The organism is Chryseobacterium sp. GQ58 (assembly GCF_059758895.1).
Genome location: NZ_JCAXEH010000004.1, coordinates 1 through 230686 on the forward strand (window position 1 = coordinate 1; position 230686 = coordinate 230686).

Here is a 230686-nt window from a genome sequence, read left to right on the forward strand (position 1 = left end):
AGTACCGGCTGATGCTTTTGTAAGCATGACCGATTACAAATATGTTGTGATGAGAGTGGCGATGCAGAAAGACGGAATTCCTGTCAACTGTACAAGCTTTGCGAATGGCGAAGTTGAAGATTACACGGTAAGAATCTCTAAGCAGGGAGTTGTGAATTCGGTAAATCAAGATGATATTCTGATCTATCCGAATCCTGTAAGCACAATATTGAATGTGAAGAACATCAGTAAAAAAGCGAATTACAAAATTTACAGTGCTTCCGGACAGCTTGTATCAAGCGGATTGATTTTAAATAATAAAATTGATGTGAGCAGACTGATCAACGGATTATATGTTATCGACATAGACGACGTTCAGGGATCTGTTCAGAAGAAATTCATTAAAGAATAATCAACTAACAATTTTAAATAAAATAAGCTCTCAGAAATGAGAGCTTATTTTTTTGATGAAATAAAAAGCTCGCTGTTTACAGCGAGCTTTTTTCTTATTCAATTTCAAAGATGATTTTTTCAGTTTGTTCTTTCAGATCATCCAGATTTGTATTGTTGTAAATGATATAATCTGCTTGTTTTATTTTGTCTTTCTCCGGCATTTGCTTTTCCATGATGGTTTCTACTTCGCGGTAGGTTTTTCCATCTCGATTCATCACTCTTTTTATTCTGATGTTGTCTTCTGCCGTTACCAAAAGAGATTTATAGCATTGAAGATTTAATTTTAATTCAAATAATAAAGCAGTTTCTTTAAAAACCAAATATTTACTTTGTTTTGAAACCCAATTTTCAAAATCTGATCTTACTGCCGGATGAATAATTTCATTTAAACTTTGAAGCAGCTCTTTATCATTAAAAACTTTTTCTGCAACGTATTTTCTATCATAAATACCATTTGCATCATAAGCTTCTTCTCCTAAAAGTTCTTTAATTTTAAGCTTTAAATCATCATTATCATTGACGATGGTTTTCGCCCTGTCATCCGAATAATAAACCGGAAATCCGCAATCTTCTATATATTTTGCAACAGTAGTTTTTCCGGAGCCGATTCCTCCTGTAAGTCCAATTATTTTCGATGACGGCTCAGGTTCCGGCTGTTGCGCTTCTGAATGTAAGTCTTCCATAATTAATATCCAAAAACATCATTAAAACTAAAAGTCTCGTCGAGCCTTACTCCTTTTTCCGTCATTTTAAGGCTTGCCAGTTCATTATGAGCATCATGTTCAAAAAACAATAGATATTCATTGTCAATACATTGCTTTAAGAATTTCCCTTTTTCTTCCATCGTTAAAAGAGGTCTTGTGTCGTATCCCATCACGTAAACAGGGTTGATATGTCCCGCAGTGGGAATAAGATCAGCCGCAAAAACCACCGTTTTTTCCTGATATTGAATTACGGGGAGCATCTGTTTTTCGGTATGTCCGTCAACGAAAATGACGTCCATTTTCAAATCTGGTGCAAAGCCATAATTCCCTGTTGCCGGAAGTGGCAAAAAGTTCAGTTGTCCGCTTTCCTGCATCGGCAGAATATTTTCTTTTAAAAAACTTGCCTTTTCTCTTGGGTTGGGTTCTGCTGCCCATTGCCAATGATTTTCATTAGTCCAGAACTGAGCATTTTTGAAGGCTGGTCTGTAGCCTGTTTTGTCGTCATTCCATTCGATGGCGCCACCACAATGGTCAAAATGAAGGTGTGTTAAAAAAACATCTGTAATATCTTCTTTTACAAACCCGTATTTTTTTAAGTTTTTATCTAAATTATCGTCTCCCCAAAGCGAATAATGACCGAAGAATTTATCATCTTGCTTGTTTCCGAGACCGCAGTCAACTAAGATTAATTTTTTTCCGTCTTCGATAAGTAAAGAGCGGGTTCCCAATTCAATTAAATTTTTTTCGTCTGCAGGATTTGTCTTTTCCCACAAACTCTTTGGGACGACTCCAAACATTGCGCCGCCATCCAGCTTAAATTTTCCACATTGTATAGGATATAATTTCATATGTAATATTTGATTAGTTAAATTTTAAATTATAAGTCTGATATCTGGTGTCTGAAATCTGATGCCTATCTAATTAATTTCATCTTTTCAGCGATCTTCTTTCCATTTTCATCCGAGTTTTCAAGATGAGAAATGATATTTTTGAAATCTGCTTCTTTTCTGTTTTGAGAAAGTTTTTGTTTAATAAATATCTCGGTCGGAATTATCTTTAAGCCAAAAGCTCCTTTCATTTCTTTTTCTACGAATTCTTTTCCCATCTTGTCGACAAACATCGGACATTTTTGAAAGTTCTCATATTTAGCCGTTAATTTTTCCAAATGTTTGTACAATTCTTCCTGATTCATCAATTCGATCTTTCCGTAGATTTGAACGGCTTCATAATTCCAGGTTGAAACATTAATGTGATCATACCAGCTACTTGAAATATAAGTATGAGCTCCCAAAAAATCACACAAAACTTCATCACCATTTTTCAGTATTTTGGCTTGCGAATTGGCTTTTGAAATATGAGTTTCAATATAAATATTATCAGGATCATCTTCATTCAGCATCATCATTGAATGAGTTGCTCTTATTTTGTCAACCGAAGAAATCAATAAAGCAAAAGCATTTTCTTTGATGATTTGTCTCATCAAATTAAAATCTTCGCTTCTGTATAATTTTGGAATAAACATAACTTCAATAAACTTTAAACATAAAACTCCAAACCATCAATTAGAAAAGTTCTCCCGGTTTTCTTGGTATTGCAATATTCAAATGTCGATACGCTTTTTCTGTAACTTCTCTTCCACGCGGAGTTCTGATTATAAATCCTTCCTGAATCAAAAATGGCTCATAAACTTCTTCCAACGTTTCAGGATTTTCTGCAATCGACGTTGCCAAAGCTGAAATTCCAACAGGTTTTCCTTTGAAGTTTTCGATCATTACGCGCATGATTTTATTATCCATTTCATCTAAGCCAAATTCGTCTACATTTAATGAATTTAAAGCATATTTGGTAATGTTGATTTCAATCTCGCCATTTCCTTTTATTTCAGCAAAATCACGAACTCTTCTCAAAAGAGCATTGGCAATTCTTGGAGTTCCGCGGCTTCTTCTTGCAATTTCGATCGCTGAATCTTCATATATTTTCACGCCCAAAACTCTTGCGCTTCTTATAATAATCGTTGATAAAAGTTCAATTGTATAATATTCCAGTCTGCTTTGAATTCCAAATCTTGCCAGCATTGGTTTCGTCAGCATTCCGCTTCTTGTGGTTGCACCGACTAACGTAAAAGGATTTAGGCTGATCTGAACACTTCTTGCGTTCGGGCCTGTTTCCAGCATAATGTCAATTTTATAATCTTCCATTGCAGAATATAAATACTCTTCTACAATTGGCGACAGACGATGTATTTCATCTATAAAAAGCACATCATTTTCTTCAAGATTGGTAAGCAAACCAGCCAAACTTCCGGGTTTATCCAGAACAGGGCCGGAAGTAATTTTACAATTGACGCCAAGTTCATTTGCTATAATATTGGCTAAAGTCGTTTTACCCAAACCGGGAGGCCCATGAAGAAGAACATGGTCAAGAGCCCCGCCACGTTTTTTGGCAGCAGTAACGAAAACTTCAAGATTTTCCAGTGTCTTTCTCTGCCCCGCAAAATCTTTAAAACTCTGGGGACGAATTTGTTCTTCCTGCATCAGCTCTTCATCGGAAAAGTTTTCCTTATCTGGATGTAAAAAATCAGGCATTAATTCATTTCATTTACCTCAAAGATAGGATTTTTAAGCTTAATTCTGAAATTGTATTTGTAAATTAGCAAGCATGAAATTATTAGGACCATTTAAGCAAATCGTAACGCTTGCCAATATTCCGTTAAGAGGAAAATTATCCGACGAACAGCTTGAAATCGTTATTGATGGTGGAATTTTAATTAAAAAAGGCACCATTCAGAAAGTTGGAAATTTTGATGATTTAAAATCTGAAAACCAAAATATACCAATTGAAAAAGTTGAGGGCGAGCAAATTGCTCTTCCTGCTTTTGTAGATTCTCACACTCATATTTGTTTTGGTGGAAACCGTGCAAACGACTTTGCAATGCGCAATGCGGGAAAAACCTATTTGGAAATTGCCGAAAATGGCGGCGGAATCTGGAGTTCTGTTCAGCACACAAGAAATGCTTCTGAAGAAGAATTATTAAAGACTTTATTGGAAAGAATTGATTTTTTAATTTCTCTTGGAATTACAACAATTGAAGTAAAAAGTGGATACGGTTTAGACGTAAAAAACGAACTGAAAATGCTTCGAATGATTAAAAAGGCACAAGAAATGACGAAAGCTACTTTAGTTCCCACTTGTCTTTCTGCACATCTGAAACCTAGAGATTTTGAAGGGAATAATGAAGAATATTTAAATTATATTATTACCGAAATTTTACCGAAAGTAAAAGAAGAAAACTTAGCAAAAAGGGTTGATATTTTTATTGAAAAATCTGCTTTTCAACCTGAAGAAAGTAAAAGTTTCCTTCTTAAAACTAAAGAATTAGGTTTTGAAATTACAGTTCATGCAGATCAGTTTACGCCTGGAAGTTCGAGAATTGCAGTGGAAGTTGGCGCAAAATCAGCGGACCATTTGGAAGCTACAATTGATGAAGATATTGAGTTTCTAGCTAAATCAAATACTGTTGCAACAGCACTTCCCGGCGCTAGTTTAGGTTTAGGAGAAAGATTTACTCCGGCAAGGAAATTATTAGACGCAGGCGCTATTTTAGCGATTGCAAGCGACTGGAATCCGGGTTCGGCGCCGATGGGAAATTTGATTACTCAAGCTTCGATTTTAGCAACTTTTGAAAAATTGACGACAGCAGAAGTTTTAGCAGGAATGACTTTTCGTTCTGCTTTTGCGCTTGGTTTGGAAGACAGAGGAAAATTAGAAAACGGATTGAAAGCTGATTTTGTTACTTTTAAGACTAATAATTTCCAAAATATTCTCTATAATCAAGGAAGTTTGAAGGCGGAAAGTGTTTATATTGACGGAGTAAAAAGTTAAATAGTAATTATTTCCAGGCTTTAAACGATAATATTACAATCAAAATGAATCAAAATATTTGGCAAGGAAGATTAGATGGTGAGGAGCTTCTTCATCACAGAATATTTCAACGAGTAAAAGAAGAAAGTAATTATGAGATTATTTCAACTAATGATTTCGTTTTACACGGATTTGCGGTGGATGAAGGCGTAAGAAGAAATAAAGGAAGGCAAGGCGCAAAAGACGCTCCTGATGTGATCAGAAAAAATATGTCTAATTTTCCGGTTGTTCTTCCTGATTTTTCGTTGCTTGATTTTGGAAATATTCCATGTGAAAACGGAAATTTAGAACAAGCTCAGGAAAATCTTGCAAATAATGTATCTAAAGTTTTAGGTAAAGGAGCAAAGTCAATCATTTTAGGAGGCGGACATGAAGTCACTTATGCTCATTATTCAGGAATCAGAAAAGCGTTTCCAAAAAAAAAAATAGGAATCATCAATATTGATGCACATTTTGACAACAGACAACCCGAAAGTGGAATAGGAGCAAGCTCAGGAACCGGTTTTTGGCAAATTGCACAAGAAGGGGAAATCTATTCTTTACACATCGGAATTCAGAGAAATTCGAATACTTTAAAGCTTTTTGATACTGCTCATCAATTTGGGATGAAATATATTCTGGCAGATGAGTTGTTTTTTGAAAATCTTCCTTCAATTTACCAAAGAATTGATGCCCTTTTAGAGGAAGTTGATGTGGTTTATCTTACGATTTGTATGGATGTTTTCAATGCGTCTATTGCTCCCGGAGTTTCGGCTGCGGCTTACAATGGAATTTTTGCGGATGCTTCTTTTATGCATTTTTACAGACACATTTTGAAGAGTGAAAAACTTTTAGCCTTGGATATTGCAGAAGTAAATCCGTCTTTAGATATTCAGGACAGAACTGCAAGGTTGGCGGCTTGTCTTGTGAATGAATGGCTTATGATTTAATCATAAAAATTACATTTCTTCAATAGAGAAAATCATTCTTTTAATCCTTCTTAAGGAACAAGTTTTGTTGCTTTCATCATGCTTGAATAAAGCATTACAAATTCATTTTGAATTTAAACAATTACATTATGGAACAATCAATTAAAGATAAACTCATAAAGGCAGATCGTGCTTTCTCTGAATGGAAAAAAGTTCCATTTGATGAAAAGCAAAAATTAATTAAAAAAGCTGCCGAAATTCTTAAAGCTCAATCCGAAAAGTTTGGAGAAATTATCACTAAAGAAATGAACAAGCCTATTTCTCAATCGATTTCAGAAGTTGAAAAATGTGCTTTGATGATGACTTATTATGCTGAAGCTGAAAATATTTTGAAGCCTGAAAAAGTAGATTCGGAATTTTCAATATCTGAAATTCATTATGTTCCGAAAGGAGTGATTTTGGGTGTAATGCCTTGGAATTTCCCCTTCTGGCAGGTTTTAAGATTTGCAACTCCCGCAATTTTAGCAGGAAATACGGTAGTTTTAAAGCATGCTTCAATTTGTTTCGGAAGTGGAAATGCAATCGGAAAAGTTTTTTTGGAAGCAGGTTTCCCGGAAGGTATTTTTCAAAATTTAGAAGTTGGTCATAAAGAAGTAAAAGAAATTTTGGAACACGAAGTTATAAAAGGCGTAAGTCTTACCGGAAGTGAAAAAGCAGGTGCTGAAGTCGCATCAATTGCCGGACAAAACATTAAAAAATCTCTTCTCGAATTAGGTGGAAGCGATGCGTTTATCGTTTTAAATGATGCAGATTTAGATGAAGCTGCAAAAGTTGGAGCTTTGGCGAGGTTGCAAAATTGCGGACAAACTTGTGTGGCTGCCAAAAGATTTATCATTCAGGAAGATATTAAAAACGATTTTCTTCCTAAGTTTATTCTTGAATACAAAAAATATTCTCCTGCCAATCCGATGAATAAGGAAACGAAACTAGGCGGTATGGCAAGACCAGATTTGGCAGATGATTTGGAAAAACAATATCAAAAAGCTTTAGAAAATGGAGCGGAAGCTATTATTCCTTTGGAAAGGATTTCAGACACAGAATTTAATCCTGGTTTGATCAGCGTGAAAGAAGGTAATCCTGTTTTGCAGGAAGAATTATTTGGGCCGCTGGGAATGATAATGACCGCAAAAGACGATCAGGAAGCATTAAAATTGGCAAATAATATTCCGTTTGGGCTTTCAAATTCTGTGTGGACAAATGATAAAAACCGTCAATTATTTTTCATTGAAAACCTTGAATCGGGAACTGTAAATATCAACAGAATGACGAGCTCGGACCCGCGTTTTCCTTTTGGAGGTACAAAATCATCAGGTTACGGAACCGAACTTTCTTTATTGGCTTTAAAGGAATTCGTAACGGCAAAAACGATTTTAGGAAAATAATAAAAACAAAAACTCTCGAAAATATCGAGAGTTTTATTTTATAAAAAATGAAATTAAACTGTAGTTAATCTCAGTGTATTTGTTTTTCCGCCTTCATATGATGGAGTAGCGTTGATGTTGATTACAAAATCTCCACTTTCTATATATCCACTGTTGTGCGTCAGCATATTGACCTGAATAATTGTTTCATCAGTCGGTTTATTCATATCATAATAATAAGCACGAACGCCCCAAAGAAGATTCAGCATTGTAATTACCCTTTTATTTCCGCTATAAACAATAATGTGGGAGTTTGGCCTGTGAGCTGAAAGCTGGAATGCAGTATAGCCGGAATGCGTCAAAGTGATAATTGCAGCTACATTGGTGCTCTTGGCGATTCTTACCGCGGCAAGACAAACTCTGTTGGTGATGAATCTTTCATCGATACAATTAAAATCTTTCTCGATTGGTTCGTTTTTATGTCTATAAAAAGTAGTCTTTTCAATATTCTGAACAATTTTCGCCATATTTTCAACCACCTGAATAGGATATCTTCCTACCGAAGTTTCACCGGAAAGCATTACGGCATCGGCTCCGTCTAATACGGAATTGGCAACGTCATTTACTTCCGCTCTTGTTGGCGTCAAACTATTAATCATCGTTTCCATCATTTGTGTAGCGATGATTACCGGCTTAGAATAGAATCTTGCTTTTTCTACAAGATTTTTCTGAATGGCAGGAACTTCCTCCATCGGAACTTCTACACCAAGATCTCCTCTTGCAACCATCAATCCGTCGCATTCCAATAAGATCTGGTCTATATTTTTTACGCCTTCAGGCTTCTCAATTTTTGCGATGATCGGAGTCTTGAATTTGCCGTTTGGATGTTTTTTAATTAATTCTTTTAAATCAATAATATCCTGAGCGTGACGCACAAAAGAAAGAGCAATCCAGTCAACTTGCATATCAAGCATGAAATTGGCATCCTGAATATCTTTTTCTGTAAGTGCCGGAAGCGATACATTCGTGTTGGGAAGATTTACCCCTTTTTTAGAGCTCAATGGTCCCCCTTGAATTGTTTTTGCTTTTACAGTATCAATTTTATTGGTTTCAAGAACTTCTAAAACCAGCTTACCATCATCAATCAAGATTCTTTCACCAACATTTACATCCTGAGGAAATTGCTGATAAGTCATATAAACTTTTGTAGAATCTCCTTCAATTTTTTCATTGGTAAAAGTCAATATATCACCAGGATTCAGGTATGAACCTTCTTTTACAACGCCAACTCTTAATTTTGGACCTTGTAAATCTCCTAAAATACTTACAGAATATCCGTAATCTTTATTAAGTTCTCTGATAATTTGAATATTGGAACGAACTAAGTCGTAATCTGCGTGCGAAAAATTTATTCTAAAAACGTCTACACCGGCCTTCATAAGCCCCAACATTACTTCTTTTGATGATGAAGCCGGGCCAAGTGTTGCGATAATTTTTGTTTTCTTTAAATACTTATTCATAATACTGGATTATTTGATAAAGTTCTTCTTCAGAACTTAAGTTGTAATCTTGAATCGGAAACACAAGATTTTCAGGCAGCAAAATTACGGAAAAATCAGGTAATTGTTCCGAACTATGCAGAATATATTCCACTTCTGTCTGATTATTTAATAAAAATTTAATATTTTCTTCTTCTGAGAAAAGCTCAGTTTGTAGTTTTTTTTGATTACTTTCTGCTGATTTGTTTGAAATAAAAGTAAAGCAGGTTTTTGTAGATTTATGATAAGCTTCAAATCTCGGAAAATAATAATCATAATAGATTCCGTTGAAAACGAGATCATTAATTCTTGAGAATTTGAGATCGTTAATTTGATTTATTTTATAAAAAAATTCATGATCCGGAATATATTTGGCTAATCTTACCAAGGCTATGGTAATATCTTCAAATTCTATATCGTCTAGATCATAAAGTTTTTGTACTTCCAAGTATATTTTCTTTTTTATTTAAAATATAAAATGCTCTTTGTGCAGCTTTTTCTTCTGCCTTCTTTTTTGAAGTTTCTGTTGCATTGGCTATTTTTTCATCCCCAAGCCATACATGGCAGCGGAAAACAATGCTTTTATTCACCTGTATTTCTTCGCAGGTTTCGTACCTGATGATGAGTTTTTTCTTTTGACTCCATTCTAGCAGAAGACCTTTATAGCTTACGATTTTATTTTCAAGCTTATTGATTTCTGAAGGTGTCAAAAGCCTTTCCAATACAATTTTTTTACATGCATCGTATTGCAAATCAAGATAAACCGCACCGATTAAAGCTTCGAAGAGATTACCTGCAATGTTTTCTCCCAATGCTACGGCATGGTTATTTTTTTGTAAAAGGGCAATAAGTTTTAAATCTTCTCCTAATTTATTCAGATTTTTCCTATTTACAATCTTAGATTTCATTTGCGTCATATATCCTTCGTTTGCTTTCGGATAAGTCTGAAACAAATGACATGAAACAATTGTACCCAAAACAGAATCGCCCAAAAATTCAAGTCTTTCATAATTAGAGTCTTGATTTTTAGAAGAGCTTTTAATAGAAAATGCTTCCCGGTAAAAGCTGATATTCTGAATCTCGGTGCCTAAAATCTTATTAAGCTCCATGCTCAGGAAATAATCTCTTTCCGATAATTTTCTTTTTCTGTGTTTGAGGAGGAATTTAGAAAAGTATTTCTGTAACTCCATTCAGTGATAATTAGATTTTCTTAAAAAGAACGCAAGCGTTGTGCCCACCAAATCCAAAAGTGTTACTCATAGCTACTTTCACATCTTTCTTTACAGCGTTATTAAATGTAAAATTCAATCTGCTGTCAATACTTTCATCATCAGTAAAGTGATTGATTGTAGGAGGAACAATACCATGAATAATGGTTCCCACCGCAGCAATAGCTTCAATAACTCCGGCAGCACCCAAAAGATGGCCCGTCATTGATTTTGTAGAATTAATCTGAATGTCGTAAGCATGCTCACCCAATAACCTTGAAATTGCGCTGGATTCTGCAACGTCTCCTAATGGAGTAGAAGTACCATGCATGTTGATATGATCTACTTCATCAGCAGTTAATCCTGCATCTTCCAAACAATTTTTCATTACCAAATAAGCGCCCAGGCCTTCAGGATGTGGTGCTGTCATGTGATGTGCGTCTGCACTCATGCCACCACCCAATAATTCTGCATATATTGTTGCGCCTCGCTTTACAGCGTGTTCATATTCTTCAAGAATAATAGTTCCTGCACCTTCGCCCAATACAAATCCGTCTCTGTCTTTGTCGAAAGGCCTTGAAGCTGTTGTAGGATCATCATTTCTTGTAGAAAGTGCCATCATAGCATTGAATCCGCCAACGCCACTTGCAGTAACGGCAGCTTCTGATCCACCGCAAACAATAACGTCTGCTTTGCCTAATTGGATCAGCATTTTAGAGTCAATCAATGCATTTGCAGATGAAGCGCACGCAGAAACAGTAGTATAATTGGGACCATGAAAGCCATATTCAATAGAAATATGTCCCGGTGTGATATCCGCAATCATTTTTGGAATAAAAAAAGGATTAAATCTAGGAATTTCGGTGTTTGCCCATCCTAAAACTTCGGTTTCGAAAGTTTCTAAACCTCCGATTCCTGATCCCCAAATTACTCCGACTCTGTTTTTGTCTACATTGTCTTCCATGATTCTTGAATGTGCAACTGCCTCTCTGGCAGCCACCATTCCAAGTTGAGTGTTTCGATCCATCTTTTTTGCTTCTTTTTTATCAAAATGCTGCAACGGATCGAAGTTTTTCACTTCGCACGCAAATTTAGTTTTAAAGTTTTTGGCATCAAAAAGAGTAATCGGAGCGGCTCCGCTCTCGCCTTTTACAAGACTTTCCCAGTATTCATTCGCATTATTACCGATAGGTGTTATTGCGCCAAAACCGGTTACAACTACTCTTTTCAATTCCATAAACTTTGTAAATTTTCTTTGTTGAAGAATATTATTTATTTACTACTTCCTCTATATAAGCGATAGCGTGCCCTACAGTAGTAATTTTTTCAGCTTGGTCATCCGGGATCTGAATGTTAAACTCTTTTTCAAATTCCATGATTAACTCAACTGTATCTAGTGAGTCAGCTCCTAAATCATTTGTGAAGCTAGCCTCAGGAGTTACCTCTGTTTCTTCAACGTCAAGCTTATCGGCGATGATAGCTTTTACTCTTGATGCAATGTCTGACATAGTAAATTATTTTTTTAATTGTTAGATTGTGCAAATATATAAAATTCTTTAGGATAAAACATTTTTTTAGGCTTTTTTGTCTCTAGATAATGCGTATTTTATTGTGTAAATGTTTAGTATTTTAATTCTCAGCTGTTTATATTTGATTAATCAGCTTTTAAGTATTGATATTGAGTTAAATGTTTTCACATTAATCAAAAGTTGATTTAAATGCATGACATAAGAAAGATTAAATTTAAAGTTTTTCCACAAAGAAAATACCAGCAGATTACTGATGGTATTTTCTTTTTAATTATTAATTTAATCTAGTGGTTTTCGTCCTGTAATAATATTATATAGTATCACAATAATTGCTATTACCAGCAAAACATGTACTAAATAACCTGTGCTCATTCCTGGTACAATACCCAGCATTCCTAGCAGCCAAACAATAATACAGATGACTGCGACTAACCATAGTATACTTCTCATGACTATAAAATTTTAATGTTATGTATTGTACTATACATATTTTGTGCCTTTTTATAAAAATGAATAAATAAATGCTTTTTTATAGTGTTTTATGAGGTTTTATTTACTGAAAGTATAACTGAATAATATTTTTTGAAACTCATAGAATATTTAAGAAAAATAAAAGCCATTATTCGTAATGGCTTTTTAAGATAAAGTGGAGTTGGAGGGAGTACAATCAATACAAGCTTATATATTTAACAGAATAACTCCAAACGCTAAATCCGTGTATTTATAATATTTAAGCACGTTTTTGCATTTAATAAGTATTGATTTAGTTTGTAATTATTTTAATCAGTTTGTAATTTGTCGTACAAAAATCATACAATATATTTATATTTGTACGATTAAATGAATTGATATGGCCACTATTAACTTTCTATACCGCTCAACTAAAGAACAAGCACCACTAAATATAAGATTACTGTATCGATTTGAAGGTGTTGATTATGTTTATGGTGCGAAAACTTTACTCAAGGTTAATAAAGATTATTGGGAAAAGCAGCATAACCAAAAACGCCCCAAAAACATTGAAATTGTTAATAGGCAACAAGAAGTAAATACAGAAATAAATAAGATTCAGAATTTTGTTATGGATGCTTTTGAAAAAACAGTTCCTTCAACAATTGATAAGGCATGGCTACAAGCTAAAATTGATACTTATTATAACAAAGATCCTGAGAAGGTTCGAATCCCAAAAGGACTTGTTGATTTTGTGACTTTTTACATAAAAGAAAAGGGTAACGATATTACTTCTTCTACTGTTAAAAAGCTTAATGTTGTTAAACATAAACTAAAGCGTTATGAAGAGGAAAAAAATATCACTCTTCTTATCTCGGAAATTAACGAGCAGTTTAAAAACAGTTTTATTGATTACTGCACAAAAGAAAATTACGCTATTGGAACAACGCAAAGGGATTTGGTTTTTATTAAAACATTTTGCAATTACGCATTTGAAAAAGGCTTAGAAGTTGACAGAAACCTTAACAAAGTTAAAATTAAAGTAAAAAGAGAAATTAAGCATCCTTATTTATCATTTGAAGAATTAGAACAAATTGAAAAAGCAGAATTAAACGATAGTCTTTCAAATGTTAGAGATTGGTTAATTATATCGTGTTATACAGGACAAAGAATTTCTGATTTTAAAAACTTTACTGCTGCTAAAATACGAATCGAAAAAGGAAAACCGTTGCTAGAGTTTAAACAAATGAAAACAAATAAATTAATGACTATTCCAGTGCATCCAAAAGTTATAGAAGTATTGGAAAAAAGAAATGGTCTGTTCCCCTCGCAGATTTCAGATCAAAAGTATAATGATTATTTAAAGGATGTTTGTAAAGAAGCTAAACTAAATGAAAAAATAGAAGGAAGTAAAAAAGTTGAAATTGTGCCTAAAAGTGGCAAATATAGAAAAGAGGAGGGCATTTATGAGAAATGGGAACTAGTCTCTTCACATATTGGGCGACGTTCTTTTGCAACTAATTTTTACGGTAAGATACCAACATCTCATTTAATTTTTATGACAGGACATACTACCGAAAGAATGTTTCTTGAATATATAGGAAAGAGTCCAAAAGATACTGCACTTGAATTATTTAATTATTTTTGATTTAATTTTTTATTAAAATGAGTTCTACAGCAAGAGGTATAATAAGTAATAAAGTAAAGTCTATAATTATTTTTATTGACGAAATAACAAGAAAAATAATTAATTGTAAATATGGGCATGATGAAAGTGAAGAGGAATTTCTTAATAGTTTATTGATTGAAGTTGATATTGAAATTACTCATTGTTATGATTATGTTTTAATTAACGAAATTAATAATGTTGTTTTTGATAAGTTTAAAAAACAATTTATAAATCTTGTAAATTTATTCGATAAAATAAAAGCGGAAATTCTCCAAAAAGATTTTACCGTTAATGATGAGTATTTAGAATTTTATAGAGATGTAGAAACTTTACTAGCAAAAGAAGAAACATATAAGCTTGAAAATCAACAACGGTATTTTGAATTAAAAGAAATTTCCAGTTGTACAATGTTAAATACTGAAAAAGTAAAAAGTATTACACCTGCTAATTCTTATACAAATTTTTTGTGGTTTAAAGTTGGTGTTAAACTGGCAAATGGTGAAATCTATCAACTGATAGAAAGGTATGGCAATAACGCATCTAAAATTTCTAAAGAAATAAATCTTATAAATGGCGAAAAATTTATTTTAGCATCTATAAATAATTATTCTGAGGAGAATTCTAATAAAGATAAAAACATATTCAACTATCCCCAAAAGATTGAGAAGATTCTTAATTATTGTCAACAGGAGAATATTTCTATATCCCCTAATTTTTTACAAAATATTAAAACTAAATAGTACTTTATTAGTACCGGTACTTGTAAAAGGTACCCATGAAAAGCTACCATTTTTGTCGTATTAATTAAAATAATTTATATGACAAATTCAATTTTATTACATGAAATCTCTCCTGCTTTATTTAAAGAGATTATACAAGTGACAGTTAAATGTGAGTTAGAAAGTTTTTCTAAATCGCTTCCCGAAAATTCTAATAATGAACTTTTAACACGGCAGGAAACTTGCGATCTTTTAAAAATAGATAGCAGCACTCTTTGGCACTGGACCAACAAAGGTAAAGTTACCTGTTATGGAATTGCTAATCGTCGTTACTACAAGCGTTCGGAAATTATGGAATGTCTAACTAAATTAAAAATTGGTTAGAATATGGAAAAGAAAAACTATAATTCCGACAACAAAATAATCTTTTGGGAAAAAGTCTATAAAGCACATGGGCGATATACCTTTATAATAAATCCCTCTGATTTAACAATTTTTATAGAAAGTAAAGGCATCTGTAAATATATTTTAAATGATGTTGAAAAAATAATACATTACAATTCCAAAAATGGAATAGCGAAAGAAATTACAAATCAACAGAGTTTTAATATTGTTTTACAATATGTAAGAACTATTAGGGATAAAATATTGGAAGATGCTTTCTATAAACAAGGGGAAATCTTTTTGTTAAGTAAAAAAGCTATTCTTGGAAGTTTGCAAGAAATCAAATTATCTCCATTAAGAGATACACAAAATAAAGCATTTTTGTTTTTCCAAAATTGTTATGTTGAAATAAGAAGTAATGGAACTATACAAATTAAAGATAGCACTACGATTCCTTCTCTAAGAGGTTTTGTATGGGAAAAGTCTATAATTAAAAGAAAGTTTCTTCAAAATGATGATACAAGTGTATTCGAACTGTTTTTACGAACAGTTACCAATAATGAGGAACATTATAACAGTGTTATTACTGCAATAGGGTATTTACTCCATAAATATAAAAATCCCAGTACTACAAAAGCAGTTATTATTAGTGATGAAAATACTGAAGTAGAAAATTCGGCAAATGGCGGCACTGGTAAAGGAATTATCGTAACTGCATTAGGATATTTTTTGAATATTGCACAGCAAAACGGTAAAAATATTGACCTTACCGATAATCGTTTCGCATTCCAAAGTGTAAACCTTGATACCGATTTGCTCTATTTAGATGATATTAAAAAAGATTTCGATTTCGAACAGCTTTTTACAGTTATAACTAATGATATGACTGTTGAAAAAAAGAATAAACCCAGTTTTTCCATACCATTTGAACTCTCACCTAAGATTGTCATTACAACAAACTATCAAATGAAAGGTGATTCAAGCAGCCATGCAAGAAGAAAACATTTAATTTTTCTAAACAACTATTATAGTGAGATTTATACACCAAAGGATGAGTTTGGACATCTCTTTTTTGATGATTGGGATGAAACAGAATGGAATAAGTTTGATACGTTTATAATTAGTTGTGTTAAAGATTTTTTAGTACATGGTCTGTTGGAATACAGGCAGAATGAAGAGCTGAGGCGAAAAAGAATAAGATCAGTAATGCCAAACCATCTTTTTGAAGCTTTGGAAGAAAAATGTAAAGATTTAGATGCTTTCTATATTCTTAAAGATTTTAGAATTAGTAATTTGAAATTAATCCATTTATACGCAGAATATAAGGGCAATGCACTAATTAGCAGAAAAATTAAAGGAATAACCCAATTTGCATTTAAGCGAAAATGAGATCAGGTAGAGTTGGTAGACCGTGTTACCTACAAATTTAAAATAAAAAAAATATTTATATAAAATATATTACAATTATAGCTTTACTAAGTCTACCTATTTGTTTTAAGTGAAAAACAACAAAAAAAGAGCAGCACATCGACTATTAGAGTGTTTTAATACTACTTGAAACGCCTTTTGAAACAACAACAATTTTATAATTATAACAAAATATAATACAGCATTAAAATATGTGTATAGTATATATGAAACGCAGTGCGCAACATATTGCAACTGCCAAAATAAACTTTTACAGTAACTAAATGCCCTCTTTAAACCAAATACTTATATTTGCATTATATAATTACATACTATGGAATAAATAAAATAGAACAAAAAATAATATATATATCGGCACTCCTTTTTCTTGTCAGCTAAACCGACCAAGTTAATTAAGATACGAAGAGGATTTGAATTGCACACGTTTAAAGGCGTGGGCTTTCTTATTCTTCGTATGCGTTCTTGGTCGGACGTTGCTGGCAGGTAGGAAATGTCCCACGCTGATTATTTATAACAACTTCCAATTCGGGACATTTTGGATATAAACAATATACAAAATGGAAAAACAAAACATTCCAAACACCAGTAAACCGACCAACTCGAAACCCAACAAACTAGCAGTATTAATAACTCTAATACTTTTTACTGCCTTAATTATCTTTATTGTGAAATTAATTTTTGGAGATAGTTCCAGTTCTACAAGTGGCAAATATACCAAAGAAGATTTACCGAATAATTTTGAATATACAGTTACCAAAGACGAGAGCAATCCCGGTGTTGAAAAAAACCAACTACAAGTAGAAATTAACCAAAAACTTACAGAGGGGCAAATTGCAACTTTAGCCGAAGAGCTTTACAACACTAAAGACAAACAAAGACGTTTCTACATTTTTTACAATTTAAAAGATAATGATAATAGTGTTGTTGCTTGGGCAACAAGCCATTTTGATCCTGAGTTGGAGATTGCTATTAATAGCTCAACTAATAAAGAAGATAATAAAATGCTGCTTGAAGCTAAAAAAGTAAAAGGTAATATTATTGGAATCTTTAATGAACAAAACTATACTTTCTCACTTTATACAGTTTATGAAGATAACGGGAAAATTTTTGTGAAAACTTCCTTTAAAGATGGTCAATCAATGGTAGAAGAAATGATGGAAAGTGATAACAAGAACGGGATTAAACTAATTAATGTAGACGGAGGAAGTCAGGGCGAATATTTTATCTTAAATAATGATGTTCTTGAATTTTATAACAAAGAAAATAATATGTTTACTTCGGGACTTAAACTTTAATAATGTCTTATGAAAGAATGCAGAATAGAACTCACAAATGATATTATTAAATTAATCCTAGGCATTAGAAAAAGTATCTATTGGAATAAGATTTCAGTCTTACATTGATATTTAAGTTAAAGATATTGAAACTGAATATTTGTTAAACTTGATGTATTTAGTGCTTTTAAAGATAATCTGTTGCTGGCATAAATAAAGTTTATAAAATAATGAAGTAAAACTATTGGTTAATCTATAAAAAAACACTTTCTTATTCCTACATTTGAAGTTTTATATTTTAAATGAAGTCATTATTAATGGTAGACCCTCAAAAGTTACCCCATTTGCTTAAATATATGGGGTCAAAACGTGAATTGTTAGAATTTATAAATCATGCAATCAATCAATTGCAGACTGATTCTGATTGGTTTTGTGATCTGTTTTCTGGAACTTCTACTGTAGGTTGTAGTTTAAGAGATGAATATAATATACATATAAATGACATCCAATATTATACATCAATATTTGCAAATACATATCTTAAAAATGAAGCTGACATTAGAAATAAAATAGATTTTGATTTAATTAGAGAACAAGTTTTTCATTTTAAAGATGAATTTATTAGCAAATATGTAGAGTTAGAATTCAACTATAATGAATTAGATTATGAAGCTTTTAAAAAGCTAGAAGAAGCTCAACAAGGATTAATAAACAAAGAATTTAAAATTGGTTTTCATCTTTTTGCAAAGTATTATTCAGGAACATATTGGTCTTATGAGCAATGTGTTTGGATTGACGCTATAAGAGCAGTAGCTGAAAAGTATAAAACTGAATCAGACTATTATTTGATTCTATCTTCTTTAATTTTTGCTATGTCATATAGTTCTCAAAGTACCGGGCACTTTGCACAATATAGAGATATAACCGAATCAAATATGAGTGATATACTTCAATATAGAACAAGAAGTATATGGGCATTATTTGAGAAAAAATATAAAGAATTAAGTAATTTTCAGCAAAGTAATATTTTAGCTAATGATTATAGAATTACATCTCTCGACTATTTGGATTGTTTGAGATTGATTGATGAAAATACCATCGTGTATGCAGATCCCCCATATAGTTCTGTACATTATTCAAGATTCTATCATGCAGTTGAAACAATTGTAAAGTACGACTATCCTGACATCAAGTATAAGGGGCGATATAGAGAAGATAGACATCAATCTCCATTTGGGAAAAAAACTGAGGTTAAAAAAGCTTTTAAAGATCTGTTTGATCGGATTAAAGAGAGAAAATCACATTTAATATTAAGCTATAGCAATAATGGAATGATTACTGAAAACGAAATTATTAATATAGCTAATAAGTCATTTGGAAATGAATACGAAAGTTTCATTTTTTCTAAAAAATATTTACACAGTAAAATGGGGCGGGCAGATGAGAAATCTATGGAGGTTGATGAACTTATAATAGCATATAAAAGACTATAAAAACTATAATCATGGACAATATTGACATTAGAAAACTTAAATCTTCGTGGACGAAATTTGACATAGTTAAGTTGATTGATATAATTTCAGAAAATGATTTGCAGACGTATGTAGAAAAACAAAAAGTTATAGATGAACCTGTTCTAAGAAACTTTTTAGGAATAGAAAAAATATCAGATCAAATTCCCGTATTCTGGAATGAAATTCAAAATCACCCTAATGAAATACGTTTATTTTCATTATTTGCTGCTATTACTACACATTATCAAATAATTAATCAATTTGCTAAATTTAGTTATAAAGGCACTTTTTCAGGGAACTTTTTATATGAAGGAGAAAGTAATAAACAATCAACTAATATAAGAAGTGCTCTAGTTGTTGCTGGAGCGTCCCTTCAAAATTATAGAAGAGAAAAACAAGTTCCATATAATTTTACTACAATTTTTGAAAACGGTGATGTAGGAAAATTAGTAAAAGAATTGTTTAAAAAGAGACTAACAGTTATTGGTTATGATTTAAATGAATTAAATAATGATTCTAAATTTATAGAAGCATGCAATAAATCCAATATGATCGATGCTATAGCTTTAACTACTGAGCAATTTACAAAATGGCTAAATGGTGAAGCATTGAATGTAGAAGCTGATGTATTTTCTATAGATAAGTTAAAAATCTATTCAAGAACGCCTATGCTGCGAGTTAATCAATGGATGAATGGCTGGGAGGATATAGATTTTAATATATTAGAAAATCGGAGAAAACCTAAACCTAGATTTTACATGTTTAGTATGGATGCAAGATTACTAAAAAGATTGTCGGACGTACATAGAAGAAATGTAAATGATAGGGAAGCTATACAGAGAAAAAAGAGTGATGCTAGAGTTAATGAAATAACAAATTATATTGAAGGAGGATTTCCTTGGTCAACTTTATCCAAGGATCAACAAAAAACAAATGAGAATTCAAAATTAAAAATGCCGGGATTGCTCCCAACGGCAATAATTGTTAATATACTTTCGCCCGATACTAAAAGAAGTGGTAAAGTATTAGCTCAAGAAGATGCATTAGTTATTGAAGATAAATTAGATAATGATGATGTTTGGCAACACGGGAAAATTTCATCGTTTCCAACACTACGAATTCCTGATCATGTTTTTGAAGACGGATGGGATCCAGAACTTAAGCCAATAGAAATAATTGATGGTCAACACAGGCTTTGGGCTTTTGATGATAATCAAAACTTCAATGGTGATTATGAATTACCAGTAATAGCTTTCGATAATTTAGATAAAGCATGGCAAGCGTATCTTTTTTATACAATTAATATTAAACCCGTTAAAATCAATACAAGCTTAGGTTTTGATTTGTATCCTATGTTACGAACTCAAAAATGGTTAGAAAATACTAGGGATGGGGTGTTAGCTTATAGAGAAAGTAGAGCGCAAGAAATTGTTGAAATACTTTGGTCATATTCAAATAGTTCTTGGTATAATAGAATAAATATGTTAGGTGAAGCGGGAGGGGCTGTTATTTCTCAAGCTGCTTTTGTGAGAAGTTTAATCAATTCTTTTTTTCGACCTACAAAAGGTTTGTATTCAAGTAATTTAGTTAAAAATGAGCCTCAGGTTCTAAGTTGGAATAGAACACAACAATCAGCATTTATTATTTTTATTTGGAATAAAATTTTTGACAGGCTAAAAGTTAATAACGAATTATTGTGGGCTAAAAAAATAAGAGATGCTGATGGTAATTTTTCGGATGAGTATGATCCTGCATATCAAGGAAAGGAAACATTTTTAAACAGAGATCAAGCCATAAGACCTATAATGATTTTCATTAATGATTTCTTCTTTACACTAATGGATGAGTCAATTTTAAACTTAAATTCTATTAATTGGGAAGGAGAACCTGAAGATAGAATTATAGATTTAGAAAATGTTGATATTGCTATTGAACAGTTTTATTCTAACGATGTACTAAATGAATATATTGATAATATAGCAAATATAATTATTAGTATTGATTGGAGAACCCCATCCGCACCTTTTGATAATGAAGAAGAAAGAAGAAATCAACTTATTTATAAAGGAAGTGGAGGATATGCTGAATACTATAAATTAATAAAAGATTGTATTTTAAGGTCGGATGACGAAAAAGTGAGTTTTATTGTTGATAAAATGATTTGATATGTCATACGCAAACTTAATTTCTAAGGCTGATATTAGTAAAGTTGATCAAGGTTTTGCATCGATGAAAACGCAGGCTTTACCTAATAATACAATTTTGTCCTTGACTAATCAATTGTCATGTAACAATCCTGCGGACGTTCTTAAGAATCATTCTACAAATTCTTTGTCTAATAATGATGTTAAAGAATTTATTGCAATATCAACGATAGCGCATACTATAGATGGATGGTCTTATATTAGTAATGCTGTTCACTCATTGATAAAGGGAGAGCCATCTATAGCGATTCACTTAGCTTATTATGCTGAACTAAGGGCAGCATTGGCATTTCTTGCAACAGAAGACATACTCTTATTGGGTAATCACCAAGCATGTATTGAATCAAATAATAATTTATACTTTACAAGTCTAGGAGGAACACATAGTGCAACTTGGAATATTATAGATGAATGGGTTTCTAGAAGTAATAAACCTACAAATGTTTTAAAATATTTTTCTTATCAGGGTCAAAATTTCGAACAATTATCAACATCTATTCCTTACGTAGGTACTCTTGCTTCTACAAATATTTTTATTATAAAAAATTGGCTTAAGACATGGTGTTTTGATATTCAAAACTTTAAGGATGATAAATTAGGAAGAAATCAATCCTCTTACAATCCAAACGTAAATAGGCTTTATACTCCAGCTTCATTGAGAGATAAAATGGAAATGATTAATGTTTTTTGGAAAGTGCTTCAACCAGTTAATGGTAGCTTTGATCTTTTAGATCGGCATTTGTTTTCTTTTTATTTAAATGAAATTTATTCTAGGCTTTCTTCAACATTACGTAGTTCAGTTACAAAAGCTGATTTTATTGATGATTTTTTTACTAGAAGCGGACTAAGTCCTGATTATATTTTAAGAAATATTTTTACATCTGGCAATGTGCATCCAATAATACAAATAGCTATGGATACTCAAATAGATACCACGACAAATGAAATTAAACCTTTAACGATAATAGCGAGAGCTATACTTTTTTTACGTTTTTGTTCTGGAGCAAATTCTTTTTATTTGAATAAGAATAATATCCAAAGGTCAGAAATGGACTTCTACATAAATAAAATTGGTGATGATTTTGGTTTATGGAGCAGTTCGTCTCCCAATGAGTTAAAGGATTTGTGGTTTGAAATTGAATTTCTATTAGAAGATTTTGAAAGTTTTTTTGCAGCCTCTTCTGTTGCACCAAATATTTATGATGTAAGACAAGAATTTAAAGATTATTCTGAAACTTACATTCAATTTTCCAGAGCATCACTATGGGGATTAGGAATATGATTAATTTATAATTAGTATCATGTTAATAGAATGAACAAAATTGAAAGAATAGAAAACTATCTTCATGAATTCGTCACTCATAATATTTTTGAGTTAGAAGATTTTTATAGAAGTATTTATGATCAAAGGCACGAAGGGATTTATCTATTACAAGATGGAAGTGAAATTCTTGATTTTTTAAACAATATTCATTCAAATATACAAGACAGACTAAATTTAAAAGATTAATACCCCATAGATTCCCTACTCCAGAAAATTTACTATATTTTTTAAGACGTATGATCGAATACATTGAAAAGAATAAATACTTGATTGATAATCAATGTAATAGGACCGAAGTGGACTGGATTATTTCTAGTGCTACCTGTTTTGTAAACAATATTTTATCTGCCTTTAATTATGCCATAGAAATTTATGACTTAGAAGATGAAAATATTTTGTTGTATCAAAAATTACGTTATTATCTTATAAAAGGTGATGTAGAAAATTTTATTTTAGATCTTAAATCTATTTTTGCCAGTGTTTCATATGCAATAGCACGCGAAACGGAAGGGTATTACCATGCAAATGTTTTTCTAATTCTAAAATTATTAGGTTTCTGTATTTTTCCTGAAGAAACTACAAATACAGGCAGAATAGATGCTGTTATTAAATTTAGTCGTAAAGTATACATAATTGAATTTAAATTTTCTAATAATAGTGATGATTCTGATGAAGCTTTAGATCAGATAATTAAAAAAGATTATGATACCAAATATAGAGTTGAGCAAGTTGATATATATGGATTAGGAATAAGCTTTAATAGACAAATAAGAAATATAAGAAATTATAAATTACAAAAATTATAATTCGTACAGTATGGATATTAAGCAATATAAAGAGCTTATTTGTAAAATTAAACCATTAGAGGAATCTAAATTTAAATATGACATCCAAACTTGGAAAAATTTAAATATAGAATTAAAAGCTCGTCTTTTTCAATTTGAAAATAATTTTATTAAGAGAGTTGATGTAATTGATAGCTTTAGAAAATATTATGAGGGTATATGTGATTGGGAAACTCCATTTGCTTTAACAATGATCTGGGGTTTTGCAGATACAGGATATGGTAGTTATAGAACAAATAGATTTTACGCAACAGAAAGTAATAGAAATGTAATTGAATATTCGTTTAAACTTGCTGAAGATAATGAAATTGAAAGTGCTTACAAAGCGTTGCAAACAATAAATGGATTAAATATTAGCTACATTTCTAAATTGTTATATTTTGCTACTAGAGCTAAAGAGCTACGCCATTATTCTCTAATTTATGATATTAGAGTAGCTAAATCACTGGTTAAATTAACTTGCCCACCAGAGATTTATGAAATATTAGATATCAAGCCATCAAGTAAATTTTATCATTATAAAAGATATAACGATTTAATGCATAAAATTGCAGATGAAAATGATATTTCTGCTGAATCTCTTGAAATGTTTTTATTTATGCAAAATTTCTAGAAATAGTGCTTTTTAACTCACAATTAAAATATCGTACAATAATCGTACAGATTTTAAAAAACAAAAACCTTAAATAACTGAATAAGAATTATTTAAGGTTTTATTTTGTGGAGTTGGAGGGATTCGAACCCTCGTCCAAACAAGCAATACATAAGATTTCTACATGCTTATTCTGCTATTGGTTTTCGACTGAAAGCAGAGAGCAGACGCCCAACTTCCAGCTTATCTTCTGAATTTTTCGAGTTTTAGCCAAAGCATCTAAAACCTTATTTCTGCATTACTATATCTCAGAATCAAACGCCGCAGAACAGAGCATTTGTGAGACATCTTGCTTCCTTACTATCTTCGGGAAAGCGCTTGAATCTTACTTTATTCGGATTAAGCTGCAAGAGCGAACTCTTCGTTGCCAGTTAAAGTTTTGTAGCAAGGGATTATAGAGATCGCGCTACGGTTCTCTGCATGCTTACTTACCCATTGACCTTGCTGTCGAAACCAGTCAACCCCATAGAAAGTGAATGCAAAGATACGCTTTTCTTCTAAAGATTAATGTAAATTTAATAGCTTTTTTGAATGACAATGAAATTTCACATTAAAGTTTTAAAACTTTTCTATTCTCTATTTTTAAGTAAAATCCAGCCTGATAACTGCACCTGCTTTTTACTTATTCTGTCGATCCACATTAATTGATACCAATAAGTATCCGTTGGAAGAGGTCTTCCGAGGTGTTTTCCATTCCAGATTGGAGTTTTTAAGCTCGGTTTGAAAATGGTTTTTCCATATTTATCGAAAATAAGTCCTTCAAAATTACCAAATTTACTTATCTCACTAAAATCAATAATATCATTTTTGCCATCACTGTTTGGAGTGATAACATTAGACATGAAGAAAGTATAATATTCTATTTCTGAATAACAAATGGCGTCACTATTTCTTACTCTCACAGAATATTGTGTGTTTTTGAATATGTTATAAAAAATATTGGAAGATTGCCATGTTATACCTCCGTCAATAGAATATTCTAAAGCTGTATTCCCGTTATTTTTAGCTTTTATTGTTAATGTATTGTCCTTATAAGTTATTTCTGATATTTCAGGAGTCTGAATATAAGATACCTTTGCGTTAAATGTTTTGTTGCATACGCCATTGCTTATGGTTACTGTATAAGTTCCTGCTAATTCTGTGTTGATTATTTGTGTAGTTTCTCCCGTATTCCACACATAAGTATAATTTGGTCCTGAACCTGCATCTAAAACAGCTATGTCTCCCTTACAGATTTCAACATCATGTAAGATAGAAATTATTTCAGGTACAACTTCAATTGTAATATTTACTGGTGTGGCATTACATCCGTTTTGTCCTACTCCTGTTACGGTATACGTTGTAGTAGCAGTTGGTGAAACTGTTTGTGTATTTCCGTTGCCGGGCAATCCGGTCCATGTGTAAGAAATCGCACCATTGGCTGTAAGAATCACAGATTCACCTTCACAAATGCTCAGCTTGGAAGCATTAACAGCTATAATTGGCGGTGTTGTGTTTTTTAATACCATCACGGCGCCTTGATTTGTACATCCGGACGGGTTGGTGATTGTAAGGGTATAAGTTCCGTTGTTATTTACAATTGGATTTAAAGTATTTGCTCCTGCTACGATGTTTCCTCCTCCTGTAGCTGTCCATAAGAATGTTGCTCCTGGTTGAAAAGTAGAAGCCGAAGCATCTAAAGTTATTTGTGGATTTGTACAATTAATTTGTGCAGGTGCAGCAATATTAACAACAACAGCAGAATTCATTACGACGTTTACTGATGTTTGATATTGGCATCCAGCAGGCGTAGTTACAGTAACGGTATGTACGCCCGCGGTTGTCACGGTATTCGTGGCTCCGTTTGTTCCGTTTGACCAGGTGAAAGTATTTCCTGTTCCGGTCGCAGTTGCAGTCAATACCGTTGAATCGCCATCACAAAATGTTAAATTTCCAGTGATTTGAACATTAGGATTTGCATCTTGTATAATTGTAACTGATACGGGATCGCTTGTACAGTTTCCATTATTGTTTGTTAATGAATAAGTTCCAGGATTTGATACGGTGATAGTTTGTGTCGTTTGACCATTTGACCAAAGATTTCCAGTCGCAAAGTTTGAAATTAATGTAACGGTATTATTACCGCAAATAACATTTGAAGAAGCGGTAATTACAGCAATTGGCTTTTGATTTACAATTAATTGTAATTCTGCAATTTTAAAACAACTTGCAGATTTTATACGAACATAAACAATAGTGCTTCCAGAAGTATGTGCAACAGGATTTGCAATGGTATTGGTATTTCCTGCAATTGCATCGGCTTGATTTAAATAATAATCAAAAGAGATATTTGCTGTTGTGCTGATGTTAGGTTGCGAGGTTGTCAAATCAAATATTGCAGTAGCTGAATCTGAACATTGGCTTAAGCTCGAGTTCTGAACTACAGGAACAACTCCTTGCGTTAATGTTGCCGATTTCTGATATTGGCATCCGTTCGGCGTTGTTACGGTTACAGTGTAAGTTCCGGCAACTGCGACGGTGTTTATTGCTCCGTTTGTTCCGTTTGACCAGACAAAAGTATTTCCTGTTCCATTAGCGGTTGCTGTCAGTTGAGTAGGAGATTCGCAAAGAATTAAATTTCCTGAAATTTGTAAGTTAGGATCACTTTCGCCTGCAATAGTAACCGAAACGGGTGCGCTTGTGCAAAGTCCGTTAGAATTTGTTAAAGTATAAGTTCCTGGCGTTGTTATGGTTATTGATTGTGTGGTTTCTCCCGTAGACCAGGTATTTCCGGTAACCTGACTCGACGTGAGAATCACATTTCCTCCAAAACAAATCGTTGTTGAAGAACTTGTAATGCTTGCTGATGCAAGTTGTGTTACGATAAGTTGTAATTCTGCGATTTTAGAGCAACTTGCAGATTTTACACGAACATAAACGATGGTATTTCCGGAAGTGTGAGTTGTCGGATTTGCAATGGTATTGGTATTTCCTGCAATTGCATCGGCTTGATTTAAATAATAATCAAAAGTGACATTTGCTGTTGTGCTGATGTTAGGTTGCGAAGTTGTCAAATCAAATATTGCAGTTGTTGAGTTCGAGCATTGACTTAAGCTCGAGTTCTGAACCGTAGGAACAACTCCTTGCGTTACAGTTGCCGACTTCTGATATTGACATCCGTTCGGCGTTGTTACGGTTACGGTGTAAATTCCGGCGGTAGCAATAGTTGTTGTGGCTCCATTTGTTCCGTTTGACCACGTGAAAATATTTCCTGTTCCATTAGCTGTTGCTGTAAGTTGTGTAGGAGATTCGCAAAGAATTAAATTTCCTGCGATTTGGATATTCGGATCTGTATTTTGAGTAATCGTAATTGATGCTTGCGGACTTGTGCAAATTCCGTTTGTGCTTGTTAAAGTATAGGTTCCGGGCGTTGTTACGGTGATGGATTGCGTGGTTTCTCCTGTAGACCATATGTTTCCCGTAGCATTATTTGAGGTTAATGTAATACTTGAATTTGGGCACAAAACGGTTGTAGGTGCTGTTATATTTGCCGTTAAGCCTTTATTCTTGAAAACAATTGCTTTAGTTTCTTTACATGAATTTATCGCATTATTAGGATTATTGGGATCGTTGTAGCTGATATTATAAAAATAGGTTCCATTTGTGTTTACCGTGACAGGTCCGTTGATAGGATTATTACCTGTTGCAGCATTATTAGCATTGTCAAAATAAGAAACGGTAAAGTTTACATTACCATTTAAAATTCCTGTAGTTAATGTACTAAAATCAAAAGTTGCAGAGTTGTCGCAAATAGAAATTTCTCTGGGTGAGTTTGCGTTTGGTCCAGAATTTCCCGGTGGAATAAAAGGATTAGGTGCTAGAGCCGGATCGGTAAACGGAGAGACAAAAGTAGCGGTACCGCCCCAAGTCAGGTTGAATGTAAAAACAGTAGAAGACCAATTATCAACATATAAAAAGTAAGTTTGTCCGGCAACAACATTCATGAATCTGCAATAAGGATCTGTTGGTCCTCCTCCTGATGTTGTATTTGTATTGGTCAGATTCATTCCCGTATTTCCAAAGTTTCCTGAAGCATTGCATCTTATGGGAGCACCTTTATTTGTACATGTTCTATCCGGTCCGTATATTGCCCAGTCATAATCCACAGGTCCGGTAGGTACGAGATCAAAAGTCAAAGTTCCACTTGTTGCAATCGTGAATTTATACCAAACCGAATGATGTTCACCGCTGATAAGGCAACCTCCAAGGTTTTCATTAATGTTTCCAATTCCTCCTGGAGTATAGTTTATATTAGAATTTCCGCAAACCGTAATCGCTGAAACACAGTCTTCCTGCGCAAAAACAGTTATATTAAAAATCAATAATAAAGAAAAGAGTAGTTTTTTCATCATATTTAAAGAATAATTGTGTGAAAATTGACCATTACTTAAAATAATTTGCGATTACTTTTTAAAACTATTACGGTAAATTGAAATTGTAAGTTGTTTTTTCATGGCATTTACAAATTTAATTAAATAATATTAAAATACATAATTTATTCAATTGAACTTAATTTTTTAAAGCTAATCAATATTTATTATATGAGAATTTAATTATTTATTACTTTTTTAATATTTCTTTAAAACAACAATTTTTATGTTCACTTTTATTTTCTGTGCGAAAGGTTTGCAGGTTAATAAAAAATTCATATTTTTGCAATCCAAAATGAGATGTAATATATGTTAATAATTCCAGTAAAAGATGGTGAATCCATCGATAGAGCACTAAAAAAATATAAAAGAAAATTTGATAAAACGGGTACAGTTCGTCAATTAAGATCTAGACAAGCGTTTATCAAGCCTTCTGTAACTCTTAGACAAGCTAGATTAAAAGCGGCTTATAAGCAAAGAGGATTAAGCAAGGAAGAACAAGCTTAAGAATTTTCTTAAACACATACTAAATCACTTCTTAAATAGTTATATTTGAGAAGTGATTTTTGTTTTATATTGATATTATGCGAGAAAAGTTTTTAGACTATCTACAGTTTGAAAAGAGGTATTCGCCTCACACCATTACAAGTTACCGCAAAGATCTTGAAGATTTTTATCATTTCTATCTTAAAACAGAATCATCCGAAGATATTTCAAAGGCCGATAAAAAAGTTATCAGGAACTTTATTGTTGAGCTTAGTGAAAAAAACATTTCAAAACGAAGCATCAACCGTAAGCTTTCGACTCTTCGAAGTTTTTATCTTTTTCTTTTAAGAATCGGGGAAATCAGCGTTTCTCCCGTTGAGACAATTTCTTCCATGAAGTTTTATGCCGAAAAACAAATTCCGATGTCCGAAGACGAAATGAGAACCCTTGAACACGATGTTCTCGATAAAGCTGGAAATTTACTTGAAAAATGTATTGTTGAGGTTTTGTATCAGACGGGAATCAGAAAGGCTGAACTTTGTGGCTTAATATTTGAAAGTGTAAACCTTGAAGGAAATGAGCTAAAGATACAGGGAAAGGGAAACAAGCAAAGATTCATCCCGATCTCTCCAAACTTATCCAAACTGCTTAAAAACTATTTGGAAACCAGAAACCCTCTCGACGGATTTGAAATGTATTTCTTTGTCAATAAGAAGGGTAAAAAACTGACAGAAAAATTTGTTTATGTGGTAGTTAATAAGTACCTTAGTCTTGTTACTTCAAAACAAAAAAGAAGTCCTCACATTTTAAGGCATAGCTTTGCTACACATGTTTTAGATAACGGGGCAGAGATTTCAAAAGTAAAAGAAATATTGGGTCATTCTAGTCTTGCAAGCACACAAGTGTACACGAATGCCAATATAGAACAATTGAAAAAAGTGTTTAATCAGGCTCATCCTAGAGCTATTAAAAAAGAAGAATTATGAAGATTTCAGTACAAGCAATCGGCTTAACTCCACACGAACCGCTAGAGTCTCATGTAGACAAAAAAGTAAGTAAGCTCAATACGTTTTATGACAAAATTTTAGAATGCAAGGTCTTTCTGAAGGTAGAAAATAATTCGGAAAAAGCCAACAAAACAACAGAGCTTATCTTGGTCGTTCCGGGAGATGATATTGTAGTAAAAAAAACAAGCGCAAGTTTTGAAGAAAGTCTGGATCTGTGTGTTGATGCTGCTAAGAAACTGTTAATCAAGAAAAAAGAATTGGCTTAGGAAAGAAAGTGAAAAAAACATCAAAAAAGTTTGAGATTTCAAAAAATCTATTCTATATTTGCACTCGCAAAAAGGAATGACGATCTTTTGAAATCTTTTTTTAATTTTGCTTCCATAGCTCAGCTGGCCAGAGCACGTGATTTGTAATCTCGGGGTCGTGGGTTCGAATCCCTCTGGAAGCTCAATTAATATAAAATATCTGGGGAGATTCCAGAGTGGCTAAATGGGACTGACTGTAACTCAGTTGCTTCGGCTTCGTAGGTTCGAATCCTGCTCTCCCCACATTTTATATTACAAAAAAACTTGCAGATTAAAAGGTAATTTCCTAAGTTTGCACAGCGTTTACCAATAATTTTGGAGACAAAATTGCGGAAGTAGCTCAGTTGGTAGAGCGTCAGCCTTCCAAGCTGAATGTCGCGGGTTCGACCCCCGTCTTCCGCTCAAATTATCACACCGATTGAGGCGTGATTTTTTTTACCACTGATGTAGCGTAGAGTAGCATTTCTCTGTTTGCCTTCAGTTGATTATTTTAAATTGCTTCCATAGCTCAGCTGGCCAGAGCACGTGATTTGTAATCTCGGGGTCGTGGGTTCGAATCCCTCTGGAAGCTCAATTTAATATAAAATATCTGGGGAGATTCCAGAGTGGCTAAATGGGACTGACTGTAACTCAGTTGCTTCGGCTTCGTAGGTTCGAATCCTGCTCTCCCCACATTTTATATTACAAAAAAACTTGCAGATTTAGAAAGGAATTAATAAGTTTGCACAGCGTTTACCAATAATTTTGGAGACAAAATTGCGGAAGTAGCTCAGTTGGTAGAGCGTCAGCCTTCCAAGCTGAATGTCGCGGGTTCGACCCCCGTCTTCCGCTCAACAAGAATCACGCTGTAAAGGTGTGATTTTTTGTTTAAGGCCGACTTAGCTCAGCGGTAGAGTGCTTCCTTGGTAAGGAAGAGGTCACGGGTTCAAGTCCCGTAGTTGGCTCAACTTCATCCCGATTTCTTCGGGATTTTTTTATGCTTAATCGTCATGATTATCCTTTAAATTCTTAAATGAAATTTATAATGTATTGAATCATTCTTAAATCGGATGATTAATCTTATAAACTTAAATTCTTCACGACTCTTAAGGTAGAAAAGCATGTAATTAATCAGTTAAAAATTTAATATTATTTTAATTAATCATAAATCATATTTTTTGTTATTCAAGTAACAGCACTTCCCCATAAACACAGCATTTTAAGTAAAAATACGAAACTTCATTATAAAAGAGTGTCATAAAAATTTTCATTAAATTCGTGTCAAATAATTTGTTGATGAACATTCTTCTTTTAGAAGACGACCTCATTCTGTCGGCAGAATTGAGCAAGTTTTTAGAATCAAACCGCTTTACATGTGATAGAATTTATGAAGGGGAAACTTTTCTTCGTCAGATAAAAAATAATTCTTATGATTTGTATTTATTGGATATTAACGTACCGAAAATCAGTGGATTAGATGTGTGTCAAACGATAAGGTCTTTCGACAAAAATACACCGATCATCATTATTTCGGCTTACGGAGATATTTCGGATAAAAAAGATGCTTTTACACGATTGGCTGATGATTATCTTGTAAAACCTTTTCAGTTTGAAGAATTGCTGTTGAGAATGAATTCTTTACTAAGAAGAAAAGTGCCGTCTGATACTGCAGATCAGGATATCATCAGAGTAGATGATTTAATTATCAATAAAACCGAGCAAAAAGTTTTCAGAGCCGGTCATGAAATCGCTTTGACGCTTAAAGAATTTCAGTTGCTCACGTATCTGGCGGAAGCGCAGGGAAGAACTGTTTCCAAACAACAGATTACAGAAAACGTTTGGGAACACAATTTCAATACGAATACGAATACGGTGGAGGTTTACATCAATTTTTTAAGGAAGAAAATTGATAAAGATTTTAAAGTAAAGCTCATTCATACACGGTCGGGCTTCGGATATTATTTAAATCCTTTATAGATGTCTTTAAAGAGAAAAATAGCGCTTACGCTTAGTATTTCCTTTTCATTACTTTTTGGTATTGTTCTGATTATTATTTATGTGTCTTTTAATGATTTCCGGAAAGACGAATTTAAAGAAAGGTTTGTACGCAGATTGGATTTTACGACCAATTTTATTTCGAAATCTAAAAATTTTGAAGAAGAAGCACCTATTTTTTTCAATGAAAATTCCGATAATATCCTTCTCAATGAGACGATTTTAATTTTTAATTCTAAAAAACAGCTTATTTACAGCACCGTAAAAGACCGCGAAGTCACTTGGGACAAAAATCTGCTGAACGAGGTCGACCGGAAAAAATCTGTGCATATAGAAAAAACTGAACCCGAAGTATATGCAGCTTTAAGAAATATCAATGGCGAAAACTATTATATTCTCACGCGAGCTTTCGACACCAATGGGCAATCAAAACTGGCATATTTAAAGTATCTTTTGATTACTGCATTTATTACCTGCACACTTTTGATTGGTCTGTTCAGTTATTATTTTATGGGCAAATTTCTCCGTCCTTTGGATGATCTTAATAAAGAAATTTCCGAAGTTACGGCCCACAAACTCACGACACAAATTCCGGTTGACCAGTCAAATGATGAAATCACTATTCTGGCGAAGTCTTTCAACACGATGATTGTAAGGTTGAATGATATTTTCCAGTCTCAAAAAGACTTTACGGCAAGTGCTTCGCATGAGATCAGAACTCCGATTACCAGAATGGCTTTTCAGCTGGAAAATTTAATTAAGCTGGAACAGCATTCTCCTGAAACGCTTTCTTCATTAAAACAGATGCTGAAAGATGTGTATCAGTTATCGGATTTGACGAATTCTCTTTTGCTCCTCACAAAATTTGATAAAGAAAATATTCAGACCATTTACGAAGATGTGAGAATAGATGAAGTGATATTTGAATCTTTTGAGCGTGTCCAGAAAAGTTATCCCAGCCTTACGATGGATTTCCTTATTTCGGAAAACGATTCTGAACATAATTTTCTTACCATTAAAGGAATACAGTCGCTTTTGGACATTGTTTTTATTAATTTATTTAAAAATGCTGCCGTTTATTCGGATGATTCCGAAGCTAAAGTTTTAATCACAGAAACTGAATCTCAACTTATCGTAGACGTGGTTTCAGCCGGAAATACCATTTCAATTGAAGAGCAACCCAAATTGTTCGATGCCTTTATGCGCGGCAATAATTCTCAAAATATCACTGGCTCCGGCCTTGGTCTCCGTATTGCCAAAAGAATCCTTGAATATCACAATGCAAAAATTAAATACAACTCGCCTGAGGAACATACCAATAAGTTTAGTGTTACTTTTAATAAATAATATTTTTGAACCATTAAGATTTTAATTAAGAAGTTTAGAATATTAAGATCAGCTTCGCTTTAAGCATTCAGCTTTAAAAAATCTATTTGATTTCTTAAAAAAACTTAACAGCTTAAATCTCCTTAATGGTTCAAAAACTTTTCGAATTCCTTCCCAAAATCAAATTTAATTTTTTTTTAAGCCTCCTTATATCACAGGCTCAGGTTTGGGACTTCGAATTGCTAAAAAGAATTCTGGAATATCACAATGCAAAAATCAAATATGATTCGCCTGCTGAAAATACCAATAAGTTTACTGTGATTTTTAATAAATAATATTTTTGAACCATTAAGATTTTAATTAAGAAGTTTAGAATATTAAGATCAGCTTCGCTTTAAGCATTCAGCTTTAAAAAATCTATTTGATTTCTTAAAAAAACTTAACAGCTTAAATCTCCTTAATGGTTCAAAAACTTTTCAAATTTCCTCCCAAAACCAAATTTAATTTTTTTTTAAGCCTCCTTTAAGGTCGTTTTAATCGAGCAGCCGCACTTTTGTCATCAAAATTGAGAGAATGAACAAAATTGCAGGACTGTTCGTTGTTATTTCATCGATAATGACAGCGCAACAGCAAATGTCGCTTTTGGATTGCGAAAATGCCTTTCAGCAAAATAATCTTCAGCTTCTTGCCGAACAATACAACATCAACATTGCTGATGCGGATATTCTGCAGGCTAAAATCTGGGAACTTCCGCAGATGAGTGGTTACATCAATGCATATAATCCTGAAGACAGAAAGTTTTTAGATGCCGGCAAAGCCAAAGGTTTTGAAGTGACGCAACTTATCTACATGGGTGGAAAAAAGAAAAATGAAGTTGCCTTTGCAAAATCAAACAAAGAATTGGCGCAGCTTCAGTTTTCACAGCTTCTTGTTGAGTTGAGAACTCAGCTTCATGCTAATTACTACAATCTTTATTACGAAAAACTAAAGCTTGAGAATACGAATAAGCAATTGGGTTATATGAATGACCTTTTAAAAGCGTATAAAATACAGTCGGCAAAAGGAAATGTCTCGTTAAAAGATGAGGTGAGATTACAAAGCATCGTGATTCAGTTGAATAATGATAAGCTTGAAATCAGCAAAAACATTCTTGAATTTGAGCAGAATTTAAAAGTTCTTACCGGAATTACCGAAAATATAGAGCCTCTAATTTCAGATGACGAAGCAAAAGAAATTCTTGCTTCACAGCCTTTCGGAGATGAATCTGATTTAAAAAGAAAAGCCATCGAAAACAATGCAGATTATTTATTTAATCTAAAACTGATTGACAATTCTAAACTTTATGCGCAATGGCAAAAATCTCTCAATGTTCCGGATCTCAATGTGGGCGCAGAGTACGACCAAAACTCGGGAACTTTTAAAAATGAAATTAATCTAAAAGTTGGAATCCCCATACCGCTTTGGAAAGTGAATAAAGGAAATGTGCAGAAAGCCAATTTTGCCATTCAGCAGAATCAGAGAAATGCGGAATTTCAGAAACTGAATCTCGAGACTAAAGTACAGTCAGCTTTTCAAATGTGGAAAAATCAGTACCAACAGTTGCTGGAAATCAAATCTACCGACCTCGATAATCTGGACTTGGTCTACAATGGAATTCTGAAAAACTTCAGAAACGGAAACGTCAATCTCATCGATTTTACAGATTTCATGGAAAGTTATCGTCAGACATCGCTTCAGATTTATGATATGAAAAACGAGCTGATACAATCCGCAGAACAACTCAATCAATTGGTACAAACGAAAATCTTCTACTAAAAATGAAAAAAATTATAATCCCTGTTATTATTGCACTTTTTTTTACGTCTTGTTCGAAAGAGGAAGCGCCAAAAGAAACAGCGCCAAAAGGTTTTGAACTGAGCAATACCATGCTCGAATCTATCACCACAGCAAAAGCTGAATTCAAAAACATAGAAGATACCTACAATTTTTACGGAAAAATATCTGCAGACAGAAACTCTTACATCGACGTTTATCCTTTGGTAGGCGGAAATGTAATGAGCGTCAATGTTGAATTGGGAGATTATGTAAAGAAAGGTCAGGTTCTCGCAACCATAAGAAGTACAGAGTTGGCAGATGTGCAGAAAGATGTGAGTGATTCTAAAACCGATTTATTGGTTGCTCAAAATAATCTTCGTGTTGCCAAAGAAATGTACGAAGGAAAACTGACGACAGAAAGAGAAGTTCTGGAAGCAAAAAGTCAGGTGCAGAAAGCACAGGATCAAATGCAAAGATCTTCGGCAGTAAGTACGGTTTACAATGTGAAAAAAGGTAATATCTACAGTGTTTTAGCTCCAATCAACGGATATATTGTTCACAAGGACATCAATAAAGATATGCAGCTGAGAAGCGACCGAAGTGAAAATATTTTCGATGTTGCCAATACAACAAATGTGTGGGCGATCATGAATGTAAATGAATCTGATATTGATAAGATAAGTCTTGGTATGGCGGCGCAGGTTTCCACATTATCTTATCCGGATAAAGTTTTTAACGGAAAAATTGATAAAATCTTTAAAATCATCGACCCACAAACCAATGCCATGCAGGCGAGAGTGGTTTTGGATAATGCCAACGGATTATTAATTCCAGAAAGTAAAGCGACCATCAAGGTTTCAAAATCTGAGAATGCGTCAGCGCTTTCTGTTCCGTCGAAAGCGGTCATTTTTGATGATGACAGAAGTTTTGTAGTTGTTTTTAAGTCAAGAACTGATGTCAAAGTAAAAGAAATCAAAGTCCTGAAACAGCTGGGCGATGTTACTTACATTACCGAAGGTCTTGCGGAGGGAGAAAATGTAATCACCAATAACCAGTTGCTGATTTACCGTTCACTGAAAAACTAAGATGAAAATTAAACATTCAGGAAAATCCTCGATTTTCCTTCTAATGTCCTCTTTTAAGCAAAATAAAATATAAATCTCTAATGTGACTTATGTGTTTAAAATCGTTTAAACGAGTTTCTTAGTTAAAGTTTTTCAAATTAAACATTTAGTTAGTAGTCTAATATCTAAAGCTAACATCTAATTTCTATTATGAATAAATTCATTAAAAATATTATCTCGTTTTCAATCAAAAATAAAGCTTTCACCTTTATTTGGGTTGCGGTTTTGGCGGTTGCGGGTTTTATCAGTTTCAAAAATATGCCGATTGAAGCTTTTCCTGATGTCACCAACACCCAAATCGTCATCATCACCCAATGGAATGGCCGAAGTGCCGAAGAAGTGGAACGTTTTGTCACGACACCCATCGAATTGGCGATGAGTCCGGTTCAAAAAAAAACAAGTGTGAGAAGTACAACAATGTTCGGACTTTCTATCGTTAAAATTCTCTTTGACGACGGAGTAGACGATATGTTTGCCCGAAATCAGGTTAACAATCAATTGCGAAATGTGAGTCTGCCTGATGAGGTTGATCCCGAAGTGCAGCCACCTTACGGGCCGACCGGAGAAATTTTCAGATATACATTGGAAAGTAAAACTAAAGATTCAAGGGAACTTTTGACTTTACAAAACTGGGTCATCGACCGTGCGCTGAGAGGTGTTCCGGGAGTTGCTGATATCAATGTTTTTGGTGGTCAGGATAAAGTTTTTGAGTTGAGCATTGACCCAAGAGCTTTAGATAAATACAATCTGACGCCTTCTCAGGTTTTTGAAGCCGTAACGAAAAGTAATCTGAATGTTGGTGGAGATGTGATTGAAAAAAATGGCCAGGCCTACGTAGTTCGGGGAATTGGTTTGGTGCAATCTAATGAAGATATCGGAAATATCACGATTCAAAACGAGAGCGGAAATCCGGTTTTGGTTAAAAATGTAGCAGAAGTTCATGAGAGTTCGTTGCCAAGAGTAGGGCAGGCTGGTTTGAATAAGCAGGATGATACCGTAGAAGGAATCGTGGTAATGCGTAAAGGTGAAAATCCGCGTGAGGTTTTGGTTGGTGTGAAAGCTAAAATTAATGAGCTTAACGAAAAAATCCTTCCGAAAGATGTGAAAATGGTCACTTTCTATGATCGTGATAACCTAATGGATTTCACCACAGAAACCGTAATGCACAATTTAATGGAAGGAATTATCCTGGTAACGGTTATCGTTTTGATCTTCATGGCAGACTGGCGTACGACCTTGATTGTTTCCATCATCATTCCGTTATCCTTACTGTTTGCGTTTTTATGTTTAAAAATGGCGGGCATGAGTGCTAACCTACTTTCATTGGGAGCAGTTGATTTCGGAATCATCATAGACGGAGCCGTCGTCATGGTTGAAGGAATCTTCGTGATGCTCGACCATAAAGCCAAGAAATACGGCCCCGAGAAATTCAATAAAATGGCAAAAGCCGGCTGGATCAAACAGACTGGAACTGGTTTAGGAAAAGCAATTTTTTTTTCAAAATTAATTATCATTACTTCATTGATTCCCATTTTCTCATTTCAAAAGGTGGAAGGGAAAATGTTTTCACCATTGGCATTTACGCTTGGTTTTGCATTAATTGGTGCATTGATTTTCACACTGACATTGGTTCCGGTTCTTACGCACATGCTTTTAAATAAAAATGTAAGAGAAAAAAGCAATCCGTTTGTGAATTTCTGGGACAGAATTGTGCTAAAGGGTTTCGGTTTTACATTTAAACATAAAAAATTGAGTTTAATTGTTGCATTGTCTTTTATGGCTGTCACATTATTTTCAGGAAAATTTTTAGGAACAGAATTTTTACCTCAGTTAAATGAAGGTTCGCTTTGGATAACTGCAGAAATGCCGATGAGTTCATCTTTAAAAGAATCGCTGAAAACTGCCGATATTCTGAAAAAAGATATTATGAGCGTTCCGGAAGTGACTGATGTTCTTGCACAGACCGGACGGAGCAATGACGGAACAGACCCCAACGGTTTCGGATTTGTGCAGTTTGCAGTGAATCTTCAGCCAAAAGATGAATGGAAACGTAAAATCAATTATGAAGAACTCGTAGAAGAAATTGATAAAAAACTCAGAAACTATCAGGGGATTACTTTTAATTATTCTCAGCCCATTTCGGATAATGTCGCAGAAGCAGTTGCAGGTTTTAAAGCTGAAAATGGAATTAAAATTTACGGAGATAATTTGCAGACGCTTGACCGATTGGCGGATGAGGTTCTCAATTCAATCAAAGATGTAGATGGGGTAAAAGATGCCGGAATCATTAAAAATATTGGTCAGCCTGAAGTGAGTGTAGTGCTCGACAGAGATAAAATGGCAGCTTACGGCGTGATGCCCGACGATGCACAGTCTGTTCTTGAAATGGCATTCGGTGGAAAAACAGCCTCTGAAATGTTTAATGGTGAAAGAAAGTTCCCAATCAGGCTGAGGTATTCTGAAGAGTACAGAAAAGATGAGAAAGATATTGCATCTCTGATGGTTCCTACGCAGGACGGTGCCAAAATTCCTTTAAAAGAAATCAGTACGCTTGTAAAAGACAACGGTGCTGCATTTATTTACAGAGATGATATTAAAAGATATATCGGGATCAAATTTTCTATCCGAGATCGTGATTTGGGTGGAACGATCGGTGATGCACAGAAAGAAGTGGCGAAAATTAAAATTCCTGACGGATATTCTGTGGGCTGGACCGGTCAGTTTGAAAATCAACAGAGAGCTACCAAGAGATTGACGGAGGTGGTTCCGATCAGTATTTTAGGAATTTTCTTCCTGTTATTTATCCTTTTTGGAAACATGAAAGATTCACTTTTGGTTTTAATCAATGTACCTTTTGCATTGATCGGTGGAATTATCGCTTTGCATTTAACCAATATGAATTTCGGGATTTCTGCCGGAGTCGGGATGATCGCCCTTTTGGGAATTTGTATTCAAAACGGAGTTATTCTTATTACGGAATTTCATCAGAATGTAAAAGACGGATTGAAAATAGATGATGCCATCTTTAGCGGTGTAAAATCCAGAACACGTCCCGTAATTATGACCGCATTAATGGCATCCATAGGATTGTTGCCAGCGGCTCTTTCTACAGGAATCGGCTCCGAATCTCAAAAGCCGTTGGCAATTGTAATTATTGGTGGATTAATTACTGCAACATTTCTTACTTTATTAATTTTCCCGATCGTCTTTTGGATTTTTAATAAAAAGAAAGAAGAAATTATTTAAATCATTCTTTTATTTGTTTTTATATAGCTGAAGCCCGGAACAGAAAATCTGCTCCGGGCTTCTTTTGAATAATAATATTTGTGTGTTTTTAAAATCCTAATCCAACGCTGAATGCTTTTACCGGATTTGGGTAAGTAGCTAATGAAGTCGTGGAACCATTGGAGGTATTTACGGTGTATATTTTAGTATCTCCGCCTACGGAAGCAAGCAAATAAGCTTTCTGGCCTGTACTTCCGATATCAAACCCATTAGCTTCAGTGATATTGATTCCTAATGCGCCTCTTTCTACCAAAGTACCTGCATTTGGTGGATTTTGTAAATAAAGTTTATCAGTATTGTGATCAATTACAAATAAAGAAGTTGTGGCCGCACCTGCAAAATTATCAGCGTAAGCTGCGGCACTTACTGTTAACGGCACAGGATTTAGATTAATATCAACTGCTGTAACTGTACCATCAACAGGGTTTAAACGAAGATTTTGACCGGTATCGCTTACAACTCTTATTTTATCAACTGTGGGATTAAAGTCAAAGCCAAATTTTGTTCCCTGAAGCGGAGTAGAAAGTGTGCCGGTACCTATTTGTGTAGCCGCACCTGAACTTAAATTAATAGTGTATATTCTGCTTGAACTTCCTAAAGCGTAAAGCTGGCCGTTTAAAGGTCTGAAATCTATCCCTAAAATATTTTCGCCGGTCTGTATTCCCGTAATTGCTTTTGTTATCGGTATCGGATTGTTTGGGTCAAATATCTGTAGTGCATTTGCATTATCAATTGCATAAGCCACAGGATCTGTAGGAATAGCAAGGTCAATTATTTTTTGAGCTAAAGTACCGATATTGGCCGTTTTTCCATTGTTAAGGTCAACCGTATATAGATTATTTTGAGATCCTGTCGTCGCAGCCATTAATGCGATACTGTTATCAGGATTAATATCAAATGCTGCCTGGCCGGTAAAGGTAAAGCCCAAACTTCCAACTTCAACCAAGGTTCCGGCATTTGGAGGATCTTGTTTAAATAATTTTCCCGAAGTAAGGTCGTACAAGGTGGTCGTGGATGCGCCGGCCTTACTGTTGGTATATGCAATACCTGCAATCGCTGCTGTTGTTGCGATATTTGTATCAGTAGCCGCAGTAACTCCGTTTTCAGGATTGATACGAAGATTTTGTCCTGTATTTGATACCAATCTGATGCGGTCAACAGTCGGATTGAAATCAATAGAAACAATCGTTCCTGAAATAGCAGGAGCAAAAGCTGTATTGCTTACAACTCTCGAAGCTCCAGTAGACGTATTTATGATATACAGTTTACTTGTGCTTGATACAGCATAAAGCTCACCTGTAGCAGGCCTGAAATCTATACTTAGCAATTTTTCGCCAGTTGCCAATCCCATTATTGTTTTGGTGGAGGCAAAGGATGCAGAATTATTTGCGTTAAAATAGACCAATTGATTATTCTCGGTTAAACCATAAACCATCACATCAGGAGTGACAGCCGATTCTTCGGGCATACTTATTTCGTCGTCATCACAAGAAAATATTGTGACAAGTGCAAAGGTAGCCAAGCAAAAATTGAATAGTTTTTTCATATAATTTATCATTGATTGTTGTAATGTATATACGAAGCAAAAACAATCTTGGATTTCTTGAACTGTTTTTTTAATTCATTTTTTTGTTTAAATTTGCAACTCGAATAATATAAAAATTACACGTTTGCAGTTTTTAGTTTTGAATATTGATTTTTTTTAATCAAAAAGATTTTAGTATTTAAAAATTCATTATATTTGCACACCGAAAAATTGAATAAAACAATAAAATAAATAATTTAAATCATGGCAAAGGAAACGTTTAATCGTAACAAACCACACTTGAACATTGGTACTATTGGTCACGTTGACCATGGTAAAACTACTCTTACTGCTGCTATTTCTGCTGTATTAGCTAGCAAAGGTCTTGCTGAGAAAAAAGACTTCTCTGCAATTGACTCTGCTCCGGAAGAAAAAGAAAGAGGGATCACTATCAATACTGCTCACATCGAATACGAAACTGAAAATAGACATTATGCTCACGTTGACTGTCCGGGTCACGCTGACTATGTTAAAAACATGGTAACTGGTGCTGCTCAGATGGATGGTGCAATCGTAGTATGTGCTGCAACTGATGGACCAATGCCTCAAACAAGAGAACATATCTTACTTTGCCGTCAGGTAAACGTACCTAGAATTGTTGTTTTCATGAACAAAGTTGACATGGTAGATGATGCTGAGTTATTAGAGCTTGTTGAAATGGAGCTTAGAGACTTATTATCTACTTATGATTTTGACGGAGATAACTCTCCAGTAATTCAAGGTTCTGCACTAGGTGCACTTACTGCAGCTACTGCAACTCCTGTTAACTCGGAAGATAAGTGGTTCAAAAGCGTAGAAGAATTAATGGATGCTGTTGATACTTGGATCGAGCAACCAACAAGAGATATGGATAAGCCATTCTTGATGCCTATTGAAGATGTATTCTCTATTACAGGTAGAGGTACTGTAGCAACTGGTAGAATCGAGGCTGGTGTTATCAACACTGGTGATCCAGTTGATATCGTAGGTATGGGTGATGAAAAATTAACTTCTACAATTACAGGAGTTGAGATGTTCAGAAAAATCCTAGACAGAGGTGAAGCTGGTGATAACGTAGGTCTATTGTTGAGAGGTATTGAAAAAACTGACATCAAGAGAGGTATGGTAATCGCTAAGAAAGATTCTGTTAAACCACACAAAAAATTCAAAGCTTCTGTTTATATTCTTTCTAAAGAAGAAGGTGGACGTCACACTCCATTCCACAACAAATACCGTCCTCAGTTCTATGTAAGAACTACTGACGTTACAGGTGAGATCTTCTTACCAGAAGGTGTAGAAATGGTAATGCCTGGTGATAACTTAGAAATCACTGTAGAATTGTTGCAACCAATCGCTCTTAACGTAGGTCTTAGATTTGCGATCAGAGAAGGAGGTAGAACAGTTGGTTCAGGTCAGGTTACTGAAATCTTAGACTAATCATCTTAATATAATTAAAGTTCCGTAAGGAAACTTACGGAACTTTATTAATCTACGGGCATCGTCCAATGGTAGGATACCGGTCTCCAAAACCGTTGATCAGGGTTCGAATCCTTGTGCCCGTGCAAATATAAATTATGAGTTCATTTGTTGATTTTTTAAAAGGTTCTTATAACGAATTCAGACATAAAGTTGAATGGCCAGCATGGTCAGATTTGCAGTCGTCTACAATTGTAGTTACAATTGCTACTATAATATTGTCATTATTTACCTTTGGGGTTGATGAATTGTTTTCAAAAGCAATCAGCAACATCATTGGAATACTAATTAATGCATTCAACTAAAAAAAGTATTTTCCATGAGCGAATTGAAATGGTATGTGCTGAAAGCGATCAGCGGACAGGAAAATAAAGTGAAAAACTATATTGAGACAGAAATCAAGCGTTTAGGGTTTGAGCAGTACGTTACTCAAGTAGTTATTCCTATGGAAAAGGTTATTCAGCTTAGAAATGGGAAAAAAGTTCCGAAAGAAAGACCTTATTATCCTGGTTATTTAATGGTTGAGGCCGACCTTATGGGAGAGATTCCTCACGTTATAAAAAACATTCCTGGTGTGATTTCTTTCTTAAGTTTAACAAAAGGTGGAGATCCTGTACCGATGAGAAAATCTGAGGTAAACAGAATGCTGGGCAGAATGGATGAGCTTTCAGAATTTGCTTCTGATGCAGAAATCCCATTCATTGTTGGAGAAAACGTAAAAGTAATCGATGGGCCATTCAATGGTTTCAATGGTACTGTAGAAAAAATTCTTGAAGATAAAAAGAAAGTAGAGGTATCTGTTCTTATTTTCGGAAGAAAAACTCCAATGGAATTAAGCTTTATGCAAGTAGAAAAAGTATAAAAATATTTATTTAAAATATAAAAGACCACTTATTTAAGTGGTCTTTTTCTTTATTGTTTAGTAATAATTTTGCTTTAATCTTTAATAAACTTTTCAGATAATTGTTTTCCGAAATTATCAGCTGCTTTTAGAATATATATTCCTTTTTGTAATTCATAAATATCAATATGATTTCCTTTTGGATGTCTTTTTAAAAGCTTTCCATCTAAAGAATAAATTTCAATAGCCTGTAATTCTTCTGAAAAGAATAGTGTATTTTTTGCAGGATTCGGATAAATGTCAAGATTCTTTTTGTTGACTTCAGATGTCGCCAACACATTACATTCCACATCATAAATATCATTAGTGATCGTCCATCCTTTTAAGTTGGTTAAAATATTTCTCGCCGTTACTGCCTGCGGAGTAGAATATGCCAGTCCGGAAGAACCTAAAGTTAAATTATTTGGAGTCGAAACGCTGTTGGCCCAGCCATGTAAAGTAGAATTGTAGTTGTTGCATGATAAACCGGAAAAATCCAACATCGAATCGATTTGTGAAGCCATTGCTAAATTAAAACTGCTTAAGTCTTGATTGAAAACAGGAGCGTTTTTAAACATATTACGCATGTCTGTAACCTTTGAAGTGTCCCAGTTATCAAGAGGCTGATTGAATACAGGTGAATTTTGAAACATAGAATACATCGTGGTGACGTTGGACGTGTTCCAATTCTCGATAGGTTGATTAAACATCTGTGCTTCATAAAACATAGATCTCATGTTGGTAACAAGTGAAGTATTCCAGTTTCCGATAGGCTGGTTAAATTTTTTAGATCCGGCAAACATATCAAGCATATTTGTAACCTTTGAAGTATCCCAGTTTTCTATAGGCTGATTAAAAAGGTAATTTTCCCTAAACATACCGCTCATATTGGTAACAAGAGACGTATTCCAGTTTCCGATGGGCTGATTAAATTTAATAGCATTATGAAACATAAACATCATATTCGTTACTTTTGAAGTATCCCAATTTGCAATTGGGCGGTCAAACTTTTCGGTACCGGAAAATAGATAAGCCATATTGGTAACCTTCGAAGTGTCCCAATTTCCGATGGGCTGATCAAACAATGCGGCATCAAAAAACATTTGGCTCATATTGGTAACCTTTGATGTGTCCCAACTCGCAAGCGGCTGGTTGAAGGTTAGCGTGACCATAAATGTCCCGGCCATATTAGTTACATTTGACGTGTCCCAAACTCCTATTGGCTGATTAAATAGTTCAGCATGTGCAAATATAAGTGAAAGATCAGTTACATTAGAAATGTCCCAACTGCTGATAGGTTGGTTAAATTTTTTAGCAAAATAAAAGCTTTCCGCTAAAGTGGTTACACTAGATATATTCCAATTACTAAAAGTAGAATTCCCAACCAATTCGTAGCATCCGGCAAACATTCCGTACATATTTGTAACGTTATCCAAAAACGGGATATCGGTCGCAGTGACATCCATTTCCGTGCAATAATTAAATGCCCTTTCCATAGTCGACCATTGGGTATTTCCCCATTGAGTTACATTAATAATTTTATGATTGTCGCCATGTGTTCCGATAACTTGTATATAAAAACAAATACGATGAAAGTTTCCGTTTCCATTATGTGCTTTTATAATATAGGTTGCATCGGTTGCCACAGAATTGGAGGCAGTTCCAAAATCAATTAAAAGAGGTGAGCCTAAAGTTGTTGTTACATTATTAATAGTTCCGTTATGCGCAGGATAGCCTACTTCTTCCCAATATATTCTATAATTGGTTCCTACTCCCGGAAAATAGATTTGTGTAGATGTGCTTGATGTAGGAACGAAGCCTGTATTGCTTGGCTTCCATATTGTGATAAACTCATTTTGTGCTTTTAGAATAGAGCAAAGCAGCAGAAATACAACCAAAAATAAAGGTTTAAGTTTCATAAGTTTTTGTTTGTTATAAAATTAGGCAAAAAGTTTATTATTAAATCTTTCTAAAAATCAACACTTTCCGTTTGCTATTTCAAAAATATTTCATAATTTTGCAGTCCGAAAGTAGGATTACTGTATGTGAGTAGGTAACCTGCTGAATAATAAATGCTTCCAAACTCATTAATTATTCAATTTTATTAAAAAACAAACAATGGCTAAAAAAGTCTTTAAAATGGTTAAGCTCCAAGTGAAAGGAGGAGCGGCAAACCCATCTCCACCAGTAGGTCCGGCATTAGGTTCTGCAGGTGTGAACATCATGGAGTTTTGTAAACAATTTAACGGAAGAACTCAGGATAAGCCAGGTCAAGTTTTACCTGTAGTTATTACAGTGTACGAAGACAAATCTTTTGAATTCGTTATTAAAACTCCACCTGCAGCAATTCAGTTAATGGATGCAGCTAAAATCAAAGGAGGATCCGGTGAACCAAACAGAAACAAAGTAGGTGCTGTATCTTGGGCGCAAGTTCAAAAAATCGCTGAAGATAAAATGACAGACCTTAACTGTTTTACTTTGGACTCAGCTCTTTCTATGGTTGCAGGTACTGCTAGATCTATGGGATTAAGAGTAACAGGAACTAAACCAACTAACGCTTAAAACTAAGAGAAATGGCAAAATTGACTAAAAAGCAAAAGGAAGCTTTAAGCAAAGTAGAAAAAGGAAGAATCTATAACCTTGAAGAAGGTTCTGCTCTTGTAAAAGAGGTGAACACTGCAAAGTTTGATGCTTCTGTAGATATCGCTGTAAGATTGGGTGTAGATCCTAGAAAAGCTAACCAAATGGTAAGAGGTGTTGTATCTCTTCCTCACGGTACTGGTAAAGATGTTAAAGTTTTGGCTTTAGTAACTCCAGATAAAGAAGCTGAAGCAAAAGCTGCTGGTGCAGACTATGTAGGTCTTGACGAATATTTACAAAAAATAAAAGATGGTTGGACGGATGTTGACGTTATCGTTACTATGCCAGCTGTTATGGGTAAATTAGGACCATTGGGTAGAGTATTAGGACCAAGAGGTTTGATGCCTAACCCAAAATCAGGTACTGTAACTATGGAAATTGGTAAAGCAGTAACTGAAGTAAAAGCTGGTAAAATTGACTTTAAAGTAGACAAATACGGTATTATCCACGCTGGTATTGGTAAAGTATCTTTCGATGCTGCTAAAATCAAGGAGAATGCTCAGGAATTAATCTCTACTTTGATCAAAATGAAACCAACTGCTGCTAAAGGTATTTATGTGAAGAGCATTTACTTGTCTTCTACAATGAGCCCGGGTATTGCAATTGATAGTAAATCTGTTAACTAATTATAATCCTTAAGACAATGACAAAAGACCAAAAAGTTGTAGCAATACAAGAGATCAAAGATTTGCTTCAGGATGCTAAAGTAGTTTATGTAGCAGATCTAGACGGTTTGAACGCTGCAAAATCTTCTGACTTCAGAAGACAGGCTTTCAAGCAAAATATTAAAGTAAAAGTTGTGAAAAACACACTTTTGCAAAAAGCAATGGAACAGATTGAAGGAGTAGATTACTCTGAAATGTTCGAAACTTTCAAAGGGAACACTGCATTAATGATTGCTGAAACGGCTAACGCTCCTGCAAAATTAATCAAAGACTTTAGAAAAAAAGAAGAGAAGCCGGCTTTGAAGTCTGCTTTCGTTCAAGAAACTTTCTATGTTGGTGACAACAACCTTGATGCTTTAGTAAGCATTAAGTCTAGAGAAGAAATGATCGGTGAAATCATCGGATTACTTCAGTCTCCAATTCAAAGAGTTGTTTCTGCTCTTCAAAACAAATCTGAAACAGTAGAAGCTAAAGCTGAAGAAGCTGCTGCACCTGCTGTAGAAGAAACTCCTGCTGAGGCGGCTCCAGAAGCTCCTGCTGCAGAAAGCACTGAGGAAACCCCAGCTGCTGAATAATTACTCTCAAAAAATTAAATAAATAATCAACAAAAACATTACAACAATGTCAGATTTAAAAAATTTAGCTGAAACGCTAGTAAACTTAACAGTAAAAGACGTAAATGAATTAGCTACTATCCTTAAGGATGAGTACGGAATCGAACCAGCTGCTGCTGCAGTTGTTATGGCTGGTCCTGGTGCAGGTGAAGCTGCTGAAGAAAAAACAGAATTCGATGTAATTCTTAAGTCTGCAGGTGCATCTAAATTAGCTATCGTTAAATTGGTAAAAGATTTAACTGGTGCTGGTCTTAAAGAAGCTAAAGATATCGTAGATGGAGCTCCTGCTGCTATCAAAACTGGTATCTCTAAAGACGAAGCTGAAGCTCTTAAGAAGCAATTAGAAGAAGCTGGTGCTGAAGTAGAATTGAAATAATTTTCAATTTTAAATATATAAAGCGGCAAACGAAAGTTTGCCGCTTTTTTTTGCTTAATATTTTACCAAGTTTAATTTTATATTTGAATCATTCTTAAGTTGTTTTTGTTGTCAATGTAAATTATTTTCCGTAAATTTGCAACTCTTTTGGCGCTAATAATTGTACATAAATCAGTAAAATATTGTAAATCAACTCTTTCAAAGTTTGAAAGGGATTTCGTGTTTTATAATTCATTGCATTTTTCGCCTTAAAGTAAATTTTAAAATATTTTGCATTACGCTGTGAAAAGATATACCAGCGTTGCAGTTTAGAATTAGAGTATAAGAATGAAGAATTTAGAATAAAGACCACTTCTGATAGCGCCAAACATCAAATGTCTTTATCTTGCTTTTTATCTTACAGTCTTTTTCTGATATTTTTTGTATAAATCAAAATATTTTTTAACCCTTTCTTAAAAGTTTTATGAGTAAAACAACAGTAATTACTAAGGGAAATGAGAGAATTAATTTCTCAACAGCAAGAGGAAAAATTATAACTCCAGACTTTTTGGATATCCAGTTAGAGTCTTTTAAAGAGTTTTTCCAGCTTGATACACTTCCCGAAGACAGAAAGAAAGAAGGTTTGCACAAAACCTTCCAAGAAAACTTTCCAATTACCGATTCTAGAAACCAATTTGTATTGGAATTCTTAGATTATCTGGTAGATTCTCCACGTTATTCGATCGACGAATGTGTGGAAAGAGGTTTAACGTATTCAGTTCCTCTTAAAGCAAGACTTAAATTGTATTGTACAGACCCTGAACATGAAGATTTTCAGACCGTTGTACAGGATGTATATTTAGGCCCTGTTCCTTACATGACTCCGAGTGGTTCTTTCATCATCAATGGTGCTGAAAGAGTTATCGTTACGCAGCTTCACCGTTCACCTGGTGTATTCTTCGGACAGACTTACCATGCAAACGGAACTAAATTATACTATTCAAGAATTATCCCTTTCAAAGGATCTTGGATGGAGTTTACTACCGATATAAACAGCGTAATGTACGCGTATATCGACCGTAAGAAAAAATTACCTTTAACAACATTATTAAGAGCAATTGGTTTTGAATCTGATAAAGACATTCTTCAGATCTTTGACCTTGCAGAAGAAGTGAAAGTTTCTAAAGCAGCCCTTAAAAAAGTAGAAGGTAGAACTTTGGCTGCGAGAGTATTGAACACTTGGTTCGAAGATTTCGTAGATGAAGACACTGGTGAAGTTGTTTCTATCGAAAGAAACGAAATTATCTTAGACAGAGAAACGATTCTTGAAAAAGAACATTTAGATCTTATTTTGGATGCAGGTGTGAAATCTATCCTGATTCACAAAGAAAATTCAAACGAATTCTCTATCATCCAGAATACTTTACAAAAAGACCCTACTAACTCTGAAAAAGAGGCGGTAGAATATATTTACCGTCAGTTAAGAAATGCAGATCCACCCGATGAGGAAACTGCAAGAGGAATTATCGAAAAATTATTCTTCTCTGAGCAAAGATATTCACTTGGTGAAGTAGGACGTTACAGACTAAACAAAAAGTTAAGCCTAAACATCCCAACTACAACTGAAGTTCTTACAAAAGAAGATATCATTGCAATTGTAAGACACTTAATTGAGTTAGTAAACTCAAAAACTGATGTTGATGATATTGACCACTTATCAAACAGAAGAATTAAAACTGTTGGTGAGCAATTGGCAGGACAGTTCGGTGTAGGTCTTTCGAGAATTGCAAGAACAATCAAGGAGAGAATGAACGTTAGAGATAACGAAATCTTTACTCCGCTTGACCTTGTTAATGCGAAGACTTTAACATCAGTTATTAATTCATTCTTCGGTACCAACCAGCTTTCTCAGTTCATGGACCAAACCAACCCTCTATCAGAAATCACGCACAAGCGTAGACTTTCTGCACTAGGACCTGGTGGTTTATCAAGAGAAAGAGCAGGTTTCGAGGTTCGTGACGTTCACCATACTCACTACGGTAGAATTTGTCCGATCGAAACTCCGGAAGGACCAAACATTGGTTTGATCTCTTCTTTGGGTATCTATGCTAAAATCAATACTTTAGGTTTCATTGAAACTCCATACAGAAAAGTAGAAAATGCTACGGTAGACTTACATGCTGATCCTATTTATCTGAATGCGGAAGACGAAGAAGATAAAGTAATTGCTCAGGCAAACGTTGAATTAAATGACAAAGGTGGTTTCGAAACAGACAGAATTATTGCCAGATTAGATGGTGATTATCCTGTAGTTGAGCCTTCTCAGGTTAATTTGATCGACGTTGCTCCAAACCAGATTTCCGGTATTTCAGCTTCATTGATTCCTTTCTTGGAACATGATGATGCAAACCGTGCATTGATGGGGTCAAACATGATGCGTCAGGCAGTTCCTTTGTTGAAGCCGCAGGCTCCAATCGTTGGTACAGGTCTGGAACAACAAGTTGCAAAAGATTCAAGAATCTTGATTAATGCTGAAGGAAACGGTATTGTTGAATATGTAGATGCTGATCGGATTATTATTAAATATGAAAGAAGCGATGACGAAGATCTTGTATCATTCGAATCTGCTACAAAAACATATAAATTGACTAAGTTCAGAAAAACCAATCAAAGTACAACCATTACACTAAGACCAAACGTAAGAGTAGGTGAAACGGTAGTAAAAGGACAAGTTCTTTGTGACGGTTACGCAACTGAAAACGGAGAATTGGCTCTTGGTAGAAACTTGGTGGTTGCCTTCATGCCTTGGAAAGGATACAACTTTGAGGATGCAATTGTAATCAACGAAAAAGTTGTACGTGAAGACTGGTTTACTTCTATTCACGTTGATGAATATTCTCTTGAAGTTCGTGATACCAAATTAGGTATGGAAGAATTGACGGCAGATATTCCAAACGTATCAGAAGAAGCTACAAAAGATCTTGATGAGAACGGAATGATCAGAATCGGTGCTGAAGTGAAGCCTGGTGATATCATGATTGGTAAGATTACTCCAAAAGGTGAATCTGATCCGACTCCTGAAGAGAAGCTTTTGAGAGCGATCTTTGGTGACAAAGCCGGTGATGTAAAAGATGCTTCATTGAAGGCAGATTCTTCATTAAGAGGTGTTGTAATCAACAAAAAATTGTTCTCTAGAAATATTAAAGACAAAAAGAAAAGAACTGAAGAAAAACTTAAGCTTGAAGAGATTGAAAACACTTACAAGGCTAAGTTTGACGAGTTGAGAAATACTTTAATCGAAAAATTAAATACTCTAGTTAGCGGTAAAACTTCTCAGGGAGTTACGAATGACTTAGATGAAGAAATTATCGGTAAAGGAGTGAAATTTACTCACAAATTATTGACTTCAGTAGAAGATTACGTAAACGTTAGCGGTGCAGATTGGACGGTTGACAACGATAAGAATGAATTGATTAAACAATTGATTCACAATTACAAAATCAAATTCAACGATATTCAAGGAGTTAAAAACCGTGAGAAATTCGCAATTTCTATCGGAGATGAACTTCCTGCAGGGATCATGAAGTTGGCTAAAGTATATATCGCTAAAAAACGTAAACTGAACGTTGGAGATAAAATGGCGGGTCGTCACGGTAACAAAGGTATCGTTTCGAGAATCGTTCGTGAAGAAGATATGCCATTCTTGGAAGACGGAACACCGGTAGATATCGTATTGAATCCACTTGGGGTACCTTCTCGTATGAACATCGGACAGATTTATGAAACAGTTCTTGGATGGGCTGGTCAGAAATTAGGGATGACGTTCGCTACGCCAATCTTTGATGGAGCTACTTTAGATCAGATTACAGAATACACAGAAAAAGCAGATCTTCCAAAATTCGGAAACACTCACCTTTATGATGGTGGTACCGGAGAAAGATTTACTCAGCCTGCAACTGTTGGTGTGATCTATATGTTGAAATTAGGACATATGGTAGATGACAAAATGCACGCACGTTCTATCGGGCCTTACTCATTGATTACTCAGCAGCCGTTAGGAGGTAAAGCTCAGTTTGGTGGTCAGAGATTCGGAGAGATGGAGGTTTGGGCTCTTGAAGCATTCGGAGCATCAAATATCTTGAGAGAAATCTTGACTGTGAAGTCGGATGACGTGATTGGTAGAGCAAAAACTTATGAAGCTATTGCAAAAGGTGAAGCAATGCCTGAACCGGGTATTCCTGAATCATTCAATGTATTACTTCACGAGTTACAGGGTCTTGGACTTGATGTAAGACTTGAAGAATAATTTTAAATTTTAAATTATAAATTTTGAATGTTACAGTTCAAAGTATTAATCTAAAATCTATCTAAAATTTAAAATCTAACAAATGTCAAATAAAAATAAATCAAGTAGATTTAATAAAATAACCATCGGTTTAGCTTCACCGGAATCCATTCTTCAGGATTCGAGAGGGGAAGTTTTAAAACCGGAAACCATAAATTACAGAACGCATAAGCCAGAAAGAGACGGTTTGTTCTGTGAAAAAATCTTCGGTCCTGTAAAAGATTACGAATGTGCTTGTGGAAAATACAAGAGAATTCGTTACAAAGGGATCGTTTGTGACCGTTGTGGTGTAGAGGTTACGGAGAAAAAAGTACGTAGAGAAAGAATCGGACATATTGGTTTGGTTGTTCCTATTGCGCACATTTGGTATTTCCGTTCTTTACCAAACAAAATCGGTTACCTTTTGGGTATTCCTTCCAAGAAATTAGATATGATCATCTATTACGAGAGATATGTTGTTATTCAGCAAGGTATCGCTAAGAAATTGGATGGTTCTGATTTTGATGATAAAGAATTCCTTACAGAAGAAGAATACCTTGATATCATGGAAACTCTTCCTGTAGAAAACCAGTATCTTGATGATGCAGATCCAAACAAATTCATCGCCAAAATGGGTGCTGAAGCTGTAGAAGAATTATTGAAAAGAATTGATCTTGATGCATTGTCTTTCGACTTGAGACACAAAGCTCACAACGAAGGCTCTAAGCAAAGAAGAACTGAAGCTCTAAAAAGATTGAACGTTGTAGAAGCATTGAGAGGTGCCAATACAAGAATGATCAACAGACCGGAGTGGATGATTATGCGTGTACTTCCTGTAATACCACCAGAATTAAGACCATTAGTTCCATTGGATGGAGGACGTTTTGCAACTTCCGATTTGAATGACCTTTATAGAAGAGTAATTATCAGAAACAACCGTTTGAAGAGATTATTGGAGATCAAAGCTCCTGAAGTAATTTTGAGAAACGAGAAACGTATGCTTCAGGAATCAGTAGATTCATTATTTGATAATACAAGAAAATCTTCTGCAGTAAAATCTGAATCCAACAGACCATTGAAATCACTTTCAGATTCATTGAAAGGTAAACAAGGTCGTTTCCGTCAGAACTTATTAGGGAAAAGGGTAGATTACTCGGCTCGTTCGGTAATTGTTGTAGGTCCAAACTTGCAGCTTCACGAATGTGGTATTCCTAAAGATATGGCTGCTGAACTTTACAAACCGTTTATCATCAGAAAACTGATCGAAAGAGGAATTGTAAAAACAGTAAAATCTGCAAAGAGAATTATTGACAGAAAAGAACCTGTAGTATATGATATCTTAGAAGGTGTAATGAAAGGTCACCCTGTTTTACTAAACAGAGCGCCTACTTTGCACAGACTGGGTATTCAGGCTTTCCAACCTAAAATGATCGAAGGTAAGGCAATCCAGCTACACCCGTTGGTAACAACAGCATTCAACGCCGATTTTGATGGTGACCAGATGGCGGTACATTTACCGTTGGGCCCGGAAGCGATTTTGGAAGCTCAGTTATTGATGTTAGGTTCTCAGAATATCTTGAACCCTGCAAACGGTTCTCCAATTACGGTACCTTCTCAGGACATGGTTCTTGGTCTTTATTTCATGACTAAAGAATTGAGCTCTACAGAAGATATGAAAGTGAAAGGTGAAGGTCTTGCATTCTATTCTCCTGAAGAGGCAGAAATCGCTTATGCGGAAGGAAAAGTTTCTTTAAATGCTAAGGTAAGATGTAGATTGCCAATCAAAGAAAATGGAGAAATAGCAACAAAATTAATCGAAACTACAGTTGGTAGAATTTTATTCAACCAAATCGTACCTAAAGAATCAGGTTATATTAATGAGCTTTTAACTAAGAAATCATTAAGAAACGTTATCGGTAGAGTCCTTGATGATACCAATTTCCCTACAACTGTGAAGTTTTTGGATGCAATGAAAGACTTAGGTTATTCAAACGCATTCAAAGGAGGACTTTCGTTCTCATTAGGTGATATTGTAGTTCCTGTTGAGAAAAAGCAGATGGTTGCTTCGGCAATTGAAACGGTAGACGAAATTAGAGCCAACTATAACATGGGTCTTATTACAGATACGGAGCGTTATAACCAGGTAATCGACGTCTGGACAAACACCAACGCTGGATTAACTGAAATGATCATGAGCAGAATGAAGACCGATCAGGGAGGATTCAACTCGGTATATATGATGCTTGATTCTGGTGCAAGGGGTTCTAAAGAACAGATCCGTCAGTTATCAGGAATGAGAGGTTTGATGGCAAAACCGCAAAAAGCAGGTTCTACCGGAGCGGAAATTATCGAAAACCCGATTCTTGCAAACTTTAAGGAAGGTCTTTCGATCCTTGAATACTTTATCTCTACTCACGGTGCTCGTAAAGGTCTTGCGGATACCGCACTTAAGACTGCCGATGCAGGTTACTTGACGAGAAGATTGGTAGACGTTGCACAAGATGTTATCATTACTGAAAACGATTGTGGAACTTTAAGAGGAACAGAAGTTACTGCGCTTAAGAAAAATGATGAGATCGTTGAAAAAATCTCTGAAAGAATTTTAGGTAGAGTATCTCTTCACAATATTTACGATCCGGAAACAGACGTATTAATTGCTAATGCAGATCAAATCATTGATGAAGTTTTAGCTAAACAAATCGAAGAAACCGGTATTGAAGCTGTTGAAGTACGTTCACCTTTAACTTGCGAAACCAAAAAAGGAATCTGTGCCAAATGTTATGGTAGAAACCTTGCAACTGGCAAGAAAATCCATATGGGTGAAGCAGTTGGTGTAATTGCAGCTCAGTCTATTGGTGAGCCGGGAACTCAGTTGACATTGAGAACTTTCCACCAAGGGGGTACTGCAGGTAACGTTTCAGAAAATCCATCTATTGTGGCTAGAAGAGACGGTATCGTTGAAATGGATGAAGTAAGAACAATTACTTCTGAAGACGAAAGCGGAAATACTGCTGAAGTAGTGGTATCACGTTCTACGGAATTCAGATTGGTTGCTGACAACGAATCCAGAACACCATTGATGATTGCTAACGTACCTTACGGTTCTCAGTTAGCTGTAAAACCTGGTGATAAAGTGAAAAAAGGTGATCTTATTGCGAAATGGGATCCGTACAATGCGGTAATTATTGCAGAAACTGCCGGTAAGGTAGAGTATGAAGATATTATCCAGGGTATTTCATTCCAGTTGGAAATTGACGAACAGACAGGATTTGAAGAGAAAGTAATCTCTGAATCTAGAAATAAGAAAGCCGTACCTACCTTGAAGGTGGTAGATTCTAAAGGTGTTGAGCAGAAAGCATACAACTTACCTGTAGGAGCCCACTTAATGGTAAATGATGGTGAAAAAATTAAGGCTGGTAAAGTTTTAATTAAAATCCCAAGAAAATCTGCAAAAGCAGGGGATATCACCGGAGGTCTTCCGAGAGTTACCGAATTATTCGAAGCAAGAAACCCTTCAAACCCGGCGGTTGTTACAGAAATCGATGGTGTAGTTTCTTACGGAAAAATCAAAAGAGGTAACCGTGAATTGATCGTGGAAGCTAAAACTGGCGAAAGAAAAATTTATTTAGTTAAGTTATCCAACCAGATTTTAGTGCAGGAGAATGACTTCGTGAGAGCTGGTTCGCCACTTTCTGACGGTTCAATCACGCCGGATGATATCTTAAGAATCAAAGGTCCAACTGCGGTTCAGGAATATTTAGTAAATGAAATTCAGGAAGTTTACCGTCTTCAGGGGGTAAAAATTGATGATAAGCATTTCGAAATTATCGTAAGACAGATGATGACGAAAGTATCTATCGTTGATGGAGGTGATACTCAATTCCTTGAAGGAGCTTTGGAGCACAAATACGATTTCTTAATTGAAAACAACAGAGTATTTGGTCTTAAAGTAGTTACTGAAGCTGGCGATTCTAAAGAATTCAAGCCTGGTCAGATGATTACAGCAAGAGAACTCAGAGATGAAAACTCTAAACTGAAGCGTGAAGATCAGAAATTAGTAGAAGTAAGAGAAGCACTTCCTGCAACGGCAACACCGGTATTACAGGGTATTACAAGAGCAGCTCTTCAGACTAAATCATTCATGTCTGCGGCGTCATTCCAGGAGACAACTAAAGTTCTGAACGAAGCAGCGGTAGCTGGTAAAGTAGACAGCCTGAACGGTCTTAAGGAGAATGTAATTGTAGGACACAGAATCCCTGCAGGTACTGGTCTGAAAGAATATCAGAATGTAATCGTAGGTTCTAAAAAAGAATTCGAAGATATAAACTAAAATAAATATAAAAGTTTCAGGTTTTCAAGTTTAAAATTTTAAATTAGTGGCCTGAAACTTTTTAAACAAAAATATTTAAACAAAAATGGACAATCAAAATCAAAATCAAGATCCAAACAACATCAACATTCAACTAAACGAAATGGTAGCGTCAGGAGTTTACTGTAACCTTGCGTTAGTAAACCATTCTCCATCTGAGTTTGTAGTAGATTTTATCCAGTTGATGCCAGGTGTACAGCAGGCAAATGTGCGTTCAAGAGTTATTCTTGCTCCACTTCATGCTAAAAGAGTATTATCTGCACTTCAACAAAATATTGCCAATTATGAGCAGCAGTTTGGAGAGATCAAAGAAGTTGAGCCTTTCGTTTTAGGACAAAACAACGTTCAAGCATAAGATTTCTTAGCATACATTATAAAAATGCCTCAATTATTGAGGCATTTTTATTTTTATGTCATATAAAGTTAATATTAACAATAAAATTAATAAAATTAAGTGCTATTTTTCAATCATTCAGTTTATATTTGTTAGATAAAAGTGCGCAAATATGAAAGATGAACAATTTATTTTGGAGAAATTCGGGTTTTTGGGAAATGATTTTTTAGAAGAAATTCAGAAGCATTCTTCCCTAATTAAAATAAAAGCGAAAACTGAAATACTTGCAGAAGGAAATAAAATAAAAAATATTCCTTTTGTGATAAAAGGAAGCTTAAAAGTATATTCTTTGAATGATGGAAGAGAACTTATTTACAATTATATAAGATCCGGAGAAACGTGTTTAATGAGTTTTTCAACGATTTTCAGCGATTATGTAAGTAGAGTATATGTTGTTTCTGAGGAAGATACTGAGGCTTTGGTAGTACCTGCGACTGTTTTACACGATTGGCTGATTAAATATCCGGAAATCAACAAGCTTTTCTATTACGAATTTGATCTTCGCTTTACCGATATAATGAATATGGTAAATGAGGCAGTATTTCATAAGCTTGATAAAAGAATACTAAGCTACATTAAGCAGCAAATTTCTGTAGCCGGAAGTAACCCGATAAAATTGACACATAAAGAAATAGCCAATAATCTTGGAACTTCAAGGGAAGTTGTGAGCAGAGTTTTGAAGAAAATTGAAAACGAAGGCGAAATTATCCAGACGGCAAAAGGAATAGAAGTAATTGCTTAATTAGAACGATTAAAAATAACATTTTAGGTGACTTTAGTCACCTGTTTTTTTGATATATAAATTATAATTTCGAAAGATAATTGTAGGTATGTCAAAAATTTATATTTTTTTGTGTCTTTTCGTTATCAGTTTCATGTATTCGCAGGAAGATTTACTGAAAGATATTGATACTATTAAAACAGACACAGATACTTCTCAGCCGGCTTTTAAAGCATTACAAATTGTCACTTCTCAATCTACAAAGCTCACCGCAAAAAACGATTGGTATATGGTCGTGGCGCATCGCTTTGGAGACATAAGTACGGGATTTAAGAATTTTTTTGGGCTGGATGATGCTTCTACGAAATTAGGAGTAATTTATGGCATTACAGACGGATTGTCATTAAGCCTTTCAAGAGAAACTAATATGAAAACTTTTGAACTGGGCGCAAAATACAGTCTCTTAAAGCAAAGTGAAAATTTCCCTTTAAATATTGTAGGTTATAATGTTTTGGGCATTAATACAGATTTAGATAAAGACAATTATCCGCATCTTCAATTCAGTGACCGGCTTTCTTATCTTACACAAGCTTTGATCTCAAGGAGATTCAGCGATAAATTTTCTTTACAGCTAAGCCCGTCTTACGTTCATAAAAATATTTATGAGCCGGCTATTGAAGACAAAGATCAATTTCTAGCAGGATTGGGCGGACGTTACAAAATTTCAAAAAGAGTTTCCATTAATGCGGAATATTTCGTGAATTTTGATAATCACAGTTTTTACAAAAACCCCTTATCATTAGGAATGGATATAGAAACGGGAGGACATGTTTTCCAGCTTTTATTTTCAAATTCTCAGCTCAATTCGGACATCGGATATCTTACCAATGCAACCGGAAAATGGGACAAAGGGCAGATCTTTTTTGGGTTTAATCTTTATAGAGTTTTTTAATATGAAAAAATTGTTATACATATTATCACCTGCTCTTTTCCTTGCATCTTGTGAAAGCAGAACGTATCAAGAAATTTCTGATAATACACCCTCTCCGGAGCTTGTAAAGTATGCGATAGACATTAAACCGATTGTCGACGCAAACTGCATAGGTTGTCATTCGGCAAATGGCTCTGCATCTTTTCAGCCGCTTACAAACTATAATCAGGTAAAAACCAATATTGATAATATTATAAACAGGATAGAAAGACCAAACGGCGATCCGTTGAAAATGCCTCAAGGTGGATCTTTATCGCAATCACAAATTAATCTTTTCGTCAAATGGAAAGCTGACGGACTTATCGAAAACTAAATATGCTTAATATGAAAAAACTAATATTAATTATTGTTGCATTACTTTTTACAAACTTGGTTTCGGCTCAGAAATATATGTCGAAAACAGGTAAAGTAACATTTGAAGCTTCGGTTCCTTTGTTTGAGGATGTTTTCGCCCAAGATGATAATAATGTTGTGGTTCTTAATTCGGATACGGGAGAAATGGCTTCAGTTTCCGTGGTGAAAAATTTTCAATTTAAAGTAAAATTGATGGAAGAGCATTTTAATGAAAGCTATGCCGAAACATCAAAATACCCGAAAACAACTTTTAAAGGCAAGATTGTGAATTTTGATAAAAACAAATTGACAGGAAATCCACAGAAATATACCATTCAAGGGACATTAAATTTTCATGGTGTGGATAAAAATGTTTCTTCTGCTGCAACAATTTATGCTAAAGACGGGAAAATATATATGCAGGGAAGTTTTGTTGCAAGACCTGCGGACTTTAAAGTCACAATTCCTAAAATGGTTATGAAAAAAGTAGCTGAAAACGTAAATGTTGAATACAATTATACACTAATAAAACAATGAAAAAAGTAATCTTAATTATAAGTATTTTCTTAGGATTTTTATCTGTCTCGGCTCAGGAAAAAGCAAAATCGGTTTTCGATATTGCAAGAAGCGGAACTGTTGCCGAGCTTAAAGATTTAATGAAACAAAACCCTGATATTATCAATCAGACCAACGAAAGAGGGTTTTCTACCCTTATTTTGGCTTGTTACCGCGGTAACACCGAAGTGGCTGATTTTTTGATAGATAACGTGAAAGATCTTAATCATAAAAGTCAGGAAGGTACAGCTTTGGCCGGGCTTTCCATTAGATACAACAAAGATTTGGTAGAACATCTGCTAAAGAAAAATGCAGATCCCAATATTGCAGATTCTACAGGAACCACGCCGTTATTTTGGGCCGTGAAATCAGGAAATAAAGAATTAGTTGAAATTCTTTTGAGCTACAAAGCTGACAAAACTAAAAAAGATTCAATGGGAATGACTCCTTTTGAGTATGCATTGCAAACAAACAACACCGAAATTATAAACCTCTTAAAAAATTAATTATGAAAAAACTTTTACTAATCTCAGGCTTAGCTTTAGCCATTACCGCTGAAGCACAGTTTAGCACCGGAACCGTTAGTCTTGCCGATAGCGGAATGACTATTAAAGTAGATACATCACCTACTACCGCAACTTTAACACTTACCGGTCCCAGTACTTCTTATTTGGGAATAGGCTTTGGAGGAACCGGCCCAGGAACGGGAATGACAGCAGGAGCAGACGGATTTATTTACAATGCAAACTCAACTGCAAATACAAATTTAGATTATACTTTTGCAGGAATAGGAGTTACACCTAATGCAGATGCAGTACAAGATTGGACAATTACTTCAAATACTGTTTCAACAGGAGTAAGAACAATTGTGGCTACACGCTCTCTTGCCGGTGGAGCAGGAGACTCTGTCTTTACTAATGGGGCGGGAAATATGAATATTTTTTATGCGAAGGGTGGTTCAACTACTTTGCAACAACATGGCTTTGGTACTGCAAACAGAGGACATGCGTTATTAACAAAAGCTGGAACATTAGGAATTAATGATGTTTTTGCGGAAAGTAAAAAAGTTCGACTTTATCCTAATCCTGCAAAAGAAAGTATATATTTCACAAATGCAGAGAAAATACAAGCTGTTAGTATTTATGAATCTACAGGCAGAAAAGTAAAATCTGTAAAAGCAGATGGAGAAAATATCAATGTTTCCGATTTAAAATCCGGAAGCTATTATTTAGAAATTAAATTAAAGGATGGAACTTCATCCTACGAAAAATTAATCAAAGAATAATAAACTTAAAGCCGCTGAAAAGTGGCTTTTTTTATTATTATAAATCTAAAGTGCTTTTAATGATTTTTTAACCTGTTAAACTTTTCTGCCAACAGATAAGAAAGTAACTTTGCCAAAAATTTAAAATGAAGCGAAGTTTTCAGGTTTTATTCTTATTAATTTCTTTTACGGTTTTTGCACAGAAAGGAATTGTTGATACGGCTCAAATAATTATTCCGAACAGACACAATAGTTTAGATGCGCAAAATAAGCCTTATGTCATTATGATTTCAGCAGATGGTTTCAGGTATGATTATGCGAAAAAATATAAGGCTGAAAATCTTCTAAAATTTTCATCACAAGGAGTTCGCTCAAAAGCAATGATTCCAAGTTATCCGAGCATTACATTTCCGAATCATTGGAGTTTGATTACGGGACTTTACCCTTCTCATCACGGTTTGATAGATAATTTTTTTTATGACTATAAAAGGAATGAAGGATATGCGATGAGCAAAAAAGAAAATGCAGAAGACGGAAGCTGGTACGGCGGAATTCCACTTTGGACGCTGGCTGAAAACCAAGGAATGGTTTCCGCTTCATTGATGTGGGTGGGCTCAGCAAGCGACGCGGGAGGAAAAAGACCAACCTATTATTATCCTTATCACGAAAAATTTAAACCTTCGGAAAAAGTAGATAAAGTAATCGATTGGCTAAAATTGCCTGAAGACAAAAGACCGCATTTTATTTCATTATATTTTCCTGAAGTTGATGGAACCGGACATCATTTTGGTCCTGAAGCTAAAGAAACTGAAGCGGCCGTTCATTTAGTGGATGAAGCAATTGGAAATTTAGTTCGGAAAGTAAATGATTTAGGTTTAAAAAATGTCAATTTTATTTTCGTTTCCGATCATGGAATGATAAATGTTGATGGTGGAAATCCACTTGAGATTCCTGCAATGCTTTTTAATAAACAGCGATTCGATTTTTACAATTCTCAGACTTTATTAAGAATTTATGTTAAAAATAGTGAAGAGGTAAAATCCGTTTATAAAGAATTAAAAGCCAATAAAACAGATGATTATGAAGTTTATTTGGATAAAAAACTGCCAAAATATCTTCATTTTAGAACAAAAGATGATAAATACAATAGGATTGGGCAGATCCTTCTGATTCCGAAAGCTCCAAAAATATTTTTAGAAAAAGGAAAGAAAACTTCCGTTGGAAAACATGGTTATGATCCCAAAATAGTTCCTGAAATGAAAGCTGTATTTTATGCTTGGGGACCTGAATTTAAAAACAATTTAGAAATTGACGAATTTTCTAATGTGAATGTTTATCCTTTGATTGCTGAAGTTTTGGATTTAAAAGTTGAAAATAAGATTGACGGAAAAATAAAAATATTGAAAGAAATATTAAAAAAATAACTGTCTGAAGGGACGACTTATCAAGGATAAAGACTATCAATAAATAGTTTATGATAAAATTTCGGCGAGCCAAAGGCTCGCCGAAATTTTTGCCTATAAAAGCTGGAACTTTACGGAATATACTTAAATACATCTTAAAAAGTATAAGCCGACAAAAAATTTTAATAGCAAAATTCTTTTTTCTGATAAAACAATATTAATTTTAGTTTGAAAAAGTTTTTTTATTATCAATGAAGTTCCAAAATACTGTAAAAACACATGTTTTTAAAACCTCTTTCGGACAAATAGTAGCGTTAAAAGAAAACGGAATAATTAAAGCAAAAAATATCCGTTATGCATATTCTGAAAGGTTTAAAAAGCCGGTTCCTGTAAAACCATCGGTTTCAGAAATTATTTTTCCTGAAAAAACTCCGGTTTGCCCGCAAAATATCAGCCCGCTTTTAGAAAAAATGATCGGAAAAACAGATCTTAACGGTTTTGATGTTGATGAATCTACACAATATCTTTCGGTATTTCGTCCTGAAAATAGTAATGAAAACGAAAAGTTTCCGGTTATTGTCTGGATTCATGGCGGTTCTTATGAGATCGGATGTGGAGATCTGGCAACGGCCGATCCTACAGATTGGGTAAAAGAACAAAACATTATTATCGTTTCTGTTTCTTATCGTTTGGGTATTTTTGGTTTTTTAGGTGGAAGCAAAGAAAGACCGGCAAACTTAGGTTTGTTTGATATTATTGAAGCTTTAAGGTGGATTAAAAACTATATTTCGGAATTTGGTGGAGATTCTGAAAATATTACGCTTTTCGGACAATCTTCAGGCGGCGATGCAATTGCACATCTTATGATTTCCGACGGTGTGGAAGATTTATTTAAAAGGGTGATTATTCACAGCGCGCCTTTGGGATTGCGGCAAAACAGACAAAAGATGTCTGCCGAACTGCTTAAAAATACAGAAATGTATTCATCTGAAACCGATGCTTTAGAAATTGTCGAAAATTATAAAAACCATTTGCCTTCATTTTTTAAATATGGTTTAAAAGCAGCCATGCCTTTCGGAACTCAATATGATTTTCCTCCTTTGTGCGCAGAAAATGAAGCCGAAGAAAAATGGAAACAGAGCGCCATAAAATACGATGTTTTAATAGGAATTAACGATGAAGAAACCGCATTTTATCTCAGAACTTCCGAAACAATGAATAAATATCTTCCGAAAAAGATCATCAATAAAGCAATCCGAAAAACTACTGAAATTATTTACGGAAAACCGGCACAGGATTTTGCTGAAAATTATGCTAAAGCCGGAGGAAATGTTTATTTGTTCAGAATACATTCGAAAATTAATGATCATCATTTTGGTTCGGCTCATGCTTTTGACCTTCCGTTGATTTTTGGAAACGAATCTGCATGGAAAACTTCAGGAATGCTGAAAAATATTCCGTGGAAATACATTTACGAAAACGGACAAAAACTCAGATCACTTTGGACGGAATTTGCACGAAATGGTACTTTTTCAGATCAATTGGAAAGACCTGAAATTTTGGAACTTAGAAAGATTTAGTTTTACTTTAAAATATAAATAAAACGAATTTCAAACACAAATATTTACAAATTCGTGCTATTTGTATTAGATAATTATTTTGGAATCCAAACACTTACATTTCCAGCCGGAACAGGGAAATTTCCCCAACCGTTTTCATCAATTGTCACTTTTTCTTTAAATCTTTTTAAAAGATCAACAAAAACTTTTCCGGAATATCTTTTGCCAATTTCCATCGGTTTATTATAAGCGTCTTTATTGCTTAAAACTACTGCACAACCCTGATGATTTTCATCTCCTTCCCGAATCCAACCTAAGCAATTGGCGTCCTCAAAATAATCTCTTTGTATGCCGTAAGCATTATTCTTTCTGGCTTTTAATAATTCTTCAATACCGTCAACTTTATTCAAAAATATTTCCTGATCATTGCCTTCTTTATCTTTATCAATATAATGAATGCCACCATATAAATCGGGATAGAAAACGCACGGATATCCTTTTTCTCTCAACAAAATCAATGCGTAAGCAAGAGGCTTAAACCAATGCTCAACGGGAGCCTCAAGATCCTGCAAAGGCTGTGTGTCATGATTGTCAACGAGACTTACAGAATGTTCCGGATCTGCTTCTGTGAGAGTTCCTTCAAAGATTCTTCTCAAATCGTAAGAGCTTCCTTCTTTGGATGCATTATGAAAATTGTTTTGCAATGAGCTGTCAAAAAGACTCATGCAGCCTTCGGTAGCTTCGATATATTTTTGAAGAAGATTCAGGTATCCCGGCGCCCAGTATTCACCAACTGCAAATATGTTTTTTCCTGTATTGGAGCGCAGGAGAGTGAGCCATTCTTTATAAAAATCATAAGAAATATGCTTTAAAGCATCTAATCTTACTCCGTCAAAACCAGTTTCATCAAAATACCATTTTGCCCAGTTGTTGAGCTCTTCCCGTACATGAGGATTGCGGTGTTCAATGTCGTTGAACATCAGATAATCATAATTTCCTTTTTCATCATCGATCATTTCTTCCCAAGTGTCGCCGTATTCAGATTTTATTTTATAAATGTGAGACTCCATGCCTTCTGCATAATCTACGCCACTGAAGCATGTGAAGTTCCATTCAAATTCCGAATATTTTTTGCCTCTTCCCGGAAAAGTAAATTTGGTATAAGATTCTATTTCGATCTCGTCAGAAATTATTTTTTCACGATTGTTTTCGTCTACTTTTACTGCTTTAAATTTCTCAAGTTCATCACCGCCGCCTTTGTGTCCCAATACAATATCTACAATAACCTGAATGTTTTCTTTTTTTAAAGCTTTAATGGCTTTGATGTAATCTTTTTTGGTGCCGTATTTTGTAGGGATGCTGTTTTTCTGATCAAATTCTCCAAGATCGAACAGATCATACACATCATATCCTACAGAATTTTTGCCTTGTGTGCCTTTATATGCAGGCGGGAACCAAACTGAAGTGATTCCTAATTTAGATAAATATTTAGCTTGTTTTTCAGCCTCTTTCCACAGTTTCCCTTCTCCTTCTGAATACCAGTGGAAAAATTGAATCATTGTTTCATTCATAGCTTATTGAATTTGGTAATACAATTTATTGAAAATTAATCTTCAAACTCCTCAAACCGAATTTTGAGCTGTACAGAGACCTGCTTTTTTTCTTCGGTGTTGAGATGCGATAGTGATAATCCCAATAATCGTACCGCTTTGTCAAAAGGACGCAGTTCCCAGAGCTTTTTGGAAGTTTTGAAATATTCTTCCGATGAGCTGAAATATTCTTCTTTTGTAATACTTCTGGTGAATAATGAAAAGTCTTTATATTTTATTTTTAGAGTTAAAGATCTTCCCATAATATTATTTTTTTGTAAACGCTGATGAAGTTCTTTGCTCAAACTTTCAAGCTTTTCGTTGATCTGCTGCTCATCAAAAAGATCTTCAAAAAATGTACGTTCTACGGCTACACTTTTCTGAATGCGATGAGGTTTTACTTCAGACTTGTGAATGCCCCGAACGACGTTGTAATAATACCCGCCTGATTTTCCGAATAATCTTGTAAGTTCTTCAAATGATTTTTTCTTCAGATCTTTCCCTTTGAATATTCCTAAACTGAACATTTTATTGGCGGTCACTCTTCCTACACCGTAGAATTTTTCAACAGGAAGCTCTTCAAGAAAGCTTTCCATTTTTTCAGGATGAATGGTTTTCTGTCCGTTCGGTTTATTGATATCCGAAGCTACTTTTGCTAAAAATTTATTTACAGAAATTCCTGCAGAAGCGGTAAGACCTGTTTGCTCAAATATTTTCTGACGTATTTCTTTGGCAATCTGATTGGCAGATTCCATTCCTTTTTTATTTTCGGTAACGTCCAGATAAGCTTCATCTAAAGAAAGAGGCTCCACTAAATCTGTATATTCATAAAAAATTTCCCGGATTTTCCTTGAAATCTCTTTATAACGGGCAAAACGTGGCGGAACAAAAATAAGATGCGGACATTTTTCTTTAGCAGTTCTGCTCGGCATGGCAGAACGCACTCCAAATTTTCTTGCTTCATAGCTTGCCGCCGAAACAACACCGCGATGTCCACCGCCTACAGCGATAGCTTTTCCTTTAAGTTCGGGATTGTCATGCTGCTCTACGGAAGCATAAAATGCATCCATATCAACATGAATAATTTTGCGAACAGGAAAAGAAGAATCCATATCACAAAGATATGGATTCATTTATTTTCAAAGTTTAAGGTTTTTATGTTTAATAAGCACTTTAATCTCAACTCAGTCTTAACCTTAATCTATTTTAAAAGTTTATCAATAGTCGCTTGTATTTCGGGATCTTCCGGTGAAATTGCATAATACTTTGCAATCTGAGATTGTTGATCAATTACCATATATCTCGGAATCCAGTTGAGCTCAATGTAGTTGTTGAAATCGTTTTTCCAGCCTGTAGAAAACCAGTAATTTTCTTTCTGTTTCATGTTGAATCTTTCAAGACTTTTGTCAAACCCCTCTTTTGTACGGTCCAGAGAAAAGAAAACAAAGTCTACATTCGGATTATTTTTTTCCAGCTCTAAAGCTTTAGGGAATGCTTTTAAACAATCTCTGCACCAGCTTGCCCAAAAATCTATGACCAAAACTTTTCCTTTATGCTGATCGAGGATATCCTGAACCGTAATACTTTTTCCATCTTCATTCTCCAATCTCTGTGATAAAGCTTCCTTAGAAAATTCAGTTTTAGAAATATCGGGTGTTTTCTGCGAACAGCCGAAAGTAAAAATGCCCATCACTAAAATGGTCAACAGCTTTTTCATATTCATTTTTTTACAAATCTAAACAATGAGGCGTAATTTTACCATAAAAAACATGGTGGATTAATAAAATTTTATGATTGATGAATTTTATTCCTATAAAAAATCCGCAGTAAATTGCGGATTGGTAAATGTTTTTTATCGTTTTTTTGAAACATAATCTGAAATGATCTGATTAAATTCTTCCTTTTTATCAATAACAACATTGATAGGCCAGTAATAAACCAAATCTCTCAGATAGTCAAAAGTTTTAAGGCGGACGTAATCTTTTTCCGTCGTAAGAATGAGTTTGTACTCACCTAATTTTTTATATTCTTCTACGATTTTTTTAATATCATCATCAGTGAAATTATGATGATCCCTGAATTTCAAATGCTTTACCTTTTGAGAAAACCTTGATAAATGGTCCAGCAAAGGTTTAGGATTGGCAATTCCCGTGATCAGGAGAATGTCATAATAATTCAGATTATTATCCGGAAGCATCTTGTCTTTAGCGTACACGTTTTCATCATACCCGATCGAGGAGAAAAAAACTTTTTGGTTGTAAGAAGGTTTTATTCTCGAAATATAATACTGCTTCGTTTCTTCTGTTAATACATCGGGGCATTTGCTTACCATAATGATGTCTGCTCTTTTTGCTCCGGCTCTCGATTCTCTCAAATCGCCTGCAGGAAGCAGATGGTCTTTAAAATAAGGATCATTAAAATCGGTCATCAGAATGTTGAATCCTGCTTTTATAGCTCTATGCTGCATTGCATCATCCAAAACAAGCACTTCAAGATCCATATCTTCGATCACTTTTTTGGCACCCGGAACCCTTTCTTCTGATACGGCAATGACAAAGCGGTTTTTGAAACGCTCAAACAACTGCATGGCTTCATCGCCTACAGTTTTATAATTGCTCTCGTAGTTGGTCACATCATAGCCTTTCGTCAGTCTTCCGTATCCGCGAGACAGCACGCCTGTTCTGTAATATTTTGATAAATATTTGGCCAGATACATTACCATAGGCGACTTTCCGCTTCCGCCCACAGATAAATTGCCGACATTGATGATCGGTGTTTTAAATTTTGTAGATTTAAAAATTCCCAGATCATACATACTGTTGCGGATGCCCGTCACGATGTGATAACCGAGGGAAAAAGGATAGAGATACCATCTTTTCATACGACTGCAAAAATAAAGAATTTTCACAACTATTACGGTATAATCTTAATGACTTTAATTATTTCTGATCAGATAAAATCTGTTTCTTCGGTATCGTTTAATTAGATTATTTTTGCAGTATTATTTTTATTGCTTTGAGATATTTTATAGAATTTTCGTACAACGGTAAAAACTATTTCGGTTATCAGATCCAGCCGAAAGATATTTCTGTACAGGAGGAGCTGGAAAAGGCGCTCAGCACGATTTTAAGAGAAGAAATTAAAACAACAGGAGCCGGGCGAACCGATACGGGCGTGCATGCAAAAAAAATGTTTGCTCATTTTAATACTGCTCAGTTTTTAAGCGATCAGCTTCCGCATAAACTCAACAGTTTTTTGCCACCGGATATTTCTGTCAAGAGGATTTTTGAGGTAAAAGATGATTTTCATGCACGCTTTGATGCAACTTTCAGGACGTATGAATACTTTATTTCTTTAGAGAAAAATCCTTTTACACAAGATTCTTCGTGGCAGCACTGGAGAAAACCTTTAGACATAAAAAGAATGAACGAAGCCTGTAAAATTTTATTTGAATACGAAGATTTTACAAGTTTTGCCAAGCTTCATACCGACAACAAAACCAATCTCTGCAAGATCTATAAAGCAGAGTGGGAGCAGGATGGGCCAGAATTGAAATTCACTATTTCAGCCAACCGTTTCCTCAGAAATATGGTAAGAGCAATTGTCGGAACAATGGTAGAAGTAGGCTCAGGAAAAATACAACCCGAAGACGTAAGAGCAATCATAGAAAATAAAAACCGAAACTCGGCAGGAACTTCCGCTCCCGCACACGGGCTTTTTTTGGTGGATGTGGGATATGAGTTTTTAAAATAAACGAAACTTCTGAAATTTTTCTGAGGTTTTGTATTTATTCTTATTTTGAAAGTATAGAGTAAACACAATATAGCGTCGCTTCGAGTAGATTTTGGAAAAATCGTATCGAGAAGTTTGTTCTAATCAAAAAGTTCTCGATATATTTCTTTTTATTTCGAAAATTTGAACTGACGGAAATCTTCTAATCTTTATGTTCTAAAAAATAAAAAAACTCTGCTCAATCCTGAGCAGAGTTTTTAAATTATTGCGACACATTGTCGTCATTCGTTTTATTTCTCCTCGAAGAGTTCACCATCGCAATAAGGTTGTCGATCGTATATTCCGAAGCTTTTTGCTCGCCGTGGAAAACTATTTTCCCAAGCTTGGCTACCTGGCTTATATAGCTGTACAGCTCACGATACAATCCTTGATTTTCAGATGAAAACGCTTTTCTCTGTTGCTGCAGGCTGCTTTGCTCATTGCTTTTGGCGGTAATGGCGTCAAAGGCATCCTGAAGCATGGCTTCGGTATCTGCCTTCATCCCGGAAGCTGTGAGCAGGGCAGACTGCGCTGCAACGACTTCCTTTAAAGATTTGAGACAGAGCAGAGCCCCTTCAAAATTCCGGGTATTTACTTTTTTCTGCACATCGCTTGCAAGCGAGCTTTTCATTCCTGCTTTATCGAATACAAGATTCAGCAGCTTCATAGGCTTTACAAGATTGTTGCCCAGCGTATACAGCTCTTTGGTTGTTATTTTTTGCTGGGCGAGGGTAGCGTCGCCGGTTTCCTTTGCCCTTACCTCGTCGGTTTTGTTTTGCATGGCAAGCAGGAAGTCTGCATTATACAAATGGTTTTCCGCTTCAAACAGCGGAAGGTCTCTTCTAAGGCTTGCTAATAGTGCGTCTGCAATCGGCACGTATTCTTCTTTTAATATTCCCATCATAATATGTTTTAATTAAAATAAATATACGGTTTTATTCAATTGCTTTATTATTTTATATAATTAGTATGTATTTTAATGACAATTTTGACTAACTGATCTGTTAGAAGTGTATATTTTTTTGTTTTTCTTTCTTAAATGAAATGCCTTTGTTTATCTTTATTAAAAGCTTTTTTAATGATAAAATAACCTTGCGAACTTTGCGATTAAAAACGCAATGTAAGACAAAGAATTATTTAATACATAGATATAAAATAAGCTAAACAAAGGCGTTTCACTTAGTTTCGAAAGACAAAAATTAAATTATGCACACAGCTTAATATAATTTAATAATGCTTGATAAAAGTGTATAATTTTTTTGTTTTTCTTTCTTAAATGAAATGCCTTTGTTTACCTTTATTAAAAGCTTTTTTAATGATAAAATAAACCTTGCGAACTTTGCGGTTAAAAACGCAATGTAAGACAAAGAATTATTTAATACATAGATATAAAATAAGCTAAACAAAGGCGTTTCACTTAGTTTTGAAAGACAAAAAATTAAATAATGCACACGGCTAATATAAATTTAATAATGCTTGATAAGAAAGCTCGTTTGCATTGTTGCAAAGAAGAGGTAATGCTTACCATCATAGATATTTCACTTACTTCACAGGCTTTTTATGATTGTGCAGTACATTTTTTCTTTAGTACAGTCGTTCTTTTGTCTAGTATAGTACATTTTTAGTCTTGTGCACCTAGTTTTTAGTCTAGTACAGTACATTTTTGTTTTAGTATAAAGCATTTTTACTCTAGTACAGTCGTCCTTTTGTTTAGTGTAGTATATTTTTAGTCTAGTGTAGTACATTTTTGCTGTTGTGTACTTGCTCTTTTGTCTGGTGCAGTACATTTTTGGTCTACTATACTTGTTTTAGAAAACAGTTAAGATTATTTAATCTGAATTCGGATAAAGAAATTGTTGGAAAACGTAAAGGCGCAGGCTGTTGAATAAAACAATGTTTTTAAGATGCAAGAACACTTCGTGAACTTCTTTCGAAGACCTTCAGTTGGTGCCAATGTGAAATATTTTCAATAATCAACGTTGCTAATTTTATCGGAGATAAAATCATTGCGCCTTTAAAAAGATTCAAATATCTTGCGCCTTTGCGTTTCCCAACAAAAACTTTAGAAAAAATCAAGGAGTTACCATTTTTACAATAGTGCTTATCCTTAACTCAGGTTATTTAAATTGCGGAAATTATTAAAGGAAGAAAACAATCATTTGTATAGTAAATAATACATATCCGAAATTTTCTATTCAAGTTGTTCTGTCCGTCAAATTATAAAGCTGTATTTTTGCAGAGAATTTTTTCAAATTAATTCTTTTCGTCAATTCAAACAATGAAAAAACAAGATACCTGGGAGATTATAAAGAGGCTGTTCTTTATCGGGATGAAATTCCGTTCTTGGTTTATATTTACTCTGATAATTTCCATTATTCTTTCGGTAGTTTCCACGTACAGGCCTTATCTCACCATGGAAGTGGTAGATAATGACATTACCAGGCTTCAGGACAAAGCTTTGATGATGAAGCATGTCTATATTTTGATAGGTTTGGTGTTTGCAGAGACTGTTTTAAATTTCTTTTTGGTTTATTTTTCAAACTATATTTCACAAAATGTAATCAGGGATATCCGGGAGAGGCTTTACAATAAGCTGATCTATTTCCGGACTGCTTTTTTTGATAAAACTCCGATCGGGCAGCTGGTAACGCGCGCCGTTGGTGATGTGGAAACCATAGCAACTGTGTATACCGACGGTTTCCTGATGGTTTTCGGAGATATTCTGAGGATTGTTTTTGTTTTAATCATGATGTTCAATACAGACGTGCATCTGAGTTACATCACTTTGGCGATATTACCTTTGATGGTGGTGATCACGAGATTTTTTCAGAAAAGACTGAAGAAAGCTTTCGGTGATGAAAGAACGTGGACGGCCACTCAGAATTCTTTTGTTCAGGAAAGGCTGGCCGGAATGCCGATTATTCAAGTGTTTAACAGGCAAAATTCTGAGTTTAAGAAATTTGATGATATCAATATTACGCTGAAAGGAGCATTGCTGAGAACTGTTTTCATTTTCTCATTATTCTTCCCTGTTGTTGAATTGATTTCGTCGTTATTCATCGGGTTTATCCTGTTTTACGGAGGTTATATTACAATAAGCGCGGGAGTTGTAATTGCGTTTATTCAGTATAATTCAATGCTGATCCGCCCGTTGAGACAAATTGCAGACCGTTTCAACAATATTCAACGTGGTATTGTAGGTGCAGAAAGAGTTTTAGGAATAATGGATGAAGATTTTGCTATGCCGAACACGGGCAAAGTCACAAAAGACCATTTTGACGGAAAGATCGAATTCAAAAACGTGCGTTTTGCCTATGACGATAAGCAGGAAGTTTTAAAAGGAATTGATTTTAAGGTGAATCCAGGAGAAACTGTAGCCATCGTCGGTGCAACAGGAGCCGGAAAATCGACTATTATCAGCCTGATTACAAGATTGTATGACATCAATTCAGGTGAAATATGCATCGATGATATAGAATTGAAGGATTATGAATTATATAATTTAAGAAGCCACATTGGTGTCGTGTTGCAGGACGTTTTCCTCTTCCATGGAAGCATTTATGAGAATCTGGCGTTCGGTGATGACGACATTACTTTAGAAAAAATAAAAGCCGGTGCCCGTGAAATTGAAGTGGATGATTTTATCGAAAGCCTTCCCGGCGGATATGAATATGTCGTAAGCGAAAGAGGTTCGTCGATATCTTTAGGCCAGCGCCAGCTGTTATCTTTCTTGCGGGCTTATCTGTCTGATCCTAAAATTTTAATTTTAGATGAAGCCACCTCTTCAATAGACCACGAAAGCGAAAAGCTGATCCAGAGAGCTACGGAAAAAATCACCAAAAACAGAACGTCAATCATTATTGCGCACAGACTTTCAACGATCGAAAAAGCCGACAAAATCATTGTAATGGAACACGGTAAAATCGTAGAAGAAGGCAAACATATGGAACTTCTTAGCAAAAACGGCTATTATTCTACCTTATATAAAGCTCAGCTAAGGCATGAAGTGGAAGCTGAAGAAAAATCATAAACCGTAAGGAGTAAAACCTAAATCTTTTTTCCAGGTTTCGCCATACTTTTCCGTAAGAGACTTTGCAAGAAGCGTATTGTTTTGTTTTGCCTGTTGTGACAGGAAAGGACTTATTACACAGTTTTGATAAAAGACATCAACTCCGTATTTGTTTTTAAAACTTTCGTGATTTCGGGACATGATTCCAAACTGAATGAAGTGTGGTTGTCTTTGATCTTGGGTTGTGATTTCGTTTTTCGCCTTTTTATCTTTTACAGTTGCCTTAATGTCACTGTTTTTTTGAGCAGACATATAATTTGAGAATACAATAGAAGCCAGAATCAGGCAAAGTTTAGCACTTTTCATAGTTGAAGTTTAAATATAGATTCTAAAACAATATGAATGTTAAAATCTTAAGCTAAACTTTTTCAAAACTGCAAAAGATAAAATTCTGCACCGTATCAAAAGGCGTTACATGATCTTCGGTGAAACATTTTATTTTTTTAAAGTTCTTTTCAAATCTAGTTTTTAAAAAAAGTTCGTTGTATTGCTTGATTTCCAGGCCGCTGCATTTCAACGGACCATCTGTTGAGAACGTTCCTAAAACAATAAAATTGGTTACATGTTTTTCAGCAATTTCTACATATTTAGAAATTTGCTTTTCTGTTGTAAGAAAATGAAATACAGCTCTGTCGTGCCATATATCATAGGTTTCTTCGGGTTTAAATTCTGTAATGTCCGATACGATCCACTTTATTTTGTCTGCTTTTTCGCCTAATCTTTTTTTTGCTTTTTCTAAAGCTTTCTCCGAAATATCGAGTACGCTAATGTTAGTATAGCCAAGATCAAGCAAATGATCAACAAGATTGCTGTCGCCGCCGCCAATGTCGATGATTCTTGCATCTTTTTGTAACCCAAACGATTGTATAAGGTTCAGTGATGTTTGCGGCGTTTTTTGTGTCCAGCTTACCTGGTCAGGATTTTTTGTTAAATAGACGTTTTCCCAATGAGATTTATTTTCTGACATATTCATTTCACTTTGAATGCAATATTAACTAAAAATTAAGAAGCGACACGTTGAAACATCTCTTTAAAGTATCTTTATTCATATTTAATTCATGTTTTGTTAACATTTAATTAATAACTAGCTAAATAGGTATAGTTTTTGTATTAAATAATAAATGTAAAAAATAATGAAACCCTATTGTTATTTTGATTTAAATTACTAAATTTATTAAAAATTTGGCTTAACGTTCAAAATAATAGGGGTGAAGCGGATCAAAAATTAGGATTTTAACTTAAAACAAAATATAAAGATGAATAATATTCAAGATGAATTTCAAGTCTTAAAAGAAGAATTGAAAAAATTAAATATCGATGTACAAAAAGTCGTAAAAGTAGGAAACGGAAGTATGGATTTTCATGAGGTATTTTACAAATCACCAAGATATGATGAGGTAAAAACCGTATATGTACAGCGACATACTTTGGACAACGTAATTGAAAAATTTAAAGAAGCTTACAAATAATCAATCCGTTCATAAGAACGGATTTTTTGTTGACTCAAAATCTATATCCTAGCGAAATCCCGCTCCTGAAGCCGGCCCATGGCCCGTCAACTTTTATTTTTGCACCATTCGCATTCGTCTCTACCGTATAATCTACATAAGGAATATCAAGATTTTCAATCTCCTGTTTCAGCTGTGCCTGCATTTCGGGTGTCAGTATATAATCGCTGGCCAATATAAAATCGCCTTTTCCACTTCCGTAATGTCCGCCGGCAATCCAAAAATCAAGAATAAAATTTTGCTTTTTGTTAAGGAAAAACTGTGCTCCGACCATTAATCCGGCGCTGTTTCCGTTGGCACTTCCGGAGCCTTTCATCGGGATTTCAAATGTTGTTCCGCTAAAATTATAGTCATAATTATAATCAAACTGGTTTGAAGTCACCTTGGAATAACGATAATAAGGTGCAAAATAAAAACCTTTTCCGTATCCTTTGCCAATATAAAATCGTGGCTCGATCGTGAAATTGGTTGCTTTTACTTTAAGATTCTGAAAATCCTGTTCCTGTTCATCATTTAAAAAAACTTCAATAAAAGGAACTTTTCCTTCCGTCATTGTGCCAAAGCCAACATTCAGGGAAAACCAACGGTTGATGGATCTTTCGTAAGACAGGTTGATATTTCTGACGATATACCCTGTAACATTTGTTTTGATGATATTCATCTTTTCTCCGGGTTCCGGGTTTATTTCCTGTGCATGCATCTGAATCAGGAAAAAAGATAGAATTATAAACATATATTTTTTCATGGCCTTCAATTTTTAATTAATACAATTTAAACCCCGAAATCATGCTGAAAAGTAGAACGGATAAGTTTATTATGTTAAATCAAAAATTGTTCTAAAATGTAGAAAGGCTGAAAAATTATTTTATTTCTTAATGAACTTCATACTTTCAGATTGAGAAGCTTTTCCTGAAACCTCAATAAAATAAGTCGCCGGCGGCAATTCTGAAACCTTTATCTTCCCAGATTTTATATCTGAAACTTTTATAAGTTTTCCGTCTAAGCTGTAAATATTCACTTTTGAATAATTGGAAACTTCTCCTTGAATGTGAATATAATCCTGAGCAGGATTCGGATAAATTTTAAAATTATTCTTCTTTGCAAAATCTGTAACCTTTAAAAATACTTCATTCAGAGCCTGAGCTCCTTCAGTCGTCTGATTCATCCCGAGCGCATTTATATTGGCTTTGGTCGAGCTTAGTAACGGAAATTTATGAGCGCTGTCGTAGTAAACGTAAGTAGTATTGGTAATCTTTCCGACAGGCAATCCGCTTACCGTTAAATTAAAATTCTGAATAGATTTTATTCTCAAAACATTATTGTAAGTTTTCGTTCCAATGATCAAAGTTCCGGCTGCATCAGCAGAAATATTGATTGTGCCGCTGAAATTTCCTGAAGCAGCCGTTGAGGTAAATGTTCCTTGCGCATTATCTGTTTCTGTGTATCCGAAAGCCGCAGGATATGAGATAAAAGTACCGTTGTTGACAGAAAAATTCAATGTTGCATCTGGTGTAACAAGACCAGTAATTTCAAGTTTGGATGCAGTTGCTTTGTAAAGTATCGTTGTATTTCCATTTACCATTTTAATGGTTGTACCGGGATAAGTACTTATTTCAGAAGAAGTCGGGGTAGAATAGTTTGTTGCTGAGGCTGTACCTTGCGTCAAGCTTCCGTTTGAGAAGGTGGCTCCATTACCGGTTGCAGAATTATCTACGGTACCGTTGACGTTGAAATTGTTGACCATTTCGCCAACAATAGGATCATTAAATGCTTTGGTAATTGTAGTTTGAGCCGAAAAAACAGATGTAGTTGCTATTAAAAAGAATAGATTTTTAATCATGGTTATTTTTCTTTAAAGATAATTAAAAACTTATTTATTTTTATATAAAATTACTTAATTAATTATAAAATTACGATTTAGATAAATAAATCGGAATTTTTTTCTAAAATCTGTTGAGGTTATTTTATTAAAATCTTATCCATCTTTTTCCCTTTTGACAATTCGTCAATTAATTTATCTAAATATCGGATGTTCCTCATCAGTTTGTCTTCAATTTCTTCTATGCGGTAGCCGCAGATCACGCCTTTTATCATGGAAACATTTGGATTCATCTGAGGAGCCTGTTCAAAAAATGTCTTGAAATCTGTTTTGTTATCCAATATTTCCTTAAGCTCTTTTTCATCATATCCTGTTAACCAAAATATAATCTCATGCACTTCTTCTTTGGTTTTACCTTTTTTTTCTGCTTTTGTGATGTAATGCGGGTAAACGCTGGCAAATGCTGTGGTAAAGATTCTTGTATTTTGCATTTCTTAAATTTTATAGGCTCATAAATAAGCTGTACAACTCCTGATTTAAAGATATTGGTTTTAATCAAATTTAAATTTAACCTTTCTTTTAAGTCTTCAAATAATGGTTTTCCGTTTCCTAAAGCAATCGGATGAACGGAAATCCTATACACATCAATTAAATTTGAATGGATAAAAGTTTTAATTAAACTTGCACCACCATAAAGCCAAATATCTTTTCCGCCCTGACTTTTGATTTCCGAAACTTTTTCTGCAATATCAGAATTGATAAAAGTCGCATTTTTATCTTCTCTTTTTTGATTTGAAAAAACGAATTTATTTTTTGAATGAACGGCCTTCCAAAGTTTTCGTTCTGCCTGATTTGCATTCTCATCGGGCTGATAATTTCCCCAGGAATCATAACTTACTCTTCCATAAAAAATGGTGTCAATACTTGAAAGAAAACCATCAAAATTCATATCATCATCCATAATGCACCAATCGATTTCTCCGTTGGGTCCTTCGATAAATCCGTCTAAAGTTACTGCTAAGTCTAGAATTACTTTTTTCATGTTTTATTTATTATGAATTGTGAATTTTTACAACTAATCGTCAGTTAAAAGCTTGTTAAACATCAACTAAGATGTAATTCTAATTTATAATTTCAGCATCCGGATTCTCGCGTAATTTGGTCAGTCTTTCTTTCCAGTTTTGAAGTTCTTCATTCGTTAGTTTTATCCATTCCTTTACTTCGCCGACAATTTTTACGGGTTCTTCGCTGCGGTAAGATCTTGTGGGGTTTCCAGGGAATTTTTTATCTGTCACATTAGGATCATTCTCGAATTTTCCTGTAGGTTCTACGATGTAAATACGTTCATTGCCATCTCCTTTTGCTAATGCAGCGGCCAATCCGGCGCCATTTTGTAAGGCTGTAAAATAAATGTGATTCATTATTATTTCAGGATAATAATTTGATTCAAATCCGGCAGTCAATAAGTCTCCGATCTTCAGATCAGCTTTTGTGCCGTGGTAGAATGGACCATTATCCAGAGTTTGTTCATCTTTTTTGTTTTCCATTTTGAGTTTTTCAGAACCTGTAAATTTATATAATTGCTTTTAATTAAAAAAACCGCTTTGGGAATTGAGTGGTTTAATAAAATTTTGGGACTTTTTTTCTTCACAAGCGGGCGCTTTTGCGTGTGAGGCTTTGCATAATGAGCAGTTGATTTACGAAACTTTCTCTACACGATTATTATCTTCCAATTCTTTCATAAATGAAAGTGTATTTTTTTTGATCAGAAAATATTTTCTTTGGAGGAAATACGGCATAATATTGATCGCCTTTATCAGCAATTGCAGGTTTGCATCAAAATATTCTTCATTTCTGAAATAAATATGCTCTTTCTCTATATAATCTTTCAAATCTTTTACGTCTTTTTCGCTCAGTTCCGAAATAAGTCGTGGATTTTGAAGATGGAATCCTATTTCCTGTTTTAATTTGTCTTCAAGAGATTTAAGAGTAATAAAATGATGTTTGATTTGCTCAAAAGGAGTGCGTTCACTTATAAAAGCAGTATGGTTTAAAAGATCTGTATAAAGTTTGTGTTTTTCCTCGTATTGCTTATCATAATCACAGAATGATTGATAAAGGCTTGTAAAATCTGATTTTCTGCCTTCATTTTCAGAGATTTTCAAGAAGTAATTGTAAATATCCGAATCATTTTTCTTTATCTGATCTTTGATTTCTGCAATAGATTGATCAATTTCAGGAATAAGTTGTTTAGCCTCGTCAGCTTTGTATTTTCTTCCGTCGTAATCAAATGTTTTTAAAATAAATTCTTTGTTAGCAATAGCTTCAATGGCATTCTTGTCATTTTCTAAAGCGATCAATGTATAAACAAGTTCCACTTTTTCGTTATCAAAAAGATGATCGAAACGGATGTTTTCTGACAAGAAATTCTCCTGCACTTCAGGATCAGGATTTTTGTTATCGTAATAATTATTAAAAATTTTGTCGAAAGAATCTTTCTGATACTGGCTTTCAAATTCTGTTTTAAAGATTTCAAAATCTAAATCTGTTCTGCCGCGGTCATATTTTACATTTGCGAAAAGTTTTGCAGTCAGCTTTTCTTCTGTTTTTTCAAAATTTTTAAAAAGATTTTTTGCTGGTTGATCATCTTTGTCTTTTACGATATTGAGCTGTCTGAGTTTTGCAACCCGATCTTCTGTAGAAGGATGCGATGCCCATTGATTTTCTATATTCAATTTTGATTTGTTGAACAATCCCGATTCTACAAGTTTTACATGTGGAAGATCGTATTTTGTCTCCAGCTCACTTTGATCTGCAAGAAAATTCATTACAAAAAACTGTTCTTTGTAAATGTTTTTACTCGATTGGTTCTTGGAAATTCTTGCTTCATAGAAATTTAGAACATTGTTGTAAGAATTGTCAGCAAGCTCTAATCTTAAAAGTGATTCTTCTAAAGAAACCGAGCCTGCAATATTGGCGGCAACTTCATCTGCATGAAATTCCATTTCTCTGGAAAGTGCCATGTGACGGATGTTGACATAAGAATACATCTTCGCAAGAACCCACTGTATTTTTGAAGTAAAGAAAATCGACAACGATGCGAAAATTGTAAAATATCCGCTGAAACTAGCAAACTTTTCGATAGAATTACGATACGATGCGTCATCATTCACCAAATTAAAAATAATCTGATTCACATTGTATACATAGCTTCCAACCTTCATCGAACGTTGTGAGAAATGTCCGAATTCGTGAGACAGGATGGCTTTTAGTTCCTGTTTTGTTGTGGTGTTGATAAGACCGGCTCCGATTGTAAGGTTTTTCTGAATAGGGAAAAACATACTCCAGAAACTTGAATCATAAAATACACTTGCGTTTACATCATATGAAAGATAAACTTTTTTCGGAAAATTGGTTTCAGCCTCTTTTACAATTTCGTCAATCATTTTAAAGAGTTCCGGTTCGTCTGATCTTTTGATTTCGGTAAGATAACTTCTGTCGTTGATGTGTTTTTTAAACAAAAATTTAATGATAAAGTAGAAAACAAAAAGTCCGGTTGCGGCCAAACCAATTCCTAACATTAACGTCAAAAACATTGGTTTTGCTGCAATAAGCCAGATTCCTCCACCAATACAAGCTAATGCTAAAACAATTGTAAAAAGAAAAATAAGAATGTAAACAAAAACAAAAATGATAATAGAAAAAACAGCGGCTTTTGCTTTTTTTCTAAAATCCTGAGAAATCTGAATATGCATGATTATAATTTTTTACAATAATACATACATCTGATAAATGGAGCAAGAAAATCCTGTAGGGTGGAGTTAAATTATGTTAACAGAATTGTTGCGTCAAATATTTTCGCCACAACAGTAGCTTTTTATTCCACAACGCCATTTCCGGTGATAATTGATTCTTCCATTAAATCTACAATTTCAGAGACTGAGATTGAAAATACTCCGGCAATTCCCTGATCAAATTCTTTTTTCCAGTAGTCGTAGCCGTCAATTTTAGTGGGAAGTTTTACTTTATCGTTTTTCAAAACCGTTACACTTTTATCTAATGCTTCCTCGGAAATTGGAATGTGCGTGAATTCATTTGCAAAACCTTTCTCTAAACTAGGGTTTCCCACTTTCAATCCGCCAATCGAGATGTGAATGACCTTTCCGTGTGTTGGATATTCTTCTATTTTTAAAATTTTCAGAGTAGAATTTTCTTCACCTGTACGGGTTTTGTAATTCCACTCTTGACCGACTTTGTATTTCATGGTTTCTGGGTTTTTACAGTTGGTGAGGAAGATAGATAGAAAGAGTGTTGTGAAAATTTGAAGTTTGGTCATAGGTAGAAATATTACTTTATGCAAGCCAGACGAAAGGATTCGGGCGGCAGCGAGGGGAAACCATCTTTGGGCATTGGTATAAACTTTTGATTTAAAGACATCTTCATTTGGTTATTTAGCGGAGAGTGCTTCTTCGCTAATATCTGCAACCTGAATGCTTTTAATAGATGATTTGGTTGAGGATGCTGTACTTCCACCCATGATGTATAATTTATTGTTATATATTTCTGCAGCAGCATGTCTTCTGGGAATCATATTGGATGATAATTTATGTAACGTATTGGTTTCTGTGTCAAAATAGGCCAGAAAATTTTGATTATTATATCCGCCTGCAATAAAAATCTTATTGCCGGATACCGCTAAAGAATGACCAGATATCGCAGCAGGCATCGTATATTGCTCGGTCCAAAGGTTTTTATTGAGATCATACACATTGACCAGGCGGGATGACGTACCGTTAAAACCACCAATTACATAGAGCTTATCATTCACTATTTTGCCCCTTGCTTCTCTGGCGGTGGGCATATCTGGTAATGGATGCCAGGTATTGGAAGCAATATCGTAGTATTGGAATCTGTTAGAAAATACAGTGGTTGCAGCATTGTTTAGCCCACTTCCGCCGAACGTATATATTTTTCCGTTATGAATGGCTGAGCCTGCATTTCCTGTATAGGCATGATTAACAGCTCCCTTGGTTTTTTGATGCGTTTCAAGGTCTATAATTTCAAGATTGCTGTTTCCCCACCCGTTAAAAATATAAATTTTGTTACCGTAAGTCTCCGAATTGGCAAATCTTTTAGGAACCAGACTAGAGTTGATAATACTCCAGCGGTTATCTCTAATATTGTATTTCTCAATAATAGTAGCATTGCCATCCGAATCTTTATACCCATTGCTCACATAGATATTGTCACCTGCAATGGCACTGGTTACACCTCCTCTGCGCATAGACATATCCGAAAGATGTTTAAAATTCAGGGTTTGTGCATTGGTTAAACAAAAACCGAAAAGTGAAAGGAGTAATAATTTTGTTTTCAATGACGTTGAGGTTTGGTTTAATTGATTTTCTGTGTAGAAAAATATGTTTTAAATATAGGGAAAAGTCACGAATTGGGAATATGAGATATCGAACGTTTTGAAATAGAAAAACCGTTCTAAAAATATAACTTCCCTACAGTAATCTTATTAACCAGCCAAAATGATTCGGCGAGGAATCAACAAGATTGGAAATCCATGCAAAAAGGCTGACAATTGAACCTTATAGGGTGGTTTTCCAGCCTAAAAGTTTCAATAGCCAAGCAATTAGGCTGGAATTCCAGGCAAATAGGATGGAATTTGAATCTAAAAGGGTGGTTTCTAGCCTAAAAGGTTCGACGATCAAGCAATTAGGGTGGAATTCCAGGCAAAAAGGGTGGTTTATTAATTTAAAAGTATATTGAAAAGAGAAAACCGCTCTGGTGGGAGCGGTTTTTATGTTTGTGGTTACGAGCGAGACGTTCGCACCAGCGTTTCAGTCTGATGTTATTGAAAGTCTCTCTTTTCAATAATTTTTTTGGTTTGTCTTACTAAATTAACTAATAATTCTTCTTTTTCATCTTCAGACATTTTACTTAATGGCTTACTTGGCGGATTCATTGCTTGAAATTGGTTTAAATTATCAAATTCTTCGAAAAGACATGGTTTTAAAATTACTATTAAAATTACTCCACCTTCCTTTTCAGCTGTATTTAATAACTCAGGAATTTCTTGATTTTTAATAAAGTCAGAGCCTAAAAAATCTGTTGAAACTAATAAAATTCCAACTTTAGTTTCCTTTAAAGCTTTTTCAATCTCTTCTTTCCACTTTTGTCCAGGTTCAATTTTTGAATCATCCCAATAATTAATTTTGTCCAAAAATGGTTTGAAATGTCTTTGGATATCCTTTAAAAATGGTTTGTCTTCATGACTGTAGCTTATAAATACTTTATTTCTAATGTTTTTTTCGTCAATAAACTTTTGATGTGCAATTTTGGGTAAAGTTTCAATTTCTTGTTTAATATAAAATAATAATTTATCAAATTTTTGATCTATCCCACATTTAGGATCGGGTTTTCCGCCATGAGCTTGTTCTCGATGTTTCGAGAAATATGAAATTGTTTGATTAAATATTTCATCTAAAAAAATTGATTTACTTTCATCAGTATAAAAGTCATACAATCTTGTTTTCAATTCGTGAATATCTTGAACTGGATAATTATTTCTTGAGCGTTCGATTTTTGCTTTGAAGAATTGCTCTGCTTCTTTTCTAATTATTATTTCATCTTCCATATATTGAATGTGGTTTTTTTTGTGTGATTACAACTGACAACAAATTTATTCATTCAGCGAGTATCAAATTGCACTAATATTACTTGACCTTAGCTACCTATTATTTTATCAGTAAAAATAAAACATAAATATACTCTTTCTCTAAGCAAAAACATAATAAAAAACCGATCAGAAAAATCTGAACGGTTTTTGTTTTTACCTAAGCCACACGAAAGGATTCGTGTGGAATTGGAGATTTAATTAAGTAGCATAAAGTTTAGACACTTTGCAGAGTGACTCAACAACTATTCAGGTTTTTTTATTTCGTATTTTTTTAGTGGTGAATTGGTTTTATATAACACTCTACCAGATGGAACTACTTTACTAGAACCATCTAAATGTGTTTCTTGATCATCAAAGAAAATATGTGCACCAAATGCCTTCAATACTTTATCTTTTGACAAACCACCCAAAAAATATGCTTCATCAACATAAACTCCCCAATGTCTCAGGGTTTTAATTACGCGCATATGACTAGGAGCGTTTCTAGCTGTTACTATTGCTAATCTTAATGGTGTAAGTTCTATCGTTGTAGGTAGAAACTCTTGTATTGTAGAAAGTTTTTTTAGTAGTTCTGCAAATGGTCCTTCATTAAGTGGAATGTCTTCATTTTCTAATTCATGTTTATGAAATGCTTCTATCCCTTTCTCTTTAAAAATATGTTCAGATTCTTCAGAAAAAACAACCGCATCTGCATCAAACGCAAATTTCACTCGATCCATTTCAGGAATATAATCAGCAGGAGCATTATAGATCAAAGCAGTCGCACAATTTGATGTATCGCTCAATGTCTGTACATCTTTTTCATCTTTAGATAAAAATAAGTCAATATCAAAGGCGTCTATTAGTGGTGATAATGGTTCTCCTCCAGAAAATGCCCATCGAGTAATTGGTAGTTGAAAATGTTTTATTGATTTAAGAACTCTTACCCCTGTTTCGGGACTATTCCTTGACATTATGACAACTTCTACGATTTGTTTAGAAGCTATTTCATTGAGTTTTAGCAAACTTTCTATCAATGGGAATGCTGTTCCTTTATCCAATAATTCGTTTTCATGATCTAATTGATATTTACGAAATCCCTCAATGTTTTCTTTTATAAATATTTCATTTTCAACTTCTAAATTGAACAATGCTCTTGAGGATACTCCCACAACTAAAATTTCAGAAAAATCTAAAGCCATAATAATTTAAGTTTTTGGTTATAAGTTTAAAGATTTTATTAAATATTTTTTCAATTATCAGATTGTTTTTTAAACTAAAACCGCTCCACAAAAGCAGAACGGTTTTAAATTTATATTTTCTCGGCCGCCGACCGTTACATCATTCCCGGCATTCCACCTCCCATTGGCATAGCAGGTTCTGCGCTCTTGATCTCAGTGATTACGCACTCAGTTGTCAATAGCATTCCGGAAACTGAAGCTGCATTTTCAAGGGCAACTCTTGTTACTTTCGTAGGGTCAATGATTCCTGCTTCAAGCATGTTTACATACTCGTCAGTTTTAGCATTGTATCCGAAGTCTCCGCTGCCTTCAGCAACCTTAGCTACGATTACAGAACCTTCACCTCCTGCGTTAGCAACGATTTGTCTCAATGGCTCTTCGATCGCTCTTTTCACGATTTTAATCCCTGTAGTTTCGTCAGCATTAATACCTTCAAGATTTTCTAAAGCAGAGATTGCTCTTACAAAAGCAACACCACCACCAGCAACGATACCTTCTTCAACAGCTGCTCTCGTAGCATTCAGTGCATCGTCAACTCTGTCTTTTTTCTCTTTCATTTCAACTTCAGAAGCTGCACCAACGTAAAGAACGGCAACACCACCGGCTAATTTAGCCAATCTCTCCTGTAGTTTTTCTCTGTCATAGTCAGAAGTAGTTGTTTCCATCTGAGCTTTGATCTGGTTTACTCTGCCTTTGATTTTGCTTTCTTCACCACCACCGTTTACAACCGTTGTGTTGTCTTTGTCGATAGATACTTTCTCAGCAGTTCCCAACATATCTAAGGATACATTTTCCATTGTGAAACCTTGCTCTTCAGAAATTACCTGACCACCAGTTAAGATCGCGATATCTTCCAACATTGCTTTTCTTCTATCACCGAATCCTGGAGCTTTTACAGCAGCAATTTTAAGAGAACCTCTTAATTTGTTTACTACCAAAGTTGCCAAAGCTTCACCTTCAACTTCTTCAGAAATAATCAATAAAGATTTTCCGCTTTGTGCGATTGGCTCAAGAACAGGAAGCAATTCTTTCATTGAAGAAATTTTCTTCTCAACTAAAAGGATGTATGGATTTTCAAGCTCGACTAACATTTTTTCAGGGTTAGTTACAAAATATGGCGACTGGTAACCTCTGTCAAACTGCATACCTTCTACAACGTCTACTGTTGTATCGATACCTTTTGCTTCTTCTACAGTGATTACACCTTCTTTACCCACTTTTCCGAAAGCTTCAGCGATCAAAGATCCGATTGTTTCGTCATTGTTTGCAGAAACTGAAGCAACCTGCTTCACCATTTCTGTAGAATCTCCAACTTGCTTAGACTGTTCTTTTAGATTAGCAACAACTGCAGTTACTGCTTTGTCGATTCCTCTTTTTAAGTCCATTGGGTTTGCACCTGCAGCTACATTCTTAAGACCTTCTCTTACGATAGCCTGTGCCAAAACAGTAGCGGTAGTAGTACCGTCTCCTGCGATATCATTGGTTTTGGAAGCCACTTCTTTTACCATTTGCGCTCCCATATTTTCTACTCTGTCTTCAAGTTCGATTTCTTTTGCTACAGAAACACCGTCTTTAGTAACGTGAGGTGCACCGAAAGATTTTTCGATTACTACGTTTCTACCTTTTGGCCCTAAAGTTACTTTTACTGCATTAGCCAATGCATCAACTCCTCTTTTTAATGCGTCTCTTGACTCGATATCGAATTTTATTTCTTTTGCCATTTTGATTAGATATTAGATGTTAGATGTCAGAAGTTAGACACGTAACAGTTGTTTTAATTTGATTTTTAATTTGAATAGTCTGAAATCTGATGTCTTGTACCTGGAATCTATCCGATTACACCTAGTAAATCACCTTCTTTTACGATCAAGAAATCTTTTCCGTCTAATTTTAATTCAGAACCTGAATATTTTCCGTAAAGAACTTTGTCACCTACCTGTACAGTTGTAGGCTCATCTTTTTTTCCAGGACCTACAGCTACTACTGTACCTTCTTGTGGTTTTTCTTTTGCGGTGTCCGGAATAATAATACCTGAAGCTGTTTTAGTTTCTGCAGCGATCGGCTCGATCAAAACTCTGTCTGCTAATGGTTTAAAGTTTACTGACATAATATGCTTAATTTTTTAATTATTTCTGTGTTGTAATTCTCTAAATACGTGCCAATAGGCGGAAAAGAAATTTTTGGCAGATTTTTTTTGTCTGTGTGAAATTTTGGCAGAAAAAAATATTTTAATTCAAAATGAAGTTAATTTAAATAAAAATGTTTTTTGTTCCGAATTAAATGATATTTTTGTGTGAATTTTTAGAAAAACTAATTAAATGAGAAAACTTTTATTATTTGCTGCAATAAGTTTATGCAGTACAAGTGTCTATTGCCAAAATACAGTTGAACCAGAATTTATTGGTGAATGTTTATTATTAAAGCCTGACCAGAGTACAGTACTTTTAGAAAAACATATGACACAGACGCGTTCTGCGATGAATGCTGGGATGGTTATAACAGGTTTTGGAAGTATGAAATCCAAACTTCAGATTGAAGGCTGTTGTTCTGCTACTAAAGTAAAATCCGGTGATGATATTCAGTTTATTGTACGTGCTGTAGATAACAATACAGATCCCATGGCTATTATCAAGATCTTTGAATTCGATTCAAATAAAAAGTTCAGAAGAGCAGAGTTAGCCTCTATTAATACTTTTGGTACCACAAAAACCAATAAGTTGCACTATCTTAACTTTAGCGGAAAAAAATATGGACAAAACTCTTACATTATAACTCTAAAAGATAAACCGGCTGGTGAATATGGTATCACAGTGACGAATCCAAATGCACTTGATGAAAAAAGTACTATCATTGCTACTTTTTCAATTTTGTAACAATAAAAAAAGCCGTTTCAATTATTTTTGAGACGGCTTTTTTTATGTTTTTTACAAAGATTATTGTCTGGATATTTCTCAAATATTAAAATTACTTTTTCTTTCCAGCAGCCTGCATTGGATTTACTCGTCCGTTGGCGCCGCCTCTTACCGCTTTTTCCTGTTTTTGTTTAAACACCTGGAATTTTGAAGCTTCAGAATTTGCCGCATCATTGCTCCAGAAATTATTTGAAGTGTCGATGTCTGCCGTTTCTCTCATCGGATCAAGCTGAATAGATTTTACTTTTTTATCGAAATAATAAGCTTTTGAAACCTTCTTTTCGTTGTGTCTCCAAATCTGAGCCGAAGATTTATCCTGCAATTTTGTTCCGTCCTCAAAAGTAAATTCAAGAATAATTGGCATTACCAAACCGCCTTTGTTAACGAAATCGATCTGATAAGCGGTAATATTTTTAAGCTTTTCTTTGTCTTTTTTATCTAAAGCTTCCGTTCCTTCAAACTTAAAGGTAAATTCTTTATTGGCATCTACTTTTTCCTGTCCACGGTCGTATCTGTAATAAAAATCCTGAAGATCTTTATCTTTTTCTACCTCAAAAGTGATGTTTTTATCTTCTCTGTTTCTGATTTTTGAGATATCTTCAAATTCGTTTTGCAAAGGCTTTTCTACATTATATTTGGTTTCGCTTGAAGGTTTTGGCGCTGTTTCGAGATCAGGACTTGCAACGGTAACTTTATCAATTGCGATATCTACAGGATCCGTCCCGTAAAACCAGCCTCTCCAAAACCAATCAAGGTCTTCGCCGCTTGCATCTTCCATTGTTCTGAAAAAATCTGCAGGCTCAGGATGTTTGAAAGCCCATCTTTTAGAATAGGTTTTAAAAGCTTTGTCGAAAAGCTCTCTTCCCATAATAGTTTCACGAAGAATATTTAAGCCTGTTGCGGGTTTTGCATAAGCATTCGGACCAAACTGGATAATATTCTCAGAATTACTCATAATTGGTTCCAGCTGATCTTTTGGAAGTTTCATGTAATCAGTAATCGTCCATGCCGGACCGCGTTTTGAAGGAAACTTGTTGTCCCATTTCTCTTCCGTTAAATATTCTGTGAAAGTATTTAAACCTTCATCCATCCAGCTCCATTGTCTTTCATCTGAATTAATGATCATCGGGAAAAAGTTGTGTCCAACTTCATGAATAATCACGCCAATCATTCCATTTTTGATCCCTTCAGAATATGTTCCGTCTTTTTCCGTTCTTCCAAAATTGAAACAGATCATCGGATATTCCATTCCGTTGGAAGCTTCCACAGACTGCGCTACCGGATACGGATACGGAATTGTAAATTCTGAATACGTTTTTATAGTGTGAGCAACTGCTTTTGTCGAATATTTTCTGTACAATCCATAAGCTTCTTTTGGATAAAAGCTCATTGCCATTACTTTATTGTTGTTTTCCGGAATTGTAACGCTCATTCCGTCCCAAACAAATTTCCTTGAAGCCGTCCATGCAAAATCTCTCACATCTTTAGCTTCAAAAATCCAGGTTTTTCTTTGTTTTGAACGGTTTTTCTCTGCTTTTTTCGCTTCGTCCAAAGTCACGATTTCCACTGGCTCGTTAGAATTTTGGGCTTTTTTATATCTGGATAATTGTTCAGGAGTTAAAACCTGCTCATAATTTTTACATTCTCCGGTTCCACCAATAATATGATCTGCAGGAACATTCATCGAAACTTTATAATTTCCGAAAACTAAAGCAAATTCTCCTCTTCCTGTAAACTGATGATTTTGCCATCCCTGAAAATCGCTGTAAACACACATTCTCGGAAACCATTGTGTAATGGTGTACAAATCATTTCCGTCTTCCGGGAAATTTTCGTAGCCTCCGCGACCGCCCATTTTCATACGGTTTGGAATATTGTAATTCCAGTCTATTTTAAATACGAATTTATCGCCTTTCTTCAAAACTTTTGGCAGATCGATACGCATCATGGTTTTGTTGACCGTATATTTCAAAGGATTTCCTGAAGCATCGGTTACTTTTTCAAGATTTACTCCGTAGCCGTTGTCTTTTGCAGGCAAATCACTTGCTTTCAACTGTTGGTCTGTTACAGATTTCGGAAGTGTGGAAGAAAACGGATAATCTGCTTTTTTCACACTTGACTGCTGATTTTCATCAAGTTGAAGCCAGATGTAATCTAAATCATCCGGCGAATTGTTGTGATAAGTAACTGTTTCCGAACCTTTCAGATTTCTTTTGTCTTCGTCAAGATAAGCGGTAATCTCATAATCGGCTCTGTTTTGCCAATATGCCTGGCCCGGCGCACCCGATGCGGCTCTGTAAATATTTGGCGTGGGAAGAATAGTTCCCAGCTGCTCAAATCTGTTTCCGTGGTTACTTCCCGAATTGTTTTGAATGTTTTGGGAAAAAGCACCCGTATAAAATAGAACTGAAAGTACAGCAACTTTAAATTTCATAGCTAATATTTTTAATTGTTTTCAGGAAAAGCCAGCCACCAGTCTTCCATTGATTGTATAATAGGCAAAAAGGCAATACCTTTTTCAGTTAATTTGTATTCTACTCTTGGGGGAATTTCAGCGTAAGCCGTTCTCAGAATAAGACCGTCATTTTCCAATTCTTTTAAAATCGTGCTTAAGGTTCCCTGTGCTAAATTATCTAATTCCCTTTTCAGAACTCCGAATCTTTTTGGGCATTCATTACCGATGATTTTAATCAAAGAAATCTTCCATTTTCCGTTAATCATCTTTAAAACGTGTTCTGCGTAGCAATTATTTGCCAGAAAAAGAAAATTTTCTGTACAGCTAACGAGTTCATTATCAGAATTAGTACTAAAATTCATACTGAGTATGTTTTTCTTACCTACTTGACAGCAGGTTTTGATGTTGTTACTTTTGAAGTTGTAAAGTTAAAATATTATCAATAAAAATGAGAAATTTTCAAGAGTTTAACAAGTGGTTGAGTTTAATTGTCATTTCGATGTCAATTTTTTTGTGCGTTTTGGATCTTTTTATTGTTAATATTGCAATACCATCCATTAAAAATTCTATCAATGCAAGTACCGCCGAAACGCAGTTTATAATTGTCTTTTATATTATCGGTTACGGTGCTTTTCTGATTACGGGAAGTAAAATAGGGAACAAATATGGGCACAAGAAAACCTTTATCATTTCTATGTTCAGTTTTATGGTATTTTCATTTTTTTGTGGAAGTTCTACTTCTGCGACTGCTTTGAATATAAGTAGGCTTTTTCAGGGGATTTCAGCGGCTTTTATGGTTCCGCAAGGAGTTGCTTTGATATCTAATGTTTTTAAAGTTGAAGAAGAAAGGGTAAAAGCTCTTGGAGTCTATGGTGCGATTGCAGGAATTGCCTCAGTTATTGGACAGGTTTTGGGTGGAATTATCCCCGACCTTCATTTTGGTTTTGATGCGTGGAGGCTTGTTTTCTTTATTAATATTCCGATTGCTCTTTTGGTTATTATTTTGGCTAATAAATATTTGAAAGAAGTTGAAATTAAAACAAAAGAATCCATACAGATTTTTCCACAAATGATATTGATCATTCTTCTGATTATTTTGATGTACGAAATTGTAATCGGCGACGAAGAAGGTTGGAATACAAATAATATCTTGTTACTTCTTTTTTCTGTTGTAGGTTTGATTCTTTTTATTTTAAATCAGAAAAGAAAATTTAAAAAAGGAAAAGAGGTTTTAATCAATATGAAACCTTTCCTATATTCAAGTTTTAAAGTAGCACTTTTGGCGGCGGTTACTTATTATTTGGTTCAGGATTCTTATTTTTTTATCAATGCCAATTTTTTTGAAGAACATCATCATTTGAGTTCTACAACCACAGGATTACTGTTTGCCAGTCAGGGAATTGGCTATGTTTTAGCATCTCTTTTATCCGTGAAGTTTTTAAATAAATATCAGGAGAAATTTATCGTTTTCGGTCTGGTTATAATGATTTTAGGACTTGCAGGTCATCTTTATGTGGTGAATTCACCAACAATCAATTTACTAATGGTATCTGTAGTTCTATTCTTTTACGGAATAGGATGCGGAATTGTGCTGCCGTCTATGTTTACCAACGCAATGAGAAAATTGCCCGTTTCTATTACTTCGGTTGCAAGCGGTGTTTATTTGACGATTCAGCAGATTTCTATCGGATTGGGGGTGAGTTTCGTTGGACGGATTTATTTTAGTTTTGATAAAGGATATTTTATGGCAACTTTAGTAATGATTGTTTTACTTTTGATTACCATAAGTATATTTTTAATTTCAGATTTTAGATTAAAAAGGAATTCTTTCTAAAGTCATTTTTAAGGATAAGGCAAATACTCCGGAGGAAACAAATAATATCCAGTCTTTTTTGTTTATTTTAAACAGATTTAAAAGGATAAATAACAGAATTAAAATAGCCAAAACAATCACTATTTGTCCGATTTCCAAGCCAATATTAAAACCCAAAAGCGGAACGGCAAGGCTCTGGCTTTTCGCAATCATCACCCTTGCGGTATTCGCAAATCCCAACCCGTGAATCAATCCGAAAAATAAAGCTAAATAATAATTGGTTTTATTTTGTGTTTGCTTCTTATTCCTCATTAAAATATTTCCTGCAGCAGTCAAAACAATAGTAAGCGGAATCAAAAATTCCACCCAATCTGAAGGAAGCCTTATAATATCTAAAATACTTAAAGCCAAAGTAATTGAATGTCCGATTGTAAAAGCAGTAACCAAAATCAGGATTTTCTTCCAGTCTTTTGAAGTATAAACGGCTATTAATGCTAATACAAAAAGCTGATGATCCAAAGCATCCAATGAAATAATATGTTCCCAACCCAATTTTAAGTAAAATAGAAAATCCTGCATTGTATAATATTTAGGGTTACGAAAATAATGATTAATTTCGAACAGATTTTAACAGTTGCGCATAAAGTATGAAAAGGCTTTTTATTTTTTTGATTCCAGCTTTATTTTTATTTTCTTTCACCAAAGAATTTCACCCTTATCATGTAGGTTCAGTGGAAATCAATTACAATTCAAAATCGAAAACATTTGAAGTTACGGGACGTTTTTTTCTTGATGATCTCGAAAATGGTTTAGGTAAAAAACATGGCAAACCTTTTCATTTTAATGATGAAAAATATAAAACCCAGCTCAACGAAGCTTTGAAAAACTATTGTGCGGAATATTTTAAACTAAAATCTGACAATCAATTTTTAAAAATAAATTATATTGGCTACGAAGAAGACAGCGAATCTGTAAATGTTTTTCTGGAATCCGAATCGGTCAACAATCCAAAAAAAGTAGAAGCTGCGGTAAGTTTTCTGTATAATTTATTTGATGATCAGATCAACATCGTTCATATTATTGTCAACGGAAATAGGAAAAGTGAAAAATTGTCGTATCCGAATCGTTATTTGTACCAACAATTTTAAAAAGTTATTTTTGAAGCTGGAGCAAAGCATTTTCAGCTTTTGCGTGTGCCAAAAGATCCGGAAAAAAATCATCATAACATTTTTGTAAAACATCTTTGTTATCTAAAAAAGCTTCAAAAACCGGAATATTTTTATCCAGATATTTTGCTTTATTCAAAACATTCTGAATACTGAATTTGATGCCCCAATCTTCCCGATAATTATACAACCAATCGTCATGCTCCATTTTTACAAGCATTCTTTTAAAATTTTCGGATAAAAATTCTTTGTTTTCATTCAAAACTTTGTAAACTTTCAACGAATGTTGTTTCCAACCATTCAATGAATGCAGGCTAAAGTCATTTGCCAAAAAATAATCCATCGAAACATCCACAAAAGCTCCTGCATAAAGCCTTACGAGCGGGCTGAAAACTTTTTTCGCCTCATGTATCGCGGGATGAGAATCTGTAAAAGTATCAATTTCCCGATGCAATGTGATTCCGTCCTGAATATCTTTCGGGAAAGAATACCGGTCTTTGTTTCGTATAAAATCTTCGAGAAACTGCCCGACAATTTGTCCGTCATTGAAAGTGAGAAAAGAGTGGGCGAGAAAATTCATTTTTTTTGTTTGCTATAAATTTACATTAAAACAATCTTTCATGAAAATCCTCAACCTTGCTTACTTCTTCTATTTTTATCCCGAATTTTCTTTTTGGAAATTTATTAAGGTTTGAAACAAAAATTTTCTCGTAACCCAACTTTTCAGCCTCCGAAATCCTTTGCTCGACTTGGGCAATCGGACGGATTTCTCCGCTAAGGCCAATTTCTCCTGCAAAACAAAAATGTTCGGAAATGGCAATGTCTTCATTGGAAGACAAAATAGACGCAACAACCGCTAAATCTAAAGCCGGATCGTCGGTTTTTATTCCGCCGGTTATATTTAAAAAAACATCTTTTGCCCCCAACTGAAAGCCGGCTCTTTTTTCTAAAACTGCCAAAAGCATATTCAATCTTTTTGAGTCAAATCCTGTTGAGCTTCTTTGCGGAGTTCCATAAACAGCCGTGCTTACCAAAGCCTGAATTTCCAGCAGCATCGGGCGGTTTCCTTCTAAAGTTACCGCAACAGAATTTCCTGAAAGTTCCTCGAATTTTTTTGTGATTAAAATTTCGGACGGGTTTTTTATTTCCTTTAAACCTTGAGAAACCATTTCGTAAATTCCAATCTCGGACGTTGATCCGAAACGGTTTTTATTCGCTCTCAATAATCTGAAAAGATGATTTCTGTCGCCATCAAAATTTAAAACTACATCAACCATATGTTCCAAAACTTTTGGTCCAGCAATTTGTCCGTCTTTGGTAATGTGGCCGACAAGAAAAACAGGAACATTGTTTTCTTTAGCGTATTTAATGATCTCGTTTGAGCATTCGCGGATTTGAGAAACAGTTCCGGGCGAGCTTTCAATCAATTGAGATTGCAAAGTCTGAATAGAATCAATGATCACAAAATCGGGCTGTAGTTTTTTAGCTTCGTGAAGGATTTTTTCTAAAGAAGTTTCGGTGTAAAGAAAGCAGTTGGGATTTTTAACGTCCGTCAAGCGATCGGCTCTCATTTTGATTTGAGAAGCACTTTCTTCACCGGAAACATAGAAAACTTTCTTTTTCATTTTTAAAGCGAGCTGCAAAAGGAGAGTGGATTTACCAATTCCCGGTTCGCCTCCGATCAACGTGACAGAGCCTAAAACAATACCGCCTCCCAAAACTCTGTTGAGTTCATCGGAAGGAGTTTTTATACGCGGCTCTTCAAAAGTTTCAACTTCAATGATGTTGATGACGTGTTGTTTGTTTTTTGAAGAAGATAAACTTTTTTGTGAAGCTTTTTCTACAATTTCTTCTACCAAAGTGTTCCATTCGCCGCAGTTTTTGCATTGTCCCATCCATTGCGAATACTGCGAGCCACAGTTTTGACAGAAATATGCTGTTCTCAATTTTGCCATATTGCGAAATTATGAAAACTGTTTTGAAATATTTGAGAAAAAATTTGTATCTTAACATACATCAATTTACAATATGAAATAATCTGTTATTTTTGTAAAGTCATTTTAAGCAATATTTAAAAATATTTGGCTTTCAATTTAACCTTACGATAAATTTTTAATCTATAATATGACTGATTAATAATATTTAAAAAGGCAATAATTTTCATATATATAATTTGGTTTAGGTGAGGTTTCCCATTTTTTTGGGAAACCTTTTTTTATTTTAAAAAAGATAGATTCAGAGCTATATTTAAAATTAAAATCACAACAAAATTGCTTTGCATTTCTTTTTCCCATAACTTTGCACAAACCTAATCTAATGAGTAAAAAGAATACAAAGTATATCTTTGTGACAGGAGGTGTAACTTCATCTTTGGGAAAGGGAATCGTTTCTGCTTCTCTGGGACTTCTACTAAAATCACGCGGCTTTAATGTAACGATCCAAAAACTAGATCCTTATATCAATATCGACCCAGGAACACTGAATCCTTATGAGCACGGAGAATGCTATGTAACCGAAGATGGCGCGGAGACGGATCTGGATTTAGGTCATTACGAGCGTTATTTGGACGCCCCAACTTCTCAAAACAACAACGTTACGACAGGGAAAATCTACCAAACTGTAATCGAAAAAGAAAGAAAAGGAGATTTCCTTGGAAAAACAGTTCAGGTAATTCCTCATATTACGAACGAAATCAAACGCAGAATTAAAATTTTATCTAAACAGAACTACGATATCATCATTACAGAGATCGGCGGAACTGTCGGAGATATTGAATCTTTACCATACATCGAAACTGTTCGTCAGTTGAAGTGGGAATTGGGAGAGAAAAATTCTATGGTGATTCACTTGACATTGTTGCCATATTTGGCTTCAAGCGGAGAATTAAAAACAAAACCTTCTCAACATTCCGTTCGTCAATTGATGGAAAGCGGAATTATGGCGGATGTTTTGGTTTGTAGAACAGAACATAAAATTCCGAAAGATCAAAGAGCAAAATTGGCTCAGTTTTGTAACGTTCCTTTAGATAATGTTATCGAATGTAAGGATCTTGCAACAATATATGAAGTTCCGATGTACCTTCAAAAACAAAACTTTGATGATGTAATTCTTAAAACATTAGATCTTAAAAGTGACAGGGAAGCCGATCTTAAAGACTGGAAGACTTTCCTTAAGAAATTCCAGAATCCAAAAAGAACCGTTGAAATTGCATTAGTTGGAAAATATATTTCTCTTCAGGATTCTTATATTTCAATTGCTGAAGCTTTCAAGCATGCAGGTGCAGATCTGGAAACTGAAGTTAAAGTAAGATGGGTTTACAGCGGAGATCTTACCGCAGAAAATATTAAAGAAGCTTTTGCAGGTGTAAATGGAATTTTAGTTGCACCAGGTTTTGGCGATCGTGGAATTGAAGGAAAAGTGCTTACAGCTCAATACGCAAGAGAAAATAAAGTTCCGATGTTGGGAATTTGCCTTGGAATGCAGATCATGACTGTAGAATTTGCAAGAAACGTTCTCGGATATTCAAAAGCCAATTCTATGGAATTTGATACTTCGACGGAGCATCCTGTGATTTCTATTATGGAAGAACAGAAAAATATTGTAGATAAAGGCGGAACAATGCGTCTCGGAGCATGGAAGTGTGCTTTGAAAAATGGTTCTAAATTATCCGAAATTTACGGAGTTAAAAATATTTCTGAAAGACACCGTCACCGTTATGAGTTCAACAGTGAATATATTCAGGAATTTGAAAAGAACGGTTTTTTTGCAACAGGTACAAATCCTGAAACAGGTTTGGTTGAGGCTCTTGAAATGCCGAATCATCCATTCTACGTTGGTGTGCAGTATCATCCGGAATACAAAAGTACGGTTGCCACGCCGCATCCTTTATTCAGAGCTTTTATTAAGGCTTGTACAAATAAATAAGGTAATTTAAAATTACAGACGTCATAAATAAACTCAGACTGATAATGATCAGCCTGAGTTTATTATATAGTAACAGAGTAAAGCATAGAGTTTTGATAAAAAAACAGTATTTTTGTCGACTCAAAAAGTATGGTATTGTTATACCTGTTTAAATTTAAAAATTTTAATTAAAATAAAATGCAACAGAACAACGGACTCGATAAAAGTCAGATTATCAGTTTTGCGGTTTTATGTTTGGTACTTTTCGGATTCATGTTTTATTTCCAAAGAAATAGCGCTGAAGAAGAAAAACTGAAAGCTGAACAACAGAAAACAGAACAGGTGAAAAATGCGGTAAAACCGACTCAAGCAGCTAATATCAATCCTAATGTAACTCCGGGCGCGATTCAGGTTTCCAATTTGGGAAACAATCAGCTTAAAGTTGAATTTTCAAGCTTGGGAGGACAAGTTTCAAAAGTTGAGCTTTTAGAATACAAAGCTTATGATCATAAAACCGATACGGCAGATCTTCCGCTTTATCTGATCAATAAAAACAATTCAAGCTACGGTTTTCAATTTAAAGATAAAACAGGAAAAACGATCAATACTAAAGATTTAGTTTTTTCGCCAACTGTTTCCGGAAATGCAGTAACGCTTACGGCTAATTATAATGGAGCAATTATTCAGTTTATTTATACCTTATTAGATAAATACAGAGTAGATTTTAAAGTAAGAACGCAAGGTCTTTCAAAAGTCACTTCAGATACAAAAGCAGATTTCATCTGGGATTATAGCGTGAGAAACCTTGAAAAAGGTAGAGCTCAGGAGCAATCTCACTCAGAATTTTCTTATGCGTTTAATAATTATAAAGATTATGATTATGACGGAAGAACGACAATGGATGAGCCTGATGAAACATTGAACTGGATTGGAGTGAAGCAACAGTTTTTCTCTTCACTTATCGAAGCTAAAACCGGATTTACCCAAAGCAAAGGAAATCAGGACGCTATTGAAGAAGGTGAATATTTAAAGAAATTAAGCTATCAAGGCCAGGTTCAGATGTCCGGAAACGAACTGAATCAGGATTTTACATGGTATTTTATGCCTTTGGATTTACCTTTATTGAAGTCTTACGATAAAAACTTTGATGAGATTTTACCATTAGGTTGGTCATTTATTGGGGCAATGAACCGTTATTTCTTCATGCCGATGTACAATATTATTGCATCTTGGGGAATTGCAGCAGGTTGGGTGATCTTCTTAATGACGATCATCGTTAAATTAATTTTATCGCCAATTATGTATAAGCAGCATAAATTGAGTGCGATGATGAAAGTTATCCGTCCGGAAATTGAGGAAGCTACAGCAAAATTAAAAGATCCGGATGCTATGAAAAAGCAACAAGTAACAATGGAAATTTACCGAAAAGCTGGAGTAAATCAAATGGCGGGATGTTTGCCGGCATTGGTTCAGATTCCTATTTTCTATGCATTGTTCCGTTTCTTCCCGAACTTTATAGATCTTCGAGGACAAGGATTTTGGTTTGCAAAAGATTTGACAGCGTATGACGATTTGATTAAATTGCCATTTGAAATACCTTTCTTGGGAGATCATTTAAGTGTTTTTGCAATTGCGTGTACGGTTGTAATCTTAATTTATACAATAATGACTTCCGGAAATATACAACAGCCGCAACAGGAAGGAATGCCAAATATGAAAGTATTGATGTATATCTTCCCGATTACATTTTTATTCTTTTTGAATACATCGGCTTCAGGTTTATCTTGGTATTATTTTGTGTCGAACGCGATCAACATTCTTATTATTCTTGTTATTAAATATGTGATTTTGGATGAAAAGAAAATTCATGCGCAGATTCAGGCCAATAAAGAAAAGCCAAAATCGGAAGGTAAATTCCAAAAGCGAATGCGAGAAATGATGGAAAAGGCTCAGGAACAGCAGAAATCGCAAGAGCAGCAAAAAGGAAAAAAGAAGTAAACTAATTATAACTAAAAGAGAAGCAATTTATTGCTTCTCTTTTTTATTTAGAATGATTTCAAATTTCAAATGTTAAAGCTTTTAAAATAATAATCTAGAATTAAAATTGCATTAATCATATTTTAATCTGAAAGATTGCCTGTGATATTTCGTCGAACCGTGCTTTATCAGGGCTTCCTGGTGTTTTTTTGTTGCATAGCCGAAATTAGTATCCCATCCATATTCGGGATGTTCTTCATGTAGTTTTATCATCAGTTTATCCCTGTAATTTTTTGCTAAAATAGAGGCTGCGGCTATTGATAAAATTTTAGAATCTCCTTTAATGATACATTGATGAGGTATGTAATTGTAAGGGTGAAATTTATTTCCGTCGACTAAAATAAGTTCGGGTGTTATAGTTAGTTTATCCAATGCGTGATGCATTGCGTGAATGCTGGCATTCAATATGTTATGTTGATCAATAAACTCTGGAGGTAATTCTGCTATCGCATAACTTTTAACATTATCCTTGATATAGCCATCGAGATCCATTCTTGTTTTAAAATCTAGTTTTTTAGAATCATTTACTAAATTTTGTTCAAAATTATCATCTAAAATAACAGCCGCTGCAACCACAGGCCCACTCAAGCAGCCTCTGCCTACTTCATCACATCCTGCTTCGATATAATTATTTGACCATTTTTTTAATAATTCCATAAAATCTTAACAGTTAAGGGTTTTCAAAATTAGTAAAAATAAAGTTATTATGATGTGAATAGTAATTTTTTCTTTTTTTAAGAGTTTCTTAAGGAAAGTTTTCACAAATTTGTTCACACAAAATTAATATTAATTATGAAGAAATTAACAGCAAGTGTGCTAGTTTTAGTATTGTCTTCTTCTTTGGCTGTTGCAAAAGCCCAGGAAACGAAGTCTGATACTTTAAAAACACAGGAAATCGAAGGTGTAGTTGTAACTGCATTGGGTATTAAAAGGGAGAAGAAGTCTCTAGGTTATGCATCTGAAGAAGTAAAAGCAGAAGCTCTTACAGGCGGTACGACCAATACGGGTAATGTCGCAGCATTGTTGTCGGGAAAAGTAGCGGGTTTACAGGTAAATACTAATAATAATTTTGGAGGTTCTTCAAATTTATTAATTAGAGGGTATAAGTCTTTGAGCGGAGGAAATCCTTTAATTGTAATAGATGGTTCTCCGGTTAATAATGGTACAGTTACAGGTGCTATTTTTGACTACGGAAACTTTTTATCTGATATTAACCAAAATGATGTTGAAAGTATAAATGTATTAAAAGGAGCTGCGGCTTCTGCATTATACGGGGAAAGAGGAAGCGATGGTGTAATATTGATTGTTACTAAAAGTGGAAGAGGAAAACAGGACGGAAGTTGGGGGGTAACACTTACCTCTGGCATCACAGCAGGATTTGTTGATAAATCTACATTCCCAAAATATCAAACGAGATATGGAGCAGGTTATGGACCTACATATGGAAATGATACGAATGGAGATGGAAATCCTGATGAATATTTTAATTATGATCCCAACACAGGAGAACAACAAGTTCCATTTACTGAAGATGCTTCATATGGAGCAGAATTTAATCCAAATTTATTAGTAAGACAATGGTATTCATATGATCCTACTTCTCCATACTACGGACAAGCAACTCCGTGGCAAGCAGCTAAGAACGGACCTATTAATTTTTTTGAAACACCAGTAACTTACGTTAATACGATTTCACTAGAAAAAGGTAATAAATCATCCAATGTGTCATTATCTTATTCCAATATGCTTTCCAATGGGTTATTGCCCAATTCTGATTTGAGAAAAAATACTTTATCGGCTAAATTTAGTTATGACTTTACAGATAAACTTAATGCGACTGTCTTTTCTACTTTGACTCTTCAGGATACAAAAGGAAGAAATGAGACAGGATATTCTGATAATATTGTAACAGGTTTTAGACAGTGGTGGCAAACTAATGTTGATGTTTTTGATTTAAGAGATGCATATACAAGAACTAATAATTCTAATAATACTTGGAACAGAACTTCAGGTACAGATGGCACTCCGGCTTATTGGAATAATCCATATTTTCAACGATACCAAAGTTATCAGTCTGATGACAGAACAAGAAGCTTTAGTTATGCTTCAGTAAAATATGATGTTTCTAAAAACTTTGGTGTTACAGGAAAATTGTCATATGATAATATGCAAATGTTGATTGAAGAAAGATTAATGAATGGCTCTTTGCCACAAGCATTTGGGGCTTCTGGAAACAATGTAACCTCAGGATATTCCCGTCAAGATATAAGAACAGCTGAAACAAATTTTGATTTATTTGCAAATTATAAATTCGACATTACAAGCGATCTGAACGTAAGTGGTATTGTAGGAGGAAATGTAAGAAGAAACTTAATTGATAATGTATATGCTAGTACAGAAGGAGGTCTTGCTACACCTGGGTTATTTGCTATTTCAAACTCAGCTAGCCCAATAATTCCACCAGATGAAAATTATGCAAAATATCTAACAGCAAGTTTATATGGAACGGCCTCTTTTGGATTCAAAAACTTTTTATATGTTGACGGGACTTACAGAGTAGATAGAAGTTCAAATCTTCCAAAAGAAAATAATACATATGACTATTATTCAGCCACGGGGTCTTTAATATTATCGGAATTAGTAAAGCAGAACTGGTTAAGCTTCTGGAAAATAAGAGCTAACTACGCAGAAGTAGGATCATCAACTGATAATTACAGATTACAAAATACATATCGTGTAAGAGGAGGCTTTGGAAGTACAGGATTAGTTGATCAGTCTTACTTTTTGGCTAATCCGAATTTACAGCCCCAAAGGTCTAAAGAAACAGAATTTGGTATGGAAGCACAGTTCTTAAAAAATAGACTAGGCTTTGATGTTGCTATTTATAAAACACGTACTATTAATCAGATCATCAACCTTCCTGTATCTTCATCCACGGGATATAGAACTTTCTTAGTTAATGCAGGTCAAATTAATAATAAAGGTATTGAAGTTCAATTAAACGGAACACCTTTTAAAACCTCCGATTTTAGATGGGATATTGATGTAAACTGGTCTAAAAATGAAAATGAAGTAGTATCGCTGTACGGAGACGCACAAAATTATTTATTAGGCTCTTATCAAGGAGGTGTTTCTTTAAATGCCAGAGTAGGTGAAGCTTTCGGAGCTCTTGTTGGGTCTGATTATGTTTATCTGAATGGTGAGCGTGTTGTAAACCCTACTACCGGAAGATATTTAACAAATCCAAATCAGGTAATAGGTAATATTACTCCTGACTGGATTGGTGGGATAAGAAACAGTCTTACTTATAAAGGATTATCTTTAAGTTTCCTGATTGATGTTAAACAAGGTGGTGATGTATTCTCTACGGATATGTATTATGGTCTTGCTACAGGTCTATACGAAGAAACCGCAGTAGGTGATTATAGAACAGCCGGAGTTATTCATCCGGGAGTAAACCCTAACGGACAGGTAAATACTACGCCTACAAGTTCACCAAATACTTTTGGAAACGTAGATGGTTACAGAAGAATGCCTAGCAGTAGGTTTGTATATGATGCTTCCTATGTTAAGTTAAGAGAGGCTAGTGTAGGATATAGTCTTCCAAAGACTTTGCTTGCGAATACTTCAATACAAGAAGCAAAAATTTCTTTAGTTGGAAGAAACCTTTGGATTATCCATAAGAATTTACCTTATGCAGATCCTGAAGCTGGAACAGGAAATGGGCTTGCTTCAAAAGGTAATTCTATAGGAGTACTGCCTACAACTCGTGACCTAGGTATCAACGTAACATTAAAATTCTAAAGAAATGAAAAAAATATTTTTAATACTTAGCATAATTTCTCTAACGGTAGTTACCAACTCTTGTGAAAGTGATATTACTTCATTAAATCAAGATCCTAAGCATCCATCGGTTGTTCCGTCTGGGTTATTGGTAGCGAGCGCTGAGCAGGAATTAATATCACAATTATTAACACCGAATGTTAATAATAATATATCAAGATTTTTCACCCAGCAATGGGCTCAGACTACATATATAGATGAGTCGAATTATGATATGGTTACAAGACCAATCCCTAGAAATCATTATAACAGAATGATGGCTTCAAGTTCAGCGGCTGTGCATTCTCCAGGTGTTTTATCTGCACTTAGGGATGCAAAACTATTCCTTCAAAATGAAGGTTTGGACGCTGTAAAGAAAAATAATAATGAAGCTATTATTGAATTGTTGAATGTTTATGCTTGGGCTAATTTGGTTGATACTTATGGAGATTTACCTTATTTTGGAGCATTGAAGGCAGTTCCTGGAAATCCTGGGCAATCTGAAATCCCCTATGATGATGCAAAAGCAATTTATCTGGATCTTTTAAAAAGAATTGATGCTGCAAATGCAATGATTAATACTACTCAAGCAGGATATACTGACGATATTTTTTATAAAGGAAATATGGCTAAATGGAGAAAAATGGGTAATTCATTGAAATTCAGGCTTGCTGTGACTTTATCTGACGTAGAGCCTGCTTTGGCTAAAACTAATGCAGAAGCAGCTTATAGTGCAGGATTATTCGACAGTAAAGAAGATAATTTTGGATTAGCAGCTTTTCCTTCAGGATTATTTGCAAACCCTGTTTATCAGGAAGCAATACAATCAGGAAGAAATGATTTTATTCCTTCAGATTTATTGGTTGATTATATGAATACTACTTCAGATCCAAGGAGAGATAGATGGTTTATAAAAGCGGATAGAGTATTTAATACAACTACCGGACAGTATGTTCCTGGTACAGGGACTTATAAAGGAGGAGTATATGGCGCAAACAACTCTTTTTCAGGTTATTCACATATGACTTCACCGAAAGTTGATGTTAATGGATTGCCAGAAGTAGGCGAAGATGGAAGCTATATGATTATTGCAGAAAATGCTCAGGGTTTTTTACTAGATTATACTGAAATCATGTTTTTAAGAGCAGAAGCTGCAGCACGAGGCTTTAATGTAGGAGGAACGCCTGCTGTTTTATATGGACAAGCAATTACAGCGTCTATGAAAGAATATGGAATAAGTGATACTAATATTACCACATTTATTGCTGCAAATCCATATAATGCTGCAAACTGGAAACAGTCTATTGGTTTTCAGGCTTGGGTAGCAATGTTTAACAAAGGCTTTCAGGCATGGAATTTTGCAAGAAGATTAGATTATCCTGTTTTTGTAAATCCTGCTGATTCTGCTGTTGAATCTGTACCTGTAAGAATGAAATATTCGGATCAGGAATATTTGTTGAACAAAAAGAATGTTGAAGCTGCTGCTGCAAAAATAGGAGGAGATAAGGTGTCAACTAAAATCTTTTGGGATGTTAATTAATAAATAATCATTTAAAATAAAAATATTCCTGTAATTATTGCAGGAATATTTTTTATAAATTTAAAATATGAAAATTTTTATAAGTATAATAGCAATTATGAGTATTATCTCTTGTAGTAGTGATGATAACAGAGAAAATACACAAATAGAATCTCCAAATATTGAAGGAGTTTGGAAACCTATCAGGTATGAGTTCAAAGGGAAAGTATATCAATTGAATGACTGTGCAAAAAAAGGACAGTTGGGAATAAATGATGACTTTTCCGGGGTATACGAAAGGTATGATATGCCAACTGAAGGTGGCTGTAACTTATTGGATTCTTTTTCAGGGCAATGGAATTATAATAAGGTGAATAAAACTTTAACTCTTACTTATACTGAAAACGGAAATATTAAAACTTTGAAAAAAGAAGTTGAAGATTTTTCAAGTGATGAACTTAGAATTCTTGATAATACTAAGAATTTAGATAGCTTACCAGGAAACGATGAAGCTGCTTTAATTTTTATAAAAACAATAAATTAATAATTATTACAATTTTAAACGATAAGAGATATTATTGTTTTTTTTATTATGATTATAACCGAAGGAAGTAATCTAATTGAAGAGTAATTTATATTTTTTAATTTTAGGCATAATTTTTCATGAATTATCACAAAACTTATAATGTAAATTCATATCTATTTAAAAACAGATAAATTGAGATTAAGACTCTATTGATTATTCATGTTATATTTTCTAATTCTTTACATTAAATAATCCATCAGTTTGCGCGAATGGATGACTTCTACATACGATAGCTGTTCTTGACTATATGAAGGATCGAGTAAATTAATATCATAATATATCTTATAATTATAAAGTTAATTATAATAAAATATTTTTATTGTGACTTTGTAATGCTTATACACGTTCGTTTAAGCAAGAAGTAGATCAACTGCCAAATAGTACTGCAATATAACGTGTAATCAATATTCTTTTACGATCTAATACTTTCAAAGCTTAGATAAATTTTATTTTAGATAAAGATCGCGATAATTTGTATTTATTTTTTATTAAAGTTCTTTTTGGTTTAATTATTCAATAAGTAGTATGTTTTTTTTGCTTTAATATTCTCCTTTTTTTTGAATTGTTAAAAATTTATAAATACGGTAATATTTTTTAAGATAATTGATTGTTTTATCAAATATGTATTATTAAAATAACTGATTGTTAATTATTTTTAACAAAAAGCTTGGTTGTTTTAAGAAAGTTTCACATATTTGCAACAAGAAAAAAATAATCAATAAATATGAAGAAATTAACAGCAAGTGTTCTATTAGTTGTTGTGTCTGCTTCCTTTGCATTAGTAGATGCTCAAGAAAGACGCAACGATACCATAAGAACAGAAAATATTGAAGAAGTTGTTTTTGTTCAGCCGGTAACTGGAAGACTTAAAGTGAGAGACGAAGTTACAAGTGCTCAGCAAATTATTTCTGCAGAACAACTAAATGTAGCAGCAAACCCGAATGCAATAAGCGCTATTGCTGGTAAAGCTTCAGGTGTGAGAATTAATCAGACAAACAGTAGTGTAAACTCTTCTCAAAGTATTCAGATTAGATCAGGAAGAACAATTACTGGTTCTAATGAAGCTTTAGTTGTCATTGATAACGTAATTTCTAGTGCTAACGTACTGAGTCAGCTACCTCCAGATGTGATAGAATCTGTTAACATTATTAAAGGTGCAGCAGGAGCAGCTATTTATGGTTCTCAAGGTGTGAATGGTGTTGTCGTTGTGACAACAAAAAGAGGTACAGCTACTGGGGGGCTTAGAGTAAATTTCAATTCAGCAGTTGACTTTGAAAGTGTTGCTTTCCTTCCAAAAAGACAAAGGTTATACGGACAGGGTTGGTACGGCGATAAAATAAATGTTGAAAATGGATCTTGGGGACCTGCGTTTACAAATCCATCATTTGCTGGAACAACTCAACCATATGGTATACCTCTTTATGATTTTAATGGTGATGGTGTTATTGATGTAAATCCAAATAACAGTGCACCTACTGCGGATGATCCTGCGGCACTTCAGTCTGCATTTTCACCTTATGGCAGAGATAATGTTAGAGACTTTTTTCAAACTGGAGCTATTTTTCAAAATACATTGTCTATATCAACAGGTAGTAGAGATTCTTATTTTGGACTTAATTTGGGAAGTTTAGAAAAAGAATTTGTAGTTGCAAATGATAAGTTAAGCAGATATTCAGTTTTAATGAAAGGCGGGGCAAAAGTTAATCGTTGGACTTTTGATGGTCAGATTAACTATATCCGCACAAAAATTGGTCAAACAGATCCAGAACTTTATCATGACTTGATTCAGGTCTCTTCAGATGTTCCAATTACAAGATATAAAGATTATGCTGACAATGGGTATGCTTGGAACATTTTTTACAATAACCCATACTGGACTCAAAAAAATGTTAGACGTAATTCTTTGAGGAATTACTTTAACCTAATTGCGGGTGTTGGATATGAGATTAACGAAAATATGAATATTTCTTATAGAGGAAATGCAAATTATACCAATATAGAGAATAATGAGTATAATAATGGTTATGTTGGAGGACCAATATATCAAAGTGTATTTACTGATGTATTGTCTAACTATTATGAAATTAGTCAAGTCCAGCAAAACTATTATGGAGATTTATTATTAAATATGAATTATGATCTAACGTCTGATTTACATTTAGATGCTTCAGTTGGCCATAATTACCAAGACTTTAGAACAAAAAATAATCAAGCGGGTGGTACAGGATTAATCATTCCTGGTTTATATACAATCAGTAATATCTCTAATGCTGCTCAGCCATCTGACTTAACTAATACCCGTTCTCATTACAATTCACATGCATTTATTGCTAATTTAGATTTAGCTTATAAGAAATTCTTATTCCTTAATGCGGCTGGTAGATATGAAATGAATTCACTGTTAGTAATGAAAGCGGTAAATAATACTTCTTCTTATTTCTTCCCATCAGTTTCAGCATCATTTGTACCAACTAAAGCATTCAACTTTGGTGGTGATGTTTTAAATTATCTTAAAATAACTGCTGCTTGGCAAAGAACGGGCGGGGTATCATCTATCACAGCATACAGATTGGATCCGATTTCAAATATTGGTGCTGGTTATCCTTATTTGGGTGACGGTGGCGGTTATCTGAGCTACAATCCACAAACTGCTGTTGCAGATCCACGATTGAAGCCAGAATTTATTACAAAAACAGAAATAGGTTTATCATTTGGTTTATTTAAAGATAGAATCACATTTGATGGTGCAATTTATCAGGACAAAACAACAGATCTTATTACTGTACAACAGGCGAGTAGAGCTTCAGGAGCAACGTCTGTTCTGAAAAATTTAGGAGAGCTTGAAGGAAGAGGAATTGAGCTTAATTTAAATCTTGTACCTATTAAAAGTAGAAATGTTCGTTGGGATGTAGGTGTGAATTTTACAAGCGGTTATTCGGAAATTACGAAACTAGCAGATGGATCGAAAGAAATTGCTCTTTTATCTAACTCATATTCTGGAGTTTTTGCTATTGAAGGAGAAAGATTCCCTGTTTTAAAAGGTACAACATATGTTAGAGATGATCAAGGAAGAATAGTAGTTGATCCAACAACAGGTCTGCCACAGGTCAACTCTCAATTAAGTGTATTGGGAAGGATGACTCCAAAATATATTCTAGGCTTTACTACGGCATTAAAAGTGAAAGGATTTACTTTAGCTGCAACTGCAGATTACCGAACAGGACATAAATTTTTCTCAGGAACTAAAAACTCACTTGCATTTTCTGGTCAGTTAGAAGAATCAGCTGCAATGGATAGAAATCAAGCGTATATTATTCCTAATTCTGTTTATATGCAAAATGGAGCTTATGTTCCGAATACAAGTGTGCCTATTTTTGCATCGACGCATAATAATCCAAATAATCCTGATGCAAATTCACATTTTGCTTTGTCAGAATATTTTGGTGGTGCTTCATATAATTCAGTAGGTGAAAATTTTGTGTTAGATGCAACTGCATTTAAGATCCGTGAAATTTCCTTATCTTATACTTTTAGCAAAGAAATGTTAGGTCAATCAAAAATTAATGAACTTACAATAGGTGTTCAGGCTAGAAACCCTTTCACTAAATTTGCCAAGGAAAATAGAAATTTTGATGATCCAGAAACAGGTTTTGAAGGTAATGGCTCTTATGCTGGATATATCAGTAATTCAGCGGTTCAGTATCCGAACCTTAGAACATTTGGAGGTAGTGTATCAATCACTTTCTAATTTTATTTAAATATTTGAACAATGAAAAAAATAGTTTATATAGCTTTTGCGGCAATGTCATTATCTTCATGTAAATTGGATGACAATATGTCGGAAAACAGTCCATCAGTTAATAGTGTAACTCCAGATCTTTATTTGAGCGCAGCTCAAACTACAAATTATACAGTAGAAGTTACAGATATATATCAATTATCAAACGTATGGATGAACAATTGGGCAGGTAATGTGTATCAGTTTGCCTCGCCGCTGAGTAACGAATACCAAATGCAGGTTACATCTGCATTTAATCCCGGTAATAATATCTGGAATAATGGATATGTAGCAATGGCAAGATATGCACGTATTTATAATCACCCAGAAGCTGCTAAATATTCTCACCATGCGGCAATCGCAAAGATCCTTATGGCTAACAGTATGCAGTATATTGTAGATTTTTATGGTGATGCGCCTTTTTCTGATGCTTTCCAATATGGGAATAACCCAACTCCAAAATATGATAAGGGTGAAGATATCTATAGAGCACTTGTTATTATGATTAATGACGCAGTTGCTACCATAAATACAGGAAATCCTCAATTTACGGTTGGTACTGAAGATGAAATTTATAGTGGTGATATGGATAAGTGGGTAAAACTTGCAAACACTATTAAGTTAAGATTATTACTAAGACAATCTAAGGTTACTGATTCTTCAATAAAATCGTTTGTAGACAGTCAGTTGCAATCGTTGCAAAATGCTAGTTTTATTTCTTCTGAAGCTGATCAGGCGACTATTAATCCTGGGTATAATGCAGGGAATGCAACACAACAAAACCCTTTGATTAGAAATTATCATTATGCAAATTTTAATCTTACAACTTTGAACACAAATGGATATAGGTATGTAGGAAATATTACTGATCATTATGCGACATTGCTAGAAGGAACTAATGCTAAAACAGCAGGAACAAGAGATCCGCGTGGTTTTCAAATGTATAGACCTGTAACACCAGCACCAGGTCAGCCTCAAATACTTAGAGGTATTGTACAGGGGCAAGGCCAGATACCTGGTGCGACTGAAGCATCATTTTCACGTCTTAGATGGAAATTCTATGAAGTTGGAGGTACTCCTCTTGCACTTATAAATACTTCAGGTATAGATGGTTATATTATGACTCTTGCTGAATCTGAATTGTTACAGGCTGAAGCTGCAGAACTCTACCCTTCCATTTTTACTAACGCAGTAGGGCATTACAATAATGCGGTTAATGCATCATTCAATTTCTTCGGTATTGGTGGTCAAGCAGCTGCTTATTTAGCAAGTATAAATACTAAACCTTATGGATGGAATGGATCTGATGGTCATATTGCTGCTATTCAGTATCAAAGAATGATTGCTTTAAATTTTGTTAAGCCTCAAGAAACTTACATTAACTATTTGAAGACAGGATATCCAGTTACGCCTCTTGCAACAACAGCGAATCAACCAAATAAGCCTTGGAGATTAGCTTATCCATCATTTGAATATGTAGCGAATACTGCTAATGTACCAAATGTAACTCTTGCAGATGTATTTGTAAAAAATCAATTTACTCCATTTTGGAATAGAAACTAATCTAATAAAATAACTTAGATTAATATACACAAACCGCCTTCGGGCGGTTTTTTTTATAATTTATTTCAAAAACTTAAAAAAGTTATCCTTATTACAATTTAAGCTATTTGCTGAAAAGTTTTTATTTGTGATGAATAGCAAAGAGTACATATTTGGAGCAACAATAATTTGTACGGCTACTAAACAAGTGCTGAATTAATGTTTTATGAAAAAACAGCCAATTAATAAAAATATTCCTGTAATAAGTTATAGGAATATTTTTTTGTATATAATTCCGTAGCAATAATTAGCGATGTAAATGCGTAATAGAGTTTACATTATGTTTTTTTTGAATTGAATTATATTAACTAAAAATAAATAATAGAATTTTTAAAATGAAAATAAAAATGATTAGCGTTAATCGTAATTTTTATTTATTTATTTATTTTATTTATATAAAATAAAGGTTTTTATTAGTGTTTAATTTATTATATTTTATTTATATTTTTCTATTTTGTAATTATTTTTTTTGTTTGTTAAATCATTTAAAACAATATTTATATTATTTTTTTAACATATATTTAGTTTTATTAATAAAATTTTTACATATTTGCAATTAAGAAATAATACATTTAAATATGAAGAAATTAACAGCAAGTGTCCTTCTCGTGGTATTATCATCTTCTTTTGCGGTAGTAAATGCTCAACAGAAAAAGAATGATACTATAATTAGAGAGCAGACCATCGGTGAAGTAATAATTACTGGAGCCTTAGGTATTAATAAAAAAGCTGATGCTCAGACTTCTGCAATTCAGGTTGTTTCAAATGAAAAACTTACGGCGGCTGGTAACCCTAATGCTATTTTATCTTTACAAGGTAAAGTTTCAGGTGTTACTATAAATAATACAAATTCAAGTGTAACGGGGTCACCGCGTATTGTTATTAGAGGTAATCGTTCGATTACGGGTAATAATCAAGCTTTAGTAGTAATTGATAATGTAATTTCATCAGCCACTGCTTTACAAGCATTACCACCAGAATTAATTGAATCAATGAATGTTATTAAAGGTGCACAAGCCGCAGCTTTATACGGTTCAGACGGTGTAAATGGAGTTATATTAGTTAATACAAAAAAAGGTTCTAAATCAAACAGAATGAATGTTACATTTAATAGTGTAACTGATTTTGAATCTGTAGCTTATCTTCCAAAGAGACAAAGGTTGTATGGGCAAGGATGGTCTGGGCTTAAAGTAAATGTTGAAAATGGTGCTTGGGGACCAGCTTTCAGTTCATCTTTAGGTGGGCAAACTCTTGGGTATGGCATTCCGTTATATGACTTTAATGGTAATGGTGTCATTCAAATCAATCCAAATGATGACGCATTAAGTCCTGATGATCCAGCGTCTATACAATCGACTTTTGCACCTTTTGGAAAAGATAATGTAAGAGATTTCTTTAAAGTTGGTAGCGTTCTTCAAAATGGTATTACAGCGAATGTTGGTGGAGAAAATGGATATTTATTAATGTCAATTGATAATATGCAAAGGGACTTTATTGTGGAAGATGATAAATTAAATAGAACTTCAGTATTTCTAAAAGCTGGAATGAAATATAATAAATGGTCTTTTGATGCTATTGTTAACTATACAAGACAAAAAACATCTACGACAAGTTCTAATTTATATAGTGATTTATTACAGTCCTCTGCTGATATTCCAATCACTAAATTTTCTAATTTAAGAGATAGAGCGTATGCTTGGAATATATACTATAATAATCCTTATTGGTATATTGATCATGTTCGTAATAATAACACTTCAAACAGATTAAATTTAATTGGAACGGCTAATTTTAAAATAAATAAAAATATTGATGTTTTATACAGAGCAAATGTGCAACTTAACACAGGGGAGGGGCGTAATTGGAATGATGGTTGGTCAGATATTATGATTCCGGATCCTACAGCAGAAATTTCTGCCTACAACCAATCTAGTTCTAGCCTTACAAAATATTATGGAGATTTATTAGTTAATTTCAATTATGATCTTACTGATGACCTAAACTTCAAAGCAAACGTAGGACATAACTTTCAAAATACAAGTTATAATACCACATCTGCCGGTGGTACAGGAATTATTATCCCAGGCTTATATCAGATTTGGAATCTTTCAAATCCTACAATACCATATAATCTAGATAATACAAGAGGATCTTACAATAGCCAAGCTGTATTTGCAAATATTGATTTAGGATTTAGAGATTATTTATTTTTAACTGCCACTGGTAGAAATGAATGGAACTCTGCTTTAAGTAAGGAAAACAGGAGTTATTTTTATCCATCAGTAGGTTTAAGTTTTATACCAACAAAAGCATTCGACTTTGGGGGAGAAACATTAAATTACTTAAAAATTTACGGATCCTTAATGGGAACTGCAAATGCGTCTCAAGTAGCAGAATATGCAATACGTAACTATTATAATCTTGCGGGAGGTTATCCATATTCTGTGAGTGGTCCTACAGGAGGTGCCTTAAGCTTCTCAATACCAACTACGCAAATAAATGCAGATATTAAACCAGAAAGAGTAACTAAGAAAGAAATTGGTTTTAATTCTGCTTTTTTTAATAACAGAATATTATTAGGAGCTTCAATTTACCAAGATGATACTTCAGATCTAATTACTGCACAAGGATCTTCTTATGCTTCTGGTATTGCTACATTAAGAAATAATATTGGTAAATTAAGAAATAAAGGTTTAGATGCCGATATTACAGTTGTACCTATAAAAACTAAAGACTTTAAATGGGAAGTGGGTACTACTTTTACAACTTTCAAGTCTACAGTTCTCGAACTTACTAACGGTTCTGATGAAGTATTTGTTGGCGGGAGTAATCTTGTATCAGTTTATGCTGTGAAGGGTGACGGTTTCGTTCTTAAAGGTACAGCTTACCAAAGAGATGAGCAAGGTAGAGTAATAATTAATGAAGCCACGGGAAATCCATTGTATACAACTACTCTTCAGAAATTAGGTAACGTTGATCCAAAATATGCATTTGGTTTTTCAACTAATATAGCATATAAAGGATTTAAATTATCGGCAGTTGCTGATTGGAGAATTGGAGGTAAATTCTTTGCTGGAGCAATGCAGTCTTACGCGTTTTCAGGTCAATTAGAAGAAAGTGCTTCATTTGACAGAACCCAAGGTGGTTTTATAATGCCTAATTCAGTTTATTTACAAAATGGATCTTATGTAGCTAATACTTCTATTAAAACAGGGGGAGAAACTTATGATGATGTTATTGATTATTATGCTAATGTTTATAATGCAATTGGGGAAAACTTTGTTAAATCATCTACATTCTTCAAAATTAGAGAGATAGCATTGTCTTACACAATACCATCTTCGGTCTTAGGTAATTCTGGAATTAACGGACTTACAGTTGGTGTTCATGCAAGAAATCCATTTACTAAATTCTCTAGTGAAAATAGAAATTATGCAGATCCTGAAACATCTTTCACTACTGAAAATGCTCAAGGTTACGCCGCATCTAACCAATATCCGGCAATTAGAACTTTTGGTTTTAATGTAAATATTAACTTCTAATCTTAAATTAAAATGAAAAAAATATTTTTATATTCAACAATAATTTTGGCAGGTTTTGCAACATCATGTCGGGAAATAGATGAGAATCTTTCTCCTAATAATGTGCTACCTGAACAAATTTCTCCAAGACAACTTATTACAGCGGCTCAAACTTCACTATTTTCTGTGCAGGCAGGTACAATGAATGAATTATCTAATGTTTGGACAAATACTTGGGCAGGAAATCATTATTATTTTGCCAATCCTTATTCTAGAGAATATAGTTTAGCTATTAGTAATAACTTTGCAAATGGTATTTGGAATAGTAGTTATTTAAATGCTGCAAACTTGCAAAATATTATAGATAGTGGTACAAAGGATAATCTTCCTTTCCATGTTGCAATCGCAAAAATTTTAAAAGCGTATAACATGCAATACATTGTAGATTTCTATGGTGATGCACCTTATAGTGATGCTTTTAAAGGGCAAGCTAATTTATCTCCAAAATACGACAAAGGTTCTGATATTTATAAGGGCCTTGTAATGGAAATTAACGAAGCAATTACACTTATAGATAATACCGTTCCTAATGATAATAACACCGTTACTTCTGCTGAAGATGTTATATTTGCTGGCGTAATGGATGATTGGAAAAAGTTTGCAAATAATGTAAAATTAAGATTGTTATTAAGACAATCTAAAGTTACTGATACTGCCGTTAGAAGTTTTGTTGATCAACAATTACAAACACTTGCAGGATCTACTTATTATGATAAGTTTTATTTAGATGATGTAACTATTCAACCAGGTTATAATACCGCAACTGCATCAGGATTAAATCCAATGTATGCAAATTATGGTAGATTTACTTATGATGACTCTGCTCTAAATACAAATGGGTGGAGAGTTTTAAAAGTATCAGCTAATTATGCTAATTATGTAAATGGAACTTCTGCTAATACAGTTGGTACTACTGATCCTAGACGTACAAAACAGTTCTCTTCCGTAGGGGGAACTATTGCAGGTATAGTACAGGGGGCTCAAAGAGATACTAGTAAAACAGAAGGAAGCTTTTCTTGGTTAGGATGGAACTTTAATAATCATGCCGAAGCGACTGGAGGTATGGATGGATATTTAATGTTAGGCTCAGAAGCTAATTTACTGTTAGCAGAAGCTGCTGTTACTTATCCAACGATTTTTACTTTTGATGCTGCTACAAGATATCAAGCTGCAGTTGATTCATCCTTTATATTTTATGGTCTTACTTCTATTCAGGCTACTACTTATTTGGCAAGTTTAAATACTAAGCCATATGGATGGACTGGTGCAGCTAATAAAATTGCTGCTATTCAGTATCAAAGATTAGTTTGTTTGGCCAACTTAAGATCGGTTGAAACTTATATCAACTTCTTAAAAACAGGTTATCCGGAAACTCCATTGGCAATTGGTGCTCAGGAACCTAATAAGCCATATAGACTGATTTATCCAGTATCAGAGTATACTGGTAATTCTGCAAATGTGCCAAATATGTCAAATTCCGATGCATTTACTAAAAACCAATACACTCCATTTTGGAACCAAAACTAATCTAATACTTAGATTATTATATCAAACCGCCTTCGGGCGGTTTTTTTATTTCCGTATATTTGTATCTCAAAATTTAAAAATGAATATTAAAGATATCATAGAACATAAGCTTGCGGAAGTTATTCTTAATGTCTATCAGCTTAAAGATATAAAACTCGAAATTCAGGAAAATAAGACAGAATTTGAAGGAGATTTTACCATTGTCACTTTTCCTTTGGTAAAACAGCTGAAGAAAAATCCTGAAAGTATTGGAGTTGAGCTTGGAGAATCTTTAACAGCTCAAACCGATTTGCTTGAAAGTTTTAATGTTGTGAAAGGCTTTTTAAATGTTAAAGTTAAAAATCAGTTTTTTGTAGATCAGTTTAGAACGGTAAATGATCAGTTTTCAATTATTGAAAAGAAAAATTCTTCGGTGATGGTAGAATATTCTTCGCCAAATACCAATAAACCTTTACATTTAGGACATATCAGAAACAATCTTTTAGGTTTTTCTGTGGCGCAGATTCTTAAAGAAGCAGGTTATGATGTAATTAAATCCCAGATTATTAATGATCGTGGAATTCACATCTGTAAGTCGATGCTGGCTTGGGAAAAATTTGGAAACGGAGAAACTCCAGAGACAACTCAAACGAAAGGAGACAAATTTGTAGGGAATTATTATGTAGAATTTGATAAAAACTACAAAAAAGAAGTTTCCGAATTAATTGCCAACGGAATTCCTGAAGATCAGGCAAAAAAAGATGCTCCCGTTATGAAAGAAGCTCAAAAAATGCTTTTAGACTGGGAAAATGGTGACGAAAAAGTTAGAAGCCTTTGGAGTGAAATGAATTCCTGGGTTTACGAAGGTTTCGACGAGACTTATAAAAGACTTGGAGTTGATTTCGATCAGGTTCAGTACGAAAGCAATACTTATATTTTAGGTAAAGATCTTATTCAGGAAGGTTTAGATAAAGGAGTTTTATTTCAGAAGGAAGATGGCTCAGTTTGGTGTGATTTGACGGATGAAGGTCTCGATCAGAAGCTTTTGTTGCGTTCAGACGGAACTTCTGTTTACATGACGCAGGATTTGGGAACGGCCGTTGAGCGGTTTAAAGAAAATAATATTCAGAAGCTGATTTATACGGTAGGAAACGAGCAGGATTATCATTTTCAGGTTTTATTTAAAATTTTAAAGAAATTAGGTTACACTTGGGCTGACAATTTATTTCACCTTTCTTATGGAATGGTTGAGCTTCCGGAAGGTAAAATGAAGTCACGTGAAGGCACGGTGGTAGATGCAGACGATCTGATGCAGGAAATGTACGAAACCGCTAAGTCTAAATCTCAGGAATTAGGGAAACTGGAAAATCTTTCCGACGAAGAAAAAGAATCGTCTTATGAAACGGTGGGATTGGGAGCTTTGAAATATTTCATGCTGAAAGTTGATCCAAAAAAGAAAATGTTGTTCAATCCGGCTGAAAGTATTGAATTTAATGGAAATACAGGCCCTTTTATTCAATATACTTACGCCCGAATTCAGTCTTTGTTGGCCAAAGCTAATTATGAATATAAAGAAATTTCTGAAGTAGAATTGAACACATTTGAAAAAGAACTGATCGTATTGCTGGCCAATTATAAAATTGTTGTAGAAAAAGCTGCTGAAGCTTTAAGTCCGGCTTTGCTTGCCAACTATGTGTATGATTTGGTGAAATCTTACAATTCATTCTATCAAAGCAATGTGATTTTGAAGCTTGAAGATGAAAATCTGAAGCAATTCCGTTTAAATTTATCTGATTTGACAGGTAAAATAATTAAAAAATCTCTAAGTTTACTCGGAATCGGAACCGTAAACAGAATGTAAAAATAAAACCTCTTGAAATATCAGGAGGTTTTTTTAATTAAAAGCATTTATTCTGAAGACTTCAGAACTTTAATCATTTATTTCTTGATAAATTTAATAACCTGGCTTCCTTTATCAGAATTAATTTTTGCAGTATAATTTCCAGAAACTAAATCTGACAAATTTATAGAAAGATTACTGCTGTTTTCAGAAACAGTTTTGAGTAATTTTCCATTGTAATCATAAATCTCAACTGATTTTACGGTTGCTTTATTTTCAATGTTTAAAACATCTGAAACGGGATTTGGATAAACTTTAGCGGTAATTTTTGTGGCTTCAGATGTTGATAATTGCGCTATATTTACGGTGTAGTCTGTCCATGTTCCGTAAGCATACGTTGCACAAGCTGAGTTGGCAGGAGTTCCGTCTCCCGAGTTGGCTAGCCTGTTCCAAACTCTCATTCGGTGATTTCCTGAAGTAGCGGAAGATGGAATAGTGAAGCTTCCTGTATACGTATTGGTTGAATTTGCTATGTAAGCAGGTAAGAATAAAGCTTCTCCTGAATCGTCAAAATCTCCGTCATTATTAAAATCAATAGCCATTCCACACGATATCCAGCCTGTTGTTGTAACATTAATTGTATAGTTTACTCCGGTATTTAAATTGACAATTACTGAAGTTCGGTCTCTTCCGGTCGTGCAGGTGCCGGCTGCAAAACTGTTGGTAAAGCTTACTTGAGGAATTGAAACTTCAGAGATTCTCCATGATGAGCATCCGCTTGGATAACTCGGATTGCAGTAAGATTGGGAGTTAAAGAGATTGGAAATTGAAGATACCAATAACAGTGCAAAAGCTTTTGCAAAAATGTAGTTTTTGTTCATGTTAATTCTTTTTGATTGGTTTATTAACACGAAACTAATAATAATTTAACTAATTGGCAATTTATTTTGTAATTATTTAAATATTATACCACATAAATAAGTATTATTTAATATCAGTAAATTAATTGTGAAAAAAACTATACACGACCTTTGCTTTGCTTTTCCCTAAAATTTCTTCTAAAGTTTCCAGATTTGATTCTTTGATCCTTTTTACAGATTTTAATTTTGATAAAAGCAATTCGATTGTTTTTTCTCCGATTCCGGGAATTTCTTCTAATTCAGATTTTATCGTTGAGTTTTTTCGTCTTGTTCTGTGATGCCTTACGCCAAAACGGTGTGCTTCATCGCGTACTCTTTGCAAAATTTTAAGTGTTTCAGACTTTTTATCAAGATATAAAGGAATAGGATCTTCGGGAAAGAAAATCTCTTCCAGTCTTTTGGCAATACCTATAATTGTTATTTTTCCGTAAAGGCCAAGCAATTTTAAGCTTTTTACAGATGATGACAACTGTCCTTTTCCACCGTCAATTACAATCAGGTGCGGCAGGCTTTCACCTTCATCCAGCATTCTTTTGTAGCGGCGATAGATAACTTCTTCCATTGTGGCAAAATCGTTGGGACCCTCAACGGTTTTAGGATGAAAAACCCTGTAATCGGCCTTGCTGGGTTTTCCGTCTTTGAAAACGACACACGCTGAAACAGGATTGGTTCCCTGAATATTTGAGTTGTCAAAACCTTCGATATGTCTTGGCTCAACAGGCATTCTCAAAAGCTTTTGCATTTCTGCCATGATTCTGTTTGAATGTCTTTCCGGATCAACGATCTGTACTTGCTTCAGCTTTTCAATTCGATATTCTTTAGCATTTTTTTCGGAAAGCTCAACAATACGTTTTTTGTCGCCAACTTTAGGAACGATCAATTTTACATTCGGAATTTCAACAGATAAATGAAAAGGAATCAAAACTTCTTTAGAATCTGAACCAAATTTCTGACGGATCTCAATTAAAGCTTCTTCAAGAATATCTTCATCGCTTTCTTCGATAATTTTTTTTATTTCTGTTGTAAAACTCTGAATAATATTTCCATTCCTGATTTTAAAGAAATTAACATAAGCTGCGGTTTCATCGCTTGTCATTCCAAAAACGTCTACGTCATCGATATTTGGATTGACTACGGTATTTTTTACCTGATAATCTTCAAGAATGTCTAATCTTTCTTTAATCGTCTGCGCATTTTCAAACTGGAGATTTGTTGCATATTTTGTCATCTGATTGATGAGATATTTTTTTGCTTTTTGAAAATCTCCTTTTACGATGCCACGAATGGCATCTATTTTTTCATCATATTCCTGTTTGCTTTCTAAGCCTTCGCAGGGTCCCTCGCAATTTTTGATGTGAAATTCCAGGCAGACTTTATATTTGCCATCGTCTATTTTATTGGGAGCCAGATTAAGATTACAGGTTCTAAGCTTATAAATATGTTTAATTGTATCTAAAAGAATCTTTGCCGGACGTACTTTCGCATAAGGCCCGTAATATTCCGATCCGTCCTTGATCTTCGTTCGTGTAAGAAAAATCCGCGGAAAATCTTCGTTTTTAATGCAAATCCACGGATAAGTTTTATCATCCTTCAGCATCACATTATAAAAAGGCTGATGCTCTTTTATAAGGTTGTTTTCCAATAAAAGTGCATCATATTCGCTGTTTACAATGGTAGTTTCCAGGCGATGGATTTTTCCCACCATGATTTTAATTCGGTAACCGGGAAGATTTTTATTAAAATAAGAAAGAACCCTTTTTTTTAGGTTTTTAGCTTTTCCAACGTACAGAAGATTGTCGCTTTTATCATAATAACGATAAACGCCGGGTTCGGAAGGTAAAGTTTTGAGCTGTAATTCTAAAGAAGGATTCATAAAACAAAATTACGCAATCCTGCTCTTATTTAAAAGCACAAAAAAAGCTGCAAAATTCTACAGCTTTAGTTTTTTATAATTGAATAATCTTATCCGTTGCTCATTTCGGTATATTGATTCACCAAAAAGCTGAAATAATCCCATTCAACAGATTTTTTCGGATATTTTTTCATGAATTCCGCGTTGTCTCCAAAAAGAAAATCATAATTCTCTTCAAAATCATCTTTATGCAACCATATTACTTTATCACCCTTTTTTACATAATAAGATTTTGTGATTCCGCCACTTACCTGCATCCCAAATCCTACAGTCATACCATTAGTTTCTTTAGCTCTGGGATCATGATACACTGAAATAATATCATTAAACTCAGGATTGACCAGCTGCATCAAAAATTCTTTATCGTCTTTTTTATTTTTAAGAGGAACTGTCTGATTTACAAAGTGAATGCGTTCTTCAGATACGCTTTTATTCATTTTTTTTCTGCTGATGCTATTCACTTTGGTTACATATCTTACAGCTTTTAGTCCTTTTTCAAAATTGGAAGGCAGAATATACATTTCTTTTACATTTTCTGAGGCAAACTTCATTTGTTTTTTTGTTGCGCTGTCTTTAAGGGAAATTTCGTAGATCTGTCCTTTTTTTGTTTCAATATCGTTGCAATAACCTTTGTGACTTGTGCCGTCTTTTAAAATTATGGTTGATATTTTCTTGGTAGATGGCCCGGAAAACCCTTCGTTGAAAAGAAATTGTTCCATTTTTTTGACCTGATCTTTCGTGTATTTTACTTTTTCCTGTGCAAATGTTGAGATGCTCGCCACAGAAAGAGCAAATAATAAAGCTTTGAATTTCATAGTTTTTAGTTTTGTTAAGTCGTAAAAATAGCAAATAATTTGATCCGGATAGAAAATAAATTTCATCCTGTGTTTACACCTAAAATTCCCTGCAAAATGTGTAATTTTATGCAAAATTTTTAAATGATTTACGGTATAGATACTTTTAGTTTCCACGATGTTTTGGAAATATGTAAAAGCCCAAATAAAGCCAAATTAAATAAGGCAGCAAAAGAACAGATTTTAAAATCTCAGAATAATGTAAAGAAAATTGTAGAGTCAGATCGTTCTGTTTACGGTATAAATACAGGTTTCGGACCACTTTGCGATACTAAAATTTCTGCTGATGAAACTGCGCAGCTTCAATATAATTTAATTATTTCTCACGCTGTCGGAGTTGGAAAACCTATTGATAAAGAGCTTTCAAAAATGATGATGATTGCCAAAGTTCATGCATTGTCAAAAGGTTTTTCGGGAGTTTCTTTGGAAGTAATCGAGCGTTTGATTGTAATGCTTGAAAAAGATATCATTCCTGTAGTTCCGGAGCAAGGTTCTGTAGGTGCTTCCGGAGATTTGGCTCCTTTGTCGCATTTGGTTTTGCCGCTTTTAGGACTTGGAGAGGTTTGGGTTGGAAATGAAATTTTTGAAACTGCTGAAGTTCTTGAAAAACACAATCTTGAGCCTTTGGTTTTAGGACCTAAAGAAGGATTGGGATTGATCAACGGAACTCAGTTTATTCTGGCTCATGCAATTAAAGGTCTGGAAAAATTTGAATATTTATTAGACTTGGCAGATATGGCTGCGGCAATGAGTCTGGAAGCGTACAGAGGATCTTCAAGTCCTTTCAGAAAAGAGCTTCATGACATCAGACCATTTGAAGGAAGTAAAAAAGTGGCAGCAAGAATGTTGAAGTTTTTGAAGAATTCAGACAATTTGAAAGCTCATGAATATTGCGACAGAGTACAGGATCCTTATTCGATGAGATGCGTGCCACAAGTACACGGCGCAAGCAGAAATGCTTTTGAGCATCTTAAAATAATGGCTGAAACGGAACTTAATTCTGTAACGGACAATCCGATCGTTTTAAGCGCTGAAGAATCAATTTCAGGAGGTAATTTTCACGGACAATTAATGGCTTTGCCTTTAGATTATGCAACTTTGGCGGCGGCAGAATTAGGGAATATTTCAGACCGAAGAAGCTATTTATTATTGGAAGGAAAATACGGTTTACCAAGATTACTAACGGAAAGTTCAGGTTTAAATTCAGGATTTATGATCCCTCAATATACTTCTGCAGCTTTGGTTACGGAGAATAAAACATTGTGTTTCCCGGCTTCGGCAGATTCTATTCCTACAAGTTTGGGACAGGAAGATCATGTGTCGATGGGAAGTATTTCCGGAAGAAAATTTAATCAGGTTTTAGGGAATTTAGTCAATATTTTAGCAGTTGAATTAATGTTTGCTGCACAAGGTTTAGAATTCAGAAGACCTGCAAAATGTTCAAAGATCATTGAAGAAAATTACACTATTCTTCGTTCAAAAGTTGAAAAGCTTGAAGATGACAGATTGATCGGAAAAGATATGCTGGCTATTGCTGAATTGATTAATGAGAGAAAATTTGTTGTAAATTAATCTGCTCAAAAAATAATATTTATAAAAGCTTCCGAAAATGGAAGCTTTTTGTTTTCAATTTGCATCAATCTCCCAATTGATAATCCAAAGGAAGCATTTTCTCAATTTTATCTTTTGCAAATTCACCCTGATTGGTTAGTTGACCCGGATTTGAAGTATTTCCGTCGCGGTAGATTTCAAAAGTATCGTTTTCGGGATGAAGAAAAGAGGTTTGAATAATAGGTATTTTACTTTTTACAAACTCTTTTTTTTCTAATTCGTAATAAAATTTTTTATAATTAATCTGCATCATATAATCGTAATCCAAAAAAAGTTTATCACCTTTCTTTTTAGTGTAGTCGGATTCAGGAATCTGAGTTTTTGTAATGGCTATTTTATATGACTCATTTCTTTTTCTTTCATCTTCGGTCGGATATTTTGAATTGGGGAATTTGGTAATCTGATTAACAATATAGCCTTCGGCCTTCACTTTATTATTATAAACACTGTTAAAGAAATGAATTTGGCTTCCCTCGTACGCGTTCATTCTGTTCAGCTTGATTTTGTTGGAGCTTTTTGTTTCTTTAAAAAAGCTTGTGCCCACGAAACGTGTTGTTTTATTTTCAAAATCTGCAATATAATCAACGAGATTGTAATCGATAATATAGCCTAAATTCTTATTTTCAATCACTAAAGTTTGTGGCGCCTTTACACGGAGAATTTTATTTTTTTTGTCATAAGAAAACTTAAGTGAGCGCTGGTTTTTAATTTTTACATTTTCTTTATCATATCCGATAAATGTATCAAGGAAAAAATTAATATAGTTTTTATAAGCTTGTTCGGTGAAGGGAATAATCGTCACTTCTTCAATTTCTTGTGATTTTATTAAAACAACCTTTAATGTTTTATTCAAAACTTCAGAAACTCCAATGGTAAAAGTTTCATAATTATCCTTTTGAAAAACCAAACTGTTGTTGTTTGATGACGGTAAATTAAGAATGAAGCTTCCATCTTCTTTTGAGGTCGTCCATGTTTTTGTGCCGTCAAGATAAATATTGACATTGGAAATAGGTTTTTCTATATCATTCACCACCGTTCCTTTAATCATCTGCGCGAAAGAAATGTAAAAAGGGAAAATAATTATAAAAAGTAAAACTGTTTTTTTCATGCTAAACAATATTACTAAATTTATAGTGATAATAAAAGAATATGAATTTCTAATAAATCAAAATGCTTTATAATTGAACTATAAAAACAATATTTCACAAAATAAAAGATCCGATGATTAATTCACCGGACCTTCAAAAACTATATTTAATTTACTATGCCTGTTTCACAAACTGCAGTTCACCCGCAATTTTTACTTCTTCGCTTACCATCACGCCTCCTGCTTCTAAGGCAGCATTCCAGTTCAGTCCGAAGTCTTTTCTGTTGATCTTTCCTTCAAAAGAAAATCCGGCTTTTGTGTTTCCCCAAGGATCCACATTGATTCCTCCAAAATCTACATCTAGCTTAATAGGTTTTGTAATGCCGTTTACAGTAAGATTTCCTGTTACAGAATCGCTTAAGGCATCAGACTCAAAAGTGATTGTAGGATTAGATTCTACATTGAAAAACTCCTCAGATTTCAAGTGATTGTCTCTGTCGGTATTATTGGTAAAGACAGAATCTGTCTGAATAGTAGCCGTTGTTTTTGCATTTTTGAAAGAGTCGTCTTCCGATTCAATCTGCGCATCAAAAGTTCTGAAACTTCCTTTGATATTAGAAATCATCATATGTTTTACTTTAAAAGTAATTTCACTGTGCGTTGGGTCTAAATTCCATTTTGTAGCCATTGTATTTATTTTTTGTTTGTTAATTATAATGCAAATTTAGAACAAGACATTGCTTCAAGACATTGATTTAGGATAAGAAATGATTTAATTGTCATTGCGAGAAGCGTAGCGACGAAGCAATCTCTGAATAATCTTAGTAAAATAATTTAAACTTAATCCTCCAAACCTTCAAATCCACTTTCAAATTGATCTTAAGTTAAGAATTTATTTTAAATCAATCATTAATTTACATTTATGATTTAACATTTTTTAACGGCTGACTTTTATTTCTTATTTTTGAATGATCAATTTTATACAATGAAATTACATAAATTCTCTTTATTAATGGTGGTTTTGGGCGGATCTGTATTTGCTCAGACTCAAAAATTTACAATGGCTGAAGCTGTTAATGGCTTACGCACTAATCTTGCCGTTAAAAATATCTCGCAATTTTCTTGGTCTGATGATGAGAAATCTTACATTCAGGCTGTAAAAGGAGGCTATTTAATGACTGATTTGAAAACAAATAAGCAAGACACTTTAGTTTCTTTACATCAGCTTAACAAAAATTTTACCGATAAAAAGTTAAAAGGTATTCCGCCGATTAAGTTTATCAGTTCATCAAACGGTTATTTTAATGCAAATAACCAAATGTATTGGATCGAAAAGTCAGGGAATGACTGGAAAATAAAGCGTTCTTCATCATTGGAAGAAAATGCAGACAATATAAAAACGCTTGCTGATAATCAGACTTTGGTATATACCGTCAAAAATAATTTGTATATCAATAAAAACGGAAAAGCCATTGCCATTACCAACGATACCAACGAAAATATTATCAACGGACAGGCTGTTCACAGAAACGAATTTGGGATAGACGGTGGAATTTTCCCTTCTCCAAACTCTGAAAACATTGCTTTTTATAAAATGGATCAGACGATGGTTGCAGATTATCCCGTGATCGACTGGTCTGTAACGCCTGCTGCAAATCACAATATTAAATATCCGATGGCGGGAGAAACTTCTCATGAAGTAAAGCTGGGTGTTTACAATATCAAAAATGCATCAACGACTTTCTTAAATATTGAAGGCGAAAAAGATCAATATTTAACAGCAATTACATGGAGCCCGGATTCCAAATATATTTTCGTTGGAGTTTTAAACAGAGGCCAGAATCATTTGAAAATGAATCAATATGATGCGATTACAGGAAATTTTGTAAAAACTTTGTTTGAAGAAAAGGACGATAAATATGTTGAGCCTCAGCATCCGCTTGTTTTTTTTCCAAATTCAAATACAGAATTTATCTGGCAGAGCCAAAGAACAGGCTACAATCATTTGTTTCATTACAGCTTAGAAAAAGGCTTAATTGCGCAGATTACAAAAGGAGATTGGCTGGTTACCGATATTTTAGGTTTTAATGAAAAGAAAAAGGAAATTTATTTTACGTCTACAAAAGAAACTCCTTTGGAAAAACATTTGTACAAAATCAACTGGACGAATTTCAAAATGCAGAGACTTGACAGCGCAGAAGGAGTTCATACGGGAGTTTTAAGCAAAGACGGAAACTATTTATATGATATTTACAGCAATGCAAATACGCCAAGAGTTGTCAATATTATTAATACAAATACATTGAAATCGACGAACCTTCTGACCGCCGAAAATCCGTTGAAAAATTATCAGAGACCGGAAATTAAAAATGTAACTTTAAAAGCCGACGACGGAACACCTTTGTATGGAAAGATTATTCTTCCGACCAATTTTGATCCGAATAAAAAATATCCTGTAATTGTTTATTTATACAACGGTCCGCATTTACAGTTGGTAACCAATACTTTTCCGGCTTCCGGAAATCTTTGGTACGAATATATGGCTCAAAACGGATATGTCATCTTTACGATGGACGGAAGAGGTTCTTCAAACCGCGGAATGAAATTTGAGCAGGCTGTTTTCAGAAATTTGGGAACAACAGAATTGAACGACCAAATGAAAGGAGTTGGTTATTTAAAATCCCTTCCTTATGTAGATTCTGAAAGATTGGGAATTCACGGATGGAGCTTTGGAGGTTTTATGACGACCAGCTTTATGCTTCGTCATCCGGAAGTTTTCAAAGTTGGTGTTGCGGGAGGACCTGTAATCGACTGGAAAATGTATGAAATCATGTATGGCGAAAGATATATGGATACACCGCAGGAAAATCCAAAAGGGTATGCAGCGTCTAGTTTATTAGATAAAGTTCAGAATCTGAAAGGTAAATTACTAATGATTCATGGCGCTCAGGATGATGTTGTAGTTTGGCAACATTCGGTGAAATTTATAAAATCTGCTGTTGACAATGGAGTTCAGCTGGATTATTTTGTTTATCCGGGACATCCGCATAATGTAATTGGGAAAGACAGAGTTCACTTGATGCAGAAAGTGACTGATTATTTTGATCAGAATTTGAAAAAATAAAATTTAAATCCAGTCGATGAGACTGGATTTTTTGTATATAACTATAAAATGACCTAAGAAATATAACGTTAGGAAAAATAATTTTATAAGCGTTAAGGAAATCCCACTGTTTGAGAGCGAGGTAAATAATGAACCGAAGTACTAGAATTCATTCGCTGAGTTTTGGGATTTTTTAGAGAATAAAATTATTTTTAGTGAAAGTTTCCAGTCTAAGTTTCTGTTTCTTTGTTTTAAGATAAAGAAGAAATACAATCCGTTCTTATCATTGATCAATGTTTTTGAGTATTGATTACCATAATTTTGTCCTAACTAAAATCAACAATATGGAATTAGGAATAGGAATGTTTGGCGATTTAGCTTTCGATCAAACAACAGGAAAATATAAAGATGCAGGTATAAAAATCCGCGAAATCCTTCAGCAGGTAAAATTGATGGATGAAGTTGGAATTGATGTTTTTGCAATGGGCGAGCATCACCGTCCTGATTATGCAGTTTCATCCCCTGAAATTGTTTTGGCAGCGGCTGCAAGCATCACAAAAAATATAAAACTAGCAAGTGGCGTGACGGTTTTGAGTTCTTCCGAACCTGTAAAAGTATATGAAGATTTTTCAACATTAGATCTCATTTCAGACGGACGAGCCGAAATATTTGTCGGTCGCGGAAGCTTTATAGAATCTTTTCCTTTGTACGGATATTCTTTGAATGATTATGAACAGCTTTTTGAAGAAAAACTAGAATTATTATTAAAGATAAATTCTGAAGAAAATGTTTCCTGGTCTGGCCAGCTTCGTGCGCCAATGCAAAATCAGACGGTTTATCCAAGAGCAAAAAATAACGGAAAGCTTCCGATATGGCGAGCGGTTGGGGGAACTCCGCAGTCTGTTTTGAACGCGGCAAAATTGGGCATGCCTTTGGTGGTTGCGATCATTGGAGGAATGCCGATTCAGTTTAAAAATTTAATTGAATTTTACAAACAGGAATATTTGAAAGCCGGTCATGATGCTTCAGAAATGCAGATTGCCATTCATTCACACACTTTTGTGAGCGATGATCAAAATGTTGTAGACGGATATTTTCACAATTATAAATCCCAAATGGATAGAATAGGAGCGACACGGGGTTGGGCTCCATACACCAAAATGCAGTATGAGGGCGGAAAAAATAAAGACGGAGCTTTATTCATCGGAAATGCAGATCAGGTTGCCGATAAAATCAATTATATGAAAGAGATTTTTGGCATCACAAGATTTATTGGTCACATGGATGTCGGAGATCCGGCTCATGATATTATGTTGAAATCTATTGAATTATTTGGTGAAAAAGTTGCTCCGAATGTTAGATAAAAAGAAACTCCATTGAACTTCAATGGAGTTTTTTATTTTAAAACTTAATCTTTCGTGACTGATGCACTTGATTTTTAAATTTATTCAAAGTTGCGGCCAATTCTTTAGCAGACATTCCATATGTATCAGGAAATGTACCTTTTTTTGTGTCAAAGTTTGAGCAAATTAAAAAATTTTCATCAATATCGAAAGTGACCTGTTTGTTGATGAAAATGGTTTTTGTGTCAAATCCGCTCACTACAGACCATGAAATAAATGTTGAACGGTGGAGATTTTTCATTTCAATTCCTTTTTCATCAATTTTCAGATACGAAAAATTAGGAATCATATTGATAATGAATGCAATAAGACAGGATCCGAAAAAAGCAATATTAAAAATTGCGATCCAAATGTTGTCATCAATTAAAGTGAAGCCTAAAATAATAAAAGCTAAGCTTATCAAAATCAAAAAAGCGTATTTTACTTTACTTGGGTAAAGTATTATTGGGAATTTTTCCATAACATAAGTGTTTTATCAAATATAATGAAAATATTTTACATTTACAACATTTCTATCAAACTTCCTTTTTCCTCATCTTTCGTAATATTCAGCGAAACCGGGATTTTTTCTTTCAGTTCTTCAACATGAGAAATAATTCCTACAATTCTGTTTTCTTTCTGAAGGCTCATTAAAGTTTCAAAAACAATATTCACAGATTCAAGATCCTGAGTTCCGAAACCTTCATCAATAAAGAAAAAGTTTTTTTCAGATTTGGCATTGGTCTGCACGCTTTCTGCCAAAGCCAAAGCCAAACTCAGCGAAACCTGAAAAGATTGGCCGCCGGATAAAGTTTTCACACTTCGGCTTCGGCCTTCATTCAGGTAATCGATGATCTCAAAATCATTGTTTTCATTCAGCTGCAAGCTCAGTTGATTTCTGGTCATTCGATGAAAACGGATATTTGCATGATCGCACAATTGTCTTAAATAAATGGAAGAAACATATTGTACAAAACCCGCTCCTTTAAAGAGATTCATCATAACTTTCAGATTTTCCGAGCGTTTCTGAAGCTTTGCTAAATCTTTTAAAAGACTTTCTTTTTTCTGAAATTCTTTTTCAAGTCTTCCGATTTCAGAAGTTATTTTCACAACGGAATCGTTAGCAGATTTCAAATCATTTTCTGCGATTCTGAATTGGTTTTCAGCTAAAGAAAATTGTTCTTCGTCGAAAGAAAAATCATTCAGCTTCAAAGACAATTCTTCAATGCTGTTTTTCAATGTTTCAAATTCAATTCTGAACTTTTGAATAAGATTTCTTGTTTGCAAAACATCAATTTCCTGCAATAAAATAGCTTGAACTTCATTTAAATCTGCAAAATTCTGTTCCGTTAAGGATTTTGTTAAAATATTTTCGTTGTCAAAAATCTCTTTTTTAAGCTCCGAAATTCTTTTTTCCAGCTGAATAAAAATTGTTTTTTGCTCAGCAAGCTTTGGCGAAAGCTCTTTCTCTTTTTTGATTAAATTTTGATAATTCTGCTCCGTTTCAAGATTTGATTTTGCAAGCTTTTGATATATTTCTTCAATTTCAGGACGTGTTTTTTCCTGGTAATCATCCCATGCTAAAATTTTCAGATTAGATTCATTTGTTTTTATCTGTTCCTGTTTTTTTGCTTCATCCAACCTGAAACCTTCTAAAGCTTTGCTGTATTTATCCAGATTTTCGCGTTCATTCTCCAAAGTTTTCTGTTCCTGAGAAATATTTTGGGTGATTTCTTCGATTTTCTTTTCTATTTCAAAAGACTTTCGGCGCTTTTCCTCAAATTCACTTTCAGAATTAAATTCTTTCCATATAAATTTTTCCTGATGACTTTCACTCTGATTTTTTATTTGATTTAAATTTTCCAGCTCAAGTTTAAGCTGTTCTTCAAAGATTTTTTTCCGGTCAAGGATTTTCTCAATTTCTAAAGACTTTTTCTGTATTTCAAGCTTTTGGTTTTCAATATTTTCAATTTGTTTTTCAGTTTCTTGAAGCTCAAAATTTACATCATCAAACTGCACAACATTCGGATGCTCCAAAGCGCCACAAAGCGGACAAGATTCTCCATCGTGAAGCTCGCTTGCAAAATGTGATAATTTTTGCTGAACTTCCAGATGATTTCTCTTTGTTGAAAGCTCTTTTCTAAGAATTTCTAAAGCTTCGGTTTTAGTTTTAAAATCATTTTTAAAACTTTCAATATTGATGTTAAAAGGTTTTAATTCTTCAGAAATTTTTTCAATTTCTGTCTTTTTATCTTCAGTTTTCTTGGTTTGATTTTGATGAGTTTCATTCAGTCTTTTATTTTCCGAAAACCAGTTTCCTACATTCAGCAAAAGGTTTGAATCCAGCTTTTGTGGTTTTAATAGATTTAGATTTTTAGAAAAATCATCAATTTTTTGCTGAATATATTTCTGCTTTTCTTCAACTTCTTTTACTTTTCCGGAACCTTTTTCAGTTCTTTCTTTCAGTATTTCAATTTCTTCTGAAAACTTAAGCATTTGCACAATAATGCTCAAATCATTTTCCTGAATTTTTGATTGATGCAAAGCTTCGAACTTTGGCAGAATTGCGGCAAGATTTTCTTTTACAATATTAAACTGCGCTTCAGTTTCCTTTAAAACAACAGCATGGTTTTCTTTGTCTTTTTGTTGACTTTCAATTTCTTTTTGAAGCTTATTTTTTTCAGTTATCAGCGGATTAAAAATCCTAAAAACTCGATCATACAATTCAGTTTTTGTTTCTAATGCGTCAATTTCTTTTTTTTGACCCGAAATTTTCTCGAAATTTTCTTTTTTCTGTTTCAAAAGCTCAAAATCTGCTTTCAAGTTTTGTAGCTGCTGATATTTTTCTTGAATTTGTCTGAATTTAGTTTTTACTTCTTCAAACTTTTTCTGCTCAAGCTTTAAGTTTTCTTTTTGCGTTGAAATCTGTTCTTCATTTACCTCGTCAAAACCCTTCAATCGGCCTTCCAACTGATCAAGTTCTGATCGGTTTTTAGCGTTTAAAACTGAAACATTATTTTGAAGATCAAAACGCTGAAGATTGAAGATTTCCTTCATCATATTGGTTCTTTCGGTCGCTCCTAATTCCAAAAATTCCTTGAACTGGCCTTGCGGAATGATAATCGTCCGTTTGAAATTTGCATAGCTTAACCCAATAATCTGCTCACAATCAGAATGATCCAACGGGATCCATTGATCATTTATACTTTCATAAAAAGTAACGGAAGACGGTTTTACATCGTCAAATTTTTTAGAATTTCTCTTAAAATCTCTTGCAACTCTGAATATTTTATTCTCATGATTGGTGAAATCAAACTGTATAAAAGAATAATTTGACTTAAGATTCATCATATTATATGCTCTTTTGTCACGCATATTCAGACGCTCGGTTTCTCCATACAAAGCGAAAGAAATTGCCTCCAAAATCGACGATTTACCGGAACCCACCGAGCCAAAAATACCAAATAATCCTGCTTCTGTAAGATTTTTGAAATCAATAATCTGGCGTTCCTGATAAGAATATAAGCCTTCGATAATCAATTGAATTGGAATCATGAATTAAAGATTTTGAATTTCGTTAAACAAATTGATGAGGTCTTCATTGGCTTCCTGGCCGTTGTTTTTAGATTTAAAATAATCTTTAAACAGAGATTGAATGTCTTGGTTCAGATTAATATCTTTCAGTTGTTTTTCATTAAAATCCTGATTCTTAACTTTTGGAATAAGATGAACGATTCCGTCGTGTGATTGGTAAATCAGTTTTCTTTCTTCTGCTTTCAAAAAAGATTCACTTTCCAAAGTTAATTCAACCAATGTATTTGAATTTTCATTCAGCCAATAAATGGTATTTTCAACTGAATCAAATGTTTTTCTGATTAAGCATTTTCCATTTTTTAAAGCAATCTTTTCGAAAGAAACAGTTGTATCGGGTTCTGCTTCAATTATAGAAACATATTTGGTCTGCCCGGCTTCGCTGAAACTGTAGCAAAGTGGCGAAGATGAATAAACAACAGGCTTTTCAGCCGTTCCAATGTTTTGAAAAGTATGCAAATGTCCCAAAGCCGTATATTGAATCTGCGGCGGAATACTGTCTGAATAAATCAAATCTGCATTCCCGATTTTGATAGGTTTTTCACCTTCGGGTTCTTCAAGAATCGGGGCGCCTTTTTTGTTCATGTATAAATGTGCCATCAAAATATTGACGCCGTTTTTATCACAAAATTCGTCGGCAATACTTTTCCAGTTTTCTGCTAAAACTTTATTGAGGTTTTCTTCTTTATTTTCACCGAAATATTCTTTTAAACGAACTTCATTGGCGTAAGGCGTATGCAAAATTCTTACAGGAAAGTTCTGATGTTTCAATTGTAATTCTATAAAGCCTTCAGTGGAATTTGATATTTTAAAATTTTCAAGCTCAAATGGATTGATTTTCGCTTTCGGATGGCCAATTAAAATAATTCCGCATTCGCGAGCTAAAGGATCGGGTGCATCAATGAGATTGGGCGAATCATGATTTCCTGAAACGGCAATTACCGGACGTTTTCCATTTAATGATAACCGTTTCAAAGTTTTATAAAAAAGCTCGACCGCATCAACACTCGGATTGAAATTATCAAATAAATCTCCCGCAATCAAGACTAAATCAACATTGTGTTCATCAGCAATCTGAACGATTTCGTTCATCACCAAAACCTGTTCTTCCAATCGTGAAAAACGGTCGAGACGTTTACCCAAGTGCCAATCGGCGGTGTGGAGAATTTTCATAATTTATTATTGGCCTCTTTTGCTTTGAAATCTTCTCGAATTTGTTTTAAACGAGCTTTTCTTTCTGCTTCCGCATTTTGTATTTTACGTTTTTTCTGATCGATTTGCTTTTTATTTTTTTTCCTGTTCGCTTCGTTATTCTTGCTCATGTTTTTTTCAGAATGAGTGATTTTTATAAGTGAGAAATACCTTCATCAAAAATACTAAAGATTAAGAGTATAAACAATTTTAGTATTAAGTCTGATAAAATATTTAATTTTACTGCGTTATGGAAGAAAAATCAAAAGATCCTTTACACGGAAAACGTCTCGATGCCATTCTTGAAGAGTTGGTAGAATATTATCAAGGTTTTGAAAAGCTTGGCGAACAGATCAATATCAAATGTTTTACAGATAATCCGAGTATTAATTCTTCTTTAAAATTTTTAAGGAAAACGGATTGGGCAAGAGCCAAAGTTGAAAGTCTGTATCTTTATGTTTTGAGGCAGAAAAAAAAGAATGAAACAAAAAAGGACAAAAACTGAATACCGTTTTGAAGTTTTTCTTTTAACGGAATTTCGTCAGCCAATGATTTCAAAAATAGTATATTTGTGCCGTTAATCGTGAAAAAAATCACGAAAAAAAGAAAAAATATGACAATTGAAAACAATCATGTTGTAGCTGTAAGCTACATACTTCACACAATCGAAGAGGATGGAAGTAAGATTCTTGTAGAAGAAACAACAGCAGAAAATCCACTTACATTTTTATATGGTGTAGGAATGATGATTCCGAAATTTGAACAAAATATCCTTGGTTTACAAGCTGGTGATAAAGCCGCTTTTGTGATTCAGCCGGAGGAAGCTTACGGCGAAAAAGACCCGGAAGCAATTGCGCAATTGCCAATAGATATGTTTGATGAAGCCGGAACTCCTCCTGTGGGAGCTATTTTGCCTCTAACTGATAACCAAGGAAATAATTTCCAGGCATTTGTAGTAGAAGTGACGCCGGAAGTTGTAGTTGCAGATCTTAATCATCCAATGGCAGGGAAAGTTTTAGATTTTCAGGTTGAAATTTTAAACACACGTCCTGCGACAGAAGAAGAATTGACACACGGTCATGCTCATGGAGTTGACGGAACTGATGTTCACTAAATTATAACTAAAGAATATCAAAGTTAAACAATATAAATGTCCGATTTTTTCGGGCATTTTTTATTAATATTAATGATGATTATTTATTTACAAAAACTCTCCCGACACATAATACCACCTTTCATTTACTTTTTGAAAAGTCGAAAATTCGTGGTGAATCTGTGATTTTCCTTCTTCGTCAGTATAAAATGCTTTAAATTCGACTTGATTTAATGTTGGCGTTTTTGCGATTTCCAGTTTTGTCCATTGATTGATTTCGCCCCATTCCTGCAAATCTTCTTTATTGTGAAATCTCCGTTTTCCGGGAAGTGTCGTTTCCATTAAATATTCTCCATTCGGAATTGCGAATGCAGAAAATCTGGAGCGCATCAATGCTTCTGCGGTTGGAGCATATTTTTCTCCGACGTGATAAGGTTTACAGCAATCTTCGTAAGATTTTCCTGAGCAGCATGGACAATTCATTTCTCTCTAAGTTGAATTTTCAAAACGCAAATTTACACGAATATTTTTTGACAAATTCCCGTATATAATTCTTTTATTTATCTCGTGGATTTTGCAGCTCACACAGATGTTTGCGTTTTAATTTTATTAATATCTTAAATCTGCACCATCTGCAAAATTTGCGAGAGATAATTTAAGCATTTATAAAAAAATGTTTTACTGTAAACAAAAAGCATCCAAATCAATGAATGCTTTTAAATTTATTTAATAAAACCTCTGTTTCTCAATAAAGGTTTAATATCCGGATCGTGTCCTGTAAAATCTCTAAATGCCTGATTCAGATCCACAGAATTTCCTACGGAAAGAATATACTTTCTGAAGCGGTCGCCATTTTCTCGCGTCAGTCCACCATTGTTTTTGATCCATTCCCAGGCGTCGCTGTCCAAAGTTTCGGACCATAAATAAGCGTAATATCCTGCGGAATAACCTCCACCCCAAATGTGAGCGAAATATGGAGTGTGATATCTCGGCGGAACAGTGGATAAAGTAAATCCGTGATTGGCTAAAGACTGTTTCTCAAAATCTAAAACCGGAATCAGCTGACTTTCATTGGTTACCGAATGCCAATCCATATCCAGAGCTGCAGCAGAAACCAACTCAGTCGTCATGTAACCCTGATTGAATGTTGCTGCTTTTTTGATCTTATCAACCAATGTTTGCGGAATAGGTTGTTTCGTTTCGTAATGAATGGCGTAATTCTTTAAAACTAATGGATCCAAAGCCCAATGTTCATTGATTTGTGAAGGAAATTCTACAAAATCCCTCGGAACACTGGTTCCTGAAAGCGATGGATATTTCTGGCTTGCAAACATCCCGTGAATGGAATGTCCAAACTCGTGAAACATCGTAGAAACATCATCATAACTTATTAATGAAGGCTTTCCGGGAGCCGGTTTCTGGTAATTATAACAATTGACGATTACCGGTTTTGTTCCCAACAAATACGATTGTTCAACAAAATTGCTCATCCATGCGCCACCGTTTTTAGAATCTCTTGTGTAGAAATCTAAATAATAAATAGCCAAAGATTTTCCGTCATGGTCAAAAACTTCATACGTTACAACGTCAGGATGATAAACCGGAAGATCGGTTCTCTTTTTGAAAGTAAGACCATAAAATTTTTCAGCAGCGTAAAAAACTCCTTTTTCCAACACTGTTGTTATTTCAAAATAAGGCTTAATCTGGTTTTCATCTAAGTCGAATTTAGCTTTTCTCACTTGTTCAGAATAAAAATTCCAGTCCCAAGGTTCCAGCTTAAAGCCACCTTTTTGCTGATCGATTAGATCCTGAATGTCTTTTGCTTCACGTTTTGCGGTTTCTACAGCCGGCGTTGCCAATTGGTTCATCAGTTTTACGGCAGCATCAGGAGTTTTTGCCATCTGATCCTGCAATTTCCATTCTGAGAAACTTTTTTTACCTAAAATATTAGCTTTTTTAAGCCTTAATTTAGCAAGTTTTTCAATAGTTTCTCTTGTGTCAGTATCATCATTTTTTTCAGCTCTCAACCAAGAAGCTTTAAATAGTTTTTCTCTTGATTCTCTATTTTTTAAGTTTTGAAGAAGAGGCTGTTGTGTTGTATTTTGTAAAGCCAAAAGATATTTTCCGGGCTGGCCTGCATTTTTGGCATCAGTTGCTGCTGCGTCTATTTCATCTTTCGAAAGCCCGTCAAGCTCTTTAGCATCAGAAAAGAAAACTCCGCCTTGCTTTCTTGCTTCCAGCAATTTATTTGAAAACTGAGTAGAAAGTGAAGCCAGCTCCTGATTTACCTGCTTTAATTTTTCTTTATCAGCAGCAGAAAGATTGGCGCCTGCGATTTCAAAATTCTGCTTATAAAATTCGAGCAGTCTTTTACTTTCGGCATCTAAACCGTTTCCTGAAATTGATTTTATCCTGTTGTAAAGGTTTTCATTGAGATACATTTTGTCAGAATGTGCTGCGAAAATCGGAGCATATTCTTCATCCAAAGCCTGTAAAGTCGGGTTTGTATCTGCGCTTGTTAAGTTTGAAAATACAATTACAGCTCTTTTCAGGATTTCGCCACTTTTTTCTAAAGGAACGATGGTATTTTCAAAAGTTGCGGCTTCAGAATTATTGGCTATTTTTAGAATTTCAGCGTTGTGCTGCTTTAATCCGAATTCAAAAGCAGGCTTGAAATGCTCGTCTTTTATTTTATCAAATTCCGGAGTTTCATATTGAAGCTTGCTTTTCTTCATGAAAGGATTGGACGATAGAGAAGAATCCGGCACAGGAATTTCCTGTTTGATGTCGTTTGTTTTCATTGTAGTACAAGAATAATTGAATGCTAAAGCAGAAATTAACAATACTGATGAAATGTTTTTCATATGCAGTTTTTATTATTTTAAATGTTAATAGAAATTTTAAATTGACAGACGAATTTGTTGATGATCAACTAAAATTCCATAAAAGTTATAAAGCATAAAGATATTAAAACTAATCGATAAATTTATTTGGATAAATGTGTTTTTAAATTAGTGTAAATAGAAAAACAGGCCTCATTTAATGAAAGCCTGTTTTGTAGAATAAATAACAATTGAAATTACGGGTTTCAATATTTAAGTGTGTTTCGGTTGCTGGGTTTCAACAACTTTCCGTGACATTAATACAGCTATAATTTCGAATGCCCCCAAAATAACATGAGGCAGATAAACTTTTTCGCTGAATCCAAAAAGCCAAGGCGAAACAAGCAATAACGCTCCCGCTATAAAGTCGATTGTAAGATGTGTTTTAAATGACAGGATTCTAGCCAAAGAATATTCGTAATTCGTTATAAGGCTGTAAAGCAGGGTGGAAGCACCCAATGCCACGGGTACAATTGTTGCCGCACTGTTGTCGGCAAATCCTAATAACCAGGGAGCAACAATTAATAATGCACCCATCAGGTAATCTAATACAGCGTGAACTTTTGAAGAAATCATATTAATAATTTTTTTGGTTGGTGTGCCAAATTAATCCAATTCTTATACCGTTATTATAATTTTAATCTGCGTATTTTATTGATTTTAAGTATATAATGTAAAATTTTAATAGAATATGTAAATATTTTTACAGCTTGAACAATTATTTATAATATGTAATATTTTTTATATATTAGTTGTTATCAATATATAGAATATTAATATTTAAAAACTATAGCATGAAATGTACTGCAATTTTACTTTTTTCAGGGTTAGTCATTCTTTCTTCCTGTAATGATAAGGCTGAAAACAGCGACAAAAAAACGAAATGGCTTCCGGATGTAACGAATGAAGATCACGGTCCTTTAAAACAAAAAGAAATAAGCGGAGATTTTGACGAAATTGAAGTTTCTCAGGCCATTGAAGCCGAAATTATAAAATCTGAAACGGAAAAGATTGTAATTTCTGCACCCGCAAATATTATCGATGAGGTATTGGTCGACAGAACTGGCGGAAAAGTACATATTCATTACAAAAGAGGAATCAGAGTAATGAATACCAATAAAGTAACCGCAAAAATTTACGCCAAAGATTTTGTAAAGCTGATCGCCAATTCTGCAGCAAGTGTGAATGTAAAAGACAAGTTTACTCAGGAAAAAACGGATGTTGAAGCTTCGAGCGCAGCAAGTATTTCCGGGCATATTGAAGCGAATAATCTTGAAATATCTGTAGACAGCAGCAGCAGTTTTGAGGGTGAAATCTGGGCGGTTGACCTCGATGTAGATGCATCTTCTGCTGCAAGCATTACTATTTCCGGAAAGTCTAAAAATGCAGATATGAGTTCTTCTTCAGGAAGCAGTATCAACGCTAAAGGAGTAACGGTTGAAAACCTTAAAGCAGATGCTTCCAGCGGAGCAAGTTTGGAAATAAGTGCAACCTCAACAGTTGATGCTGAAGCTTCTTCAGGAGGCAGTGTAAATGTTTTCAAAAAAGGAAATGTAACGACTGTGAAAAAAGAAGAAAGCAGCGGCGGAAGCGTAAATATTCAATAAATTAATGAATGGTCTCTTCATCGTCGTCTTCTGCGGCGGTTGAAGAGCCTTCCCAGTTTTTGCTGTTATTATCAAAATTGAGATTATCATAAGCCAGCAATTCCTCCTCTCGTTGGATGAGTTCTTTTGTAGTGAAAAGATGAATATCATCATCATCTTTTGAACGAGCTAATTTTCGGATCGAAGCTTTATCTATTGCCATAAATCTCTGCCCGAGACGTCTTGCGGCATATTTTCGCATTCCTGTTTCGTGAAGTACATCAACAGCCATATCCACGGCAGTTCCCAGCGTTTCGCGGTAGATATTATCTATTCCGTGATTTAGGTAAGAATAAGCATCTATTCTGTTTTTAGCTCTTACAAAGATCTTCACATCGGGATAATTTTCACTTACAAGATCAGCGATAAACATATTGTCGCCGGAATTATCAAGACATAAAATCAAAATTTCTGCATCTTCAATTCCTGCAGCCCGTAAAATAGGAATTCTTGTGGCGTCTCCGTAATATACTTTAAAACCATAACTTCTTAATAATTTTACACGGTCTGAATCTCTGTCAAGTACCGTTGCTGTAACTTTATTGGCTTTTAATAATCTTCCGACTGTGCTTCCAAAATGGCCAAAACCTACAATAATGATCTTTTTCTGACTCACGTTGCTGTCGAGAATATTAAATTCATTGTCTGCTTCAGGGATTTCTTTTATAAATCTCGGAATGATTAGCCTGTCATTTATAATCAGTAAAAACGGCGTGATACACATCGTAATTGCAGTGACGGCCATCATTTGGGCATTTAATTCTTTGTTGATGAGATAAAGGTCTGAAGCGTAATTGATTAACACAAAGGCAAATTCACCAACTTGCGATAACGCAAAAGCATAAAATAAACTTTGAGGATTGTCTATTTTATAAAATTTACCAATAGAAAAAAGAACTAAAAACTTCACTGCCAAAACAGTAAAAACAGTACTAAATATAAAAACAGGATCTTGCTGAATAACACTGAAATTCATTGTAGAACCAACACTTACAAAAAAAACGGCTAAAAGTAAACCTTTAAAAGGATCGATTTGTGCTTCCAACTCATGCCGGAATTCACTGTTTGCCAGCATCACGCCTGCCAAAAATGCACCTAAAGCCGGCGAAAGCCCAACGGAAATCATTAATTCTGAAACTCCGATTACCAAAAACAGGGAAGACGCAGTTAATAATTCTGTCATTCCGGATTTTGAGACATATCTTAAAAAAGGCACAAAAACATATCTACCAAGCAAAATAAGGATGACAACACCCAAAATTACGGTTCCTGCCTGAAGCCATTCCGGTAATTTCTGTATTAAAATCTGTACTTCATTGTCATTATGTTTTGCTTTGTAATTGGCAACAATTGGCAGTATCGCCAAAATAGGAATCACCGCAATATCCTGAAACAAAAGCGTGGAAAATGATGCTTCACCGGCCGTAGTTTTCAGGTTGTTTTTTTCCTGTAACGTTTGCAGAACAATAGCTGTGGAAGAGAGCGCAAAACACATGGCAATAGCAATCGCCTTGTCGATTTTCCAGCCAAAGGTGACGAAAATAAGAAAAAGAAGAGAAATCGTCAGGGCCATTTGTGTAAGGCCTAATCCGAGGATTTTCTTCCGCATTTCCCAAAATTTCCGTGGCTCAAGCTCAAGACCTACCAAAAATAAAAGCATAATTACTCCAAATTCACTGGCATGCATGATGTCGTTCACATCATTTCCTGTAAGTTTCAGAATATTCGGGCCAATGATAATTCCACCTAAAATATAACCGATTACAGAACTCAGCCCCATTTTTCTCACAAGCGGAACCATAATAATGGCAACGCCCAGAAAAATCAGAGTATTCATGGCTAAAGTAGATTCCATTTATTGATTTAAAAGTTCTGCAAATTTTTGTTTGTGTAAAATAATTTCTTTTTTTGTCAGCTTATTGGCTTCATAAACGATCACAATGTCTTTAATATTGGCCTTGAAGACCTTTAAAGAAACAATCAGTCCGCTTATCAATTCATCAATCGTGTATTGATAAGTGCCGGTTTTGCTGAAAGATCTTTCTTTGCCGCCAGTCGTTACCACAATATAAACTTCTTTGCCTTCCAGCGGATTATGTTCGCCTTCATTGAGCCATGTTCTGTCGAAAACTTCATCAATCCACAATCTTAACAAAGGTGGCATTCCAAACCAAATTATCGGAAACTGAAAAATAAAACGTTCATATTCTTTAAGCCGTTTTCTTTCGCGAAAAGCTGCAATATGGAAATCTGGATATTCTTCGTAAAGATCGCGTAAAGTAAAATGCTGATGACGTACGTAGAAGTTGATCAACTCTACATTTGAGTTTGAGTGTTCCAAATAAGGATGCGCAAAAACCACCAGCGTTTTCTTCATAGAGCCTGTTTTCAGTAAATATAAAAAAAAATGCTAAAATATCGGCTGGTTTTGGAGTTTATAATTTTTAGGCTTGGAAGTTAATCGTCAGTTTTTTGTAAATTATGAATACACTTTTCTCTAATTTCCCAGATTTCTTCTAAACTGTAATCATTATTTTCTTTTATCCATTCCTGAAGAAAATTTCGATGAATTTCTACTTTTTTTGAAGCGATTTCATCGAACTCAAATTCTGTTTCAACTATAATTTTAGATTTAAAATCAGAATATTTTGCATTTGGTTGAGTAAAATCAAAATATTCGTTATCAATTTTTAAATAATTGTGCGCTTCGGGAATGTATCTTAAATTGTGGTTATAAAGCGTGCTTTTTATTTTTGGAGCATAATTGGAATCCATTTTAAAAATTCCGAGTATCAATTTCACATTTTCCTGATTATTTTCAAGAGCTAATTTTCTTAAAGCTGCATGTTTTGTACTGCAAGTTCCGCCGAAATCTTCAAATATGCATGTCAGATTGTTTTTATTGGAGTTTCTTTTATATGCTAATTCGGCAACAAAACGACAAGCAGAATTAAAATCTAAAATATTTAATTCTAAAAATTCTTTGGATATAATTCCTAGGCTTTCAATTTTGAAATTATACAAAAGTAGTGTTTATAAAAATTATTTAAACAGAATCACCATCCACCTGAAGCACCGCCTCCGCCGAAACTTCCACCTCCGCCGAAGCCACCAAATCCACCTCCTGAACTTCCGCCACCAAATCCGCCGCCGCCAAAACTGCCCGGGAAAGGAAAAAATCCGCCGGGATAATTTCTGCGGCCTCTTCTTCCTAATATTATATCGCCGTCGTCGTCGCCACCGCCTCTGTTTCCGAATATGACAACAAGTATGATGAAAATCACAAAAGCAATAAGCATCAGTTTTAAAGCTCCAGAATTACCTTTTTTTTCCTGATTGGCTAAAGGCTTAAATTTTCCCTGTACAGCATCCATGATCGCTGAAGTACCACGATTGATGCCTTCATACCAACGTCCCTGCTTGAAATTTGGTGTTACAATATAATCTAAAATCTGTCCGGCTACGGAAGCTGTCAGATATTGTTCAACGGCTCTGCCTTGCTGAATAGACATTGTTCTGTCTTCTGTTGCAATCAGAAAAACCACACCGTTGTCTATATCTTTTTGTCCGATTCCCCATTTTTCACCAAACATGGTGGCTACATAATTTACATCTTCACCTTTTGTAGAGGGAATGATGATAACTTCAATTTCCGTTGAGGTAGAATCTGCAAACTTGATGAGCTTTTGATTTAATTCATTTTTCTCCTGATGGGTCAGCAAATTGGCCTCGTCATAAACAGGATATAAAACCGCAGGTTTTGCGGGAACGGTATATTGTGCTGATACAAAACTGTAAAAGCAAAACAATAAAAACGAAATAAATATTTTAAGAGAAGGTAATCTCATTGGGAAGTTCGTTGTGGTTTTTTCCGGTAATCGGAAAGTATTTTTTTAACTCAAGACCGGTTTCCAGAATTGCACTTTTTAATCCTTTATAATAATTGCCTTTTGCAAATTCTGAGGTAATAAAATCGTGCAGATGATCCCAATACGATTGATGTACTTTTTCATGAATGCCTGTATCACCGATAATCGTAAGGTATTTCATTTCAAAATTGATATGAAAAAGCACCGCGTTTTTTTCTGCAGTTTTATTTTTGCAAAGTTTGTTGAAAACCTCAAAAGCTGTTTCTGCATTATTATTTTCTGTCGTTGAATCGATATGCACCCTGATCTCGCCAGTAGAATGTTCTTCGGCCGACTGAATAGCTTCCACAAGGGAAGCTATCTGTTGATCTGTAAGAAAACGGCTCATTTATTCAGTAAATACTTCCGGCGCTTTTTCAGCTCCTGCTGCTGCTTTGAAGTATGGTTTTTCTTTAAAGTTGGTAAAGTTGGCCAGGATATTATTCGGGAAAGTTTTGATAGAAGTGTTGTAATCCTGAGCAGCTTCGTTATAATATACAGTTTCACTTCTGATGCTGTTTTCAATCGCCGTATATTCTCTCTGGAAATTGATATATTGCTGATCGGCTTTTAAATTTGGATACGATTCTACAACCGCCATTAATCTGCTTAGCGCTCCCGATAATTCACCTTGCGCAGCCTGGAATTTAGCCAAATCTGCTTCGGTCATATTAGTAGGATCGATATTGATGGATGTAGCTTTGGAACGGGCTTCAACTACTTGTGTCAAAGTTTCCTGCTCAAATTTTGAATAAGATTTTACGGTTCTTTCCAAATTGGGGATAAGGTTGGCTCTTTTTTGATAAACCGTTTCTATGTTTGACCATTTGGTATTCACATTTTGTTCTTTAGTTACGAATTTATTGTATCCGCTTTTTCCCCAGAAAAATATTACAGCGGCAATAATAAGTAAAGCAATACCGATGGTTCCGGCGCTCAGACAACCTTTGTTTTTCATATGCGAGTTTTTATTTTTGTTTTTAATGATATGAATCGCGTCATCATATTTTAGTTTTCAGTAACGGCAATTTCATAATTTTAATCTTTTTAATGCTTTTTGTGCTACTCAAATATACAAATTATGTGCTAATTTTGCAGAAAATAAAATGAAATGACAACAATAGTGGTGGCAATGGGAGAGAAAAACGAAATAGGCTCTGATAACCAGTTGCTTTGGCATCTTCCAAAGGATTTAAAGCACTTTAAAGATCTTACTTCGGGTCATCCGATCATTATGGGACGGAAAACTTTTGAAAGTATCGGCAAGCCGCTTCCCAATCGTACCAATATTGTTATTTCCAGAAGAAAAGACTGGTTTCAGGAAGGGATTTTAATTGTGGGAAGCATAAAGGAAGCAATGAAATTTGCTAAAAAAATAGATGAAAATATTTTTATCATCGGAGGCGGAAATATTTATGAGCAAACAATGGAAATTGCTGATAAACTTGAAGTTACTTTAGTGAAAGCAAATTTGGAAGCAGACACATTTTTCCCAAAAATAAATTCTAAAATCTGGAAGAAAACCAATGAAATCTGCCACGAAAAAGATGAAAAACACGATTATGAATTCTGTTTTCAAACATATGTAAAAATTGAAGATTGAAGGTTAAAAAAACATTTATTTATCTTAGAAAAGCTTTAACTATCAACTGCAAACAATCATTTATCAACCAAATTTATTTACCTTTGCACTTCTAAATTTTAATCATGAATAAATATATAAAAATCGTAGTTGCTGCACTTTTTATCGTTGCGGGCCTTTATATGATGATTTTCACCAGAGATTTAGGCTGGGGAATTGTTATCTTCCTTTTGGCTGCATTACCTATTTTTTTATTTTTCAAGAACGAATATATTCTTTTAGCGTTTTGGCAGTTGAGAAAGCAGGATATGATAAAAGCTTCTAAATTTTTGAATAAAATAAAAGATTATAAAGCAGAATTGCACAAAAACCAATACGGTTATTATCATTATCTGCAAGGCTTGGTTTTAGCTCAGGAACATCCTACAAAAGTAGAACCGTTGATGAAAAAAGCGTTGGAATACGGTTTGAATATGAAGCATGACCGCGCAATGGCTACTTTGAATCTTGCGGCAGGAGCAATATCTAAAGGCAGAAAACAGGAAGGACAAAGACTTTTGGAAGAAGCAAAAAGATTAGACACCGCCGGAATGATGACCGACCAGATCAAAATGATGAAAGACCAGCTGAAAATGCCGACAATGCAGAAGCATATGCATAATCCGAATATGAGAAACAGAGGGAAATTCTTTTAAATAAAAAAAGGCGAAAATTAATTTTCGCCTTTTTCTTTTTGTTAATTTTTAACAATTTTTATGGTTTTTGAAGGACCATTTTTATAAGTGATTTTTACGACGTAATTTCCGGGTGATAAATGTGATAAACTCAGTGAATCTTCTTTTTTATCAGTCTTTTTTGTATTTATTTTTTGTCCTGCCATATTATAAAGTTCAAGTAAAGATATTTCCTGATTGCTTGAAATGGTCAATAGATTTTTTACAGGATTTGGATAATATTTTAAAGAAGTGTTTTCTTCAATTTCTACAGTACTCAGGGTTTGATTAAAATATAATTTGATATTGGGCCTGCTGGGTAATGGTATCATTGTTCTAGTTTCATTCCATCCATCATTTATTTGGCCGAAATAACCGGAAGTTTTATTTAAAGCACTTGAAGACGCGTATTGCGGAGGAGTAAATGTGAAATTTCCTGAAGAATGTACTGCTAAAATCATTAAATTCTTCGTAGAATCATCATAATTAAAAGGAGTTGTAAGTTGTATATTTTGCCAGCCTAATACATTGTTGTTTACATTTCCTGTAAAAACTAAAGTGTAGCCAGCCGTACTTGTAGGGCTTGTAACCGCGCTTTGGGTACTCATTTTCATATAGATAGAGACATTTCCCGTAGCCGTAGCATAAGCATCAACAACTATATTCCAACCGATCGATGAAATGATTCCTGTTGTTCCGATTTCCGAGCTTTCATAGATTATTTCGCTAGCTGCATTTTCCCACGCTCTTGATAGGGGTGATCTCTGTTCGCTAATTGCTCCTGTTCCTATCGTGATTTCCTGTTGTTGAGCAGTGGTTTGAATAAAGCTAAAGATCGTAATCACTGATAAATAAAAAATGCTGTGCTTTTTCATAATTTTGTTTTTCATAAATTAAATTGTGTATATGTAATATTTTATATGAAGTAACGTGTTTATATGCAAAATATTATATTTATATAAAAATATAACTAATTATTTTGTATTTAATGATTTGGTAACTGTGAAGTTTTGGAGATTAGCCAATGATATTTTACGGCTAATATTGCGGATTGCAACAATAAACAGGGTGGAAATCTGTATAAAGTATAAGAAAGTTTGGTGAAAAAGAAGAATAAATATATTCGCTGTGAGTTTACAGCTGATTATTTACATTTCTGAACTTTCATAACCATAAAATTTGGGCATTTGCCAATGATATTTTACGGCTAATGTTCGGATTGCAACAATTAATAATATAGTGAAAATCTGTATAAAAGTATAAGAAAGATTGGTGAAAGTCGTCAGTAATAAAAAGATAGATCCACCAATAATACAGGCACTTGCGTAAATTTCTTTCCTGAAAATCAATGGAATTCTGTTGAGCAGAATATCCCGGATAATTCCACCAAAACAACCGGTAATTGTTCCCAAACCAATACATATTAAAGGATGAATATCAAGATTTAACCCTTTCTGAACGCCAATAATCGTAAACAAACCCAATCCGAAACTGTCAAAAATAAACAAGGTGACTTTAAAGTTTTTTTCTACAGATTTAAAAAACATAGAAAAAGCACTTGTAGCCAAAATTAAGCTGCACAACAATAAATCATGCATCCAAAAAACAGGAATATCGAGCAGCAAATCTCTCACCGTTCCGCCACCTACAGAAGTCACAAACGCAATAATCAACACCCCAAAAGGATCCAGACGCTTTTGCATAGCCGCAAAACTTCCCGACATCGAAAATGATATCGTTCCAAGTATTTCTATTGCAAAATTGATCTGTTCGTGCATGTTTTATAAGTAAGATTTTATTACTTATTGCTCTTTTCTTTATTAATCCTTACTGCATCAGGTACCAGTAATTCGTATTCGCCGCCGTGATTGATAATCTCTCGAACGATGCTGCTGCTGATAAAAGATTTTCCGGATGAAGTTAATAAAAATACAGTTTCAAGTTTTTTGTGAGCTAAAGTTCGGTTGGTATGAGCAATGGCTTTTTCAAACTCAAAATCGGCAGGATTTCTCAGCCCGCGAATGATAAACTGTGCATTTTTTTCAAAACAGTAATCAACCGTTAAGCCTTCAAAAAAATCTACTTCTACATTTGGAAATTCTGCAACGGAATTTTGAATAAATTCCATTCTTTTTTCCAGAGGAAACATATATTTTTTCTGCGAATTTTGACCGATCGCAATGATCAGCTTGTCAAAAAGTGCCGCAGCTCTTTCAATAATATCGTAATGCCCTAAAGTAATCGGATCAAAAGATCCAGGAAAAACAGCAATTTTCATGCGCAATTAAGTTATAAGTTATGAGTTATCAATTATAAGTTGCTTTTTACTATAATATCTAACTTCTAGTTTTTCTTTTGTAAAGCTTTTTCAACTTCATTTCCACAAAGGTCTTTTATAGAAATCCCATAATGTTTTGCCTGTTGCGGAAGGATGCTTGCCGGTGAAAAACCAGGATTGGTATTCATTTCCAGCATATAAGGAACGCCATCCATTAAAATAAATTCGCTTCTTGAAAAACCACTCATTCCTAAAGAATCGTAAGCTCTTTTGGCAATTTCTTCAACTCTTTTTGTGGTTTCTGCGTCAATTCTTGCGGGAGTAATTTCTTCCGAAGCGCCTTCATATTTAGCTTCATAATCAAAGAACTCATTATTCGGAACAATTTCAGTAATTCCCAAAACAATGGTTTCTCCTTTAAAATCAATCACGCCGACAGAAACTTCCATTCCGTTTAAGAAGCTTTCGATTAAGATTTCATCATCTTCTTTGAAGGCAATTTGGGTCGCAGCGATCAATTCAGACTTATCTTTTACCTTAGAAATTCCCAAAGAAGAGCCCGACTGATTTGGTTTTACAAAAACCGGAAGCCCCAAACTGTCTATAATTTCATCAACATTGATATTTTCTCCTTTTCTTAAATAAATACTTTTTGCAGAAGGGATTCCGTATTTTGAAAGCACCGCTAAAGTATCTTTTTTATTAAAAGTCAAAGCACTTTGATAGAAACCGCATCCTGTGTACGTTTGACCAATTGCGTCCCAATAAGCCTGTAAAATTCCGTTTTCACCGGGAGTTCCGTGGATAATATTGAAGCAGACATCGAATTTTAGAGCTTTATTGTCTAATGTTACCGAAAAGTCCCCTTTGTTGATAGGATGTTTGATTTCCTTTTCGTCCAAAAAATACCATTCGTCTTTCAGAATGATTACCTTATATACATTATAAAGATCTCTGTCTAAAGAATCATAGATCAATTGCCCACTTTTTAATGAAACAACATATTCGTCTGAATAGCCTCCCATAACTACGGCAACGTGTTTTTTGCTCATATACGTTTATTCAAGTAAGGCAAATTTAATGAAATTATATCATGCGGTAATTGAATTTCAGAAAAATTGAAATCAAAAACGAATTCTGCTAAATAAAAAGTGCATTCTAAAATTATTAGCTATATTTGCTGTTATAATTCAAGTATTTTTAAGTATGCTTAAATCACTTTTCAATTGGAAAGTTTTAGTTAATTTGTTAGTAGCAATCGCCATTTTTGTGGGATTGGTATGGCTTACATTTCGCTGGCTGGAATATCATACAAACCATGGCCAGGAAATTCCTGTTCCTAACGTTATTAATAAATCTGTACATGATGCAGTTAAAATATTAGAAGACTCCGGTCTCGACTACGAAGTAGACAGTGCTACTTATAATCCTAAATACAGGCCATTTCAGGTTTTGCAGGTTTATCCTTCACCAGGCTCACGTGTGAAGGACGGAAGAGCGATTCAATTAAGAGTAAATCCTAGAAACTGGGCGCCGGTTGCGATACCTGATGTGATCAATAAATATTCGGGACTTGCTTTCCAAAGACTGGATCAGGTCGGATTAAAGGTTGGAGACACTATATTTGAACCGAGCATTCAGAAAGATGCTGTTTTAAGAGTTTTATTTAAAGGAAATGCTATAAAGCCGGGTACAAAAATCCCTCGTTTCTCTGTAATTGATGTTGTAGTTGGTTCAGGGCCAATGAGAAATATTTTGATTCCTAATGTTGTAGGATTAACGGTGAAGGAAGCAAAATCCGTCATTGCCAGAAATCTTTTTGAAGTAGGAATTGTAGAGCATGAAGATGGCGGGAATGATGATTCGGATATCGTCTATTATCAGGATCCTGCTTCAGGAGATGCAAGAGACCAAGGCATGCAGATTGACCTTTGGGCAAGTAAGAAAACACCTGCAGAGCTCCGTGGAAGAATAGATCAGCTGAATTCTATCTACAGAATGAGGGTTGATACCACATTACCGCCGGTAAGATATGAAGAAGTGCCAAATTTCCAGGAACAACCAACGATTGAAGTGCCTGCACCTCCTGTAACTCCAAATAAAGAAACATCTAAAACTCCTGCAACTTCTACTACAGCGAAGCCTGTTTCAAAAACAGATGCGAAGCCGAAAACTTCTTCAGCAAGCAATACTGATGCAGGAAAACAAACAAATACACCTTCAACGGAAAAACCAAAAGCTAGAAAAGTTATTATAAACTAATAATAGCTTTATTATAAAATTCAGGCTTCAACTTTCAAACGTTGGAGCCTTTTATGTAAAAAAGAAATATGACAGAAGATAACGAAGATTTTTTAGATGAAGAATTATTAGATCCGGGCAATATTGATATTGATGAGGAAAATAAAGGTCTTTATGAGCATCTTAATATTACTGTTGATCCTAAGCAGGAGCCTTTAAGAATTGATAAATTCCTTTTTATATTTCGTCAGAATTCTTCACGGAACAAAATTTCTCAAACTTGCAGAGCCGGAAATGTGATCGTAAACGGTGTTGCAGTAAAACAAAACTACCGCGTAAAACCAGGTGATCAGATTTCTGTATTGCTGACCCATCCACCACGGGAAAATGTAATTATCCCGCAGGATATTCCTATTAATATTGTTTATGAAGATGATGATTTGGTGGTTGTAGACAAAGAACCCGGAATGGTTGTACATCCCGGATTTGGAAACTGGGACGGAACTTTGGTCAATGCGCTGGCTTTCCATTTTAATAAAAAAGGAGAGAAATCAGATTTGGACAGAGTAGGATTGGTTCACAGAATTGATAAAGATACTTCAGGACTTTTGGTTATCGCTAAAAACGAATATGCTTTGAGTTTTCTTGCCAAGCAGTTTTTTGAAAGAAAAACCAAAAGATTATATTGGGCATTTGTCTGGGGAAATGTGAAAGAAGACACAGGCACAATAACGGGGCATATCGGAAGGCATCCAAAAAATAGAATGCAGATGTACACTTATGAAGACGGAAGCCACGGAAAGCATGCGGTGACCCATTACAAGGTTCTGGAAAGATTCAGATACATGACTTGGGTGGAATGTAAACTCGAAACAGGAAGAACGCATCAGATCAGAGCACATTTCAAGCATATTGGGCATACGTTGTTTAATGATGAAAGATATGAAGGAAATATTGCCCTTCGAGGAGTCAATATGCCTAAGTATAAGCATTTTATAAAAAATGTTTTTGAGATTTTGCCGAGACATGCTCTTCATGCCCATACCCTCGGATTTATACACCCGACGACTAAGAAGGAATTGTATTTTGAGAGCCCAATGCCCCAAGATATGGCGGATGCTGTAAAAAAATGGAGAAATTATTTAGAAAACTAAAAATATATTGAGAATTTTTTTATATTTGTTGAATTGAAATCAAGATTTGTTATGAGAAAACTATATGCTATCGTATGTTTAGCTCTTTTGTCTAATGCATACAAAGCACAAGAATCATTACCATACTATCAGCAGTATCTTTTGGATGGTGAATTCCTGTTCAATCCGGCGCAATACGGTAAAACGGACTATGTTCAACTTAATCTAAACTATCAACAACAATTTTCAAAATTTAGCGAGTCTCCAAACGTACAGTCTGTAGGGATCAATGCTAATATTTTTGATAGAGTAGGTGCTGGAATTTCGGTTTTTAGAGACAGCAACGGTCCTATTTCTGCAGGAGGTATTACCGCGGGTGCTTCTTATTTTATTCCCTTAAGCAGCGAAGGAGAAAGAAAAGACCAGTTTTCTTTTGGTACAAGTGTTAATTTTTATAATATGAATTTTGACTATTCTAAAATTAATACGGAAGACGGGTATGATCCTCTACTGGAAGGTCAAAATAGTATTTTTATAGCGTATGCCAATTTTGGTTTGGCGGCTACTTACAAAAATATCTTTGGTGGTGTTTCTGTTAATGATATCGCTTTAAGTAATGATGAAGCAATCGTAAACAATGTTGAGCCATCGCCAATCAAGTTCTTCTTAAATCTAGGTTACGATTGGAATATTGCAGATAATATCGCTTTGACGCCGTCTGTTTTGGTTAATTTAAATACCAATTCTACAAGAATGACAGATTTTAACCTTATGGCTACTTTCTCAAACGACATCAATGCATTCTCTTTTGGAGCAAGCTACAGAGCGGTTCAGAACAGATTTGATAATCAGCAGTTGAGTATTTCTCCAATTGTAAAAGTAAGATTCAACAAATTCATGATTGGTGCTACTTACAACCTTGGGATGTCTGATATTCAGACGTATGGAGGAAACAGCTTTATGATCGGTTTGGGTTACAACTTTGATAACTTTATTAATCATAGAGGATTTAGATATTAATCTGATATAATTTAAATAAATTTGAGCTCTGAATTTTTTCAGGGCTTTTTTTATGATTTACATTCACATTCCTTTTTGCAAACAAAAATGCAGCTATTGCAATTTTCATTTTTCGACTTCTTTGAATTTTAAAGACGAAATGCTCGCTGCAATGAAAAAAGAAATCTTTCTCAGAAAAGATGAATTGCAGAATAAAAACCTGCAGTCACTTTATTTTGGAGGCGGCACTCCTTCAATCCTTTCGGCTGATGAAATAAGGTTTTTAATTGATGAGGTTTTAAAATATTTCAGTTTCAGTTCGGATATTGAGGTGACTTTGGAAGCAAATCCGGATGATTTAGATAAAAATTTTTTAAAAGAATTGTCAAAATCTCCGATTAATCGTCTTTCAATAGGTACACAAAGTTTTTTTGATGAAGATTTAAGGCTGATGAATCGTGCGCATAATGCTTCTGATGCCGAAGGTTCTATCAAAAGGGCGCAGGATTTTGGCTTTGAAAACTTAAGTATTGATCTTATTTACGGTTCACCCACGTCCAATTTAGAGATTTGGAAAGAAAATTTAAACAAAACTATTGCGCTTGAAGTTCCGCATATTTCTTCTTACGCGTTAACTGTCGAACCAAAAACGGCTTTAAATGATTGGATTTTAAAAGGAAAAATCTCAAATCCGAAAGAAGAAGAGCAAAACAGGGAATTTTATTATATGATAGATTTTCTGAAAGATCATGGTTTTGATCATTATGAAGTTTCCAATTTTGCAAAACCCGGCTTTTATTCCAGACACAATTCTGCTTATTGGAAATATCAGGAATATTTGGGCATCGGCCCTTCAGCACATTCTTACAACGGATTTGATGTCAGAAGCTGGAATATTGCCAACAATCAGCAATATATTAAAAAATTAAGCTCGAACCGTTTGGCTAAACAAACGGAAATCTTATCTCTGCAAGAACAATTCAATGAAATGATTATGATTGGTTTGAGAACGATTTGGGGTGTTGATCTTGAAAGTTTGGAAAATAAATTTCCTGAAAATATTTTGGAAAGATTTAAAAAAGATATTCATCAAAAAATAGATCAAAATATCTTGATTATCGAAAAAAATCATTTGAAAATTCCGGAAGAACATTGGTTTATGGCAGACGGAATTGCTTCGGATTTGTTTCAGGTTTAAAAATATAAAATCAAGAATCTACAATTTAAAATCTTTAAGTATTTTTGTACTAAATTTCACATCGTTTGAAAACTAAAAAACAGGATTATTCGCATCTTTCGCCCAAGCAGCCAATCGGTATTTTTGATAGTGGAGTCGGAGGTTTGACGGTTGCTAAAGAAATAAAAAGGCTTTTGCCTAATGAAGATCTTATCTATTTTGGAGACACGAAGCATCTTCCTTACGGTGAAAAATCGAAAGAAGCGATTATCGGATATTCTACAAAGATCACCAATTTTCTGTTGGAACAAAATTGCAAAGCAATCGTTATTGCCTGTAATACGGCGACGGCAAATGCTTTAAATGAAGTAATGGAATCTGTTGCAGGTAAAGTTCCCGTAATCGACGTTATCAATCCGGTTGCTGAAAAAGTTTCTTATGAAATACACAATAATGTTGGTGTGATTGCTACGAAAGCAACGGTAAACTCAGGTTTATACAAGAAAAGTATCCGAAAGCACAATAAATTTATTAAGGTTGACGAGCTGGCGACACCATTATTGGTTCCGGCTATTGAAGAAGGCTTTAAAAATCATCCGATTACACATGCTATTATTTACAATTATCTGAGCAATTCAAAATTGAAGAATATCGAAACTCTGATTTTAGGATGTACTCATTATCCGCTTTTAATTGATGAAATCAAGCAATATTACGGAAACCGCGTGCGTGTGATAGATTCTCCAAACATTGTTGCCAATCATCTGACGATTATTTTGGATAAATACCATCTTTTAAATGATAATAATCCAAAACCCAATTACAAATTTTACCTTTCGGATATTACCAAAAATTTTGAAAAAATCTCTAAAAAATTCTTTGGTAAAACAATCGATTTAGAATTGAAAGTATTGTAAAAAATTATTTGTGATGTCATTCTGAATGTAGCGAAACGAAATGAAGAATCTATTAATAATACGAGATTCCTCCTTTGTCGGAATGACAAAATATGTAATTATTATTTTAGTTTACTCTTCAATTTCCTCTTTATTCGCCTCAAAAAAGCTGAAACTTACATTTCCATACTTTCTGGTGTCTAATAAATTGGGATGCTCAAACTTCATTCGGCTTTGATGTTCTACAACAAGAATTCCGTTTGGTTTCAGGTATTTATTGTTTAAAACTAAAGAAAGAAGTTCATAATATTTTTTCTCTTCCATCTCAAATGGAGCATCGGAAAAAACGATTTCGTAAGATTTTTTATTTCTAAATTTTTTCAACCAGTCAAAAACGTCACCACGCTGCACACTTACATTTAAACTAAATCCAAGCTCAGAAGCGGTAGAATTCAGGAAAGAAGTATGTTTCGGATTCATTTCTACAGAAGTTATATCTTGGCAGCCTCTCGAAGCAAACTCAAAAGTGATCGAACCAATTCCCGCAAAAAGATCGAGCACAGAAATCGACTGCATATCGTAAGTATTCTCCAAAATACTGAATAATGCTTCTTTTGCAAAATCGGTTGTAGGTCTTACATCAAAATTTTTCGGGGCTGCTATTTTTTTGGCTTTCCACTTGCCGGCGATTATTCTGTACATAATTGAGGTTTTAGGTAACAGGTTTTAGGTGGCAGTAAGGAAACTATATCCTATAATCTGCATCCTGAAACCTAATTTAGTATGAAATTTTTGTTCGGAACGTTATCAAAAACAATCTTTAAATTCTTTACAAATTTCTGAAGTTCTGAAATGAAAGTTTCGTTTTCTGTAGTTTCGCCATACACGAAAAAGTTGGTATCGTTGATTCCGAAACCTATTTTGCTTAAAGTAAACATTACAAAATACAGGAAATCCACTTCCGAATTGACATCCAGATTATTATAAAGAATCACTTTTTTATGATCGATTGCAAAAAATTCGCACTGATTTTGATAAAGGTTAATGTGAATTTCTTTATTTGTTCTGTTTTGGATCGAATTTAAAAACTTTTCACCCGAAAAATTAAATCTTACCGGAATCGAAAGATCTTTTATTTTGCGGTAAAAACCTTTCGGAAAAGTATAATAAAACTGAATTTTAAACTTCTTGTTCACGGAAAGCATAAGCTCTTCATTTTCCTTGTCTACAGGCGCATTGAATGCAATTAAATCATATCCGGTTTCATGCTCGGAAAAACCTTCAGGCATCAAAGTAAAATGATTCAAAGCAGAAATCACAGAAACTTCGTCAAATCTTTGTTTGAGTAATGCTTCTTCGAGCTTTTCAGCGATAAAATTTTCAGAAGATTCTTCATTCACGAGATAAGACTTTTCTTCCAAAACATTTTTATTTTTGGAAATCTGATAAACCAGTCCGTCTTTAGTAAAAAGTAAAGTAAGTACGTTCATATAACAATTACTGCAAATTTAGTGAAATTCTACCATTACCGCACCCGATTGATGATGAAGTATTTCTTTGTTATAAAAATCCAGCCCGGTTTGGCTTTCAAGCACGTCCCAAACTATTTTTTGAAGAACGCCGTCACCGATTCCGTGTACGATTTCAAGCCTTTTCAGATGATTTCTGCGACAGAAATTAATGGTTTGAATCAATTTTTCTTTTTGTAAAAACAATCTTTCGAAACTATCATAATCATTCGGATTTTTAACTAAATTATGAAAATGTAAGTCTAAAACCAAGGGATTTTTATCATGCTTTTTGGAAGTCACTTTTCTCGGCTCCGGTTTTTTCACCACTTGTATGTTTTCATAAAGTGAGGCATTTTTCAGGACCAGTTTTTCTTTTGGATATTGATAAGTAAAACCATACTCATCTTTGAAAACCACGATATTTCCGTTCACCGAAGTGATAACTCCACTTAAATCTTCATCAACTACCGAAACTTTATCACCAATTTTCATAATTATTTTCTATTTGTAATCTTTCACCGTCATTGCTAGCGAAGCGAAGCAATCTCTTAATAATCTTAACTTCTAAACTTTCCTTAATGGTTCAAAAAAACTTTACATTTAAAAAAACTTTAAACCTGAAATTTTTAAACCCTTCCTCCCAATTCAACAACTTCCAGATCTTTTATTTCTTCATTATCAATCACAAATCGCATCATTGTTCGCATTTTATGCCAGCCCTGTTTTCCGCAAGCTCCGGGATTAAGATGCAGTAATTTATTTTTATCATCATACATTGCCTTCAAAATATGCGAATGTCCTGAAATAAATAGTTTCGGAGGTTTTTCAGAAATTTCTTTTTTTGCCAAAGGTGTATATTTTCCGGGATAACCACCGATGTGAATCATCAAAACTTCTACATTTTCACAAAAAAATCGTGTTATTTCAGGGAATTCTGACCGGATTTTTGCGCCATCAATATTTCCGTAAACGCCTTTTAAAGGTTTTATTTTTTCAAGCTTTTCAATAATTTCAAAACTTCCAAAGTCTCCGCAATGCCAAATTTCATCAGCTTGATTTGCATATTCTAAAATTCTGTCATCAATATAAGAATGAGAATCGGAAAGAAGGAGGATTTTGGTCATCTAAAATGAAAGTTTCTTGAAATGCAAATTTACTCAATAATCCCGAATTGATTAACTTTGAAAAAATTTAAAAATAATGAAGCATCAATTTTCTCTGTTCTTTATTCTTTTCTCGTTAATCGCTTTTGGGCAGGTTGAAGAAAAAAAACTCGACCAATTAATTCAAAATACTTTAAAAACATTTGATGTTCCGGGCATGTCGGTTGGAATTGTAAAAGACGGTAAAACTATTTATTCTAAAGGTTTTGGTGTACGTTCTTTGACCTCAAAACAACCGATGGATGACACAACTTTAGTTGGGATTGCTTCTAATTCTAAGGCTTTTACTTGTGTTGCTTTGGCGATTTTAGCAGACGAAGGAAAACTGAATTGGGATGATAAAGTTTCAAAATATATTCCTGAATTTCAAATGCATGATCCGTATGTTTCCCAAAACGTGACGATTAAAGATTTGGTGACGCACAGAGCCGGTTTAGGTTTGGGACAAGGCGATTTGATGTTTTTCCCCGAAGGTGGAAATTTGACAGTAAATGATATTGTTCACAATGTAAGATATTTAAAGCCTGAAAATCCTTTCAGAACGACTTTAGATTATAATAATATCATGTTTATTGTTGCCGGTGAAGTGATTCACAGAGTTTCGGGATTGACTTGGGCTGAATTTATTGAACAAAGAATCATGAAGCCTGTAGGAATGACTTCAAGTTTCGGAAGCTACAGCCGTGCTAAAGCTGTTTCCAATAAAATTGATGCGCACGCACCTGCAGACGGAAAAGTAATTGCTGTTCCTCACGACTGGAACGAAACCGCCAATGCCGCCGGCGGAATTATGAGCAATATCAAAGACATGACGACTTGGGCAGAATGTTTGCTGAATAATTTTACAACAAATGACGGTAAAAAACTGGTTTCAGATAAACAGATTATGCAGCTTTGGAATTTGCAGATCACGAGTCCGGTTGCAATGAAAAACCCTTATGATACAGGTTTTTATGGCTATGGTTTGGGCTGGTTTTTAAGTGATGTAAAGGGGCATAAACAAATTCAGCATACAGGAGGCTTGATCGGAACAGTAACGCAGTTTACATTAATTCCGGATCTAAAACTAGGAATTGTAGTTTTGACCAATCAACAGTCCGGCGCGGCTTTCAACACTATTACAAATACTGTAAAAGATTCTTATTTAGGAGTTGCAGACAGAAACTGGCTGAAAACATACAGCGAAAGAATGGCGAAAATGAATACCGAATTTGAAAAGCAGAAGAAAGAAGCTTTTGCAAAATCTGAAGCCTTTAAAAAAGAAAAAAATCTTCACCCAAAACCTGAACAGTTTACAGGAAAATATAGCGATCAATGGTTTGGTGATGTGGAAATTGTACAGCAAGGAAATACATACCGAATTTCATGCAAAAATTCTCCAAGGCTGAAGGGCGAATTGTTTCCTTATTCAAATAATTCTTTCATTATTAAGTGGGACGACAGAAGTTATGATGCCGATTCGTATATTATTTTTAGTTATGACGAAACAGGAAAAGCACAATCTGCAAGATTAAAACCTATTTCCGATATCACAGATTTCAGCTTTGATTTTGAAGATCTGGATTTAAAAAGAAAATAATTATCAATTAAATATAAATAAAAGAGGTTGCCAAAAAGCAGCCTCTTTTATTTTAAGTTAGAAAATAGGATCTATTTTTTTATAAATTTCTCCGTGATTTCTCCTATTTTAATGATGTAGTTTCCTTCGGCAAGCTGGCTTACGTTTACAGAGTTTTTTTCAAGCGTTCCTGAATTGATTAGTCTTCCTGTTTTATCAAATATTTTGTATTCTTTTGATGGAGAATTATAAACGTTTAAAATATCTTTTACAGGATTCGGATATATTTTTATTTTGCTTTTATCTATAGAATTTAGTTCAGAAACAGACAAAGTATTTAAATCTACTTTAAATAATGCACTTGCAAAGAAATCTGTGATGTACAATATATTTCCATCCATACATAATCCCGAAGGATAATTTAAAAGTGTTGAAACGACAGCGTCAACAGCGGTCGGATTGGTTTCTACAGTGCTGATTTTCTTGATTTTGGAAGTTCCTGCTTCAGCAATGTAAAGATCTTTGCCGTTCGATGCAAGCCCGGATGGACGATCCAATCCCTGTACAACGGTTACGGGCGTGGAAGGGTTATTTATACTAACTTTTGAAATTCTGCCCGCAAATCTTTCTGTGATATAAAGTTCGTCGCCTACCGCTTCAATTTCAAAAGGTGAATCAACAAACGCTACATCAATTGCTTGTGGTACAGGCTGTGTCACATCTATTTTTGAAATTCTATGGTCAACTTCACGGGCTACATATAAATCGTTTCCGATAAACTCAAGTCCGATCGGACTATTTAATAATGATATGACAGTTACAGGAGGTAAAGATAAGTTTGAAAGATCAACCCTTGAAATTTTATTTGCTCCAAATTCTGAAATATATAATTTATTGTCCTTTATTTCTAATCCGTAGGGTCTGCTTACGCCAGTTACGACATCAACAGGCGGAATGCTGGAATTGGTAAGATCGAATTTTACAACTTTATCAGCATAATAATAACCGACATACATATTATCACCATCTATAATCATTGGGTTTGGTGTTGTTAAATTCCCCTGAAATAAGGTAACTGAAGATTGTGAGTAAGTTTTGCTTCCTAAAAATAAAAAGAAGACGACAAATAAATAAAATTGACTACGCATAATAAAATGTTTTGAAATTTATTTTTATTTAGAATAAATAAAATTTACACAAATGTAATTATTTTATTTAAAATTGCAAAACATGAAGTAAAAATTAAAGATAATTAATAAAAATAACACCAAAATTTGGTGTTAAGATTGAAAATTGCTAAAGTATTTTTTAAATGAATCTATATTTTCCCTGGCTCATGAAAAAAAAGTAGTTTTTTATTGGCTCCGTCAAATTGTGACCAGGATTCGCAATCGATTTCAAAACCCGCTACACCGCAAGTCGGAAAATGGAAAATATTATCCGATAAAGAATTGGCAAAATTTGAAATACCATTATTATGTGAAAAAAAAGCGACAGAATTCACGCCATCATCCAAATCATAAATAACAGACTGAAAGTTATTTTCCGAAGGATTATACAATTTTTCGTTTGTAATATAATTGATCCTGTATGTTTGATTAAATATTTTACAAGTATTTAAAGCTCTCACAGCAGGGCTGGAAACTAAATGATCAATATGGATATTGCTATTTTTTAAAAATTTAGACATCTTCAAAGCATCCTGCAACCCTTTGTCTGCCAATGGTCTGTCAAAATCTTCGGTTTCTTCCGGCCAGTCGCTTTTTGCATGTCTTACCAAGATTAGTTTTTTCATAGTTTTGGATTTGGGGAAATAAAATTATAAAAAAAATCGTGGAGTAAAACAAGATTTATAAAAAAAACTACGTTACGAATAAAATCATTAAAATTTATTAAATTTGCAAACCTATGGGACAAATCCTTGCAATAGATTACGGAAAAGCTCGATGTGGCCTTGCAGCTACCGATGATATGCAGATTATTGCAAGCGGACTGAAAACCGTAGAAACAAAGTTTTTACTTGAGTTTTTAAAAAAATATTTTAGTGAAAACAAAGTGGAAGACATCGTTGTGGGGCTTCCGGTTGATTTGAAAGGAAATCTTTCTGAAGTGGAAACTGAAATTTTAAAATTTTTAGAAATTTTCAAAAAAGAGTTTCCAAATATTCAGGTTCATCGTTTTGATGAAAGATTTACATCAAAAATGGCTTCGTTTTTTATCTCGCAAAGCGGGAAAAGTAAAAAACAAAGACAGGAAAAAGGATTAATTGATAAAGTAAGCGCAACCATCATATTGCAGAATTTTTTAGAACAAAGAACAAGATGATTTTACCGATAAGAGCTTTTGGAGATCCTGTTTTGAGAAAAGTAGGAAAAGATATTGAAACAGATTATCCGAATTTGCAGGAACTGATCGACAATATGTTTGAAACCATGTACAGCGCCAACGGAATTGGACTGGCTGCGCCACAGATTGGTTTGGATATCCGTCTGTTTATTGTAGATGTGAGCCCTTTGGCAGAAGACGAAGATTACGAAGATATTGCCGATGAGCTGAAAGACTTTAAAAAAGTTTTTGTCAATGCTCAGATTCTTGAAGAGACGGGTGAAGAATGGAAGTTCAACGAAGGCTGTCTTTCGATTCCTGATGTGAGAGAAGACGTGAAAAGAAAAAGCACAATTTTGATCGAATATTATGATGAAAATTTTGTGAAGCATACAGAAACTTTTTCCGATATTAGAGCCCGCGTAATTCAGCATGAATATGATCATATTGAAGGCACATTGTTTACGGATCATTTAAGTTCTTTGAAAAAGAAAATGGTAAAAGGTAAATTGGCGAAAATCTCTCAAGGCGATGTATCAATCAGCTATAAAATGAGGTTTCCAAAATAATTTTAAATAAAGAAAATAAATATTATAAAAAGTGAGTTTAACTCACTGATGAAGTAAAAAAAAATAAAATTATGCTGTTAGAAAAAATAATTTCAATCTCCGGAAAACCAGGACTTTACAAATTAGTTTCTCAACTTAGAAACGGATTTATCATTGAAGATGTGACGACAAAAAAGAAAGTAAGCATCGGAAATTCGAGCCAGGTAAGTTTGTTGGATAACATTGCAATGTTCACATTCGATAAAGAAGTGCCTTTATTTGAAGTTTTTGAGAATATTGCTAAAAATTATGAATACAAAGAAACCATTTCTCACAAATCTTCTGAAGAAGAATTGAGAGATTTTATGGCAGTTTCTCTTCCAAATTATGATACTGAAAGAGTTTACAATTCAGATATCAAAAAATTGGCTCAATGGTACAATATTTTGCATAAAGCAGGATATATTACTCCGGATAGCTTTGTAAAAGCTGAACCTGAAACTGTAGAAGGAGAAAAAGCAGAAGATGATATAACTGCTGAAAAAGCAGCTCCGAAAAAGGCGGCTCCAAAAGCTGACAAACCTGCAACTCCGAAAGTGAAAGCAAGTTCAGGAGCAAAAGCTGCTACAAAAAGTACACACAGAAAAATGGGATAATTTATTTATCTAAATCTAATACAAAACCTTGTCAGCAATGATGAGGTTTTTTGTTTTTTTCTAAGTTAGATTACGTAACGAGACCAAATTTCAAATAATTATTTAATATAGAAAACTTGTCGAAAAACTTTGATTTCTTGCGCCTTAAAGCAGCGTAATTTCAAAAACTTTGCGTCTTTGCGAATAACCAACCTTTTTATTTAAGTTAAATAACATTAATGATTAAATTTGTCAGACTTTTGAAATTTTAATATGAACACCAGACAGGAAAAACTCGAAGCTTTCGGGCGACTTTTAGATATCATGGATGATCTTCGTGAAAAATGTCCGTGGGATCAGAAACAGACGCTTCAGACACTTCGCCATTTGACGCTTGAAGAAACTTACGAGCTTTCAGATGCACTTTTGCAGGAAGATTTAATTGAAATAAAAAAAGAACTCGGCGATGTGCTTCTTCATTTAGTTTTTTATGCTAAAATAGGTTCAGAAAAAGGAAGTTTTGATATTGCTGATGTCATCAATTCTTTAAATGAAAAGCTGATTTTCCGTCATCCTCATATTTATGGCGATACAGAAGTGAAAGATGAAGAAGAAGTAAAGCAAAACTGGGAAAAACTGAAGCTGAAAGAGGGAAACAAGTCAATTTTGGGTGGCGTTCCGAAAGGATTGCCAAGTTTGGTAAAAGCATACAGAATTCAAGATAAAGTAAAAGGAATCGGATTTGAATTCCACGATGCAGAAGATGCATGGAAAAAAGTAGATGAAGAAATTGAAGAATTTCATGCGGAAACCGACTTAGATAAAAAAGAACAGGAATTGGGAGACGTATTTTTTTCATTAATCAATTATGCAAGAATTTCAGGCTTAAATCCGGATTCTGCTTTGGAAAGAACCAATCTCAAATTTATTTCAAGATTCCAGAAAATGGAAGATTTGGCGAGAGAAAAAAACTTGAAACTTGAAGATATGTCTTTAGAAGAAATGGATGTTCTTTGGGAAAATGCTAAACTAATAAATAAAAACTAATGAAAATGTATATTTTTTGTGCAATGACCTCACTTTTTCTTGTAGGTTGCAATCCTAAAAGCCCGGCTGAACAGTCAAAAGAAGATACTTTAAAAGTAGAATTTTCTCTTCCAAAAAAACTCAAAGAAGTTTCCGGAATTACTTTATCGAAAGACCAGAAAACAATTTGGGCAATTGAAGATCAGGGAAATGAAAATGTTGTTTACGGATTAAACAGAAACGGAGATCTGGTTTCAGAAACTGTAATAGAAAATGCTGAAAATACAGACTGGGAAGATATTACAAGCGATCTTCAAGGGAAAATTTATATCGGAGATTTTGGAAATAATGAAAACGACAGACAAGATCTTGCTATTTTAAAAGTTGATTTAAAGGATTCTTCTCAGGCAACAACAAAGGTAATTCAGACCACAAAATTTCATTACGAAGGACAAACAGAATTTCCTCCCAAAAAATCAAATTTATTGTACGATTGTGAAGCTTTTGTAGAAAAAGACGGATATTTTTATCTTTTCACAAAAAACAGAAGTAAAGGCTTTGACGGAACTTTTCTGGTTTTCCAGATTCCGAATAAAGCAGGTGATTTTGAAGCAAAATTGATAGGTAAATTAAAACTAGAAGGCGGTTATAATGATGCTGCAATTACTTCAGCTTCCATTAATTCTAAAAAGCAAATTGTTTTATTAACGCATAAGAATATTCATTTGCTTTCAGGTTTTTCAGCGAATGATTTCAATTCTGCCAAAATTGAAAAAATATCTTTAAATCACAATTCTCAAAAAGAAGCAGTTGTTTTTGTTGATGATAAAACATTGTTGATCGCCGACGAAAAAGATAAAAAAACTGGCGGAAATATTTATAAATTTTCTTTAAAATAATGAAATCCGCAGAAACTTTCTGCGGATTTTTATATTCAATTATTTGTAAAGTTTAAAGACTTTAAAAACTCATTCCGACACCTCCGGAAATCCTTCCGCCATCTTCGCCGACAAAATAATCTAATCTTGCAGAAAACATTTCAAGTACATTCATCCAAAATCCGGCTCCTACACCTTGATGCCATTTATCCGATGCCTCGTTGTCCATCCAAACTCTTCCCAAATCATAGCCGACTAATATGCCCATGTTTGTAGGAACAATGTTATTTTTTACCCTTCCAAAATCCCAACGGATTTCAGCATTGTTTACGAAATAAGATTTTCCTGCGAATCTTTCATTTCTGTAAGCGCGCATTCCGTTGTTTCCACCGATTGCTGCTGCCTGATAAAATTCAAAATTATTATTGTTGATAATCATTGCGTTGCTTGAATTCGCAAATACAAATTTTCCTTTTTTATCGATTCGGTGAAATATATTTAAAGTTCCATTATAACTTGCAAAATTTTGATTAAACTCTGAAAGATTGGCTTTCCATCCGGCATTTAAAACCAATTCCAACCCTAAAGTCGGGAATGCTTTATTATCAAGATTTTTAAAGCTGAAAGTATAATTGGCGCCTCCAAACTGTTGCCCATTGAAAACTTCAGGATTCACATCCGGAGAAACGGCAACAAAACGGTCTTCGTTCTGCTGTACTTTAGAATGCTCAAAATTCAATTGAAACTGATGTTTAAAATTCAGCCAGCTTGTTTTTGAAACAGAAGGTGAAAACTTAAACTGAGAAATTCTCACCCTGTTATAATCTTTTTCAACTTCATCTTTATCATATTGAGTTTCATTTCCTAATCCAAAAAAAGTTCTCGCAAAAAACGGAGTCGTGTAGGAAGCGTCAATTCCGGCGTCCCAACCGGCAATTGCTTTTTTGAAAACTCCTTTATAGCCCAAATTGAAGCCACCGGTTGCGGTATACAAATTGGCGCTCAGACTGTGTTTTTGAGTAAATGGATCTCGCATAAAATTGTTTACCGTATAATTTGCCACTAAACCTAAAATTACACCATCATCAGGATTGTAATTTGCATTCGGGTAGCCTGCGAAAAAATTGTATTTCGGATGTTTCCAATTGTAGGTATTGGTATCGTAATCTTTCGTGATATGTTTTGATGCTGTCTTGGCTTTATAAGTATTTTTCTGAGATTTAAAATCGTAAATTTTCACCTTATTTCCGTTTTGCACATCATACGAATCATGATTGTAGCCGCCAATCAAACGGATATTTATTTTTGATTTTCCTGCACCAGAAACTTCGTAAATGTCATCATCTTCCAAGCCGTAGATCCAAAGTTCTTTGGTTTGTGAATCGTTGTATTTCTTTTCAAAAACCAATTCTTCGCTTTGATCTTTATTTAATTGATATTGCTTTATTTCTACAGAATTTTCACTTTTAATAATGACAAATTTATCTTTATGAATGGTTCCTGATAAAGGGACTTTCTCTTGTAAAACATCAAAATATTTTACGGCATAATCTTCAAGCTTAGTTTTTCTCAGCTTCAATTTCTTTTGAATATCAGCAATGGTTTCATCTTTTATTTCTTTCGGTAAATTGTCGAAAGCATTGTCGATATCTGCATCCGTCAAATTCTCGCGAATATATTTTGCCTGAGCGATCCAGTTTTCCTTATTCGTATTTTTCAGTAAAATTAAATCAAGCGGATATGGCTCGCGATTCATCCATTTTACATTTTTTATTTCATCTTTAAAAGATTTCATGTGTCGGATTGCCGGAATATTCATAATGAATTTAAAAGCAGCACCGTCATATTTACTGAATGCCTGATCTCTGTCTTTTGGAATAGGTTTGTAAATCACCTTGTTTCCGACCTGATATTCGGCCCATCTCCATTGGTCGTCGTGACGGTCCCAATCTCCGATCAGCATGTCAAAAATTCTTGCCCGCAAATATAAATCCTGATTGACAGAATATTTTTTTTGATCTTTTCTAAGATTTTTTAATAAATCATCGGTCGAAATAATGTCTTTTGCATCATCCAAAGAAGCTAAAGTTTTAGGATCTGCCGAAAAACGTTCTTCAATCATGTATAATTCATCGCCGTAATTTTTATTGTATTCGCCCAAACCTTTTTGTTTCGGAATATAATATAATTTAGGATTACTGTGATAAAGCCCGATTTTATCAGCCATATTATTCACCGAAAAAGCTGTAAACGGATGGCTTGTCGTATAAAAATCAAGCAAGAACCTTTCAGGGAAAGTATTTTCCAGCTCGTGTCCGAAAGTGTTTTTTTTGAAAGCCATATTATTGAGAAAGCGCACCGCACTTTTCTTTACGCCACGCATTACAAATTCCTGGCCGTCTTTTGCTTTCAGACGCAGGCTGTTTGACTGGTTTCCGCCACCTTCGCGAAATGGTGTATAACCGCCGTTGAGTTCAGAAATATTGGCAGTTTCAGCTTCAATCGGGACTGCATAATATTTTCTGTAATTGGCGCCCCAAAGCCATGTATAAAATTTGCCTGCTTTGGTTTGTTTTTCTGTATAAATGGTTGTTTTTCCCGTCGGAGATAAATTTTCTGGAAATGTATTATTAAATGCTTCAGGTTTAGCTAATACCGAAATATGTGTCAGCTTTTCAAGCTTATTATCTTTTGTTGAAAAATATTCTACATCCGAACTTTGATCTTTTCTCAGATTTAAAATTGCAAAACCACTTCCGCCGTAAGAAAAATCTGTTTTCTCGGCAATCGTTGAAGGATCGGTTTTAGAACCTGCACCGCTGATGATCTGCTTGATATTCCGCTCTTCGTGATACTGTAAATTGTGATCGTGACCCGAAACCAGAATCACGTTTTCTTTATCCTGGATAATACTTTTTATCCTATTGGCAAAATCTGTATAATGCTGATTGCTGAGATCTTCCATGCTCACGCCCGAAGAACTTCTCAATATATTGATCAAAGTGGCAAGCCCCGGAACCGGAACTCTGCCTCTGAGCGCAGAAAGGTGAGATTTCGCAGAATTGAAACCTGCATGTACCCCAGAACTTATTACCGGATGATGCAAAGCAACAATAATTCTTTTATCTTGATTTTTTATGATTAAATCTTTAAACTCAGTATAGAAATCTTCTCTGGTTTTGATATCGCAGCCTTTGTTGATTCCGGGATATTTGTCCCAGTCGATCAGTGCCCATTCGGAATCCACAACGATCAGTTTAATATCTTTGGTAAGGTTAATATCATCGATCGGACACGAATTTTTTGGAAGAAAGGATTTTTTGTCATTAAGATAAGTCTTTACAAATTCTTCCTGTGCTTTTAGACCTTCCAAGCCGTGATACCAATCGTGATTTCCTGGAATAACCAATGTTTTACCTTTGAAATTTTTGGTAATTGCCAACTGATTTTCCATTTTTTGTTTGGCTAAAGGATAATCTTCATCACTTTCTGCAGGCATTCCTAAAGGGTAAATATTATCTCCTAAAAAAATCAACATCGAGTTTTTATCGGCAGAATCAAGTTTGTTTTTCACGAAATTTAAAGTTTGTTGCGCTTGCGGTTCCTCGGCATTTCCGGCATCTCCAACCAGAAAAATTTTAAAATCATTATCGGATTTAATCTCAGAATTTTTTATTTCATGCACGTTTTTTCCTTTTTGCACGTTATAGGTTGCACACGAAAATAAAAATCCCGAAATCAGCAGCGTTTTCGAACTTACAGCTAATATTTTTAAATAAGATTTTAAGGATAAATTCATACATTTACATTAAGAAAAATTCAGGATGAGCATTTTAGACAAAGCTAAAGATTATGTTGAAAATTTATTCAAAGATAAGTTATCTTCTATATATTTTTATCATAATTTTATTCATACTACTTATACTGTAAATAAAGCTGAAGAGATAATTAAAAGCACCCCGATTTCTGATAAAGATAAAGAAAAAGTCTTGTTGGCGCTTTGGTTTCATGATGTAGGTTTTACAAATTGTAATGGCGAAGGCCACGAGGAAAAAGGCGTGGAAATCGTTACAGAATTTCTTCTTCACGAGAATGCTTCACGGGAATATATTGATGAAGTTACAAAGCTGATTCTTTCAACCCAAAAATATCATCAGCCGCAAAATCTTTTGGAAGAAATCATGAAAGATGCAGATTTCAGTCATTTTGCGAGTCCGTTTTATAATGATTCTGCGGAAGCTTTGCGCAAAGAATGGGAGCTTACGGGTGGTATGTGTTTTTCTAATGATGAATGGAATGAGATGAATGTCGATTTCCTGAAAAACAAGCACAGATATTTTACGGATTATGCCAAAGAAAATTGGGAGCCGCTTAAAATAAAGAATATTAAAAAGCTCGAAAAAAAGCTTGAAAAGGAAGAAAAATTAAAAAAAGAATCTTCTGATCCTAAAAAAGAAAAAGACCAGAAATCTGACAGAAGTGTAGATACTTTGTTCAGGGTTACTTTAAATAATCATACAAGACTGAGCGATATTGCGGACAGCAAAGCCAATATTTTATTGTCTGTCAATGCGATCATTATTTCGGTTTGTCTTTCGGTTTTAGTTCCGAAATTGGATACTCCGAAGAATGCACATCTTATCATTCCTACTTTTTTTCTGTTGATTTCGAGTGTTTTGACGATTATTTTTGCCATTCTTTCTACAAAACCAAATGTTACGAAAACCAATTTTTCAAAGCAGGATATTGCAGATCGAAAAGTAAACCTTTTATTCTTCGGGAATTTTAATCAGATGTTGTTTGACGATTATCAGAATTCCATGCGAGATCTGATTAAAGACCGGGATTATATTTACGATTCTATGGTTAAAGATTTGTATTACCTTGGGAAAGTTCTTGACAGAAAGTATAAATTATTGTCCGTAACATATAAAATTTTTATGGCGGGAATTATTATTTCTGTGTTGTCTTTTGCGTATGCTTTTTTAAGTTTATAAGCTGAGCTTTTTATTTTTAAGCCAAAGAAACCCTCAAAGCAAGCAAGCCGGAAATTCCCTGAAGATCTTCAACTCTTAAAAATTCGACATCATTTTTCAGAATTTCTTTTTTCTGAAGCTTAGAAATGTATTGTAGATATTCGCGTTGGTTTTCCATTCCAAAATAGACGATGGTGATTTTTCCGGGGCAAGTAATTCTTTCTGAAGAATCTTTGATATGCGCTTTTTCCACTCTTTTTTTGATGATTTCGTAATTGGAATTAAAGGCGCCGTCTATATCAAAACGTTTTTCATCCATTCGGAAACGGATATCTACTTTTTCATTATAAACAAAAATCAATGAAGCAATATCTAAAGGAATTGGCAAATTTTCTTTGAAATTCTGAAATTCCCGTTCCATTTTACAAATGGTTTTTAATTGCCAATATCTCAATTCACTTACGATTTTTGAAGAAAAAGATAATTCCGGAGCAATATTTTGTCCGATAAATAAATTATGCTCAACGCCGTCAGATTTAAATCTTTCAAAATAATGTGGAAATATTTCCTGAGCCTTCACCTGATTTTCATCTAAAATATCAGCCAATTTTCTGTTGACCAAAGTAATAGAATCATCCAAACTTTTTCTGTTGGCATAAAAAAGGTCATTTTGCGTAAAAACCTGACTGAAATAATTTTTAATTTTCAGCTTTGTATTTTCATCGGTTTTTATTTCAAGTTTTCCCTGAATAAAAGGATGAATTTCTTCTCTCAATAATCTTTGAAAACGTTGTTCGGTATCGGCTTTTATTTCGTTATTAAGCTCGTTTTCAAAAATATCTAAAGCCAAAACATACTTTTCGGATTCTGAAGTATTTATGATCGAAAACAGGTCGTAAAGGCAATCAATTTGTTGATTCAGATCTTCAAGCATAAACTTAAAACGCTTTTCAGAAGATGAACGGATATCTGAAAATGCAAACAATGGCGTAAGGTTTTTAAACGAAATCTGCTTTAAAGAATATACTTTTTTAGACAAATAAGCATTAAAATATTTTTCTGCTTCATTCCTGAATTTCCACATGACGCTGTCATGAATCGTTGTGTATTCACGCTGGATGATCGCCTCAATCTCATTGTTTCTTTCGTATGTGAAACGGTTGAGAGAAAAAATAATCATATCCGCAACGAACTCCAATTTTTTAAGTTTTAAACCATTTAAGCTGTTCGGAATAGGCGAAGTAAATTCCATAATGGCAAGCAGTTCATTGTCTTTCATAATCGGAATCACCATGAAGCTGTTGATATTATTATCTTTCAGAATATTGAAGGACGGAAGTTTTTTTATTTCGTCATCAAGCTTGTCAACATTCGAAACCACGACCGGTTTTGAATTGTAATTGATGTTTTCAAATGCCGTTTTTCTTATTTCTTCATCAAAAGTATTGATCCAGAAATCGAGAATATAATTGGTGAAAAAGTTTTCATAAATCGGAAGCTTTTCAAGCCTTTGATTTTTATTATTAAAAAGCATTAATCCAAAATTGAGATCGGCAACATCAAAATACGATTTAAATATTTCTTTCAAATTTTCATCAGGATCAAGATTTTGCGGGTCAATTTTGATAAGACTTGATTTTAGGTCTGATAAAGCCACTTCTGAAGTACAATCAATCAAAGAAATAATGGCAAATCCGCTAAGAATCCAAGATTTTGAAGGGAAATATTTTTTCCACAGTTGTGCGTCATCCAGATTTTCAAGAAGCATTTCAATTACTTCATCAGACGGTATTTTTGCTTCTTTTGTAGGATAAACATCACTGAAATCTGAGTTTACCGTTATTTTGTAATGCTTCATAATTCCCTGTTTATTGGGAATATCATAATACAACGGGAGCGTGGTTTTTATATCTTTTTTTAAGTAAGTCTGTAAAATAAGGCAGCAGCAGAAAACATAAAATTCATCATCGTTGATATCTCTGAATTCTATTTCAAAATCTTTTCCGGCATCGGTAAGAATGTCCTGAAATCTTTCGGTATAATTAAAAGTAATATTTGAAAGCGGAATGCTTGCTGCTTTGATCTCGTTTTTGGTAAGACCCGTTGGAAAAAGATCGGCAAGTAAAGGCCTGATGAGATCTTTATGCTTTTCCAATAATGTTAAATCCTGAAAACCGTCTCTTAATTCTTTAAAATTTTTGGTTTTTTCAATCAAAGATTCAGCATAGCTGGCGCGATATTCCAGCCTGTCGTTGTAACGGATATGCTCTAAAACATCCAAATATTTTTTGAATGATATAAAAACCTGAAATGGACTGTCTTTTTTATAAAGATTTGACAAAATGTAAAAAAATTGTGAGGATAAAGGTATGAAAAAAGGTTTTTTAAAAGGTTAATGTAAGAAGAGAATTAAAGTGAAATATTACCAAATTGTTTCCTCGCTACACAAAAATCAGACGACTTTGAATAACGATTTAATTGGAATATAAGATGATTTATTTCTTAGGCTTTAAAGAAAAATTATCCACATATACTGCTTGATGCATTCCATTCAACAAAACTTTCAAACCCAAATTTGAATCCTTTTTTAAAGAAATGTCAAATGTTTTTTTTCCAGTTGTTATTTTTGAAGATTTAGCTATTGATACATAAGATTTTGCATCTGATTTGTTGCCTATTGAGAACAGTTCTAATGCAGTTTCTCCGCCGTTATCTGAAATATCAAAAGTAAGTGTATATTTTCCGGCTTTAATTTTTGGAGTCACCAGATACATATTTTCTCCGGGATTAGTCATCGAATAGAAGACAATTTTTTTGTCACTGGTATAAAGCATTGCTTTTCCCTGCTGAGAAGTCCAACATTTATTAATATCTTTCCAAGCATCAAAATTTTCTGTAATTGTAGTTACAGTTTTACATTGTGCATTTGCTGTTAAAAATCCTCCGAAAGCCATTATTCCTGTCAGTACGATTCTTTTCATATCTTTTATAAATTATGATGTAAAATTAGTTTAAAATGAAGTTATAAATCATAAGGTCATTGTCGAGAAATTCAAACATTTTAGTATGACTTTTTGGATTATTAAATACTTTTGTAAAGATAAAGAATATGTATCTTTTATAAAACTAATAAATATGAAGAATCAATTGCAACAGCATATTGTAAAATTAATTCCAAGTTTTAAATATGAAATAGACAAAGTACTTGATTATTTTGAAAAGCAGACTTTCCCCGCAAATCATGTGGTTATCAATGAAGGAGATACGGTAAATCATTTTTATTTTGTCATATCAGGCTGTATGCACATTTATTTTACAGATCATGATGGACATAAAAATACCATTCATTTTGCGATCGAAGAATGGTGGTTGACAGAATATAATGCTTTCTTAGGATCTAGTGTCTCGAATTTTGGTATTGCAACGCTCGAATCAACTGAAGTTTTAGCGATTAAAAAAGAAAATTTCGAACAGCTATTACTCGATTATCCGTTTATGGGAATTTATTTCAATAAGGTGCATATGAAGGCTTATGGTGCTTCGTTGCAGAAACAGAAAACATTTGCTACCACAACTAAAGAAGATTTTCATAATTATTTCTGTACGCAGTATCCTGATTTGGTTAAACGTTTTCCTAATGATGTCTTTGCATCCTATATGGGGATTTCAACCGATGAACTGGTAGTTCTTAATGAGAGTTTTCGTTCTTAAACTAGTTTAAGTTTTTCCAGACCGAAGTTGCTGACCTTTGTTTAATAAAAATTTAAAACAATGAAAATAGTAATTATCGGAGGTACCGGTCTTATCGGTTCTCAACTTACGAATCTTTTAAAAGATCAGCATGAAGTGATTGTAGCATCTCCAAACAAGGGAGTAAACACAATCACGGGTGAAGGCCTGGATGCCGCATTAAAAAACGCAGATGTTGTAGTGGATGTTTCAAATTCACCTTCATTTACTGACGATGATGTGATGAACTTTTTCAAAACTTCGACAACCAATCTTTTGGAGTCTGAGCAGAAAGCCGATGTGAAACACCATATTGCATTGTCTGTTGTAGGAACGCAGAAACTTGGTGAAAGTGGTTATTTCAGAGCAAAGCAGGCTCAGGAAGAATTGATAGCAAAGTCTCCCATTCCTTATTCAATAGTACACGCGACTCAGTTTTTTGAGTTCGCCGGCGGTATTGCAGCTTCCAGTGCAAAAGAAGATGGTGTTTTTGTATCTGATGCTTTTGTGCAGCCTATTGCAAGTTCAGAGGTGGCAAAGTTTTTAGCTAAAAGTGTATTACAAAATCCAACGAATGGTATTGCTGAAATTGCAGGTTCCGAAAAAATGACAATGAATACTTGGATTGATAATTATCTTTCTGCGATGAATCGTCCGTCAAATATTATCATCCAAAGTGAAGCTCCTTATTTTGGAGCAGTCCTTGAAACGGACACGTTGCTTCCTGAAAAGGCAGTTTTTGAAAGTGAGATTAAATACCAGGACTGGATCTCAAATCCTGCTAATCAAAGATAAATGTGAGATTATGAATGGATTGAAAGGATTCATAACGAGTTCCATTGGTAGAAAAGTAGTGATGGCGACTACAGGCTTATTCTTGATAAGTTTTCTACTGGTACATTGTGCAGTTAATGCTTTGATATTTTTCGATGACGGCGGACAGACTTTCAATATTGGTGCTCATTTTATGGGCACCAATCCTGTTATCCGGACAATAGAAGTTGTGCTGATTATTGGTTTTTTGATTCACATCATTCAGGGTTTAATGATTTGGAGGCAAAATAAGAAAGCAAGACCGATAAGCTATGCCGTAAAAAAAGAATCTAAAAACAGCACATGGTATAGCAGAAGTATGGCATTATTAGGAACTTTACTTCTCTTGTTTTTAATTGTACATACGTCTAATTTTTGGATTCCAAACCGAACCCATCAGTTTTTACATGGAGATGAGCTGCCGCTTTATAAAATGATGGTTGAGAAGTTCCAGAACCCTTTTCAGGTTTTCTTATATGTTTTTTCATGCTTTCTCCTGTTTTGGCATTTGCTTCACGGTTTCAAAAGTGCATTTCAATCATTGGGAATCAATCATCGAAAATATAATGCAATGATCTTATTTTTAGGAATTATGTTTTCTTATGTTATACCATTTATTATGGCGATGATGCCTGTTGCAATTTATTTGGATTGGATCGGGGAGTAATATTTTTTTTATAGAAGAAAAAAGCACAACAATCGTTGTGCTTTTTCTATATTTTTAAATGGTTTTTATAAACCGAATTGTCTTGCAAATAAATCCGGAAAAACGCCTAAAGCCACGATGGATGCGATAATAAATACTGCAACAATATTGTAAGTTAGGGTCACTTTTTCAGAGGTTTTGAAAGTAGTCTCTTTAAAGAAAAACATAGCAATAATTAATCTTAAGTAATAAGCAATAGAAATTGCAGAACCTAAAACGGCAATGATGACCAAAAATGTATTGTTATCGTTGCTTAATGCCTGAGCAAATAAAGAAAATTTGCCCATAAAACCAGCTGTTAAAGGGATTCCCGCCATTGAAAGCAAAGAAATCGTTGCAACAACCGCCAATAAAGGTTCTGTTTTTGCCAAGCCTTTGAATGCTCCGAAAGAAGTTTCTCTTTTTATTTTTTCAACCCAAATTAGGCACATAAAAACTCCAACTGTTGAAAGCGAATATGCAAATAAATAAAATGCTAATGTATACGTTGAAAGTGCATTCATTCCGAAGAAAACCAACCCGATATATCCTGCATGAGAAACTGACGAATACGCCAACATTCTTTTTGCATTGGTCTGCGCAAGTCCCATTGCGTTTGCAAGAAATAAAGTAATAATCAGGAATACACCTAAAATGTTGATCCATTCAGCGGTAACACCGGAAAATCCGATTGTCATTAATCTGAATAATGCATAAAAACCAGAGATTTTCACAACGCTCGCCATAAAAGCGGTAATTAACGAAGGTGAACCAACATAAACATCCGGGCTCCACATGTGGAAAGGCGCCAAAGCAACTTTGAATGACATTGCGCAAAGCATTAAAATAACTCCTAAAATCAACATGATGTTTTTAGGATTGCTTACGCTGAATTCCTGAATTTTATATAAATCAAAAGTTCCTGTACTTCCGTAGATAAATGCGATACCAAACAGTAAAAAACCTGTTGCGAATGCGCCCATCAAGAAATATTTGATAGAAGCTTCGTTGGATCTCAAATCTGTTTTGTTTGCTCCGGCCATTACATATAAAGGAATGGAAAGAATCTCAATTCCTAAGAATAAAGTCACTAAATTCTGGAAACCGAAAAGGATAATCCCGCCACAAAGTGCGAAAAGCATCAATGCATATAATTCTGATTGGTGGCTTCTGTGATTGCTGAATGCAAAACCTCCCAAAAAGAAAAGCAGTAATGTCGTCACAATAGAAATTTTGGTGAATAACGCAGCATTCGCGCTGTATTCATACATATGTCTGTATTGCTCAAAAAATGAAGCTTCAGGTAAAAAACTTACATAAAATGCAATGATTAACCCCGAAATTCCAATGTATCTTGCGAATTTCCCTTTTTCAAAAACTCCCGAAAATAATGCAGCAACTGCGGTTAGGAAAACAATAATTAAAACACTCATAATTTATATTTGAGATGAGAAGGTTTAAAGTTTTTAGTTTAAGGTTTTCAGTTCAATGTTTAAGTTGAGCTTTTTGCCTTGTTCTTCTTACTTTTTACCTCTTAATTCTTAATCTTTTTACTATTTAAATCTTTTAATTTAATTAATCATTGAAGAATAAATAAACTTCAACGAGCTATTCACCATATCGATTACCGGCTGCGGGAAAATACCTAAAAGAATTACAAATACCGCAATACTTGCCAATACTGAAAATTCTACCGCCGATAAATCTTTTGCTGTGCTCAATACTGCCTCATCTCCTTGTCCGAACATTGCTTTTCCGTAGAATCTCAATAAGTAAACTGCACAAAGAATAACGGTAAGACCGGCAATAACGGAAGCCAATACATTAAAATCAAAAACAGATTTAATCAAAATAAATTCTCCGATGAAACCATTTGTCAACGGAACTCCCATTGAACCTAATATGATGATTAAAAACAAAACGGCAAATTTCGGAGCGACTTTCGCCAAACCTCCCATCTGTCTGATGTCTCTTGATTTAAACCTTTTATATAAAATATCTGCACAGAAAAATAAACCTACCACGTTGATACCGTGAGCAAATGTCTGTACCAAAGCTCCTTCGGCTCCTTCGATTGTAAAAGTTCCTCTTAAAGTAAGAACTGCGGAAGAGAAAATACCTGCAACCATTAATCCCACGTGAGAGAAAGAAGAATAGGCAATGATTCTCTTCATATCGACCTGAATAATAGCAATCAAAGCACCGTGAACAATTCCTATAATTGCTAAAATAATCACGATTTGCCCCGAAATTCCAAAGATAGCTGTTGGTGTAATCGGTAATAAATAACGCAGAACGCCATAAATTGCCATTTTAAGCATAATCCCCGATAATAACATCGATCCTTGAGTAGGAGAATAAGTATAAGTATCCGGTTGCCAAGTATGGAACGGGAAAACCGGAAGTTTTACTGCAAATGCAAAGAAAATAAACCAGAAAACAACAATCTGCTGAGTCTCGCCAAGGTTTGCGTTATACAAATCTGTCAAAGCAAATGATGCTGAGTGTGTGTAAACGTAGATTAAACCTGCCAACATAAACAAAGATCCCACGAAAGTATACACGAAGAATTTTGTGGTAAACTCCAGTCTTTTGTTTTCCTGACCCCAAAGTGCGGCGATAAACCAGATCGGAATTAAGGTTACTTCCCAGAAAATGTAGAACAGTAATCCGTCTAAAGCAGTGAAAACACCAACCAATCCGAATTGCATCAGCAAAATCAAACCGTAGAAAGAGTTTTTATAGCTTACATTTTCGTTAAATGAAGATAAAATAATTAATGGCATTAAAATATTAGTCAGCAATAAAAGCAGCATGCTCATTCCGTCAATTCCGAAATGAAGAGTGCTTTTAATAAATTGTGACCAGGGATACGTGATTTCGTATTGCAGCTTACTATCTACAGTCGGAGTAAAATCGAAATCCGAAAGTACATAAAAAGTAAGCAACATTTGAATCAAAGCAATTCCCAATGCCAGGTATTTGCTGGATGTATTTTTCCAAGCAAAAACCAATCCCGAACCTACAAGAGGTAAAAGTAATAATGTTAATAGTAAATAAGACATTATTGTAATATAAAGTTAACAATCAGTATAATTCCCACAGCTAAAGACATGATCAGAATGTAGTTTTCTACATTTCCGTTCTGAATACGTTTCATTGATCTTCCGCTGTCTTCAGCACCTTCTCCCACGTAATCTACGATACGGTCTAAAACGCCTTTGTCAAACATTTTTCCGCCACGTCCCAATCCTTCTACAGTTTTTACAATTAATGCATTGTAAAGTTCGTCTATATATAATTTTTTAGCAGAAAGCCTTTCCCATCCGGTATAATCTTCTTCAGCGATCGCTCTTTTTTTCTTATTAACGTACGTGTTTTTCACGAAAAACCAAACCGAGAAGAACATCAGAACCGTTGCGCCCAACAAGATCATTTCAGTGGTAAAGTTTACACCAGAAAGTGTAGTTTCCATTTGTTTGTAGCTTTCCGGTGTCAAAACAGGTTTTAGCCATTCCATTAATTTAGCATAATGACCGTGACCGATGAAGTGAGGAAGATTGATAAAACCTCCGACTACAGAAAGCACTGCCAAAACAATTAATGGTAAAGTCATATTTAATGGACTTTCATGTAAATGATGTTTTTGATCTTCCGTACCTCTGAATTCTCCATGAAAAGTCAAATAATACAATCTAAACATATAAGTTGCAGTTACAGCGGCTAAAACAAATAGCATTCCCCAGTAAATAGGGTTTTTAGCATAAGCTGCCACTAAAATTTCGTCTTTTGAGATCATTCCCGAAAGTAAAGGGAAACCTGAAATTGCCAATGTTCCGATCAGGAAAGTTGCGTGAGTAATTGGAATGTATTTTTTCAAACCTCCCATAAAACGCATATCCTGTTCATTGCTCATCGCGTGGATTACAGAACCAGCTCCCAAGAATAACAAAGCTTTGAAGAAAGCGTGCGTCATTACGTGGAACATTGCAGTTGTATATGCTCCTAAACCTAAAGCAATAAACATGAAACCAAGCTGTGAAACTGTAGAATATGCCAATACTTTTTTGATGTCATTTTGACGAAGTGCATAGAAACCTGCCAACGCTGCGGTTAAGAATCCGATTAATAAAATTCCGTCCTGAACGGTTGGAGCTAAAGTAAATAAGAAGTTTGATCTTACTACCAAATAAATACCTGCCGTTACCATCGTCGCAGCGTGAATCAATGCAGAAACCGGTGTCGGACCTGCCATCGCATCGGGTAACCAAGTATATAAAGGAACCTGAGCAGATTTTCCGGTAGCACCGATAAATAAACTCGCTGTAATAAATATGATGATCGTTCCGTCTAGTTCAAATTTTCCTGCGTTTTGAGCTACTGTTAAATAATCAACTGCGTTTGTTTGAGAAGCAATCATAAAGATTCCGATCAACAAAGCAAGGTCACCAATTCTGTTCATGATGAAAGCTTTTCTTGCCGCTTTCCCATATTCTTCGTTGGTGTACCAGAAACCGATGAGTAAGTAAGAACACAAACCTACACCTTCCCATCCGATGAATAAGATTAAGTAGTTGCTTCCCATTACCAAAAGTAACATCGAGAAGATAAATAGATTTAAATAAGTAAAAAACTTATAAAAACCTTTATCATGACTCATATATCCGATAGAGTAGAGGTGAATCAGAGATCCGATTCCTGTGATGATCATCACCATCATCAATGACAGCTGATCAATCTGGAAACCGAAGTTGATTTGAATTCCATTAACTCTGAACCATTCAAAAGCTTTTACGATTACGGGTTGGCTTTCAGAATCAAAGTTCAGAAATAAGCTTACCGCAATACAGAAAGATCCGAAAACAGCAATCGTTGCCAAGCTTCCAACAACTATTTTTGGAAGATTTTTCCCGAATAAACCGTTAATAAGAAAACCTAAAAGTGGTAAAAGTATTATTGCATAGACTAAATTCTCCATTCTTTATCCTCTTAATTTATTAAATATACTCACATCCACAGAACGGGTATTTCTATATAGCATCGCAATAATTGCCAAACCTACAGCAACTTCTGCAGCCGCAACCACCATAATGAAGAAAACTAAAAGTTGTCCGTCACTGTTCCCGTTGTATGCTGAAAATGCAGCCAACAAAAGGTTTACAGAATTCAGCATAAGCTCCACACAACCCAAAATTACGATCGCATTTTTTCTCAACAACACTCCCAACACACCAAGACAGAACAAAACTGAACAAAGTATGATGAAATATTCCAAAGGGACGCTTTGCATAAATGTATTTACTTCTCCCATAATTTTATAAATCTCTTTTACCAATTAATACCGCACCTACAATACCTGCTAAAATCAGGATGGAAGCAAGCTCAAACGGCAAAACATATTCGTTAAACAAAAGTCTTCCAAGATTTTTTGTAAGACCAACGCCTTTATCTACGTTTTCTACAACCACGTGATTTTCCTGAATTCCTCTGAAAACCCCTAAAACCCCAATCAATAAAAGACAGGCTGTAAAAACTCCAACAAACTTTAAAGCATTGTTCTTCTTACTTTCGTCTTCTTTATTAAGGTTTAGCATCATCAAGATATAAAGGAATAAAACCATGATCGCACCTGCGTAAACGATGATCTGAATAATCGCTAAAAACTGAGCATTCAGAAGAATGTACATTCCGGCAATCGAAAACATTGTAACAATTAATGACAAAATAGCATAAAGAGGATTTCTCGCAAATACAAAGTAAACTGCACTTGAAACTGCTAAAAATGCCACCAAGAAAAATAAAAACTGATCCATTATTTTACCGCATTTTTTTGTTTCTCGGATTGTCTTGCTGTAATGTCAATCCTTTCATTTATTTTTTCAACCAACTTATCTTTTCCGTAAACGAAAGATCCTCTGTTGGTTTCTACATCTACCAATCTGTCTGTAAGATAAATAGCAGATTTTGGGCAAGCCTCTTCACACATACCGCAGAAAATACATCTCAACATATTGATTTCGTATACTGAAGCATATTTTTCTTCTCTGTAAAGATCTTTTTCTTCTTTTGTTCTTTCTGCCGCAGTCATCGTAATGGCCTCAGCCGGACATGCAACTGCGCACAATCCGCAAGCTGTACACCTTTCTCTTCCTTCTTCATCTCTTTTCAGCACATGAAGACCACGCCAAACTTTGGCTCTCGGTTTTTGTACCTCAGGATACTGAACGGAAGGAGCACCTTTTACAACGGTTTTCACAGCATGCTTAAGGGTAATTCCCATTCCTTTAAAAATCGCCGGAAGGTAGATTTTTTCAGAAAGGGTCATCTCTTTATTAGAAACAACTTTTGATCTGTTCGTAAGTTTCATTTATTATTGATATTAGATGTTAGACATTAGATTTTTTCAAATCCCGTCATTGATCTTAATTTTATTAATATTAATAGCTGATGATGAAAAACCGTAAGATAAAGTTTTAAATTTTATCATCAAATTATCGGATCAACTTATTTCATTTTTCTTAATTTCCGAATGCTAAAATAACTGCACCGGTAATCATAAGATTTAATAATGCCAATGGAATCAAAGTTTTCCAACCCAAATGCATCAACTGATCGTATCTGAATCTCGGAAGCGTCCATCTGATCCACATAAAGATCAAAATCCCTATGATTGTTTTAGTTAAAAACGCAACAATACTTAAAATTCCTGCAGCATTTTCTCCCCAATTCTGAGTTACCCATTCAATTCCCGGATAGTTGTAACCACCGAAAAACAAAACAACGATGAATGCATTGGATATAAACATGTTTACATATTCTCCAAACATGTATAAACCTAATTTCATTGAAGAATATTCTGTTGAATATCCTGTTACCAATTCAGATTCGCATTCAGGTAAATCGAAAGGGTGGCGGTTGGTCTCTGCCAAAGCCGCAACAAAGAAAATAAGGAATGCCAAAGGCTGATAAAGGATATTCCAGTTTAAACCGTCTAATTCAAAAAGACCCCAAAGCTTTCCTGAAGACTGAGTTTCTGTAATTACTTTTAAATCTAAACTTCCCGTCATCATGATGATTGAAAGTAATGCCAATCCCATTGCCAATTCGTAAGAAATCATCTGCGAAGAAGCACGGATTGCACCCAATAATGAATATTTGTTGTTGGAAGCCCAGCCTCCGATCATAATCCCATAGACACCAATGGAAGCCATTCCGATGATGAAAAGTACACCAACATCAATATTGGCAACCTGCAAGTCGTAAGAAACTCCGCCAAAATTTAAGGTTTTACCCCAAGGAATAACAGCTCCGGTAATCAATGAAATAAACATTACCAATGCCGGTCCCAAAACAAAAAGGAATCTTTCAGCGTTTGCGGGAGTAAAATCTTCTTTAAAGAAAAATTTTCCACCATCTGCAAGCGGCTGTAATAATCCGAATGGTCCTGCTCTGTTTGGCCCGATTCTGTCCTGCATGATTGCTGCAACTTTTCTTTCTGCCCAAGTAGAGTAGGCTGCTACCGTCAATGATAACAGGAAAAGTGCCAGTACAAGTATTAATTTAAATGTAAGTAAATCCATTCTGAATTTTAGATTTTAGATTTTAGATTATAGATTGTGAATTCATTTAAAATCTATAATTTAAAATTTATAATTTTTATTATAATTTTTCGTCTTTTTCGCTGATCTCTTTCGCCAATGGATTGTCTAAAACTCTCAATTCGTCTTTTGGCTTTTCATAATGATTTAAAGAAATTACCGAATGTCTGTCGATATGTCTTGGCCCTTCAATATTCCAGTCTGAAAGTTCTTTTCTATGGAAACGGCATGTATCACAGATAAATTCTTCAACCTCGCCCCATTGGTCTTTTCTTGCGGTAACTCTTATAATCTCGTCACCTTTCATATAAACTGTTGCTTTTCCTGAACATTTATCACATTTGCAAGTTGCATTCATTGGTTTTGTAAACCAAACTCTGCTTGAAAAACGTGCAGTTCTATCCGTCAAAGCTCCAACCGGGCAAACATCGATAACGTTTCCTATGAAATCGTTGTCTAATGCTTTATTTAAGTAAGTTGAAATTTCGGCATGATCTCCTCTGAAAAGAATTCCGTGTTCACGCTCACCAGTTAATTGATTAGCTGCCAAAACGCATCTTGCACACAAGATACAACGGTTCATATTCAATTTGATGTTCGGACCAAGGTCGTCTGCATCATATGTATTTCTTTCAAATTCGGTTCTGGTTTCGGGATTACCGTATTCATAGCCCAGATCCTGAAGGTGACATTCACCAGCCTGATCACAAACCGGGCAGTCTAAAGGGTGATTTACCAACAAAAACTCGGTAACGGCTTTTCTGCCTTCCTGAGCTTTTTCAGAAGAAAGGTTTTTCACTTCCATCCCGTCCATCACATTTGTTCTGCAGCTTGCTACCAACTTTGGCATCGGACGCGGGTCTGCTTCCGAACCTTTAGAAACTTCCACCAAACAAGTTCTGCATCTTCCTCCACTGGTTTCCAATTTGCTGTAATAACACATTGCCGGAGGAACAGATTTTCCACCGATTTGTCTTGCAGCTTCCAAAATAGAAGTTCCAGGCAAAACTTCGGTAGTTTGTCCGTCTATAGTTATTTTGAATTTTTTAACCTCTTCGCTCATATTTTTTCGCTTTATATGCGGTAAGCAATAGTTCTGTTTTATTAAATTAAAATCAAATTACTTTGATCTTTTTGTTTTATTAAATGTATATCCAATTCCAAAATTCACCTGTGCAAAGGTAAAATCCTGTAAAGCTTTATCCGGCTTATCGTTCAATGTAGTTTTAATATCCGGCATATTGATGTAGCCAAGCTTTCCTTCTGCCTGCAAAACAATATGTTTAATAATAACTACACTTACCGCTGCTCTCGCATCCAATCCGAATCCTGCCAAATGGAATCTGTCGCTTCTTTCATTTCCCATCAGTGTAACATTGGATTTTGGAAGTAAAGCACCAAGTCCGCCTCCATAACTCAGGAAAATACCGATATGTTTTTTATTTAAAACATTATGATATTTTTGAGCTCCAATATTTATATAATTAAGACCGTCTGTATGTTCGAATTGTAAAAATTCTCCACTATTCAGGTCTACTTTTCCGTTATTTACCATTCCTGCATATTCAGGATTATCAATATATCCTTTAAAATCTACAATCTGGTTTTGAGGCATTACATATTTCATATGATCCATTCCCAAAGAAATTCCAAAATTATCTTTCGGGAAAAAGGTAATTTTATAATTTACCTGCGGAATCGTTATATAAGCCGGATTAAAATATATTCCCCAATCAAACTTCGTCTGCCTGTCATTGGCAACAACGTTATTTAGTTGAAAGTCATATCCATTTCCTTTAAAACGAATATCAGATTTTGAATATTTTGCATTATTCCATCCCCAAAACAACATTACGCTTCCTTTTTTGAAAACTCTGCTGTTTTCCTCCTGTTTTTGTCCTTTTACATTAACTGAACTAAGTCCAATCAATAATAAAAGAACGAATATTTTTTTCAATTTGTGTTTTAATCTTTTTTAATTACTTGCTGTCGCCGGAATAGGGTCAGCATAATTTGCTAAGCCGTAGTTTTGAGTTAAACATAATTCAGGGTTTTTCACATGCCATTCGAATTCATCTCTAAAATGACGAATCGCTGCTGCTACAGGCCATGCTGCCGCATCACCCAACGGACAAATAGTGTTTCCTTCGATTTTTCTCTGGATATCCCAAAGCAAATCGATGTCTTCCATTTTACCTTCTCCTTTTTCTATTTTCTTTAAAATCTTGTGCATCCATCCCGTTCCTTCACGACAAGGAGTACACTGTCCGCAACTTTCGTGGTGATAAAATCTCGCCAAAGTCATGGTATGTTCTACAACACACTGGTCTTCATCCAAAACAATGAAACCTCCCGAACCCATCATCGTTCCGGTAGCAAAACCACCGTCTGCGAGAGATTCATAATTCATGTATCTTGGTTCTCCGTTTACTGTTTTCAATAATAAATTTGCCGGAACAATCGGAACAGAACTTCCTCCCGGAATACATGCTTTTAATCTTTTTCCGTTTGGAATACCGCCACAATATTCATCAGAATAAATGAATTCTTCAACCGTAATGGTCATATCGATTTCATAAACTCCAGGCTTATTGATGTTTCCGCAGGCAGAAATTAATTTTGTACCTGTAGATCTTCCAACTCCGATTTTAGCGTATTCAACTCCTGTAATATCAATAATAGGAACGATTGCCGCGATAGATTCAACATTATTTACAACCGTTGGTCTTTCCCAAAGTCCTTTTACAGCAGGGAAAGGTGGTTTTAATCTTGGATTTCCTCTTTTACCTTCAAGAGATTCAAGTAAAGCAGTTTCTTCACCGCAGATATAAGCTCCACCACCTCTTTGAACATAGATTTCACAATCGAAACCTGTTCCTAAGATGTTTTTACCTAAAAATCCCGCAGCTTTAGCTTCTTCAATAGCTTCTTCCAAAATATCAGGAATCCATGAATATTCTCCACGGATGTAGATATAAGAAACATTCGAACCTAAACAAAAAGATGAAATTAGCATTCCTTCGATCAATAAATGAGGAAGAAATTCCATCAAATATCTGTCTTTGAAAGTTCCCGGTTCAGATTCATCGGCATTCACGACCAAATGTCTTGGTACGCCTTCCGGTTTTGCCAGAAAGCTCCATTTCATTCCGGTCGGGAATCCGGCGCCACCACGACCACGAAGTCCGGAAGTTTTTACTTCTTCCAAAATTTCATCGGGCGTCATTTTCAAGGCTTTTTCAGCTGCCGTGTAACCTCCCTGTTTGCGGTAAGTTTCAAAATAGCGAATACCTTCTATATGTGCGTCTTTAAGTAAAAGTTTTTTACTCATCGTATATTTTAATTAATCTAAAGCGATTTGTCCTTCTCTGCAAAGATCAAGGATTTCATCTACTTTTTCTATCGTTAAATTTTCATGAAAGAATTTTCCCAACTGCATCATCGGCGCATATCCACAAGCACCAAGACATTCAGCAGGCTTTAATGTAAACATACCATCTTCGGTAGTTTCACCATCTTTTATGTTGAGTTTGGTTCTGATATGATTAAGGATCTTTTCGCTTCCGCAAACCATGCAAGGTCCCGTTCTGCAAACTTCCAAAACATATTTACCAACTGGCTTCATATTGAACATTGTATAAAAAGTTGCAACCTCGTATACTTCAATTGGCTTTATACTTAATAATTCAGCAACATAATCCATCACAGGAACGTCTAACCAACCTCCAAATTCCTTCTGTGCAATATGCAGCACAGGAAGAAGGGCAGATTTTTGTTTTCCTTCAGGATATCTAGCGATAATTTTATCTACCTGCTGTAAACTTTCTGGTTTAAAAGCTATTGTTTCGCTCATTTTATCTAAGATTTCAGATGCCAGATTTCAGACATCAGATTTTAAATTTATATATAAAAGCGAAGAGTCTAACATCTGCTGATGTCTGACATCTTCTTTTTATGCGTCTAATTCTCCCGCAATAATATTCATACTACACATTGTAACGATCGCATCTGAAATTACAGAGCCCGTAATCATCTCAGGATAAGCCTGATAATAGATGAAACAAGGTCTTCTGAAATGCAATCTGTACGGCGTTCTTCCGCCATCGCTTACCAAATAGAATCCTAATTCTCCGTTTCCACCTTCTACTGCGTGATAAACTTCTCCTTTCGGAATATCAGTTTCCCCCATTACGATCTTAAAGTGATAGATTAACGCTTCCATTTTATTGTAAACATCAGCTTTTTCTGGAAGGTAAAAATCCGGAAGATCTGCATGGAAATCCCCTTCAGGAAGATTTTCGTAAGCTTGTTTTATAATTTTTAAAGATTCCCAGATTTCCTGCTGACGAACCATAAATCTGTCATACGTATCGCCGGCGGTTCCTACAGGAATGATAAAATCAAAATCCTGATAAGAAGAATAAGGTTGTGCGACTCTTACATCATAATCTACACCTGCTGCACGTAAGTTTGGACCTGTAAAACCATAGCTTAATGCACGCTCAGCCGAGATTCCGCCTGCGCCAATGGTTCTATCCATGAAAATCCTGTTTCTTTCCAATAAAGAGCAGAATTCACCAAATCTTTTAGGAAATGTTTTAATAAAATCCTGAATAAGCTCATGGAATTTAGGATTGATATCTCTTTCAAAGCCTCCGATTCTTCCCATATTGGTTGTCATTCTGGCTCCGCAGATCTGCTCATACATATCGTAAATAGCTTCTCTGTCCTGAAACATATAAGTAAGACCTGTAATTGCGCCTGCATCCATCCCTGTAACTCCGTTGCAGATCAAATGATCTCCGATTCTAGCCAATTCCATAAGAATCACTCGGAGATAATCTACACGTTTCGGAACCTCAACACCCAAAAGTTTTTCTACCGTCATGTGCCATCCAAAATTGTTGATTGGCGCAGAACAGTAATTCATACGATCGGTAAGAGTTGTGATTTGAGTGAAGTTTCTCCTTTCAGAAATTTTCTCAAAAGCTCTGTGAATATATCCAACAGTCTGCTCAGCATGAAGAATCCTTTCTCCATCCATTGTGAGCACATTTTGGAAAATACCGTGTGTTGCAGGGTGAGTAGGTCCCAAGTTGAGGGTATATAGTTGCCCGTCAATTTGTTCCTTACTTTGGTGCTGGTTAAGTATATTAGATAATGAGTTATCTTTCATAATATTTATTGCAGATTTGATATTTAAGATTTGAAATTTTTAACTTCAAACATAAATATCGAATTTCAAATTTTATCTTCCGAACATTGCGTCGTCCTTATCCGTTCTTGTACCATCTTCAAGACGATATTCTTTCAGCATTGGATGATATCCAAGATCTTCCATATTTAAAATAGGCCTTAAATCAGGATGCCCTTTAAATTTAATTCCGTAGAAATCAAACGTTTCTCTTTCCATCCAGTTTGCTCCTGCATATAATTCGGTAAGAGAATCAACTTCTATGTTTTCTCTTGACATAAAGACTTTCAGACGAATTCTGAAATTAGTCATCATATTATGCAAATGGTAGATAACGCCTATTTCTTTTTCAGGAAATTCTGGGTAATGGATTCCACAAATATCTGTAAGAAAATTTATTTCTAAAGATGAATCCTTAAGGTAATGAATCACCTTTTTGATGTCTTCTTTTTTTATTTCAATAGTCAGCATCCCATAAGGCTCTGAACTTGAAATCACAGATTCCGGAAATTCTCTTGTTATTGCTTCTAATACAAATTCGTTCGTCATTTTTTCCGTTAATTGCTAATGTTGTAAGAATCTAACAATTTTTGATATTCGGGCATATCTCTTCTTCTGATGCTTTCGCTTTCTGCCAAAGCCTGCACCTGCATTACGCCTTCAATGATCTGCTCCGGTCTTGGCGGGCATCCGGGAACATAAACGTCTACAGGAATAATTTTATCAATTCCCTGTAAAACTGAATAAGTGTCAAAAATACCTCCGCTTGAAGCACATGCTCCGACAGCTACAACCCATTTTGGCTCAGCCATTTGAGTGTAAACTTCTTTTAAAACAGGGCCTAATTTTTTTGATATAGTTCCGCAAACCATCAACATATCTGCTTGTCTTGGCGAGAAAGAGTTTCTTTCCATACCAAATCTTGATGCGTCGTATGTTGGGTTTAATGTTGCCATAAATTCGATACCGCAACAAGAGGTTGCAAAAGGCAAAGGCCAGAGAGAAAACTTTCTTGCCATACCGACCACACTGCTCAGTTTTGTTGCGAAAAACCCTTCTCCTTCAAATCCTTCGGGAGCGGGGGCATCTGTTTTTATTATTGGTTTTTGATCTGACATTTTTGTTATTTTAAGATTTTAATTTAGATGATAAATTACGGTTGATGTTAACTTTAATTTAATCGCATTTATCTAAATTTCTTATTTAAAATTATAATCGTTATTTATCCCAGTCTAAAGCGCCACGTTTCCAAACATAGAAAAAGGCAAGAAAGAAAATCGCAACGAAAGTAAGCACGGCAAAGAATCCTTCGATACCAAATTCTCTGAAGTTTACGGCGTACGGATAAAAAAACACAATTTCAATATCGAATAGTACAAAAAGCACTGCAGTCAAGAAATATTTTATCGAGAACGGAGTCCTTGCATTTCCTTCAACGGCTACACCACATTCCCAACTTTGGTTTTTCACAGAATTCCCCTTTTTTTGCTTCGGCCCCAAAAAATGAGCTCCAAGTAAAGAAATAGCAACAAAACCTATGGCTACAGCGGCTTGTATGAGGATCGGAATATAACTTTCAGGTAAATTCATTTTTACATTATTATCTCAAGTTGCAAATTTAGGGAATAAACAAGAAAGCATGAAATTAATCAACTTAAAAGTATGATGAAATTGAGCAAAAGCAATAATTTAGAATCAATAAAAATAGCGTTTATTTCTTCATTTTTCTAAGGAGAAGAAGAGCCATAAAACCAATATAACCAAAAAGCACACTCGCATAAAGTATATTGATGATGGTATCTGTTCTGTCATCTTCTACCTGAAAAAAGACATTATAAGAGATAAATCCTGCAATCAGAACCGCAAAAAATATAAGATGTATTTTCATTTTAGAATTTTAAAGAATACGTTCTTCTTCTTTTATGGTTGACAGGATTGTAGTCTTGCCAAAGTACCTGCACGCTTTTGTTTTCTTCAAGCTCGGGATTGGTTTCTGCATATTCGATTCCCATGCTGGTGAACCGCTCATAAATTTCTTTAAAAATAATTGCCGTCACACCGCGTCTTTGGTATTCGGGATGTATTCCGATCAGATAAAAATTGGCGCGGTCATTTTTCTTTTCTGCCTGCAAAAAATGCCACCAGCCAAAAGGTAAAAGTTTCCCTTTTGCTTTTTGCAAAGCTTTTGAATAAGAAGGCATTGTAATGGCAAAAGAAATCAGCTGGTTGTTTTCGTCTACAACGCAGATTACATAGTTTTTTGCAATTAAAGGGAAGAATTTTTCACGGTATGTTTTGATCTGTTCTTCAGAAATCGGAGTGTAGGTTGAAAGGTGTTTATAAGTTTCGTCCAACAATTTAAACATCGGATTTATGAATGGTAAAATCTCTTTTTTATTTTTAAATTTTAAAACTTTGAGATTGTATTTTTCGGCAATCAGTTTGCTGAATTTTTCCACTTTTGGAGGTAAAATTTTAGGAAAATTCATTTCAAACTCCACCCATTCTTTAGCTTTTACAAGACCGAGACTTTCAATGTGTTGAGGATAATATTCATGATTGTAGATGCCAATCATTGTGGCAATTTTATCAAATCCGAAAGTCAGCATTCCCGCTTTATCAAGATTCGTAAAGCCCATCGGACCTTCAATATTATCTATTTTGTGATCTTTAGCAAAATTAATAACAGTATCAATTAAAGCTTTTGAAACTTTTTTGTCATCAATAAAATCGATCCAGCCAAAACGCACTTTTTTTATGCCGAGTTCTTTTTCTTCCTTATGATTGATAATTGCGGCAATTCTTCCTGCAATTTTATTGTTTTTGAATGCAAGAAACTGTTTTGCTTCAGAATAATTCAGCGCAGGATTTTCTTTAGGATCCCAAACCTTAATTTCATCATTAATAAAAGAAGGTACAAAATATGGGCTGTTTTTGTATAATTCCATCGGAAATTTTACAAATTGTTTTAATTCGCTAGGCGTTTTTACTTCGAGAACCGAAACTTCAGACATAGTGTTTTTAGGTTAATTCAGCACAAATATAATTAATAAATGTCAATACTTTGGCACAATTTTTACATCTGTTAATAGAATTATTTACATATTAAATTTCAAAAAAAATGACAGGTTATTATCTTATTATAGGAATCTCGATGCTAGTAAGCTGGCTGGTTTCCTCAAGATTGAAATCTAAATTTGAGTATTACTCCAACGTACATCTTAGAAATGGACTTTCAGGAAAAGAAGTGGCAGAAAAAATGTTGAAAGACAACGGAATCCATGATGTACAGGTGATATCAGTTCCCGGACAATTAACAGACCATTATAATCCTGCAGACAAAACAGTAAACCTTTCCGAAGGTGTTTATATGCAGAGAAATGCTGCAGCAGCAGCAGTTGCAGCTCACGAATGTGGGCACGCGGTACAGCATGCGGTAGGATATTCTATGTTACAACTGAGATCAAAGCTGGTTCCTGTTGTACAAATCAGCTCAAACTTAATGCAGTTTGTTATCATTGCAGGGATCGGAATTATGATAGCAACACGATCCATCGATAATCCAAATGGAAATACATTGGTATTGATGATTGGTGTTATTATGTTTGCTGCGACCACACTATTTGCTTTTATAACACTTCCTGTAGAATACGATGCGAGTAATAGAGCAATGAAATGGTTAAAAGATACCGGAACCGTAACTGAAGAAGAATTTGTAGGTGTAAAAGACAGCCTGACTTGGGCGGCAAGAACTTATCTTGTAGCGGCAATCGGATCTCTGGCGCAACTTTTATACTGGGTTTCTATTCTGATGAGTAGCCGAAGATAAATTTAGTCTTTAAATTCGAAAGAAATATATTGCATCTCAGATAGTTTTTCAGAGATGTTTTCTTTTTGGGCAGTTTTTAATGTAGCGGTAAGAATACAGTTTTCATCGGCATCAAAATTCAGTACTTTTGCATCAAATTTTGAAAGTAAGGTAAAGACCGTATTTTGTTGATTAAAATTAAAATGAATCTCTATTTCAGTTTCCAGTTCTTTAATGATAATTTCGGATTCCTCCAAAGTGATTTTTGCTGATTCTTTATAAGCTTTTACCAAACCTGAAACACCGAGTTTTGTCCCGCCATAATAACGAACGACAATAACTAAAACATTGGTGATTTCATTAGCCAAAAGCTGATTGTAAATTGGTAAGCCTGCACTTCCGGAAGGTTCTCCGTCATCATTTGTTCTGTAATTTTCACCATTTAAGCCAATTCTGAATGCGTAACAATGATGAGTTGCTTTTGGATGTTCTGCTTTTACTTTTTCTAAAGCAATTTTAAGTTCAGTTTCATTATTTACCGGATAAGCAAATCCGATGAATTTACTTCCTTTTTCTTTTAAAAGAATATTTTCAACGGGTTGATTTATGGTTTTATATTCGTGCATTTTACAAGCCTCTACATTGTGTTTTTATGAAATTCAATAATATTGTCTCTGAAATTTTTCGTTTCAAAAGGAATGTGTTCAAATTTCGGAGCTTTTGTCCCGTTTCCGATCGTTAATTCTTTATTTTTTATGACAAGAGTTTCATCCCACAAACCGGCATTGATAAACTGTTGCAGCACCAAACTACCGCCTTCCACAATCACAGATTGAATCTGCAATTCATATAGTTTTTTAAGGAGCTTTTCAATGAAATCTTCACGTTCGGTTTTTATAAATCTTATATTTCCTTCTTCAGAATTTTTAACAGAATTAAAAATCCAGGTTTCAGCTTCATGATTATAAATATTGTAATCTTTTGGTACTTTCAAATCAATATCAATTAAAATTCTGATAGGATTTCTTCCTGTAATTTCTCTTGTTGTCAAACTCGGATTATCGCGAAGAGCCGTCATTGTACCGATCAGAATTGCATGCTCGTTATTTCTTAATTCGTGTACATATTGTTTTGTGAGAGAATTGCTGATTTGTTGCGGCTTAAAATCTTTATCCATAAATCCGTCATTGGATTGTGCCCATTTCAGGATTATATAAGGCCTTTTCTTTTCGTGATAAGTAAAAAATCTTTTATTCAATTCAATACATTCTTTCTCTAAAACGCCAGAAAGAACTTCAATTCCGGCATCCTGAATGATCTTTTTTCCTTTTCCGTTCACTTTATCATGAGAATCCATTGCTCCGATCACGACTCTTTTAAATCCTAATTCTTTGATCTTTAAAGCGCAAGGTGGGGTTTTTCCGTAATGAGCGCAAGGTTCGAGCGAAACATAAATTGTAGATTCCGGAATCAGACTTTTATCCGCAACTGAATTAATAGCATTGATTTCAGCATGATTTTCTCCGGCTTTATGATGATAACCTTCACCGATTATTTTTCCGTTATAAACAATCACGCTTCCGACCAAAGGATTCGGGTAGGTATTTCCGACTGCTTTTTGAGCCAGCTCGATACATCTTCTTATGTAAAATTCGTCCTGCATATGATGAAAAAAGCGAAGACAAATTTCTTTGCTTCGCCTTTGTTTAATTGTATTATATTTTTTAGTCTCCCGAAATAATATTGTGAAGATTCTGTTTCAAAGTCTCCAAATGAGCCTTTTTGTCATCAATCGTATTATAAGTATCCCTTAATAAAGGATTTTCTCTTGATGGCTTATTGAAGAACGACAAATTATTCTCCAGTTTTACAATTTCGGATTCAAGATCTGAAATCTGATTCTTAATTTTTCTTGCCTTATCTGTCAATTGATTTTCAGAAAGTCCTTCTTCTTTCAGCTCAAGTTCATTGATTTTATTAAGCTTTAGTTTTTCTCTTAAAGTTTTGTTGAATTCAGAATTGATGGCGATTTTATCTCTTGGTACTTTCCCGATATTATTCCACGAAGTTTTGATGTTTTCAATCTTCTCGATGCTTCCTTCTTCGTCGGTAATCGTTTTCAGCTCTTCAAGAATCTCTTTTTTAAGCTTATAATTTTCTTTCCAGTTATCGGTAGAAGCATTGCTTTTTTCTCTGTAATTATTAAAGAAAGTATTGCACGCTTCACGGAATTCATCCCAGATTTTATTAGTCATGCTTTTTGGAACGTGGCCGATCTTTTTCCAGTCTTCCTGAAGTTTTTTGAATAATGCCACCGCAATATCCCAATCTTCGGAAAGCATATTGTCTTTAGCCGTCTGGATTAATTTTAATTTTTCCTCCAGATTTTCCTGCTGCGAACCTTTTAATGATTTATAATAATTGTTTTTTGTTGTATTAAAAGCTCTTAATGTCGTTTTAAAATCATTCCAGTTGTTGTTGGATAATTTTCTTGGCACGCTTCCTATTTTTAAAAATTCGGAACGTAGCTCTTCAACTCTTTTAATAGCATTTTGCCAATATCCGTGGTTTGGAGTTTCCTTCGGTTCAGACATTTTTTTGATCTCGGCAATGATCTCGTTTTTCTTTTCAAGATTGGCGTTTTGCTCAGATTCTATTGCTGCCGAAAGCTCAGATTTTCTTTCGTGAATTTTATTGGAAATCTCTTTAAATTCTTCCCACGTTTTTTCACGGAATTCTTCAGATACAGGTTCGGCTTCTTCTTTCCAAAGTTTATGAAGATATTGTAATTCGTTTAATGCTTTTTGTACGACAGGCTCATTTTCCAGTTCTTTGGCGCGGGCAATGATGTGCTGTCTTTTTTCAAGATTGTGGCTGTATTCCTGCTCCAGAAATTCCTTATTTAGATCCAGCATCTGATAAAACTGATTCAGATGATGAAAATAATTATTATTAAGAATTTTAAATTCAGATTTGGCCACTTGACCGGCTTTTGACCATTCTTCTTTGATCTCACGGATCGATTTGAAAAGATTGGTTCCCGGTTCAGAATTGGTATAAAGATTTTTCAGCCTTTCGATAAGGTCCTGGCGATGCTCAAGATTTTTCTTTTGCTCAACTTCCTGTCCTTTTTGGTAATCATCATGTTTTTCTCTGAAAATATGGATCAGAGCAGAAAGTCTCGATTGCAAAGGATGCTCATAACTGAAGTTTTCAGGAGCGTTTCCGGCTTCTGTATATTCGTGTTTCTTTTCTTCTATTTCATCATGAATGGCGTGATTTGCTTTCTCTTTTAATGCATTGAATTTTTTATAATTTTCCCCTGCATTATTAGAATTAATGATCTTTTCCATTTCTTTGAGCGTATCAGCAAGAGAAAGATCAACTTCTTCCACATGATTTTCTTCGGAATGTTCAGTTTCTTCTTCGGGTGTATTTTCTTCGTTTGAAGGTTTATTTTCTGATGTTTCCTGTTGAGTTTCCTCGGGAGAAATCTTATTTTCTTCGTTTTCAGAAAGATTGTTTTCTGTAGTCATAGCAAATCTTTTATGTGAGTGGCGTTAATATCTTTTAAATATAGCAAAAAAGCCAAATAAGGCACTAATTTATGCTATTTTTTTTTATTATTCCAAATTTCCCAGGCTTTTTCTGCCTGCTGTTCAAGCATGTAATATCCATTCACTGTTTTTGCTCCTTTTTCTGATGAATTAATGATGAATTTGCTGTAATTCGGATTGTAAATAAGATCAATCACCAAATGCTCTTTTGAAAGGCCATCAAAAGGAAAATTCAGGCATTCTTCGGTATTTGGGAATGTACCGACGGGTGTGCACTGAATAATGATTTTGTGTTTTTTTACAGTTTCGATGTCTAAATTTTCAAAATTGATTTCAGAGTTTCTTGAAACAGTTTTTGATGAAATTCCGTTTTTATCCAATACATATTTCACTGCTTTTGCAGCGCCTCCATTTCCCAAAATCAAAGCAGAATCCTGATGCGGTTTTTTATGGATTAATAAAGTTTTTTCAAAACCGAAAGCATCGGTATTATAACCTATTTTTTTACCGTTTTCAATTAAAACGCAATTCACGGCTCCTATTTTTTTTGCTTCATCGCTTAATTCGTCCAGATAATCGATGATTTTTTCTTTATAAGGAATAGTCACATTGAATCCTAAAATCCCGGAATCTGAAAACAGGTTTTCAATCTCATTGATTTCTTTCAGATCAAAAATATCGTACGAGAAATTATTCAGCATCAGCTTTTGAAATTTATCTTCAAAGTATTTTTTAGAAAAAGAATAAGAAATATTTCTGCCGACAAGGCCAAGTTTTTTATTGGAATCCATACATCAAAAATAAAAAAAAGACCGAAAAAACGGTCTTTAAATTTAAAATATTTTATTTGATTAATCTACAATGAATTTTGTAGAATTGTTATCGGTTTTAAGAATGTAAGTTCCTTTTTTAATTCCGTAAATATTGATTTTATCAGCTTTTCTGAAAGGACTTTCGATGGTCTGAATAAGCTTTCCTGAAAGATCATAAATTTCAGCTTTAAGGATTTTGTTCAGATTTTCACCTTTCACAAAAAGTTCGTGGTTTTTTACCGGATTTGGATAAACGCTGAATGATTTTTCTTTTGTTGATTCTACGGCTCTTAATGTGCTGTAGCATGTCCAGCTAAGATCATCAATAGCCACTCTGTTTCCACTGATAGGATTGATAAGTTTTACGCTTACATTTCCTGGAACATTGATATTAATTGTGGTGGTTGTTACTGTTGAACTGTACGGAATTGCTCCTACAACTACGCCGTTTACTTCAACATTAAGATTATTTGAAGATCCCGAATACTTCAATTGAGTGGTAACCGTCAAGCTTTGAATGCCTCCAGAAACAGTTGTGCTCGTAAGATTTCCGTTTCTGATTGTTATTGCTTTTCCGTTGATTGTCTCATCTGTTCTTGCATCTGTGGCCGTCCAGGTAATATTATTGTTTGTCCAGGTTCTGGTTCCATAAGTGTTTCCTGTTGATGGAATTTTAGAAAAATCTTCAGTTCCGCAGCTTCCACCAACAGGTCCTGAAAGTGTAGTTCCGGTAGCGGTATTACTCTGCTGCGAAGAATTGCCTGCTGCATCATTAGCAATAATACGGAAAGAATACGTCGTTGCTGGAGTTAAATTCTGAATTGTTGCAGTAGTTCCGGTAACTGTAGAATGCAATGTTCCGTTTACATAAATTGAATAGCTTGTTACTCCAACATTATCAGTCGATGCAGTCCAGCTTAATGAGATCGAGCTTGAAGTTGGGTTGTTGGCAACAAGATTCGTTGGAGTTGTCGGAGCCTGCGTATCGGTTGACTGAGTTCCCCAAACCAAATTTACAAATGAAGGATTATCAATGTACGGATTTCTGTTTCCCTGAAAAGTGTACGAAGCATTGTTTCTGGAAACCTCAACCGGCGATACCGGATCTGCTGCATGCCATGCCAAAAGCTGGTTTAGTTGCCAAACCTGTAATCCGGGATAAGCAGAATTTCCAAGCATATTTCCTGAACCAAAACCTGATAATTGAGTTTCATATCTTGTTACAAAATAAAATACCATTCGGGCAACGTCACCTTTGAATTCATCAATCGGCTCAAATACCGTCCCTGAATATCCCGACGATACAGAATTTCCTCTTTTAGAGCCATTTTCAGATGTATAATCTGCTGTTCCTACTTTTCCGAAAGGAAAATTAGATCTTATTCCATTTACTTTTCCATCGGTTGCTCTTATGAAATGAACATCAGATTTCATCGGAAAAGCTTCATTAAATAAACTTTGCGGCACGATGTGCTCTCTGTTATAGCAATCGCCTTCGTTGGAATAAGTTCCGCATTGGTCTGTAGCTACTGTATAGTTGTAAGGATCTGCTGCTGAAGGTCTTTCGGAATAGATATCCAGAATAGTTCCATCATTTTCATAGAAATAATCTCTGTCTGTTGTTTGGTAGGCAATCCATAAACCGCCATAACCCAAATCCTGATGACCGTTTGTAATTATTGTTTTTAACTGGCTTTTTAGCTGCGCACCTGTAAGGCCGGCTGTTCCATTATAATAATTAGCCGGAGCTTGTGCAAAAGCATTAATGAATAAAATGCTTAGTAAAAAAGAAAAGAATTTTTGTTTCATTTTTGTAATATTTGAAACCAAAAATACAAAAAAAGTAAACCGTACGATGTTAATTTTTAGTAATATAATCTTTACTAATTTTTGAAAAGAACCAGGAAATTGAAATGCCAAATACAGAAGCAGTCGCGGCTACGATAAAATAATTTTTAGCAACAATCTTTACAGGGAATGGCAAATCTTCAACCGCTTTGAAGAATTCTGTATAAAGCTGAAACAGGCATAAAATACTTCCTAGAATCAAACCTGAAATAATTCCCAAGACAACAATTAAAATGCCTGTATAAAAGTAAGTTTTTCTAAGATGACTCAACGGAAAGCCTAATGAAATCAATGATTTTGCTTGTTGTTTTTTGTCAAGCTGCAAAATAATAATTGCACCAGCCAAATTAAAAGTAGTAATAAAAATCACCAAAGCAAAAATAAGATAAATAAAAAGCTTTTCGGTATTGATCATTTTCCAGAAAGCTGCATTTTCTTCCTGTTTTGTTTTTATTTCAACGCCTTTACCAAGCGACGAAAGTAAATTTTGTTTTACCTGATCTGTTTTTTCGGGATTTTTAAGCTTAATTACAATTTGATAAGCAGAATTTTTTGGCAAATCCAGTAATTGTTCGGACATCTCGATCGGCGCAATGATATAATTGTTGAGCTGATCATTTCCCTGAAAAACTCCTGTTACAAGAATTTCTTTTTTATTGTAGATATCTTCCTCTTTGTTGATGATTCCGGTCCCGGATTTCGGCATAAAAACGGTAGCAAAATCAGTCGATGTATCCACCGGAATTGATAATCTGTTATCCAACGAATACTCCATTATTACTTCATTCGAATATTGGAAGCTTGGATATTTACCGTAAAAAATAGCTTTGTTGATAGGATTTACCTTAATATAAGCCGAATCTACACCTCTTAAATAAGCAATATCACCTTTTCCAGCATAGTTCAGATACACTTTTTCTTCGATAAGCCTGGAAAAATTTGAAACTTCTTTATTGTTTTTTAAAACAGTATTGATTTTATTTAAATCTTTAATGGTTTTCCCGGAAGTGCTTTTAATCGTCAAATCAGCATGAAGATTCGAAATGAGGTTTTGATTAAAAACTTCCAAACCTGAAAAAACAGAAATAATGACAAACATTGCAGCCACAGCAACACTCATCGCTCCAACCGCAAGCCACGTTATAAACGTAACGGCCGTGCTTCCTTTTTTGGATAAAAGGTAACGTGATGCTATATAAAATGCAATATTCTTCAAGATTTTCTACAAAACAGGATTGTCGCCTTCGCCTCTTAATTCTTTTTCAAGTCTTTCTACATCATCCAAAGCAGTATCCAGGTAGAAATTCAGCTGCGGAATTATCCGAACCTGCTTGCCCATCTTCTGACCCAGAAAATTTCTGTATTGGGCTTTGTTTTCCTCGATTTCTTTCATGATTGAAGGTCGAAATTCTTGTGGGAAAATGCTTAAATAAATTTTGGCAATCCCCAAATCCGGTGTCACTTTCACGTCCGAAACAGAAACTAAAAAACTTTGTTTGCTTTCTGCCGATTGTTTGCGGAAAAGCTCTGCGAAATCTTCCTGTATTATTTGTGCTACTTTTCTTTGTCTGTTACTTTCCATAAGTTCTGCAAATTTACTATTTTTGTTTGAATTGATACTTCGAAAAATTGGTCGTTGTATCAAAATTACAATTTAATTATTTTAATATATTTATGAAATTAGAACATATTGGTATTGCCGTAAAATCTTTGGGACTTTCTGATGAGCTTTTTGAAAAACTTTTAGGCAAAGAATCATATAAAAAAGAAACTGTAGAAAGGGAAGGTGTGATAACTTCTTTTTATGAAACCGGGGAAAGTAAAATAGAGCTTTTAGAAGCAAGTAACCCTGAAAGTCCGATTTCGAAATTTATTGATAAAAAAGGGGAAGGCATTCATCATCTGGCTTTTGGCGTTGATAATATTAAGAATGAAATAGAAAGATTAAAAAATAATGGTTTTCAGTTTATCTCCGAAGAGCCTAAAGAAGGCGCTGATAATAAATTGGTTATTTTTCTTCATCCTAAATCTACAAACGGAGTATTGGTGGAACTTTGCCAAGAAAAACCATAAAAAATTTTGTAGTGAAAGAAATTTTACTATTTTTGCAATCACAAAATTTAACCAAATTTTGAGGTCCTATAGCTCAGTTGGTTAGAGCACCTGACTCATAATCAGGTGGTCCCTGGTTCGAGCCCAGGTGGGACCACTTTTAATTAACACTTACAGAAATGTAAGTGTTTTTTTATTGTAAAGTAAATGTGCAGAAATATTTATCATTAATGTAATTCATTTACAAAGGTTACAAAATCTAATTTCCAAATTATACTTATAGAAAATTAAAAAATAAACCGCAGAATTGATGAAGATAATTTTGGCAAATAAATTGTTACATGTTTGAGGAAGCTATGATTATTTCAATTTATCTATAACCATTTTAAATTATTATTATGAAAAATTCAATTTTAGCTATTCTAGCGGTTTTTGCTATGGTGGCATGCAAAAAAAATGAAACTACAGATGTAAACAATTCTGTTGACAGTCCGGAAGTGATGACTGCTCCGGCTGATTCAGGTATGACGATGAATGATTCTACCGCGATGTCGAACACCAATAATGCGGCAAATTCCTTAAGCGACCAGGACAAAAAATTTGCTGATGCCGCCGCAAGGGGTGGAATGATGGAAGTAATGATGGGGCAACTTGCTGCGAGTAATGCGACCAATGCAACTGTAAAGGCGTTGGGAGAAATGATGGTCAAAGATCACGGTAAAGCCAACGACGAACTCAAAACCTGGGCATCTACAATTGGCTACACTTTACCAACCAGTTTAGATGCTGAAAAACAGAAAAAATATGATGATTTGAAGGCGAAAAAGGGAGCCGAATTCGATCGTATGTATACTGATCTTATGGTTAGTGATCACAAGAAAGATATTGAGGAATTCAAGAAAGAAGCTTCAGGTGGTTCAGAAACTTCATTGAAATCTTTTGCAAGTAAAACTCTTCCAACTTTAGAACATCATTTAATGGAATCTGAAAAAGCGAAAAAGGCAGTAAAATAAAGTGCTTAAAAAATAAATACGTTACGAAAGAGTTCAACAAAGAAAGACCTGGATTTAATCTGGGTCTTTCTTATAGCAATTTTTAATAATTAAATTTCTCACTAATAGTTTTTAAGAAATTTTAGAAACTTCAATGAAATATCCAACTTTTTTGGTATTTTTGGTAAAAAGGATAAATATGATGGTAAGCAAAAAATGGTTAATTGGAATTATTTGCGCAATCGATTGCATTTCATGTGTTGATGTTGTAAAGGCACAAAATTTAATACAGATTAAAAATACTCAGAACTTTTCCAGATCTGAAGTTGTTTCAATTCCTGCTAAAAGTTTAAAAACTTTTTTAAGTCACAATAAAGAAGCCGATCTCAGAATTAAAGACCCGCAAAATAAATATTTAACCATACAATGGATTGATTATAATGGAGATGGTAAAAATGATGAATTATTATTTCAGGTAAATATTGATGCTAAAAAAACAAATACTTACACAATCCTTGCCGACGCAGAAACTCAGGTTCCTGAAAGCAAACTTACAACATTTTCCAGATTGGTTCCCGAGCGTGCCGATGATTACACCTGGGAAAATGATAAAATTGCATTCAGGGTTTATGGTCCGAAAGGGCAACGGGAAGCTTTAGCCAAAGTAAAAGGAAGCACACTTTCTAGCGGAGTTGATATTTGGTTTAAAAGAACAGATCAACCGATAATCAACAAATGGTATCAGGGATATCTTTCAGATCCTATGTTTTATCATAAAGATACAAGAGGTGAAGGTTACGATCCGTATCATGTCGGAGACAGCCGCGGAACGGGAGGCATCGGAGTTTGGAAAAATGACAGTTTGATGGTTTCTCAAAATTTTGCGGCTTCCAAAACCATTGCTGAAGGTCCTTTGAGAACTGTTTTTGAATTAACTTATAATCCGTGGAGTGAATTTGGAATTCGTGAGACAAAAAGGATTTCTTTAGATTTAGGATCTAATTTTTCTAAATTTGAATCTACTTTTGAATCAGAAAAACAGGTTCCCAATTACGCTATAGGAATTACTTTACACAAAAATGAAGGTGAAGTAAAACTCAACAATAAAAACGGATGGTATCTTCATTGGGAAAAGATTGATGATGCGTTTGTAGGCGAAGGAATCGTTGTAGAACCAAAAATTGTAGAAAAAGCTTGGGCAAGAAAATCAAATGTTCCCGACCAAAGTAATTTGTTGGTTGTCGTAAAACCTCAAAAAAAACTGACTTATTATGCAGGATTTGCATGGCAGAAAAGCGGACAAATACAAACTCGTGAAGATTGGGAAAAACTGCTGCAGAAGCAATCACAAATTATTGCGAATCCTTTAATTATTAAATTCAAATAAAATAAATGATCAATTTAAAAATATATTCATCATTGTTTTGTTTGGCGACAATATCTTTTTCGGCTCAGGTGAAAGATACATTAGCGGAAAAAATGATGATTTACCAGCTTCCAAACGGTGGTTGGGGAAAACACACAAGTGACAAAAAAAATGTTGATTATACTTTAAAAATAGACACCAAGCTTTTAAAAATAATTAAAGAAACCAATAATGATTTTGCAACGATTGATAATAATGCAACTTCAAGAGAAATTAATGGTTTATTAAAAGCTTTTCAAAACACAAAAAATCCGGAATATTTAAGATCCGCAGAGAAAGGAATTCAGTATTTGCTTACAATGCAATATGAAAATGGCGGTTTTCCTCAATATTATCCGAATACGTCGATTTACAGAAAACAGATCACTTATAATGATAATGCGATGATTAATGCATTAACCGTTTTGTACAACACTGCAGAAGAAAAAGAGGCTTTTGCAGCTGTTGATTCCAAATTAAAAGAAAAATCTAAAATTGCTTTGCAAAAAGGGATTCAATGTATTCTGAAAACTCAGATAATGCAAAATGAAAACCTTTCAATCTGGGCGGATCAATATGACGAAATCACGCTTCAACCCGAAAAAGCAAGAGCTTTTGAGCCAGTTTCTTTAGCAACAGCAGAATCGGCAACGATTGTGAAATTTCTTATGATGCAGACTCTGAATCCGGACATTGAAAAGTCAATACGTTCCGCTGTAAAATGGTTTAAAGAAAATGATATTGAAGGATATAGCTACAGCATGACAAAAGAAAACGGAAAGGCAGAAAGAAATTTGATTGCCGACAAAAATTCAGTTGTTTGGGCAAGGTTTTATGATATTAATAACAACAAACCTATTTTCGGAGATCGTGACGGAAGTGTAAAATATAATTATAATGAAGTTTCCGAAGAGCGCCGAAATGGTTACAGCTGGTACGGAGAATGGCCTGCAAAACTGATCAGCAACGAATATCCGAAATGGCTGAAAAGAAATAAGATTTCTGAATAAAACTTAAAATCCTGATGCGAAAACATCAGGATTTTATTTTGCTAAAAAGTAGTTTTTGTAAAGTTAAATTATTTATTAATTAACGTTTTAAGCCAGTCTGAACATAGCTTTTTCCAATTGTCGGTCAATTCGGTTTTATTGGTAATTCCGATTCTGTGCTCACCTTCAGGGAAAATAAATAATGCTCCTTTCACCTTATTTTTTGTCATTGCCTGATAATAAAGAATACTGTTCATCGCAGGAACTGTTTTATCATTTTGAGCATGAAGTAAAATTGTTGGCGGTGTTTTTTCGGTCACACGATTCTGCATAGAATATTCGCTTATTTTTTGTGGCGATGCGTTATCACCAAGCAAACTGTTGCGGCTTCCAACATGTGCAAATTCACCCAAATCGATAACAGGAGAAACTAAAATCGCAAAATCCGGAACGGTAGGAATATTTTCCCAATCTCCTTTTAATTCCGTAAAATCTGTTGCAATATTGCTGACGGACGCAGCCAGATGTCCGCCTGCGGAAGTTCCGATTACTCCAACCTGATCCGGCGAAATGCCATATTCTAAAGCATTCTTTCTGATGTATTTTATAGCCGCCTGAATATCCTGCAACGGAGCAATTTCTCTTTGCTTAAGATCGGGCGAAGTCGGAAGTCTGTAATTTAAAACGAAAGCAGAAATCCCTAAAGTATTGAACCATTTTGCTATTTGAAAACCATTCAGATCATAAGTAAGCTTGTAATATCCGCCACCTGGAATGATGATGACAGCCATCTTTTTTCTGTCTTCTTTCGGAGGCAAAAAAGCAAAAAGCTCGGTTTCTTTTATTTGTACAATTCTGCCATCTTTTTCTTCGGTTTTGAGTTTCAATCCTTTGGAATTGGGCATTTGTCCTTTTGGCCAAACATTAATTTTTTCCTGTGCTGATAATTGACCAAAAATCAAAATTATTAAGACGAAAATCGATTTTTTCATTTATTTTAAAATTTAGTTTATGTTGGCTAATCGCAAAGGCGCAAAGTTTCTAAATTATCTATGTTTTAAGGCGCAAGAAAATTAAAGATTTTCAGTTATTCAGTGTAAAATTTTATCGGAGATAAAATCCTTGCGCCTTAATTTAAATGTTGCATATTAAAAACTTGCGTCTTTGCGTTTTTAACTATTTAAGAATTAAGAAATCCTCTCTAAACGGAGTAAAAGCATCAATCAATTGGCCTTCTTCCAGACATTTTACACCGTGAAAAATATTAGGCTGTGCAAAAAATCCATCACCCTTCTCCAAAACTTTTGTTTCACCGTCAACAGTCACTTCAAATTTTCCTGAAGCAACGTAAGTGATTTGAGAATGAAAATGCTGATGTAAAGCACCGATCGCATCTTTCTCAAATTTTACAATAACCATCATTACCTGAGAATTGTATCCCACAAATTGTCTGGAAACACCGCCGCCCAAGTTTTCCCATTCTGAATTGCCGTCGAAAAACGACTCTTTTTTGAAATTCATTTTTATGATTTTTGTGTTTGTTATTCTGAATAAACGAAGTGTAGTGAAGAATCTTTTTAATTATTTAGAATCATCTTTATTTGTTGAGATTCTTCCTTCGTCAGAATGACAAACTAATTGTTTATTTCTTTCTCGTTGATTTTAAATTTTTTTTATCTGTGAAACAAGCGAGAGAATTATTTAATATACTTTTCTAAACCAATTTTTAAATCTTTCAAAGAGCTTAAAGCCAGTTTTGCAACAGTTTCAGCTCCCAATCTCGACAAATGCGTATCATCCGATTTTCCTTTTGGGAAATATGCATTTTCGCCTTCTTTGAAATGCAGGTGAAGCAGTTTTGATTTTTCCGGGCCGTTGGAAATTTCCATTTGTTCGGTCAATAATTGCATGTCTACAAAAGCAACTTTCATATCATTAGCAACCATTCTCACAACCAATGGATAATCTGTATGAGTATCAATTAAAACTCCGTTTTCGTTAAAATTTCTTCTAACAATTGAAGTCATCAAAATCGGAGTTGCACCTTTTGCTCTGGTTTCCTTCACGTATCTTTCCAGGTTGGCTCTGTATTGTGTATGAGGATTGGTAAACTTTGTGGAATCTTTCACTTTCTGATCATTATGACCAAACTGAATGATTACAAAATCACCTTTTTTAAGCTGTTTCTCAACTTTGTCCCATCTTCCTTCTGTCCTGAAACTTTTTGAGCTTCTTCCGTTCATTGCGTGATTCTGAACTTCGATTCCGCTGGTTAAAAATTGTGGTAAAACTTGTCCCCAACCGTGTTCCGGATTTTTGTCAGGATTGTCTTTGTTTGACATTGTAGAATCGCCGATCAAGAATAGGGTTGGTTTTTTCTGAGCTAAAACAATGGTTGAAATTACAACGCTCAGCACTAAAAGTATTTTTTTCATTTTTAAATTAATATTTACTAGATGCTTCGACTCCGCTCAGCATGACATCTCTAATACTAACTGCATTGATTAGCTGCATTTTTGTCACGGTGTTATGCTGAGCGAAACATCTTATTATGTTAGTTGATATAATTGCTCATTACCAATTACTTATTACTCATAATTGGATTCCAGTCTCCAAAAATATTTTTAATTGTATAATTTTTTACTTCCTTTTTCGTCAGCTGATGTGACCAAGGAACTCTTTGAGTGATATTTCCTCCTTCTCCTTTGCTTCCATATTCAGCATAATAAGCGGTTTTGTCTTTATCGGGAAACATTTTATCGCCTTTCCAGGCATTCCAGCCTTCAGGAACAATGTGATTATCCATTTCGGTATTGATGAATACTGTTTTTGCAAACGCTCTCCAAGGTCTTCCCAGAAAAACTTTTGTAATTCCTTCTTTTGCGATCAGTTTACAGTCGAAGAAAACGTAGCCGTACTTTTTTGATTCATCAGTTGAAGCCGCTGTAATATACGAATTGGTCATGCTTTTTATGACGCAGCTTTTAAAAACAACCGTTGCCGAACCGAAAATAAAGTCTGTCGTTCCTTCGATATAACAATTCTCATAATATTGTCTGCTGTGATTTCCGCCTGTGTAAACCGTGTCCTGACAACCAATAATTTTAGAATTTTTAATCATAAAACGATCGCCTTCCACATGAAGCGAAACGGCTTGTCCTTCGTTGCAAGAACTGTTTTGAATGGTAAGATTAGCAATTTTAATATCATCAGCCATTACCAAAAGCGTGTACGAATTGAAAGTCGTCATTTTTTCATTATCAGCATCTATTTTACCGGAATGATCATTGTTGGTAATGATCGTATTTTCCTGATTTTCGCCTTGTAAAATGATTTTATGTTTTGTGGACGAAATGACTATCTTTTCATTATAAACTCCCGCTTTTATTTTAATTAAAACTTCTGAAGGCCCAAAATCTCTTACAGAATTGATCGCTTTCTGAATTGCTGCAAAATCTCCACTTCCATCTTTTGAGACCGTAATTGTGCGGTAAGGAGAATTCTGCGCCCACAAAAATTGAGCGAAAAACATAACGAATATTAAAAAAAACTTCTTCATAAAGGTTATTTTAAATTTTTATCTAAAAACTGAATGGTCAAATTCAATGTTTGTGTAAACCAAGGTTCTGCGCTCCAAAATGAATGCGGTGAATCTTTAATTTCATGAAACTCTGTCGGAATATTAAAACTTTTCAGTTTTTTCATCATATCATCTCTTCCCGCATGGAAGCGTGGCTGTGAAGAATTGATGAATAGAGTAGGAGGCGTGTTTTTATCAACAAATTCCAAAGGCGAAGCTTCTGTCCAGTTTTTTAAATTGACATTTCTGTCGCCGCCAAGCCAGTAAGCTGCGTAAGTACTTTCTTCGGCTTCAGGATGAATGAATGAAACAATTCCGTCAATATTTATAATGGCTTTGATCTTATTTTTAGATTTTACACCGACCAAAGTTGCAATCTGAGCTCCTGCCGATTCGCCTGAAATTGCAATTTTTTTAGAATTTAATGAATATTTACTTTTATTCTTTTTTAAATATTTTATGGCGTTTTCTACATCATCAATTGCTGCCGGATATTTTGCAGAGTCTGCCAATCGATAACCGACGGCGATGGCAACATAACCTTTAGCCGCCAATTCCTGAGCCATAAACTTTTCATTTTCCTTACTTCCCGAAATCCAGCCGCCGCCATGAACCAAAGCAATTCCCGGATGTTTTTTTGTCTTATCGAGCGGATAATAAATATCTGCCTTCAAAAATAAACCGTTGATATTGGCATATTCCACATTTTTATCAATTCCGATATTTGCGGGAACTGGCCTGTTCAGCAGAGTAATAAACGGATGCTTTTTTTTAAGTTTTTCGTAAGTCGCTTCGTTGGTGTAAGGAGTTGCATTCGGCCGTTGAGTCTGGCCGAATGCTTTTGCTCCTACAAAAAAAACAAAAAGAAAATATAGTTTGCGAAAACTCATATTAAATAAATTATTTAACTGCGTTTTTTGCGATTTCTTTTGAAATGCTAAGTTGCTCGCCTTTTACATCTTTCGGGAGTTTTACCGCTGATGTTTTATTTCCCAACACTTTAATTGTTGGCTTTTGAACAGATTCCAACTGAAGAGTTGAAAGGTCAATATTTTTACTGTTGTAAATGACAGCACCGGTTCCTTCACTGTATTTCAGCTTTACATTTTTTAAAACAATTCCGTCTGCATCAACTATTGTTAAAGCTTTTTTAGTCTCAAATTGAGAATCTTCAATGACAATATTTTTGATATTCATTTCAGCCAAACCATTGATGGTAATCGCTTCGTAAGAATTAACTGCATTGATGTTTTTAAAATAAATATTTCTGAAAATAGGCGTTTCTTCAGTTACCGGGAATGTTTTTTCGGGAGCTTTATTCCCTTCCTCTTTTTGCCCGTCTTCCAAAACCGGAGAAGCTCCTTCGTAGAACATATTAAATCCAATCGTCTGAGTTGGAATATTGATCATATCGATGTTTTTTACATAAATGTTTTCAACCACACCACCTCTTCCACGAGTTGTTTTGAAACGAAGACCGATATCAGTTCCAATAAATGTACAATCTGAAACATGAATATTTCTCACACCACCAGACATTTCACTGCCGATCACAAAACCTCCGTGACCATGATAAACCACATTATTTTTGATGATTACGTTTTCTGTTGGCATTGCTCTTTTTCTTCCGTCTTCATTTTTTCCTGATTTAATGCAAATCGCATCATCACCAACATCAAAAGTATTGTCGTAAATCAAAACATTTTTACAAGATTCCAAATCTACACCGTCACCATTTTGAGAATACCACGGATTTCTTACCGTAAGATTTCTTAAAATAACATTTGAGCACATCAAAGGATGTAAATTCCAGGCCGGAGAATTCTGAAAAGTTGGTCCGTCAAGAAGAACTTTATCGCAACCCACGATACTTACCATTACCGGACGAAGGAAATCTTTTACAGATTCAAGTTCAGATTTTGAAATTTTATCGGGAACATTGAAACTGGAGCTGCTTTCAAATCCTTTTTTATAGCTTTCTGAAGGATACCATGTTTTTCCGTCCTTAGAAACAATTCCGCCTGAAGCTACAATCTGTTTCCATTGAGATTCTGCAACTTTACTTTTTTTAACTGCTCTCCACGCATCGCCGCTTCCGTCGATCACACCTTTTCCGGTGATGGCAATATTTTTTGCATTTTTTGCTGAAATCGGAGACTGGCAACGAATAGTATTCAAGCCTTCAAAACTTACGTCTACCAAAGGATAATCGTTTTTATCTTTACTGAAAACTACAAATGCGCCTTCTTCAACATGCAGATTGATATTGCTTTGCAAAACGATAGGCCCGGTTAGCCACATTCCTCTTGGGACAACCAGCTTTCCGCCTCCTTTTTTCACCAAAGCGTCAATTGCTTTTTTAAAAGCTTCTGTATTTTTTATTTTCCCGCCAGCAATACCTCCAAATTGTGTGATGGAAACTGTATTTGCCGGAAAAGAAGTTTCTGTTACCTGAGGCATTTTAAATTCAATATCCTTATAAATATCTATGTTTTGTGACTGCGCTTGTCCCGAAAACATCATGGCTAAAACGATACCAACAATTTTAAAAGACTTCTTCATTATTTTTTATTTAGTAGTTTTAATTATATTTTTAAATTCTGTGAAAACCATTTGCGCTACCGCTTTTGCACCTTCAGGCTGAAAGTGTGTATTGTCTTTCTGGCCTTTTGGATATGCTTCATAAACTCCTTCCGGAAGGTTCATAAAATAATGACTGGTTGTAAATTCCTGTCCTTTTTGTGTGAAAAAATCCATCGACAATTTATTCAAATCAATATAAGGAATGCTCATTTCTTTGGCAATATCGATCGGAGCCTGCCAATATTCTCCATGTACATTTTCAAGTTTCCCATCTTTCCACGGATAATTTCTTGCAACAGGAGTTACGATGATTGGTTTTCCTCCTTTCTGTAAAGTCTGAGTTACAAATAATCTCAAAAATTCTTTATACCCTTCAATATTTACGTAACGTTCTGTATGTTTTTCTGATGCGTCGTTGTGACCGAATTGCATTAATACATAATCATTTTTTTGAAGATTTTCATAAACATATCGCCATCTTCCTTCCTGAAAAAAAGTTCTGGTACTTCTTCCGCCATGTGCTCTGTCAATGATTTTCACAGAATCTTTTAATGCTGAAAAAGCTTTCAAACTGTCATTCACAAAAAACGGCTGAAAAACCTGCCCCCATCCTGTGATCGGATAACGAACTTTCATATAATCTTTTCCGGGCTCGTAATCTCCGGTGTAATCTGCCATTGTAGAATCGCCGATGAGGTAAATATGAGCAACTTTTTTATTATGTTTTGGCGTTACTTTTTGAGCATTATCCTGTGATTTGCATGCAGACAAAAGCAAAACGACAAATAAAAATGAAACTATATTAAAGACTTTTTTGTTCATGCCTAATTTTATGTTGTTGGTAATCGCAAAGGCGCAAAGATTTAAGTTTAATGATGTTTAAGGCGCAAGAAAATCAAATATTTTCAGCAAATTTTACAGTGTTAAATTTTATCGAAGATAAAATCCTTGCGTCTTAAAGCATAATGCGTGTAATATTTTTTGCGACTTTGCGTTTAACCAAATTTTATTCTTTTTTTGTAATTCTAAAATATTCAAAATCTGCATAACCGCCGCGGTTTGCTTTCTGTGTACTTACAGAATACAATCCCACTTTAGCACCAATCCATTTTCCGGGTTTTGCCTGAAATGATTCACCAACTTTGATGAAATTCTTACCATTTTCGCTGTAGCTGAATGTGCAAATTCCGTTGGGTTCGTTTACGTTTACTTTTAGATAAGCTTCGTTTGATTTTAATTTAGTTTCAAATAAAACTTTTTCCACGCCACCTTTATCTGCTTTTTCAGCTTTTCTTAATTGTAAATAAAATCCATCTGGTTTGTTGGTGACAACGATTGAAGCATGATCCAATCCCATCACCAAAAGTCCTGCAGTTTTTCCTTCTTTAGCATCTTCCGGAGTTAATTTTACTTTAGTGGAAGCCACAAAATTAGGAGCTGGGAATTTTTGAGTTAATAAATTCGGAACATTCCAAAGATTTAGTTCTCCTTCAGGAATTTTCATTGAGAATAATCTTAAGAATTTCTGTCCGGGAAGTTTTGAAGACCAAACAATGTTTTCATTCGCGCTCCATTGCCATTGGATTCCTAATTTTTCGCCATCAAACTCATCAGTTTCAGGTGGAGTTACGATCGGATACGTTTTACCGACGTTTGGTTTTTTATAAGTAAGAACCGGTTCCCCAATTCCGTTTTTATCGTTGTCTGTTCCCATTACAGGCCAGTCTTTTTCCCACTTCATGGGCTGCAAATGCACGATTCTTCCTCCTGCATCAATATCCTGAAAGTGATAGAACCAATCTTCACCTGAAGGCGTATCAACCCAAGCTCCCTGATGCGGACCGTTGATCTTTGTTTTTCCCTGTTCGAGAACAATTTTCTCTTCGTAAGGACCGTAAATATTTTTTGATCTTAAAACCAATTGCCAACCTGTCGCCACACCTCCAGCCGGAGCGAAAATGTAATAATAGCCGTTTCTTTTGTACATTTTTGGACCTTCAACCGTTGGATGTGCATCGTGGCCGTCGAAAATATGCACGCCTTTACCTAAAACTTTTGTTCCTTCAGGATTCATTTTATTGATGGAAAGCAAGCTTTTCACGCCGGCGCGACTTCCCGCCCAACCATGAACTAAATAAGCATTTCCGTCTTCATCCCAGAAAGGGCAAGAATCAATTAAACCTTTTCCTTCCATGACCAAAACTGGTTCTTCCCATTTTCCAAGCGGATCTTTGGTTTTAACCATGTAAATTCCGAAATCAGGATCGCCCCAATAAATGTAGAATTCACCTTTGTGGAAACGGATTGCGGGTGCCCAAACTCCATCACCTCTTTTTGGGATGCTGAAATGTTCTGCAGGTAAAACGTCTTGCAAAGCATAGTTGACCAATTTCCAGTTGACCATATCTTTTGAATGAAGAATAGGCAATCCCGGAGCTTCATTGAAACTTGAAGCGGTCATATAATAATCATCGCCAACGCGGGTAACGTCTGGATCTGAGTAATCTGCGTATAAAATAGGGTTTCTGTAATTTTTCCCCTGATCGGCAGTCCAGACTTCTGAAACGTATGGTTTTTCCTGTGCATTCAGATATGTTGATGCAATAGAAAATGTGGTGATTGAAAGTATATTTAAAAATTTGTTTGTCATAAAAGCAGATTTTTGATCTGTTTGAGTAATGTCAGAAATGAATTTTTTTACTATTAAGATTTTATTAAGGAGCTTAGTATAATTAAGATTAGCTTCACTTTAAGCAATATGCTTAATAAAATCTTAGATTTAAATCTTAAAAAAAAACTTAACAACTCAATTTTCTTAATGGTTTAAAATTTATTTTTCAAATTCTAAACTTGCCAAAATAAAAGGTCCTGTTCCTTTTCCATCATTTGAACGGATTTCTTCGTTTACATAATATTCATACGAACCGTCTCTGTAAGGTTTTCCTCCTAAACCGGCAACGGCACAACATTTATTTAAATTTACAACTCCGTTTTCGTCTACTGTAATTAAGTTTTTGATGATTCCATCATAACCTTTTTTAGCTGCTTTTTTATAAGATTGTGGCAAATAACCTTTATTTACAGATTTTATCATCGTATAAACAAACATCGCTGAAGCGGTGGCTTCTTCATAATTACCGTTTGCTAATGGCTTATCCAAAACCTGATACCAAAGACCAGATTTCTTATCCTGATATTTAATGACAGCGTCAGAATAGGATTTGATGTAAGAAATAATTCTGGCTCTTCCCGGATGATTTTCAGGTAAATAATCAAGAACGTCTACCATCGCCATTCCGTACCAGCCCATCGCTCTTCCCCAGAAATTTGGTGAAAGTCCGGTTTGTTTGTCTGCCCAGGCCTGTTCTTTGCTTTCGTCCCAAGCGTGGTACAGCAATCCTGTTTTTTTGTCTAAAAGATTCTTTTGAACCGAATCAAACTGAAAAACAATATCATCATACGCTTTTGTTGCTTCTGCACCTTTTACAAAATCCTTCGTGTAATGCGCGTAGAATGGCATTCCCATGTATAGGCCATCTAGCCAGACTTGGTACGGATATATTTTTTTATGCCAGAAAGATCCTTCATTGGTTCTTGGCTGACCGTCAATTTGTAAACGAAGCGTCTGAAGTGCTTTCAGGTATTTATCTTTTTTCTCTTTTTCGTAAAGATAAAGCAATACATTTCCGCTGTTCAGAAGATCGATGTTGTACTTTTCAATATCGTAGGTAAGAATTGTACCGTCTTCTTTAATCAAAGTTTCTCCGAAACCGCTAATGTAATCGTAGTATTCTTTTTTACCTGTTTTTGCATACAGTTGTTCGGCAGCATCCAAAACAATTGCTGAAGGATACGTCCATTTCGGGCTTTTGCTGAAATCGAGCATCCAGGCTTCCGGGAAACGGTGCATTTCTGAAAGCATCATTCTTTCAGACCAATTCAGGTTGGTAGGAACCACTTTTGTGGATTTTGAAGTTTCGGCTGAAGTTTTTGAAGCTGTTGCAGTTTTTGTCTGAGCACAAGCAAGGAACATTCCTGAACCTAAAATTGCAACAGCATATATTTTTAATTTCTGATTAATAAAATTCATTATATCTAAATTTTAAAGTTGATTGTTTTGATCTAAGATTTCCAGTTTTTTATCTAAATCTTTATAAAATTCTTCTTCTGTTTTCAAGCCTTTCGGTTCTTGCGACCACGCTCCTAAAAAGTAATACGATACATTTTTAGCTTTTTTGAAAACGATAACATGAGTAGATTTTGTCTGCACATATTTATCAAAACTTTCGATAGGATAGAAGACAGCCATTCCCAGATTATCTTCTTTTTTAGCCAAAGTCTGCTGCCCGTAAGTAGCAATATATGCCCACTTTTTGTTTTTACTGATTCCCTGTTTTGAAGGAATATTTTTGAAAGCAACAATTCCGGTACATAATCCTGAAATGGTTTTATCTAAAGTTAAATCTACCTTTACAAAACGGTCTTTATTGAAAATCGTCAGTTTTGACTGCAAATCTACCGCACCGCCCCAGGTTTTCCAGCCTTTGTAATCGATTGTAGCATAAGATTTATCATTTTCATTGACTACTTTTGCGGTTGTATTTTTTACGGTTTTAAAAGTTTCAACAAAATCATTCTGTTCGTCATATCTTCCATAAGAACCTATACCAATCGTACGCCCAGATTTTAAAATATCCTGTCCCCAAGGCGCATCGTGATGATAAGACTCAAAACCGTCTTGGCCGACTTCCGGTAACACCAAAGTATTCACTTTTTTACCGAAAATATCGGTTGCATTTCTCCAGTCTAAATATAATCTGTAGCCAACCTGATTGTTTTCAAGACCGATTCCTTCGTATCTGATGTAATAAGAATGGTCGGTGTGCTCCGCCGGAAGTGATAATTCATTTATGTTTTTGAAAGCTCCGCCGATATATTCGTTTCCCTGCCATTTTCCGCCTTCTTTCACGGATAATTCAGCGTAAGAAAAAGGAGCGTTTCCGTTTTTTTTGATTTTTTGAATAACATCCTTTTGTGCAAAACAGGTGGCAGAGGTTATCAGAATTCCTGAATAAATAGTTTTAAGAATAATATTTTTTAGTAACATATTTACTGATTTTTAAAGTTGTTTTTTTGTGATATGTTTTACAATATCATGAGTATAAACTTCTATATTATCATAATTTTTATTTAAATCTTTTCCGTTGGCATTGGCCTTTTTAGGATCAAGACCGTTTTTTATTTCCCATACATCCGGCATTCCGTCATTATCTGAATCCGGCAAGATTTTTCCGGGTTTAAGATCGGGAAAACCACCAACATCATTCTGGGAATCGATGATCCCGTTTTTGCTTCCGCGTGAGCCGTTATATATAAAACTACCGTTTTTTATATCTTTCAAAACGTGTAAATCAACAGCATCTCTTACCTAACTTGCACCTCCAATTTTCAGTGCTTTTTTGTATGCTTTTTTTGCAGTTTGTGTTTTTACATTGTTTTGTATATCATGCGGCTGATCTAATTTAATAGCGTCTTTTTCAATATCTGTTAAATTATAAGATGATTTTATTTGCTTGAAAACACCTTCCTTCCAATTGTATTTTGTTACTTCAGGATTTCCTTCGACGACATTTCCGGCAATGTAATACTTACCCCAAATATTATAAATTTCAGCTTTTGGATTTAAATTTTTATCGATCGCTGCAATTCTGTTTTTTGTCAATGTTGCAGGTCCGGGTTTGTAATAATTATTGATGAGGTTTACGTTCATTCCTTCACCGCCGTATACATTATTGTGCCCCCAATTGTATATTACATTATTTCTGAAATCTGTAAGATCAGTCAATGCAAATTTACTTCCTGCATATTCTCCCAATCTCGGATTTCTGCTGTCGTGATGGGCATATATATTATGGTGAAATGAAGCGTTTTTACCGCCTGCAATTCCTCCATAACCGTGTGCGCCTTTTTGGTGAGCAGAGTTTCTTAAACTTTCTGCAATCACGCACCATTGAAGTGTTGTATTTTCATTTGCATAAATTGAAACGGTTTCATCCGTCGACCAGCTCATCGAACAATGATCTACAATAAGATTTTTTATAAATCTCGCCCCTAAAGCGTCACCTTCAAATTTTTTAAGGTCACCCATTCTGAATCTCAAATAACGAATGATTACATTGTCTGATGCGACAAATGTTTCGTAGTTGGCAATGGTAATTCCGTCTCCCGGAGCGGTTTGTCCGGCAATGGTAACATCGCCTTCTTTTATTTTCAAAGGTGATTCCAGAAAGATTGTTCCGCTGGTTTTAAAAATAATATATCTTGGCCCTTTTTGATTTAAAGCATGTCTTAAAGTGCCTTCCGTTCCATCGTCTGCTGTTTTGGTAACGAACAAAACTTTTCCGCCACGTCCACCGGAAGTGTATCTTCCAAAACCTTCAGCTCCGGGAAAACTGACAACTTTTTGCTGTGCAGAAAGCAAGACAGAAATACAGAAAAAAATTCCTGCACAAAAGGTTTTATTTTTAAGATTAAACTTCATTTTTATTATTTTACACTATTTTGAAAAATGATTTTATTTCAAACTCTTCTTAAAATTCCAATTATCATTTCCTTTTAAAATATTTTTTGTAGTGTATTTCTTACTTTCTTCTTTTGTCAATTGATGAGACCATTTTACTCTGTTAGAAATAGGACTTCCTTCGCCGTTATTTTCATATTCTGCATAAAAAGTAGTCTGTTCAGCATCAGATTTATTCCAATTGTGCCAGCCTTCTTTCTTTATTGTGGAATCGATTGCACAATTGATGAAAACTGTACGCGCAAATGGCCTCCAAGGTCTTCCCAAATATACAGAATTCTTTTCTGCATTACCTGTAATTACACAATTAATAAAAACAAATCCGAAATTATTTTCTTTTGGAGTGGAAGCCGCAGTAATAAATGAAGCATTTTTTTTGGAATAAATAATGCAGTTTTCAAAAACGGCAGTTCCGGCGCCAAAAATATAGTCTGTAGTCCCTTCAATATAGCAATTTTTGAAATAATTTCTCGAAGGCTTTGTTTTATCTTCTAAATCCTGAGCTCCTTTTAAATATAAAGTATCCTGAAATCCTAAAAACCTGCAATTTTCAAAAGCAATTCTGTCACCTGTAATTAATAAGGCAACGGCTTGACCAACCGGTCCGGATTCATTTTTAAAAGTAATATTTTTGGCGGAAAAGTCATCTGAATAAATAAACATTGTAGATGAACCAGTCGTTCCTATATTTTTTCCTTCCAAATTCTTTTTTGAGGCGAAGTCATTATAAGTAATGATCGTGTTTTCAGGGTTTTCGCCTTCCATCAAAATTGCTCCTTTTGATTGGGAAATGATGATTTTTTCTTTATAAATTCCGGCTTTTATAAGGATTTTCGTTTTAGAATTTATTCCTTCTTCAACAGAATTAATTGCCTGCTGAATAGTGGTAAAGTCACTTTTTCCGTCTTTCGAAACTGTGATTGTTTTTGCTTTTTTATCATCAGCCTTGAAAGAAAAAAAACTGAATATAACGACTAAAAAAATAGATAAGAACTTAAACTTTTTATAAAAAACAGGAACCTTCATGTCTTGAAATTTTATTAGAAAATACAGACTTGCTCCGGTGAAGGAGAAAGTCTGCATTACAAATTAAATTAATATGAATGTATTTTTTCTAATAACCGTAATCCTGTGTAAGATTATAGTTTGAATTGATAATATCTAAAGCTATTGGAAGCAATTCTCTTTTATTAGGCTGAAAATAATAAGCATAACTTTTGATAGGATCGCCACTAATGTAAGCCTGTGTCACTGCAGATCTCCAGTTTACTTTTGTATATCCGGACGGCGTAGCAACAGACTGCGCCGGGTTATAAAATACCTCTGCTTTTGCAATTCCGTTAACATATAAATCGATATCCAACACGTTTTGCTGAGCAGTTTTTGTCGGAGTATAATTGGATATTGTCGACGCCGGTTTTTTATAGAAAATATATTCAGGAACATTCGCATAAGCACCGGTACCATTCATAAAATTGGTAAGCTTTTGTCTTGTTTCATTTATTTTTGTTTCCAATAAATTCCATCGGATAAGGTCATATTTTCTAAGTCCTTCTCCTCCAAATTCCAACATTCTTTCTTTCACAATATAATTAAAGAAGCCGATTTTATCGGTCGGGATCGTTCCCACTTGTCCGGTATTTCCTTCATATGCTCTTTGTCTTACCGCCATTACAGCATTTACCGCTTCCTGGGATGGGCCACTGTGCAGCTCATTATCCGCTTCAGCAAACATCAAAAGAATATCTGCGTACCTCAATAAAGGCCAGTCGATCCCAAGATTCTGAGAAGTACCTTTAATGCTGGTCCACGATTTTCTGAATTTGCCATCATTCCAGTTGACAGAAGTCTGAAGATCTTCCTGTTTTGTCGCGCTTACTCTGAAAATGGCAATGTTTACATCTCTCCTTAAATCATATTTGGAAAATTCATAGAAATAAACAGGAATAGCATTGATTCCTCCTGAAGATTTCCAGTCTGTATCGTCATGTCTCAATCCGTTGTAATATCCGATTTTGCTGTCGGTTCTTGAATTTCCTCCAAAAGCTCCGATTGCATAAATAATTTCGTTGGTTGCATCCGGATTATTGGTATGCAGTGATCTGAAAAGACCTTCATAACTTGGATTCAGCTGATGCTGTCCCGAGTTGATGATATCTTTACATTCGTCATAAGCGATCTGATAATATTTTTGCGGATTGGAACCTTGCATCATCTGTTGCGGACTTCTTCTTAAAGAATATCCGGCTCTGGCCAATGCAATTCTTGCTCTTAATCCTTTTACGGCAGCTTTTGATATTCTTTGTGCTGTTGTGTTGCCTTCAGATTTCCAAGGAACTAAACTTTCAGCTTTTAATAAATCGTCCAGAATTTTATCATAAATAATATCTCGGTCTGTTTTTGGTAAATATACATCCGTTAAATCCGCAGACGGGACATCCTGAAAAGGAACATCACCCCAATTTTTAATTAAATCATAATAGAATTGAGCTCTCAATGTTAAGGCTTCTCCCAAATATCTGTCCATTAATTTTTTGTCAGCTTCAGAACCAACTTGGTAAACCGGCGAAATAGGAATGTTTTTAATAACAAGATTTGCTCTTTCTATTCCTGCATAAGTATCCAAAAAAGGTCTTAAAAGTTCTGTATTGGTGGGTACCGCTCCAAAACAGCTGATTCCCCTTCTGTCATTGGCATTATAATCCCCTGAAGTCCTCAAATCATCACCTGCTTGTGTAAGAATAAGGTTCATTCTCTGGCCGTAAGTGTTGTCGCCCATCGTACTGTTGTAAACCCCTACCAAAGCTGAAAATGTATCTGATGCCGAATCAAATTGCTGTTTTTCTGCTGTATTCGAAAGATTTTCTACATCCAGATAATCGCTGCAGGACGAAAGTGAAACTATTCCCGCAATAGAAAATAATATGCTTAAAAATTTATTTTTATTCATAAGTTTAGTTTTAAAAAATAATGTCAATTCCTGATAAAATGAATCTGCTTCTCGGATAGGCTGAATAATCTACACCCGGCGTAAGCGGATTTCTTCTTGTATTGGCTTCAGGATCAAATCCTGAATATCCGGTAATCGTGAATAAATTATTAACGGTAGCATATATCCTGAAATTTTTAACCCCGATCGCCTCCAACGAACCTTTTGGAAGGCTATATCCTAAAGTAAGGTTGTTTAGCCTAAGGAATGATCCGTCTTCGATAGCATAAGAATGTAGAAAATAAGCACCTGCGGGAGGAGTCCACATCGTTGTATTTGCATTCAGAGCGCCAAGTGCTGCAGGATCCGTCACTTTATTTCCTGCGTCGTCAAACCATCTCCACCGGTCTGCTACTTCTGCAAGCATATTATTGTCTTTGTACAAATATTGTGTAGAATATTCTACTTTATTTGCATTGTATACTTTATTTCCGATAGAGAAATTGAACAATAAGCTCATGTCCCAGTTCTTGTATCTGAATGTCTGATTAAAGCCACCATAAAATTTAGGCTGAGCACTTCCAAGATCAGTCATGTCATTGTTATCGATTACACCATCGCCATTAATGTCTTTTAATTTAAGATCTCCCGGCTGTATCGGCTTTGCTCCGTTGGCTACTGCTGATGCACTTGGTATCCCGGATTTTAAAGTATATGTTTGCGTTGAAGCGTTGTAGTCAAAATCACTTATTTCATATCTTCCGGCTGTTATGTATCCCCAATAGGTCCCTACAGGCTTACCAACCTGAACTAAAAAGTCGAAAAGATTATTTTGCCATCCTGAAGGGAATAGGTAATAATCTGCACTGGCCGAAGCACTGCTTCCTAAGCTTTTAATGGTATTTTTATTGGAAGAAATATTAGCGTCAATTTTCCAGTTAAAACTTTCTCTGTTAACAATTGTACTTCCTAATGATAATTCGATACCTTTATTTTGACTTCTTCCAGAATTTTGATACTGGCTTTCGTATCCTAAAGTCTGAGGTACTTTTGCGAGTAAAAGAAGATCTTTGGTGTCGGTTTTATAAACATCAAGTGTTCCGTATAATTTCCCTTTAAAAAATCCGAAATCCAAACCTATATTTTGAGAAGTGCTGGTTTCCCATGTTACATTTTTGTTTGCCATGATATTACCTGGTGTAGCTCCCGGAGTTATGTTTGTTCCAAAAGCATAGCCATAATCTGAAGATGTTATAAAGAAAGTATCATATAAGAAAGCCCCTATTCTGTTATTACCAGACTGGCCATATCCTAAACGAAGCTTTAATTCACTTACTAAATTACTGTCTTTCAGGAAATTTTCTTCAGTGATTTTCCATGCTGCTGAGGCTGCGGGAAAATATCCCCATCTGTTTCCCGGTCCAAAAATACTTGATCCGTCTGCCCTGATAGAAGCTGTAAAAACGTATTTATTTTTGTAAATATAATTAGCACTTCCAAAGTATGATAGTAATCGATCTGGTGATCCTGGTGCGCTGGAAGCTCTAGGAGCATCCTGAACTAATCCATCTGGTGGAGAAGCAGATTGTATATTGGCAAATGCTTCCTGAGCGCTAATGGATTTAGGGAACCATTTAATGTTCATTATTAAAGATTCACCGTCTGTTTGTACAGTTTCTTGTCCTGCTAATAAGTTTAACTTATGATTACCAAATGTTTTTTTATAATTTAATGTATTGGAATTGGTAATTCTTCGCGATTGTGTTTTGCTTAAGAAAACGACAGGCTGGTCATTATTTTGTCGTGCAAGACTGGTAACGGGGCCCGAAAACTGGTTTACGGTTTCATCTCGCTGTACATATCCGATGACACTTCTGAATGTGAAATCTTTATTAATTTTATAATCAATTGTTGCGTTCAGCAATAAATCATTTCTTCCGCTTTCTTTAATCTCGTTATCAGCTAACAAGACAGGATTTACCAAATTGGTCTGATCGGCAAATAATGGATCAAATTCATCAACATCTACGGTAGAACCTCCTTCAAAAGGCTGATATCTTATTGCATTTCTAAGCCTGTTTGTGCTTTGCGATCCTGTTGCAGAAGTACCGACACCGTTGATCATCTGTCTGCTGTAACGTGCATTAAGACCAAGGCTCAATTTTTTGGAAATATCATAATCGTATCTGAAATTGGCCATGCTTCTCTTGAAAGAAGAGCCGATCATAATTCCGTCTTCCTGAACGTTGTTCAATGTTAATGAAAAAGCAGAATTTTCCGATCCTCCTGTTACCGACACATTATGCGTAAAGTTAAATGCTTCTCTTCCGAAAACTTTATCCTGCCAATCAATTTTCTTTACATTTTTGTATTTTCCAAGCTGATCAAAAGTTCCGTACCGTGTATTGAAAGCATCAATATCTGTCTGCACACCATTCTTATAATACTGCTCGTACTGATAAAGAACGTATTGATACGGATCTAAAACATCAATGGTATTCTGGATTTTTCTTACCCCCATAAAACCATTATAGTTAATAGAAGTTTTTGCTCTTTTGCGGCCGCCTTTTGTTGTAATCAAAACAACTCCGTTTGCACCTCGGGCTCCGTAAATATTGGTAGAAGAAGCATCTTTTAAAACCTCAATTGATTCTATTTCCTTTGGTGATAAAATCGTCAGGGCATTATCCATTTGAACTCCGTCAACAATATAAAGCGGAGCATTACTGCCCGTGATAGAGTTTCCTCCTCTTACAACAATGTCGACATCCGCTCCCGGTGCGCCTTCGCTCAAAGAAACCTGCACTCCGGCCATCCTTCCCTGAATAGCTTCTGCTGCATTTGTAGAAGGCATATCTTTAATGTTTTCACCCTTTACAGAAGAAACAGCATTGGTAACATCTTTTTTAGAAACCTTGGTATATCCTACCAGAACTACCTCGTCAATTTTGGTTTCTTTCTCTTTTTCCTGAGCCATAGCAATTACGGGAAGCAGGAAAACACTCAGATATAACCATTTTATTGATTGTACTTTTTTATTCATTTATTATATCCTTATATAGTTTTAATGTAATGGTCGAAAAGTTTTACTTTTCATTGTTTTTTGTGGATTTAAGTACTTCAGATAATTTACGCTTCCTAGTGCAATCGATTGCGTAATTTTTCACAACATATTTATTGTGGCTCCTAAACTAATATTATTTTTTAATATGCAAAGAAAAAATATTATTATTTCATTAAATTTAGGGTTCATATTCGTAAACTATAAACAATATTTTTAATGGATTTTTTATTTAATTGTTTGTAAATTAATTACTTATTGTATTTTTTTGTTTTTGAATAAGCTGTAATATAGAAATAGAATTTAATTGATCTACCATTAAAAAATTTAAAATTTGCTTAAAATTCAGTTAATTTTGATAATAAAAATTCCCCAAAATTCATAGCTAAGAAACTGTTTTTTGAAAATTTAGTGACTTTTGTCATATTTTAATGGCAGTTTTTATTATGATTTCTTTAACCATAAATATTAAGCATATTTCGCAAAATATTAATATAATAAATCTGTTATTCTTAACAATTCCATTCATCTATATTGTTTTTATAATAGACATTAATTAACACATAAATACTTAATACGTATAGATTTTGGTTAAATTAAAGAACAATTTTTTACACCTGAATATTAGTTTTACTTGTGAAATCTTAATTTTATTTATTTGTATATCAGTTTGTTATAAATTAGTATTAATTTTTTATTAACTAATTAAAGAATAATTATATATTTATCCCACAAGTATTTCTAATATTTTTAGCGTAACTTTATGCAATCGATTACGCAATAATTAATGGTTTTGATAAAACCGCAAAAAAGAAAAAGTATAAAAATCAAGTAGTATGACACAGTCAGAATTTCGTTACGCCCACCATCCAGAAGATGCAAAAAAGTATACCACTGAAGATCTTAGGAGGGAGTTTCTAATCAATGATTTATTTAATGAAGATAAGATAAAACTAGTCTATTCTATGTACGACAGGCTGATTATAGGAGGTATAATGCCTTCAGCACAAGCTTTAAAATTAGAACCAACAGACGATTTGAAAGCCGAAAATTTCCTTGATAGGAGAGAATTAGGAATCATCAACGTCGGAGGTGCCGGAAAAGTAACAGTAGACGGTGAAGTATATGAGCTTGCCAACAAAGAAGCTTTATACATCGGAAAAGGTGCAAAAGAAATAATTTTTGAAAAATCGGGTGATGCACAACCTTATTTTTACATCAATTCAGCTCCGGCTCATCACACTTATCCGACAAAAAAGATCACGAAAAATGAAGCCGAAATTGTAGAATTAGGGGAAGAAAAATACGCCAACAAGCGTACGATCAACAAACTGATTGTAAATTCTGTGCTTGAAACCTGTCAGCTTCAAATGGGAATGACAGAGCTTCATCCCGGAAGTGTTTGGAATACAATGCCTTCACATACTCACACAAGAAGAATGGAAGCGTATTTCTATTTTGATTTGGAGGAAGGTCAGGCAATCAGTCATTTCTTAGGACAGCCTCAGGAAACGCGTCATATTTTTATGAAAAACCGTGAAGCTGTGCTGTCTCCGGAATGGTCAATCCACTCAGGAGTTGGAACTTCCAATTATACTTTTATCTGGGGTATGGCCGGAGAAAATATGGATTACGGAGATATGGACGGCATCAAAACTAACGAACTAAAGTAATTTTTCTAATGAATTTATTTAATTTATCCGGTAAAGTTGCCGTTGTAACTGGCGGTACTCACGGATTAGGAATGGCAATGGCAGAAGGTCTTGCCGCTGCAGGTGCTGAACTGGCGATCACAAGCACGACACCGTCAAAATTAGAGGAAGCTTTAAACTATTATCACGATAAAGGATACAAAGCAACCGGTTATCTTTTTGATGTGACGGACGAGCTGGAAGCCGCTCAAAAAGTAGCGCTAATGGAAGCCACTCACGGAAAAATAGACATCCTTGTCAACAACGCAGGAATCATCAAACGTATTCCCGCGATTGAGATGGAAGTCGAAGACTTTAGAAAAGTAATCGATGTAGATCTTACAGGACCTTTTATTATGTCGAAATTAATCGGCAAACATATGATCAAAAGAAAATCCGGAAAAATTATCAACATCTGCTCGATGATGAGTGAGCTTGGTCGCGACAATGTGGTTGCATATGCTTCTGCAAAAGGCGGCCTGAAAATGCTTACCAAAAATCTGGCAACAGAATGGGCAAAACACAATATTCAGGTCAACGGAATCGGTCCCGGATATTTTGCAACTTCTCAGACAGAACCAATCCGAGTGGATGGGCATCCTTTCAACGATTTTATCATCAGCAGAACTCCGGCAGGAAGATGGGGCAACCCTGAAGACCTTGTTGGGACAGCTATTTTCCTGGCTTCAGACGCAAGCCGATTTGTCAACGGACAGATTATTTACGTTGATGGCGGAATTTTGGCGACCATCGGAAAACCTGCTAATGAATAACAACAGAATTAGATTAGAATGAAACCTTTTATTACAGATAATTTTTTATTACAAAATAAATACGCTGAAGAATTATATTTCAAGTATGCAGAAAAGCAACCGATCATTGATTACCATAATCATTTGATTCCTAAAGATATTGCAGAAGACACGGTTTTCGAAAATATCTCAAAGGTCTGGATTGCAGGCGACCATTACAAATGGAGAGCGATGCGTACAATGGGCGTGAACGAAAAATTCATTACCGGAGATTCTTCAGATAAAGAAAAATTTGAAGCTTGGGCTAAAACTGTTCCGTATACATTGAGAAATCCTTTGTATCACTGGACGCATTTAGAATTAAAAAGATATTTCGGAATTGATGAACTATTAAATGCAGACAATGCATCAGAAATTTACGAAAACATTACCGCTCAGCTTCAGACGCCTGAAAAATCAACAAGAGGTTTATTGAAAATGATGAATGTAGAATCTCTGTGCACAACGGAAGATCCTACAGATCTTTTGAATTATCATCAGGATTTGGCGAAAAGTGATTTCAGTATTAAAGTAAGCACAGCTTTCCGTCCTGATAAAGCGATTTTAATTGAAAACCACAACTTTGCTGATTATATTTCAAAATTAGGCGAATCTGCCGGAATTGAAATTAATTCTTACCAGACATTATGCGATGCTTTATTAAAAAGAATTGAATATTTCCACGAAAACGGATGCAGACTTTGTGATCACGGATTGAACAATATTTCTTTCGAAGAATTTACAGAAGCCGAAGTAAACACAATTTTCAACGATAAAATCTCAGGAAAAGTGATCGCTGAAAAGCAGGTGAATCAATTCAAAACAGCGATTTTATTATTCTTAGGCGAAGCTTATCACAAATTTGGATGGGTTCAGCAGTTCCATTTGGGAGCGTTGAGAAATAATAACGAGAGAATGCACAGAATTCTGGGTCCGGACACAGGTTGGGATTCTATCGGTGACTTCGTTCAGGCTGAAACTTTGTCTAAATTATTGAATGCTTTAGACGGAAAAGATAAATTAACAAAAACAATTTTATATAATTTAAATCCTGCCGACAACGAGATTTTTGCGACAATGATCGGGAATTTCAACGACGGCAGCATCAAAGGAAAAGTACAGTTCGGTTCAGGATGGTGGTTTCTCGACCAGAAAGACGGGATGATCAAGCAGATGAATGCCCTTTCAAACATGGGATTAATCAGCTGTTTTGTTGGAATGTTGACGGATTCCAGAAGCTTCCTTTCTTACCCGAGACACGAATATTTCAGAAGAGTATTGTGTAACCTTTTCGGAGAAGAAATGAAAAACGGTGAATTACCTGATGATATCGAACTGATTGGTCAAACAATTTCAGATATTTGTTATCATAATGCTAAAAATTATTTTGATTTTTAAATTTCAAATTAAATAAAAATCTTCAGCAGATTGAGCTGATAAAGCAGATCAATTTTAAATCTGCAAAATTTGCTAAATCTGCGAGAGGTAAAAAATAAATTTGAACCATTAAGGAGAATTAAGAAGTTAAGTTTTTTTTTAAGCTTAAAATCCAATATTTTATTAAGCAGATCGCTTAAAGCGAAGCTCAACTTACTTATACTCAACTCCTTACTAAATCTTAATGGTTTAAATCGCAACCTTAATTTATATATCTGCAGTTTTTCTAAACTTAAAAACAGTTAGTAGTTAAAAAAATCTTAGCGCACTTTGCGTTTAAATAACAACAGATATTAAACAGAGTATTTATTAAAATATGGCTAGCAAAATACTTACTTTCGGTGAAGTAATCATGAGGCTTTCACCTCCCGGAAACAAAACAATGAAACAGAGCCACGAGATGGAATTCTTTTTCGGCGGAACTGAGCTCAACGTAGCTTCTTCATTGGCAACAATGGGTTGCGATGTAACGCACATCAGCAATGTTTCTGATGATTTTGTGGGAGAATCTGCATTGTCTTTCATCAAAAGTTTTGGGATTGATACAACTTTCATTAATAAAAATGAACATCCTTTAGGGTTGTATTTCCTTGAAGTAGGTTCATCGGTTCGTGCGAGCAGAATTGCTTACAATAGACTGAACGGATCTTTTGCCAACATCAAACCCGAACAGATCGACTGGAAAAAAGCTTTGGAAGGTTGCGACTATTTCCACTGGACAGGCATCAGTCCCGGAATTTCAGAAGGTGCTTACGAAACTTTGAAAGAAGGTTTATTGACTGCTCGTGAAATGGGAATTGAAGTGACCACCGATCCTGCTTATCGTTCAAACCTTTGGAAATATGGTAAAAACGGAAAAGATGTTTTAAAAGAATTGGTTTCTTACTCAACGATTTTTATCGGTGGCGTAAATGAAATTAATGAAATTCTAGGAACTCAGTTTTCATCAGATAAAGAAGGTTTCATGGAAGCCTGTAAAGAATTAAAACAACAAATTCCTTCTATTCATAAAATTTTCGACAAGATAAGAATCGGGGTTACGGCAAGTTCTCAGCAAACGCAGGGAAGAGCATTGGTTAACGGAAATTATTTTGAAACTGGACTTTTAGAAGTGAATCCAGTTGTTGACAGAATCGGAACAGGAGATGCTTTTGCAGCAGGTTTAATTTATGGTTTATTAAATTTCGATGATGAAAAAGCATTGAATTTTGCCAACGCAGCCTGTGCCATCAAACACACGATTTTAGGCGACATCAATTACTGTAGCGTAGAAGATATTCTCGAAGTAATGGCAGGAAATTCCGGAGGAAGAATCAAAAGGTAATTCGCTTTTAGCTTTTGGCAATTGGCTCAAGAAGTTTTCAAAATGAAAGAAGTCATCATATTTAAAATTTAATGGTCTTTTATAAGCGAAGCGGCTTTGTGAAACTATTAACAGTTAGCAGTAAAAAAAACTTTGTGAACTCTGTGTTCAAAAAAATAGCATAGAAAGTCCCAACGGGACGATTTACCAAAGGATAGGATAAAATCCTATCAATAAAATTCAAACAAAGAAAAATTTGATTTTCTTCTTTACATCAACCCCCTAAAGGGAGGAAGAAAATGGAATTTTAGTAAGTCCACAACAGGACAGCATACCAAAGGATGGATAAAATCCCATCAAAGATTATTTTAACAAAATAATTAAAACAAAATGACAAAAATTCAATTGGTTACAAACACCATCATCAACCAGGGAGCTTTGCCTCTGTATTACAATGCTGATGAAACGGTAACTCTAGAAATATTAAAATCGCTTTACAAAGCAGGAATCCGTGCGGTAGAATACACCAGCCGTGGAGAAGCTGCATTGAACAATTTCACAAAAATGGTAGAAGTTCGTAATGCCGAAATGCCGGAAATGCTTTTGGGAATCGGAACCATTAAAAATGTAAAGCAAGCTGAAGAATATTATAAAGCGGGTGCAGATTTCTTTATCAGTCCGGGTTTTGTAGCAGAAGTTGCAGCGTTTTTAATTCCTAAAGACTTATTATACAGTCCGGGTTGCATGACACCAACAGAAATTATTGCTGCTGAAACTGCAGGCGTGACTTTCATTAAATTATTCCCTGGAAACGCTTTAGGACAAGGATTTATGAGTGCCATCAAAGATGTTTTCCCGAATCTGAAATTTATGCCAACCGGAGGTGTTGATACTACAAAAGAAAGCATCGAAAGCTGGTTCAGGGCAGGAGTTTCCGCAGTTGGAATGGGAAGCAAGCTGGTAAGCAAAGAATTAATGCTTGCGAAAGACTATGCGACGATAGAAAATGAAACCAAGAAGGTGCTGGATATTATTCAGACTTTAAAATAAATAAATTGACTATGAGTTCAGTTAAATCTCTTAAGCCGACGCAATACAGATGGACGATTTGTCTGCTGTTATTTCTCGCTACCACGATCAATTATCTGGATCGTCAGGTTTTATCATTGACGTGGAAAGATTTTATAGCACCGGAATTTCACTGGAATAACAACGATTACGGAAACATCACCGCATTATTTTCCATATTTTATGCAGTGGGAATGCTTTTCGCCGGAAAGTTCGTCGACTGGATGGATACTAAAAAAGGTTTTCTTTGGGCAATCGGAGTTTGGTCGATCGGTGCAGTTTTACATGCATTTTGTGGAATCGCTACTTCAGGAATCCTTACCGGAACTTGGACGGCTGGTTTTCACGGTTCTAAAGAATTGATCGGAACAGTTTCTAATACTGGGGCAATTATCAGTACCAGTGTAACTTTATTCATCTTTGCACGTTTCGTACTGGCAATTGGTGAAGCTGGAAATTTCCCGGCAGCGATCAAAACGACAGCAGAATATTTCCCTAAAAAAGACAGAGCCTTCTCTACAAGTATCTGGAATGCAGGAGCAACAGTGGGAGCTTTGGCAGCACCGCTTACGATACCATTCATTGCAAAATCAATGGGTTGGGAATGGGCGTTTATCATTATAGGTGCGCTAGGATTTGTATGGATGGGACTTTGGGTATTTGTTTACAAAAAACCTCATTTACACAAGAGAGTTAACGAACATGAATTAACGTATATCAATCAGGATCAGGATGATCTTCCTAATGAAGATGCTTCTGTTCCCGAAAAGGTATTTACTTTCAAAGAATGTTTCAGCTACAGACAGACTTGGGCTTTTGCCTTCGGAAAGTTCATGACAGACGGTGTCTGGTGGTTCTTTCTATTCTGGACACCGGCTTATTTAAGTTCTGTATACGGAATGGATTCTACAGAAAGTGCATTGCCGTTATTTGTATTATACATGATTACCTTATTGTCGATTATCGGCGGATGGCTTCCAAAATATTTTGTTGAAAAATTAGGAATGAACGCTTACAACGGCAGAATGAAAGCGATGTTAATTTTCGCATTTTTCCCTTTATTGGCATTGTTAGCTCAACCTTTAGGAACAGCAACTTACTGGATTCCGGTTTTAATCATCGGTATTGCAGGAGCGGCGCATCAGGCTTGGTCGGCAAATATCTTCTCAACAGTTGGTGATATGTTTCCTAAAAAAGCCATTGCAACCATCACAGGAATTGGCGGAATGGCAGGAGGAATCGGCTCTTTTCTGATCAATAAATCATCGGGACTTTTGTTTGATTACTCACATAAAGCGTGGTCAACAGTAGACGGAGTTCCTTTACTGGAAAAATATCCGCAATACGTCAACGACCGTTTGCCGGATGGATTCTTTGAACAATTGGAAAAATCAGGAGCCGTAGTTTCAGACGGAATCGACAAAGGATACATGATCATTTTCTCAATCTGTGCAGTTGCTTACCTGATCGCATGGGTCGTAATGAAATCATTGGTGCCTAAATATAAAGTGATTAGTAAATAGAAAATAAAATATAAACCATTAAGGAGAATTAAGAAGTTAAGAAAGATTAAGAATTTGTAGGCAAATTTGAAGTGCAAGCTTAAGAAATTTATTTCCCTTAATTAACCTTAACTCCTTAATAAATCTTAATGGTTCAAATAAAACTTTGAGTTCTTAGCTAAGTAAAACGCCTTTGCGAACTTAAAAATATACATCAAGCTTTAAAAAAAATCTTTGCGGACTTTGCGTTTAAAAAAGCATTAAGATTTAGCAGAATTAAAAACACAATTTAATTCAAATTAGAAAAATGGAAAATCAGACAAAACAGAAATTAAACCGTCAAAACAGCGGTATAGATACAAAATTACCAATCAAAATCGTACAGTTCGGTGGAGGAAACTTTATGCGCGGATTTACAGATTATGTGATTGATAAATTAAATAAAGAAGCAGATTTCAATGCGGGAATTGTAAACATACAGCCTACACCTAACGGTTCAGTTCACAAGCTTGAAGAACAGGGAAATCTCTACACTTTATTTTCAAGAGGAATCAAAAAAGGAGAAATTATCGATGAAAAATGCGTGATTTCAGCGATTCAGAAATCGATTAATCCTTATTCAGATTATAACAGTTTCTTAGAATTAGCAAAAGAAGAAGAACTTGAATTTGTTTTTTCAAATACAACAGAAACCGGAATTGCTTACGACGAAACTGAAAACACCTACGAAGGTCCGCACAAAAATTTCCCTGCGAAAGTGGCGGTTTTACTTCACGAAAGATATAAGCATTTCAATGGAGCAGCAGATAAAGGTTTAAGAATCATTCCTTGCGAGCTGATCGAAGAAAATGCGGTTGTGTTAAAAGGTATTATTTTAAAATATGCAAAACTTTGGAGCTTAGCAGAAGGTTTTGCACAATGGATTGAACAAAGTAATTATTTTCATAATACATTGGTAGACAGGATTGTTCCGGGATATCCGAAAGATGATGCTGCAACGTATGAAGACCAGTTGGATTATGAAGATCCGATGATGGTGGTTTCTGAAACATTCCTTTTATGGGTGATTCAGGGAGGTGAAGATTTAAAACAGAGAATTCCTTTCGATAAAATCAACGAACAGATTTTGGTGGTGGATGATATTCAGCCTTACCGTTTGAGAAAAGTGAGGATTCTGAATGGCGGTCACACTTTGATCTTGGCTCCGGCAATTTTAGCAGGAAAAGAAATCGTAAAAGAAGCAATCGATGACCAATTTATCGGAACATTTTTAAGCGAATCGATATTTAATGAAGTTAATCAGACCTTAGGTTTAGATGAAACTGAATTGAAGGAATTTGCAGAAGAAGTTTTTGACAGATTTAGAAATCCTTTCATTAAGCACCATTTGGCAAGCATTGCTTTATATTTTGTTTCTAAATTTAAAGTAAGAGTGGTTCCGAGTTTACTGACTTATGTTGAAAGAAATAATAAACTTCCGTTGAACTTAACGTTCTCTCTGGCAAGTTTAATCAGATTCTATCAGGGAAGTTTTGGTGAAAAATCTCTTCCTCTGAATGACGAAGAAGCGATCGTAAACAGATTCAAAGAAATCTGGAAAAACGAAGATTACGAAGTAGTTTCAGAACAGGCATTGAGCGAAAAACTGTTCTGGGATACCGACCTTACACAGGTTGAAGGTCTGAAAGCCGCAGTAGCAAAAGCATTGTACGAAATAGACCACAATGATATGGAAACTGCTTACAAAAATTTCATTCAATTTTATTCTTAAAATCATGCAAAAGAAAGTACTGAAAGTAAATCCCAAAGACAACGTTATTGTAGCGTTGATGGATTTGCCTGCCGGAGAATCGGTACACTTAGACGGTACAGATTATACGATTCTTAAAGATATTAAAGCAAAACATAAATTCGCTGCCGTAGATTTTGAGGATGGCGACCATATTTTAATGTATGGCGTAATCGTTGGAAAAGCCAACCAATCCATCAGACAGGGCGAAGTGATTACCACCGAAAACGTAAAGCACCAAAGTGCAAAAGTGGTCGGGAAAACCGATACTTTAGGCTGGACTCCACCCAATGTTGACAAATGGAAAGACCGTACTTTTATGGGCTATCACCGTGAAGACGGACAGGTAGGTACAGAAAACGTTTGGCTGTTTTTCCCGTTGGTATTCTGTGAAAACAAGAATATCGAAACACTGAAGGATATTTTTGAAAAAGAATTGCTTCATGATAAAGCCAGCAAACATCAGTTGTTACTACGTTCGTTGTTGAACGGCGGCGCAACTGTTGAGGTTGAAGAAGAAGAACCGGATACACGAGTTTTTAAAAATATAGATGTAAGATTCATCACGCACCAAGGCGGTTGTGGCGGAATTCGTCAGGACGCTGAAGCGTTGGGAAGATTGTTTGCAGGATATGTCAACAACCCGAATGTTGCGGGAGCTACGGTTCTCAGTTTAGGGTGTCAGAATCTTCAGGTACAGATTTTTATGGATTCACTGCACGCACTGGCTCCAAATAACAAAAAACCAATCGTCGTATACGAACAGCAAAAATCGGGTACCATCGATGAAATGCTGACCGGCGTTATTAAAGATTCTTACGAAGGCATTAAAAAAGCCAATGAAATAGAAAGAAAACCAGCATCCATCACCAAACTAAACATTGGTTTGGAATGTGGTGGTTCAGATGGTTTCTCAGGAATTTCTGCA

General features: G+C 34.6%; 200 protein-coding genes, 9 tRNA genes and 1 other RNA gene (1 of these 210 cut by a window edge). 101 read left to right on the forward strand and 109 right to left on the reverse strand.

The window, feature by feature from the left end; translation table 11 throughout:
• On the forward strand, positions 1-391 hold a 391-nt coding region (locus AC6CHK_RS11460; protein WP_498096243.1), incomplete at its 5' end, for a T9SS type A sorting domain-containing protein.
• Positions 392-485: 94 nt separating this feature from the next.
• On the opposite strand, the gene coaE is transcribed toward AC6CHK_RS11460, so the two are convergent.
• The 4 genes from coaE to ruvB all read right to left on the reverse strand — a co-directional run bounded on the left by coaE (position 486) and on the right by ruvB (position 3721).
• A complete protein-coding gene (gene coaE / locus AC6CHK_RS11465) occupies positions 486-1115 on the reverse strand; it encodes a dephospho-CoA kinase (RefSeq protein WP_498096245.1) in 630 nt (209 codons plus the stop codon).
• A gap of 2 nt (positions 1116-1117) precedes the next feature.
• Entirely contained in the window at positions 1118-1984 is an 867-nt protein-coding gene (locus AC6CHK_RS11470) for an MBL fold metallo-hydrolase (protein ID WP_498096247.1), read from the reverse strand.
• A 65-nt stretch (positions 1985-2049) separates the two neighbouring features.
• The gene (locus tag AC6CHK_RS11475; protein ID WP_498096249.1) at positions 2050-2658 is read right to left on the reverse strand and encodes an FMN-binding negative transcriptional regulator; all 609 of its coding nucleotides are present in this window, start codon (positions 2656-2658) and stop codon (positions 2050-2052) included.
• Between the two features lie 40 nt (positions 2659-2698).
• On the reverse strand, positions 2699-3721 hold the full coding sequence (ruvB, locus tag AC6CHK_RS11480) for a Holliday junction branch migration DNA helicase RuvB (RefSeq protein WP_498096251.1): 1023 nt from the start codon (positions 3719-3721) through the stop codon (positions 2699-2701).
• A 73-nt stretch (positions 3722-3794) separates the two neighbouring features.
• On the opposite strand from ruvB, the gene hutI reads away from it, so the two are divergent.
• The 3 genes from hutI (at position 3795) to AC6CHK_RS11495 (ending at position 7407) form a co-directional block, all read left to right on the forward strand.
• Positions 3795-5018, forward strand: coding sequence for an imidazolonepropionase (hutI, locus tag AC6CHK_RS11485; RefSeq protein ID WP_498096253.1), 1224 nt, complete (start codon positions 3795-3797; stop codon positions 5016-5018).
• 44 nt (positions 5019-5062) lie between these two features.
• Positions 5063-5986, forward strand: coding sequence for a formimidoylglutamase (gene hutG, locus AC6CHK_RS11490; RefSeq protein WP_498096255.1), 924 nt, complete (start codon positions 5063-5065; stop codon positions 5984-5986).
• A gap of 128 nt (positions 5987-6114) precedes the next feature.
• Positions 6115-7407, forward strand: a complete 1293-nt coding sequence (locus AC6CHK_RS11495; RefSeq protein ID WP_498096257.1) for an aldehyde dehydrogenase family protein — start codon at positions 6115-6117, stop codon at positions 7405-7407.
• A gap of 53 nt (positions 7408-7460) precedes the next feature.
• Here the strand turns inward: AC6CHK_RS11495 and pyk are convergent, their stop codons facing one another.
• The 6 genes from pyk to AC6CHK_RS11525 form a co-directional block, all read right to left on the reverse strand.
• Complete coding sequence (gene pyk / locus AC6CHK_RS11500; protein WP_498096259.1) at positions 7461-8906, reverse strand: pyruvate kinase; 1446 nt, start codon at positions 8904-8906, stop codon at positions 7461-7463.
• Complete coding sequence (locus AC6CHK_RS11505; protein ID WP_498096261.1) at positions 8899-9372, reverse strand: IPExxxVDY family protein; 474 nt, start codon at positions 9370-9372, stop codon at positions 8899-8901. Before AC6CHK_RS11505 ends, pyk begins: the two co-directional genes overlap by 8 nt.
• Positions 9350-10114 (reverse strand): ribonuclease III, encoded by a 765-nt coding sequence (gene rnc, locus AC6CHK_RS11510; RefSeq protein WP_498096263.1) that lies wholly within the window; start codon positions 10112-10114, stop codon positions 9350-9352. The genes AC6CHK_RS11505 and rnc overlap by 23 nt, the downstream gene beginning before the upstream one ends.
• A 10-nt stretch (positions 10115-10124) precedes the next feature.
• Positions 10125-11369: a beta-ketoacyl-ACP synthase II gene (gene fabF / locus AC6CHK_RS11515; RefSeq protein ID WP_498096265.1), complete on the reverse strand. Its 1245-nt coding sequence runs from the start codon at positions 11367-11369 to the stop codon at positions 10125-10127.
• 31 nt (positions 11370-11400) lie between these two features.
• Positions 11401-11640, reverse strand: a complete 240-nt coding sequence (locus AC6CHK_RS11520) for an acyl carrier protein (RefSeq protein WP_002976354.1) — start codon at positions 11638-11640, stop codon at positions 11401-11403.
• A gap of 300 nt (positions 11641-11940) precedes the next feature.
• Positions 11941-12111, reverse strand: coding sequence for a lmo0937 family membrane protein (locus AC6CHK_RS11525; RefSeq protein WP_498096269.1), 171 nt, complete (start codon positions 12109-12111; stop codon positions 11941-11943).
• A 400-nt stretch (positions 12112-12511) separates the two neighbouring features.
• Here AC6CHK_RS11525 and AC6CHK_RS11530 point away from each other — a divergent pair, with 400 nt between their 5' ends.
• The 10 genes from AC6CHK_RS11530 (at position 12512) to AC6CHK_RS11575 (ending at position 24085) form a co-directional block, all read left to right on the forward strand.
• Positions 12512-13759, forward strand: a complete 1248-nt coding sequence (locus AC6CHK_RS11530) for a site-specific integrase (protein ID WP_498096271.1) — start codon at positions 12512-12514, stop codon at positions 13757-13759.
• A 17-nt stretch (positions 13760-13776) separates the two neighbouring features.
• Positions 13777-14520 (forward strand): hypothetical protein, encoded by a 744-nt coding sequence (locus AC6CHK_RS11535; protein ID WP_498096273.1) that lies wholly within the window; start codon positions 13777-13779, stop codon positions 14518-14520.
• 78 nt (positions 14521-14598) lie between these two features.
• Positions 14599-14883 carry a helix-turn-helix domain-containing protein gene (locus tag AC6CHK_RS11540; RefSeq protein ID WP_498096275.1) on the forward strand — a complete coding sequence of 95 codons (285 nt, stop codon included), beginning with the start codon at positions 14599-14601 and terminating at the stop codon, positions 14881-14883.
• A 3-nt stretch (positions 14884-14886) separates the two neighbouring features.
• Positions 14887-16272 (forward strand): DUF5906 domain-containing protein, encoded by a 1386-nt coding sequence (locus AC6CHK_RS11545; protein ID WP_498096277.1) that lies wholly within the window; start codon positions 14887-14889, stop codon positions 16270-16272.
• Positions 16273-16868: 596 nt separating this feature from the next.
• Complete coding sequence (locus AC6CHK_RS11550) at positions 16869-17606, forward strand: hypothetical protein (RefSeq protein ID WP_498096279.1); 738 nt, start codon at positions 16869-16871, stop codon at positions 17604-17606.
• Between the two features lie 281 nt (positions 17607-17887).
• The gene (locus tag AC6CHK_RS11555; RefSeq protein ID WP_498096281.1) at positions 17888-19078 is read left to right on the forward strand and encodes a DNA adenine methylase; all 1191 of its coding nucleotides are present in this window, start codon (positions 17888-17890) and stop codon (positions 19076-19078) included.
• A gap of 11 nt (positions 19079-19089) precedes the next feature.
• A complete protein-coding gene (locus AC6CHK_RS11560) occupies positions 19090-21264 on the forward strand; it encodes a DGQHR domain-containing protein (RefSeq protein WP_498096283.1) in 2175 nt (724 codons plus the stop codon).
• A 1-nt stretch (position 21265) separates the two neighbouring features.
• Entirely contained in the window at positions 21266-22585 is a 1320-nt protein-coding gene (locus AC6CHK_RS11565) for a hypothetical protein (protein ID WP_498096285.1), read from the forward strand.
• Positions 22586-22863: 278 nt separating this feature from the next.
• The gene (locus tag AC6CHK_RS11570) at positions 22864-23433 is read left to right on the forward strand and encodes a PD-(D/E)XK nuclease domain-containing protein (RefSeq protein ID WP_498096286.1); all 570 of its coding nucleotides are present in this window, start codon (positions 22864-22866) and stop codon (positions 23431-23433) included.
• 10 nt (positions 23434-23443) lie between these two features.
• Positions 23444-24085 (forward strand): 8-oxoguanine DNA glycosylase OGG fold protein, encoded by a 642-nt coding sequence (locus AC6CHK_RS11575; protein ID WP_498096287.1) that lies wholly within the window; start codon positions 23444-23446, stop codon positions 24083-24085.
• Positions 24086-24190: 105 nt separating this feature from the next.
• On the opposite strand, the gene ssrA is transcribed toward AC6CHK_RS11575, so the two are convergent.
• Together ssrA and AC6CHK_RS11585 are read right to left on the reverse strand one after the other, a co-directional pair.
• Positions 24191-24589: a transfer-messenger RNA gene (ssrA, locus tag AC6CHK_RS11580) on the reverse strand.
• A gap of 104 nt (positions 24590-24693) precedes the next feature.
• Positions 24694-28515 carry an FIDD domain-containing protein gene (locus AC6CHK_RS11585; protein WP_498096288.1) on the reverse strand — a complete coding sequence of 1274 codons (3822 nt, stop codon included), beginning with the start codon at positions 28513-28515 and terminating at the stop codon, positions 24694-24696.
• Positions 28516-28842: 327 nt separating this feature from the next.
• On the opposite strand from AC6CHK_RS11585, the gene rpsU reads away from it, so the two are divergent.
• From rpsU to AC6CHK_RS11660, 15 genes are all read left to right on the forward strand, one after another.
• Positions 28843-29040 (forward strand): 30S ribosomal protein S21, encoded by a 198-nt coding sequence (gene rpsU, locus AC6CHK_RS11590; RefSeq protein WP_034702010.1) that lies wholly within the window; start codon positions 28843-28845, stop codon positions 29038-29040.
• Between the two features lie 77 nt (positions 29041-29117).
• Positions 29118-30005: a phage lytic cycle repressor MrpR family protein gene (locus AC6CHK_RS11595; RefSeq protein ID WP_498096290.1), complete on the forward strand. Its 888-nt coding sequence runs from the start codon at positions 29118-29120 to the stop codon at positions 30003-30005.
• Complete coding sequence (locus AC6CHK_RS11600; RefSeq protein ID WP_498096292.1) at positions 30002-30292, forward strand: HPF/RaiA family ribosome-associated protein; 291 nt, start codon at positions 30002-30004, stop codon at positions 30290-30292. The genes AC6CHK_RS11595 and AC6CHK_RS11600 overlap by 4 nt, the downstream gene beginning before the upstream one ends.
• 108 nt (positions 30293-30400) lie before the next feature.
• Positions 30401-30474 (forward strand) — tRNA-Thr (locus AC6CHK_RS11605).
• 19 nt (positions 30475-30493) lie between these two features.
• A tRNA-Tyr gene (locus AC6CHK_RS11610) sits at positions 30494-30574 on the forward strand.
• A gap of 86 nt (positions 30575-30660) precedes the next feature.
• A tRNA-Gly gene (locus tag AC6CHK_RS11615) sits at positions 30661-30733 on the forward strand.
• A 95-nt stretch (positions 30734-30828) separates the two neighbouring features.
• Positions 30829-30902 (forward strand) — tRNA-Thr (locus tag AC6CHK_RS11620).
• Positions 30903-30922: 20 nt separating this feature from the next.
• A tRNA-Tyr gene (locus AC6CHK_RS11625) sits at positions 30923-31003 on the forward strand.
• An 86-nt stretch (positions 31004-31089) separates the two neighbouring features.
• Positions 31090-31162: transfer RNA gene (locus AC6CHK_RS11630), tRNA-Gly, on the forward strand.
• A gap of 41 nt (positions 31163-31203) precedes the next feature.
• Positions 31204-31275, forward strand: a tRNA-Thr gene (locus tag AC6CHK_RS11635).
• A gap of 331 nt (positions 31276-31606) precedes the next feature.
• Positions 31607-32287, forward strand: a complete 681-nt coding sequence (locus tag AC6CHK_RS11640) for a response regulator transcription factor (protein WP_498096294.1) — start codon at positions 31607-31609, stop codon at positions 32285-32287.
• The gene (locus tag AC6CHK_RS11645) at positions 32288-33652 is read left to right on the forward strand and encodes a HAMP domain-containing sensor histidine kinase (protein WP_498096296.1); all 1365 of its coding nucleotides are present in this window, start codon (positions 32288-32290) and stop codon (positions 33650-33652) included.
• A 552-nt stretch (positions 33653-34204) separates the two neighbouring features.
• Positions 34205-35446, forward strand: coding sequence for a TolC family protein (locus tag AC6CHK_RS11650; RefSeq protein WP_498096298.1), 1242 nt, complete (start codon positions 34205-34207; stop codon positions 35444-35446).
• Positions 35447-35448: 2 nt separating this feature from the next.
• On the forward strand, positions 35449-36531 hold the full coding sequence (locus AC6CHK_RS11655; protein ID WP_498096300.1) for an efflux RND transporter periplasmic adaptor subunit: 1083 nt from the start codon (positions 35449-35451) through the stop codon (positions 36529-36531).
• 189 nt (positions 36532-36720) lie between these two features.
• Complete coding sequence (locus AC6CHK_RS11660) at positions 36721-39816, forward strand: efflux RND transporter permease subunit (RefSeq protein WP_498096302.1); 3096 nt, start codon at positions 36721-36723, stop codon at positions 39814-39816.
• Positions 39817-39904: 88 nt separating this feature from the next.
• Here AC6CHK_RS11660 and AC6CHK_RS11665 read toward each other — a convergent pair whose 3' ends face one another.
• Positions 39905-41401 (reverse strand): DUF4394 domain-containing protein, encoded by a 1497-nt coding sequence (locus AC6CHK_RS11665; protein ID WP_498096304.1) that lies wholly within the window; start codon positions 41399-41401, stop codon positions 39905-39907.
• A 243-nt stretch (positions 41402-41644) separates the two neighbouring features.
• Here AC6CHK_RS11665 and tuf point away from each other — a divergent pair, with 243 nt between their 5' ends.
• The 4 genes from tuf (at position 41645) to nusG (ending at position 43757) form a co-directional block, all read left to right on the forward strand.
• Complete coding sequence (gene tuf / locus AC6CHK_RS11670) at positions 41645-42856, forward strand: elongation factor Tu (RefSeq protein WP_498096306.1); 1212 nt, start codon at positions 41645-41647, stop codon at positions 42854-42856.
• A 54-nt stretch (positions 42857-42910) separates the two neighbouring features.
• Positions 42911-42981 (forward strand) — tRNA-Trp (locus AC6CHK_RS11675).
• 12 nt (positions 42982-42993) lie between these two features.
• Positions 42994-43200, forward strand: coding sequence for a preprotein translocase subunit SecE (gene secE, locus AC6CHK_RS11680; protein ID WP_498096308.1), 207 nt, complete (start codon positions 42994-42996; stop codon positions 43198-43200).
• 14 nt (positions 43201-43214) lie between these two features.
• Complete coding sequence (gene nusG / locus AC6CHK_RS11685) at positions 43215-43757, forward strand: transcription termination/antitermination protein NusG (protein ID WP_267599499.1); 543 nt, start codon at positions 43215-43217, stop codon at positions 43755-43757.
• Between the two features lie 74 nt (positions 43758-43831).
• Here the strand turns inward: nusG and AC6CHK_RS11690 are convergent, their stop codons facing one another.
• Positions 43832-45694, reverse strand: a complete 1863-nt coding sequence (locus AC6CHK_RS11690) for a BspA family leucine-rich repeat surface protein (RefSeq protein ID WP_498096310.1) — start codon at positions 45692-45694, stop codon at positions 43832-43834.
• Between the two features lie 199 nt (positions 45695-45893).
• Between AC6CHK_RS11690 and rplK the strand changes: the two genes are divergently transcribed.
• The 15 genes from rplK (at position 45894) to AC6CHK_RS11765 (ending at position 63983) form a co-directional block, all read left to right on the forward strand.
• On the forward strand, positions 45894-46337 hold the full coding sequence (gene rplK / locus AC6CHK_RS11695) for a 50S ribosomal protein L11 (RefSeq protein WP_047444876.1): 444 nt from the start codon (positions 45894-45896) through the stop codon (positions 46335-46337).
• Between the two features lie 11 nt (positions 46338-46348).
• Positions 46349-47041, forward strand: coding sequence for a 50S ribosomal protein L1 (gene rplA, locus AC6CHK_RS11700; protein ID WP_498096312.1), 693 nt, complete (start codon positions 46349-46351; stop codon positions 47039-47041).
• A 17-nt stretch (positions 47042-47058) separates the two neighbouring features.
• Positions 47059-47655, forward strand: coding sequence for a 50S ribosomal protein L10 (gene rplJ / locus AC6CHK_RS11705; RefSeq protein ID WP_498096314.1), 597 nt, complete (start codon positions 47059-47061; stop codon positions 47653-47655).
• Positions 47656-47701: 46 nt separating this feature from the next.
• Positions 47702-48070: a 50S ribosomal protein L7/L12 gene (gene rplL / locus AC6CHK_RS11710; protein WP_047444870.1), complete on the forward strand. Its 369-nt coding sequence runs from the start codon at positions 47702-47704 to the stop codon at positions 48068-48070.
• Between the two features lie 463 nt (positions 48071-48533).
• Entirely contained in the window at positions 48534-52355 is a 3822-nt protein-coding gene (gene rpoB, locus AC6CHK_RS11715) for a DNA-directed RNA polymerase subunit beta (RefSeq protein WP_498096316.1), read from the forward strand.
• Between the two features lie 82 nt (positions 52356-52437).
• Positions 52438-56703: a DNA-directed RNA polymerase subunit beta' gene (gene rpoC / locus AC6CHK_RS11720; RefSeq protein ID WP_498096318.1), complete on the forward strand. Its 4266-nt coding sequence runs from the start codon at positions 52438-52440 to the stop codon at positions 56701-56703.
• Between the two features lie 85 nt (positions 56704-56788).
• Positions 56789-57097, forward strand: a complete 309-nt coding sequence (locus AC6CHK_RS11725; protein WP_498096320.1) for a DUF3467 domain-containing protein — start codon at positions 56789-56791, stop codon at positions 57095-57097.
• Between the two features lie 151 nt (positions 57098-57248).
• A complete protein-coding gene (locus AC6CHK_RS11730) occupies positions 57249-57878 on the forward strand; it encodes a Crp/Fnr family transcriptional regulator (protein ID WP_498096321.1) in 630 nt (209 codons plus the stop codon).
• A gap of 88 nt (positions 57879-57966) precedes the next feature.
• Complete coding sequence (locus tag AC6CHK_RS11735; protein WP_498096323.1) at positions 57967-58809, forward strand: DUF5777 family beta-barrel protein; 843 nt, start codon at positions 57967-57969, stop codon at positions 58807-58809.
• 1 nt (position 58810) lies between these two features.
• Positions 58811-59161 carry a c-type cytochrome gene (locus AC6CHK_RS11740; RefSeq protein WP_498096325.1) on the forward strand — a complete coding sequence of 117 codons (351 nt, stop codon included), beginning with the start codon at positions 58811-58813 and terminating at the stop codon, positions 59159-59161.
• 11 nt (positions 59162-59172) lie between these two features.
• A complete protein-coding gene (locus AC6CHK_RS11745) occupies positions 59173-59718 on the forward strand; it encodes a YceI family protein (protein WP_498096327.1) in 546 nt (181 codons plus the stop codon).
• Entirely contained in the window at positions 59715-60242 is a 528-nt protein-coding gene (locus AC6CHK_RS11750; RefSeq protein WP_498096329.1) for an ankyrin repeat domain-containing protein, read from the forward strand. The genes AC6CHK_RS11745 and AC6CHK_RS11750 overlap by 4 nt, the downstream gene beginning before the upstream one ends.
• A gap of 2 nt (positions 60243-60244) precedes the next feature.
• On the forward strand, positions 60245-61021 hold the full coding sequence (locus tag AC6CHK_RS11755; protein WP_498096331.1) for a T9SS type A sorting domain-containing protein: 777 nt from the start codon (positions 60245-60247) through the stop codon (positions 61019-61021).
• A gap of 125 nt (positions 61022-61146) precedes the next feature.
• Entirely contained in the window at positions 61147-62424 is a 1278-nt protein-coding gene (locus tag AC6CHK_RS11760) for an alkaline phosphatase family protein (RefSeq protein WP_498096333.1), read from the forward strand.
• 230 nt (positions 62425-62654) lie between these two features.
• Positions 62655-63983, forward strand: coding sequence for a carboxylesterase family protein (locus AC6CHK_RS11765; RefSeq protein ID WP_498096335.1), 1329 nt, complete (start codon positions 62655-62657; stop codon positions 63981-63983).
• A gap of 74 nt (positions 63984-64057) precedes the next feature.
• On the opposite strand, the gene AC6CHK_RS11770 is transcribed toward AC6CHK_RS11765, so the two are convergent.
• The 4 genes from AC6CHK_RS11770 to lpxK all read right to left on the reverse strand — a co-directional run bounded on the left by AC6CHK_RS11770 (position 64058) and on the right by lpxK (position 68432).
• A complete protein-coding gene (locus tag AC6CHK_RS11770; RefSeq protein WP_498096336.1) occupies positions 64058-65533 on the reverse strand; it encodes an alpha-amylase in 1476 nt (491 codons plus the stop codon).
• Between the two features lie 35 nt (positions 65534-65568).
• Positions 65569-66663 carry a DNA polymerase IV gene (gene dinB, locus AC6CHK_RS11775; RefSeq protein WP_498096905.1) on the reverse strand — a complete coding sequence of 365 codons (1095 nt, stop codon included), beginning with the start codon at positions 66661-66663 and terminating at the stop codon, positions 65569-65571.
• Positions 66664-66752: 89 nt separating this feature from the next.
• Entirely contained in the window at positions 66753-67268 is a 516-nt protein-coding gene (locus AC6CHK_RS11780; protein WP_498096338.1) for a TlpA family protein disulfide reductase, read from the reverse strand.
• Positions 67269-67403: 135 nt separating this feature from the next.
• Positions 67404-68432 carry a tetraacyldisaccharide 4'-kinase gene (gene lpxK / locus AC6CHK_RS11785; protein WP_498096339.1) on the reverse strand — a complete coding sequence of 343 codons (1029 nt, stop codon included), beginning with the start codon at positions 68430-68432 and terminating at the stop codon, positions 67404-67406.
• A 134-nt stretch (positions 68433-68566) separates the two neighbouring features.
• On the opposite strand from lpxK, the gene truA reads away from it, so the two are divergent.
• The gene (gene truA, locus AC6CHK_RS11790; RefSeq protein WP_498096341.1) at positions 68567-69304 is read left to right on the forward strand and encodes a tRNA pseudouridine(38-40) synthase TruA; all 738 of its coding nucleotides are present in this window, start codon (positions 68567-68569) and stop codon (positions 69302-69304) included.
• A gap of 241 nt (positions 69305-69545) precedes the next feature.
• On the opposite strand, the gene AC6CHK_RS11795 is transcribed toward truA, so the two are convergent.
• Positions 69546-70226: a hypothetical protein gene (locus AC6CHK_RS11795; protein WP_498096343.1), complete on the reverse strand. Its 681-nt coding sequence runs from the start codon at positions 70224-70226 to the stop codon at positions 69546-69548.
• Positions 70227-71600: 1374 nt separating this feature from the next.
• On the opposite strand from AC6CHK_RS11795, the gene AC6CHK_RS11800 reads away from it, so the two are divergent.
• A complete protein-coding gene (locus AC6CHK_RS11800; protein ID WP_498096345.1) occupies positions 71601-73352 on the forward strand; it encodes an ABC transporter ATP-binding protein in 1752 nt (583 codons plus the stop codon).
• On the opposite strand, the gene AC6CHK_RS11805 is transcribed toward AC6CHK_RS11800, so the two are convergent.
• On the reverse strand, positions 73347-73697 hold the full coding sequence (locus AC6CHK_RS11805) for an FEKKY domain-containing protein (RefSeq protein ID WP_498096347.1): 351 nt from the start codon (positions 73695-73697) through the stop codon (positions 73347-73349). The genes AC6CHK_RS11800 and AC6CHK_RS11805 overlap by 6 nt on opposite strands.
• Before the next feature lie 52 nt (positions 73698-73749).
• Complete coding sequence (locus AC6CHK_RS11810; RefSeq protein ID WP_498096349.1) at positions 73750-74364, reverse strand: class I SAM-dependent methyltransferase; 615 nt, start codon at positions 74362-74364, stop codon at positions 73750-73752.
• A 283-nt stretch (positions 74365-74647) separates the two neighbouring features.
• Here AC6CHK_RS11810 and AC6CHK_RS11815 point away from each other — a divergent pair, with 283 nt between their 5' ends.
• Positions 74648-74860, forward strand: a complete 213-nt coding sequence (locus tag AC6CHK_RS11815; protein ID WP_498096351.1) for a hypothetical protein — start codon at positions 74648-74650, stop codon at positions 74858-74860.
• Between the two features lie 34 nt (positions 74861-74894).
• Here the strand turns inward: AC6CHK_RS11815 and AC6CHK_RS11820 are convergent, their stop codons facing one another.
• The 12 genes from AC6CHK_RS11820 to AC6CHK_RS11875 form a co-directional block, all read right to left on the reverse strand.
• A complete protein-coding gene (locus tag AC6CHK_RS11820; protein WP_498096353.1) occupies positions 74895-75644 on the reverse strand; it encodes a DUF3575 domain-containing protein in 750 nt (249 codons plus the stop codon).
• Between the two features lie 120 nt (positions 75645-75764).
• Positions 75765-76739 (reverse strand): T9SS type A sorting domain-containing protein, encoded by a 975-nt coding sequence (locus AC6CHK_RS11825; protein WP_498096355.1) that lies wholly within the window; start codon positions 76737-76739, stop codon positions 75765-75767.
• Positions 76740-76858: 119 nt separating this feature from the next.
• Positions 76859-77209 (reverse strand): DUF2200 domain-containing protein, encoded by a 351-nt coding sequence (locus AC6CHK_RS11830; RefSeq protein ID WP_498096357.1) that lies wholly within the window; start codon positions 77207-77209, stop codon positions 76859-76861.
• A complete protein-coding gene (locus AC6CHK_RS11835; protein ID WP_498096359.1) occupies positions 77092-77760 on the reverse strand; it encodes a dihydrofolate reductase family protein in 669 nt (222 codons plus the stop codon). Before AC6CHK_RS11835 ends, AC6CHK_RS11830 begins: the two co-directional genes overlap by 118 nt.
• A 79-nt stretch (positions 77761-77839) precedes the next feature.
• Entirely contained in the window at positions 77840-78265 is a 426-nt protein-coding gene (gene arr / locus AC6CHK_RS11840; RefSeq protein ID WP_498096361.1) for an NAD(+)--rifampin ADP-ribosyltransferase, read from the reverse strand.
• A gap of 150 nt (positions 78266-78415) precedes the next feature.
• Positions 78416-80473: a M48 family metalloprotease gene (locus tag AC6CHK_RS11845; RefSeq protein WP_498096363.1), complete on the reverse strand. Its 2058-nt coding sequence runs from the start codon at positions 80471-80473 to the stop codon at positions 78416-78418.
• A 122-nt stretch (positions 80474-80595) separates the two neighbouring features.
• Complete coding sequence (locus AC6CHK_RS11850) at positions 80596-80982, reverse strand: hypothetical protein (RefSeq protein WP_498096364.1); 387 nt, start codon at positions 80980-80982, stop codon at positions 80596-80598.
• A gap of 183 nt (positions 80983-81165) precedes the next feature.
• Positions 81166-82008 (reverse strand): Kelch repeat-containing protein, encoded by an 843-nt coding sequence (locus tag AC6CHK_RS11855; protein ID WP_498096366.1) that lies wholly within the window; start codon positions 82006-82008, stop codon positions 81166-81168.
• A 567-nt stretch (positions 82009-82575) separates the two neighbouring features.
• The gene (locus tag AC6CHK_RS11860) at positions 82576-83361 is read right to left on the reverse strand and encodes a toll/interleukin-1 receptor domain-containing protein (protein ID WP_498096368.1); all 786 of its coding nucleotides are present in this window, start codon (positions 83359-83361) and stop codon (positions 82576-82578) included.
• Positions 83362-83645: 284 nt separating this feature from the next.
• Entirely contained in the window at positions 83646-84584 is a 939-nt protein-coding gene (locus tag AC6CHK_RS11865) for a 5'-nucleotidase (RefSeq protein WP_498096370.1), read from the reverse strand.
• Between the two features lie 134 nt (positions 84585-84718).
• A complete protein-coding gene (gene groL, locus AC6CHK_RS11870; protein ID WP_498096372.1) occupies positions 84719-86344 on the reverse strand; it encodes a chaperonin GroEL in 1626 nt (541 codons plus the stop codon).
• A gap of 107 nt (positions 86345-86451) precedes the next feature.
• On the reverse strand, positions 86452-86730 hold the full coding sequence (locus AC6CHK_RS11875; protein WP_034723531.1) for a co-chaperone GroES: 279 nt from the start codon (positions 86728-86730) through the stop codon (positions 86452-86454).
• A gap of 211 nt (positions 86731-86941) precedes the next feature.
• Between AC6CHK_RS11875 and AC6CHK_RS11880 the strand changes: the two genes are divergently transcribed.
• A complete protein-coding gene (locus AC6CHK_RS11880) occupies positions 86942-87496 on the forward strand; it encodes a hypothetical protein (protein ID WP_498096374.1) in 555 nt (184 codons plus the stop codon).
• Between the two features lie 91 nt (positions 87497-87587).
• Here the strand turns inward: AC6CHK_RS11880 and AC6CHK_RS11885 are convergent, their stop codons facing one another.
• Positions 87588-89969, reverse strand: a complete 2382-nt coding sequence (locus tag AC6CHK_RS11885) for a M1 family metallopeptidase (RefSeq protein WP_498096376.1) — start codon at positions 89967-89969, stop codon at positions 87588-87590.
• Between the two features lie 11 nt (positions 89970-89980).
• Entirely contained in the window at positions 89981-90352 is a 372-nt protein-coding gene (locus AC6CHK_RS11890) for a winged helix-turn-helix transcriptional regulator (protein WP_498096378.1), read from the reverse strand.
• Positions 90353-90489: 137 nt separating this feature from the next.
• Here AC6CHK_RS11890 and AC6CHK_RS11895 point away from each other — a divergent pair, with 137 nt between their 5' ends.
• Positions 90490-91824 carry an MFS transporter gene (locus AC6CHK_RS11895; RefSeq protein ID WP_498096380.1) on the forward strand — a complete coding sequence of 445 codons (1335 nt, stop codon included), beginning with the start codon at positions 90490-90492 and terminating at the stop codon, positions 91822-91824.
• On the opposite strand, the gene AC6CHK_RS11900 is transcribed toward AC6CHK_RS11895, so the two are convergent.
• On the reverse strand, positions 91804-92382 hold the full coding sequence (locus AC6CHK_RS11900; RefSeq protein WP_498096382.1) for a HupE/UreJ family protein: 579 nt from the start codon (positions 92380-92382) through the stop codon (positions 91804-91806). The two genes, AC6CHK_RS11895 and AC6CHK_RS11900, sit on opposite strands and share 21 nt — an antisense overlap.
• 68 nt (positions 92383-92450) lie before the next feature.
• Here AC6CHK_RS11900 and AC6CHK_RS11905 point away from each other — a divergent pair, with 68 nt between their 5' ends.
• Entirely contained in the window at positions 92451-92951 is a 501-nt protein-coding gene (locus AC6CHK_RS11905; RefSeq protein WP_498096384.1) for a DUF6702 family protein, read from the forward strand.
• A 4-nt stretch (positions 92952-92955) separates the two neighbouring features.
• Here the strand turns inward: AC6CHK_RS11905 and AC6CHK_RS11910 are convergent, their stop codons facing one another.
• On the reverse strand, positions 92956-93549 hold the full coding sequence (locus AC6CHK_RS11910) for an acyl carrier protein phosphodiesterase (RefSeq protein ID WP_498096386.1): 594 nt from the start codon (positions 93547-93549) through the stop codon (positions 92956-92958).
• A gap of 25 nt (positions 93550-93574) precedes the next feature.
• Positions 93575-94924: a DNA repair protein RadA gene (gene radA / locus AC6CHK_RS11915; RefSeq protein WP_498096388.1), complete on the reverse strand. Its 1350-nt coding sequence runs from the start codon at positions 94922-94924 to the stop codon at positions 93575-93577.
• A gap of 361 nt (positions 94925-95285) precedes the next feature.
• On the opposite strand from radA, the gene pyrG reads away from it, so the two are divergent.
• Complete coding sequence (gene pyrG / locus AC6CHK_RS11920) at positions 95286-96893, forward strand: CTP synthase (RefSeq protein WP_498096390.1); 1608 nt, start codon at positions 95286-95288, stop codon at positions 96891-96893.
• 177 nt (positions 96894-97070) lie between these two features.
• The gene (yidC, locus tag AC6CHK_RS11925) at positions 97071-98870 is read left to right on the forward strand and encodes a membrane protein insertase YidC (RefSeq protein ID WP_498096392.1); all 1800 of its coding nucleotides are present in this window, start codon (positions 97071-97073) and stop codon (positions 98868-98870) included.
• A 111-nt stretch (positions 98871-98981) separates the two neighbouring features.
• Here the strand turns inward: yidC and rnhB are convergent, their stop codons facing one another.
• Positions 98982-99566 carry a ribonuclease HII gene (gene rnhB, locus AC6CHK_RS11930; protein ID WP_498096394.1) on the reverse strand — a complete coding sequence of 195 codons (585 nt, stop codon included), beginning with the start codon at positions 99564-99566 and terminating at the stop codon, positions 98982-98984.
• A gap of 135 nt (positions 99567-99701) precedes the next feature.
• Between rnhB and AC6CHK_RS11935 the strand changes: the two genes are divergently transcribed.
• The 8 genes from AC6CHK_RS11935 to argS all read left to right on the forward strand — a co-directional run bounded on the left by AC6CHK_RS11935 (position 99702) and on the right by argS (position 117164).
• Positions 99702-102713: a SusC/RagA family TonB-linked outer membrane protein gene (locus tag AC6CHK_RS11935; protein WP_498096396.1), complete on the forward strand. Its 3012-nt coding sequence runs from the start codon at positions 99702-99704 to the stop codon at positions 102711-102713.
• Positions 102714-102717: 4 nt separating this feature from the next.
• Positions 102718-104271 carry a SusD/RagB family nutrient-binding outer membrane lipoprotein gene (locus tag AC6CHK_RS11940; RefSeq protein ID WP_498096398.1) on the forward strand — a complete coding sequence of 518 codons (1554 nt, stop codon included), beginning with the start codon at positions 102718-102720 and terminating at the stop codon, positions 104269-104271.
• A 97-nt stretch (positions 104272-104368) separates the two neighbouring features.
• Entirely contained in the window at positions 104369-104794 is a 426-nt protein-coding gene (locus AC6CHK_RS11945) for a lipocalin-like domain-containing protein (RefSeq protein WP_498096400.1), read from the forward strand.
• Positions 104795-105560: 766 nt separating this feature from the next.
• Positions 105561-108584: a SusC/RagA family TonB-linked outer membrane protein gene (locus tag AC6CHK_RS11950; protein WP_498096402.1), complete on the forward strand. Its 3024-nt coding sequence runs from the start codon at positions 105561-105563 to the stop codon at positions 108582-108584.
• Positions 108585-108605: 21 nt separating this feature from the next.
• Positions 108606-110177, forward strand: a complete 1572-nt coding sequence (locus AC6CHK_RS11955; protein ID WP_498096404.1) for a SusD/RagB family nutrient-binding outer membrane lipoprotein — start codon at positions 108606-108608, stop codon at positions 110175-110177.
• A 617-nt stretch (positions 110178-110794) separates the two neighbouring features.
• Complete coding sequence (locus AC6CHK_RS11960; protein ID WP_498096406.1) at positions 110795-113758, forward strand: SusC/RagA family TonB-linked outer membrane protein; 2964 nt, start codon at positions 110795-110797, stop codon at positions 113756-113758.
• 12 nt (positions 113759-113770) lie between these two features.
• On the forward strand, positions 113771-115324 hold the full coding sequence (locus AC6CHK_RS11965) for a SusD/RagB family nutrient-binding outer membrane lipoprotein (protein ID WP_498096408.1): 1554 nt from the start codon (positions 113771-113773) through the stop codon (positions 115322-115324).
• A 79-nt stretch (positions 115325-115403) separates the two neighbouring features.
• Positions 115404-117164: an arginine--tRNA ligase gene (gene argS / locus AC6CHK_RS11970; protein WP_498096410.1), complete on the forward strand. Its 1761-nt coding sequence runs from the start codon at positions 115404-115406 to the stop codon at positions 117162-117164.
• Positions 117165-117241: 77 nt separating this feature from the next.
• Here the strand turns inward: argS and AC6CHK_RS11975 are convergent, their stop codons facing one another.
• From AC6CHK_RS11975 to AC6CHK_RS11985, 3 genes are all read right to left on the reverse strand, one after another.
• Positions 117242-118024: a T9SS type A sorting domain-containing protein gene (locus tag AC6CHK_RS11975; RefSeq protein WP_498096412.1), complete on the reverse strand. Its 783-nt coding sequence runs from the start codon at positions 118022-118024 to the stop codon at positions 117242-117244.
• Between the two features lie 121 nt (positions 118025-118145).
• Entirely contained in the window at positions 118146-119936 is a 1791-nt protein-coding gene (uvrC, locus tag AC6CHK_RS11980) for an excinuclease ABC subunit UvrC (protein ID WP_498096414.1), read from the reverse strand.
• A gap of 89 nt (positions 119937-120025) precedes the next feature.
• A complete protein-coding gene (locus tag AC6CHK_RS11985; RefSeq protein WP_498096416.1) occupies positions 120026-120790 on the reverse strand; it encodes a hypothetical protein in 765 nt (254 codons plus the stop codon).
• 123 nt (positions 120791-120913) lie between these two features.
• Here AC6CHK_RS11985 and hutH point away from each other — a divergent pair, with 123 nt between their 5' ends.
• Complete coding sequence (gene hutH / locus AC6CHK_RS11990) at positions 120914-122401, forward strand: histidine ammonia-lyase (protein WP_498096418.1); 1488 nt, start codon at positions 120914-120916, stop codon at positions 122399-122401.
• Between the two features lie 64 nt (positions 122402-122465).
• Here the strand turns inward: hutH and AC6CHK_RS11995 are convergent, their stop codons facing one another.
• Both AC6CHK_RS11995 and AC6CHK_RS12000 read right to left on the reverse strand, forming a co-directional pair.
• Positions 122466-123548: a carboxypeptidase-like regulatory domain-containing protein gene (locus tag AC6CHK_RS11995; RefSeq protein WP_498096420.1), complete on the reverse strand. Its 1083-nt coding sequence runs from the start codon at positions 123546-123548 to the stop codon at positions 122466-122468.
• Positions 123549-123702: 154 nt separating this feature from the next.
• The gene (locus AC6CHK_RS12000; protein WP_498096422.1) at positions 123703-124215 is read right to left on the reverse strand and encodes a YceI family protein; all 513 of its coding nucleotides are present in this window, start codon (positions 124213-124215) and stop codon (positions 123703-123705) included.
• Between the two features lie 297 nt (positions 124216-124512).
• Between AC6CHK_RS12000 and AC6CHK_RS12005 the strand changes: the two genes are divergently transcribed.
• Both AC6CHK_RS12005 and AC6CHK_RS12010 read left to right on the forward strand, forming a co-directional pair.
• Entirely contained in the window at positions 124513-126651 is a 2139-nt protein-coding gene (locus AC6CHK_RS12005) for a S9 family peptidase (protein WP_498096424.1), read from the forward strand.
• A gap of 323 nt (positions 126652-126974) precedes the next feature.
• Complete coding sequence (locus AC6CHK_RS12010) at positions 126975-127994, forward strand: LLM class flavin-dependent oxidoreductase (RefSeq protein ID WP_498096426.1); 1020 nt, start codon at positions 126975-126977, stop codon at positions 127992-127994.
• A gap of 37 nt (positions 127995-128031) precedes the next feature.
• Here AC6CHK_RS12010 and AC6CHK_RS12015 read toward each other — a convergent pair whose 3' ends face one another.
• From AC6CHK_RS12015 to AC6CHK_RS12030, 4 genes are read right to left on the reverse strand one after another with little or no spacing between them, the layout of a single operon-like run.
• Complete coding sequence (locus tag AC6CHK_RS12015; RefSeq protein ID WP_498096427.1) at positions 128032-128493, reverse strand: STM3941 family protein; 462 nt, start codon at positions 128491-128493, stop codon at positions 128032-128034.
• 41 nt (positions 128494-128534) lie between these two features.
• Positions 128535-131567 (reverse strand): AAA family ATPase, encoded by a 3033-nt coding sequence (locus AC6CHK_RS12020; protein WP_498096429.1) that lies wholly within the window; start codon positions 131565-131567, stop codon positions 128535-128537.
• Positions 131568-131570: 3 nt separating this feature from the next.
• Positions 131571-132776 carry a metallophosphoesterase family protein gene (locus AC6CHK_RS12025; RefSeq protein ID WP_498096431.1) on the reverse strand — a complete coding sequence of 402 codons (1206 nt, stop codon included), beginning with the start codon at positions 132774-132776 and terminating at the stop codon, positions 131571-131573.
• A complete protein-coding gene (locus AC6CHK_RS12030) occupies positions 132773-132925 on the reverse strand; it encodes a hypothetical protein (RefSeq protein WP_498096433.1) in 153 nt (50 codons plus the stop codon). Before AC6CHK_RS12030 ends, AC6CHK_RS12025 begins: the two co-directional genes overlap by 4 nt.
• Before the next feature lie 119 nt (positions 132926-133044).
• Here AC6CHK_RS12030 and AC6CHK_RS12035 point away from each other — a divergent pair, with 119 nt between their 5' ends.
• Positions 133045-133299 (forward strand): VF530 family protein, encoded by a 255-nt coding sequence (locus AC6CHK_RS12035; protein ID WP_498096435.1) that lies wholly within the window; start codon positions 133045-133047, stop codon positions 133297-133299.
• A gap of 108 nt (positions 133300-133407) precedes the next feature.
• Positions 133408-133908: an FKBP-type peptidyl-prolyl cis-trans isomerase gene (locus AC6CHK_RS12040; protein WP_498096437.1), complete on the forward strand. Its 501-nt coding sequence runs from the start codon at positions 133408-133410 to the stop codon at positions 133906-133908.
• 87 nt (positions 133909-133995) lie between these two features.
• Here the strand turns inward: AC6CHK_RS12040 and AC6CHK_RS12045 are convergent, their stop codons facing one another.
• The 3 genes from AC6CHK_RS12045 to AC6CHK_RS12055 all read right to left on the reverse strand — a co-directional run bounded on the left by AC6CHK_RS12045 (position 133996) and on the right by AC6CHK_RS12055 (position 137345).
• Positions 133996-134370, reverse strand: a complete 375-nt coding sequence (locus AC6CHK_RS12045; protein ID WP_498096439.1) for a YchJ family protein — start codon at positions 134368-134370, stop codon at positions 133996-133998.
• Between the two features lie 239 nt (positions 134371-134609).
• Complete coding sequence (locus AC6CHK_RS12050; protein WP_498096441.1) at positions 134610-136751, reverse strand: M3 family metallopeptidase; 2142 nt, start codon at positions 136749-136751, stop codon at positions 134610-134612.
• Positions 136752-136982: 231 nt separating this feature from the next.
• On the reverse strand, positions 136983-137345 hold the full coding sequence (locus AC6CHK_RS12055; RefSeq protein ID WP_498096443.1) for an SPW repeat domain-containing protein: 363 nt from the start codon (positions 137343-137345) through the stop codon (positions 136983-136985).
• A 218-nt stretch (positions 137346-137563) separates the two neighbouring features.
• On the opposite strand from AC6CHK_RS12055, the gene AC6CHK_RS12060 reads away from it, so the two are divergent.
• Entirely contained in the window at positions 137564-138376 is an 813-nt protein-coding gene (locus AC6CHK_RS12060) for a head GIN domain-containing protein (protein ID WP_498096445.1), read from the forward strand.
• A 1-nt stretch (position 138377) separates the two neighbouring features.
• Here the strand turns inward: AC6CHK_RS12060 and AC6CHK_RS12065 are convergent, their stop codons facing one another.
• The 6 genes from AC6CHK_RS12065 to AC6CHK_RS12090 form a co-directional block, all read right to left on the reverse strand.
• Entirely contained in the window at positions 138378-140270 is a 1893-nt protein-coding gene (locus AC6CHK_RS12065; protein ID WP_498096447.1) for a monovalent cation:proton antiporter-2 (CPA2) family protein, read from the reverse strand.
• A complete protein-coding gene (locus AC6CHK_RS12070; RefSeq protein WP_498096449.1) occupies positions 140271-140792 on the reverse strand; it encodes an NAD(P)H-dependent oxidoreductase in 522 nt (173 codons plus the stop codon).
• 80 nt (positions 140793-140872) lie between these two features.
• Positions 140873-141439 carry a hypothetical protein gene (locus tag AC6CHK_RS12075; protein WP_498096451.1) on the reverse strand — a complete coding sequence of 189 codons (567 nt, stop codon included), beginning with the start codon at positions 141437-141439 and terminating at the stop codon, positions 140873-140875.
• Between the two features lie 32 nt (positions 141440-141471).
• Positions 141472-142263: a TPM domain-containing protein gene (locus AC6CHK_RS12080; protein WP_498096453.1), complete on the reverse strand. Its 792-nt coding sequence runs from the start codon at positions 142261-142263 to the stop codon at positions 141472-141474.
• Positions 142244-142672 carry a TPM domain-containing protein gene (locus AC6CHK_RS12085; protein ID WP_498096455.1) on the reverse strand — a complete coding sequence of 143 codons (429 nt, stop codon included), beginning with the start codon at positions 142670-142672 and terminating at the stop codon, positions 142244-142246. Before AC6CHK_RS12085 ends, AC6CHK_RS12080 begins: the two co-directional genes overlap by 20 nt.
• Entirely contained in the window at positions 142673-143281 is a 609-nt protein-coding gene (locus tag AC6CHK_RS12090) for a LemA family protein (RefSeq protein ID WP_498096457.1), read from the reverse strand.
• A gap of 153 nt (positions 143282-143434) precedes the next feature.
• Here AC6CHK_RS12090 and AC6CHK_RS12095 point away from each other — a divergent pair, with 153 nt between their 5' ends.
• Both AC6CHK_RS12095 and AC6CHK_RS12100 read left to right on the forward strand, forming a co-directional pair.
• The gene (locus AC6CHK_RS12095; protein WP_498096459.1) at positions 143435-143926 is read left to right on the forward strand and encodes a dihydrofolate reductase; all 492 of its coding nucleotides are present in this window, start codon (positions 143435-143437) and stop codon (positions 143924-143926) included.
• A 104-nt stretch (positions 143927-144030) separates the two neighbouring features.
• Positions 144031-144600: a DUF2892 domain-containing protein gene (locus AC6CHK_RS12100; protein WP_498096461.1), complete on the forward strand. Its 570-nt coding sequence runs from the start codon at positions 144031-144033 to the stop codon at positions 144598-144600.
• Positions 144601-144641: 41 nt separating this feature from the next.
• Here AC6CHK_RS12100 and AC6CHK_RS12105 read toward each other — a convergent pair whose 3' ends face one another.
• The 4 genes from AC6CHK_RS12105 to AC6CHK_RS12120 form a co-directional block, all read right to left on the reverse strand.
• Positions 144642-145508 (reverse strand): T9SS type A sorting domain-containing protein, encoded by an 867-nt coding sequence (locus AC6CHK_RS12105; protein WP_498096463.1) that lies wholly within the window; start codon positions 145506-145508, stop codon positions 144642-144644.
• Between the two features lie 258 nt (positions 145509-145766).
• Positions 145767-146396, reverse strand: coding sequence for a trimeric intracellular cation channel family protein (locus AC6CHK_RS12110; protein ID WP_498096465.1), 630 nt, complete (start codon positions 146394-146396; stop codon positions 145767-145769).
• Between the two features lie 20 nt (positions 146397-146416).
• The gene (coaD, locus tag AC6CHK_RS12115) at positions 146417-146896 is read right to left on the reverse strand and encodes a pantetheine-phosphate adenylyltransferase (RefSeq protein ID WP_498096467.1); all 480 of its coding nucleotides are present in this window, start codon (positions 146894-146896) and stop codon (positions 146417-146419) included.
• 65 nt (positions 146897-146961) lie between these two features.
• Positions 146962-147948 (reverse strand): D-alanine--D-alanine ligase, encoded by a 987-nt coding sequence (locus AC6CHK_RS12120; protein WP_498096469.1) that lies wholly within the window; start codon positions 147946-147948, stop codon positions 146962-146964.
• Between the two features lie 154 nt (positions 147949-148102).
• Between AC6CHK_RS12120 and AC6CHK_RS12125 the strand changes: the two genes are divergently transcribed.
• The 5 genes from AC6CHK_RS12125 (at position 148103) to murI (ending at position 153363) form a co-directional block, all read left to right on the forward strand.
• The gene (locus tag AC6CHK_RS12125) at positions 148103-149158 is read left to right on the forward strand and encodes a PASTA domain-containing protein (RefSeq protein ID WP_498096471.1); all 1056 of its coding nucleotides are present in this window, start codon (positions 148103-148105) and stop codon (positions 149156-149158) included.
• Between the two features lie 68 nt (positions 149159-149226).
• Complete coding sequence (locus AC6CHK_RS12130) at positions 149227-150291, forward strand: RluA family pseudouridine synthase (protein WP_498096473.1); 1065 nt, start codon at positions 149227-149229, stop codon at positions 150289-150291.
• Between the two features lie 51 nt (positions 150292-150342).
• Positions 150343-151290 carry a PorP/SprF family type IX secretion system membrane protein gene (locus tag AC6CHK_RS12135; RefSeq protein WP_498096475.1) on the forward strand — a complete coding sequence of 316 codons (948 nt, stop codon included), beginning with the start codon at positions 150343-150345 and terminating at the stop codon, positions 151288-151290.
• Between the two features lie 52 nt (positions 151291-151342).
• Positions 151343-152467, forward strand: coding sequence for a radical SAM family heme chaperone HemW (gene hemW, locus AC6CHK_RS12140; protein WP_498096477.1), 1125 nt, complete (start codon positions 151343-151345; stop codon positions 152465-152467).
• Between the two features lie 65 nt (positions 152468-152532).
• Positions 152533-153363, forward strand: a complete 831-nt coding sequence (gene murI / locus AC6CHK_RS12145; RefSeq protein WP_498096479.1) for a glutamate racemase — start codon at positions 152533-152535, stop codon at positions 153361-153363.
• A gap of 111 nt (positions 153364-153474) precedes the next feature.
• On the opposite strand, the gene AC6CHK_RS12150 is transcribed toward murI, so the two are convergent.
• The 4 genes from AC6CHK_RS12150 to AC6CHK_RS12165 form a co-directional block, all read right to left on the reverse strand.
• On the reverse strand, positions 153475-154044 hold the full coding sequence (locus AC6CHK_RS12150; protein ID WP_498096481.1) for an RsmD family RNA methyltransferase: 570 nt from the start codon (positions 154042-154044) through the stop codon (positions 153475-153477).
• Positions 154045-154115: 71 nt separating this feature from the next.
• On the reverse strand, positions 154116-154832 hold the full coding sequence (locus AC6CHK_RS12155) for a DUF3822 family protein (RefSeq protein WP_498096483.1): 717 nt from the start codon (positions 154830-154832) through the stop codon (positions 154116-154118).
• 18 nt (positions 154833-154850) lie between these two features.
• Positions 154851-155345, reverse strand: a complete 495-nt coding sequence (locus AC6CHK_RS12160; RefSeq protein ID WP_498096485.1) for a DUF8465 domain-containing protein — start codon at positions 155343-155345, stop codon at positions 154851-154853.
• Between the two features lie 134 nt (positions 155346-155479).
• Entirely contained in the window at positions 155480-155977 is a 498-nt protein-coding gene (locus AC6CHK_RS12165) for a metallophosphoesterase family protein (RefSeq protein ID WP_498096487.1), read from the reverse strand.
• A gap of 76 nt (positions 155978-156053) precedes the next feature.
• Here AC6CHK_RS12165 and AC6CHK_RS12170 point away from each other — a divergent pair, with 76 nt between their 5' ends.
• Complete coding sequence (locus AC6CHK_RS12170; RefSeq protein ID WP_498096489.1) at positions 156054-157595, forward strand: serine hydrolase; 1542 nt, start codon at positions 156054-156056, stop codon at positions 157593-157595.
• A 71-nt stretch (positions 157596-157666) separates the two neighbouring features.
• Here the strand turns inward: AC6CHK_RS12170 and AC6CHK_RS12175 are convergent, their stop codons facing one another.
• A complete protein-coding gene (locus AC6CHK_RS12175; RefSeq protein ID WP_498096491.1) occupies positions 157667-158722 on the reverse strand; it encodes a T9SS type A sorting domain-containing protein in 1056 nt (351 codons plus the stop codon).
• Positions 158723-158892: 170 nt separating this feature from the next.
• Complete coding sequence (locus tag AC6CHK_RS12180) at positions 158893-159369, reverse strand: SixA phosphatase family protein (protein WP_498096493.1); 477 nt, start codon at positions 159367-159369, stop codon at positions 158893-158895.
• Between the two features lie 113 nt (positions 159370-159482).
• On the opposite strand from AC6CHK_RS12180, the gene ruvX reads away from it, so the two are divergent.
• The 5 genes from ruvX (at position 159483) to AC6CHK_RS12205 (ending at position 163007) form a co-directional block, all read left to right on the forward strand.
• On the forward strand, positions 159483-159899 hold the full coding sequence (ruvX, locus tag AC6CHK_RS12185; protein WP_498096495.1) for a Holliday junction resolvase RuvX: 417 nt from the start codon (positions 159483-159485) through the stop codon (positions 159897-159899).
• Positions 159896-160468, forward strand: coding sequence for a peptide deformylase (def, locus tag AC6CHK_RS12190; protein ID WP_498096497.1), 573 nt, complete (start codon positions 159896-159898; stop codon positions 160466-160468). Before ruvX ends, def begins: the two co-directional genes overlap by 4 nt.
• A gap of 71 nt (positions 160469-160539) precedes the next feature.
• Entirely contained in the window at positions 160540-161103 is a 564-nt protein-coding gene (locus tag AC6CHK_RS12195; protein ID WP_498096499.1) for a DUF5606 family protein, read from the forward strand.
• 252 nt (positions 161104-161355) lie between these two features.
• Positions 161356-162129 carry a nucleoside triphosphate pyrophosphohydrolase gene (gene mazG, locus AC6CHK_RS12200; RefSeq protein WP_498096501.1) on the forward strand — a complete coding sequence of 258 codons (774 nt, stop codon included), beginning with the start codon at positions 161356-161358 and terminating at the stop codon, positions 162127-162129.
• A complete protein-coding gene (locus AC6CHK_RS12205; RefSeq protein ID WP_498096503.1) occupies positions 162129-163007 on the forward strand; it encodes a hypothetical protein in 879 nt (292 codons plus the stop codon). Before mazG ends, AC6CHK_RS12205 begins: the two co-directional genes overlap by 1 nt.
• 61 nt (positions 163008-163068) lie before the next feature.
• Here AC6CHK_RS12205 and AC6CHK_RS12210 read toward each other — a convergent pair whose 3' ends face one another.
• Positions 163069-166785, reverse strand: a complete 3717-nt coding sequence (locus tag AC6CHK_RS12210; protein ID WP_498096505.1) for a metallophosphoesterase — start codon at positions 166783-166785, stop codon at positions 163069-163071.
• 25 nt (positions 166786-166810) lie between these two features.
• Here AC6CHK_RS12210 and AC6CHK_RS12215 point away from each other — a divergent pair, with 25 nt between their 5' ends.
• Complete coding sequence (locus AC6CHK_RS12215; protein ID WP_498096507.1) at positions 166811-167983, forward strand: Pycsar system effector family protein; 1173 nt, start codon at positions 166811-166813, stop codon at positions 167981-167983.
• 16 nt (positions 167984-167999) lie between these two features.
• On the opposite strand, the gene AC6CHK_RS12220 is transcribed toward AC6CHK_RS12215, so the two are convergent.
• Both AC6CHK_RS12220 and AC6CHK_RS12225 read right to left on the reverse strand, forming a co-directional pair.
• On the reverse strand, positions 168000-170303 hold the full coding sequence (locus AC6CHK_RS12220; RefSeq protein ID WP_498096509.1) for a GAF domain-containing protein: 2304 nt from the start codon (positions 170301-170303) through the stop codon (positions 168000-168002).
• Between the two features lie 154 nt (positions 170304-170457).
• Entirely contained in the window at positions 170458-170943 is a 486-nt protein-coding gene (locus AC6CHK_RS12225) for a hypothetical protein (RefSeq protein WP_498096511.1), read from the reverse strand.
• 154 nt (positions 170944-171097) lie between these two features.
• Here AC6CHK_RS12225 and AC6CHK_RS12230 point away from each other — a divergent pair, with 154 nt between their 5' ends.
• The 3 genes from AC6CHK_RS12230 to AC6CHK_RS12240 are packed head-to-tail and all read left to right on the forward strand — an operon-like array spanning position 171098 to position 173171.
• A complete protein-coding gene (locus AC6CHK_RS12230; protein WP_498096513.1) occupies positions 171098-171673 on the forward strand; it encodes a Crp/Fnr family transcriptional regulator in 576 nt (191 codons plus the stop codon).
• A 60-nt stretch (positions 171674-171733) separates the two neighbouring features.
• Positions 171734-172486 (forward strand): SDR family oxidoreductase, encoded by a 753-nt coding sequence (locus tag AC6CHK_RS12235; RefSeq protein WP_498096515.1) that lies wholly within the window; start codon positions 171734-171736, stop codon positions 172484-172486.
• Between the two features lie 10 nt (positions 172487-172496).
• A complete protein-coding gene (locus AC6CHK_RS12240) occupies positions 172497-173171 on the forward strand; it encodes a succinate dehydrogenase cytochrome b subunit (protein WP_498096517.1) in 675 nt (224 codons plus the stop codon).
• A gap of 65 nt (positions 173172-173236) precedes the next feature.
• Here the strand turns inward: AC6CHK_RS12240 and AC6CHK_RS12245 are convergent, their stop codons facing one another.
• The 17 genes from AC6CHK_RS12245 to AC6CHK_RS12325 all read right to left on the reverse strand — a co-directional run bounded on the left by AC6CHK_RS12245 (position 173237) and on the right by AC6CHK_RS12325 (position 188995).
• Complete coding sequence (locus AC6CHK_RS12245; protein ID WP_498096519.1) at positions 173237-174622, reverse strand: NADH-quinone oxidoreductase subunit N; 1386 nt, start codon at positions 174620-174622, stop codon at positions 173237-173239.
• Positions 174623-174760: 138 nt separating this feature from the next.
• A complete protein-coding gene (locus tag AC6CHK_RS12250; RefSeq protein ID WP_498096521.1) occupies positions 174761-176254 on the reverse strand; it encodes a complex I subunit 4 family protein in 1494 nt (497 codons plus the stop codon).
• Entirely contained in the window at positions 176254-178167 is a 1914-nt protein-coding gene (nuoL, locus tag AC6CHK_RS12255; protein ID WP_498096523.1) for an NADH-quinone oxidoreductase subunit L, read from the reverse strand. Before nuoL ends, AC6CHK_RS12250 begins: the two co-directional genes overlap by 1 nt.
• A 3-nt stretch (positions 178168-178170) precedes the next feature.
• A complete protein-coding gene (gene nuoK / locus AC6CHK_RS12260) occupies positions 178171-178500 on the reverse strand; it encodes an NADH-quinone oxidoreductase subunit NuoK (RefSeq protein ID WP_498096525.1) in 330 nt (109 codons plus the stop codon).
• 4 nt (positions 178501-178504) lie between these two features.
• Positions 178505-179002, reverse strand: coding sequence for an NADH-quinone oxidoreductase subunit J family protein (locus tag AC6CHK_RS12265; RefSeq protein WP_498096527.1), 498 nt, complete (start codon positions 179000-179002; stop codon positions 178505-178507).
• Positions 179002-179556: a NuoI/complex I 23 kDa subunit family protein gene (locus AC6CHK_RS12270; RefSeq protein ID WP_498096529.1), complete on the reverse strand. Its 555-nt coding sequence runs from the start codon at positions 179554-179556 to the stop codon at positions 179002-179004. Before AC6CHK_RS12270 ends, AC6CHK_RS12265 begins: the two co-directional genes overlap by 1 nt.
• Before the next feature lie 151 nt (positions 179557-179707).
• Positions 179708-180769, reverse strand: coding sequence for an NADH-quinone oxidoreductase subunit NuoH (gene nuoH, locus AC6CHK_RS12275; protein WP_498096531.1), 1062 nt, complete (start codon positions 180767-180769; stop codon positions 179708-179710).
• 79 nt (positions 180770-180848) lie between these two features.
• The gene (locus AC6CHK_RS12280; RefSeq protein WP_498096533.1) at positions 180849-181850 is read right to left on the reverse strand and encodes an NADH-quinone oxidoreductase subunit G; all 1002 of its coding nucleotides are present in this window, start codon (positions 181848-181850) and stop codon (positions 180849-180851) included.
• Positions 181851-181907: 57 nt separating this feature from the next.
• Positions 181908-182744: a hypothetical protein gene (locus tag AC6CHK_RS12285; protein WP_498096535.1), complete on the reverse strand. Its 837-nt coding sequence runs from the start codon at positions 182742-182744 to the stop codon at positions 181908-181910.
• Between the two features lie 18 nt (positions 182745-182762).
• Positions 182763-184118, reverse strand: coding sequence for an NADH-quinone oxidoreductase subunit NuoF (gene nuoF, locus AC6CHK_RS12290; RefSeq protein ID WP_498096537.1), 1356 nt, complete (start codon positions 184116-184118; stop codon positions 182763-182765).
• Between the two features lie 12 nt (positions 184119-184130).
• Positions 184131-184640 carry an NADH-quinone oxidoreductase subunit NuoE family protein gene (locus AC6CHK_RS12295; protein ID WP_498096539.1) on the reverse strand — a complete coding sequence of 170 codons (510 nt, stop codon included), beginning with the start codon at positions 184638-184640 and terminating at the stop codon, positions 184131-184133.
• Positions 184641-184739: 99 nt separating this feature from the next.
• Positions 184740-185963: an NADH-quinone oxidoreductase subunit D gene (locus tag AC6CHK_RS12300; protein ID WP_498096541.1), complete on the reverse strand. Its 1224-nt coding sequence runs from the start codon at positions 185961-185963 to the stop codon at positions 184740-184742.
• Positions 185964-186035: 72 nt separating this feature from the next.
• Complete coding sequence (locus tag AC6CHK_RS12305; RefSeq protein ID WP_498096543.1) at positions 186036-186530, reverse strand: NADH-quinone oxidoreductase subunit C; 495 nt, start codon at positions 186528-186530, stop codon at positions 186036-186038.
• 8 nt (positions 186531-186538) lie between these two features.
• On the reverse strand, positions 186539-187099 hold the full coding sequence (locus tag AC6CHK_RS12310) for an NADH-quinone oxidoreductase subunit B (protein ID WP_498096545.1): 561 nt from the start codon (positions 187097-187099) through the stop codon (positions 186539-186541).
• 100 nt (positions 187100-187199) lie between these two features.
• Positions 187200-187571: an NADH-quinone oxidoreductase subunit A gene (locus tag AC6CHK_RS12315; protein ID WP_498096547.1), complete on the reverse strand. Its 372-nt coding sequence runs from the start codon at positions 187569-187571 to the stop codon at positions 187200-187202.
• Positions 187572-187692: 121 nt separating this feature from the next.
• Complete coding sequence (locus AC6CHK_RS12320) at positions 187693-187869, reverse strand: hypothetical protein (protein ID WP_498096549.1); 177 nt, start codon at positions 187867-187869, stop codon at positions 187693-187695.
• A gap of 1 nt (position 187870) precedes the next feature.
• Positions 187871-188995, reverse strand: coding sequence for a GNAT family N-acetyltransferase (locus AC6CHK_RS12325; protein WP_498096551.1), 1125 nt, complete (start codon positions 188993-188995; stop codon positions 187871-187873).
• 107 nt (positions 188996-189102) lie between these two features.
• Between AC6CHK_RS12325 and AC6CHK_RS12330 the strand changes: the two genes are divergently transcribed.
• Complete coding sequence (locus tag AC6CHK_RS12330) at positions 189103-189810, forward strand: zinc metallopeptidase (RefSeq protein WP_498096553.1); 708 nt, start codon at positions 189103-189105, stop codon at positions 189808-189810.
• 2 nt (positions 189811-189812) lie between these two features.
• On the opposite strand, the gene AC6CHK_RS12335 is transcribed toward AC6CHK_RS12330, so the two are convergent.
• The 7 genes from AC6CHK_RS12335 to rbfA form a co-directional block, all read right to left on the reverse strand.
• Positions 189813-190415: an IMPACT family protein gene (locus tag AC6CHK_RS12335; RefSeq protein ID WP_498096555.1), complete on the reverse strand. Its 603-nt coding sequence runs from the start codon at positions 190413-190415 to the stop codon at positions 189813-189815.
• Positions 190416-190426: 11 nt separating this feature from the next.
• Complete coding sequence (ribD, locus tag AC6CHK_RS12340) at positions 190427-191452, reverse strand: bifunctional diaminohydroxyphosphoribosylaminopyrimidine deaminase/5-amino-6-(5-phosphoribosylamino)uracil reductase RibD (RefSeq protein ID WP_498096557.1); 1026 nt, start codon at positions 191450-191452, stop codon at positions 190427-190429.
• Positions 191453-191513: 61 nt separating this feature from the next.
• Positions 191514-193325, reverse strand: coding sequence for a DUF349 domain-containing protein (locus AC6CHK_RS12345; protein ID WP_498096559.1), 1812 nt, complete (start codon positions 193323-193325; stop codon positions 191514-191516).
• 74 nt (positions 193326-193399) lie between these two features.
• Positions 193400-194137 (reverse strand): shikimate dehydrogenase family protein, encoded by a 738-nt coding sequence (locus AC6CHK_RS12350; protein WP_498096561.1) that lies wholly within the window; start codon positions 194135-194137, stop codon positions 193400-193402.
• A gap of 60 nt (positions 194138-194197) precedes the next feature.
• Positions 194198-195967, reverse strand: a complete 1770-nt coding sequence (locus tag AC6CHK_RS12355) for an endonuclease (protein WP_498096563.1) — start codon at positions 195965-195967, stop codon at positions 194198-194200.
• A 49-nt stretch (positions 195968-196016) separates the two neighbouring features.
• The gene (locus AC6CHK_RS12360) at positions 196017-197222 is read right to left on the reverse strand and encodes an ABC transporter permease (RefSeq protein ID WP_498096565.1); all 1206 of its coding nucleotides are present in this window, start codon (positions 197220-197222) and stop codon (positions 196017-196019) included.
• 6 nt (positions 197223-197228) lie between these two features.
• Positions 197229-197588, reverse strand: a complete 360-nt coding sequence (rbfA, locus tag AC6CHK_RS12365) for a 30S ribosome-binding factor RbfA (RefSeq protein ID WP_498096567.1) — start codon at positions 197586-197588, stop codon at positions 197229-197231.
• Between the two features lie 92 nt (positions 197589-197680).
• On the opposite strand from rbfA, the gene mce reads away from it, so the two are divergent.
• The 5 genes from mce (at position 197681) to pelA (ending at position 201465) form a co-directional block, all read left to right on the forward strand.
• Positions 197681-198079, forward strand: coding sequence for a methylmalonyl-CoA epimerase (gene mce / locus AC6CHK_RS12370; protein ID WP_498096569.1), 399 nt, complete (start codon positions 197681-197683; stop codon positions 198077-198079).
• A gap of 62 nt (positions 198080-198141) precedes the next feature.
• A tRNA-Ile gene (locus AC6CHK_RS12375) sits at positions 198142-198215 on the forward strand.
• 241 nt (positions 198216-198456) lie between these two features.
• Positions 198457-199071: a DUF4142 domain-containing protein gene (locus AC6CHK_RS12380; protein WP_498096571.1), complete on the forward strand. Its 615-nt coding sequence runs from the start codon at positions 198457-198459 to the stop codon at positions 199069-199071.
• Between the two features lie 178 nt (positions 199072-199249).
• A complete protein-coding gene (locus AC6CHK_RS12385; RefSeq protein WP_498096573.1) occupies positions 199250-200437 on the forward strand; it encodes a BT3233 family polysaccharide utilization protein in 1188 nt (395 codons plus the stop codon).
• 5 nt (positions 200438-200442) lie between these two features.
• Complete coding sequence (gene pelA, locus AC6CHK_RS12390; RefSeq protein ID WP_498096575.1) at positions 200443-201465, forward strand: pectate lyase; 1023 nt, start codon at positions 200443-200445, stop codon at positions 201463-201465.
• Between the two features lie 68 nt (positions 201466-201533).
• Here pelA and AC6CHK_RS12395 read toward each other — a convergent pair whose 3' ends face one another.
• The 15 genes from AC6CHK_RS12395 to AC6CHK_RS12465 form a co-directional block, all read right to left on the reverse strand.
• A complete protein-coding gene (locus AC6CHK_RS12395; RefSeq protein WP_498096577.1) occupies positions 201534-202436 on the reverse strand; it encodes an alpha/beta hydrolase in 903 nt (300 codons plus the stop codon).
• 184 nt (positions 202437-202620) lie between these two features.
• Positions 202621-202965 carry a cupin domain-containing protein gene (locus AC6CHK_RS12400; RefSeq protein WP_498096579.1) on the reverse strand — a complete coding sequence of 115 codons (345 nt, stop codon included), beginning with the start codon at positions 202963-202965 and terminating at the stop codon, positions 202621-202623.
• Positions 202966-203141: 176 nt separating this feature from the next.
• Positions 203142-203879 (reverse strand): rhamnogalacturonan acetylesterase, encoded by a 738-nt coding sequence (locus tag AC6CHK_RS12405; RefSeq protein ID WP_498096581.1) that lies wholly within the window; start codon positions 203877-203879, stop codon positions 203142-203144.
• A gap of 146 nt (positions 203880-204025) precedes the next feature.
• Positions 204026-205003 (reverse strand): pectinesterase family protein, encoded by a 978-nt coding sequence (locus AC6CHK_RS12410; protein WP_498096583.1) that lies wholly within the window; start codon positions 205001-205003, stop codon positions 204026-204028.
• A 5-nt stretch (positions 205004-205008) separates the two neighbouring features.
• Positions 205009-205914, reverse strand: a complete 906-nt coding sequence (locus tag AC6CHK_RS12415) for an alpha/beta hydrolase (protein ID WP_498096585.1) — start codon at positions 205912-205914, stop codon at positions 205009-205011.
• Positions 205915-205924: 10 nt separating this feature from the next.
• Positions 205925-207586, reverse strand: coding sequence for a glycoside hydrolase family 28 protein (locus tag AC6CHK_RS12420; RefSeq protein WP_498096587.1), 1662 nt, complete (start codon positions 207584-207586; stop codon positions 205925-205927).
• A gap of 6 nt (positions 207587-207592) precedes the next feature.
• Positions 207593-208429, reverse strand: coding sequence for a rhamnogalacturonan acetylesterase (locus AC6CHK_RS12425; protein WP_498096589.1), 837 nt, complete (start codon positions 208427-208429; stop codon positions 207593-207595).
• A gap of 184 nt (positions 208430-208613) precedes the next feature.
• Positions 208614-210257, reverse strand: a complete 1644-nt coding sequence (locus AC6CHK_RS12430; protein ID WP_498096591.1) for a glycoside hydrolase family 43 protein — start codon at positions 210255-210257, stop codon at positions 208614-208616.
• Positions 210258-210437: 180 nt separating this feature from the next.
• Positions 210438-211697: a glycoside hydrolase family 88/105 protein gene (locus AC6CHK_RS12435; protein ID WP_498096592.1), complete on the reverse strand. Its 1260-nt coding sequence runs from the start codon at positions 211695-211697 to the stop codon at positions 210438-210440.
• A 12-nt stretch (positions 211698-211709) separates the two neighbouring features.
• Positions 211710-212714 carry a DUF4861 family protein gene (locus AC6CHK_RS12440; RefSeq protein ID WP_498096594.1) on the reverse strand — a complete coding sequence of 335 codons (1005 nt, stop codon included), beginning with the start codon at positions 212712-212714 and terminating at the stop codon, positions 211710-211712.
• A gap of 12 nt (positions 212715-212726) precedes the next feature.
• Entirely contained in the window at positions 212727-213008 is a 282-nt protein-coding gene (locus AC6CHK_RS12445) for a hypothetical protein (protein ID WP_498096596.1), read from the reverse strand.
• A gap of 27 nt (positions 213009-213035) precedes the next feature.
• Complete coding sequence (locus AC6CHK_RS12450) at positions 213036-214148, reverse strand: pectate lyase family protein (protein ID WP_498096598.1); 1113 nt, start codon at positions 214146-214148, stop codon at positions 213036-213038.
• Positions 214149-214181: 33 nt separating this feature from the next.
• Positions 214182-215213, reverse strand: a complete 1032-nt coding sequence (locus AC6CHK_RS12455) for a pectinesterase family protein (RefSeq protein ID WP_498096600.1) — start codon at positions 215211-215213, stop codon at positions 214182-214184.
• 88 nt (positions 215214-215301) lie between these two features.
• Positions 215302-217137 carry a RagB/SusD family nutrient uptake outer membrane protein gene (locus tag AC6CHK_RS12460; RefSeq protein WP_498096602.1) on the reverse strand — a complete coding sequence of 612 codons (1836 nt, stop codon included), beginning with the start codon at positions 217135-217137 and terminating at the stop codon, positions 215302-215304.
• 10 nt (positions 217138-217147) lie between these two features.
• Entirely contained in the window at positions 217148-220159 is a 3012-nt protein-coding gene (locus AC6CHK_RS12465; protein ID WP_498096604.1) for a SusC/RagA family TonB-linked outer membrane protein, read from the reverse strand.
• Between the two features lie 854 nt (positions 220160-221013).
• Here AC6CHK_RS12465 and kduI point away from each other — a divergent pair.
• The 8 genes from kduI to AC6CHK_RS12505 form a co-directional block, all read left to right on the forward strand.
• Positions 221014-221850 (forward strand): 5-dehydro-4-deoxy-D-glucuronate isomerase, encoded by an 837-nt coding sequence (gene kduI, locus AC6CHK_RS12470; RefSeq protein ID WP_498096606.1) that lies wholly within the window; start codon positions 221014-221016, stop codon positions 221848-221850.
• A gap of 8 nt (positions 221851-221858) precedes the next feature.
• The gene (locus AC6CHK_RS12475) at positions 221859-222641 is read left to right on the forward strand and encodes a gluconate 5-dehydrogenase (protein ID WP_498096608.1); all 783 of its coding nucleotides are present in this window, start codon (positions 221859-221861) and stop codon (positions 222639-222641) included.
• A gap of 18 nt (positions 222642-222659) precedes the next feature.
• Positions 222660-224057, forward strand: coding sequence for a glucuronate isomerase (gene uxaC, locus AC6CHK_RS12480; RefSeq protein WP_498096610.1), 1398 nt, complete (start codon positions 222660-222662; stop codon positions 224055-224057).
• A gap of 355 nt (positions 224058-224412) precedes the next feature.
• Entirely contained in the window at positions 224413-225420 is a 1008-nt protein-coding gene (locus tag AC6CHK_RS12485; RefSeq protein ID WP_498096612.1) for a sugar kinase, read from the forward strand.
• Positions 225421-225789: 369 nt separating this feature from the next.
• Positions 225790-226449, forward strand: coding sequence for a beta/alpha barrel domain-containing protein (locus AC6CHK_RS12490; RefSeq protein ID WP_498096614.1), 660 nt, complete (start codon positions 225790-225792; stop codon positions 226447-226449).
• A gap of 11 nt (positions 226450-226460) precedes the next feature.
• Positions 226461-227990 carry an MFS transporter gene (locus AC6CHK_RS12495; RefSeq protein ID WP_498096616.1) on the forward strand — a complete coding sequence of 510 codons (1530 nt, stop codon included), beginning with the start codon at positions 226461-226463 and terminating at the stop codon, positions 227988-227990.
• A 286-nt stretch (positions 227991-228276) separates the two neighbouring features.
• A complete protein-coding gene (locus AC6CHK_RS12500; protein WP_498096618.1) occupies positions 228277-229740 on the forward strand; it encodes a tagaturonate reductase in 1464 nt (487 codons plus the stop codon).
• 4 nt (positions 229741-229744) lie between these two features.
• Positions 229745-230686, forward strand: partial view of a UxaA family hydrolase gene (locus AC6CHK_RS12505; RefSeq protein WP_498096620.1) — the 5' portion only. Its footprint extends 672 nt past the window's final position; 942 of the gene's 1614 nt are visible here — the first part of the coding sequence; the start codon lies at positions 229745-229747; the stop codon falls past the right edge of the window.

Bases quoted from the DNA above. Each gene is read 5' to 3' on its own strand.
- kduI (WP_498096606.1), top strand. From the start codon at position 221,014: ATGACACAGTCAGAATTTCGTTACGCCCACCATCCAGAAGATGCAAAA.
- AC6CHK_RS11645 (WP_498096296.1), top strand. From the start codon at position 32,288: ATGTCTTTAAAGAGAAAAATAGCGCTTACGCTTAGTATTTCCTTTTCA.
- AC6CHK_RS12295 (WP_498096539.1), bottom strand. From the start codon at position 184,640: ATGAGCGAAACAATAGCTTTTAAACCAGAAAGTTTACAGCAGGTAGAT.
- arr (WP_498096361.1), bottom strand. From the start codon at position 78,265: ATGGAAAACAAAAAAGATGAACAAACTCTGGATAATGGTCCATTCTAC.
- rpoC (WP_498096318.1), top strand. From the start codon at position 52,438: ATGTCAAATAAAAATAAATCAAGTAGATTTAATAAAATAACCATCGGT.
- pyrG (WP_498096390.1), top strand. From the start codon at position 95,286: ATGAGTAAAAAGAATACAAAGTATATCTTTGTGACAGGAGGTGTAACT.
- AC6CHK_RS11880 (WP_498096374.1), top strand. From the start codon at position 86,942: ATGAGAAAACTTTTATTATTTGCTGCAATAAGTTTATGCAGTACAAGT.
- AC6CHK_RS12010 (WP_498096426.1), top strand. From the start codon at position 126,975: ATGGAATTAGGAATAGGAATGTTTGGCGATTTAGCTTTCGATCAAACA.
- AC6CHK_RS12325 (WP_498096551.1), bottom strand. From the start codon at position 188,995: ATGTCTGAAGTTTCGGTTCTCGAAGTAAAAACGCCTAGCGAATTAAAA.
- AC6CHK_RS11575 (WP_498096287.1), top strand. From the start codon at position 23,444: ATGGATATTAAGCAATATAAAGAGCTTATTTGTAAAATTAAACCATTA.
- AC6CHK_RS12410 (WP_498096583.1), bottom strand. From the start codon at position 205,003: ATGAAGAAGTTTTTTTTAATATTCGTTATGTTTTTCGCTCAATTTTTG.
- AC6CHK_RS11730 (WP_498096321.1), top strand. From the start codon at position 57,249: ATGAAAGATGAACAATTTATTTTGGAGAAATTCGGGTTTTTGGGAAAT.
- AC6CHK_RS12385 (WP_498096573.1), top strand. From the start codon at position 199,250: ATGATGGTAAGCAAAAAATGGTTAATTGGAATTATTTGCGCAATCGAT.
- AC6CHK_RS12310 (WP_498096545.1), bottom strand. From the start codon at position 187,099: ATGTCAGATCAAAAACCAATAATAAAAACAGATGCCCCCGCTCCCGAA.
- AC6CHK_RS11875 (WP_034723531.1), bottom strand. From the start codon at position 86,730: ATGTCAGTAAACTTTAAACCATTAGCAGACAGAGTTTTGATCGAGCCG.
- pyk (WP_498096259.1), bottom strand. From the start codon at position 8,906: ATGAATAAGTATTTAAAGAAAACAAAAATTATCGCAACACTTGGCCCG.
- fabF (WP_498096265.1), bottom strand. From the start codon at position 11,369: ATGGAATTGAAAAGAGTAGTTGTAACCGGTTTTGGCGCAATAACACCT.
- AC6CHK_RS12180 (WP_498096493.1), bottom strand. From the start codon at position 159,369: ATGAAAAAACTAATCTTGGTAAGACATGCAAAAAGCGACTGGCCGGAA.
- AC6CHK_RS11825 (WP_498096355.1), bottom strand. From the start codon at position 76,739: ATGATTAAAAATCTATTCTTTTTAATAGCAACTACATCTGTTTTTTCG.
- uvrC (WP_498096414.1), bottom strand. From the start codon at position 119,936: ATGAATCCTTCTTTAGAATTACAGCTCAAAACTTTACCTTCCGAACCC.
- AC6CHK_RS12070 (WP_498096449.1), bottom strand. From the start codon at position 140,792: ATGAAGAAAACGCTGGTGGTTTTTGCGCATCCTTATTTGGAACACTCA.
- AC6CHK_RS11535 (WP_498096273.1), top strand. From the start codon at position 13,777: ATGAGTTCTACAGCAAGAGGTATAATAAGTAATAAAGTAAAGTCTATA.
- AC6CHK_RS12150 (WP_498096481.1), bottom strand. From the start codon at position 154,044: ATGTACAGAATAATCGCCGGCAAGTGGAAAGCCAAAAAAATAGCAGCC.
- AC6CHK_RS12170 (WP_498096489.1), top strand. From the start codon at position 156,054: ATGAAGCATCAATTTTCTCTGTTCTTTATTCTTTTCTCGTTAATCGCT.
- AC6CHK_RS12105 (WP_498096463.1), bottom strand. From the start codon at position 145,508: ATGAAAAACAAAATTATGAAAAAGCACAGCATTTTTTATTTATCAGTG.
- AC6CHK_RS12135 (WP_498096475.1), top strand. From the start codon at position 150,343: ATGAGAAAACTATATGCTATCGTATGTTTAGCTCTTTTGTCTAATGCA.
- AC6CHK_RS11945 (WP_498096400.1), top strand. From the start codon at position 104,369: ATGAGTATTATCTCTTGTAGTAGTGATGATAACAGAGAAAATACACAA.
- AC6CHK_RS12400 (WP_498096579.1), bottom strand. From the start codon at position 202,965: ATGAATTTCAAAAAAGAGTCGTTTTTCGACGGCAATTCAGAATGGGAA.
- AC6CHK_RS11995 (WP_498096420.1), bottom strand. From the start codon at position 123,548: ATGAAAAAAACAGTTTTACTTTTTATAATTATTTTCCCTTTTTACATT.
- AC6CHK_RS12085 (WP_498096455.1), bottom strand. From the start codon at position 142,672: ATGAGCCGTTTTCTTACAGATCAACAGATAGCTTCCCTTGTGGAAGCT.
- AC6CHK_RS11560 (WP_498096283.1), top strand. From the start codon at position 19,090: ATGGACAATATTGACATTAGAAAACTTAAATCTTCGTGGACGAAATTT.
- mazG (WP_498096501.1), top strand. From the start codon at position 161,356: ATGAACACCAGACAGGAAAAACTCGAAGCTTTCGGGCGACTTTTAGAT.
- AC6CHK_RS12165 (WP_498096487.1), bottom strand. From the start codon at position 155,977: ATGACCAAAATCCTCCTTCTTTCCGATTCTCATTCTTATATTGATGAC.
- AC6CHK_RS12045 (WP_498096439.1), bottom strand. From the start codon at position 134,370: ATGAATTGTCCATGCTGCTCAGGAAAATCTTACGAAGATTGCTGTAAA.
- pelA (WP_498096575.1), top strand. From the start codon at position 200,443: ATGATCAATTTAAAAATATATTCATCATTGTTTTGTTTGGCGACAATA.
- AC6CHK_RS11565 (WP_498096285.1), top strand. From the start codon at position 21,266: ATGTCATACGCAAACTTAATTTCTAAGGCTGATATTAGTAAAGTTGAT.
- AC6CHK_RS11940 (WP_498096398.1), top strand. From the start codon at position 102,718: ATGAAAAAAATATTTTTAATACTTAGCATAATTTCTCTAACGGTAGTT.
- AC6CHK_RS12055 (WP_498096443.1), bottom strand. From the start codon at position 137,345: ATGATTTCTTCAAAAGTTCACGCTGTATTAGATTACCTGATGGGTGCA.
- AC6CHK_RS12330 (WP_498096553.1), top strand. From the start codon at position 189,103: ATGACAGGTTATTATCTTATTATAGGAATCTCGATGCTAGTAAGCTGG.
- uxaC (WP_498096610.1), top strand. From the start codon at position 222,660: ATGAAACCTTTTATTACAGATAATTTTTTATTACAAAATAAATACGCT.
- AC6CHK_RS12465 (WP_498096604.1), bottom strand. From the start codon at position 220,159: ATGAATAAAAAAGTACAATCAATAAAATGGTTATATCTGAGTGTTTTC.
- AC6CHK_RS12355 (WP_498096563.1), bottom strand. From the start codon at position 195,967: ATGAAACAAAAATTCTTTTCTTTTTTACTAAGCATTTTATTCATTAAT.
- AC6CHK_RS11905 (WP_498096384.1), top strand. From the start codon at position 92,451: ATGAAAAGGCTTTTTATTTTTTTGATTCCAGCTTTATTTTTATTTTCT.
- AC6CHK_RS12000 (WP_498096422.1), bottom strand. From the start codon at position 124,215: ATGGCTACAAAATGGAATTTAGACCCAACGCACAGTGAAATTACTTTT.
- tuf (WP_498096306.1), top strand. From the start codon at position 41,645: ATGGCAAAGGAAACGTTTAATCGTAACAAACCACACTTGAACATTGGT.
- AC6CHK_RS12080 (WP_498096453.1), bottom strand. From the start codon at position 142,263: ATGAGATTACCTTCTCTTAAAATATTTATTTCGTTTTTATTGTTTTGC.
- AC6CHK_RS12100 (WP_498096461.1), top strand. From the start codon at position 144,031: ATGAATAAATATATAAAAATCGTAGTTGCTGCACTTTTTATCGTTGCG.
- AC6CHK_RS11750 (WP_498096329.1), top strand. From the start codon at position 59,715: ATGAAAAAAGTAATCTTAATTATAAGTATTTTCTTAGGATTTTTATCT.
- nuoF (WP_498096537.1), bottom strand. From the start codon at position 184,118: ATGAGTAAAAAACTTTTACTTAAAGACGCACATATAGAAGGTATTCGC.
- secE (WP_498096308.1), top strand. From the start codon at position 42,994: ATGAGTTCATTTGTTGATTTTTTAAAAGGTTCTTATAACGAATTCAGA.
- AC6CHK_RS11910 (WP_498096386.1), bottom strand. From the start codon at position 93,549: ATGAATTTTCTCGCCCACTCTTTTCTCACTTTCAATGACGGACAAATT.
- AC6CHK_RS11655 (WP_498096300.1), top strand. From the start codon at position 35,449: ATGAAAAAAATTATAATCCCTGTTATTATTGCACTTTTTTTTACGTCT.
- AC6CHK_RS11640 (WP_498096294.1), top strand. From the start codon at position 31,607: ATGAACATTCTTCTTTTAGAAGACGACCTCATTCTGTCGGCAGAATTG.
- AC6CHK_RS12345 (WP_498096559.1), bottom strand. From the start codon at position 193,325: ATGACTACAGAAAACAATCTTTCTGAAAACGAAGAAAATAAGATTTCT.
- AC6CHK_RS12155 (WP_498096483.1), bottom strand. From the start codon at position 154,832: ATGAACGTACTTACTTTACTTTTTACTAAAGACGGACTGGTTTATCAG.
- dinB (WP_498096905.1), bottom strand. From the start codon at position 66,663: ATGGATTCTTCTTTTCCTGTTCGCAAAATTATTCATGTTGATATGGAT.
- AC6CHK_RS12235 (WP_498096515.1), top strand. From the start codon at position 171,734: ATGAAAATAGTAATTATCGGAGGTACCGGTCTTATCGGTTCTCAACTT.
- AC6CHK_RS11955 (WP_498096404.1), top strand. From the start codon at position 108,606: ATGAAAAAAATAGTTTATATAGCTTTTGCGGCAATGTCATTATCTTCA.
- AC6CHK_RS11770 (WP_498096336.1), bottom strand. From the start codon at position 65,533: ATGAATGAAACAATGATTCAATTTTTCCACTGGTATTCAGAAGGAGAA.
- ruvB (WP_498096251.1), bottom strand. From the start codon at position 3,721: ATGCCTGATTTTTTACATCCAGATAAGGAAAACTTTTCCGATGAAGAG.
- AC6CHK_RS11690 (WP_498096310.1), bottom strand. From the start codon at position 45,694: ATGAAACTTAAACCTTTATTTTTGGTTGTATTTCTGCTGCTTTGCTCT.
- AC6CHK_RS12195 (WP_498096499.1), top strand. From the start codon at position 160,540: ATGCTGTTAGAAAAAATAATTTCAATCTCCGGAAAACCAGGACTTTAC.
- rplA (WP_498096312.1), top strand. From the start codon at position 46,349: ATGGCAAAATTGACTAAAAAGCAAAAGGAAGCTTTAAGCAAAGTAGAA.
- AC6CHK_RS11585 (WP_498096288.1), bottom strand. From the start codon at position 28,515: ATGATGAAAAAACTACTCTTTTCTTTATTATTGATTTTTAATATAACT.
- AC6CHK_RS11845 (WP_498096363.1), bottom strand. From the start codon at position 80,473: ATGCATATTCAGATTTCTCAGGATTTTAGAAAAAAAGCAAAAGCCGCT.
- AC6CHK_RS11860 (WP_498096368.1), bottom strand. From the start codon at position 83,361: ATGGAAGATGAAATAATAATTAGAAAAGAAGCAGAGCAATTCTTCAAA.
- AC6CHK_RS11835 (WP_498096359.1), bottom strand. From the start codon at position 77,760: ATGAAAAAAGTAATTCTAGACTTAGCAGTAACTTTAGACGGATTTATC.
- nuoL (WP_498096523.1), bottom strand. From the start codon at position 178,167: ATGGAGAATTTAGTCTATGCAATAATACTTTTACCACTTTTAGGTTTT.
- AC6CHK_RS12320 (WP_498096549.1), bottom strand. From the start codon at position 187,869: ATGAAAATACATCTTATATTTTTTGCGGTTCTGATTGCAGGATTTATC.
- AC6CHK_RS11890 (WP_498096378.1), bottom strand. From the start codon at position 90,352: ATGAATTTTAGTACTAATTCTGATAATGAACTCGTTAGCTGTACAGAA.
- argS (WP_498096410.1), top strand. From the start codon at position 115,404: ATGAATATTAAAGATATCATAGAACATAAGCTTGCGGAAGTTATTCTT.
- AC6CHK_RS12125 (WP_498096471.1), top strand. From the start codon at position 148,103: ATGCTTAAATCACTTTTCAATTGGAAAGTTTTAGTTAATTTGTTAGTA.
- AC6CHK_RS12485 (WP_498096612.1), top strand. From the start codon at position 224,413: ATGGCTAGCAAAATACTTACTTTCGGTGAAGTAATCATGAGGCTTTCA.
- AC6CHK_RS11960 (WP_498096406.1), top strand. From the start codon at position 110,795: ATGAAGAAATTAACAGCAAGTGTCCTTCTCGTGGTATTATCATCTTCT.
- AC6CHK_RS12160 (WP_498096485.1), bottom strand. From the start codon at position 155,345: ATGAAAATTGGTGATAAAGTTTCGGTAGTTGATGAAGATTTAAGTGGA.
- AC6CHK_RS11755 (WP_498096331.1), top strand. From the start codon at position 60,245: ATGAAAAAACTTTTACTAATCTCAGGCTTAGCTTTAGCCATTACCGCT.
- AC6CHK_RS12035 (WP_498096435.1), top strand. From the start codon at position 133,045: ATGGAAGAAAAATCAAAAGATCCTTTACACGGAAAACGTCTCGATGCC.
- AC6CHK_RS12005 (WP_498096424.1), top strand. From the start codon at position 124,513: ATGAAATTACATAAATTCTCTTTATTAATGGTGGTTTTGGGCGGATCT.
- AC6CHK_RS12425 (WP_498096589.1), bottom strand. From the start codon at position 208,429: ATGAACAAAAAAGTCTTTAATATAGTTTCATTTTTATTTGTCGTTTTG.
- AC6CHK_RS11795 (WP_498096343.1), bottom strand. From the start codon at position 70,226: ATGATGGGAATATTAAAAGAAGAATACGTGCCGATTGCAGACGCACTA.
- AC6CHK_RS12460 (WP_498096602.1), bottom strand. From the start codon at position 217,137: ATGAATAAAAATAAATTTTTAAGCATATTATTTTCTATTGCGGGAATA.
- AC6CHK_RS11570 (WP_498096286.1), top strand. From the start codon at position 22,864: ATGATCGAATACATTGAAAAGAATAAATACTTGATTGATAATCAATGT.
- AC6CHK_RS12030 (WP_498096433.1), bottom strand. From the start codon at position 132,925: ATGAGCAAGAATAACGAAGCGAACAGGAAAAAAAATAAAAAGCAAATC.
- AC6CHK_RS11850 (WP_498096364.1), bottom strand. From the start codon at position 80,982: ATGAAATACAAAGTCGGTCAAGAGTGGAATTACAAAACCCGTACAGGT.
- AC6CHK_RS12270 (WP_498096529.1), bottom strand. From the start codon at position 179,556: ATGAAACTTACGAACAGATCAAAAGTTGTTTCTAATAAAGAGATGACC.
- AC6CHK_RS11665 (WP_498096304.1), bottom strand. From the start codon at position 41,401: ATGAAAAAACTATTCAATTTTTGCTTGGCTACCTTTGCACTTGTCACA.
- AC6CHK_RS12315 (WP_498096547.1), bottom strand. From the start codon at position 187,571: ATGAATTTACCTGAAAGTTATATTCCGATCCTCATACAAGCCGCTGTA.
- radA (WP_498096388.1), bottom strand. From the start codon at position 94,924: ATGGCAAAATTGAGAACAGCATATTTCTGTCAAAACTGTGGCTCGCAG.
- rnc (WP_498096263.1), bottom strand. From the start codon at position 10,114: ATGGAGTTACAGAAATACTTTTCTAAATTCCTCCTCAAACACAGAAAA.
- rnhB (WP_498096394.1), bottom strand. From the start codon at position 99,566: ATGGAATTATTAAAAAAATGGTCAAATAATTATATCGAAGCAGGATGT.
- AC6CHK_RS12095 (WP_498096459.1), top strand. From the start codon at position 143,435: ATGACAACAATAGTGGTGGCAATGGGAGAGAAAAACGAAATAGGCTCT.
- AC6CHK_RS11965 (WP_498096408.1), top strand. From the start codon at position 113,771: ATGAAAAAAATATTTTTATATTCAACAATAATTTTGGCAGGTTTTGCA.
- AC6CHK_RS12050 (WP_498096441.1), bottom strand. From the start codon at position 136,751: ATGAAAAACATTTCATCAGTATTGTTAATTTCTGCTTTAGCATTCAAT.
- AC6CHK_RS11810 (WP_498096349.1), bottom strand. From the start codon at position 74,364: ATGAATATGTCAGAAAATAAATCTCATTGGGAAAACGTCTATTTAACA.
- AC6CHK_RS12110 (WP_498096465.1), bottom strand. From the start codon at position 146,396: ATGCACGAACAGATCAATTTTGCAATAGAAATACTTGGAACGATATCA.
- AC6CHK_RS11950 (WP_498096402.1), top strand. From the start codon at position 105,561: ATGAAGAAATTAACAGCAAGTGTTCTATTAGTTGTTGTGTCTGCTTCC.
- AC6CHK_RS12130 (WP_498096473.1), top strand. From the start codon at position 149,227: ATGACAGAAGATAACGAAGATTTTTTAGATGAAGAATTATTAGATCCG.
- def (WP_498096497.1), top strand. From the start codon at position 159,896: ATGATTTTACCGATAAGAGCTTTTGGAGATCCTGTTTTGAGAAAAGTA.
- rpoB (WP_498096316.1), top strand. From the start codon at position 48,534: ATGAGTAAAACAACAGTAATTACTAAGGGAAATGAGAGAATTAATTTC.
- AC6CHK_RS11530 (WP_498096271.1), top strand. From the start codon at position 12,512: ATGGCCACTATTAACTTTCTATACCGCTCAACTAAAGAACAAGCACCA.
- AC6CHK_RS12210 (WP_498096505.1), bottom strand. From the start codon at position 166,785: ATGAATTTATCCTTAAAATCTTATTTAAAAATATTAGCTGTAAGTTCG.
- nusG (WP_267599499.1), top strand. From the start codon at position 43,215: ATGAGCGAATTGAAATGGTATGTGCTGAAAGCGATCAGCGGACAGGAA.
- nuoK (WP_498096525.1), bottom strand. From the start codon at position 178,500: ATGGGAGAAGTAAATACATTTATGCAAAGCGTCCCTTTGGAATATTTC.
- AC6CHK_RS12215 (WP_498096507.1), top strand. From the start codon at position 166,811: ATGAGCATTTTAGACAAAGCTAAAGATTATGTTGAAAATTTATTCAAA.
- rplL (WP_047444870.1), top strand. From the start codon at position 47,702: ATGTCAGATTTAAAAAATTTAGCTGAAACGCTAGTAAACTTAACAGTA.
- AC6CHK_RS11760 (WP_498096333.1), top strand. From the start codon at position 61,147: ATGAAGCGAAGTTTTCAGGTTTTATTCTTATTAATTTCTTTTACGGTT.
- rpsU (WP_034702010.1), top strand. From the start codon at position 28,843: ATGTTAATAATTCCAGTAAAAGATGGTGAATCCATCGATAGAGCACTA.
- AC6CHK_RS11650 (WP_498096298.1), top strand. From the start codon at position 34,205: ATGAACAAAATTGCAGGACTGTTCGTTGTTATTTCATCGATAATGACA.
- AC6CHK_RS12430 (WP_498096591.1), bottom strand. From the start codon at position 210,257: ATGACAAACAAATTTTTAAATATACTTTCAATCACCACATTTTCTATT.
- AC6CHK_RS12040 (WP_498096437.1), top strand. From the start codon at position 133,408: ATGACAATTGAAAACAATCATGTTGTAGCTGTAAGCTACATACTTCAC.
- AC6CHK_RS12380 (WP_498096571.1), top strand. From the start codon at position 198,457: ATGAAAAATTCAATTTTAGCTATTCTAGCGGTTTTTGCTATGGTGGCA.
- hutI (WP_498096253.1), top strand. From the start codon at position 3,795: ATGAAATTATTAGGACCATTTAAGCAAATCGTAACGCTTGCCAATATT.
- AC6CHK_RS11595 (WP_498096290.1), top strand. From the start codon at position 29,118: ATGCGAGAAAAGTTTTTAGACTATCTACAGTTTGAAAAGAGGTATTCG.
- hutH (WP_498096418.1), top strand. From the start codon at position 120,914: ATGATTTACGGTATAGATACTTTTAGTTTCCACGATGTTTTGGAAATA.
- AC6CHK_RS12350 (WP_498096561.1), bottom strand. From the start codon at position 194,137: ATGGATTCCAATAAAAAACTTGGCCTTGTCGGCAGAAATATTTCTTAT.
- AC6CHK_RS12395 (WP_498096577.1), bottom strand. From the start codon at position 202,436: ATGAAAAAATCGATTTTCGTCTTAATAATTTTGATTTTTGGTCAATTA.
- AC6CHK_RS12305 (WP_498096543.1), bottom strand. From the start codon at position 186,530: ATGACGAACGAATTTGTATTAGAAGCAATAACAAGAGAATTTCCGGAA.
- AC6CHK_RS12240 (WP_498096517.1), top strand. From the start codon at position 172,497: ATGAATGGATTGAAAGGATTCATAACGAGTTCCATTGGTAGAAAAGTA.
- AC6CHK_RS12405 (WP_498096581.1), bottom strand. From the start codon at position 203,879: ATGAAAAAAATACTTTTAGTGCTGAGCGTTGTAATTTCAACCATTGTT.
- AC6CHK_RS12225 (WP_498096511.1), bottom strand. From the start codon at position 170,943: ATGAAAAGAATCGTACTGACAGGAATAATGGCTTTCGGAGGATTTTTA.
- coaD (WP_498096467.1), bottom strand. From the start codon at position 146,896: ATGAAAATTGCTGTTTTTCCTGGATCTTTTGATCCGATTACTTTAGGG.
- AC6CHK_RS12455 (WP_498096600.1), bottom strand. From the start codon at position 215,213: ATGAAGGTTCCTGTTTTTTATAAAAAGTTTAAGTTCTTATCTATTTTT.
- AC6CHK_RS12280 (WP_498096533.1), bottom strand. From the start codon at position 181,850: ATGAGCGAAGAGGTTAAAAAATTCAAAATAACTATAGACGGACAAACT.
- AC6CHK_RS11520 (WP_002976354.1), bottom strand. From the start codon at position 11,640: ATGTCAGACATTGCATCAAGAGTAAAAGCTATCATCGCCGATAAGCTT.
- AC6CHK_RS11525 (WP_498096269.1), bottom strand. From the start codon at position 12,111: ATGAGAAGTATACTATGGTTAGTCGCAGTCATCTGTATTATTGTTTGG.
- AC6CHK_RS11830 (WP_498096357.1), bottom strand. From the start codon at position 77,209: ATGCAAAATACAAGAATCTTTACCACAGCATTTGCCAGCGTTTACCCG.
- AC6CHK_RS11470 (WP_498096247.1), bottom strand. From the start codon at position 1,984: ATGAAATTATATCCTATACAATGTGGAAAATTTAAGCTGGATGGCGGC.
- AC6CHK_RS11550 (WP_498096279.1), top strand. From the start codon at position 16,869: ATGGAAAAACAAAACATTCCAAACACCAGTAAACCGACCAACTCGAAA.
- AC6CHK_RS12065 (WP_498096447.1), bottom strand. From the start codon at position 140,270: ATGGAATCTACTTTAGCCATGAATACTCTGATTTTTCTGGGCGTTGCC.
- AC6CHK_RS11900 (WP_498096382.1), bottom strand. From the start codon at position 92,382: ATGCAGGATTTTCTATTTTACTTAAAATTGGGTTGGGAACATATTATT.
- AC6CHK_RS11805 (WP_498096347.1), bottom strand. From the start codon at position 73,697: ATGAAAAGTGCTAAACTTTGCCTGATTCTGGCTTCTATTGTATTCTCA.
- rbfA (WP_498096567.1), bottom strand. From the start codon at position 197,588: ATGGAAAGTAACAGACAAAGAAAAGTAGCACAAATAATACAGGAAGAT.
- hutG (WP_498096255.1), top strand. From the start codon at position 5,063: ATGAATCAAAATATTTGGCAAGGAAGATTAGATGGTGAGGAGCTTCTT.
- AC6CHK_RS12435 (WP_498096592.1), bottom strand. From the start codon at position 211,697: ATGAATTTTATTAATCAGAAATTAAAAATATATGCTGTTGCAATTTTA.
- AC6CHK_RS12245 (WP_498096519.1), bottom strand. From the start codon at position 174,622: ATGAGTGTTTTAATTATTGTTTTCCTAACCGCAGTTGCTGCATTATTT.
- AC6CHK_RS12250 (WP_498096521.1), bottom strand. From the start codon at position 176,254: ATGTCTTATTTACTATTAACATTATTACTTTTACCTCTTGTAGGTTCG.
- AC6CHK_RS11820 (WP_498096353.1), bottom strand. From the start codon at position 75,644: ATGAAAAAATATATGTTTATAATTCTATCTTTTTTCCTGATTCAGATG.
- AC6CHK_RS12440 (WP_498096594.1), bottom strand. From the start codon at position 212,714: ATGTTACTAAAAAATATTATTCTTAAAACTATTTATTCAGGAATTCTG.
- AC6CHK_RS11815 (WP_498096351.1), top strand. From the start codon at position 74,648: ATGAATAATATTCAAGATGAATTTCAAGTCTTAAAAGAAGAATTGAAA.
- AC6CHK_RS11660 (WP_498096302.1), top strand. From the start codon at position 36,721: ATGAATAAATTCATTAAAAATATTATCTCGTTTTCAATCAAAAATAAA.
- ribD (WP_498096557.1), bottom strand. From the start codon at position 191,452: ATGCAGGACGAATTTTACATAAGAAGATGTATCGAGCTGGCTCAAAAA.
- AC6CHK_RS12450 (WP_498096598.1), bottom strand. From the start codon at position 214,148: ATGAAGTTTAATCTTAAAAATAAAACCTTTTGTGCAGGAATTTTTTTC.
- lpxK (WP_498096339.1), bottom strand. From the start codon at position 68,432: ATGAAAAGATGGTATCTCTATCCTTTTTCCCTCGGTTATCACATCGTG.
- AC6CHK_RS11895 (WP_498096380.1), top strand. From the start codon at position 90,490: ATGTCAATTTTTTTGTGCGTTTTGGATCTTTTTATTGTTAATATTGCA.
- AC6CHK_RS12090 (WP_498096457.1), bottom strand. From the start codon at position 143,281: ATGAAAAACAAAGGTTGTCTGAGCGCCGGAACCATCGGTATTGCTTTA.
- AC6CHK_RS11495 (WP_498096257.1), top strand. From the start codon at position 6,115: ATGGAACAATCAATTAAAGATAAACTCATAAAGGCAGATCGTGCTTTC.
- AC6CHK_RS11600 (WP_498096292.1), top strand. From the start codon at position 30,002: ATGAAGATTTCAGTACAAGCAATCGGCTTAACTCCACACGAACCGCTA.
- hemW (WP_498096477.1), top strand. From the start codon at position 151,343: ATGATTTACATTCACATTCCTTTTTGCAAACAAAAATGCAGCTATTGC.
- nuoH (WP_498096531.1), bottom strand. From the start codon at position 180,769: ATGGATTTACTTACATTTAAATTAATACTTGTACTGGCACTTTTCCTG.
- rplK (WP_047444876.1), top strand. From the start codon at position 45,894: ATGGCTAAAAAAGTCTTTAAAATGGTTAAGCTCCAAGTGAAAGGAGGA.
- AC6CHK_RS11555 (WP_498096281.1), top strand. From the start codon at position 17,888: ATGAAGTCATTATTAATGGTAGACCCTCAAAAGTTACCCCATTTGCTT.
- AC6CHK_RS12175 (WP_498096491.1), bottom strand. From the start codon at position 158,722: ATGCGTAGTCAATTTTATTTATTTGTCGTCTTCTTTTTATTTTTAGGA.
- rplJ (WP_498096314.1), top strand. From the start codon at position 47,059: ATGACAAAAGACCAAAAAGTTGTAGCAATACAAGAGATCAAAGATTTG.
- AC6CHK_RS12265 (WP_498096527.1), bottom strand. From the start codon at position 179,002: ATGGATCAGTTTTTATTTTTCTTGGTGGCATTTTTAGCAGTTTCAAGT.
- AC6CHK_RS11735 (WP_498096323.1), top strand. From the start codon at position 57,967: ATGTCAAAAATTTATATTTTTTTGTGTCTTTTCGTTATCAGTTTCATG.
- ruvX (WP_498096495.1), top strand. From the start codon at position 159,483: ATGGGACAAATCCTTGCAATAGATTACGGAAAAGCTCGATGTGGCCTT.
- AC6CHK_RS12025 (WP_498096431.1), bottom strand. From the start codon at position 132,776: ATGAAAATTCTCCACACCGCCGATTGGCACTTGGGTAAACGTCTCGAC.
- AC6CHK_RS12475 (WP_498096608.1), top strand. From the start codon at position 221,859: ATGAATTTATTTAATTTATCCGGTAAAGTTGCCGTTGTAACTGGCGGT.
- AC6CHK_RS11475 (WP_498096249.1), bottom strand. From the start codon at position 2,658: ATGTTTATTCCAAAATTATACAGAAGCGAAGATTTTAATTTGATGAGA.
- AC6CHK_RS11985 (WP_498096416.1), bottom strand. From the start codon at position 120,790: ATGAAATTCAAAGCTTTATTATTTGCTCTTTCTGTGGCGAGCATCTCA.
- AC6CHK_RS11765 (WP_498096335.1), top strand. From the start codon at position 62,655: ATGAAGTTCCAAAATACTGTAAAAACACATGTTTTTAAAACCTCTTTC.
- AC6CHK_RS11975 (WP_498096412.1), bottom strand. From the start codon at position 118,024: ATGAACAAAAACTACATTTTTGCAAAAGCTTTTGCACTGTTATTGGTA.
- AC6CHK_RS12415 (WP_498096585.1), bottom strand. From the start codon at position 205,914: ATGAGTTTTCGCAAACTATATTTTCTTTTTGTTTTTTTTGTAGGAGCA.
- AC6CHK_RS11725 (WP_498096320.1), top strand. From the start codon at position 56,789: ATGGACAATCAAAATCAAAATCAAGATCCAAACAACATCAACATTCAA.
- yidC (WP_498096392.1), top strand. From the start codon at position 97,071: ATGCAACAGAACAACGGACTCGATAAAAGTCAGATTATCAGTTTTGCG.
- AC6CHK_RS12490 (WP_498096614.1), top strand. From the start codon at position 225,790: ATGACAAAAATTCAATTGGTTACAAACACCATCATCAACCAGGGAGCT.
- AC6CHK_RS12015 (WP_498096427.1), bottom strand. From the start codon at position 128,493: ATGGAAAAATTCCCAATAATACTTTACCCAAGTAAAGTAAAATACGCT.
- AC6CHK_RS12420 (WP_498096587.1), bottom strand. From the start codon at position 207,586: ATGAAGAAGTCTTTTAAAATTGTTGGTATCGTTTTAGCCATGATGTTT.
- AC6CHK_RS12500 (WP_498096618.1), top strand. From the start codon at position 228,277: ATGGAAAATCAGACAAAACAGAAATTAAACCGTCAAAACAGCGGTATA.
- AC6CHK_RS11935 (WP_498096396.1), top strand. From the start codon at position 99,702: ATGAAGAAATTAACAGCAAGTGTGCTAGTTTTAGTATTGTCTTCTTCT.
- AC6CHK_RS12230 (WP_498096513.1), top strand. From the start codon at position 171,098: ATGAAGAATCAATTGCAACAGCATATTGTAAAATTAATTCCAAGTTTT.
- AC6CHK_RS12020 (WP_498096429.1), bottom strand. From the start codon at position 131,567: ATGATTCCAATTCAATTGATTATCGAAGGCTTATATTCTTATCAGGAA.
- AC6CHK_RS12300 (WP_498096541.1), bottom strand. From the start codon at position 185,963: ATGAAAGATAACTCATTATCTAATATACTTAACCAGCACCAAAGTAAG.
- AC6CHK_RS12205 (WP_498096503.1), top strand. From the start codon at position 162,129: ATGAAAATGTATATTTTTTGTGCAATGACCTCACTTTTTCTTGTAGGT.
- groL (WP_498096372.1), bottom strand. From the start codon at position 86,344: ATGGCAAAAGAAATAAAATTCGATATCGAGTCAAGAGACGCATTAAAA.
- AC6CHK_RS11540 (WP_498096275.1), top strand. From the start codon at position 14,599: ATGACAAATTCAATTTTATTACATGAAATCTCTCCTGCTTTATTTAAA.
- AC6CHK_RS11740 (WP_498096325.1), top strand. From the start codon at position 58,811: ATGAAAAAATTGTTATACATATTATCACCTGCTCTTTTCCTTGCATCT.
- AC6CHK_RS11885 (WP_498096376.1), bottom strand. From the start codon at position 89,969: ATGAAATTTAAAGTTGCTGTACTTTCAGTTCTATTTTATACGGGTGCT.
- AC6CHK_RS11745 (WP_498096327.1), top strand. From the start codon at position 59,173: ATGAAAAAACTAATATTAATTATTGTTGCATTACTTTTTACAAACTTG.
- AC6CHK_RS11855 (WP_498096366.1), bottom strand. From the start codon at position 82,008: ATGTCTATGCGCAGAGGAGGTGTAACCAGTGCCATTGCAGGTGACAAT.
- coaE (WP_498096245.1), bottom strand. From the start codon at position 1,115: ATGGAAGACTTACATTCAGAAGCGCAACAGCCGGAACCTGAGCCGTCA.
- AC6CHK_RS12335 (WP_498096555.1), bottom strand. From the start codon at position 190,415: ATGCACGAATATAAAACCATAAATCAACCCGTTGAAAATATTCTTTTA.
- AC6CHK_RS12495 (WP_498096616.1), top strand. From the start codon at position 226,461: ATGAGTTCAGTTAAATCTCTTAAGCCGACGCAATACAGATGGACGATT.
- mce (WP_498096569.1), top strand. From the start codon at position 197,681: ATGAAATTAGAACATATTGGTATTGCCGTAAAATCTTTGGGACTTTCT.
- AC6CHK_RS12120 (WP_498096469.1), bottom strand. From the start codon at position 147,948: ATGAGCAAAAAACACGTTGCCGTAGTTATGGGAGGCTATTCAGACGAA.
- AC6CHK_RS11800 (WP_498096345.1), top strand. From the start codon at position 71,601: ATGAAAAAACAAGATACCTGGGAGATTATAAAGAGGCTGTTCTTTATC.
- AC6CHK_RS11865 (WP_498096370.1), bottom strand. From the start codon at position 84,584: ATGGCTTTAGATTTTTCTGAAATTTTAGTTGTGGGAGTATCCTCAAGA.
- AC6CHK_RS11545 (WP_498096277.1), top strand. From the start codon at position 14,887: ATGGAAAAGAAAAACTATAATTCCGACAACAAAATAATCTTTTGGGAA.
- AC6CHK_RS12060 (WP_498096445.1), top strand. From the start codon at position 137,564: ATGAAATGTACTGCAATTTTACTTTTTTCAGGGTTAGTCATTCTTTCT.
- AC6CHK_RS11780 (WP_498096338.1), bottom strand. From the start codon at position 67,268: ATGAAAAAGCTGTTGACCATTTTAGTGATGGGCATTTTTACTTTCGGC.